This window comes from Azospirillum aestuarii, from assembly GCF_016632405.1.
Taxonomy (GTDB): domain Bacteria; phylum Pseudomonadota; class Alphaproteobacteria; order Azospirillales; family Azospirillaceae; genus Azospirillum; species Azospirillum aestuarii.
In genome coordinates this window covers 283,253-513,938 of the sequence record NZ_JAEPIV010000001.1, presented here as the reverse complement: position 1 = coordinate 513,938, position 230,686 = coordinate 283,253, and the positions used below count along the sequence as shown (strand labels likewise).

The following is a 230,686-nucleotide window of genomic DNA, read 5'->3' as shown; positions in this document are numbered from 1 at the left end:
TCTTCTTTTCATTTCCGAACGGTGCCTGCTTACCAAAATAAGCATCTAGCACCCTACCAACCGATCCCAGAACATCAATACTTTCTGCGGCGCATTCTCTAAAAAACTCATCGCGCCCTTCCAGTAATTTATGAACAGCAAGCTCATAATCTATATCAGAAAATATCTGCTCAACAGGATTATCCGGCCCTCTCCTGAGTATTGAAACCGTTTTTCGAGCTTTAGCTAGAGTCTCTACTGCGACAGATACTTTCTCTCGCAGATTCGATTCAATTTCTCTCATCAAGATATCTGTAGTCTTAATCCTGATGAATCCGATATCAACAAACTCCCTAATCTTCGACAAAACCTGCCCATTCCATAAAAAATTATGGTGCCATAATGCGGATGTATCAATGTAAACATACGGAGTTAACAAACGAACTTCATAACTTGAAATCTGCTTTGTTAACATTTTTTTCTCCAAAACCAGACGTAGACAACTGGGAAAAGCACACCGGAGCATTACAGGAAATTAAACCAACAACACCCACGTACGCTTATGTGTAGTCGAACCAAATGCAAGAGAATTCAGAGACTATCGGAGGCAGAACATTTGATCAATAAGCGACATTCAGCAAAAGCGCGTCGACAGGCAGCGCGCCCGTTGCCGCGCGCCAAAGGCAACGCCGCGCGACGTCAGGGAGCGTCTAAGCGCCATCTAGAAGCCGGTAGACACTGGCACGGCTCACGCCCAGGCGCTTGGCGATCTCCGTTCCGCCGACACCTTCGGCATGCAGCCGGCGGACCTCCTGAGAGTCGATTGAGGGCTTGCGGCCTTTGTAGACGCCTTCCGCCTTCGCCTTAGCGATTCCCTCAAGCTGGCGTTCGCGCCGAAGGTTCGTCTCGAACTCCGCGAACACGCCCAGCATATCGAGAAAGGCTTTACCCGCTGCGGTGCTGGTGTCGATTGGCTGTTCGGTGGCACGCAGCGCCGCGCCCTTCTCCTTCAGCGCCCGTACGATGTCCTGGAGGTCTCCAATGGACCGCGCGAGACGGTCAACGCGGGTGACGCACAGAACGTCACCGGGGCGGATGAACTGTAGCAGGGTCTCCAGTTCGTCCCGACCGTTGCGCGACGTACCAGAGACCTTCTCAGCGCGGATAACGTCGCACCCAGCGGCCTTCAGGGCGTTGACCTGCACCGTCAAATCTTGATCGGTGGTGGACACCCGCGCATACCCGTAAACGGCCATCGTCTCGCTCCGTCTGTCTCGTTTGGCTCCAGACCTCGCAACCATGCTGTCTTTTTTTGGTCTGAGTCAACCCAAATGAGACACGGAAACCTTGGGCTTGGCTGTCTTATTGATCCGCCTTGGTTGGGTATACCCAAATAAGACGGATCAGTGGTTCGACCAACGGGATGAAACGCCGTTTCGGGGCTTTGAATATTAACTTAGGCTAATGTATACGCCGTGTCCGAGGCCCTTCATGCCGTTTTAGACATAACGCTTTGCGCTGTCGAAGCGCCGGTTTCAGGGCAAAAGGTAGAGCCCGTCGCAACGCTTCAGCGTGACGGTTCAACGCCTGTCCCAAGCCCTCCCCTGAGCGCCGGGAGGGACCCAGGCTCCAGGGTAGGCCAGCGCCACGCCGCCCCTACAGGTGGCGTACCAGATATCGGGTAATGGTGGAGCCTTATACCGGCTTGCGGGGCTTGCGCGGACGGGACTGGGGCCTGTCTTTGAAGACGTCCGGTTGGTATCTCCGTTGCAAAACAGCGATGCGGGCCGACATGCGAAGGAAGATTGCCAATCCGTCACTAACGCGGCGGGAACCGGTCACTTGAGCGCTAATATCCTGTGGGCGCATCTTTGCCCCCGTCGTCTTATTATATAGCTCGGCTGCGAGAGTAGGTCCCCAATTCAGGAGGCGCATGATACGCCGCGCCCTAGCCTGCTCCATAACGAGTCCGCCCTAATCTTAAGATTACGCTTAAGTGGTAGATTATGGACGAACCATGCATGAGGCAAGCGCCTACACACGCGAAATACCGTTCGCATGCAAATCTTGACAATCTTTTTGATTTCAGAATTGAAAAGCCCGTTGACACCTTGTAGGCAAGCGCCTTATCAAACGGATTAGGCACACGCCTACAAAAACGGAAGGCAGGAGGCTGCAACCTCCCGCCTACCATAGATACTCAACATTACCTAACCGGAGTCTCTACAGATGCACATGCATACTGTCAACCCCCCTTCGCGCCTGGAATCCGTCCCCGTCGCGGAAATTATCCCGCCGCATATCGCCCTGGCCGATGAATTGGGCCTGACCGGCTTTGCCGCCGTCCTTCGCGCCGAAGACGCCTTCCCCGAAGACGCCGACGCGGCTTACATGGCCCATATCCGCGGAATCGCGGACGCCACGACCGCGCCGAACGGTACCTTCACGGCGCTGGATCGCCTGCTGACTATGTGCATCGCCTACCCCGCGACGTTCGGCGCGGACAGCGAACACGGCCCCGTGCTGGTCAATACCATCAATGACATCATCCCGCCGCTTCTGGCCGCAGCGGGCAAGCTCAACCCCGGTGACGTGGTTCCGGTCTTCACCGGCTATCGTCTCCAGCGCGGGTAACAACCCCTCCTATCTCGTCTCGACCCTCGAACTTGGGCGCCCATGTCTGGGCGCCCCTTTTTTGGCTCCCCCGATCCCGTTAGGGACTTGTCGGTAACTGTCTCCCTCAAGACGGAGAGGATAGTTACCAATAAAGTACTTTATCGCCGAACGCCTAAGCGTATGCGGTGTGTACTTTCATAAAAATTAACTTGGAGATATTGTAAATCTTGGAGAAATTGTGTAATATAGTGTCTCGATCATCAAGAAAAGGAGATAGACCAGTGATCGATATGAATGAATGGCTAACACTGAAGCAGGTAGCCGCACAGTTTAACCCGCCTATCACGGTTGAAGCCCTGAGATTGCGTCTCTTCAAACCCGGCGCACCGGAGCACAGGTTTTGGCGGAATAGATGGCTCGTTAAGGCGGAGTCCTTGGCAAAGTCTGATTGGCTGGATCGATAAGGCCAGCATAGCGCACCACAGACGAAACGAAACAGTCTCATATGACCACGAACAATTACATCCCTGATACCCATTGGGTGACGAGGATTACCGATCTCCCGGCTGTTGAGGGAGATGTTGAAGAGAAAAAAGACCTTCTAACGAGGATGGATAAAATCAATGAGCGGTACGCCGTTGTGACGGTAGGCGGAAGCGTAGGAATCGCGGACCTGTCAAACACGCCACTCAACATCCTGTGCGAGTCCGGTTTCAACACGTTGTTCAAGAACAAGAAGATCACAGTCGATACGAAGCAAGGCCCCCGTGAACGGTCATTGGCATCTATATGGATGGAGTGGCCGCACCGCAGAGAATACGACGGCGGTATCGTCTTCGCGCCCGGTAGGACGGTCCCTCGCAACCAACTGAATCTGTTCACCGGCTTCAGCATGGAACCGTGTGACGGGTGTTGGGACAAGATGGAATACCATCTTCGCGAAGTGGTGTGTCAGGGTGACGAGCGCGCCTATGAATGGCTGTTCTCATGGTTGGCGGACATCGTCCAGAACCCAGGGCGTAAGCTGGGCACTGCGGTATGCCTTCGGGGACGGAAGGGGTGCGGAAAGTCCATCGTATTCGACATGTTCCGCAAGCTCATAGGGCACCAGTACAGCGCCGTAATCAGCGATAAGAAGCACCTTGTCGGATCGTTCAATAAGCACCTCATGACCGCGCTGTTTGCTCAATGCGAAGAGGCCGTTTGGGCTGGCTCAAAGGAGCAAGAGGGGGCGTTGAAACACCTCATCACGGGCGAGCGGCTGGCGATTGAGCCGAAGGGCCTGGACCGGTTCGAGGTGGACAACTTCACCCGGTTCGCCTTCACCACCAATGAGGATTGGGCATTGCCAGCGAGCGCGGACGAACGCCGGTATCTGATTCTCGACGTCTCGGACGATCACATGCAGGACACCCGCTACTTCCAAGCGCTCACGATCCAGATGGAGAATGCTTGCGGCCTCGAAGCGTGGATGAAGGCCCTCATGGAGTGGCAGAAGCCGGATTGGGTGGACCTTCGCAATCCGCCGAAAACCGACGCGCTGGGTGAACAGGTGATGGAATCGCTCCCAGCGGAACAGCGCTTCTTTGTTGATGCTGTGCAAACAGGCCGGTACTTCGCGGAAGATCGAGCGTTGGAAATCTTCAAGTCTGATATCTACCCAGACTATGAAGAATATGTGATGAAGCACGGCAGCAAGCACGCAGCGACGGATTTGCGCTTCGGCACAGCGCTACGGAAGATGTGGGGCTTTGAACACGACCGAAAGCGTAAGAATGGGAGCCTAGAGCGGTTCTATTACGCTCCCAAACTAAGCGAGGTGAGAGAGATTGTCGCGGAGAACCTACAGGTTCCAATGTCCTTTCTCGAATAAGTGTTCCGACTGTTCCGACTTATTTCGCTATTTGTATATAGAAGTGTAGAGAGATACCTAAGCGCTGAGAGTGCATCCTTTACTACTACTCTTCTTTATAAATAAGATAAAAGTCAGAACAGTCGGAACGACCCAGAAAATCATTAGTATTTTCAACGGTTTGCGGTGTTCCGACTTTCATTTTAAGGTCGGAACAAGGTCGGAACAGTCGGAACACCTCACCGCACTCACGCTAAGATGTACCCCGGATATCCAATGACAATACACCCGATCCGGCGCAAGCCGCACCACACGCCAGCGATCCGGCGAAAGCCGAATCCGCCGCAGCGGCCTAAAGCAACGCCGTCACACCGCATCACCCGATAAAGTACTTTATCGAATCGACAAAGGGCGCCCCAACCCGGAGGCGCCCTTTTCTATCGTCAGTGCGGTTTAGCGTTCACATCCCCGCCCCGCTTCTGGCCCTTGCTCTGTGAAGCCCTGGCAGGCGTATATCCGCCGCCCTTCTTACGCGGACGTCTGGTGAACGTCGCTTCCATTTCCGCAAGGGTAAGCCGCGGAGGATCTTCCTTCCGCACATATGCCGGCCCCCGCGCCTGAATACACCTCTCCATCCACTCCTCCAACTCCTTTCGGACCCACCGCGGACTCCCCTCTTCCGGATAGATCGGACGGGGGAACTTCTCATCGTTCATCCACCGACGCAGGGTCTCACGGCTCTTGACGTAGCCCGCACGCTTTAGGTCTTCGAAGCGCCACAGGTGCCTTTCGCCCAAAGGAACCATTTCCTCGGCTTCATCTCCGTTGTGCATCGCTCAATCTCCGTTCAAATCCATGAACGCCATTAACAACAGATGAACAGGTATGAGCACACATTACCAAGATGATATAACCCAATGTCGCTCGCAACATAAGATAATCTGTCAAGTTAGCATGCACTTATACTGTCAATCTGACTTGACATCATGCGCCGATGCCCGTCCATTTTTATACATCTCCACCACTACGCTTTGTTTTTAGGATCGTGTCAAAAAGAAAAGCGCCAACCGTTCTAGCGGAATTGAACCGCGAACGATTGGCGCCTTTTTTCCCCATGCTTCAAGGAGTCTGCAAACCCGAAACAACATCGAAACGAAAGAAGATTATGACCACATAACAATCATTATTTTACTCTCCACCACACGCTAAGTCAATCAACCGGCAAGCAAATCTCACATTTATGACCCGCATACCTTGTAATTATAGCCAGAAGCGGCTATAATTATGGAAGTAAATCGAATCCATATCCCCTTCAAAACAAGAACCTTTCGAGCGAGGTGGCTAGTCTGCCTCGCTGCTTTACCGTGAGAATTACATGAACCCTCTGGACAACATCCCCACGACACCCGATGGACTTATCACAGTCACCGCTATTTCGCGTGTTTTCGGCGTATCTCTTCGCGCGTTGTCGCGCGCAATCGCTAGCGGCGTATTCCCCAACGGCGTTGTGAAGCGCGGCCCCGGCAACCTCCGTCACCTTCACCGGGCGGACGTTGAAGCGGCGCTTCTGAACAACCGCTTCCCGCACCCTCTCAAGCGCTGAGACCGGCCCCCCCCATGCCTCGCCGTAGGAAGCGCACCCGAAAACCCCGTCACCGCGCCAACAAGGCCGCCGTGGCTAACCTGGAAACGATCATCTTGACCACTCTTACCGAGATTGCCGCGAAGGCCCCCACGCCTCCACAAATCGACCCCGCCGACACATTCGCCGTTCAGGGCTATCTGGACGAATACCGCGACATCTCCGTGAAGGTCGATACCGCGCTGGACGAACTGGCCGAAGCGTTGAACAAGGCTACCTGCCTCGAATCCCTGATTCTCGACAACGCTCGTCACCGGCTGCACATGCACCGCCTTCCCGATCCGGCCTTCACCGGCAACGCTGTTGCCGCCCTGGCCGACCTCGCTCGCGCCATCGCAGCGGGCGGGATGCCTCTCCCCTTTGCTCGGATGGAAGGCGCTGCGGATAAGCTCCGTCTCCAGATTGACGGCACCTTTTAATCAAACCCCATATCTCAAGGAATTTTAGACAAATGACTACCAACATTGATTTCGTAGCGACCGCCGAAGCCGCCCGCGTTGCCGCTGTTACCACGCTGAATGAAGTAACCGCCGAACACGCCGCCGCTTCTGAAGCCTTCGAGGCCGCTAAGGCGTCTCTGCGCTCCGCTATCGGCGCAAGCCTAATTCAGCGCAACGATCCCACCGTCGCCGCGAATCTCGTCGCCGCACAGGACGCTGAAACCAAGGCCCGTCTTGCTATTGACCGCGCGACCCTGACGCTTGAAGCCGCCCGCGAAAACCTCGCCAACGCAGAAGCCGAACTTCAGCGCGCGAAGGAACGCCGCGCCTCTGACCGCATCCAAGCCGACGCGAACGAACTCATGAGCCTGTCCGCTGAAATTGACGAACTGGTGTACAAGGTCACCCAGCTAATCGAGCGCGGCACCCGACTTGAACTGTCCATCGCCAGCACCGCGCAGCACGGGTTGCCCGGTACCAGCGTCAATAAGAAGTGGCGTGAGCTAACCATCAACTCGGTTGTTCCCTTTATTAACCGCGCAGGTTCCGACAACCCGAGTCAGTACGGCCCGCAAGCCGCTTCCGCCGCTGAACAGTTTCTTTCGTGGCGCGACCGCTGCAACATGTACGCCCCGACCGTTCCGGACGAGGCTCTAGCCTAATGTCCGCACTGACGCAGGAAGACTTGATCGCGGTCCAATTGCTAGGCGGCAACATCCTCAACAGGACGTTCCCCGACAACGCGCCGCCGCACCTCTACACCACGCTTCGGAACGCCGGCTGGAACCCCGTCACAGTCCCCCCGACCGACGCACAGCCCGACGCTAAGGCCCTTGCGAACGCTGCACAGGCCGCTGAAATGCCCACAGAGGCATTCATCGCTGCGCGCAACGCCGGATGGACACCGGGGGAACCTCTCTCAAGCGTCTAAACCCCAATCACAGGGCCAGCACCCGACGCGCTGGCCCTTGATACCCTCCTTCATGGTCGGGATGGTTCAATGAACCGAAGGAGGTGGGCAAGGCCTGCCGCGCCGTTTTGGGAGGCACCCGGCACGCTGCGCCCATGAAAAACCCCTACATGCGACGAATCCGGCATGTGGGGGTTTTCTTATTAGCACAAAGCTAAATATAGCCTAAATCTCGCTGTGGTTTATAGAAATTACTACGTCGCATTCCGAGCAAGAGTATACTGTCGTTTCTCCTGAATTCTGCCAACGGATGCTGCCCATTAAAGTCTTGCATGACCTACACTTAACAGGTCGCTTCAGGATTATTATACCAGTGTTTTCAACCATGCTGGTGTTGTTTTCTTGCTTCGACATTCTCACGATTCCTTTGCAATAGGACGCAACTAAAGTACGAATATTGCGCGAACCCAGCGACCTCCATGGTGTCACACCGCGCTTCCAATCGCAAATTTAGACTCAGATAAAGTACTTTATCGCCGCGCCACCCAACGCCAGACGCACGGCACACCCTCCCCACACCCAGAACCCCTATTCCCGCCCCACCGTAGCACCCAGGAACCGTCTCTCCGCCTTTCCCCTTGTCCGGACACCCCGGAACGCTGAAGCCCTTCCTTGGGATAATGGCGCCTATTGATAGCACAGGTTCCCTACAGACAGTGGCACACTGCTTTCGCTCTGAAGTTCCATCAGACGTACGTTGCTTATTTCCTGGCGCTCCCACTCAACGGCGACAATGAAATCATGCCACCCAACGTAGCCCCCGAACCCATTCTTTGCGTTGACGCGACCGCAATACCAGGAACTAAACGGCTCCGGTCTCTTCTTCCATTCATATTGCGCTGAGAATGGGTCCCGAAGGCGCTTCCCTACTTCGACTGAGATAAGTGTGCGTTCCTTTTCCGACAGAGTATCAGACGGGCCGCATGACCCTAGCACGATTGATATAGCCAGAACAAATAATCGCTTCATTGTATGCACCCGAATGACCAACCCCCATGGGATGATGAATTTAAAAGTCTTTCAACGCAAGGACGACTCGCTCTTGTTCACGACCTAAACAGCGCTGGAAATTGTTAGCTATTTCGCCCTCCACCTGTGCCACATCCTTAAAATATGGTATAATAATACTCACAGCGAAAACGTATCGCTCTAGCCAGCGCACAGCCGCGGCAATAATTCATCAAATCGATTTGTGAGTACTACAGTGCCAACACCCACGTATAATTTGCGGGTGCGCAAAGAAGTGCGCCCAGCGCTCAAAGCCATTTGCGACGTTCTGAACGCAATGCCTGAAAGCGCCGCTTTCATCATGGCTCTTGCTAAGTCCATCCCGCATGAGGCGCGCCACCGCTCCGAAGGTAGCGCCGCATAATGTCAGATATCCAGCTAACAGCCGGTATCGACTTTACCGGTGCAGAGAAGCAAGTTGACAACTTCGTCAACCGCTTGGAGCAACGCTTAACCGGTATAAAAGCCGATACAAAAGGCGCCACGAAGGCCGGTGAAGCCGCCGGCAAGGCTTACGGCGAAGCGCTTGTCAAAGCCGCTGAACCCCAGGTGCGGCGCCTCTCCGACATTATGGCGAAAGCCACCGCGCGGGGCGGATCGAACTTCCGCCCCGGCGGTTCCGGAGGTGCCAGCGCACCGGGCGGACGTTCCGCCGTCGAGATCGCGAATTCCGCCCTTGCCGCTGAACGCGCCTACCAGTCCGCACTGACGAGAACCGAGTCGATGCTCGGACGGATCGGGCGGCAGGGGAACAACAACCCCGAAATGATCGACCGCGCCAACCGCGCGCTTGCCTCCTACAACGCGACCCTTCGCGAGTTCGGCACTCGGTCTATGCAGGGGGTGAAGGCCAAGGGCGAGTTCGCTCGCGCCATGGGTGGCCTAAACCATGAACTGGCCGCAACCAATGGCCTGTTGCCCACGCTGAATCGCGGGTTCGGCTCCCTGGCAACACAACTTGGCGCCCTTGCCTCTGGTGCATCTGCCGTAGGCGGCAACTTCGGCGCAATGACTGGAACGTTCGCCACCATGACCAGCGGTGCCGTGCGCGCCTCTGGGGCGCTTGCTGGATTGGCCGCAGGCGCTACCGCGCTAGGTCCTCTGGTGCCTGTCGCCTTCGCGGCTATCAGCGTCGGGATTTTGGCCGCTGGCGCAGCCATGGCGGACGCTACCGACCGCTTCAACGGCATGATCGCACAGCTAAAGGCGTCTACAGGGTCCATGACCAGCGCAAACGCGCTGTTCGCTGAGACATACACCCTCGCTCAAAAGCTAGGCGTGGCAATGGCGGACGTGGGCGGAACCATGAACCGTTTCGCCGCAATCGGCCAAGAGGTAGGACTCAGTAACGCCGAAGTCAGTCGCCTAGTCGAGACGTTCATGAAATTGGGGCAGGTATCAGGACGTACCGCCGCTGAAACATCGTCCGCACTGACTCAGCTAACACAGGCGCTAGGAAGTGGGCGCGGCCTAGGTGGCGACGAACTCAAGAGCTTGCAAGAGAACTTCCAACCTCTTGTGCGCGCAATCGCTAAAGAAATGGGCGTTGCTACAGGGCAGCTAAAAGACCTAGGCGCGCAAGGCGTAATCAGTGCTGATATCGTCCTTCGCGCTATGAGCAAAATGGCGACACAGGTTGACGCCGATTTCAACGGTATGGGCGAAACGGTCAGTCAGATCAACGCACGTATCGGCAATGAGTGGGACATGATGCTTGTTAATCTTGATAAGCGTCTGCACTTGTCCGATCTATACAAGTTCATGCTAAAACTCCCGCTGCTGGCTCTTGAAGGCGCCAACAAACTCCTGTCTAGCCCCTCGAATGAGGACCGCGCCAAAGGAATCCAGAGTCAGATTACCGACCTTGACGGACAGCTAAGCGGTAACTTGCGCCCATGGGTCCGCAAGACCATTGAAGCCCGCCGCGCCGAACTCTCGAAGGAACTGGACGGCATTCAAACGGACATGCTCCGCACCGCCGTTGACGGTGGACAAGCGGCCATCGACGCCGATAACCGGGCATGGGAACAGCGCGTTGGAGCCGCCAAACGCGGCGCCAAGGAGATTCTAGAGGCTAACAACCCCATCGCGAAAGCCAACGCCGAGTATCAGAAGGGCCTTGAACAGCTAAACAAGTTCAAGACGGATATCAGTCCGGAAGAATACCAGAACGCCCTAGACGCGATTACCAAGACCCGTGACGACGCTATCAAGCGCGCTGAGAAGTCCGCAAACACTCTGACTATCGAAGGCAAGGCCGCTTTCGCAGCGTCGGAAGGCTTCTACGCCCTGGCGCTGGAACTCAACAACGCCAAGATCGCGACCGAATCCCTTCGTCTTGGCGAAGGAACGCTTATTGACGTTAAGGCGAACGAGCAAGTCACTCAATTCCTTGTGGACTACAGCAAGCGCGCCAACATCCTAGGCAAGTCGCTTGATGACCTCGCACAGTCCGCAGGGTTTAGCCTCCAACAGCTATTCGAATCCTTCCGGACTATCGAGGTAGAGCGCGCCAAGTTGAACGCCTTGAAACGGTCTAAAGACCTCGAAACCGAAACCGCCGAAACCACCCGCCTAGCGGAAGCTACCCTCCAGGGAGCCGAAGCATACGCACAGGTATCCCGCGAAATCGCCGTGGAAAAGCAACTTCGCGAACTCGGATTGGACAGCAAGGCCAAGGAACTTGACACTCTTCGCGAAGAAATCCGCCTACGCCTTGAAGCCGGTGAAGCCGCTCGCGCCTACGCCGATTCCGCCGCTTACGCCCGCAATCTTGTGGACGAGACCGCCACGCCGCAAGAAAAGGCCATTTCGCGGCTAAAGGAAATCGAGCGGCATTACGCCGAACTGAAAAAGTCCGGCAAGGCCCTTACCCCTGAAATCGAAACGGCATTTGAACGCGCACGCAAAGACGCGACCGATACGGCCAGCGGCCTAAAAGCCGTCTTCGAAGAAATGTCCACTAGCGCTGAAGAATTTCCAGATACGCCAGAGGCGCGAAAGAAATTCAGGGCGAAACTTGAGAAGGCTCTAGCATAACATGAGCGTTGTAAACCTATTCTTCTACCCCAATCGCATTCTATGCACCTCCGATACTTTGCAGTATCGGAGGAACGCGCCAGTGAGTTTGACCGACCGAAAGACTCACATCATCGGCGCTATGGCCGTTGCGCAGCGCGGTCAATGTCTGGTCAATGCCGCCATCCTGAATGACCTGTACGAGTTCTGGGACATTGATAGCGCCGCGCCGCTGCTGAACCGTTGGTATGACTACCTCCCACGCCGCAAGGCGTCCGAAGACCCCGACCTAACGTCCGAGACGGTCATTATGGGTTGGTCCACCCGGCAAGGGAGGATCGCGGCCTACCGCTGGGAGATCACGGACGACTCATCAACCTTCACCGACCTACCGCACGGGATGCACCTACATCCCCACCTCAACGGTGAAAACCGCCCGCTCCCTCCAGAGATGCCAGACGAGCGTTTGGTCAAGGTCGCGATGGTCCAACATGAAATGGTTACCGAGAATCGGTATCGTATGTGCATCGGTGGCGTAATCCACTGTACCACCATCACGCCAGACGCGATTGAACAGCGGATCATTGGCCTATACCCAGGCTATGACAAGCACGCTGCGGAGTTCGGTTGCCCCAACGCCGACGAAGTAGCGGAGTTCCGGAGGGTATCCCATGCTTAAGGGCCTTCCGGATTGGCAAATCTTGAAGATCGTGAAGAACGACGGATTGCGCGGACAGAACATTAGGCTCCGCGCATACCTACACGAATTAAACATTCTCATGGAACAGTGCACTAGCAACCTCGAAGACCATGCGGAAGATATGTTGTGGGAACTAAAGTACGACCCAACACCCGAGCGCTTCGAAGAACTCAAAGAAGAACTAGCGCATATCCTCATCGAAACCACCCCTGACTTTAACGACCAAATCGAGGATTTAGCTGATTATTGGCTCAAGGGTACGCCATTCAGGCGGAAATTCACCGCGGATGGTGACATAATTCACAACGTTCTTGCCACTCTGTTGGGCAATCGCCTCATAGAATACATGAAGAAAAGAACGGATGAACTTGATGACGCCGCGGATAAATGTGGCGAAGTCTTTACTTCGAAGCTAGACGACGCTCTTTTCGGCTAAATATTTGTTCCTGGTACTTCATTCATCCTGCCAATTTTGGTATAATATAGCCTCTAGCGGCAAGAAATGCCCTACCCAGTCCCGTCGTTTAGGCGGGACTATTTCCCATCTATTAAACGAAACGAAACGAAAGCACATCAAATGACCTCACAATTTATTCAAACCGCATTCACGGACTATACGGCCTTTGTCAACGCCCTGTCCGCGCACGCGGCCAACGCCGTCAAGACCAAGGGGCGCCATCTGGAGCGCAACAACGCCGCCCGGTTCCCCGTCTTCGCCAAGGCGTACGCCCGCAAGATCATCACCCCCGACCTATGGGAAGGGCTGAACGGCAACGCCAAAGCGCAAGAGTTCGCCGCGTCGGCGTACTTCCTAGATCACCAAGTGTTGATTGGTGAAATCCCCGCCCACCTACACGACGTAAAATTCGAATCACTTCTACAGCGTGCATGGTCGGAAATCTACATGGCGGAACACGGAATCGACAGCGAAGGCTATGACGAATTCCTAGGGCTAGCCGTGGAGTACGCCGAAAAGCGGCTTAACGATTTCATCCCACGCTTTGACGACGCAACGAAGGCCCTGGTAGAACAAGGGACCGCTGTAAAAGACTTCCTCGACAAGATCGCGGACCATGCCGCATGGTTCCTCCCTGTCGAGGCTTGGGAGGCTTGCAAAGACGACGCGGAGACGCTGGCAGAGTTCCACGAGATGCTATTTCTCCACGTCTATGCAGACATGTTTGAGGCTGTTGAGGACACTCCAGCCGAACCAACGCCCGCCCGCACAAAGGGCAAGAAATCGACTTCGCGGCGGTAATATCGGAGACGCCGCGCAACTCAAGGGGTATACCGGAGACGGTATACCCTCTTTTTTTGTGCCCATGTTCAGCGCTAGAGGCACTCATTAAAGTACTTTATTGCACCTCAACTCACATATTCGGCGTATCTGTGACACGATTGCACTCCAATGCCTCGATAGCTGCATCAAAAGCGTCTGGCGCAAGGTGCGCATATCGCATTGTCATTTGAATTGTGGCATGACCAAGTAATTTTGAAACAGTCAGCAACGGCACTCCCCGCATGACCAATCGAGACGCAAAGATATGTCTTAGATCATGCAGGTTCAGGTCATCCAACCTTGCATCTGTTGTAGCCTTGTACCATGCACCATGCGGATTACGGAACGGTGTGACCTTCGTCCCGTTCTTCACCTCCCGTAGCCGATCATTCCCAAGGGGGCGGTATAAAAACACCCGCTCCACTCCGCTCGGCTTGTTGGCGCGAAGGCGCCGGAACATGTCATCAACGCGCTTGGTCAGAGGCACGGATCGGGGCTTTCCCGACTTGGTATCCATGAACTTGACCAACGGGCGGGGGTGACGCTCCATATCGACGTTTGCCCAGGTAAGCGTCGTAGCCTCCGACAACCGTGCACCGGTATCGATGAGAAAGGTGCACAGGTCGCGCAGATGGACCGGGGAATGGATAAGGAGTCGATCCTCCTCCTCGTCGGTCAACCAGCGATACCGCTCATTGCTGAGCTTCAGGAGCTTGAAAGAGGGTAGAACCGCTAGAGCACCCCATTCCGTATGCGCTTTGCGCAGAATCGCTTTGATAGTCGCAAGGTACCGATTCGCCGTGGCTGGCGCTTTGCCAACGCCTAGGAGTCGGTCCCGGTACTCCACGATGGCAGGTGCGGTAAGAGTGCTGATAAGGGTAGCCGCGCCAAGTTCCGCCTTGAGGACGCTCAGAACGTACAAGTCACGCTTTGCCGCTCCTTCGTTCCTACGCGGCTCAATCACCGTCTTGAAGTAGCGGTCTATGGCGTCTCCCCACGCCAATTCGGGGATCTTACCCAAGAGGGCGTTGGCGCGAAGTTCCTCACGCCACTTGCGCTCCAATTCCTCGGCCTTGCGTTTCGAGGCGGACTCGCTGGAACGCCGGTAGCGCTCCCCCTTGTATTGGAACTCGATCCACCAGAACTCGGAACCATCCCGCTTGAAGACAGTCATACAGGCGCCTCCGCTGTGAGAGAGTCCCCACAGAACTCCCCACAGCGGGTTTGCCCTAGCCCAATCTAAGCAGCAACAGTACTGAGTTACCGTAGACTTAAGTCCTTGATATCATTCCCACTCGATGGTGCCGGGCGGCTTCGACGTGATGTCGTAGACCACGCGGTTGACGCCGCGCACCTCGTTGACGATGCGGTTCGACACGCGGGCCAGGAAGTCGTGCGGGAACGGGTACCAGTCGGCGGTCATGCCGTCGGTGGAGGTCACCGCGCGCAGGGCCAGCACATGATCGTAGGTCCGCCCGTCGCCCATCACGCCCACGGTGCGCACCGGCAGCAGCACCGCGAAGGCCTGCCAGATCGCGTCATAGAGGCCGGCGTTGCGGATCTCCTCCAGATAGACCGTGTCGGCCTTGCGCAGGATGTCCAGCTTCTCCGGGGTGATCTCACCGGGAACGCGGATGGCGAGGCCGGGGCCGGGGAAGGGGTGGCGCCCGATGAAGGCGGCCGGCAGTCCCAGTTCGCGGCCGAGCGCGCGGACCTCGTCCTTGAACAGCTCGCGCAACGGCTCGACCAGCTTCAGCTTCATGCGCTCCGGCAGGCCGCCGACGTTGTGGTGCGACTTGATGGTGACCGAGGGACCGCCGGTGAAGGACACGCTCTCGATCACGTCGGGATACAGCGTGCCCTGGGCCAGGAACTGCGCCCCGCCGACCTTGGCGCTCTCCTCGTCGAACACCTCGATGAACAGGCCGCCGATGATCTTGCGCTTCTGCTCCGGGTCGGTGACGCCGGCCAGCTTGCCCAGGAACAGATCGGACGCGCTCCGGTGAACCAGCGGGATGTTGTAGTGGTCGCGGAACAGCGTCACCACCTCCTCCGCCTCGCCGGCGCGCATCAGGCCGGTGTCGACGAAGATGCAGGTGAGCTGGTCGCCGATGGCCTCGTGGATCAGCACGGCGGCCACCGAGGAATCGACGCCGCCCGACAGGCCGCAGATCACCTTGCCGCTGCCGACCTGGGCGCGGATCTTCTCGATGGCCTGCTGCTTGAAGGCGGCCATGGTCCAGTCGCCCTTCAGCCCGGCGACGCGGTGCACGAAATTCGCCAGGAGCTGCGCGCCATGCGGGGTGTGCACGACCTCCGGGTGGAACTGCACGCCGTAGAACTGGCGGGCGTCGTCGGCGATGGCGGCGAAAGGCGCACCGTCGCTGACCGCCACGGCCTGGAAGCCGTCCGGCAGGGCGGTGACGCGGTCGCCGTGGCTCATCCACACCTGCTCGCGCGACCCGACCGCCCACAGCCCGTCGAACAGGGCGCAGGTCTGCTTCACCTCGATGAAGGCGCGGCCGAACTCGCGGTGGTCGGAGCCCGACACGGCGCCGCCGAGCTGGTGGCACATCGTCTGCTGGCCGTAGCAGATGCCCAGGACCGGAACGCCCAGCGTGAAGACCACCTCCGGCGCGCGCGGGCCGTTCTCTTCGGTGACGGAGGCCGGGCTGCCCGACAGGATGATCGCCTTCGGCGCGTAGTCGCGAATCCGCTCCTCGCTCATGCTGAACGGATGGATTTCGCAATAGACGCCGGCTTCACGGACGCGGCGGGCGATGAGCTGGGTCACCTGCGACCCGAAATCGAGGATGAGAACGCGCTCGGCGGACATGGACGACAACCTGATGCGGGGGGACAAGCCCCTGACTACCGCATTTCAGGCCCCGCGGACAAGCGTGCAAGCGGGGCGAGGTCGCGCCAGCCATAGGCGATCTCCACCAGCTCCGCCCCGGCGAAGCGGATGGGCCGTTCCGCCACCCGCACACCGCCCAGCCGCTCGTAGAACCAGCGGGCCGGATTCTCGCGCAGGCACCAGACCACGGCGGTGCGCTTGCCGCCCTCCTGGAGACGCTCCGCCATGGTCGCCATCAGGCGACGGCCCAGCCCCTGCCCCTGCGCCTCGTCCAGCAGGTAGAGGGCGTAGAACTCCCCCTCGTACCCCTCCACGGGAATGCGGCGCCCGCCGTAGGTGGCGAATCCCACCACCGAGTCCGCGCCGTCCACGACGACGAGGGCGCCCTGCCCCGGCCCGTGCGCCTGGACGGCGTTGTGCCAGCGCATCGCCGCGGCGGCTTCCGACAGATTGGCGAGATAAGCGTCGGGAACGAGGCCCGGATAGGTGGATTGCCATGTGGCGACGTGGACCTTGGCAATGCCCACCGCGTCCGACGGGCGCGCGTCGCGAATCACCAGCGCTTCATCCATGGGACACCTCCGGACCCGTTGCCCACCCCAATGGAAACTGGGAGCCGGGCCGGAGGATGTCCAGTCAGCCAAAAGGGCCGGGATGGTGCGACGGTGGATGGCCGCCGCACCGCCGGCCTTCGGGTTACTGGGCCGGAAGGGCCGGAACGCCCGCCTGCCACTGGTCCCAGTGGGAAACGATGTGGTCGGTCATGCGCGCGCCGACCAGCGCCACATTCTCCACCGTCTCGGCGAAGCCGCCGGCGGTCTCGCCCGGCTTCGGGTCGAGATGCTCCAGCGTGGTTTCCTTGGGGTTGCCCTGGTCGAAGTTGACGGCGCCGCGCAGGCTCATCACCCGGTCGGAGCCCAGCGTGCGCTTGATGACCAGCGTGATCGCCGCGGCCTCCATCTCGGTGATGACGTAATCGTCGGCGCCGTAGAGCTTGGCGATGTACTGCGCCTGCTCGGACATGCCGGGGCCGTGGAAGAAGGTGTCGCCGGTCATGTGCGTGCCGGTGCCGACGAAGGGCGCGCGCCGGGCGGCGTCCTGCGGGTAGCGTTGGCGGTAGGCGCGGGCGCTGTCGGAGTCCTTCAGCGGCGTGTCGCCGGTCAGCTTCATCGCCCAGGACACCAGCGCCGGGTTCAGCTGGAACAGGCGGACGGATTCGTAGCCCTTGCGCGGCATGAAGGTCGGCTCGCCCGGCTTGCCCTCCTCCGGCGCCCAGCGGTGGCCCAGATCGTAATCGACCAGCCAGGTCGCCCAGTTGACCTCGGCGATGGTGCCGCGCGACGGCGGCGTGCCGGCCACGCCGGAAATAATGAAATAGGCCTGCGACAGGTCGAGCTGCGGGTTCAGCAGGATGGCCTGCATGGACGCGGAGGAGCTGACCTTGCCCATGCCGAGAACCGCCCCGCAAACGCCGTCGGCGTTGCAGTGGACAGGGTTCAGCGCGCCCTTCACGGTGATCGGCGCGCTGGACTGCCAGTAGCGCTCGTACCAGTTCTGGAACTCGCCGGCCCGGTCGCCGGTGTTCTTGCCGATCTCGAACATGGCGCCGACGAACACCTTGACCTTGACCGGCTCAGCCGCTTCGGCGGAGGTGCCCAGCCCCAACAGGAAAAGGGCGGACAGGGCGGCGCTCCGCCAGCGGGACGTGTTCCACATCATTGCGCTCCAACATGCGGGGAAAGGTCGCACCCTAACCGCAAACCTCGCGCTCTGACCCGCACCGAATCAGCAGGCCCGTCCGTGTGTCCCCGCATGAGTGGCGGCGCTCGTCCTTTCTTGGGCTGGCGCGCATTCGCCGCTTTTTCGGCCCGCCGCCAATCTCCCTTACCATGTTGGTTTCGCCAAATCCTTAGCGGGGCGCCAGCTGTCACCTTCCGACGTGAGTCTGGCCGCCAACCAGTCACCCCATACCCCAGTATTCGTATATTTCATTAGCGCACAAATACTTAGATTTCTAACTTTAATATTTCATTATCAATCTTCGATTAAATTTCTAAATCAACAGATCAATAATAGATATTTCCTTTTCACTAGGGCCTCGGCCATCGATCAATGGAGTTTTCCAATGGCCCCCACAAGCGTCACATCGCCCGCCGATGTTCCCGTATATTTCCGAACTGGATCGGCATCGCGCTCAACGAACACATCCACACCTTCCGTCGCCACGACGACCGTCCGAAATGGCGGAGCCAGCGACAGCGTGGATCTCAGCGCTCTGGCAGCGGCCCTGAAAGGCAATGCTCTTACGATGTTCAACGAGGCACTGGGCGACGAGGATCGTCGGAAACTGGACGACGCCGTGCGCGCCGGCACTCTGACCGGCGATGAGGTGACGAAGGGTTTGACGACACGTCTGAAACGCATCGGTTTCGCGCAGTCCGGTGTCGATGTCGCCACCGTCGATCTCGATTCGGAGGCCGCCAACCGCTCTCTCGGCGGAGCGGTGCTCCTTCAGCGCGGCCAGCGCCGGTCCGACACGCCGACGCAGCCGGACAATTCCCCGATCCGCGTCGACAAACCTTCGGCATCGCCCTCCCCGGCGACTAGCAGGGATGCTCAGGCCAACGCCTACTTCCTCGCCATTGAGGATGGTGGCGACGATGCGTCAAAGAAGATCGCCGATCTCGGCATCAACCTAAGTCCGTTTGCCGCCTTCGGCGACGCGGTCCGTCGTCTGATTGGCAAGGGGGCCTTCGATTACCGGTAGGCTCACCTCTTCCGCTGCCAATCTCCTCACAAATCCATCGCGCAAAAATTAAATAACATCCTTCATTAATTTGCATCACAGAACAGTCCACAATCATATTGTCAATAATTGCATAGCATAAAGGAGATACAATGATCATTAATTTGAAATTATATTTTCCGTTATTCCATGTGGACGCCCGAGAATGATGGGTAATGACGATCAGGAGGCGGATCAATGACCAGCAGCTCAATCAGTTCCTCTCTTCACTTGTCCGCCACCGGATACTGGAAGCCTGTACAGTCCGGAACCGGTTCCTCCGGGCATCAATCTTCAAGCGTCGGGAGCGGCGAAAAGACGGATGCCGTGTCCCTGAGCAAGCTTGGGCAGGCCTTGAAGGGCGCCGCCGCCGATGTGTTCAAGCAACTCGACTCGAAGGCGCGCGGCATGTTGGAAGGACTCGTCAACTCGGGCGAGATCAGCGCCGAAGACGTTGTGACCGGGCTGAAATCGATGGCGACCAAGGCGACCTTCAACCGCTACGTCTCCGAACGCCCCCGTGACGAGGAGGACAAGCAGCGGCTCGCCGACTCAGAGGCCGCTTGGCAGAAACTGCAGGCCTATGGCAGTCGGATGTCCGGCGCGCTGTCCGAGGTCGGGCGCAAGACTCAGGAGATTCAGGAAGCCCAGCAGCGCGGCGAAATCTCGATGGACGAGATGAACGAACGCCTGAAGCCGGTCCAGGACGCGTTCAAGGGCGAGATCGCGGCGACCCGTGGCGCCTATGGAAAGCCGACCGATCAGACGGCCATTCTCAGCGATGCCAGCGGATTCACGAAAAACATGCAGGGCTTCAAATCCGCGCTGGCCTCCATGGGGAAGGACGCTGGCTTCGCGGATCTGTACGCGCCGGACGGCGAGGCCGCCGAACAGAAGCTTCAGGAACTCGGCTTCGACCGGACCGTCTTCGGCAACGCGTTCCAGAAATTTGCGGAAACCGTGGACATTCCTGGCATTGGGTCCAAATCCGCTGCCCCGGAGGCCGACGGCGCCGCTCCGACACCGGCGCCCGCCGCGGAAAGCAAGATTGCCACGGAGATGCCAGCCATCACGAACAAGCCGACCGCCGAAACCCCATCGCCGCCGGATACCGTCAGCAAGCCGGCTTCGAGCGACCCTGGCAACGCGCAGGCGGCGCTGTCCATGCTCCAATCGGCGCTTGCGTCGGGCGCGTCGAAAGGCGGAACCGGTGTCCTGGGCGCGGTTGCCGGAAACGCCAACGAAGGCCAGAACACGGTTGCCAGCGGCCTGCTGGAAGCCCTGAAGGCCGGAGCGGGAAAGCCGGAAACCGGAAACGCGCAGTCCGGCGACACACCGCCGGCCTGACGCATCCCACCGGGGAAGGCTCCCCCGCCGATGTTACCCCTCCGAAGGCGCCGGATCAGCCTCGGCCATCTGGTCCACCTCCACCGCGGTTTCCTCGTCCGCCTTGCGCACCATCACGGCGGCGAAGAAGCCGTCGGTGTCGTGGCGGGCCGGGGTCAGGCGCAGGTACGGCCCTTCGGCCGGCGGGGTGCCCGCACCCTCCTCCGCCCAGACCTCGGCGACCGGCAGCACAGTGAAGTCTGGGTGGGTCTCCAGGAAGGAGGCCACCTGCTTCTCGTTCTCCTCCGGCAGCAGCGAGCAAGTGGCGTAGATCAGCCGCCCGCCGGGCTTCACCAGCCGGGCCGCGCTGTCCAGGATGTTCGCCTGGAGCGGCACCAGTTCCGCCAGACCAGGGCCGAGCTGGCGCCAGCGGCTGTCGGGGTTGCGGCGCCAGGTGCCGGTGCCGCTGCACGGCGCGTCGACCAGCACGCGGTCGAACTTGCGCTTGTGGCGCTTCACCCAGGGGTCGCGCTCGCTGGACAGCGGGTGCGCCTCGATGTTGTGCAGACCGGCGCGGCGGAACCGCTCGGCGGCGCGCTTCAGGCGCCCGGCCAGCACATCGCAGGCAACGACGCGGCCCTTGTTCTTCATCAGCGCGGCGATGGCCAGCGTCTTGCCGCCGGCCCCCGCGCAGAAATCCACCACCTGCTGCCCCGGCTTCGGCGCCACCGCGATCGCGACGAGCTGCGAGCCCTCGTCCTGGATCTCGACCAGACCGTCCTTGAAAGCGTCCACGGTGCCCAGCGGCGGGCGGCCCTGGACGCGCAGGCCCAGCGGCGACCACTGCGTCGGCTCCGCGGTGATGTGGGCGCGGGCCAGCGCCTTGATCGCGCTCTCGCGGTTGGCCTTCACCGGGTTGATGCGCAGGTCGAGCGGCGCGGAGTCCAGCAGCGTCCGCATCTCCACCGCGAAGCGGTCGCCCATGGCGGCGCGCATCGCCTCCTCGGCCCAGGGGGGGCACTCCACGGCCACGCTTTCCGGCATCTGCGGATGCTCCAGCGTATGGGTGTCCAGCTCGTTGGCGAGCTTCGCCTCCTCCGGGGCCAGCGGGGCCGGGGCGAATTTGGTGGAGCCGAACAGAGCCTTCACCGTCGCGGCGGACTTGCCGTCGGCCAGGATCTCATTGGCGAGCGCGCGGGCGCGCGGGGTCGGCGGATGGCCCTGACGCTCCAGCCACCAGCACAGGCGGGCGTGCCGCCGCAGGATCGCGTACGCCGTCTGCGCCACCGCGGTGCGGTCTTTCGACCCGATGTAGCGGCGGGCGCGGAAATAGGCGCTCATCACCGCGTCGGCGGGGCGCGGGGTTTCGTCGATCTCGGTCAGCAGGTCGATGACCGCCTGAAGGCGGGCGGCGGGGGTCATGGGATGGTCCTCGGATAAATTCCCTGCTCGATAACCCGAGCGGGGGTCGGTTGTCATCCCCCGCGCACGCGCGGCTGCCTTTCGAGTCGCCTCAAGGGCCAGCACCCTGTGACAAGACGCCCGCCTTGAAACCGTCCGTGCGAAGAGCGGTTGACCGCAATCCCATGAATGAGGCAAAAAAGGGGTAGTTGTTCTTGTTTCAGCCGTCTTGGCCGCGGCAAGTCCAGCCATCCCTCGTCTTTGTCGTCTTCATTGAATCTTGTTGCGGGGTCCGCGATGGCGGCTGCGGTCGGCAGTGTCATGGCGCGTGCGGTGGCGCGCGTCTCCACCCTTCTTGCGTTCGGCCTGCTGGCGGGCTGTGCCGGCGACGCGGCGACCGGTTCGGGACCGGACGGTGGCGTCACCGCGGCGTCCTGGCGGCCGGGGATGGAAAAGGTTTCCGCGGACTTCCACGGCTTGGCGGGCTGGATCGACGACGACCACGCGCAGGCCCTGCCCGCCCTTCAGCGCACCTGCCGCTGGGTGGCGGCGCAGCCCGCCGGCAAGCCGCTTGGCTCCAACCCCGCCGCCGGCACCACCTCGGACTGGCGCCCGATCTGCGAGGCGCTGCGCGGGCTGCCCAACGCCGAGCCCGAAACGGCCCGCCGCTTCTTCGAGGATCACTTCACGCCCGTCGCCCTGTCCGAGGGGCAGGAAGGGCTGTTCACCGGCTATTACGAAGTCGAGCTGCGCGGAAGCTGGACCCGGACCGAGCGCTACAACGTCCCCCTCTACAAGGCGCCGAAGCGGACCAAGCGCGGCCTGCCCAGCCGCGCCCGCATCACCGACGGTGCGCTGAAGGGCAAGGGGCTGGAGATTCTGTGGGTGGACGACCCCATCGACGCCTTCTTCCTGGAAATCCAGGGGTCGGGCCGGGTGCGGATGAGCGACGGGTCGGTGGTGGCTCTCGGCTATGGCGGGCAGAACGGCCACCGCTACGTCCCCATCGGCCGGCATCTGATTGACATCGGCTACGCCACGCCGGAGCAGGTGACCATGCCGCTGATCCGCCGCTGGCTGACCGAGCATCCCGGCGAGGCCCGGCGGGTGATGAACATGAACCCGTCCTACGTCTTCTTCCAGCTCCGTCCCGACGTCGGCGCGCGCGGGGCGCGCAACATGGAGCTGACGGCGGGCCGCAGCCTCGCCGTGGACCCCGGCCATGTCCCGCTGGGCGTGCCGCTGTGGCTGGACGTCCGGGAGGCCCCCGTACCGCAGGGCGAGATCAAGCGCCTCGTCGTCGCCCAGGACACCGGCGGCGCCATCAAGGGGGCGGTGCGCGGCGACCTGTTCTGGGGCCATGGGGCGGAGGCCGCGGAAGGCGCCGGCGTGATGAAGGCGAAGGGCCGCTACACGATGCTGGCGCCGCGCACCACCTCCTTCACGCTGGCGCAACGCCGCTGAGGTCTGGTCATCGATGCTGGTTCGTTTGTCCGCCCTGCCCGACCGCGAGGCCGCCCTCGCCGCGTTGGAGGACATCTTCTTCCTGTCCACGCTGCGCAAGGACTTCGCCTCGGCGGCGGAGCGCGCGGACTTCTTTCGCACCTGGACGGGCTGGTATGTGGAGCGGGCGCCGGACGACGTGTGGTTCGCCTTGGACGGGGACGGCGCCATCCTCGGCTATCTGACCGGCTGCAAGGACAGCGCCGGAGCGGTGGACCTCGCCCGCATCATCCCAAAATACGAGGTCTTCGCCGACCGCTTCGCCGCATTCCCGGCGCACCTGCACGTCAACGTCCGGCCAAGCTATCGGGACCGCGGAATCGGACGGGCTCTCGTCGACGCCTACGCCGAGGATTGCCGGGCGGATGGCCTCCCCGGCGTCCACCTCGTCACCGCGGTCTTCGCCCGCAACGTCGACTTCTACCAGCGCGCCGGATTCATCGACGCAACCCAACGCGGCCCCCTGCTGTTCCTAGGCAGACATCTACGCTGAGCACTTTGCTAGGCGGGGTTGCCGCTGCGCAATATCGTGAGCAAAGGATCGCAAATCCATGACCTGCCAATCGATACATGCGGAAAGTCTCTGACAAAGAATCGGCCGCCGCCTCCGTTTCATCCACCTCTGTTTGTTGCTTTTAAGGCGACCGCGACCATGTCGATGCTCGCGCTTCTTGCGCGGATAAAATGAGCGTGTGACAATTCTTCAAGAATTCGAGGCACCTCAACCGAAAGCATTATCGGTGCACATGGGCCAAAATCTTTCGAATGTCATAGAACGGGCAAGGGTCGTCCCCGCAGGCATCGTTCGTCGGGAAACCGCTGTCTCCAGGAACCGGATCGGGTGCCCGGATGACTAAGGCTTGCAGCGGCATTTCCTGCGCTTCCGGCGCATCGTCCGCCAATTCGCCGGCCAATCCTGCGGGAACCGAAGCGGGCAGCCTGAGGTTCCCGCTGTTCGTGGCCCTGTGTTATGCAATCGTGTCGTCTGCATGGATCGCGGCCTCGGACCGGGCGGTCGACCTGCTGTTCGCCACGAACGTCACGACCATCCAGACCTACAAGGGCTGGGCGTTCATCGCCCTCACCGCGGGGCTTCTGTTCATCGTCCTGTGGCGCGAATGTCGTCGCCGGCATTCAGTGGAAACCGCACTGCGCGACCGCGAGGCCATCCTTCAGCGCGAGCGCAGCCTGTTCGAGGCGGTGCTCCGGCAAGCCCCCATCGGCATTTCCATCTCCAATGCTCCGGGTGGCGAGGGAATCATCCTCAACGACCGGGCCATCGCGATCACACAGGCGCCACCCACGACGGGCGAGGATGCGGCCCGCTACCAAGGCTATGGTGCCAGGCACGCTGACGGGTCTCCCTACGCCATGGAGGAATACCCGACCGTCCGCGCCCTGCGCGAAGGCGCGGCGATCGACTGGGAGCCGATGATCTACCATCGCCCGGACGGCCGCACGCTGGAACTGGACGTCAGCAGCGCCCCCGTGCGGGATGGCGACGGCCGCATCGTGGCGTCAGTGACCATTTTCGTGGACAACACGGACGCCAACGCCGCCAAGCGCGCGCTGGCCGAACGCGACGACATGCTGCGCACGACGACGGAGGCTCTGCCCGGCGCGTTGTTCGTGGCCGACCCAAAGGGCCGGAACATCTACTCCAACCAGAGCTTCCAGACCTACACGGGCCTGTCGGCCGACCAGCTTTCGGGCGAAGGCTGGATGCAGGCGGTGCATCCGGACGACCTTCCCGGCGCGCTGGCGGGTTGGGAGTCCGCCGTCGGACGCGACGCCCGCTTCGAGTCCGAACACCGCCTGCGCCGTTCTGACGGATCCTACCGCTGGCACCTCATCCTGGCCGTGCGGGAGACGCGGACCGGTCGCTGGATCGGCACCGGCACGGACATCCACGCCATCAAGAAAGCGGAACTGGCGCTGGCGCAAAGCGAGGAGCGGCTGCGCCGGGCCATTGAGGATGCCCCCTTCCCGGTCATGGTCCATGCCGAGGATGGCGAGGTGGTGCTGATCAGTCAGGCTTGGCTGGACACCACGGGCTACACCGCCGCCGAACTGTCCACCATCGGCGGCTGGCTGGAACGCGCCTATGGCGAGCGCTGCGGAACCATGCGCATGGACATCCAGCGTCTCCATCAGTTCGACCGCCCCATAGACGAAGGCGATTACGACATCCGGACCGCCGACGGACGCCGGCTCACCTGGGCGTTCCGATCCTCGCCCATCGGGCGCGACTCCAAGGGGCGGCATCTGGTCGTCAGCATGGCCGCTGACATGACCGGCCGCAAAGAGGCCGAAAGCCGCCTGCGTCTGCTGATGCGCGAGGTGGATCACCGGGCCAAGAATACGCTGGCGGTCGTGCAGTCCATCGTCCTGCTCAGCCGGACGGAGGACCCGAAGGAATTCGCGAGCGCGGTGGAGGGGCGGGTCACCGCCATGGCTCGTGCCCATTCCCTGCTGGCGGCCAGCCGTTGGTCGGGGGCCGACCTCGCCACCTTGGCACAGGAGGAGTTGTCCGCCTTCACGCAGGACATAATGTTCACCGTCTCCGGCCCGCCCGTGGCCATCGCGGCGGAAGCCGTCCAGTCCTTCTCGATGGTCTTGCACGAGTTGGTAACGAACGCCGTCAAATACGGAGCACTGTCGGTGACCGCCGGGCGTGTCGCCGTATCCTGGCGGGTGGACAAGGCGGCCGGCCTGCTGCGCGTGGAATGGACGGAGAGCGGCGGCCCGACGGTGGCTCCGCCGACCCGCCATGGCTTCGGCTCGATCCTGCTGGAACAGACCATCCTCAGCCAGATGCACGGCGAACTGGTCCTGGAATGGCCGCCCGAGGGTCTCAACTGCCGCATCGCGCTGCCCGGCGACTGCTTCGTGGTGAGCGGTGTCCATCCCGCGCGGAAACCGCCCCCCAAGGCGGTCAAAGACCAGAAGGCGGCGGACCCCGGCGCCCGCATCCTGGTGGTGGAGGACGAAGCCCTGACGGCCATGGGCCTGCAACAGGTGTTGGAGGACGCCGGATACCGGGTCGTCGGTCCAGTTGCGCGCGTCCAGGACGCCATCGATCTGGCCCGCACGTCGCCGCCGGACCTGGCGGTGCTGGACGTCAATCTGTTCGGCCAGCCGTCCTTTCCCGTGGCTGAACTGCTGGACGACATGGGAGTGCCATTCCTGTTCTGCACGGGCTACGGCAGCTTGAACACCACGAACGAACGACTGCGGCAGGCCCCCATACTCGCCAAGCCGGTGCCGCCGGACCGCCTGCTCCGCACGATCGGCGCCCTGCTCGTGTCCCGCATCCGGCCGGCCACCGGCGTGGTGCCGTCGTGACACCGGGGGCCGCTGCTGTCCCGGGTCGGCGCCCGACCCGACCGCGCGTCAAAAGGCCGGTGGGCAGCCTCCGGCCTTGAGCACCCGTTCCGTGGAGGCCGGGTTGTTGATGAGCTTCCCCGCCGGGCGGACGGGCCGTCGCACCAACTCGCCCCCACAATTCGGACAGAAGCCCTTCAGCAGGCGATCCCGGCAGTCGCCGCAGAAGGTGCATTCGAAGGAGCAGATGTAGGCGTCGCCGGACTCCGGAGGCAGATCCCGGTCGCAGCATTCGCAGTTCGGGCGCAGAGCAAGCATGATGGAACACCGCCTTTCCGTGGTTTCAGGATGATAGCAGCGCAGCGACGGCGGGAGAACCGGGCCGGCACCGGATCGGCCTTCCCAAGCCGGCGGCCGGCGCCTTAAGGTCCGCAGCGGCAACGACAACCGTCCGCCCTGGAAAGCCTGCCCTGGAAAGCCCGCTTCGCATGACCCGCCCGCCGCGCCTGATCGAAAGCCCGCAGAATCCGCAGTTCAAGCTGTGGGAGTCGCTGCTGGAAAGCCGTGGCCTGAAGAAGCAGGGCAAGTTCCTGCTGGCTGGGCTGAAGACGGTTCCCGAGGCGCTGGCCCGTTGGCCGGAGCGCTTTTCCACCCTGCTCGTCACCGACCCGGTGCAGGCCGAGGGCTGGCGCCTGCCCGCGGGGCTGGAAATCGTCCAACTGGCCCCCGCCCTGTTCCGCACCCTGGACGCCTCGGGCACCGGCTTTCCCCTGCTGGTCGGCACCGTGCCCGACGCACCGCCCATCGACCTCTCGCAACCGCCGCAGGGGCTCGAACTCGTCTGCGCGCTGGGCGACCCCAACAACCTCGGCGCCCTACTGCGCAGCGCCGCCGCCTTCGGCGCCCGGCGGGTGATCCTGCTCGACGGGGCGGCGCACCCCTACCACCCCAAATGCCTGCGCGCCGCGTCGAACGCCCAGTTCGAGCTGACCCTGCTGCGCGGCGGCCGGTGGGAGGACGTGAACCGGGCCGCCGGGCCGCTGGTCGCCCTGGACGCCGGGGGCGCCGACCTGGCGGCCTACCGCTGGCCGCGCGACGTCCGTCTGGTTCTGGGCGAGGAGGGCCAGGGCGTGCCCGCCACCCTGCCCGTTCAGCGCCTGTCCATTCCAACCACCGGGGCCGTGGAATCGTTGAACGCCACCGTCGCGGCGAGCGTGGCGCTGTTCAGCCACTTCACCGCCAACCGCTGACCTGAAGGCCTGGATCGCCGGCATGAAAAAGGCGAGGGGAACGCCCCCTCGCCTCTTCGAACCTCCGCCCGACGGACGCCCGATCAGCCCTGACGGTAGTTCGGGGACTCGTTGGTGATGGTGATGTCGTGGACGTGGCTTTCGCGCAGGCCGGCGTTGGTGATGCGGACGAATTCGCACTTCGTCTGCATCTCGGCGATTGACTGGCTGCCGGTGTAGCCCATGGCCGCGCGCAGGCCGCCGACGAGTTGGTGGATGACCGCCGACATCGGCCCCTTGTAGGGCACGCGGCCTTCGACGCCTTCCGGCACCAGCTTCATGGTGGACACTTCCTGCTGGAAGTAGCGGTCGGCCGAGCCGCGGGCCATGGCGCCCACCGAGCCCATGCCGCGGTAGCTCTTGTAGGAGCGGCCCTGGTAGAGGATGACCTCGCCGGGGCTCTCGTCGGTGCCGGCGAACAGGCTGCCCAGCATCGCCACGCTGGCGCCCGCCGCGATGGCCTTGGCGAGATCGCCCGAGAACTTGATGCCGCCGTCGGCGATCACCGGGATGCCCATCGTCTCGCAAGCCTCCACCACGTCCATGATCGCGGTGAGCTGCGGCACACCGACGCCCGCGACAATGCGGGTGGTGCAGATGGAACCGGGGCCGATGCCGACCTTCACCGCGTCCGCGCCGGCATCGACCAGCGCCTTGGCGGCCTCGGCGGTCGCCACGTTGCCGGCGATCACCTGGGTGTAGTTGGACATGTTGCGCGCCGCACGCACCTGATCCAGCACCTTCAGCGAGTGGCCGTGCGCGGTGTCGACCACCAGCACGTCCACGCCGGCGTCGAACAGCGCCTCGGCGCGGCGCAGCCCGTCCGGGCCGGTGCCGGTGGCGGCGGCGACGCGCAGGCGGCCCTGCGCGTCCTTGCAGGCGTTGGGATAGGCCTGGGCCTTCTCCATGTCCTTCACGGTGACAAGGCCGATGCAGCGATGGGCCTCGTCCACCACCAGCAGCTTCTCGATGCGGTGCTGGTGGAGCAGGCGCTTGGCCTCGTCCTGGCTGACGCCCTCGCGCACCGACACCACGTCCTTGGTCATCAATTCGCTGACCGGCTGGTTCGGGTTGGTGGCGAAGCGCACGTCGCGGTTGGTCAGGATGCCGACCAGCTTGCCGCTGCCGCGGGAGTCACGGCTCTCCACCACCGGAATGCCGGAGATGCGGTAGTCGGCCATGAGCTGGAGCGCGTCGGCGAGCGTCTGGCCCGGGGTGATGGTGATCGGGTTGACCACCATGCCGGACTCGTACCGCTTGACCTTGCGGACCTCTTCGGCCTGCTGCTCGATGGTCAGGTTGCGGTGGACCACGCCGATGCCGCCGGCCTGGGCCATGGCGATGGCGAGGCTGCTTTCGGTCACCGTGTCCATCGCGGAGGACATCAGCGGGATGCCCAGTTCGATGGTCTTGGTCAGGCGCGTCCGGGTGTCCACCTCGTTCGGCAGGACCGAACTTTCGGCCGGAACCAAGAGGACGTCGTCGAAGGTCAGAGCTTCGCGGATCGTGGACGAGCGGGCCATCGGCGGTCTCCCGGGAGATAAAAAGGGGCCGGAAAAAAATTTGGCGCACTATACACAAGACCGTGGGCTTGTGAAGGCGCCTGAACCACAAACTGTCGTGTGCCGGGCCTCATCCGCGCAAGCCAGCCATGACCTGCGCGAACGGGCCGCAGCCTGAGGTATACCTAGTCGTTCGCGTTGGCCCCACGGAAACCGGTGGCGACCACATAGGTTTCGGAGGATTCGGCACGGCTGGCCGGCGGCTTGGCGTGGCGCACCGTGGCGAAATCGCGCTTCAGCCGCTCCAGCAGGGACTTCTCCGCCCCGCCCTGGAACAGCTTGGCCACGAACGCCCCGCCGGGGGCCAGCACATCCTCCGCGAAGTCGTAGGCGGCCTCGGCCAGCGCCATGATGCGCAGATGGTCGGTGGCCTGGTGCCCGATGGTCGGGGCCGCCATGTCGCTGAGCACCACGTCGGCGGGGCCGCCCAAGGCTTCCTTCAGCCGTTCCGCCGCGCCCTCCTCCAGGAAGTCGGCCTCCATGGTGGTGGCGCCGGGCACCGGGTCCATCGGCAGGATGTCCAGCCCGACGACCTTCCAGCCCTCGCGCGCGGTCTGCACCTTGTCCACCGCCACCTGGGTCCAGCCGCCGGGGGCGGCGCCGAGGTCCACCACGCGCTTGCCCGGTCCCAGCAGATGGAACTTCTCGTCCAACTGGAGCAGCTTGAACGCGGCGCGGGATCGGAAGCCGCGCTTCGTCGCCTCATGCACGTAGGGGTCGTTCAGGTGCCGCTCCAGCCAGCGGACCGAGGAGGTGGAGCGCTTCGCCGAGGTCTTCACGCGGACGGTGGCGCGACGCCCACCCGGCTTCGAGGAGGATGGAGGCTTTCCAACCATGGTCTCACATTTCCTTAATAGATTTGCCGCGCCGACCCGATCAGCTCCACGAGGATGCCCTCGCGCAGGCCGCGATCGGCGATGCGCAGGCGCTCCACCGGCCAACAGTCGCACAGCGCGTCCAGCACCGCGCATCCGGCGATCACCAGATCCGCGCGGTCCTGTCCGATGCAGGGATGCCGTGCCCGCCCGTCGAAGTCCAGCGCGACGAGACGTTCGATGACCGCGCGGGCGTGATCAATGCGCAGAAAGCTGCCGTCCACCGCCCGCCGGTCGTAGCGGCAGAGGCCGAGATGCACCCCGGCCAGCGTCGTCACCGTTCCGGAGGTGCCGAGCATCTGCACCTGCCCGGCCAGCGTCCGCTCCCGGATGCCGTTGCGCGCTTCGAAGGAGGCGATGGCCGACGCGACCTCCTCCACCATGCGCCGGTACATGCCGCGGTCGGCGTCCGCGCCGCCGAACTGCTCCGTAAGGCCGATGACGCCGCACTGGATGGACGTCTGGTCGAGGATGCGCGGGGGCCGCCCGCGCTCCACCGCCAGCCACATCAGCTCGGTCGAGCCGCCGCCGATGTCGAACACCACGGCATAGGGCACGTTCGGGTCGAGCAGCGAGGCGCAGCCGGCGAGCGCGAGGCGCCCTTCCTCCTGGCTGGAGATGATCTCGATGGCGATGCCGGTTTCCCGCTCCACCGCGTCGATGAACTCGTTGCAGTTCCGGGCGCGGCGGCAGGCTTCGGTCGCCACGGCGCGCACCGCGGTGACGCCGCGCCGCTCGATCTTGGACCCGCAGATCTTCAGCGCGGCGAGGGTGCGCTCCATCGCCGAGACGGACAGCCGGTCGTTGCGGGTCAACCCCTCGCCAAGCCGGACGATTCGCGAGAAGGCATCGATGACGCGGAAGCCGCCGGGAATTGGACGCGCGATCAGCAGGCGACAATTGTTGGTGCCGAGGTCGAGGGCCGCAAAGACCGGGCGCGCAGGTGCCGACGAACGCAACCGTCCGGTGTCGTTCTGCCGTTCACTGTGCACCTGAAGGTCCACGTCTCCTCCCCGCCATGCTTAAGGGAGTCATCTTAACCCGGTTTCACGTCCCAGCGAAAGCCCACGAATGGCATTGATTTGTGTCCGCGCGTCCACACCAAGGTGCCAGCGGCGAAAAAAGGGCTATACAAGCCCTGCCCGCTTTGCTAAAAGGGCGGCCCACGACGGGACGCGGCGCAGCGCCACTCCCGGTGACGGTCTGGGGGATCGTCTAGCGGTAGGACAGCGGACTCTGACTCCGCCAGCCTAGGTTCGAATCCTAGTCCCCCAACCAACCTATTGAAATCGCTATCATTTTGCTGGTGACCCGGGTGGTGTGGTGCAATCGCACTACAGGCCGCCCCACACTCATTGGAGTGCGTGGTCATGCAGCATGTGTGTCGGCGGGCAGGCACATTTCACTTCCGGCGCCGCATCCCTGGGCGCCTGCAACATCGGCTCGGCGGCTTGGCCGAGGTCTACCGGTCGCTCGAGACCTCCAGCCCGCGAGTCGCGGCCTTTCGGTCCCGTCTCCTCTATCTCGAAAGCGAACGCCTCTTCGCTGCCCTGGATGGGGATCCGGCGCTCTCGGTTGAGGATGCGCGCCACCTGATGCGGGACATCATCGGCCCCGCAGCCTGGGTGCAGGCCGACCTGATCATTCGCCGCCCGGTCAGCGCGGGCGTCTCTCCACTGCTGTCGGTGACACCGGCACCCTGCCCTCCTGCCCTCTGCCAAGCACAGGCGACAGCAGCGTCAGCGGTTCCCGCCATCACGTCACCGACCGTGGCTGCGCCAGTTCCGGCACCGGTGTCAGGTGCCCCTTTGTTCAGCACGCTCACAGAGGCGCACATCTCGAACATGCTCGAGACGGGCGCCTGGGGCTCGCAGCAGACCGCACTCCAGGCCCGAGGCACCTTCCGCCTCTGGATCGAGTACCACGGGGACCAGCAGGCCGACCGCTACACACGCCGCCATGCCTCGGAATTCATGAAGGCGCTGGGCAAGCTCCCTCAGTTGCACGGACGCTCGCCGCACCTGAAGGGGACGATGCGCGAGAACATCGAAGTCGCTGCCCAGCTATCCCCCCGCAGCATCAAGCGGCCGAAGCTGCTGTCGATGAAAACGATCAAGCGCCACATGAGCGCTCTGCACGGCTACTGGGACTGGCTGCGTCAGCACGGGCACTACGAGTTCGACACCAACCCCTTTTCCGGCTTCGATTACCCGATTGCGAACGGCAAGCCCGCGTCCGAGCAGCGCGCGATGTGGACCGACCGCGACTTGAACCGCCTGTTCACCTCCCGGCTCTGGGTTGGCCCCGACGCCGATCGGCGTAGTGCCAACTTCTGGCTGCCGATCATCGGCCTGCTGACCGGGATGCGGCTCGAGGAGATCGCCCAGCTTCACACCTCCGACATCAAGAAGCGGGATGGCATCGACTTCTTCCTGGTCCACGCCGACGGTGATCTGCGTGTCAAGAACGCCAACTCTGTACGGGAGGTGCCAGCCTCTGGGATGCTGGTGGCGCTCGGCTTCCTGGACCTTGTCGAGGAACGCCGTCGGGCGCGCTGCAAGAGGCTGTGGCCTGATCTGCGGCCGAAGGGCCAGGACAGGCGCTTGGGGGCATACTACTCGGAGCGCTTCACCGTGTACCGGCGGGAGATCGGCGTCTACCGGCCCGGCGTCGATTTCCACAGTTTCCGCGGGACCTTCGAGACGCTGATCCTGAACGCCGGTGCGAACCCGGTGTTCGTCAAGGCGATCATGGGACACAGCACCTCCGACCTGATCGGGGAAGGCAGCCGCTATCTGAAGCACATCACGCTGAAGAACAAGCTGGAGGCGATGAACATGCTGAAGCTCGGCGTCGACTTGGGGCATCTGCTACCAAGCGCCTGAAAGACCGAGATCTTTCGGGTCACTGATGGACGCAATCGTACCGGAAATTGATGCACCGGACTTGAGTGGAGCAAGGATTTAGTTCCGGTTCGACACTGTAGCCACCTTGATCCAATCTGCGCTCAAGGAATCGTTAAGAGTGCTTTGCGGAGGCTCGACCCCGTGTGAGGCAACACGATGAGCCAAAGCGATGGCGGATCACGACCACGTTAAGGGGTTTGCGGAGACCCAAACAGGTGCACTGGCAACGGCGATCATCGACGAGTTCACGATGTGTTGCCGTGGTCCTGACGTGACCCCGGCGGAATACGCGCAGCGCCTGCGGCAGATCCTCGAGGCCCGCTTCACGGAGGAGGTGGGGGAATGACCAGACTTCTCGACCTGACCGCCTCCAACTTCCGCGGCTATGGCGCCACGCCGACGACGGTCAACCTCGACTCGGACATCATCCTGTTCTACGGGCCGAACGGCTTTGGCAAGACCAGCTTCGCCGAAGCCCTAGAGTGGCTGTTCTACGGCTCGACCCGGCGGCGCAAGCGCGGTGAGGTGCTCAGCGCCACCGAGTACGGCGGCACCTACGCCAACGCCCACGGCGGGCAGCCGGTCGAGGTCTCCGCGCGCGTCCGATTGGCCGACGGCCGCGAGGTCACGCTCACCCGGCGGATGACGGACCCGGCGGCGTCCGAGAACTCCGTCACCCTAATCGACGGCGCCCTGGGCGACTTCACCACGTTTGGCCTGCTGGTGCCCGACGCCGTCTACCCGGTGATCGTCCAGCACGGCCTCCAAACCTTCATCCATGCCCGCCCCAAGGAGCGCCGGGACGCCATCAGCGCGGCGCTGGGGCTCGACGAGATGGCGGCGTTCAAGACGGCCATCGACGGCGCCCGGCGTTCGTTCCAGGGAACCCCGCCACGTCCTGTGGTCGAAGCCAGGAACCGCTTGCGCCTGCTCGCGCCCTTGCTGGCCGACGTGCCAGAGACGGCGAAGATGGCGGCGCGCTGGGCGAAGCCGACGGCGGACATCGATCCGGCCAAAGACATTCCGGCTCTCGTCAAGGCGGCGAGGCGCCTGGGTGGCGCCAAGTCGGACGATCCGGCCACCCTGATCGCGGCGCTGACGGCGGCCCGTAGGGAGGCCGAGCGCGCGGTTTTCGACCTGACGAAGCTGACGCCAACCTCGGATATGGCCGCCTGCATCCAGCGTCTGCTGCGCGAACGGGGCAGCGCCGCCGAGGCTCTGGCAGCGCTGGGCAAGGCGGTGGGCGCCCGAGTCGCCGTGGGTGGCCGCGGCCCACGCGCAGGAGCGCCTAGCCTTCTGGCAGGCCGGACTGGCCCAGGCACCGGAGGGCGACGAGTGCCCCATGTGCGAGGCGGCCACGCTGACGGCGGAGCGGCGCTTGGCTCTCAGGATGCGGTTGGAGGCCGCCGCCCATCTGCTGGCCCGCACCCAGGAACTCCAGGTGAGCGTCGGGGTGGCCAAACGGCACCTCCAGCAGGTCGCGCAGGTCACCCGGATGTTGCCGCGCCCAGAGCTGAGCTTGGAGGACCTTGGATTCCTGAAGGCCCTGCTCACGGACGAGTCGGACGTGCTGAACGGGTTCATGGGCCGCTTCGACGCGGTGGAAACGGCATGGCGCCAGTACGATGCGGCATACGACGCCATGGCGACGCACGTCCATTCGTTGGTGACGCGGCTCGCCAACGGCCTGCAAGCTCCTGAAGTCGTCGCGGAGCAGGGTGCTCTGACCACCGCGGTCGAGGCTGCGGTCGTCGCACTCGCCGAGGCCCTGACCGGTTACCAGACAGGGTGGGACGGCTTCACCAAGGCCGTTGGTGCCCGTGTCTCCTCGAACACCGAGGTGAAGCGGCTGGATGCCCTGATTTCAGCGCTGTCGGCCGATCGGGAAATGCGGGCAATCACCGCCTATGACGCGGTCCTCGACCAGTCCAAGGCGCTGATGCAGGAGGCCGAGGCCTACCTTCAGAAGAAGCAGGTCGAGTTGCTTGGCGCCCGTGGCGACGAGGTGCGGGGCTGGTACGACCTGATGAATCCCGGCGCCGATGTCGGCTACGACGGCATGGAGCCCGGAACCGACCACGTGAAGCTGCACGCCCGAAGCTTCGGAGTCCGGATGGGGGCGGCCGCCAACCTGAGCGAGTGCCAGCTGAACTGCCTGGGGCTGGCTGTGTGGATGATGCGCGCCACCACGCCGGGCTCGCCGTTCGGCTTCGTGGTGTTCGACGACCCGATCCAGAGCATGGACGACGACCACACCGAGGCCTTCATCGGTTCGGTCGTCCCGCAGCTGCTCGACGGCCATGGCAAACAGGTGATCGTGCTGTCCCACGTCGAGCGCGTCGTCACCCGTCTGCGCGAACTCAACAAGGCGCGTTCGCTGCGGGTCTATAACTTCGACGCCTACAGTGCCGCTGGACCGGTCATCACGACCGAGGTGAAGCTCAAGAAGCTCATCTCGGAGATCAAGACGTTTGCCGATGGCAACGAGGCGCACCGCACCATGGCCGTTGACCGGCTGCGCGTGCTGGCCGAACAGTTCATCCGGGAACTCCACGCCAAGGTTCAGGGCGTTCCAGCTCCGGCCGAGTACGATAATGCGAAGCCGAGCGAGCTGTTGAAGCTGTTCCGTACGATCCCGGGCACGTTGCCTGCGGAGCATGACGGGCTCAAGGACACGGTCGGCTTCGCGGACCCGGCACACCACACCGAGGTCGGGTACGCCGCGCCGACGAAGGCCAACATCCTGACGCACCTGAACCGCATCGAGTGCCTGATGAGGAAGCACGGCATGTAGAAAAAAGAACGGCGTGTCGCTTGTCTCACCGGGATGCGCAATGTTTCCACCGGCACCTTAATGGCGCCCTCCCAACGGAACCTGTCGGCCTGGATCGCCCGCATGCTTCGAGCGTGTGGGTGGTGCTTGCAAGGAGGAAGCTGTAGCGCGCCCCTTGACCGGCTATGGACGACCGGGCTTGCGGCATGCTCACCTATGGGTCGGCAATGGCGATGTGGACGGCGGGATGCGCGACCTGATGATGAGCGAGGTCATCGGCGTACTCCAAGGCGACAGCCACGAAGAGCGGTCACGCCGACTCGTTGACCGAGCACTCCATCGAGCGCTGCATCCGACTGCGGGTTGACCTCCCTATTTCGCAGCGGCGCGGGACTGTGTGCTCGTCCTGATCATCGAAGTGTTGCGTTAAGTGGTGATAACTCTCTAGCCCCCGTCTGATGCCAGCTTGCCCTACAGGGCGTTCTTCTCGCGGTTGGCCTTGGCCTTGTCGTAGCCCTTGGCCAGCTCGGTGTTGTTGTAGATCAGCACCCAATACCCGGTGTCGCTGTCCTTCGCGCGCACGCTGAGTTCGATGCTCAGGCCGGGCGCGCTGTAGGTCGTGAAGTGCCAGCTCTTGCCGCCGTTGAGGCCCGCCAGAAAGTAGCGCGCCTCGTCGTAGATGCTGCCACCGGTACGGTGGGTCGCCTTCCCCTTGCCGTACTTCTCCGTCAGGATGTCGTTCAATTCCCCGTAGCGCGCCTTGACCTTGAAGCCGTACGGGTCGTTCGGGAAGTCCTCGCTGGCCGCGATCACCTTCCACAGCCGGTTGTCGAAGCCGAAGTCGACGACGACCGTCTCCACACCGGCGACCAGCTTCGACAGGCCGCTCGCGGAGAACCGCTGGCTGCCCTCGTTGGTCGGCACCTCGGCCAGCTTGATGCCCTTGGCTTCCAGCTCCTCCTTGGACAGCCCCCACTCCAGCCCGAACGGGGCGGCCGCTACGGCCGGAGCCGCGGGGGACGAGGGAGCCGCCTTGGGCAGGTCGGCGGCCAGAGCGGGTGAAACGGCGCCGAGCGCCAAGCCCATCACGACAGCGGCAAAACGGTTCATGCTTCCCTCCACGCTTACAGGGCTTCTTTGTCGGTCACGACGGCGCCGGGCGGCCCCTTGGGCTTGGGCGCGGCGTCGCCCGCCAAGCTCGGCGGTGCCGCCGTCAGCCCGTGTTTGATCGACAGCCGCCGCTGCTCGAGCATGGCCAGCGTCATCCGCTCCGTGGCGACGCGGCTGAGAATGGTCACGTAGATCAGCCCGCCGGTGTAGCGCGACGCCTCGCGCTCGCCCGCTGCGATCGAGGCGCGGGTCGCGGCGATGTCGGCGTCAAGGGGCGCGAGGACTTCCGCCGCCACGGCGACGGCCGCGACGGGGGGCAGGCCTGGAGCCGGGGGCAAGCCATGCTTGAGCGATAGGAGGCGCTGCTCCAGCGCGGCCAGCGTCGCCTGCTCGGTGGCCAAGCGCTGGAGCAGAGTGACCTTGATGAGGCCGCCACTGTATTGGTCGGCGTCCTTCCGGGTGTCGGCGATGACGCGACGGCGCTCGGCAATGTCCGCCTCGAGCGCGGCGATCGCGTCCTTGTCGGCGGCTGGAACGGCCGCTGAGGGAGTTGGCGCCGTCGGCAGGGCGACGCCGTACTTGAGTGCAAGGTGGCGTCGTTCCAGCAGCGCCAGGGTGGTCTCCACCAGGCTCAGGCTGGCCAGCTGCTGCGTGTGGATAGTCCCAGCGCGCACTTCGTCCACCGCCGCCTTTCGCTCGGCCAGGGTGGCCCGCTGCTGGGTGATGTCGGCTTCGAGCGCCGCCAGCTGGTCGGCGTTCGCGGTAGGGGCAGCCGCGCCGGTCACCGTATAGCGCAGGTCGACGAAGCGCAGCGCGGCGGCCCGACGCTGCTCGAGCATGTCGCGGGTCTGGGCGCGGATGGCGGCGCTCAGCGCCTGCTCCGCCTTGACCTGCGGGTCCTCCGAGTTCTGGACGGGTGCCGTCTCGGCCAAGGCGGCCAAGTCGCGGTCGAGCTCGGCCGTTGATGGCGGCAGGCGGCTGTGAAGCTCCCAGGCCAGATAGGCGTTGGCGGCAACGCCACATGCCAGGAGAATGCTCAGCGTTTTGGTGGCCACGGTCACGACATCCTCCAACCATGAGCGGGACCGTGACATCGTGAGCGATACAACCACAGAACGTCAACGATGAAGCGGAATGCACATTTAATACCCAGCAGGGTAAAGTCAATGAAGATAATATTAAGCCCTTTCAACGACTTAGCCGCCGGGTTCCGGGAAAATCGTTGGCTCTATAGGGGACGTCCGCGGACACCGCCAGCATCAACCGCGCCGACCACGAGTTCCCCGCAGCGTCAGGGACCCTCGTAGTAGCCGATCAACGGGGGGTTCTTCGGGTCACCTCGGCACATCATCCTGTCCAGCGATGGCGCGACATCGGCTGGCGGTGGCGCGAAGGTCTGGTCCACGATGATGACCTGCCACTCGGCCAGCACGCTGCCGAGCAGGGCATACAGGTGCGCGTAAAAATTCCTGAAGATGTCCGGATTCACGTCCGGAGTGATGTTTTTCATCGGAGAGTCGATGATGAGCACCCGTGGAACCGGCAGGCGCTGCTCGGCAGCCGTCTTGTGGAGCGCCAGCACGAAGGCGATCTTCATAAGGATCTTCTTGCCGCCGCTGCCGACAGTGAAGAACGAGAAGGCCCGCCTCTCGTCGCCTCTGGGCCACACCGCAGGGATCAAGTTGCTGCGCCCCAGCACGACTTGGTCGTCGGCCGAAAACGCCGGGAACTTGATCGCGCCGAGCACGGCTGCGTAGTTCTCCTCCAGCTTCGTCAGGTTCTGTTCGGCGCCAACGAGCCTGGCTTCCTCCTCCTCGAGCTTGCGCTGCACCGCCTCAATATCGGCCGACAGAAGGTCGGCCTGGACAAAGAGCCGGGAGATCTCGGCGGGCAGCGCCCGAATGCGCTCTAGGAACGAGGAGCGCTCCCGGATGACGGCAAGTCGCTGCTCGCCAACACGGCTTCGTGCCAGGAAGTCCGATTCATACCCTTGAAGCGACTCCGCCACGCGACCGTCCACCTCGCGCCGAGCTTGCCGTGCCTCCGTCAACTTCGCTTGGAGCGGTCCGAGTGACTTGCGGTGTCGTGACGACGAGTCTTTGAGGTCGGCAATGCGCGCATCCAGGTCCTGGCGCACGACATCCGCGGTGAGCGCCTGCCCGCGCGGCTGCTGGCCGGACGGTGTGTGGCACAGGTAGCAGGCGTCGTCCGTATGTTCGGCTTTGGCCGGGAGCCCGGACCCGCAGCGCGGGCAGCACTCGAACTCCACGCCGTCGAGTACGCGGTGGGAAATGTCCACCCGCGCGGCTTTCATCTTGAGCTGCATGAGCTCGGCCGCCAACGCCTCCTGTTCGCCGATGCGGGCGTTGACTTCGTCGATCGCGTCTTCAAGGGTCGCCACCTGGGCGGCCAGCTCCTTCAGCCTCCTGCGGTTCTCATCGGAGATCCGCGTGTCCGGCCGATACCCCGCGCGCAGCGCGGCAAGCTCCTCTTCGATCCGCCTTGCTTCGGCGTTCAGCTCCTCCAGTTCCGCGGCAATGCGCTCCTCAGAGTCGAACCCGAAGGGGGCCAGGAACGCACGAACCTTCGTGATGGAGTCGCGTTGGGCGCGCTGCTCCTGCTTCAGGCGCTGAAGCTCGATCTGGAGTTCGTTCAGCCGCTCGCTCAGGTGGCCGACGAAGAACCGCAAGGTGTCCTGGCTCTTCTCCTTCCGGATCGGTACGTCGAGCAGGAAGAAGTCCGAGTCGAGGTTGTCCTGGTCGAGATAGACAAACTTGAAGATGTCACGGATGCTGAGGCGCACCAGCGGCGAATCGCTGTCGTAGGTGCGCCGCCGGACTTTCACGACCGGGATCCCCAGGAGCCGGAGGATCAGGTCGCTGAAACTGAAGACGTCCTCACCGAAGATCGGCTCCGCCCGCGGTCTCATGGGCGCCGACACCATGTAGGTCTCGCCCGCGGCGGTCTGCCAGGTGACCTGCGCCGAACCGGCGTCCTGGGCGACCCGCTCGATGACCACGGTGTTCGTGCCCATCCGCGTCTGCAACGCGACGGAGACGAGCTCCTGCTTAAGCGCCGGGGTGCCCGGGAACCGGCCGCCGAGGCAGAAGTCGATGAGGGCCGGGATGCTGGACTTACCGGCCGACATTTCGCCATGGAAGAACGAGACCCGTTCGGCAAAGCGCACCGTCTCGACGCTCGCACGGCAACGCAGCTGGAGGTACTCGAAGCGCAGATTCATGGCGTGATGGCCTCGTCGTAGGCGAGCGTCGCGATCTCGGGGAAGGTGGCGTAGATGAACTTCATGATGTCCGTCGCCCCGATGTCGATCCTCTGGCGGAGCATGCGGGCACGGGCCGCCAACGGCTTGGTGGCGTCTTCTTTCGCCAACGCGGCCGCAACCTCCATCCCGCGCGCCGTCAAGGACAGACGGATGGCGCGGCCGTCGGTGTCGACCCGAGCCAAGCCCTTGGCGGACAGAATGTTGATGAAGCGCCGGTAGCGATGGTCCCACGGCCCGAAGCGGTACCGCACCATCGTCGCTTCGACGCTGCGGCGTTCGTAAGGCTCCACCGGCACGCGCTCGGGCGCCACCCCGCGGGCGACCATCGCGCGCTCGAAGTACGACGGGTACCTGAGCAGGAAATCCAGCTTGGCGAGTTTGGTGATGCCGTGGATCGCCGCGTCATCCGGCCTGCTGAACGCCAGCAGGAGGACGAGCATGCGGGCCAGGTGAACCGGCTCGTCGCGGTCGAGGCTGGTCACGATGTCGGCGAGCGTGAGCCTCATCGGACAGCCTTCAGATCGAACCGGTCACTCCACCAGACCGTACACTCCTCGGTCAGAATCCCGGCCGTACCAAGCAGGTGCTCCCGTGCGCAATCGAACATCGGCAAGGTACTCGTACGCAGCCGATCTTCCAGCATCTGCCGAAGGGCTGTGTACATCGCGCTCGCATACTTCTGGCCCGGCTGCTCAACGGACAGCTGAGCCTCGACGCAATCGTCCCTGACCAAGGTTTTCAGATGCTGCAAACGCCGGTTGGCCTCGCCGAGGCCGTAGCGGTAAACCCATTTGACATACAGTGTCTCCATGGACTTCTTGAAGTCCTTCAACGAGTCGACACGCGCCATCTGGAGGCCACCGTGCTCGAGCTTCTCGACCATGACGTCGAACCCTGGCGGAAGTGCGTTTGCCGAGGCGCCTCCTGACGAGACTAGAAGGTTGTCCGCCCCTTCGACCAGGGACTGCCGGATGACCTCTTCCACCCGGTCCGCGGTGATCGTCTTGCCCGCCAGCAGCAGGGCGTCCCGCTGAGCATCGAAATCCATCACCAAACTGTACAGGTCCGCGACGCTGCCGCCGAGAACGCAGCTGGAGGCCTGTTGGCAAAGGTAGATGAGGTTGTCGGCAATCCTGGTGAGGGTGTGGAAAGTCTGCGTTCGCCGGTAGTCCCGAACATCGCCGACGTTTTCGCGCAGATCCTTGTACGGCCGCTCCAGGTCCGTTTGCTGACCGAGAAGAAACAGCCTGAGCATGGCCGCAACGACGTGCGCCTCCTGGCAATTGTGTTTGCCGCACACGTCAGAAACAAATTTTCTGAGTAGATGCGCCTTTGCCAAGCCATCGAGGTTGCCACGTTCGCAGATTTGGGCGCGAATGTAGCCAAGGTTGTTTCCGTTCTCCTTCTCACCCCAAAATCCGTGGTTGGTGATGAAGTGAAAATTGTCAAACCGCGCTGGATAGGCGCTCTCAAGTCTGGCAAACCGGCCGATGCTGTTCTTGACCGCATCGTCGGTGGCCTTAAACGGCTCCAGGTCGAAGCGGCGCGTCTTGACCTGGAGAGCATCATAGGTCCCTCCCGGCTTCCGGAGCAGGATGTCTTCGTGGTTCTCGCAGTAGACGGCTTCCAACTGGCCGGACAGCAGCCGAAGACACTGAATGGCAGCGAAACAATGCTGATACGAGAACCGCGCCTGAGTGTCAGCACCAGGGTCTGTCTTGTCGAGCACTGCGCCTGGATCCGGCGACGCCGTTGTCACGCACCACTCCTTGCCGTTGTACCCTATGGCTTATTCGGCCTTTTAGGCTCATCCTCGACCATGGGGTATGCAGCAGGAAATCTGAGTTCACAAGAATTTCTTTTTCAGGTGGTGGGCCATCATGCTTTTGGAGGGGCCCCGGAGGCAGCCAAGTGCCTTCGAAACACATGCGATGTGGTCTACCCTCACCAAAGAAGAGGGGCGCCGAAGCGCCCCTGCCCGAGTGTGGGAGGAACCAGTCTCAGAGGTCCTTCGGGTACTCGATGCTCTTGAAGCTCATCGCGTCCGCGCTCGGCACGTGGCCGATCCGCCGGATGTTGGCCCAGACGTTCTTGTAGTTGGGAATCATGAACTCGTTGGTGCCCTTGCTGATCACGTTGCCGACCTGGCCTGTGGGCGCGATGAACAGCATGAAGGCCTGGCCGGGCTTCGCCGTCGGCGTCGGGTAGACCATCGCCTGGGTAGAGCCGACGTCGTTGTAGACCTCGACGAGGTCACCGGCCTTCAGCCCCAGCTTCTCCATGTCGCCCGGGTTCATCTCGATCGGCGCCACCGGGTTGCGCTCGCGGACGAACGGCGTGTGGACGTCATAGAAGGCGTTCTGCCAGATCAGGTTGTTGCGCCCGTTGTTGATCAGGAACGCATACTTCTCCTTCTGCTGATCGCGACCGGCGACCTGGAGCCCGCGCCACTCGGTCTTCATGAACTTGGCCCGGCCGTCGTCGGTCTTGAACTTGCCGTCGGCGTAGAGGCGCTTGGTGCCGATCAGCTTGCCGTTCTCGAAGCCGACCACCGGCTCCTGAACGCCGTTCGCGCCCATGGCGCGCAGGCGCTCGTAGGTCACGAACGTCCCACCCTCGGCATGCTGGTTGTAGCCGTCCATGAAGGCATCTTCCTCGGTCTTCCAGTCGAACTTGCCTTTGAATTTGTTGGCGTAGGTCTCGTTGCCGACGCGGCGGAACGACGCCTCGAGGGCATTGGCCATGCGGGCGGCGATCAGCGCGTCGGGCAGCGCCGCGCCCGGCGGGTCCATGTAGCGCTCGGTCAACCGCAGACGCCGTTCGCCGTTCATCGAGGTCAGGTTCATCTCGCCCGCCGTGGCGGCCGGGAGCCAGACGTGCGCCGCCTCGCCCATCTGGGTCGGCAGGATGTCGACGTTGACGCTGAACAGGCCGCCCCGCTTGACGGCGGCGACGATCTGCTCCAGCTGCGCCTCGCGATCGCCGTACGGCACGCTGTCCATGGCCTCCTTCACCAGGTTGGTGCGGCGCCGGTAGACGCGGCGGAATTCCTCAGCGTTGAGCGTCGACTTGAAGTGGTCGGTCGCCCAGTTGTGATGGATGCCGCCCTGGCCGCTGATGAGCAGCTGGTCGACGTAGGCCGCCGGACGCCCAACGTGGGCGTCGGAGGGGCGCACGTAACCCTCCTGGTGGCCGCCGAGGCGCACACAGCCGGTGCCTTCGCGTCCGACGTTCTGAGTGGCCAAAGCCAAGTTCACCATGGCGGCGTTGGAGCGGTAGTTGTCGTTGCCCCAGATCAGGCCCTTCTCGTAGGCCAGCATGGTGCGGCGTGGCGTGCCGCCCGCCTTCGGCTCGGCGATCCACTGCGCCGCCTTGCGGATGTCCTCGGGCTTCAGCTCGGTGACGGCCGCCGCGTCCTCGACCGAGATTCGGTTCGCCTTCACCGCGTCGTCAAAGCCGCTGGTGTGCTGGGCGATGAAGTCCTTGGCCTGCCAGCCCTTGTTCACCACCTCGGTCAGCAGCGCGTTCAGCAGCACCAGGTCGGTGCCCGGATTGATGGCAAGGTGCAGGACGTTGTCCTTGCCCACCACCGTCTCGCAGGCGTTCACTGAGACGGTCCGGCGCGGGTCGACGATGATGACCTTGGCCGCGGCGTGCGGCTCGCTGGCCAGCATCTGCTTCTTCTTGTCCAGCGTCTCGCCACGCAGGTTCGGCACCCAGTGCGCCAGGAAGTAGTTGGTCTGGTTCTCCAACGGGTTGGCGCCGACGACGAAGATGGTGTCGGCGAGCTCGGCGTCCTCGTAGCTGTTGTTGAGCTCGCCCACCCCCATGTCGCGGCTGGCGTGGACCTCGGAGTTGTAGGCGGGCCGGTTGTGGATGCGGATGTTCTTGATCTTCAGCGCGTCGAAGTAGAGCTTGCCGGTGCCCCAGGTGTTCTCGTAGCCCCCGGCAGCCCCGCCGTGGTCGAAGGCGGAAACGATGACGCCGTCCTCGCCCATCTCCTCGATGACGCGCCGCGTCACGTCGGCAACCAGCGACAGGGAATCGTCCCAGGAGGTCGGCATCATCTGCGAGTAGCGCCACACCATCGGTTGGCCGAGGCGGGCCGTCATGGTGCCGGTCTGGTCCGAGTAGCGGGTCTCCCCCATGCGGCCGCCGCGGACCGAGTTGAGACCCGCGTTGACTTCGCACTCCTTGTCGGGGCGGATGATGAGGTGGACGAGCTTCCCGTCCTGCCGGACGACGTTGTACATAGACGGGTTGTACCAGGCGGCGCTCTCGGCGCCTTGCTGCTGGGTCAGGTCCTCGCCGAAGGCGTTCTCATCGGGCTTGTGTCCACCCTGCCGGTCGAGTGGCCAGGAGATGGCCTTGTAGCCGCAACCGACGATGCAGAAGTCGCAGGTGACGTTCTGCACCTTTGCGTCCTTGGGCGGGATGGGAAGCTGGTCGGTACCGCTCTTGTAGGTCATGGCTTCCTCCCTCACCCGCGCCGCAGCGAGACGGCGTCCTCATTGAGGACGTTGCGCGTGCGCCCGTAGATCAACTCGTCTACTCCGACGGCATGGATGTCGCCCGCGCCGTCCACGGTCAGGCGAAACATCGGCAAGTTCTGGGTGGCGTGCCCCCAGATCTGCTGGCCTTCCTTCTCGCAGTCGAAGCGGGAGAAGTGGCCAGGGCAGTTCAGCGTCTTGTCGGCCGCGTTGTAGGAGAGCGGGTAGCCTTTGTGCGGGCACATGGTCGAGTACGCGACGATGTCGCGGTCCGGCCCGGCGCCGCCATCCACCGGCGCCCCGAGCTTGATCAACACGCCCGGAGAGTCGATGTCCGGGTAGTTGACCTGCATCGGCTCGTTGACCTTGAGGTCCTTGATGTTGGCGAGCCGGTTGGCTGGGTAGTCGACGCGGGCGGCGGGAACTGCGGCCCTCGCCGGTGTGGGCGCCACGACGGAGACGGCAGCGGCCCCCGCGGCAGCGGCCGCGCCGCCGCGCAAGAATTGGCGGCGGCCAAGTTCCACGAGCTTCGGGCACTCCTTCATGGGGTATCCTCCCTTGGCGTTTTCGTTGTCCGGTGCGCGTAGCATCGGACGTGCCAAGGGGTGATTAGCCGCGGATCTCCTAGAAACCGGTTGCGAAAGGGCAATGGGATGTTCGGATTTCCGAATGGTGCCTCGGTCAGGTGCACCGTTGTTTGGGAGCCTGGCGTTCGGGTTCCCGAACGGCCTTGCCCAAGCCCCTGCGGAACGGCCAGGGATTACTCCATCTGATCCATCGCGATGCCGAGCCGCCGCATCTTCTCCCACAACGTAGTGCGGCCAACGCCAAGGAGATCGGCCGCCTTGCCCAGCTGACCGTCGGCCCGGCGCAGCGTGGCCAGGATGTACGACCGTTCGCTCTCGTCCCGAACCGCGGTCAGCTGCGGCCAGTCGGTGTCGGTGCCGAACTGATCGTCGGCCACGGACTCGGGGAACAGGTCGTTGGCGCCGATCCAAGGGCCCGTCGCCAGGGCAACGGCGCGCTCGATTCGGTTCCGGAGTTCGCGGACGTTGCCGGGCCAGTCATGGGTCAAGGCCACCGCCTCGGCCTGCGGGGTCAGGCGCTGAGCCGGGCGCCCGAAGGCGTCTGCGTATTGGCGCAGGTAGGCTTGGAGGAGCGGCAGGACGTCGTCAAGCCGGTCTCGAAGGGATGGGATGGTCACCGGGATGACGTTGAGCCGGTAGAACAGGTCGCGCCGAAACGCCCCTTCCCGAACCCGCTGCTCCAGGTCGGCGTTGGTCGCACAGACCAGCCGGGCCGCGAACGGCAGCGGCTTTTCCCCGCCGACCCGGAAGAACAACCGCTCCTGGATCAGGCGGAGGAGTTTGACCTGCACTGGCAATGGCAGCTCCCCGACCTCGTCGAGGAGGAGCACACCGTTGCCCGCACGCTCGGCGTAACCGCGGTGCAGCGCGTGAGCGCCCGTGAATGCGCCCTTTTCGTGCCCGAACACCTCGCTGTCGATCAGCTCTTGTGGAATGGCCGCGCAGTTCACCGCCATGAACGGCGCCTCGGCGCGCTGCGAGATCCGGTGGACGAAGTTGGCCGCCACCTCCTTGCCGACGCCGCTCTCGCCGGTGATGAGCAGCGTGCTGTCCACGTCGGCCACACGCCGGAGCAGCTGCTCGACCTGTCGGATGGCCGGAGACGTTCCGAGCACCGCCTCCGCCGCTCCGGTGCCGATGCCGCGCGAGCGCAAGAGGTCGCCGATGCGCGTCAGGAACTCGTCGACGGCGAACGGCTTGGTCAGGTAGTCGTCGGCCCCGGCACGGACTAGCCGGACCGCCTGGCTGACGTCGCCGAAGCCGGTCATGAACACCACCGGCGTCCCGCCCAGCTGCGGGAGCAGGCTGTGGTAGAGCTCCTCACCGGTCATGTCCGGCAGCCGGATGTCGCACACCAGAAGGTCCGGCCGCTGGCCCTGGAGCGCTCCCAGCGCCTCGCCGCCGGTGGTCAGCCACACCGGCCGGTAGCCCTCAAGGGACAGCCGCTCGACCAGGGACTCACCCATGATCGGATCGTCCTCGACGATGAGGATGGTCGGGGCCTCATGCCGCTGCATAGGTCCGTCTCCCTTCGAGGAATGGAATGGACAGTGTCACCGTCGTGCCGCCTTCGGCACCAACACCAACCTCGACCTCGCCACCGACCCGGTCGAGCAGACGGGCGACGGTCCAGAGGCCGAGCCCCCGGCCGCCCTGCGGCAGCGGCGCGGTCGCCTTGCTGCGCAGGAGCCCGGCCATCTCCGCAGGGATGCCGGGCCCCTGGTCCTGGATGGTGACGCGCAAGCCATCGTCCGAAGCGTCCGCGGCCATGGCCACGGTCGTGCCGGGTGGTGATGCCCGGCAGGCGTTCAAGAGGAGGTTCAGCGCCATCTGGCGCACGGCGGCGCCGTCGACCGCCATGGGGCCGTTCAGCTGGTTCTCCCAGGCAAGCGTGATGCGGCGCCGTTGCGCTTCGTGCGCGATGAGGTAGCGGAGGTCGTCCAGATCCTCCGGGGACATTTCGGCCGCACCGACCGGCTCCTTGTAGGCGACCAGCGCGGCGCGGACCACGTTGCCGATCCCCCGCAGTCCGCGCTCCAGCAGCGCGGCCGAACGCTGGCGCACGGCGTCGTCGCTCCCGTGGCGCTTCAGGGTGTCCACAGCCGTCAGCATGCCGCCAAGTGGGTTGTTCACCTCGTGCGCCATACCGGACGCAAGCCGCCCCAGCAGCGCCAGCTTCTCCTCGTCGGCCAACCGGGTGGCCAACGCCTCCCGCTCGGCGACGGCGCGGGCCATGGCGTTGAAGCGGTGGAACAGGCGGCCGAACTCGTTCCGTTCCTCGGCAATGAAGCGGCGCGGGATCGGCTCGACCGCCCCGGCCCGGACGCGCTCGACGTACTCGTCGAGGATGCCGAGGGGGCGCAGCAGACGACCGACCACCGCGTAGCCCACCGCCGCGAACAGCACGATGAGGCCGCCGTTGACGGCCAGCAAGGTGCCGAGCACGTCCCGCCGCACGGCGATCAGTGGTGCGATGTCGATCTCGCTCAGAACGTGACCGATCACCGTGGCGCCGCTGCCGATGGGCCGGTGGAACCACGCCAAGCGGCGTTCGTCGTCGATGACGAGATCGGCGGAGGGCTCGAGGCGCGAACGCAGCTCGGGCGGCAGCGTGGTCCCGACCGGGAAGTCTTTCGGGTCGGTGGCGGCGAGCACCGAAGCGTCGGGAAGCGTCACGACAAGAAGGCGGGTCGTTTCACCACCGTCGCGGCGCCGCACGCGGTCGAGGACGTCGAACGTCTCCCACACGTCCTGGCGCGTAACATGCGGCTGGAGCGCCACGGCCAGCGCGTCGAGATGGGCGGCGGACAGCTGGCGAAGGTGCGCCTCCTGGTCTGCCGTCAGGCGCGTCAGCACGGAGTAGGAGGCGGCAGTGCCCACCATGGCCATGAGGGCGGCTACGAGAAGCGGCACCTTCACGGTCAGCGGCCAAGCGCGAAGAGGCGGAAGGCGGTTCATGCGTGCGCCTTCACGAAGTCGCTCATGGCGGCGATCGCGTCGAAAAGGGACGGCGCAGCCGTGTCGAAGCCGTCCAGCCGCAACGTCCTCAGAACCTCCCGTCCGACCGGATCCTCCGGCATGGCCAACAGTGCTTTCCGAAGCTCTTGGATCTCCGGGCTGTCCCGGCGCCCGGCCAAGCAGGCGATCGGCGGGAAGCCCAGCCATTCCGAGCGGTGCAGCACGCGGGTTCCGGCAACCAGAGTTGGTTCGGTTTCCGCCATGACATCCCAGACGTAACCGTCCACGCTGCCGCTCTGGGCCAAACCGCTGGCGACGGCGCGCACGACGTTCCGGTGGCCGTAGGTGAAGAAGCTGCGCCGGAAGAAGCTGGCCGGGGTTTCCTTCCTGGTCGCCAGCAGGTACCGGGTGACCAGGAAACCCGAGTTGCTGTCCGGGTCGGAAAAGGCATGCACGTGCCCACGTGCACCGTCGAGGTCCGCGGCCGCGTCCCCCGCCTGCACGATGACGTAGGACTGATACAAGGGACGGCTGCGGTAAACCGGGATGGCGACCAGGGAGAGCTGGTCGCGGAACTGCACGAAGGGGAAACCGCAGATCCAGGCCGCGTCGACCTGACCGGTCAGCAGCAACGTGGTGATCTCTTGGTAGGTTCGCCGCTTCACCAGCGCCACGGGGCGCGCAAGACGGCCCGTGAGGTAGCGCTCGAGCGCGCCGAGCAGTTCGGTGTCGGAGTCCAGGAAGACCGGGGTCAAGCCGAAACGAAGTGGCGGTAGTCCGGGTGATGCGGCCATCACCGTTGCCGGGATCGCCAGCAACCCGAGCGCGCTGAACGCGCGCAGGACCGACCGTCGGGTCCAGTCCACACGGCGGGCCTCATGCCTTGGCTTCTGCCAGTCCGGCATGTCTTCCTCCCAGCCGGTCCGGCTGGGGACACCGTGCAGCGTCGCGCGCCGGTATCCCGCCCGGGCCGTCATGTTTGGAGACCACGCTATCAGTGGCATGACCATATCCGCAAGGACGCGGATGATCCGTCGCCAAGCACCCTCAGCCAAACATACTTCAATGATTTTGGTAACACCGTTGGATTGCCCGCAACACTGTGCTATATCAGGCCAATGACACTGGAACGCACCGCAGAACGCCTCGAAGCGCTTGGGCACGTCACCCGGCTGGAGATCTACCGCCTGCTCGTCCGGGCGGGCGAAGACGGCTTGGCCGTTGGCGACCTTCAGAAGCGTGTCGGCATCCCGCTCACGACCTTGTCCCACCATCTGCGTAAGCTCGTGCTGGTCGACCTGGTTACCCAGGAGCGGCGCGGGACCACGCTGATCTGCCGCGCCAACTACGACACCATGCGCGCGGTGCTCGGCTTCATGACCGAGGAATGCTGCGCCGACGCCAAAGGTTGCAAGGCAGCATGAGCGGCACGCCCTCTCGCTCATCACCGTCTTCTCCGTAAGGCGGTCGCCGGGCTTTTTCGCCCCGCTCGACCATGCCAACCTGGGCACCAGCGCCTCGGGCCCGCTCGGCGGCTTGCCCGCATGAGTGTGCCAGCCCTGGTCTGCTTCCTGCCTGCCCCCAAGAAGCTCCATCATTTCAACAGCCATTGAAACGTTGTTGACGGTTCAACGGCTCACTGATATTTTGACCATATTGGAAATATTAAATTGATGCACCGCGAACGTGGCATCCGTTCGACGTCCTCATCCGCACACCAAGGGCTCTGACATGGAGAAGAAGGCCGTCCTGTCGGCGCTGTCCGCGCTCTCGCAGGAGACCCGCCTGGACATCTTCCGCCTGCTCGTCCAGACCGGTCCTGAGGGACGCGCGGCGGGCGCCATCGCCGAGGCCCTGGACGTCAGTCCGGCCACGCTCTCCTTCCATCTGACGCAGCTCACGCACGCCGGGCTGATCATTCAGCGGCGCGAAGGTCGTTCGCTGATCTACTCGGCCGACTTCGATCGGATGAACGGCCTTGTCGGCTTCCTGGCCGAAAACTGCTGCGGCCGTCCGGCCAACCCTGCCGCCTGCGTCCCCGTCTGCGCTCCATCGTCAGAAGCGGCTAACGGGCTTGAAGAGGCGGGCTTTAAGACCACACCGATTCCGCACCGCAGTTGCTGACGCACCTTCCCTTGGAAAAGTCGGAGCCGCTCAAGCACATGGGCAGCCCAAGCACATGGAGAGAAGAATGGCCGAGGACCGGGTCTACAACGTCCTGTTCCTGTGCACGCACAACAGCGCGCGTAGCGTGATGGCGGAGTGCCTGCTGAACCGCGAGGGCGCGGGCCACTTCCGTGGCTTCAGCGCGGGCAGCCAGCCGTCCGGGCGCATCAACCCGTACGTCCGCGACTTGCTCGAGCGGCTCGGCTTCGCGACTGCCGACCTGCGCTCCAAGACGTGGGACGAGTTCGCCACGCCGAACGCGCCCCACATGGACTTCGTCTTCACCGTCTGCGACAACGCCGCGGGCGAGGTCTGTCCGGTGTGGCCCGGCCATCCGGTCACGGCGCACTGGGGCTTCCCCGACCCGTCGAGCGCCCAGGGCACGGACGCGGAGAAGGCGGCCTTCACCGCTGACGTGTTCCGGCAGATCAAGCAGCGGCTGCGGGCGTTCACCAGCCTGCCCATCGCCTCGCTCGACCGGCTCGCCATCAAACAGAAGCTGGACGACATGGCCCGAGACACCAAGGGCGGGGCATGACAGCGACCGTCACCGCGCTGACCGACGGAGATCGGCCGTCCCTGGCCGGGCTGCTGACCGCGGACGGCCTTCCGAGCGACGACCTGACGGCCCCGGGGCTGCGCTTCTGGCGCGTGGCGGACGACCACGGACTGCTCGGCTACGGCGGGCTGGAGGCCCACGGACTGGATGGCTTGCTGCGCTCCGTTGTCGTTCCGCCGGACCGGCGTGGCCACGGAGCCGGTCAGGCCGTCGTCGCGGCGGTGAGCGAGGAGGCCCGCGGCCTGGGGGTGGAACGGCTCTGGCTGCTGACCACGACCGCCGCCGATTTCTTCGAGCGCCTGGGTTTCCGGCGGACGGATCGGGGCTCCGCGCCGCCTGACATCGCCTCCAGCGCGCAGTTCGCGGGCCTTTGCCCGAGCAGCGCCATCTGCATGCGCCGCGACCTTGCCCTGCCTGTCAAACCCACCGATTCCAAGACGGAAGCGACCACGCCGTGACCGAGATCACCATCTACCACAACCCCGCCTGCGGAACGTCGCGCAACACGCTGGCGCTCATCCGCAATTCCGGCGTCGAGCCGACGGTCGTCGAGTACCTGAAGACACCGCCGAGCCGCGAGCTACTGGCCGACCTGATCCGGCGCATGGGCGTGCCGGTGCGCGCCGTGCTGCGCGAGAAGGGCACGCCCTATGCGGAGCTCGGCCTGGACGACCCGTCGCTGACCGACGACCAGCTGCTCGACGCCATGATGGCGCACCCCATCCTCATCAACCGGCCGATCGTCGTGACGCCGCTTGGCGTCCGCCTGTGCCGCCCGTCCGAGGTGGTGCTCGACATCCTCCCGGACCCGCAGCGCGGCGGCTTCACCAAGGAAGACGGCGAGCGGGTCGTCGACGAGGCCGGAAACCGCATCGGCAAAGCCTCCTGAGGGACTGAACGACATGACGGCTGACGTCCACGCCGCCCCAGCGGCCCGCCCGGCCATGGGCACCTTCGAGCGCTACCTGAGCGTCTGGGTGGCGCTGTGCATCGTCGCGGGCATCGCCCTCGGCCATCTGATTCCCGGCTTCTTCCACGTGATCGCCGCGGCCGAGGTGGCCAAGGTCAACCTGCCGGTCGCGGTGCTGATCTGGCTGATGATCGTGCCGATGCTGCTGAAGATCGACCTCGGCGCTCTTGGGCAGGTCAAGGAGCACTGGCGCGGCGTCGGCGTGACGCTGTTCATCAACTGGGCGGTCAAGCCCTTCTCGATGGCGCTGCTCGGCACTCTGTTCATCGGTCACCTGTTCGCGCCGCTGCTTCCCCAGGACCAAATCCCGTCCTACATCGCAGGGCTCATCCTCCTGGCCGCCGCTCCCTGTACCGCGATGGTCTTCGTGTGGTCGAACCTGTGCGAGGGCGAGCCTCACTACACGCTGAGCCAGGTGGCGCTGAACGACATCATCATGGTCTTCGCCTTCGCGCCGCTCGTCGGCCTGCTGCTGGGCGTGGCCTCGATCACCGTGCCCTGGGACACCCTGCTGCTGTCGGTGGTGCTCTACATCGTCATCCCGGTGGTCGCCGCCCAGCTCTGGCGCCGCAGCCTGCTGGCCTCGGGTGGCGACGCCGCGCTGAAGCGGACCTTGGGCATCATCCAGCCGGTCTCATTGATCGCTCTGCTGACCACGCTGGTGCTGCTGTTCGGATTCCAGGGCGAGCAGATCCTGGCGCAGCCGCTGGTCATCGTGTTGCTGGCCGTGCCGATCCTGATCCAGGTGTATTTCAACGCCGGGCTGGCCTACTGGTTGTCGCGCCGTTTCGGCGTGGCTTGGTGCGTGGCCGCCCCGGCGGCCCTCATCGGGGCCTCCAACTTCTTCGAGCTCGCCGTCGCCGCGGCCATCAGCCTGTTCGGCCTGGGCTCCGGCGCCGCGCTGGCCACCGTAGTCGGCGTGCTGGTCGAAGTGCCCGTCATGTTGTCGGTGGTGCGCATCGTGAAGGCGACCAAACCCTGGTACGAGCGGCAGTAGTTCCCGCCCACGCAGCACGCCCGGAACCCTTAGGAGCGACGACATGCCGGACCATGACATCCCCGGGATTGAGGTCTTTCCCAACTTGGACGAGCGCTTCCTCGACGTCCCGGACCAGGGGAAGCTCACTCCGGAGCGAGTGTCGACGCACCCACCGCGCATCTTGCTGCTGTACGGTTCCTTGCGTGAACGCTCCTACAGTCGGTTCCTCGCCGAGGAGGCAGCCCGCCTCCTGCGGCGTATGGGCGCCGAGACGCGGATCTTCGATCCGCGTGACCTGCCCCTGCCGGACAGCGTGCCCGCCGACCATCCCAAGGTGGCGGAATTGCGGGCCCTGTCGCAGTGGTCGGAGGGACAGGTCTGGGTCAGCCCGGAGCGGCACGGCACCATCACCGGCATTCTGAAATGCCAGATCGACTGGCTGCCCTTGGAAAGCGGCGGCGTCCGGCCGACGCAGGGGCGCACTCTGGCCGTCATGCAGGTGTCCGGCGGCTCGCAGTCCTTCAACGCAGTCAACGCGATGCGCGTGCTCGGGCGCTGGATGCGCATGGTGACGATCCCCAACCAGAGCAGCGTGCCCAAGGCGTTCCAGGAGTTCGACGAGGCCGAGCGCATGAAGCGGTCGCCTTACTACGACCGCGTCGTAGACGTCATGGAGGAGCTCTACAAGTTTACGCTGCTCGTGCGCGACCGCAGCGACTATCTGACCGACCGCTACAGCGAGCGTCGCGAGGCCGCCCTGAAAGCCGAAACCGAGGCGCAGGCCCTCGCGGCCGCTGCGATGAGCGGCGAGAAGAAGGCCTAGGGCTTCATGGCGGACCATGTGGACGTTGTCGTCATCGGCGGCGGGCAGGCGGGGCTCGCCATCGGCTATCATCTCCGGCGGACCGGGCTGTCCTTCGTCATCCTGGACGCTGAGAGCGAGCCGGGCGGCGCTTGGCGGCACGCTTGGCGTTCGCTGCGGCTGTTCTCGCCCGCCGCGTGGTCGTCGCTGCCGGGCTGGCTGCTGGGCGGTGGCGAGACCGCCTATCCGGGCCGCGACGACATCCTTGAGTACCTCACCCGCTACGAGGCCCGCTACGACCTGCCGATTCACCGGCCGGTCATGGTGCGGTCGGTCGAGCACGCAGACGGCGATCTCTTGCGGGTCATCACGGACCAAGGTGACTGGACTGCCCGCATGGGCGTCAGTGCCACCGGGACGTGGCGGCATCCCTACATCCCGACTTATCCAGGCCGGGAGGCGTTCCGTGGCGTTCAGATCCATTCCGGCGTCTACGCGACGCCGGAGCCCTTCGTGGGCCAGCGGGTCCTGATCGTGGGCGGCGGAAACTCCGGTGCGCAGATCCTGGCCGAGGTGTCCAAGGTCGCGGAGACCACCTGGGTAACCGAGCGGCCGCCGGTGTTCCTGCCGGACGACGTCGATGGCCGTGTGCTGTTCCACCGGGCCACCGCGCGCATCAAGGCGCTCCAGGAAGGCCGAGAACCGGAGATGCCGACCGGCGGTCTCGGCGACATCATCATGGTGCCGTCTGTAAAGGACGCCCGGTCCCGCGGCGTGTTGCACGCCATCCAGCCCTTCATCCGCTTCACGGAAACCGGCGTCGTCTGGCCCGACGGAACCGAATCCGCGGTCGACGCCGTCATCTGGTGCACCGGCTTCCGCCCGGCACTCGACCACGTCGCCGCCCTCGGCATCATCTGCCCTAATGGCACGGTCGAGCTCGACGGCACCCGCTCAATCCGCGGACCACGGCTCTGGTTCGTCGGCTATGGCGGCTGGACCGGACCGGCGTCGGCGACGTTGATTGGGGTGGGCCGCAGCGCCCGCGAGACGGCGCGACACATCGCCGACGAACTCAGCGCGGCCAGCGAGGGAGCGGGCTGAGATCCGGACCGTCGCAGGGCTGACAGGCCCACCCTATTCCGTATTTCTAGGAATATAAAAATAACAGTTGACGGGTGAACCGCCCCTCGTTATTCCAATAGTCATCGAAATAAGGATGGCGACCGCGCCGGACGGCGTCGACGGTGCAGCCAGCACCGCAGGCTCGCGTTCGGAACCCTCTGCGCCCTGCAATTACGGTATTTGCCGGAATACGGTATCAGAAGAGCGCCTCGCCTCGGCAACCTCATGGGAGAAACCTGATGACGAGCACCACGCTTCCAGTCGTCGTAATCGGAGCCGGGCCGGTTGGCTTGGCCGCCGCCGCTCATCTCCTGGCCCGTGGCCTGACGCCGCTGGTGCTGGAAGCGGCACCTGCGGTGGCCGCCAACGTGCGGGATTGGGGGCACGTCCGGGTCTTCTCGCCGTGGCGCTACAACATCGACAAGGAGGCCCGCGCCCTGCTCGAGCGGTCGGGTTGGGTCGCGCCGGACCTCGACGACATTCCGACCGGCGGGGAGATCGTTGACCGCTATCTCCAGCCTCTGGCGGCCCTGCCTGAGGTGGCCTCCCATCTCCGGTTCAACCACCGTGTCATGGCGATCAGCCGCCAGCACATGGACAAGGTGAAGACCGGCGGCCGCGAGGCCTCGCCCTTCGTGATCCGCGTTGAGACACCCGCAGGCGAGGGCGAGATCCTGGCCAGCGCAGTCCTGGACGCCTCCGGCACCTGGTCCACGCCCAACCCCATGGGCGCCAACGGCCTTCCAGCCATCGGCGAGAAGGACCACGCCGACCGCATCCACTACGGCATTCCCGATGTCCTCGGGGGCCTGCGCGGCCGCTACGCGGGGCGTCGGACGGTGGTGGTCGGGTCCGGGCACTCGGCGGCGAACGCCCTGCTGGACCTCGCCCGCCTGGCCGGGCAGGAGCCCGGCACCGAGGTGGTCTGGGCCGTCCGCGGCACCGACCTGCGGCGGGTGTACGGGGGCGGCGACGCCGACGCGCTGGCGGCGCGCGGCGCCTTGGGCACGGCCCTCAAGAACCTTCAGGCCAGCGGCGCCGTGGAGCTGGTGACCGGCTTCCGGGTGGCGAAGGTCGCCACGGTGAACGGCAAGCTGGCTCTTGAGAGCAGCGATGGTCAGCGCATCAAGGGAGTCGACGAGGTCGTCGCCGCGACCGGCCTGAGGCCGGACCTGACGCCGCTTCGCGAGCTGCGCCTGAAGCTGGACCCGTGGCTGGAGTGCACCGAAGCCCTCGGGCCGCTCATCGACCCGAACCTGCACAGCTGCGGCACGGTGCGGCCGCACGGCGTGCGCGAACTCTCCCACCCGGAACCGGGCTTCTACGTGGTCGGCATGAAAAGCTACGGCCGCGCCCCGACGTTCCTGATGGCGACCGGCTACGAACAGGTGCGCTCGATCGCCGCCTTCCTGGCGGGCGACGTCGAGGCGGCCCATGACGTGCAACTGGATCTCCCCGAGACCGGCGTGTGCAGCACTGACCTCAGTGCAGGGCCCTCGAAGGAAGCGGCTGGTGGCTGCTGCGGGGGCTCAGCTCCGGCCGAGGTGGACGCCTGCTGCGTGACGGACGCGCGGGTGAAGGCGACGGACGGCGTGGGCTGTGGCTGCGCGGAGACGCCCGCCGCCGCGGCCAAGGAGCCCGCCATGGAGGGTTGCTGCGGCCCGAGGGGCGCATGACAGCGACGGTATCGGCCGGGACGGTTGCCGTCCCGGCCCCTGGCCCGCTGCGCCACAGCCTCATCGCGGGGCTTGGTGTTGCGCAGATCGTCTCCTGGGGGACGCTGGTCTACAGCTTCCCTCTGCTGGCGGAGCCGACCATGCAGGCGTTCGGCTTGGTCAAGACCGATGTCTACCTGCTGGCCTCGATGGCCCTGGTCGTCGCCGCGCTCTCCGCGTACCCAGTCGGCGTGCTGATCGACCGCGGCCGTGGTCGTCGGGTGATGGGACTGGGGTCGCTTCTGGCGGGCCTCGGCTTCCTGGCGTGGTCGCAGGTACAGGCTGCCTGGCAGCTCTACCCGGTGTTCCTGCTGCTCGGCTTGGTCCAAGCCATGACACTCTACGACGCGGCGTTTGCGGTGGTCGCTCGCCTGTCCGGCGCCGACGCGCGCCGGGCGATGACCGCGCTGACGCTCTGGGGCGGCTTCGCCAGCACGGTGCTGGTGCCCGTGGCCCAGCTGCTGCTCGACGCCGTCGGCTGGCGGGGGACACTGGTCGCGCTGGGGATAGGCAATTTCGCGATCGCGGTGTTGGTGACGGTCATCCTGGCGGAACGGCTGCTCGACCCACCGAGGGGCAAAGCCGTCCCGACGGCCCATTCACCGGCGGGGAACCCCGTCCGCTGGGTGGCGGCCAAGCCCGCGTTCTGGCTGCTGTTGGTGTCCTTCGCTGTCCACACCGGCGTCTTCTCGGCGCTCAGCTACCACCTATACCCGCTGCTCATGGAGCGGGGGTTCGAGGCGGCCGCGGTTGTCGGCGCCATCGCCGTCATTGGACCGGCGCAGGTGGCCGGGCGCATCGCGGTGTCGGCCTTGGCCGGGCGCCTGCCCATCCGCCGTCTTGGCTCCGTAATCGTCGCCGGGCTTCCGCTGGCCGCGGTGCTGCTGTTCATTTCCGGCTCCAACCTGCTGATGGTCTACCTGTTCGCAGCTCTGTACGGGGCGGCGAACGGGATCATGACCATCGTCCGCGGGATGGCCGTGCCGGAGATGCCTTCGACCGGTTGGCGAGCAAAAAGCCGAATCGGGTCGACGTCGAGGTCGTGCGCCTGCGCAACAACATCTGCCACGGCGACATCCTTGAGTTCGTCCAGGTCGTCGACGGCGGCAAGGACGCCTTCTTCACCCCCGAGTGCCTGCGGGAGACCGCCTTGGTCCTGCTCGGGGTTTCGTTCGAATGGGCCAAGGCCCTGGGCGACTTCCGCCGGGCCCGCGGGTTGCTGCACTACGGGCCGACGCCACCGATCCCGTCAAGCCCGCTCATCCGAAGCACGTAGCCGGGCGAGGGCCAACCCACGGTTCACACCGCCACAAAGCCGTCACAGCCAAACCCGTCATCGTCTGCAACGTCCTGCGGGCTCAACCTTGCCCGAACATGCTCCACCACCCGATCGGCCTCGAGTTGATACCGACCTTGTGACGCTGATATCGGCGCACGATGAGAAGGGACCGAAGCTCGTCGGGACGCAGCAGGTGAACGTCCACATCGGCCTCCCTGGCGAGGCCGATGTGGACGTCCCTACAGTCCATGCAGACGGGAATCTGTTCGGTAATCTTGCCTCGGTTTGGTGGAATCTCTGCCCAATGCATTATGGATGGCCCGCGGAAATCCTATCGCAAGGCCCTACCCTCCTCATAACGCCGAAAGTCCGTAGACACCCGGTGCGCGCCTCTGACCTGGTCACGGAGGCTTGTTAGGTCGCGTTCGGACAAAGACGGGTAGCCGACGTCGAACCGCAGCTTGTCAGTACCGGTCGCATGAAGACCGCGGGCATGACTGGCGATGTCTGCAAGCAACGCCGCGCACCGCCGGGCCGGTGCAGCATTCGGCCCGGAGACCCGGCCGAGCGACATCGCCAGCTGAGCGGACTCCCAGGCCACCGTGTCGATGTTCACCTCCCGCTGCTCTGTGGTCAGCGGGAAGTCTGGACCGCGGCGGCTCGATGTCTCGGCGATCCGGGCGGCCAGAACATCGGGATTGAACCCAACCCGCAGCTCCCCGGACAGCCCGACCGAGCGGCGAGGCCGCCCATTATCAAACCAGACCGCCCCAACCAGTTCGTTTTGCTCGTTGAACCTCATCACCGCGGGCGCGATGCTACGCGACGTCAGCACGCCACCGGCGTAGTGAAGGACGGTAGCGCCGTGCCGACCGACCGAGACCTGGCTAAAGTCCTGGCCCTCTTCCCGCATCTTTGTGGCGTACTCGGAAGACACCGGCCGGACGCCGTCCGGATCGACCTCATAAGCGACCGTCATCGCCTTCGAGCCCCAGGCCCCAGCGTCCAGATCCGCCCTGGCACGCCCGGCGATGGTCCGGCCGACTTTACCGAGCAGGCCGCTCAGCTGCTCCTTCAGCGTCGGGGGCGACGAAAGGCCGTGCTGGCCCTGGAGTTCGCGGCGCAGCTTCCGTTCGCGGCAACCGGCCAGCGCGCCATGGACCTCTTCAGCGACCAGCGCCGCCGGAAGCAGGACGAGGGTGGCTGTGGCGGGTCCGGCTGCCAGCGCGACGGCGCCTACCGCGGTCAGCAGGAGCCCGGCATCGCGGACCAGATACTTCCAGCTGCGGGCGCGGCGGACGGCGTCCTGGTCGACGTGCGCCTGCTGGTGCTGATCATTGCCCTGCGTCATCGTCCAAGCTCCCGTGCGACCGGCCTGCCTTCAATGTCAGTGCAGGCCATGCAAGGGACGTGATCGGAACGGGCGGCGTTCGGGGATTGCGTCAGCCTTGACGCACCCAGGGATCTCGCGTGTACAATGAAAAACGCCGCGGTCATCGCCCTGGCAGGGGCTCGCGCGGCGTCTTTCACTCGTAGGTAGACCCAGCATGACGCGCTTTTCGCGTATGATCAAGGGCTACCGCCGCACTTGGCGGTAGCGTAGTTGGCCCGGCGGCTTGAAACCCCAATCAAGCACCGCCGGATACCTTCCACACCCAGTGTTGACATTGTTGAAACGGTCGCCGCCGAAGCGGTCAAGCACCCCCGCCGCGCCGTCGAGCGCATCGCGATCTGTGATCCCGCCGAATGGACCAATGACGTGCTGGTCCTGCGGCCGACCGCTGAGCGCTACTTCCCCGGCAAGACGATCACGCTGAACGAACGCGGCGCCGTCGCCGTGCAGCCCTATGGCAGCGCGGTGTTTTTCCGCCCCCTGCTGCTGGCCGTGGGCAATCTCGACAGCCTGCACGCGGCCTTCGTGCGGGTCGCCGAGGCGCTGGATGGCCCGGGCTTCGTCGTCGCGGGCGATGTGTTCGAGAAGGCCGATCCCCGCTCGATCACCCGCCGCAAGACCGGGCGGAAGGCCGTCAAACGGGGCAGCAACGTCATCGAGCGCGGCAGGCCTCGGGGCCTCCAGGATGCCGGGCGCCGTTGGCTGGTCCTCGACCTGGACAAGGTTGCCAACCTGTCCGGCGTCGATCCCCGTCGCAACCCGGCCGACGCCCTCGCCTACCTGCGCGGCCTGCTGCCGCCGGAGCTTCGGAAGGCACGGTGCTCCTGGCAGTGGTCGTCCACTCTGGCGCTGCGTGACGATCAGGACCGCCCGCTTCCCGCCGATCAGGTGCCCCCGACGCTGTCGGCTCACCTGCGCTTCTGGCTCGACCGTCCCTTGACGGAGTCCGAGCGGGCCGCGCTGCTGAAGCGGATCAACGCCCATGTCGTCGCCGAGCTTGCCCAGCGCGGTGCGCCGGTGGCCGCCGGTGCGAAGCCGGTCGATCCGAGGACGGCGATCTACAACCAGCCGATCTACACGGTTCGCCCCCGCTTCGACGACCACCGCCTCGCCGACCCTTTCCCGAACGCGGCGCGCTTCGGCCTGACAGCCGAGGGCAACGACCAAGTGGATGTCGGCGCTCTGCTCGATGAGCTGCCGATGCCGCTTTCCGCGGCTGCCCGTGCGCTGACCGAGGAAGAGAAACAGGCTCGCCGGGAAGCCCGGCGGACCGCGCGGGCGGCGAAGCAGGCCACGACGCAGCCTGCGGCGATTCCCTTCCCGGCTTCCCTCCGGTCGGGTCGGCTGGCAGGCAGTACGCCGCCCAGCGCACCAAGCAGCGCGCCGACCGCGGTCGTGGTGTCGCTGGGAGATGAGCGCCGGAGCCGTCGCGAGCGCGAGCTTCAGCAGGCCTATGGTGACGGCACACAGCGCAGTGTAGCCCGCAACCGCGAACTCTTCCGGTTCCGTGCTCTGCGCGACATCGAACGGATCGTCAGCCACCGTAGGGCGACAATCCCTGAGTGGGGCGACGGCGTTCCCGAAGGACTGCGCGATCCCGTGCTGACTGTCGTCGCCTCGCTGCTGTCCTACACCGAGACGCCGGGAGGTCTGCGCGCGGCCATCGCCGAATTCGCCCAGCGCCTTATGGCGCCGGACTGGTTTGCGGCCGAGTGGGTCACCGCGGGTGCCGACCGTGCGATCATCGAGCGTGCGCTGATGGCAGCCGAAGGGCTGGCGACCACCTACAGGGGGCGGGGACAGGACCCCCGGTACGACTTCGGGAAATCCACAATCATCGACCTCCTGGACGTCACCGAGGAGGAGATGATCGTTCTCGAGCTTGAGGCTCTGACCACCGAAGCCGTACGTAGCGACCGGCGCCGCCGGGCAGCGGGACGGCCAACGGCCGAAGAGCGTCATGCCCAGACCGCCGAGGCAATCAAGCCATGGCTGGCGGCGGGTGTCAGCAGGGCGACGTGGTTTCGCCAGCGCGCGGCAGAACGTGCCATGGAGGTGGCGGCAGATCCCGTGAGACTGCTCGCGACCGTGGATTCTAAAGAGGGACAGCGGGAGGGCTGCGGGAAGCCGGGAGGAGACGCTTTCTGCCCGCCGACGGACGAGATCACGGTCGCCGAACGCGAGTTCGCCGCTGAGAAGAGGGCGGCCGAGGAGGCGGGGCTCGTTTGGGACGCAGAGAACGCCATCCCATGGGACTCTTCGACGTGGTGGGTCCCGGCAGAACGGCTTTCGGCATCTCGCGTTGCCCTGAAATCCGGCCGGAGGTCGTCCGTGCATCATGGGTATGATGTACCCGAGGATAGGCCTCATGCGCCCAGTTGGCCAGATAGGGTGAGTGCGGCCGACAGTGACCGATGGCGGCTGCACGGACCACCCGCTGCGGCGTAGTGCCCTTTGGCAGCCGGGTTGCCCCGAACCAACCGCAAGCGTTGCCCCAGCGAAAGCGCCGACAAAGGGAATCAGAGAGTGAGCGTTGCACGGAACGTAGAGCGGATCGGGCGCGGTGAACGGGTATCCGAGGAGAACCTGGATCGCCGCTAAAATGGTCGAGGGTATGATGATGGTGCCGAGCAGACCATTGCCGACCCAGCTTGATGTCGCGGCCCAAGTGGGACGAGCCAAACACGCCAGTAGGAGTGTAATTGGTCAGGAATGGCCTCAGCCGCACATTTGCTCATCCACGGACGACACCATCCGTTCAGTCCGATCCATCGTTTGTGATGCTGCCATCACTCGTCTCCGTCTGAGAGCGCCCAAGATGCTTTGCGCGCAGGGCCTCGTAAAAGCCTTCGGCATGAGCATAATAGAACCCTTCCACGCTCATTGGTCTCGAGCCAAAGAATGCCTCATGACACGAAGCAACCACTCCTTGCAAAACACGGACAATTGCGACGGCATCTTGGTTGGTGAATGGATATTCATCTTCTATTTTATCCGGTTCATAGAAAAATTCCTTGTCGTAGTGCCCGAAGAATTTGTTTCTCCTCTTAATTAGACAATTTACTTCCGGTGATACGGATAACATACTGTCTCTAAGCCTTTTTATCTCACCAGCCGGAAGCGGCTTTTTCCACGCGATCTTCTTCACGTTCTGTTCTGTATAGTTAAGGAAATGGTAAACATTCCTATCGCTATTATTTTGGTCGACCAGACGAAATAGAGAAAAGGTGACATCGTAGTAAAGACCGGACTGAAAGAACCATATCAGAGGCTCAACGTCGCTTGGTTCATCACCGTATCCATAGGCATGCTTCGTGAAATAGTCGAACACAGCAACCTTAGCCACAAGCTCTTGGTAAACAAGTTGCGTCAGACGTTCCAGATATTGGCGATAGAATTCGCTTTCCAAAGGCATGCCTCACCCTTTCTCTCCAAGAAATCACCCATAAACTTGGGGGAATTATCCCGTCAGAAGCAGCAACACAACATTTTGCACAGCCCGGTTTACAGAAAATCCCGCCTGACCCATCTTACTAGAAATGCACCTTCATGCTGATCCCCGATGCCCTGTTCGACCAAGCGATCGGCGAATGTAGCTCCGAACTACATGAGCGGCTGGGGCTTCGGTCTTTCTTGCTCAACCGCGGCCCGGCATCGGTCAACATGACCGCCTTCTTCGCCAAACTGACCGCCTAAGCCGCCCACCAAGCGCCCCTTCCTGTCTGTACCCACCGAGTTCTAGGTGCCATTCAACGTGACCGCTTGATGCCGTTGGCGCGTAGAGGCAGCGACTCTAGGGAGCCCTGCTATCGTACATAAACACGAAGGCATCGAGCAGCGCCACCTGCATCGGTCATATGATCCGTTCCTCGGCATCGCCCGGTTGCGCTTCGAGCGCTCCGCATACTCCAGAACGGCCTTCAAGGCCAGTGACAGTGTCGTCCAGGCGACGGTGATCTCCAGGTGATCGGCCGCATGAAGGAGCGCATGGAGCCTCGCGAGAAGCGTGTCCTTGCCGAGCATCATCGCCCACTGTCAAGCCATTCAGGTTTCACGCGGCTGATGGGATCGATGCATTCTGCCTTTCGCCTCCGCCCCTCAACTTGCTCATGCAGTCGGAGCCGATCCGCCGACGGCCGACAACACCAGCCTGCGGAATGCCGACAGAACCTCGGCCGCCGCCGCCTCGGCCCTGATGCCCCAGCACGCCCCCAGTGCCTCGCAGGCAGGCCCGACCTCACCGGGGCCGAGCGGCTTGCCGCCGACCGTGGCGAACGGGCCGTCCGTTTCGGTCAGCACGCGGTCCCGCGGCATGGCCGCAAGCAGGTCGCGCCCGCACTTGCCCGTCACCATTGCCGGGCCGACCGAGAACCAGCAGCCCATGGCGATGGCGCGCTGGAGTTCAGACTTGCTGCCGGAGAACCAGTGCAGCACGGGAACACCGGCGTCCGGGTGGCGGTCCAGCACGTTCAGGACCTCAGTGGCGGCGCGGCGGCTGTGGATGGAAAGGATGCGCCCGCCTGCTCGGGCCGAGGCGGCCAGGACGTGGTCGAGGACGCTGATCTGCTCCCGCCAGTGCGGCTTGCACTCTGGACTGCCGTCCAAACCAATCTCGCCCACATACCGAGTTTCAGGCAGCAGGGCCTCGAACAGAGGCAACTCCCCAATGCGTTCGTGGGCGAGCTGCGGATGCAGGCCGAGCGCCGTGCGGATGCGATCATGGCCCTTGGCAAGCGCGACCGTTCCACGCCACGCCTTGGGCGTCGTCGTCACCGACAGGATGTAGGCCCCGGACTCCGCGCAGCGGCGGGCAGCGCCCGCGGGGTCTGGGTAAAGGTCGAGGTGGCAGTGTAGGTCGACGGTGGGCGTGCTCACGTGATCAGGCCGATGCTGCTCAGGTAGGCTCTCACCTCTGCCATGCCGCGGTGGGCGACGTCCAGCAGCAGCCCCCGCTTGTCCAAGTCCGTCGGCAATGGGCCGGTGCGGCCCACCCAACGACCAATGTCGGTCGTGGGAAGCCGCTTGGCGGCCAGTACCAGCGCCATCAAGTCGTCAGCCGCCTCTTCACGGGGCAACACGGCCGCGAGATCCTGATTGTACGGTTCATAGGGCGTCGGGTCCTGCATTCCGGCCGCATGGAAGGAAGCGCGTCGAATAAGACAGGGGACGCACTTGCCGCACTGCTTGCCCGTCCGCTTCCACTTGCCGCAGGAGACCGTCTCGTGAGCGATCGCCGCCAACGTCGCCTGGTTGGCGCAGCACCGGAGCATCTCGCCCTTTGTGCTCAAAGCGTAGGGGTTGGAGATTCGCACCGGCAGACCGAGCTCATCAAGGAGACGCTGTACCAAGTCAAGAAAGTGGGGGTGCGTGGTACGGGTGCTCAGCGCACCGATGCGCCGGGCTGTTAGCGGCGGGTTCAGCGCAATGAAGCCATTCTCCGGCACGATGAGGCCAATAGGCTCCTGCACCAAGCCCTGCTGGGCAAGCGTGGCGGCGACCAACGCTCCATAGGCAAGGAAATTAAAGCTGCGCGTCCGCATCTGGACATCGTTCAGGTGGCCGAGGTCGGACACCGGATGCGCGTTCGCGGCGAAGCGGGAGACCTTGGTGGGCAGGCGGCCCCAGATCCACTCCTGCTTCTCAGCGTCCCCTCGGTAGGAGTGGCTGACCAGGATCGGCCTGCGCCCGGCGGCGAGTAGGTCGAGGGCGCCGACGGCGCTGTCGAGGCCGCCGGAGAACAGGCAGACGCTGTCGTGGCCATGGAGTTTGGTGCGGGCGCCGCGGCGTAGCGGGACCGGGCGCAGCGGACCGTCGGGTAGGAATTCCAGCGTCCAGAGGTCGCCACTCAGGAAATGGAGCGCTTCCTCAAGAAGCGGCCGCAGCGGTTGCCAGGGAGCTGGGTTCTCGAGCGGGATCCGAAGGCGGAGGTCGCGGGTCCAGCCGTCGGCGGCCTCTCTCTGGCCCTCGACCGTTTCGCGGTTGGCGAAGGTATCGGCGGCGGTCACCGCCATGGCAACCGTCAGCAGGTCATGAGCGCGTTCCGGGACGCGGACGCCGAGGCGACGCACGGCCGAACGAACTGCGCCTCCGATGGAGCCGGTCCGGCGGCGTGGCGGCCCGGCCCCGTACATAAGGACCGGGATGACGCCAGGGGTAACCAGCGGAAGGCGCGGGGCGTCGTGGTGGAAGATGAGGTTGGTCACTTCTCGTACGCCTCCCATTCGGCCCAGATGTCCTTGATGGCGCGCAACTGGGCGTCCCGCACCATTCGGCCGTTCAGTGTGCGGACATTACCGGTGAGCAGTGGCGCCATGTGCTTGTCGGCGGCAGCACGGATGAGGCCCCGCATCGCCTTCTCGGCCCTATCGTACTGCGCGGGATCCGTCGCCTTCGCGAAGGCATCGTTGGAGTCCAGGACAACCTGCTCGTAGATGCACTCAGCCAGGTAGGCGATCATCATGTCCGCGATGATGTCGTCGGTAATGTTGTTGAAGTCGAAATCTGCCTGTCCTTCCAGGGCTTCGGACAGGGCGTCGTTTAACGCCACCCTGATGCGATCGCCATCGCCGTTGGGCGGAACCAGCGCATTCACCAGCAAATCGATGGCAACCTGGGTTGGGCGCCCTTCCAGCGTACCGAGGTCGACGCCAGGAATGCCCGGATCCTGGCCGTCCCGGAGCGCGGCCATCGCATCGAACAGGGCGCCACCGGCGCTGGCCATCGCACCAAACCGCCGGGAGCCGACGGTCCCGCCGCCGGTGGCCTTCCCGGCGTAGCTGCCCAACGCCGTCCGAAGGCGCTCGCCGTCGGTGCCGCCGCCAGAAACGAACTTGCCCAGGTGGGTTCGGAACTCCCGGAATCGCTGCCCTTCCGACTCGGGAAGCGGCGTATTCGGCTCGCTGTCGGCCCAGGGTGGCACTAGGGGCGACTTGCTCCCCGGCCCGCTGCTCGATGACGACGTTCCCATCACTTCGCCTCCCCGGCCTTGAACCACGACTTCTCGCGAACGTATTGGCCGAGCCAGGGCGGCGGTCCCTGCGGGTTGGTGAGGTTGATGAATGCGGCAAGGTCCACGGCAGCCTCGGCCGACCGATCTGCCAAGATGAGAGCCCCATGGAACCCTGTGGGAGAGTTGAGCCAGTCTCCGTGAGGGCGGAAAGTCTCGATCATTGCCTTCATCACGGCGGCGCGCTCGGACTCGGGGATGGCGTTGGCGGCGGTGACCGCCGACTTTGAGGCCATCTTGTTGGTGCGGAGCAGCACCCTCATTCCCTCCGCGGCGGCTTCCGAGAGGCCGCCCTTCAGGCTGCGCAGCGGGATGGTCTCGCGGCTCAGGTAGACGAGCGGCCGCAGGTTAACGCCCGCCAGGGGCGGGTCGAGCGCCAGCCACTCGCGGACGAAGCTCAGGATTTTCGCGTTCGGTTTCCACTCCTTCGGGCAGGCGTCGTCGAACGCCCGTTCGTCGTCGAGGTGCTGCGCCAGCTTCGCCAGCACCTCGGGCTTGCCGTCGGGGGCGGCGTTGATCTCCCTGTACAGGTATGTCGCGGCGGTGGAGTCGGTGCAGCGCTCGAACAGTGCCAGCTTGGCGACGAGCGCCTCGTCGACCGGCATCTTGCGGCGCTCAGCAACCTTCGCGCGCATCCGCACCACGTTCAGCATACGCTTGACGATGCGTGGATTGCCGCGGACTTCGTCAGAGTTAACCAGCATAGGGGCCATACGGTCAGCGATGCCGAAGCCGCGCGCGAGGTCAGTCGAGGTTATCCCGAGCACGGCGAGCGCGTCCTCGGTGCTGATCGGCTCCTGCTCCCACGCCCGCCGTAGGTTCTCCTCGAGCCGTGCGCGCAGGGCCTCCATCTGCTTGGCAGGCACGCTGGGGTCGGCCGACGCGAATAGCATGAACAAATATGCGCGGATCTCCTGCACGCCGACGGCCGGGACGCGCACCGGCACCTGGATGAGCTTATCGAGGTAGTCGGTGACGTGCCGGTCACCGGGATCGTTGAAGAACTTGGAGACTGAGTGCCGGACCATGTCCTCGTCGGCCGCGACGACGAAGGCCGTGTGGTCCATGAACAGGAACAGGCGCAGCGCCTCCAATGTGTGGATGGTCTGCGGCGGCAGGCAGCGGTCCAAGTTGTCGACGAAGACCACCAGGGTCCTCCCAAGGCCGCGGAGCACCTCCTCGAACTCGTTGCGGAAGGCGGCGATCTCCTTGGGTGGTGTTCTCTGCTTCTCGGGATCCAGCAGCCCCTTGCCGCGCTCCTTGGCCGTCTTTCCGGCCTCCCGCACTGCATCGAGGTCCTCCGCATCGCCGTCACCGGAGATGACGTCGCCGACTGCCCCGAATGCCTTGTTCAGCCAGCCCATCGTCGGAACGCCCATGGCGAGGGCGCCGACCTCCGCGGCCAGACCGAGGGCTCGCATCTTGTTCACGCGGCCGAGCAGGCTCTTGGCCTTCTTGAGGAGACCCTCATTGTCGTTGGCCGCCTCAAGGAGCATCGTTGCGATGACCTCCATCAACGCCGCGCGGGAGTCGTCGAACCCTTGGTAGAGCCAAGCGTCGAAGCGGACGACGATGAACTTGCCCTTCCTCTCCTCGGTGGACAGGCCGCCCTCAATCAGGTTCAGCAGCGTGGACTTGCCGGTGCCCCAGGTGCCGAACACGCCGACCGACACCGGCCGCATGGCCGGGGAGCCGACTACGTCCACCACCAAGTCTGCGACCTCGGAGAAGTTCAGGAAGTCCTGTTTCGTGTCGACGTCAGCCCACATCGCCCCCTCGCTGGCCTTTCCGCCCAAGCGGGCGGCCGGGACGCGAAAGATAGGCGAAAGCTAACCTAAAGTCGATTTAAAGTGACAACTACCACACGGTGAGGACAACTGATCTTACAAGATCGCCCTTACCGTTACCATGATGCATGAAAAACAATCTTAACAGGCGGCGGCTACGTGCTTGCGCCCCAGGGCTTGCGAAGAGGACTCGAGAGACACCAATGACTGAAACCACTTTTCCTGAAACACAGGACGCGGAAATGAAGCCGGACCAGAAACGCGGTTTGGCTGAGGAGTTGCTGCGGAATGCCATCGGCCATTTCGAGACCAACAAGGCAGAGTTGGAGCGCCGTGTGGCCCTTGGAGCATCCTTTGAGGACTGGCTGAACGCACGATTTATGCGGGCTTGCAACCGCCTGGGAGAGATGGTGGCGGTTACCGAGGCAGCCTACGCCGGTCTGACCGACGACGACTGGGAGGGGCCGATCAGCAGGGAGCGCCTTGACCTCTTTGCCGTCCGGCTGTTGGACGGCGTGCCCGCCTTTGTCGAGTGTGCCATCGTTCACAGGAACACCCAGGACAAGTGGCGCGCCAAAATCGCCTGGGACGCCGAGAAGCTGCGTCGCATTGCCCGCGACGACGTCCTGAAGATGGTAGTGGTATACTGCTGCTCCGTGGCCCAGGACGTCCTGACGGACCCGACTTGGACGGAATGGATCGACGGGATCGAGTTCGGCGCGGTCGAGAAGCTCCCTCCGTTGTCCTTCCCCATCGGGAATGGGGGCCAGTTCGCGCTGATGGCGTGGATTGTTCCCTAGAGAGCATACGGTCACGATGTGACCGGCAGTTGCTCGATGACCCTCGGTTCGGGAACACGCAGGGATTGCGCCAAATGTCTCGCTTGGCTAGAGGTGGAGACTTCTGCAATTCCTGCGTGAGCACCCACTCTTGACCAATACCCAAAATACCGTATCGGCCCAGGCCGTCCTGAACTACTGGATGGATGTCGAGGCGCTCACGCCGTCCGTGCTCGAGAAGGACGACGGCCAGGATCGAAACGTCCGAACCCAATTGGTCACCGCCCGGTCGCATGCCATCGACTGGACCATGGGCAAGCAGGAGCGCCGCGAACTTGAGCGCGTCATCAACGTGGTCCGGGTCGGCCTGTTTAAGACAGGTGAGGCAGCCGCCGCGATCGCATCGGCCTTAGGCGTTTCCCCGGATGAGATCTTCGACGGCAAGGGCGATGGTCGCGACGGTTTCCTGGCCGCCTTTGCCGTCGGTGCTGACGGCAGGCCGGTACGCGGCAGCCTGAAGGTTACCTTGTTTGCCATGCGGTTCGAGGCGCTGGGAAGGGGAACGTTGCCGAGGACCCATTACGACCGGCGGCAGGACGAGATTGGAGAGGCGTTCGACACCGCATGGGCGGCTGAATCCTCTTCGCCGCTTGACGTTGGTTCGCTGCGCTCGGTTTCTGAGTGGGTCGCTGCGGAGTTCGGGCGGACGCCGCCGCTCTCCCTGGCCAAATCGTCGGCAGCCTTTGCGTCGGTGACGCAGCGCCTTCGGTACAGCGAGGACGACGACCCTGTCGGCATCGTCGACAGTTTTTTGTACGCGGACCTCAATCGGGTCGTGGATGCCGTCCGCGGGGGCCACTGGGGCGCCGCGCTCGCCGAATACCTGGAGCCGCACGATCTCGACGAGTCCATGAAACGGGACGCAGACCGCCTGGACACCATGGCGGCCACCCTTGCCATCGACGAGATCCCCGTCGGCAAGTGGCCATCGCGCGGCCTGGGCGGACACCCGCTGGTGCTCCGCCAGCAGATGGCGGTCAACGCAGCCCTGGCGATGAAGGACGGCGGCCTGTTCAGCGTGAACGGCCCGCCGGGGACCGGTAAGAGCACCCTGCTGCGCGACGTCATCGCCGCCGTGTTCGTGAACCGGGCGGCCATCATGTGTGGTTTCCGCAGGCCCGCGGACGCCTTCAAGAAGATGGATCCCGTCGTCGTCGGACGCCGGGCGGCGCCGGTCTGGGAACTGGACTCGCGTCTGTCCGACCACGGCATCCTGGTCTGCTCGAGCAACAACACGGCGGTAGAGAACATCACAAAGGAGCTGCCGGATCTGAAATCCATCGCCGATTCCTACCGGGCCGCCCCGGCGGAGCTCGACCGCATCACGTTCTTCCAGGACGTCGCCCGGGCCATCGCGCCCAAGGGGCAGGAGGTCTGGGGTCTTGCCTCGGCAGCGCTGGGGAACGGGGCGAACCGCTCGTTCTTCGTGAACCGCTACTGGCCCGCGGACGACACGTCGCGCAGCGAGATCCTGAAAGACGCCCGGATCACCTGGATGGCCGATCCGAAGCCAGCGAAGGGTGGGCGGTACGTGTTCGCCTACGTCATGGCCGAGGGCACGAAGCACTCGATCAAGGCGTTCGGCCAGCCCGCGGAAGCCCTTGCCGCCCTGCTGCCCGACGTCAAGGGGCGCCGCGGCGTCACTGTGACGCTGGTCGGAACGCGCGAGGAGGACGAGTTCATTCGCAAGGGCAAGGATGGTGTGGAGCGGGTCGAGACGGAAAGCTACCTGCGGGTGAGCAAGGTCAACCCGCCCACGGAGGCAGCCACCGGCGTGCGCGACGTTATCCTGGGGCCGTGCTCGCGGATGGACTGGGAGCGCACCGTCGCCGCCTTCAGGAAGGCCGAGGAGCGGGTGGCGTTCTTGGTAAAGGCGACCCGCGTCATCGCCGAGACGCCCGCCGAGATCGAGCGGACCCGGTGGGCGAGCGAGGCGGCCGAAGCCGACCTGCGCTGCGCAGAAGAGACGTTCGTAACGGCCATGGGAGCCTTGGGCGACATCGCATCCGAATGGGAGCAAGCGGAAAAGGAGCGCCACTCGGCCTTTCAGCGGTCCTCGCTGGCCCTGGCGGACAGGCCCGGCTTCTTCGGACGGCTGTTCCGGACGGCTTCGGCGAAGAAATGGCAGGCGCGGATCGCCGCTCTTCACATCGAGGTCGAGGCGGCCGAGCAGACCTACCGCGAAGCCGAGGCCGATTACCGACAGTTCGCCGCGGCAGGGAAGGCGGCCGAGGACGCGCGCGACCGGGCGGCGAGGGCATTGGACGACGCGGTCGCCGCGGTAGAGGCCGCGCGCGAGCGGCTGCGTAAGGCCCGGTCGAACTTCGTGCAGGAGCCACTGTCGCTGGCTGCCAAGTTCAGCATGGAGCGCGAGGAGCGCGAGCAGGCGGTCGTGTGGGTGAGCGAGGAGCTCGACCTTGCCCGCGAGGAGCTCTTCGCCGCGGCGGTCCAGGTCCACTTGGCCTTCCTCGGGGGAGCCAGCGGCCAGGTGGTGGACAACCTGAGGCTCTTCGTCGATGCGCTGCGGGGCGACAGGGATGTGGCGGAAGCGCGCGCGCGGGTCGGCCGCCATCTCTGGAACACCTTCTTCATGACGGTCCCGGTTATCTCCAGCACCTTCGCCTCGGTCGGCCGCATGTTCAGCGACGACTTCGGTCCTGGCGGGCTCGGCTGGCTGCTGATCGATGAGGCGGGCCAAGCCCCGCCCCAGGCTGCCGTCGGCGCGATCTGGCGTGCGAAACGGGCCATCGTCGTGGGCGACCCCAAGCAGGTAGAGCCGGTCGTAACGATCCCGGGCAAGGTATCGGCCCTGCTGTACCGCCAGCACAAGGTTCCCAACGTCGGCTTCGACGTGCGCGTCGGGTCCGTGCAGACGGTCTCGGACCGCCGAAATTCGCTTGGAGCCTACATCGGCGGCCCGGACGGCACCTGGGTCGGCTGCCCGCTGCGGGTCCATCGGCGCTGCCACGACCCGATGTTCTCGATCAGCAACACCATCTCTTACGCGGGCAGCATGGTCCTCGGCAAGCCGCACCTGGACACCGGAGCCTGGCGCGGCGACATCCCAGACCTTGGCCCCGGTGGCCACCCGAGCGCCTGGTTCGACCTCCGGGTCCCCAGCGAGCCGGAGGGCAACTGGGTGCCCGGCCAGGGGGCGTACGCGATGCGCCTGCTGGAGCGCATGGTCGAGCAGCGTGAGGCTGCCGGGCGTCTTGTCGACGGCAAAGGCAAGAGCCTGCGCGGGCGGTACCTGCGAGACGACGGCATGCCCGAGGCATTCGTCATCACGCCGTTCAGCACGGTCGCGCAGTCCATGCGCAGGCTTTTGATCTCACGGGCCGACGTGTTCAGGATGCTGGATCCCGCCCTCGACAAGGTAACGGTGGAGGCGTGGGCGAAGACTCACATTGGCACCGTGCACACCTTCCAGGACAAGGAGGCTGAGACGGTCCTGCTGGTTCTCGGCGGAAGCACCGAGCGCCCAGGCGCGGTGGCGTGGGCGGGCAAGACCCCGAACATCCTGAACGTCGCGGCCACGCGAGCGAAGTCGTCCTTCTACGTCGTCGGCGACCTTAGCCTCTGGTCCGGGACCGCCGTGTTCTGAGAGGCGGCATCGCGATTGGAGACCATCACGGTGCCGGATTTCGTGGCTCTGGCGCCGGTTCCCAATCGCGTCGAGCGCATCGACACCTTGGACGGCCACCTGCGCGTACTGGCCGATGCATTCGGCCGGGCGCAGCGCCGGATGGCGATCCCGTCGCCGTACCTGACGAACCGAGCCATCCAGGACGATCCGTGCGACGTGCTGGCCATGGTCCGGCAAGCGAGCGCCCGCGGCGTCCAGGTCACGGTCTACGTGGACCCCGCGCTGAACGGCAGAGACATGCCGAAGTTCGGTTTCCTGCGCGCCGTCGACCTGCTCGGCGCAACCGGGGCTGAGGTGGCCTTCGTGAACCGGGTGCACGCAAAAACGCTGTGCGTGAACGACCCGGAGATCGCCAAGGGGGCCTTCAACTGGCTGAGCGCCGTCCGCGACGAGGGCAGCGCCTACCAGCGTCTCGAGGCGTCGTTCCGCTACACAGGACGCGATGCTGCCCGCTTTGTGACGAAGGCGCTATCGTGCCTGGACGGAGCGCGGATCGACAAGCAGCCGGTACTCGCCGACGACCACCAGGACAGGTTCGGGACGGCGCTGCATTCTTTGCAATCTCCGCCCGCGCAATAGCGGCCGGTGCGCTGGGACCGACGCTGCCTCCTGCACCGGTTCCGGCGCTTCGGCGGATCTTCTGACCGTTTCCTGGGGAGACGACGATGTGGTGACTTCAACATGCCGTCGGCCCAGCGCTCGGTGATGTCGGCGACCGGTGAGGTGACGACCTCACCATGTCGTCGTGTCGGCGCACCGGCTGATGGCGTTGGATGCGACCAAAGCGTTGTTTTCTCTGGTTTGGGGATAGTGCCGACCGCGGCATCCGACGACGTGGTAACCTCACCATGTCGTCGCAACGGCACCTGGGAATGCGATGATGTCGGCGCCCAGGCAGGCGCCGACATTACCATATGGTCGGGACGGCAGCCGGTGCCTGGCGATACCTGACCGGCGTTGGTCCAGTCCGGCCCGACGGTCAGCAGTGGCTTCAACGGCTCGAACGGGTCCCAAAGTTGAGCGAGCGCGCACCATCCTCGTTCGGCCGCCCCGCTCGGTCATTGCGGCGCTCGGCCCAGTTCGGAGCCCAGGGCATCGGAGACGGCTGTCAACGCATCCATGTACGCTTCGGATCCGACCTCGACGGCAAGGACCATCGAGCTCAGTGGCTCGAGTTCCGTATCCTCTGGGGCGGCCTCCAGCAGCGACCGCAGGCGCATCATCTCCTGCCGGTACGCCTGGTCACTCGGACGCGGCCAAGCGTGGTCCGGCAGGCTGTCGGTCCAGATCATCGTCCTCAGAATTTCCCTGATCTCGCTCACCGCCGCCTCCTTCCGATCAACCCGGGCACCCTGACCGCATTATGGTCGCTTCGCGGGGCGGATCGTCGACGATCGAGGATTGGAGTGGTCGTTGGACCGTGTCGCGGCGAGGGCGACCCGCAAGGTGATGCACCGAGACGCAAAGGGCGGCAAATGTGACACCGCAGTCCAGGTTGCGTGCCCGCGCGGCCGACGCCGACACGTTGCCTGGGCAGTGCGATCGCCTGGCCGCCTCGCCCCAGACTTACGGGTTGGACAAGCGCTCCAGACGATGCTTCCGAGGTCCGTCATCCGGACCGCGTTCGTAGGCGTCCACGAAGATTAGCTTCCGGAGCGAGCGGCCAGGGCCATGCGGCTGCATCTTGAAGTGTCCAGCCACAGACGACCGCCAGCCGAGTTGCCATCCGCCTTTTCCAAGGGACTGGCGACGGCCGAAGCGATCCGGGGGCGGTGCCAGGGTCTGGACAGCGAACAGGCTGGCCTTCTTATGGTGCTGACGGGCCTTGCGGGACGTCGCCATCTCTCGGGTCATGCGGGGAAGCTGCCCACGCTGCGCGGTATCGGCATGCCGCCGGTAAAGCACCAGCAGGCTCAAGAAATCCTCAACTTGCTCCGCCACCAGCCTTTTGTCGATCTCGGCCGAGACGAGCCCGTTGGCCTCGCCATCTCCGGCAACCCACATCAAGCGACCCAAAATCTGGTCGGCGGTGGAAATACAGAGGACAGCACATATCGCTACGGCGCCATGTTCCTGAGATGGTTGGGTGAAGATCGCGCGTACTCCCAAATCTCCGACCAACAACGAACCATGAGGGAGGTCGACGTACCACGATGCGGTCATCAGATCGCCGTCGACCATGGCGTTTTGACCAAGCGGAGCCTTTGCCTGTGACAGCAGGGCAACGAGCTCTCGAGAGGGCTGAATGGCAACAGTATTAAATCTGAAATCACTCTTTTCATATTCTAGTGGGTCACTCAACGATAAAGCGAAAGGCAGCAAAAACCGCGAAAGGGCTTTTGAGTTTCCAAGCAAGCTATCCGGCTCAATAGAGCTTGGGCTATCGACAATCGCGCTAAAGCTCGCTTTCAGGGGCTCTATCAGCCGGAAAGCGTCTACGTCACTCAGCTTATCAAACCGGACGCCATAAATTTCAGAAATCCGCGCAACGAATTGGTCGCTGGAATTCACTTTATTCGTGGTGCGACTACTTACGGCATAGCCAGAGATATACCAATCAAGCCAAGTCTTCATGTTCTATCTCCTGCGCAAGGGCGCAGTTATCCCTTGACAGAGGAGCCCGTCAAAATTGAATTGCCGGGATCGCACTATCAAAATCTGTTACGGATTAGCTTGGTCGGCCGTTCGCCAGTGCCGACTTGACGGCGCAGATGTGGAGCTCAGAGGAGTGAGCGCCAGTCTTCTTCATCACTTAGATCGAAAGCATACAGGCGCACTGTGTCGCCGATGATTTCCACATCGTCACAGCAGTAGGGATGGGACATGCAGGCAAAATGAGCGATTAGATCCTGCTCGATCTCGTCATCACTCAGTCCAAAACCCTCCCGAGCCGACTTGATGTACTCAAGAACCTCGCCCTCCAACTCATGGGTAACATCCACCTCGACGCCATCCGGGCTGATCTCAATTACCCGCGTCACCCTCACAATCGTTTCGCTCATTCGAGTTACCTACATTGAGTGGATTGCCTCAATATCGGTAGATCGCGTTCAACCTGATGTCAATAAAAATCTACGTCATTCATAATATTTCATCGCAGATATCATGCCTATCGCCCTCCAATACTGTTGACAAAGATTTGTCATTGCTACTTTTCTCGAGAAATCCTTGCGCAAGGATTTCTAGAATGCGAGATCAGTTACTTCGTTACGAGTACGAATGAACTTGAGGATCGCCATAAATACGCATTCGGCCATCCGAGAGTCGGGAATCTTGATTTCCGAGATGCTCGTTGCCCGCTGACAGGCTCACTTGGCTGCATGACGCGAGAAGTTGTCTGCCGATAGGAGGCAGTCAGCTTGGCGGCGTGACCATCACCGCCGCCACAGGACGTACCGGCATGCCCCCTCCCCTCGGAGAAGACCTGCTTGCCGAGAGGGGCAACGCCATTTCCTAATGCGGGATTTACCGTGGGACCATTGCCGCAATCCGATGCCGCAGATTTCCGGGGCGGCCCGGACCGACGACTGATTTCACCCAGCTACCCGCGCAAGGATCGCTTCGCAATCGGTCAAGCGCTTCCGGAACACCCCATTCTGCAAGCTGGGATCGGCATCATGGGAACCACGGGCGAACCGACACGCCCATTCCAGGCAGCGCGCAATCTCCGCCAGATCCTCGACCGAGACGCCCGCGGTCTCGGTCCGCGCAACCGGAGGCCGGGCGGGCGGTTCCACGATAAAGCCATCATCGTCCTCGTGATCCTCGGCGTAGCGCGTCCCGCCCGCCTCGGCAAAGCGCAGAAGCTGGCGCAGGAAGTCGGGCTCGTCGATCACCCAAGCCGGAATGTCGCCGGGGGTCGTCCCGTCCGCGCGGCGAACCTCCAGCCGCCCGAACGCCGTGTTCGCTCTGATCTTCATCATCACTGCCCTCCGCTCCGTTCTGGGGGCCTTGCTGAAACCGGCTGCATGAGCGCCTCAGTCGAAAGGTCGGCAGAAGCCGCCCCGGCCGACCCAGCAGGCTGTCAGGCGTCCTCGACCTCGTCGCCGAACAGTTCGGTCAGCGCCTCGTGGCGCCCGCGGAACTCCAGCCAGGCCATGGCCTGGGAGCGATCGAGCGGAGCGTAGGCATGTCCGTACGTCGTGCCGTCACCCGTGCTGTGCAGCCAGCCCTCGACCACCAGCAGAAACGCCCCCTTGGCGGACCGGTAGAGGGCCTCCTCGGTGTAATGGAAGTCGTCCCGGGAGCGGCCGAACTCGTAGCCAGCCACCCGCTCCATCGCTTCGGAACGATAGCGACGACCACCCAACACCACGTCGAACATCGCGCGAGCCTTGCCGGGGCGCGTCGCCAAGCCCTCGATCAGCCCATCAATGAAGTCGTCGACAAACATACATCCTCCATTAAAGTATAAATAGGCAGCACCTCGCGTGCATAATTAATATATTCACACAAAAATGGAGGTTCAACTAAAATCTGTCGGGACTAATCGCCTCATAAAATCGATCATTTATCCTTCAATGGAAGGAATTGTAAGTTATTTTTCTTTATTTCTGCCACCATCAAGAAGGATTTCATCATCATTCACGCCCGTTTTCTTCGAATTTGCATAGCTGCCATGTAGCGATGCCTTCAGGTACCGGCAGCAGGAGCAACGCCGCACAGCCACTCAAAGCCGCAGGTGGCCAAAACCGAGCAGCAGACATTCGATGCTCAGCGACCGCGGTCTGCGCGTTTCCCGTCAATCAGGCGGTGATTTCCGCACCCTGCCTTGCTCGCCGTCGCCCTCGGACGTCGCTCGGCCGCGGACGGCGCCCCGGCCTGACGGCGGGAAACCGGCGCAGGAGTTCGAGGCAGCGCTCTACCTCGAGAGCCGCCGCATCCCCTTCGGCCCGACCGCCCACCTCCAGGGCGACCTCCAGCGCTTCGGTGGCAGCCGCCAGCTGGCGCAGAGCCCCGTGCCGAATCGCGCTACGCCACGCCACCGCAGCTGCGCGGCTGGGAGCGGTCTCCGGCGACAACGCCCCACGAACAAAGGCGTTGTAAACATTTTTGTAATGACGCTCGGTTCTGTGATGAAGTGGAACAGGCATGAAAATGTTTACATAAGCACGTGCCTCACCAAGCAGAGTAAACAAATTTGTCATAGCGCCACCTTTTCACTAAGATTCTTGCAGAATGTTTATGGGCGATCATAGCATTAAATTATGAGGTCAATCCATATGCGGGAAATTCTCCATGGGCGTCAGTTTTTCGTCATTCAGATGGCGGTGCGCGAGTAGGATCGTGGCGACGTCCACGATCGCCTGCATGCTGTGGCTCACCGCCGGGATGCTGATGGCCGATCATCCGCAGATCATCCCGCACATGCTGATGAACTCCTGGCTGGTCGATGCTGCCCCGCCCATTGTCCAGGCAGCCCTCAGCGTCGAGCTGAGCATCGGACTGGCCCTGGTGCTGGCATCCGGCTTCCTGCCGATCCTCGTGGTGCACCAATCCGCGTGCATGGTGGTGAAAGCCATCTGGCAGGAGTCCCTTTCCATCGGAGACATCGTCACGGTCACCCTTATGGCCACCGGGATGCTGGCCTTCCTGGTCGCCGCCTACGGCTTCGAAGCCCCCCTGCTGATCGCCGCGGATGCAGTCCTTGCACTCGGTGTGCTCGCGGGCATCAGCCGGTTCATTGCTCGCTTGATCGAGGATCTCCGTCGCCCCCGTGGCTTCGGCATCTTTGCGGTTCATCCAAACCACACGGCCAAGGATGCTTCCGATGAGTAAGCTCCAGGCCCTCCTTGAACACAGCCAACGACGGCTCCAGACATTCCTCGATCGCGGCCAACGGGAAGCACACGCTTTCGTTCGTGACGACGTTCTTGGCGTCGACGAGTGGCGATCCGACTGGAAAGGGGCGCTGCGAGGCAAGGGACGGGTCCTTGGAACCGGATGGCGCAGCATCAACGGGCTCTGGGCTGGAGCTGTCTCCAACATCGGGATGCTGGCCCGTGGTGCATTCGGCCTCCAGACGGTCCAACCCTTGCCGTCGCAGGCGACGGATCCGGCCGAGCGTTTCCGCGTCGCCCAGCGTTACTATGACCGTTCCGACGACTTCCTGACCACCGCCCAGGCTTGCACGCACCGGTATTTCCTGCTCCACCTCGCCGCTCTCATCGCTCTGCTCGCTATTGCGATCGGATCCGTGGGCGGAGGCCACGTCACCGGCTTGCTGGAATGGATCAGCTTTCTCGCTTGCTTTGCGGCGATCCCGGCGTTCGGTGCCCTGGCGATCAGAGCAGCGTTTTACAATTTTCAGCTGCGCAAGCGTCGGCTCGACGGCTTCGCATCCTGGCTGCGACAGCCTGGTGAATGGTGGACAGACGCCCCGGAGGGTGCTTCTCCGCTGTCCGGCGCTGGCCCGGCCACACTGGTGCTGATGATCAGCGGCGCCACAGCCGCGATGATGCTGGGCAATCCCGCTGCCGCCGTGGCTGCTGCTACTCCGAACGCCGAACCGGTGGTCAGCGGGAACATCATCATGGCGCTGTTCCGCACGCTCAACACCGACGACCTCTGGTATCAACTCCTCACGTTCGTGTTCCCGGGTGTTGGTCCGGTCGGCGGCACAGTCACGCCGCTGGCAAACGGGATCGCCAGCGGTTTCTCGGTTTTCATCGCCGTGCTGATGGCCTGCTCCGCGGCGATGATGTCCTACCACACCATCATTGGAATCGTTGCCACGGCGCACGAAGGAAAGGTTCTTGGACAGCGATGGCACCAAGTATGGGCACCGATGCGCGTCATGTATGGCGTGGGCGCGCTTGCCCCGGTCGCCAAGGGGTATTGCCTCCTTCAGGTACTCGTCGTCTGGATTGCGCTGGTCGGCGGCCAATTCGGCAACATGGTCTGGTCCGGGTTTCTAGAAGGGTTGTCCGGCGCCAAGATCAGCAATCCGGCCCTGCAAGAGACCGTCCCGCTGGTCCGTGATACCATGTTCCTTGAAGTTTGCTTCGAGGCTGTCAGGCGCGATGCGATCAACAGCAAATCCATCAACTCGGATGTCCAGGTGCCGGAATGGCCTCGGGAGCCGACACCGGGTCCGATGACGCTCACGAACAACGCCATCTACCGCGGCATCAAACAGGTATGGCATTTTGTTGTGAGCCTCTGGGATTCGTCGAAAACCGCAGGGACGCAGCAGCCTATCGCTGTCCAAGACATGATCCTGGACTACGGCGTCTGCGGTTCGATCCGTGTAGCCTCCGGCAAGGAGTCCGCGGCAGCCGACAAAAACGTTCTCCGGCTGGACCAAGCGCGGAATGCCGCTCTCGACTCTCTGCGCGCCAAACTGCGGTCCATCGCGCAACGGATGATAACCTCGGATGGTCCTGTCAGTATCAACCTTTCTGACAAGGACAAGGATAGGGCAAACGAAATCTTCCAGCAGGTGCTGCTGGCGAAGGCGGATTACGACAACGCTCTGACGACAGCAGTCCAGACCTATGTGGACAGTGTCAACAAGGTCAGCCTGACCGAATTCAAGGCAGTCGCGGGAACGGCAGGCTGGGCGTCGGCTGGCTCCTACTACATGACCCTCAGCCGAGTTTCTGCGCAGGTGATGTCCCTGGTCGGCGTGATACCAGAGGTGACTTTCGGGAGCACTGGTTCACAGTACAAGGACGGCATTGGGATCGACCGTCTTCTTGGCCACGAACTCTTGGGTGTGCTTCCGAACCTGCGCAGCTGGTGGGACAAGCAGCTGTTGACCACGACCTCTCTGTCTACCGCGGCCGCCCGCGCTGGTCAGTTCGACAACAGTGGCAGCATTGCCGGTGTTTTGGAATGGTTCGGCAGCTCGGACAGCGCGCTCCAGAAGTGGCTGATCGGCTTGGCGGTCCTGAAGCCGGGCACCGGCCAGGCGCTTCAGCACATGGTCGACTTCGGCCATCTCATCCTCAACGCCGCCTTCATGATTCTCGCGGCGTTGGGCGTGGGTGGAGCGCTGATCTCGAAGGTTCCGGTCGCGGGTGCAGCTGCCGAAGCAGCGTCCAACTTCGTCGGCAAGCTGATGCCGAGCGGGGCCGAAAAACTGACGGGCTTTGCCGCGACGTTTTTCGGTCTGATCGCAGTCGCTCTTCTGCTCGCGGCCGTCTTTCACGCCTACGTTCTGCCGATGATGCCCTTCATCCACTTCCTGTATGCCGTGATGGGCATGCTGATCCTGGTGATCGAGGGAGTTATCGCGGCACCCCTCTGGGCCTTCATGCACATCCGAATGGACGGCGCGGAGTTCCTGGACGGCCCGCAGAAGGCTGGCTACGGCATTGTCTTCAACCTGCTCTTCCGAATCCCGCTGACCCTGTTCGGACTGTTCTTCTCCATCCTCGTCTTTGAGGCGATGGTCTGGTTCTTGTCCAAAACAGTGTACGCGGCGATGGCGTCGGCGACGACAGGGAACACGGTTGGGCTCGTCGGCGTGATCACCTACGTGATCCTAATCTCGGTGCTGAACTATCAGTTGGCGATCCGCAGCTTCAACCTGATCACTCAGGTGCCCGATCGGGTCGCACGCTGGTTCGGAGCGCAGCCCGACGGGGATGGCGAGCATCATCAAGCCGCCAGCGCGGTGGGCTTTGTCGGGACGCACACGGAAAACACCATGAAATCGGGCGTCGACGCTGGCAAAGCCGCATTCTTTGCTTCGCCAAGCGACATGAACCGGCTGGTGAGCGCGCTCGAGAAGGCAAACGGCGACGGGAGTTTGGCTTCCGCCGCTGGCAGGGTGTCTGGCGCGAGTAAGATCACCGGCGCGGCGGCCGGACGTGCGGCCGATACTCCACAGGTGGGCGACATGGCAAAAGGTGGGGCTGGTGACGGCCACCAAACCGGCCACGGTAGTTCGGCAACGAAAGCACCCAAGCCAGAAGGCGGCAGCAAACCGGAGGGAGGCGGTTAAGAGTTAGCGGCACCTTCCGGTGCCGCTTTAACTTTGGGCCGAGCGCGCGCTCCTACCCCACCCGATAGACTTCGGGATTGCTCACATTCCGCTTCCTGGCAGCCTCATCGAAGGCTTCGATCCAGATGCCGGTCGACCTCCTCAGCGGCGAACCGTTCTTCAGAGTACCGACCTGTACCAGAAGAGGGCTGTCGGGATGGTACTCCTTGAAGGCATCGACGACCGCCTGGGAAGCAACGGCGGTGGATTCCTTCAGCGCCAGCTTGAGTTCGAGATCCGCTACCCGGGCACGCAGGACTTCGTTCTCCTCCTCGAGGGCGGTGATGGCCTGCGCGTCGGCCTGACGCTGCTGGTTGGCCTGCCCGAGGCGCTCCGCGAGCGCGACACCGACAGCCTCGACCGTGTCGGCGCGACGCTTCTGTCCGATCAGAATTCCGAAGCTCACATTGTCCATGGCCCGGATCTCCAACAAGTGACCACATCGGCGTCGAACGTGCCGTCAACCATTGATCGCCCAGAATTCCTTGTCAACACATATTACGCGCAAAAGTGGTTCCACTCAAGAATGCGATCTAAAATGTTGTGTCAACCTCTCGTGCCGCCGCGCGGGTGATCTATGAACGGCAGGCGTTCTATTCAACGGCTGTGGACTCCCTGGTCTCATCGCTGCCCGCTTCTGCTCCATCGCGCCCACCGCGCCCACGGCCCCGGACGCCATGCCCTGCTGCGCGCTTGGATGCACAGCCGCCGCGACGGCGCCCCGTTCATTGCGCGGGTCTCGGCACCCTGATCCCGAAGTCGCCACAGTCGATCATTGCCAAGATGGCCCGGAAGGCATCGCGGCGGCGTGGACGCCGCGCCGTGAGCACGAGCTGCGGGTGGCGACCGCGGGCTGTTTCGGCGTGCCAATTGCCGCCGTTGCGGCAGAGGACGATCCGCCAGCCGCGATGCTGGCACGTCCGTTGCGCCGTCGACTGCCTAGCGGTCTTCGGCGATTGGGACAGCAGCGGCGTCGTATCCCCACGGTCAAGGCGATGAACCTCGAGGCGCCGAGCCGCTCGCCAAGCCCGGCGCCGGAATTCCGGATCCGAGACGTCCGGCCGCGGTTCTCGCCGGGACAGGTGCCGGAGAATGTACCGGAGCAGGATGATCTTCATCCTCACTGTCACGTCATGCGCATTTGGCGTCACCATCTCCGGAATTCCCTGGTTCCCGTCGGGGAACCATGGTGGCACCACCGCAAGCCGCGAGCAATCGCACACCCCTATGACGATCGGATCGCGTCACGATCCGATCGTCATGGTTGTGCCTCCAGAGAGCTGATTGTAGGTTCTCCACCGCATTCTGGAGCCGACACCCTGCTCGGCTCCCCCACTCGGGACTGAAACGATGACACGGAGCGACCTTCAGATACCACGGCGCTGACGGCCTGCTGGCCAGCGGCCAGCGCAATGTCCTTCCCGCGTGTACGAGGATCTCCTGATGTCAGCCCGCAAAGCGGTGATGCAGTCAGCCGACGATTGCGACGAATTTCCCTTCACCAGCGCCCCTCAAACCGAGCAGGCTCGCGATCCCGCCGAGGTGGCCGCGCACAACATTCAGGTGGTCAACGCGCTGCTCGAGGAACTCGATGGCATCGGCGACCGTGAAGGTGTCGTCGTGGTCGGCGCATGCAACCATTCTGATCGCCTCAACCCCGCGCTCATGTGATCCGGCCGCCTCGACCGCACCATCCGTCTCCAGCTGCCGGATCAAAACGCCCTCACGGCCATCCTGCGGGCTCACCTCGGCATGGGGCAGCCAGCCCGATGGTCAGCGCCACTGCCGAGAATGAACGCTCGAAAACACCAAGCTCCGCAGCCTGGACGCCCACAACGCACGCAGGACACTGACCATGACCATTATCTTCTACGGTGATCCTCATGGCGAGTGGCGACCGCTCCTTGAAGCCTGCACCCGGCACCAGCCCCAGGCTGTTGTCATCGTTGGCGACTGCGAACTCGAGGAGTCGCTTCGCCGGGTGCTGGCGCCCCTGTTCGACGCCGGTGTGAGGGTGTTCTACATTGCGGGCAACCATGATACGGACCACCCAGAGCGGTATCCGTTGCTGTTTGACAATCACCCTGAAGGAAACCTGCACGGCCGCGTCATCGACCTGGACGGCGTGTGCATCGCCGGTCTCGGCGGCGTCTTCCGTGGAAAAGTATGGCACCCGCGTCAAGGCGACGAAGCGCCCGTTTGGAAAACCCGTGCCGCCCTGTTGGAGCACACGCCGAAGCAGGCGCGTTGGCGAACCGGGCTGCCGCTGCGCCACCGGTCGACGATCTTCCCCGAGGACCTTGAGGCACTGCGGGGCGTCGGGCCGGTCGACGTGCTGGTGACTCACGAAGCGCCGACCGCTCACCGGTCCGGCTTTGCTGGAATCGATCAGGCCGCCGCGGTGTGCGGTGCCCGCCTCGTCGTCCATGGGCACCATCACTACGCCTACGAAGCGGAACTGTCGGGCGGCTGTCGGGTGCGGGGCTTGGCCATGGCCGAGCCTTGGGTCCTGGAGCTTTGATCCGCTGTGTGTCCGCCTGGATCGTCGTCCGGGCACCCCCGCTTTTACGCCAACGGTCGCCAGTGTTACGGTCGTCCTGAGCGCCACTGACGGGCGCAGGTCAGCACGCGGAAGCCATTGCTGAATCCTGTTGCCGGTGCTTGCCGCGTTGCGGTGAGATGGCGGCCGAAGGGTGTCAGGAACGACAGATGGGACGGCATGGCTGGCGGACAGAAGTGGGCGTTCAAGACGAAGCTCCGAGCACGCGCTTTCGGATGGCGTGGGTCGCAGGCCGCGATCGCGCGACTGAAGGAGGCCGTGTCCGAAATCCGGACCGTCAGCAAGATCGATCCGTTGACGGCCGGGGAAGGCGCCCTCGCGCTCATGGAACGGCTGTGGCCCGCTTTCGAACAGATCGACACCTCGACGGGGGCGCTGGGCAGCGCCGTCCACAAGGCGCTCGATGAGGTGATCCCGATCCTGATTGCCGCACCGGCCGATCCGAAAACGCGCGCCAAATGGCTGGAGCGCCTGTACCAAGCCGTGCTCGACGACGGTGTCCAATACCTGTTTGGCCGGGCGCTGAGCCGCGGGCAGCGGCAGGGGATGAGGGAATGGTCGAGAACGAGGAACTCGATATCACCGTCGAGGCTGTCGAGGCTCTCGGTGCTCGGCGGCTGGCGGAGATCTTGATCGAGCACGCCGATCGGGACACTGGCCTGCATCAGGCTCTCCGTCTCGCCTTAGCGTCACGGGGCAGCGGCGACCGACTGCCGCAGACCTTGTCCGAGGAAATCCAGCGGATCAAATCTGATCGCCGGTTCTACGGCTACCGCGAGAGCTCATCGCTGGCTGCCGACCTTGACCGGGTCCGCGAAGCCACTGTCCGGGACCTTCTCCCACAGCGTCCCTTGGCGGCTGCCGAGCTGCTCGGTCGCTTCATCCAGCTCGACGCCACGGTGTTCGACCGCTCCGACGACTCCGACGGCCTGATCGGTGACGTGCTCAAGCAAGCCGTCGGCGACCTCGGTACAGCATGGGCGGCGGTGCCAGACCGCGACCGGGTGCAGCTGGCCCGCGATGTCTTCGGCATCCTCACCAAGGACAGCTACGGCGTTCACGGTGATATCGTCATCGCCTTCAAGGAGGCATTGGGGCCGGAAGGATTGGACGAACTGGAGCGTCTGATCCGCGATGACCTGGAGCGTTGTCGGACCCAGAGCGAAGAGGCGCGGACGTGGCCTTTGACACGAGGGCTTCAGCAGATCGCCGATGCCCGCGGGGATGTCGACGGCTTCATCGCCGTGCACCGTCTCGCCGGGACCGAGCGCCACGCCCTCAAGGACATCTGCGAGCGCCTCATCGAAGCGGGACGCGCGGCCGAAGCCCTGGCGCGGGTTGAGCAGGCGGACGTCCCGGCGCACCGGCGTTGGGAGATCGATGATCTCCGTGTTCGTCTCCTGGAACTGCTGGGCCGTCACGACGACGCCCAGGCTGTCCGCTGGAGGATGTTCACCGGTAGCCTGTCCGAGCACACCCTCCGCGCATTCCTCGCTCATCTGCCTGAAGGAGAGCACGACCGGGTGCGGGCAACGGCCGTGACGCTGGCCCGCCAGCATCGCGAACCGCATGCCGCGCTCAACCTGCTGATCGGCCTGGATCTGGATGCCGCGGCGGACCTCGTGTTGACCCGGATCGGCGAGTTGAACGGCGACCTGTACAGCAGACTGCGTACCGCCGCCCAGGCGCTGGAGGCCGACCATCCCCTTGCCGCCGTCCTGCTCTACCGCAGCATGGCGGACGCTGTCCTGGCACGGGCACAGTCCACGCAATACGAGCATGCCGTCCGCGACCTGGCCGCGGCGGAACGGTTGGTCTCCGCCGTCGGCGACTGGCTCGGACATCAACCCCAGGATGCCTACCGCGAACAGGTTGTGGCGAGCCACCGGCAGAAGCGGACGTTCTGGGACAGGATGAAGACCGCGGGACTGAACTGGAAGGATCGCTGAGAGGACATCCCCCAACACCTGCATGCGATGACATCAGTGCCGTCGAGCTGCTCGGCCGAGATCCTCCAGCGGCTGCCCAGAGGGCATCTGACTACCGTACCGTTTCGTACCGGCAAAATACCGTACGGTACCGGTATCTTAACGCCCTGCCAGACGGTGATCCGCCGCTCGGCGCAGGCCTCGAAGAGGTGATACACCGGCCGCAGAAGCTGTTACATGGCTTCGAAAAAGTGTTACACGACACCAAGATCTGTGTTGCACTGCCTTGTTAAGTCATTGCCCCAACAGCAGAAGCAGCGGCTTGATCCCCAGCGGTCCTGGAGGCTGCCGATGAGGGGACGTTTAGCAGGACGTCGGCCACTGGGTTCTATTGGCCGACTGCATCAGGCGCGATTCCGTCAACATATCTGTCCACCTTTTGTACCGAAATCCGTTGACGCCGATGTCCGTATGGCTGTGAACCTGCCGGATCGGCACCCATGATGCCGCCCTCCCCTCCTCGCCGGGCAAGGAGTTGAGCCGCCCCCGGTTGGCGTCAGCTTCTGAAGCGGTGGCACCCCCTTCCGCTTCATGGAAGCGGTGACCGGACATCCCCTTCCCTGGGCGAATTCAACCTTTTCCGGAGTGCCGGAGCGGGCCTGGGAAACTCGGAAAAAGTGTTACACGACCCCGGATAATGTGATCCTGATTCCGGGAGTAACGGGGGGACGACCATTAAACCGCCCGTCGGCCAACACCGGGTGCTGGCTGCACAAGGCCGTCAACGCGCGTGTGAACGGCTCCACCGACGAGCCGCCGGTCTAGCGGTTTCGCCGCATCGCCCTCACCCCCTGCGTCCATCGGACGGGCGGCTGCCCTTCCGGAAATTCCGTGAGCTGACGGGCCAAGCGCATGCCGAGCGGCGCGGTTGGCAGCAGCTAGACACAAGCAATTGCCATGCCAATGATAGGATGGTGGAATTTCTCCCACAAGGATTTCTCAAGGAAATGTTCGTAGAAATCCTTTGATGAAAGGAATACTCATCGATATTCAGCATGCATAACTGCCCTGTATTATTTTAGGTTCCAGGAATTGAAATCCCGACTTACTCATAATTGGCAGCATAAAGGTGGAGAATTTGCAATGGGAAGACCTAAAGCTTTGGAGGCGGCGGAAGCGATCGCCTCGTTGACGGGCTTGCGCGTCAAGCTCGGCGCCTTTGAAGATAAGCCGGTGGTGTGGCTGTGCACCGACCGCGGGACCATGTACATGATGGTCGAAGAGGAAGACCCTTCCTCGGGTCTGTTCCATGCGATCGATGGGGACGATTGCGTCGTGGCCGCCGCCCGCCGTCGTGACGACGGTGCCTATGACGTGTTCCACCAGCTTTTTGACGACGCGCTTGACGAGATGGAAAGCTAACCCCGCGGCCTTGGGCAGACTGAGCATGACGGCGCTACCGGGGTGGTCCGCCTCGGTGAGGCCGCCCACCAAACCGCCGAGCTCGCGGCAAGCCACGTGGTGAATGATGGAAACGGATTTCTTCCCGGTCAAATATCAGATTGAGGAATTCGGCCTCACGCCTCGTGAGTGTGAATTGCTCATTGTCTTTAGAAATGGGCTTCTTCGCAGTTCGCGCGCACTGCCGAGTGGCGCCTATCTTGCTGCTGAGATGTCTGCTGAAGCCGACAACGTTGTCGAAGACCATAAGCAGTTCGGGCGCTCCCGTGCGTATATCTTGGACGATACGGCCGAATTGCCCTATGAAGTGCACGATTTGGCTGAGAAACTTGGTCGGCTCGAGCCGTGGCAGGCCGCAGCCATCGAGTTCTTCATCTACGGGTTCTGGGCTGGAGTTCAGCAAGGGCGCGGCGAAGAGTAATCGCTTCGCCGCCCTCAGGCCGGGGTCAAAAGCCGCGGCTTGAGGGGGCGGCACGATCACCCGCCTCCCCAGCGTTCACCATCCCGGTCTCCAATAGACTCCTTCGGCAGACTTTACGCGAAGCCCGAATTCGGGCTTCGCGTCCACACCACATCACCTGACGTGGGGAGGCCGCGTTGCGCAACAGCACTTACAATAGCCTGATCGAGGGTCTCATCGACAACGGCCCCGATCCCATGGCGCCCGAGCGTTTCAACGCCAGCCTGATGGTACTGCTCAGCACTCTCAATGCGGGCCCGGTTCAGGCCTTGCGTGCCGCGCAGAACGTCATGAACGCGGCCAGCAAAATTGCCCGCCTGGGCGATGAGCCTCGACAGATCATCTTCGATGCGATCGAACTTGATCGCCTTGTGAACTGCCCGCTCTGGCTCGAGTACGACATTGTCATCAACGGTAATGAAGCGGTCCCAAAGGACGCGCACGACAGCAGTGGGCGACTGCTGAGGGAAGGCCTGCTCATCATTCGCAAGGGCGGGGACGGCATCGGCTCGACTATTGTAATCCGCCGCTTCGGAGAGCGCGTTCGCACCTTCGAAGCGGACCCAGCGGAATGGCGGCTCACGCGCTGTCTGGGTGGCGGCTATGAGATGACCGTCGAGAACGAGGAATACGCACCCGGCCTGGTCGATCAAGGTAAGGCTTCGGCCCGCTGGCTGGGAGGTCAGATGCAGTCTCTCCTTGCCATTTTGGGTGCTCCGAAGCTGACTGAACTGGCCGATGAGAAGCCGTCGAGGCGCCGTGGCGTCCCGCCTCTCAAGAGGGTCCGCATGGCTCCGCCTTGGAACAACGTGGACCAGGATGGCATCCCGGTTCTGCCTCGTGATGCTCGCCCGGCTTACGTCTACGATGAGCTTATGGACCGCTTCGACATGTTCGAAGGCCTGATCTGGTCCGGGCGCTGTTACCATGACACCGCCGAAAACCGGCGTCGATCGCTTGAAAACTGTGCGAAGCGCCGAGAGATGCTCAAGGTGGCCGAGCCGTTTGTCTTGGCCCCCATAATGGCCGAAAGCGCCGCCATCGTTGCGGCCGAAGAGAGGACGGGCATGGTCGAAGCGCGCCGCTTGCTTGCCCTCCCTTTTCCTATCGCTTGGCTCGAGTGGCGCGATGTCGACTGCGGTCTCCCCGGCCAGCGCTGGGGCATGGTGATCGAAGCGGTTGATGACGATGTCCAGGGTGATGCCCATGGCTTGATCTATCCGCTGATGGCGGGGAGCTACCTGACCTATGATGGAATCATCCGGCTGCGGGGATTGTATTTCCGCATGCACATCTCGGACATCAGCAAACCGTTGATCGAGTTTTCGTCTGAACACATCCCGGCCGACTTCGACGGCACCGCAATCGATCAGGAGCACTTTGGGCGGTTCATGCTGGCGGTCCTGACCTTCCTGAACCAACCACGGATGGTCGAGATGAAGAACCAGGATAAACGACAGCGCGCAGTGTCAAACCGGGTCCGTGCCGATCGTCGCCTGTCCCCGCTGGGGGCCATCCGAGAGGTCCGGTTGATCGTCGATCAGCCTGTTGCAGCCAGCGAAGGAAGCACCCGTAACGGAACTGGCGACAGAATCGGAGCCATGCCTCGCCATCAGGTCCGGGCGTTCTGGCGCTACCGTCTGGGCAAGCTGGAGTTCGTCCGTCCGCATTGGCGGGGTTCCGAAGTCAACGGTGTTTCCCGACGCCGTTACATCGTGATGCGCGAGGAGGACCGAGTTCAATGCTGAAGCAGTCGATGGCGAACGACCCCGGCAGCGTATTCGAGCGCATAGTCGGCTTCGCCCAGGATCCCCGCGCCGACCACATGATGGCCATCGGTTTTGCCATGGCCGTCATGGAGGAACTTGGCCCGCATGGGTGGAAGCTTATCGACCGGGAGCGGTTCCTGCGGGCTGACCCAGGGCATAACGAGGAGTCGCACTGGCGGACGATTGAGCGCTCGATGGCGGGTAAGAACTTCATCTGCGATCACTTCTTCGCAGTTGTGCAGCGACTTCAGTCTCCCGTTGCCGCAGCGGTGACCATTACGGTGCTCTATCGGGACCTGCTTGCCGACGGGATGGAACAGGAAGCCTATGGGATAGCCGAGCGGGTACACCTTCGGCTGCGCCAGCATATGCGTGAAATGTAACGTCTTCGCTTGGGGCGCCTTAATACCCGCCCCGTTAAGGCGAAGCCGGGCAACTCCGCTTAGCGTGCAGTTGAGTGTGCGAATGCTCGGGGGTATTCTCACGGGAAAATAGTTGAGGGAGTTGGGCATGCGGCGAGGTCCCGTTGCGCAGGCGGCGCTGCTGGTGGGAGTGGCGCTCTGCGCAAGCTGGCAGGCTGCCACGAAAGAGGTCCATACCAAGCAGCTCGGACCCGTCGAGATCCGGGGCGATAGCCTCGACTTCGAGATCCGGATCGACGGCAAGGTGGTCGCCCGCGACACCATGTCGACGTTTGTGAGCATCGTCCGAGCTTATCCTGATGAGATCAATCCGCGCTGGCTCGTGATCTCGCACAATCCCGGCGCCATGATCTGCGAGCCCAGTCACAGTGTCATCGATCTGACCAGGACGCCGCCGACCATATCGGAGGAGTTCGCGAAGTGCACCGGCGCGGCGGCTCTCGAAGCCGCGGACCAGATCGTCTTCGCGAACCGTGCAGGCGACATCTGGGCGTATGACGCCAATGGGCTCGTTGCGGTGCCGAGGCTACCGCCGGATGAGCATATCCGCCGGGGCGTCGACGCCTACAAGGCGGGGAGCTACTCCGTGGCAATGCGCCACCTCTGGTCCTTCACGAACGGGACGAACCCGGAGGCGGCCCACTACATGGGCCTAATGCGGCACCTCGGGAAAGGCGTTCCCCAGGACTACAAGGAGGCTATGTCCTACTACAGGCAGGCCGCCGAGCTCGAGTACCCGCAGGCGTACTTCCGAATCGGCGTGCTGCACGCCAACGGTCGCGGCGTTCCCAAGGATATGGCCGAAGCCAACCGCTGGTACCGCAAGGCGGCCGATCGGGGCGATGGCCTGGGGATGTTTAACCTCGGCCTCAACCTCATGACCGGAAGCGGCGCGGCCAAGGACCTTAAGGCGGCGCTGACCTGGTTCGTGCTCGCCGAACCGCGCATGGTCGATGCGAAGGATCGTGAGGGCGCAAGGAAAAACATCGCCTTCCTGGAGGGCAAGCTGACCGCCGAGGACGTCGCGGAGGCGCGTTCGAAAACGCTCGCGTGGACGCCCGCCGAGACGAAGGGGTTCGACACCGCCGCCGATCTGCGCGCATGGGTCGGCAAGCATCCCTTTGACCGCGTGAAGGGGCTCCCCATGCTCAAGGTGCCAGCCCTTGACGTGCGGCTACGCACGCTGCTCGGCGACGAAGCGGTCGATGAGATCGGCAGGATGGGGATTTCTGGCAAGGTCTCAGAGTCCAAGGATTGGCTGCTGGTTGACGGCTGCATGCCGCACTCCTGCGACACCGACCGCTTCGCCCTCGCAATCAACACGCACAGCTACGACGTCCTCGTTTGCAGAGTGCAGTGGGATTCGGAACGGAAGGGACAGGCGGCCGTATGGGCGGGGACGAACCGCCCGAAGTACGAGCGGGCGCTGACGCGCGATACGGACGACTGCACGGTGAATCGCGGCCCGTACACGATCATGGCCGTCCTCGACGCGGCGAAGCCGCGCCCCACTCCCTCGGACACCCCGCGTCCGCAGGTCGCGGCGGTTACACCGCCAAGCCCGCCAAGACCGACCGAACGCTCATCGTCCGGCAGCGGCTTCCCGGTAAACGGCAAGGGTGAGATCCTGACGAACCATCACGTCATCGAGGGATGCCGGACGCTCAAGGCGCGCCGAGGCGAGCGCATCGTTGACGCCGAACTGGTCGCGACGGACGAGAAGAACGATCTGGCGGTGGTGCGCGCCGCCGTGCCCAGTGCCCAGTCCCTTAAATTTCGAGACGGCAAGGGTATCCGCCCGGCCGACGGTGTCGTCGCGGTGGGCTACCCGTACGCAGGACTGCTGGCTACTACGCCGCAGGTGACGACTGGCAGCGTCACGTCGCTGGCGGGGATCGCCGACGACACCAGGTTCCTGCAAATCACCGCGCCTATCCAGCCCGGCAACAGCGGCGGTCCGCTGCTTGACCTGTCTGGAAACACGGTCGGCGTCGTGGTCTCCACGCTCAGCGCGCTGGCCGTGGTGAAGGCGACCGGCAGCATCCCGCAGAACGTCAACTTCGCCATCAAGTCCTCGGTTGCCCGGGAGTTTCTCGACAGCAAGGGAATCGAGTACGAGGCAGCGGGTTCCATGGCGAAGCTCGATCCTGCCGATGTCGGCGAGACCGGCTCCAAGGCGGCCGTTATGGTCGAATGCTATAAGTGAAGATTTAGTATCTTCTCCTGATTGCCCATCTCAAGGAGAATTGAACGGGGCTTTATTGCCCTTCAATATGGCGGGTAAGTGACGCAGGTTGAAAGGTCCCAGCTGATCCGCACGGATCCTACACAGGCATCGGGTTGAGCCGGGCGAAGCCCTCCTGCGTGCGGTACGGGTAGTAGGGATAGGCGGGCATCACGTCGCTGGCCGCATCGAGGCGGGCGATCTGCTCGGGCTCAAGCGCCCAGCCGACCGCACCCAGGTTGTCCCGCAGTTGCGCTTCATTGCGTGCGCCGATGATCACCGAGGACACGGTCGGCCGCTTGAGCAGCCAGGCGATCGCCACCTGGGGAACGCTGTGCCCGGTCTCGGCCGCCACGACGTCCAGCGCGTCGACGATCCGGTAGAGGCGCTCCTCATCGACGGGCGGCCCCCACTGCGCGGTGTCGTGGAGGCGGCTGCCCTGGGGGAGCGGCTGGCCGCGCCGGATCTTGCCCGTCAGCCGCCCCCAGCCAAGCGGACTCCAGACGAGCGCACCGACCTTCTGGTCGAGCCCGAGCGGCATCAACTCCCATTCGTAGTCACGCCCGGTCAGCGAGTAGTAAACCTGGTGCGCGACATAGCGCGGCCAGCCCTGGTGGTCAGCGACGGCGAGCGACTTCATCAGCTGCCACCCCGCGAAGTTCGAGGCACCGACATGGCGGACCTTCCCGGCGCGGACCAAGGTGTCCAGCGTGTGCAGCACCTCCTCCACCGGCGTGAAGGCGTCGAAGGCGTGCAGTTGGAGCAGGTCGATGTAGTCCGTCCCGAGCCGCCGCAAGGACGCATCCACGGCGCCAATCAGCCGGTGGCGGGAGACGCCCGCGTCATTCGGCCCATCGCCCATCGGCAGGCCTGTCTTGGTCGAGATCAGGACCCGGTCGCGCCGTCCGCGGATGGCGGCGCCCAGCACCTCCTCCGAGGCGCCGTCCGAATAGACATCAGCGGTGTCGAAGAGTGTGACGCCCGCGTCGAGGCAGATGTCGATCAGCCGCCGGGCATCATCGACGTCGCTGTTGCCCCACGCGGAGAACAGCGCTCCCTTGCCGCCGAAGGTGCCGGTTCCAAAGCTGAGGGCGGGCACCTTGAGGCCCGAGGCGCCGAGTGTACGATATTCCATGTCCACGTCTCCCATTCTCAAGCGATTGCGGTTTGCCTGTGGGCACCGTCGAGCCACAGGCTCCAGAGCGCGACGGCTAGCCCCATAGCCGTGACGGCGGCGGCCACCAGGGGAAGCGCAGCCAACCCGGGGCCGTGCTCGATCGTCACTCCGCCGAGCCACGCGCCCAGTGCGTTGCCGAGGTTGAAGGCAGCGATGTTCAGGCTTGAGGCGAGCGTCTGCCCCTCCGCCTCGGCTTCCTGAAGGACGCGCAGCTGGAGCGGTGCCACGGTGGCGAAGGGGGCCACGCCAAGCAGGCCGACCACGATTACGGCGCCCGGCTTCGTCCAGACCGCAGGCACCAGCAGGACCAGCACCAGGATCAGCACGGCCAACGTGCCGACAAGGGCGCGCCGGAGATTGCGGTCGGCCAGCCGCCCGCCGAGCAGGTTGCCGATGGAGAGCCCGGCGCCGAAGACCAGCAGGATCGGGGACACGGCGCTCTCCGGGAAGCCTGTGAGCCGCGTCAGCAGCGGCTGCACGTAGGTGAAGACCGTGAAGAGACCGGCGAAGCCCAGCACGGTCATGGCCAGCCCGAGCAGCACCTGAGGCCTGCCGAGCACGGCGAGTTCGGTGCGCAACGGTGCCGGTTTCTGGCCTTGCCCAACGCCCGCGGGCACGAACAGCGCAAGCACTGCGAAGGCCACCATGCCGATCCCGGCGACCGCCCAGAAGGCCGCGCGCCAGCCGAGCAGCAGGCCGATCCAGGCACCGAACGGCACGCCCAGCAGCGTGGCGATGGTGAGCCCGGTGAACATAGTCGCGATGGCCGACGCCCGCTTCTCCTCGGCGACCAAGCCCGTGGCGACGACGGAGCCCACGCCGAAGAAGGTGCCGTGCGCCAGCGAGGTGAGGACTCGAGCCGCCATCAACAGGTCGTAGGTCGGCGCCAGCGCGCAGGCGGCGTTGCCCAGGGTGAAGATCGCCATCAGTCCGAGAAGCACCGCCTTCCGCGGCATGCGGCGCGTGACGAGGGTCAGGACCGGTGCTCCGACGAAGACGCCGAGCGCATAGCCGGAGATCAGCTGGCCTGCTGCCGCAACCGAAACCTGCATGGTGTCGGCGATCTGGAGCAGCAGGCCCATGATGATGAATTCGGTGGTGCCGATGCCGAAGGCACCGGAGGACAGCGCGAGAACAGCAACGGGCATCGAGCGCCTCCAATCGGTTCGGACGCGATATAGCCGATCGCCCTGATGTGAATTAGAGTGCTGCTGCTCTCAGCTTCTGTGACTTAAGGTCAACAATATGACGCGCCTAGAGGTGAACCGGGCGGCCGAGATGGAGGTCTTCGCGCGGGTCGTCGATCTCGGTGGCTTCACGGCGGCGGCTCGCGCCTGCGGCCTCACGCCGTCGGGCGTCAGCAAGCTCATCACGCGGTTGGAGGCGCGGCTCGGTATGCGGCTGATCCACCGGTCGACGCGCCGCCTCAGCCTGACGCCGGAGGGCCAGGCGTTCTACGCCCGCGCGGTGCGCATTCTTGGCGAGATGGAGGAGGCGGAGCGGGAAGCGTCGGCCGGAGCGGCGCCGCGAGGGAACCTGCGCGTCAACAGCAACGTCCCGTTCGGCATGCGCTACCTGATGCCGATCGTGCCTGAGTTCCTGGCCGCCCATCCCGGCGTCACCATCGACTTGGTGCTCTCGGACACCGTCATCGACCTGATGGAGGAGCGGGCCGATGTGGCGATCCGGGTTGGCCCGCTGCGGGACTCCAGCCTGATGCTCCGCAAGCTGGGGAGCAGCCGCATGGTCGTGGTCGCTTCTCCCGCCTACCTGCGGGAGCACGGGACGCCCACGCATCCCGGCGAACTCGCCCACCATAAGGGGATCGGCTGGACCTTCCCACGGATCATCGGCGGCTGGCCCTTTCAACTCGAGGACGGGATCGAGCACCACGTGGCGCCGGTTGTCGCCCGAGCGAGCGATGGGGACGTGGCGCGACTGCTCGCGTTGGGCGGTGTGGGAATGGCGCGGCTGGCGCGATTCCATGTTGGCTCCGACATCGCCACCGGAGCACTCGTGCCGGTGCTTGAGGAGCTGAATCCCGGCGACTGCGAGGACATCCACGCCGTCTATCTCGGCGGCGCCAGTCCGCTACCCGCCCGCGTCCGTGCGTTCGTGGACTTCCTGGCAAGCCGATGCCGCCTTTCCGATCACGAAGACGTATCGTCAGAAGGGCAAATGTGGACCTGAACGGTTCGTGGCCGGATCAGAGGCAACCCGACGATACTGGGGTCGTACCGGTCAACCAGCCCCTGCTCGCTTGACCCTATGCCACACCATCGTTCCATCACGCAGCCTTCTACGTCTGCACGGCGTGAATTGAGGTACGATCCCGCGTAATGGCGAGTAGGCTAAACTCGACACTCAAGCACTATAAATGCTATATGAGTCGGGCTTTCCATCGCCTATTCTGGGACTCCCTTAACACCCACCACAACCTAGCGCTTCAATGCCCCTTTCCACGTTTCTACGGCAGAAAATCCTCGCGGCGGCTGCGTTGGGTGTGTCTCTCGTCAACGCCACTCCGGCTTCCGCTGGGTTGATCGATGCGAAGGAAGCACACGAGCGCGGCGACTTCACCACAGCCGCTCAGGAACTCCAACCCCTTGCGGCCACTGGAAACGCAGCTGCCCAAGCGCACCTCGGCTCCCTCTACCTTTCAGGTCGAGGCGTGCAACGGGACCTGGAGCAGGCTCGGATCTGGATGGAGAAGGCTGCCCGACAGGGCAATGTCGGCGCGAAGCTCGGCCTCGGGATCCTGCTCTCACGCCACCCGAGCCAGGACACCGATCAGAGCGATGCCCGGCGGTGGCTGAAGGCTGCCGGTGATGACGGTGTCGTCGAAGCGCAGTACCAAGCTGCCCTCCTGCTCGACGCTGGAATCGGCGGTCCACCGGATCCCGCTACGGCCGCCGAGTGGCTGCGTCTGGCAGCCAGTGCGAAGCACATGGACGCCACGACCCTGCTAGCCATGCTGCACCTGGAAGGGCGAGGCGTGCCTGAGGATTCCGAACAGGCGTCCCGCCTTATCGAGACCGCCGCTTCGGCCGGAGATGAGCGCGCCATTCAACTGCGCCATCTGCTCGAGACACTGTCCGGTGGGAAGCAGCCGGTGCCCCTTTCCGCATTGGCCGGTTGGGACAGGTGGAGGCGAGCCGGAGAGATCGACCTCGGGTCCAAGACCGATAAGGTCATGGCGGTGAAGTCGCCCAAAGCAAACTTGAGGATCAAACCCGCGCCGAAGGCTCAGGTGGTCGCGCAGATGGAACAGGATCGACCGGTCTATGTCCTGGTGCGCCGGGGCGAGTGGTCGATGGTTGCAACCCCGGACGCAGTGATCGGGTGGATGAATCAGTCCACCCTGGCAGCCTCTACGCCAGGGGACGTCCAGCGACCCGCAACGGCAAGCGTGCGATCTGCCGGTAGCCAGCAACTCGAACTTTTCGGTGTCTCCCTTACGACAGCTGACCGGCCGACCATGCAACAGGCCCTTTCAGCGCTTGGCGCGCGCGATGTCGGCAACGGCAGCAATCAATGGCCTGGACGCTACAACATGCAGGGCTTGGCGAACTATCGGACCTGGTTCGACCTGTACGACGGAAAGGGCCTGCTCGACGGGGCGATCAAGCTTGAAGTCGGGTATGCTAAAGGAGCCCGGTTCGCAGTCGCCCGGTACATCTTCAGCAACTTCGATGTCCTCAACGGTCAGCGTCTCGTTGAGATGCTGAAGCAGAAGTACGGCCCGAGTTCCGTTCGTCACTCAGGCTTCGACGAAGAACACGTCTGGCGGCGCGGTGATGTCGTCATTCGAGCAGGCAGCAAGCACATGACCGGTCCATTCCTGGTTTATGAGGTTCCCGAGGTCTTCCGCCAGCTGGAGCAGGAGATCGAGGACGCCCGCCAGAACGCTGTCCGCCGCAAGGCTGTCCAGCAGTCCGGCCGCTTCTGAGGGGGAAACCATGGAACGGTATCGTCCGCTTGCCCTTGCCGTCCTGATGCTGCCCGGCCTGGTGACGACCGCAGAGGCCGTCGCGGCGCCGCGCGACCTGAGCAACATCATCGTCGAGGAAGCGTATCGCAGCCCGCCACCCAGCCCCCCACCCGTCGCGGCCGCCCCTCCACCGCTCCAGACTCCTGCTGCCGCTCAGCGCCATGAACCACCCCGGGTGACCAGCGGCTCCGGTACTTACTGGGGCTGGGGGCTCGCCGCTCTCGTGGCCGTCTTGCTCTGGCGTAAGTTCGGCACTGGAAGCGCCAGGACCACCCGCAGGACCTCAGCTGACCGTTCAAGGCCGCACTGGCGCGAGCGATCGAGCGCAGCCACACCGAGGATCTCAACCGAAGACGCGGAAGCTGCACGTAGGGAGAGCGGGCACCAAGCTGAACTTGAGGTCGATGAGGTCCTCAGAGGGCTTGGCATTCCTGTTCTGCACGAGATCTACGTGCCCCATCGCGGCCACCACACCGAGGTCGATCACCTCGCTCTGGTGGGCAGCCACATCTGGGTCATCGAGACAAAGGGCTGGACCGGGGACGTCTATGGCCAAGCCACCGATACCGAGTGGCAACAGGTGAAACGACATGAAACAAAGACGTTGAGCAATCCATTGCATCAGAACGAACACCACCTCAGTGTTCTTCGCGGCACCTACAGCTGCGCTTCGTTCCGTTCAGTCATCGTTTTTACTCGCGCCCGTTTCCCGGAGGGAAAACCCGAAGGGGTCTTTACCCTCGACGAACTCCCTGGCTTGGTCGCGCGTGATCGGGACTCCACTCCGGACGAGGAAACCAAACGAGCATGGGGGGATCTGTCTTCGCAATCTGGCCGTCAAGCTAAGCAAGCGCTCCGCGCGCAGCACAGCCAGCGGCTTGAAGGGAAAAGAACAAGGCCAGCCCAGAACGACGAACCGGACGAGGATTCAGTAACTCTGGCACCATTGCGGGCGGTCCGCCTTAGTCGCACCACGTCGATGTTCAGTGACATGAACGATCCAATGAATCCGACCGGGTTCATGAACCCCGCCAGCCCGAACTACGTTGGCAGAGATATGTTCAGCAAAGGCACCCTCGATTCCTAATAGGATTATTGAGATTATCCAAAACAAGTAACAGTACAAGAAAATTCACCACCCCAAAAAGCCCAGGCGCTGACTGAAATACTCACTCAGTATTTAGCAGTATGTCGCAAACATTAGACTTGTCGGCTCCTGCCAATTGTCACGATCGCGATCTGATACTGATATTCACACGCAGTATGCGGATTACTCGACGGAACACTGTCCGCTTGGTGCTGGGCGCTCCCCGACATAGCGACCGTGTTGTGATTGAGGAGCGGCCAGCAGTGCCCAGTTCGAGGAGGTTTCATGGCGTGACGCCCTGCCGACAGGGCCGAGAGCCTCCTGTGTTCGAAGTAACTCTTCTTCATTGAAAGTTGACGGGCAATCGCGCGAGGGTGGTATCCTGTGAGCGAGCATAACCGTCACCAGCAAACGCAGCACAACCCGGAGAGCGTGATGTCCTACGGCGCAGATATCAGCCGAGCAAACCCAACCTGCTTCTTGTTCGTCATTGATCAGTCCGGTTCCATGGACGAGCGGATGGAGACAGGACGCTCGAAAGCGGAATTCGTGGCTGACGTGCTGAACAAAACGCTGGTCCAGGTCATTACCCGTTGCACGCGCTCTGAGGGCGTACGCAATTACTTCGACATGGGGGTCATTGCCTATGGCGGAAGTGGCGTGTTGCCTGGATTTAAGGGCCAGCTGTCATCCGGCTTTCTCCATCCTCTCGCAGCCATTGAAGCGGCCCCGCTCAGGGTCGAAGAGCGACGCAAAAAAGTCGATGACGGAGCCGGTGGGCTGGTTGAACAGAGTGTGAAGTTCCCGGTGTGGTTCGAGCCGGTGAATTCCGGCGGCACACCGATGTGCGATGCGCTGCGGAAGGCGGCCGAAGTTCTTGTGGCATGGTGCGACTCCCATCCAGACTCATATCCGCCTACAGTCATCCATGTCACCGATGGACAATCCACGGACGGCGACCCGTCCCAGATCGCAGAAGCCCTCAAGCAAATCTCGACCAACGATGGAGCCTGCCTCCTCTTCAATCTGCACATCGACACGGCGGAAGGCGGGGCAATCATCTTCCCGTCTTCGGAGACGGCTCTTCCCGACGCGCACTCCCGGATGCTCTTCCGCATGTCCAGCAACTTCCCGCCTCACTTGATCGATGCCGCGCGGAGCAAGGGCTACGATGTGAACTCGGAGTCTCGTTTCTTCGGCTATAAAGCGGGAATCGAGGGAATCGCCGACTTCTTCAACATCGGCACTCAAGCTAGCAACCTGCGCTAGACGTCATCATGGATGAGGAGCCGCCAATGTTCTTGCGGTTCGTTGATTCCGTGCCGAAGCGCCGCGGTCCGGATCGCAACGAGGATGCCACGGATGGGCATGCCTACCGAGGCCTCTACGCGGTGAGCGATGGCGCCTCCGAATCTTACGCACCAGCACTCTGGGCACGCCTCGTGACCCAGCGATTCTTAGCGAACCAACGTATTGACGCGGTTTGGCTGCGGGCCGCCTGCGGCCTGTTTGCCTCACACTTCGACCGCGAGTCGATGTCATGGAGCGCGCAGGCCGCCTATGATCGAGGCAGCTTCGCCACATTGCTCGGCCTCCGGTTCACAGGCGCGGGCAGGCGAGCCGAGGTGCTGGCCATCGGAGACAGCCTCGCCGTTCTGGCGGACGGCGAGGCTGTCATCGATTCCTTCCCTTATGCAGAGGCGGACGAGTTCAGACAGAACCCGCTTCTGATCTCGACACTGATGGAGCGGAACGCCGACGTCCAAAATCAACTGTTGAGCGGATCTGCCCACAGATGCTGGGACCTGTCCAGCCTTCCAAAGCCGCGAATCCTCTGCATGACGGACGCGCTCGGGGCTTGGCTCCTAGAAGACAGAAGGGAGCGTCTGCCAATTCTGCTTTCGTTGCGCACGAAACTCCAATTCCGCTCGCTTGTCGATGCCGAGCGCGCGGCTGGGCGCCTGCGGCGCGACGACACCACCCTGCTCGTGTTTCAGTGAACCGCCGCCATGAGCGCCTACCCCACCATCGACCAGTTCAACGAGGCGGTACAGAACCCCTCGACGGCCTTCACCGATACCATCCTCAGATCGGGCAAAGTCCGGACCAACGGCTTTGGCTACCCAATCGCCCTCGGGGGCGGCTTTGCGCTGACCTACACCGTCGAGGCAGGCAGTCATCGCTACGCAGTCCGCTGCTTTCACAAGTCCACCAACGGCCTCGAGGGACGGTACGCCCGCATCAGCCAATCACTGGGGTCTATTGGGAAGCCCTACTTCGTTGGCTTCGAATACCAGCCCGAAGGAGTCCGTGTTAACGGTCGCGGCCTCCCGATCGTCAAGATGGATTGGGCCAGTGGCGAGACTCTGGGAGCCTACATTGAAGCCCGTTACCGGGACGCGGCGGCGATCGGAAAGCTAATCACCGAGTTCCGCGATCTCGAGGCCTTCCTCCGCTCCAAAGGGGTGGCGCATGGCGACCTCCAGAACGGCAACGTGCTGGTCAATGGGTCCCTGAAGCTCATCGACTACGACGGCATGTACGTCCCAGGCCTGCCCGTCGGACAAGGAACCGAGATCGGACAGAAGCACTTTCAGCACCCCAGGCGCTCAGCGGCCGATTTCGGGCCGACGATGGATCGCTTCTCCTTCATCGCCATCGATCTCAGTCTCAGGGCGTTGAAGGAACGGCCGGACCTTTTCCAGAGGTTTTCCAACGGCGAGAACATCATCCTGACGGCTTCGGACTACGCCGACCCAGCATCGTCGGAAGCGTTTGCCCAGCTGAGAGGAATCTCGACGCTCGCCCGCGATACAGACAACCTCGCGCAGATCTGCGCAGCGGCTCCTTCCGCTGTCCCGACGCTTGAAGACTTCCTTGCTGGACGGAGCATACCGGCGAAGATCATTTCGCTGACGCGCCCCGCAGGGGGCGCAGCCCCTGTAGCAGCGGTCTACATTGGTGCTTACCCGGTCGTGGACGCCACGGACTTCGGCGGGGTACTTAGGGCCGTCGGTGATCGAGTCGAGATGATCGGGCGCATCGTAGAAGTGAAGGTGGACCGGACGAAATACGGCCGCCCATACGTGTTCCTGAACTTCGGCCACTGGAAAGGCCGCGTCGCGAAAGTGAACATCTGGTCCGATGGCCTGAAGAAGCTGGCGCAGGCGCCAGACGCCTCATGGGTTGGGAAATGGATCAGCGTCACGGGCCTGGTGGACCCGCCCTTCGAGAACAAAAAGCACGGTTACACGCATCTCAGCGTCACGCTGACCGAGGCTAACCAGCTGCGCGTCATCGACGAGGGTGAGGCCAAGCGCCGCCTTGCAAGCCGAGCCAAAGCCGTCAACCCAGGCGTCGGCACAGGATCGGCAAACCAGGATGTCCTATCCAGACTTGGTGTCCAGCCAACCGGAGCCTCCAGGCATTCCAGCACAAAGCCGCCCCCCGCTGGCAGCCCCGTAGCCGTCGCTTCGGCTCAGCAGAAGCTGTCAAGCGGGCGCGGTAGCACCCCGCAGATGACGCCGAATGAGGCTATTCTCGCAGGCCTCTCCGGAAGTGCCAGGAGAGCCTCCAGTAGTCCAGGTACCCGCCCCCATCCCTCTAGTCCCAAGGTGACGTTTCCTCCGCCCACGTACCAGCGCCCGCCGCCTCCTAAGGGTTCTGGAATCCCAAGCTGGGTTTGGTGGATCGGAATTGGGATCCTTGTTCTGCTGATGGGTGCGAGGTGATTCGCCTGGGCCGGTTGACTGATAGATGCCTGCTCCCCACTGCGACCTGAGCAGCTCGACCAGACTAACTGCCCCGGTCCCTCTTTCCGACTTGATCTGGGCATTGGGAACGGGACGGTTGCATGACCAGGTCCGGACTCATAACCAGTTGGCCACGGTTGCCACGATGTGGATCGCTGCCATGAAGTTGATGGCGGAACCGTCGGAGCGTGAGGCAATGCGCCGAAAGTCTTTGTGACATTCGAAGATGCGCTCGATGACGTTACTGCTCCAGTAGAGGTAGGGTGAGAAGCAGTTTTTCCAGCGCTTGTTGGCGCGTGACGGAATGTTGGACGCGACCCCGGCCTCTTCGATCTTCCGGCGTACAGCGGCACTGTCGTAGCCCTTGTCGCCATGCAGGAGGTCGGTGGCGGGCATCCGGTCGAGGAGACGGTCGGCGGCGATGCAGTCGGCCATCTGACCGCCGGTCAGCAGGAAGGCGAGCGGCCGACCGCGCGAATCGCTCAGGGCGTGGATTATGGTGGTTTTCCCACCTCGGGACCGTCCGATGGCCTGGGCGCGTTCCCCCCTTTCCCGCCGCTCGCCGAACGATGGGCGCGGACCGCCGTGGAGTCGATCATCACCTGGGCCGGTGGGCCACCCACTGCCGCCAAGGCATGGATGATGTCATCCCACACGCCCTTGGACGCCCAGCGGACGAAGCGGTTGTAGAGCGTCTTGCAGGGGCCGTAGACCGCTGGAGCATCCGCTCAGCGCCCGCCCGACTTCAGAACATGGACGAGCCCGCTGATCACACGCCGATCGTCCAAGCGCGGCTTGCCTCGGGAGGCGCGCGGAAAGTGCGGCTCAAGCCGCCCAAATTGCTCCACCGTCAACCAAAACTCATCGTCGCTCATCACGAAGCCCCTTTCCAGGGCGTTGAATCGCAACGACTCCTTGCGGGAATGGCACTTTATGGATCCGGCCGCCAGGACCTTAAACGGGCATCGGGTTGAGCCGCGCGAACCCCTCCTGCGTGCGGTACGGGTAATAGGGATAGGCAGGCATCACGTCGCTGGCCGCGTCGAGACGCGCGATCTGACCGGGTTCGAGCTTCCAACCAACGGCACCCAGGTTGTCCCGCAGCTGCGCCTCATTGCGGGCGCCGATGATCACCGAGGAGACGGTCGGCCGCGTGAGCAGCCAAGCGATGGCCACCTGGGGAACGCTGCGCCCGGTCTCGGCCGCCACGGCGTCCAGCGTGTCATCAAATATCAATTGGGCCAAATCCAGCCGGATCGTAATCTTCGTCATCATCTTCGTCCTCATCATCCGAATCATATCCATAGCGAGAGCTACTTATAGCTCTCACTTTCTCTTTCTTTATTTCCTCAAGATGAGATTCAAAGTCGATTAATTTTACATTCCTACTTGCAAGATGCTCAAATTCCTCCTTCAATACACCATGAAACGGCGACTTAGTGAAGCCATTTGCTCGCGCCACCAAGTTATGGAGCCAGAATTCGTCACTTGTTTCCAATCGACTCATACTTATTGGCGGCCTAATGCTAATTTTCCCCACCACGAACGCTTCTACAAGTATCGCGCGGACGTGCGAATTATCCATCTTGCTACAACGCTCCACCACATCTTTTTCTATGTCGATAGAGCATGTAATTAATAGCCAAAGCAGCCATAAAACTTCGTGATGATGATTAAGAGAAACAGCCCTTCCGAGTACATTATAAATTGCCTCTTTCCATCCCACTCTATCAATCTCTTCACCAATGGCAAACCTCTTTGCAACAACGAGGCAAACATAGTCAATAGCATGAGGGAAATGGTAAATTATACGTTGCAGTCTCTTCTCTATTCCTGCCCAATTTGCGGACTTGTAGAAGCCCTCCTTATCAATCCTCCTAATTGCAATCTTAATTGGGCTTTCTGTTTTAAGAGATTTTGCTAATTCGTATGCCTTATCTATCATGTAAAATACGTCGTTATTGGATGCTGCAAAAAGGCCCTTGATTGATATGGATCTAAGATGCTGCGCCCAGACATCATCGACGGGCTCGAGTCCATTCAATACACGAGTTTTCGAGTCATTTATCTGAAGCTCGTAAGATTGAAGAACATCTCTGAGATGGGATAGAACAGAAAGCGCATCGATCTCAGATCGGACGCCAATATAGAAGTCATCGACATGCCGAACAGCCCCGACAATTAGGCCATCAGCACGGTCTCTTAACTTAATGTCGATGTCACAAGATATAAATTCTGCAATCAATCGAAAGGCATCAGGGCCAATCAGAACACCACGAGTTTGCGCCCGCTGCGTGTTCTGCACATAATAATCAAGTTCATTGAACTTAATCTTCTTAGATTTTTTATTCTGGTCAGCCTTAGCTTTTTCAATACCATGAGCAGACCAAGGAATAGAATGCGTGTAAATGCTGTGAAAAAATTGCGATATATCTGTTTTCAAGATAAATGGCGAGTATTTTATATTATCATCCACCTTTCCAGATAGCTCCGAGAGAGATGGAACGATAATCGCTCGATCATCTTTGGCACTACCAATACGAGGGGCGCTAACCGAAAACGGAGATGTGGAAAAACGATTTTGAAAAGTTATCCAATACCTCTCAATGAAATTACAAACATAAAAGTAAGAAATAGGGTTAGGCGTGCTATAGGATCTTCTGTTTCCGTCATGTTTCGTTCCAGAGAGTCGGCTATAATTTGTCGACCTCTTTGCATGGAACTTTCTTGAATTTAGATCAGTAGTAATGCCACGCATGGCGCGCTTTATGTCGAGCGATACAAAACATGGCGGAAGAGTCTCTGGGAAAAAGCCTTTCCCAAGCAGATCATATTGCTTAACCATCGCCATTACCCTATTCAGTTTACGATTCCTAACTTCGCCAACGTCACGTTATCCATCACCCCCGTGACCGCCAGCCCCTCAGCCCGCTGAAATGCCCGCAACGCCTCCTTGGTCCCTGGCCCCATCTTCCCGTCAATCTTGCCCTTGTAGTAGCCGAGCCTCATGAGCTCGACCTGCACCCGCATCGTCATCGCGATCGCGTCCTGCTGGCTTGCTCGAGGCGCTGTCGTGGTTCCTGAAGAAGCCGAACCGGACGCCGGTGCAGACGGCTGGTAAGGGGCGGTCGTCGTCTTCGACGGGCTAGACCAGGACGGTGTCGTTGACGTCGAGGGCGCTCTGTAGACCGGCGCCGGGGGCGGAGGTGAGTAGACCGGAGGCGAGTAGGTCGGTGCGCTGTACCCGCCCGAGCTCGAGTAATGGGAGCTATGGCTCCGATGACTGCTGTGGCTGCGGTGGCTGGAATGGCTGCGATGACCGATGTAGATCTCCGGGCCTTCCATCCGATTGGGCATCACGAAGGTCAGCGGCTGAAGCCGGGTGTTCGACGGGTGCACCTCGGGCAACAGGACCGGCAGCGGCCCCGCCTGCGCAGGCGACCAGATGCTCGACAGGGTGGCCGCTGTCGGGGCCGTCCAGCCCAGCACCTTCTTCAGGTAGTCAGTCCAGCTCTTCTTCATTCCGCTGCCTCATCGAACCCGAATGCCTTGATGCCCCTGCTCCGCCATGCCGGGCCGTGAGACGCGAAGAACCCGCAGCAGCGCGGCCGCATCGAACAGCCGTCGCAGGCGGGGTCGTAGACGTTTTTCCAATCGGAAATGCTCTGGCGGGCCAGAGGCCAAGCGACCTCGGGCAGGACGCAGAGCGGGACGTTGTAGATCGACGTCGTGATGCCTCGGTCTTGGAGATGCCAAGCCGAATCGGCCAGCGCCGGGCCATAGTCCACCGGGTCAACCCAGAGCAGGTCCCGGTTCACCTTGGCGAAGCCCATCGGCTCCAGCCCCATGAAGGCGACGTGGCCGACGAAGGGCATGTTGCGCCAGATGAACTCGGCGAACCGTTGCATGCGCGGCAGGGTCTGCGCGTGCACGACGAAGCGGATCTCGATCGCGTGTCCGCGTTCAGCCAGATTGTAGATGCCGTTGACCGTCGCGTCGAAGGCGCCCGCCGCCTGGACGACATGGTCATGGCGGGACGGCACATCGGCGTAAAGCGGAATGGCCCAGGTCGCGTGCCCGGTCGCCTCACGGACGCCATCGGCCACCGTCGGGTCAGCAAAGTTGCGACCGTTCGTCAGGATGTGCAGGCCGGTCTGCGGCAGCGCCGCCTTACAGGCGCGGATGAGCTCCGGCAGCCGTGGGCCGAGCAACGTCGGCTCGCCGCCGGTGAAGCCCAGCTGCGGCAAATTCCGATCGATGAGCGGGATAAGCTCCAGGACTTCTCCGACGCGCCAGAGGTCGTCGTCGTCGCGCGGGGGTTGGCTGCACATCAGGCAGCGGCTGTTGCACTGCTCGGTCAGGAACAGGGAATTCGCGTTCGCCCCGCGCCGGTAGAGCACGCTCAGCTGTCCGCTGTCCGGCCGCACCCGGACCACGTCGCCGGGCTTCACGACCTCGGTATTGCTCAGCCCGCAGATAACCGGCAGGACATCGTCTGGCAGCCTGTCGGTGGCATCCGGCCGCATTACGGCAGCGAAGCCCAGGTCGCGCAGCACGCCGGTATCGACGTCGACGCCGTCATCCAGGTGAACGGCAACCTGCTCATGACGCACGTCGCCCCGCAGCGCTTCGCCAAGGTCGAGGACCTTCAGCAGCTGCCGGGATAGGTCGCCCGAGATCACCGCCCTGGTGTGCAGCGGAAGCATCAGGCGGCCTCCGCGCCGGGCAGGCACTGGACAGGCCTCTGGGTCACCCAGGATGTGAAGGTACTCATGACGTGTGGGTCGGCTTCGGCGAGGTAGCGAAACAGGATACTGAAGAGGCCGGTGTGCTTGGCGCAGTGCTCGTTCGTCGGCCGGTGTCCGACGGGATCGCCCTCGCGTGTCAGGTTGAACACCGGATCGGCGCCGCAGTACGGCAGAAAGGCGCAGTCCGAACAGCCGGGCAGCGCTTCAGCGACGCCGGTGGCGAGGAGCACCTGCATCGCTTCGGATGCCATCAGGTCGGCGTACCGGTCGTGGACGCTGCCGAGCCGGAACGTCTGGTCGCCCATCTCGGCGAGCATGCGGCTCTCGTCCGAGGCGTAGACTTGGCCATCGTAATTGTAGACTAGGGCACCCAGCCCGGAGCCGGTCGGCGATCGCAGGTCCGCGTAGCCCGTCGGGAACGGCGTCAGGATGTGCGTGAGGAGGATCACGGTGTAGGCCTCCTGAAGGCGGATCCCCTCGCGGTTGAGCTTCAAGATGTACGCGAGCGCGCGCTCATAGAAGCGCAGGAACTCCTCGGTCGTGTAGCCGATGCGCTGCGCCGAGCGGGCAGCGAAGCCGAAGGGGCTGAGCGGCCGCAGGAAAATGGACGGGAAGCCAAGTCGGACGTATTCGTCGATGATCGCTTCCGGGTGTCCCAAGCTGGCCCGCGAGAGCGTCGTCAGGGCGGACACGGCATGCGGTCCCAGGGCCGCCCGCGTCCGATCGATTGCCTCGACCGTCCGCCGGTGGGAGTCCCGCCCAGGCATCGGCCGGTTGGCGTCATGCAGTCCTGCCGGTCCATCCAGTGACGTCGACAGCTGGAAGCCGTGCTTACGGAAAAACGCCAGCATCTCGTCGTCCACGAGGTGCAGCGTCGATGTCATCGTGTAGGTGAAGCAGCGGCGCTCGGACAGGTTCCGCTCCTCGATGGCTTCGACAATCTGCCGGATCCTGGGGAACGCGAGCAGTGGCTCGCCCCCCTGGAACTCGACGGTTATGGTCCGGGACGGCGCCTCGAAAATGCGGTCAATGGCCGCCAGAGCCGTTTCCTCGGACATGTCGAAACACGACTCGTCGGGTGCCCGCCGCGACACCTGACAGTATCGGCACGAGTGATCACAACGCAGCGTCACGACGAACACGTGGAGCGCCGGGCCGGATCGCAGGAAGGACTTGCGCGTGCGGTACTTCGCGGCGACGAGCCGGATGGCGGTCGAGGCATCCCCCTCCACCAGGAAGTGCTTGGCCTGCAAGTTCGCGTAGGTGTCGGATGCCTGATCCATTACGCCCGCGGCAAAGGCACGGAACTCCGTCTCGGTCAGAAACTCGAACTCTCCGACCTCCGACGTCACCAGCACCTTGCCAGCAACACCGGGGACGCGCGCAAACCGGAACGGCAAGTGCCGATACCCCTGCCCCACCGGTCGGAATTCATTCAGGGGGGAGAACGGTGCACGTCCAGCCACAGGCAGCCCCTTACCGCCGAGTCGCCGAAGGGCCGCCCGCTTCCACGAGCGCGGCTGTGACGATGGCATCCCTGACGGTACGGGTGTTCGCCTCGATGCTGGCCCGCAGACCGAAATCGATCAGGGCGTTCCCGAACTCACCCTTGAGGTGATCGAGATCCGCCGCCGCTTCCTTACGGCGAAAGCCGATCAGAATTGAAGATTCACCCTCGCTCTGAAGCCAGAATTGGCAGCGGTCGGTGAAGGCGTAGCAAGTGCGGAGCACCACCTCCCGCGGGAAGACGGCCGTGTCGACGCACAGCGAAAACTCGATGCCTAAGGGAGGCGCCGGGTTGCTTCGATCGAATACAACGGCAACGTCAGGCATGGCTCTCGATCAATGGCTCGGGCGTTTGGCATCAGGCCAAGCCGCCTATTCGGACGGCAAACGGTCGCAAAGTTTAAGGCGTCTTTCAACCAATTTTGAGGCGTGTGACAGATCTTGCTCGCGCTGGGTGGCGGCTGCATACGGGAGTATTCCTCCGCTACAAGAATTTACCGAGACACGCCTTATTCAATGGTGTTTTCCGCGGCATCGACGTTGCTTGGCGATACCATGAAGACTGATCGGTTACGAGCCGGTGCCACATGTGCTGAGAGCGCAGCTTTAGCACCCGCCACCCTTCGCCGAACGCACCTGTTGCCGATGCTGGCCCCTGGCCCATTTTGCTGAGCAATCAGCAGTTCATTGGGGCGTTCCATGGCGCGACGGCGGACCGTCCGAGGCGATGAGGCAGCCGAGGTCATCCAAGAGGCCCGGCGTATTCTGAAGGACAAGGACACGGCGGCGCTCGCCGATAGCGCGACACTTGGCGCTCTCGAGGAGGCTGCGTCGGACGATTTCGATGAGACGTTCTCTGCGGAGAAGGTCGCCGCCTTGCTTGCGGCCGATGTTTGGCGGACACTCAAGAACCGCTTGGCACAGCGCCGCTCCCAAGAACGTGCCGTCGAGGACGGGACGGCATCGGTCCATGTGAGGCTGCCACCCGACATCGTGCAGGCCTTGTCCGGGATCGCTCCATCCCCTGTGGAAGCCATCCGCCAGCTTCTGGCAGGCTCCGGCACCGCGGTGCCGGAGCCGGGGTCGGAGGAGTTCTGCCGCAGCCGCCTCTGTATGCCGGAGGTGCCGTTGGCGGATCCCGGGCGCTGGGAGTGCAGGACCTGCGGCTTGGTCGGCCGGGCGGACTGGCCGTTCAACAGGCACATGATGTTGCTGTTGGCGGCGTCCGCCGATCGGACGGCATCGCTGCGCGACGTGGCAGCCGACATCTATGAGCGGTTCCCCGGAGGCTTGCGGTTCACCACAGTGGCCTGGGCTGCCGACCAGAGCGACCTGCCGCGCCGCGAGCGACGCCAAGCCAAGGCCGAACGGTCAGCAACGCTGAGCCGCCTTGCCGATCATGGCTTGCTGGAGGAGGCGCCCGGCCCGCGTGGAGGCGCGGGCTACCGAACGCTCGAGGAACCACCGGAGTGGTTGGCCGACCTGCTGGTCGAACGGCGCGCCGAGCACGAAGCCGAGGAGACCGCGCGGCAAGCCCGCGCCGTAGCCGTCCAACGGGCCATCGCCGAAGGACTGAGCTACACCACGGAAGCCGGAACCGTCACCCACATCGAGCAAACCGAATATGGCCTGGAACTCGTCTTCCCGGCGGCACCCGCCGTCGAGGTCCGGGAGACCATGAAGCTCGATGGCGACTGCAAGTGGGACCCCGACCGGCGGCGCTGGCTCCGCATGCGGCCGGTCGCATCCGTTGAGCCGTGGTTGGCGGAGGCGATCGAAGCCGGTGCGACTGTGCTGCCGCGCCTGCCCTAAGACAACGCCGACCAAGCAGGACAACATCCACCGCCCGCGCGGTCCCATCCACACTGGCGCTGTTCGCACTGGCGTCTTTCGGTCTTACTCCCACACCTGCGGCACGCCATAGCGCTCGCCCAAGCCGCGGCGGTGGAACTCCGCGCAAATGTCGAAGATCATCTCGAACGGCGGGTTACCGTTGGCAGGCTTGCCAAGGGCATAGACGGCGTCCTGAGTTCGCACCAGCATCCGATCCAAGTCGAGGATCCGAACGCCGGATGTCCGCCGCAGCTTCCCCGTCTCGGAGTTCTCTCCATACACGAGCAACAGGTACCGATCCTCGGTGAGGTCGCGCAGTACGACAGCCCGCCAGTCGTCGAGCGTCGCCGCCACCGCCGCATCTGCATCGATCAAGCCGTCAACGGCGGCAAGCTCCTCGGCGCTCGCCAAGCCGACCTCGAACTCGTCACGGCGCCGTCGGATGATGTCGCTGAGCGACGAGGGGATCTGTTGCCGCAGGTCCTCCGTCATGTCGGCACCCATGCTTTCCTGATTTCTATGTCAAACAGGCGCAGCCACCGTTCGTCCAGCGACGCCTTGTCGTCTTTCACCAACATCAACGCCTACCTCAGCAGCTGCCCGCGGGAACCATCTCTGCCAAGTCGTCGTGGTGTGGGTCCCTGCTCTTCAGAGGAACCCCGCGCCTCACGAGTTCGGCGGCGGCGCCCACGCAGACCCCGGCGATCTCCGCCCTCGCCTCCTCCTCATCGGCCGGATAGGTGCGCTTCTCCGGCGCCGTCACCATGGTCCACTCCGCGTCGCCGACCATGCGCATCCAGGTGCCGCGCCCGTCCTCGCCGGAACGGAATTCAGCGGCCGCCGCCACGGCATCGTCGTCCGAGGTCAGCAGCATCGTCCATCGCCAGCCGGACACCCCATGCCGGGTGATGGACAGGCGGATGCTGATGTGTTGGTTCTCCTCGATGCTCACTGGACTCTCCTGGCCTGCTCGGACCGGAAAGTCGGTGATCAGGCGTTAACAACCTCCTATTGGGTGGTGCCGCAGTTCGTCGGCGCCGACCTTCTGGCTCAGGTGAACGGCGACACTGCTTCCACTGGTCGGCCTGTCACGCCGAAAGCAGAAGGCTGTCGTCAGCGCTGGAGGGCGCAGGCGTCCCCTCGAATTTCGACAAGGGCGCGGTGCGCTTCAACATGGAGCGGGGTGCGACGGCTGAGGGGATCGACGAGGCGGTCCGACGGCTTGCACGGCTTGACTGTCTGTGAGCGGGACAGTCTTCTTCCCCACACCGGACCGTCGAACATCAACCTGGCCAGCCACGGGTTCATGGCTGGCCACCCTGCCCACCTCAGGCCGCCTTCTTGCGACCAAGACCGATGTGCTTGGCAAACTCGCTGCGTCGCGTGGCATAGTTTGGAGCGACCATCGGGTACTCAGCGGGAAGTCCCCACTTGGCCCGGTACTCGTCCGGCGACATGCCGTAGGTGGTCCGAAGGTGGCGCTTAAGCATCTTCAGCTTCTTGCCGTCTTCCAAGCAGACGATGTAGTCCGGCGTGACCGACCTGCGGATCGCAACCGCAGGCTCCTGTTTCTGCTTCTGCTGAACGGGAGCCGTCGGCTGCCCAAGCTGAGAGAGAGCCGCATGAACAACGCGGATCATCTCCGGAAGTTCGTTCGTCTGGACACGGTTCGCACTCACGTACGCAGAAACGATCGCTGCGGTCATCGAGGTAACGTCAGCAGCTTGCCCAGGAATACTGATATTCTGATCCATAACAGGCCTCTCTTTCACGAAACATATTCACAACGGCATCTACAGATCGCAAAGCACCAGGATGGCCAGTGCTATAGCTCACGAGTTCCATCTAACCTTTATTCTGATTCATGATCGGATTCAGGCGCAAGGGGATCTTGCGAAAAAAATCACGCACCCAATCAGAACCTCCGCCTCAAGGTTCAGGTCAGCGCGACTGAAAGAAGCTGTTGTAATGATCGCCACCAGCGCCTGAGCAGACGATGATTAGCCGACCTCTACATCAGGGATGAGATGACCAAGGCCGAGTTGCTCGGCAAGAGCTTCAACGGTCGTTCGCAAACGGTCACCAACCGCGTAGACCAAGCTCTCGCGATCGTCGCGGTAGTTGCTGGCACGCATCGCTTCAGCCACCGTCATGACAGCTTGTTCGAACGCCGTGCGCTCGGCTCCTTCCGGACAGCGCAGGCCATCCGGGATCCCCTCAGCGCGGACCAGGATACAGATGCGCAGCTTGGAGCGGACCTCGTCGCCCTCCCCCAACTGCTTAGCCAGCGCGGGCAGATAGAACTTGGTCAAGGCATTCAGTGGCCCGCTATATGATTCCCTGGCGGGCAGCAAGGCCATTGCCCGCTCCAGCTGCCCCAGCGTACCGCTGGCGACCGGCACGACTGGCGACTTCATCGCCGGGGACGCGGCTGTTGTCGACGCTACGTCAGGCTGCGGGGCTACCGGAACCGGAACAGTGGTCATGGGGGTGGCCGCCCCGGCACCGAAGCCCCTGAACGGCCTGGTAATGACCGCATGCGGCCGGAACGGCTCCGCTGCGGTCGGGACTGAAACCAAGGTGGCGTCCACGTCTGGCTGAATGCCCGGTGCAGGGAACGACGCTTCGGTCTCCTCGCCCTTCTCTCGTGCAAGCAGATCCGCCCGGAGCATAGCTCGCGACTGCGTCTCTTCGACCACGGCGTCCTGAGCGTCGCGCAGCGCATCTGCAAGCAGGCGCGCAGCGCGACGCTGCGCTTCTTCCAGATCGTCGCCATCCCCTTCACAGGCCATCGCGTCCAATGCCCCCCGCCAGAGAGCACTGGTATCTCCGGCGTGCGGGTGTTCACGGGTAAGGACCGCTTGGGCAAGGCCAAGGTGCGGCAGGCCATCTCGTCGAAGAACTTCCTTCATCAAGCGACGAGGAGCGTCAGCGAGATCGCGGGCATAGGCCATGGCGACACGGCCCAGGGTCCGCTCGGCGTCGCTGGTGGATTCGCTGATCAGCTTTGCCAGTGAGCGCCGGATATCCTTGGCGTCGACGCGGGGGAACGAGGGGATGCCCTGCTCGGTCACGACATCGGCATTGGCGACCGTGATCGGAGCGGCCACCGCAGCCAAGGTGCCGGTGCTGACGGGAAGCGAAGGAAGGTCGACGGGAACCGGCTGACCGACATGCCACAGTTCGGCTTCGGCTGCCTTCATGACCCTGATCTCCGACTCCTTCCTGAAGTCCTCGCGAGCGGCCCGGTCCAGCTCAGCCTCGTGCTGCCTCCACATGGGTTCGGTCATCACGCGGCCGTCGTCAGTCCAAGCGTGAATGTTGGCACCGGCATAGCCCTTACGAAACAGCCAGCGGCGCACGCGAGCGGCCTTGGCCACGTCCACTTCGGTTCCGCTCAGCAGCCACGTATGGCCGCCGACCGCGAGGCGGGCCAAGGAGTCCACGAAGGCTGAAAAAGCGAGCCGGACGCCACCGGAGAGGTCCGCACGCACAGCCAGCGGCGGCTTCACACCCTGATCAAGGGCGTGCACATAGACCAGCCACTGGCCGATGAGCTGCTCTCCGGTGGTTGCAGCGCCCACAGCGCACAGGTAGTGGACGGCGCGGTGGGCCCAGAGTCCCGGCAAGACCATCCGTTGACCCTGCATCGGGCCGTCAAACACCCTCACGGCGCGGAGTGCAGCCCTGCTGGCGTACGGGACCGAGTAGCTGGTGAGAGGGTTGAAACCGTCGGCGATCAGCTTTGCCACCGGCTGCTTCGCTGGTTCGGCCGCCACGGCCAGCACACCGTCGTGATCGACTACGACACGTCGATCGGCACGAACCCTCGGGTGTGCCCACAGCAAAGCGTCGGCGACTTCAGCGTCGACGTCGGCCGCGGGCGGCAAGCCGAGGAGGCTGCGCAGACGCTCGCGTGACCAGGAACGCCAAGCGTTCTCGTCGCGCCGCACGGCAACACCTTCGAGTGCGATGAACAGACGCAACGCCGCAGCCGACGGTGCCGCACGGACGACATCGACCGGCAGCCGGATGTAAACACCCTGGTTCCGCCAAGCGTCAAGGGCGCGGTCGACACGGATGACTCCGTCGGCGAGCTCGTAGACAAACGCTGCGCCTTTCGGCAGACGCTTGTGGCTGTCAGCCCATTGAGCGGAGGACAAGCCACCGGCGCGGCACAGGGCAGCCTCGGCGGACTTCTTGGTGATCCCCGCTGACCGCGCCAGAGCCGACAGACGGATTGTCGTGCGCCCGGCTGACCAGTAGGCCGCCAAGGTCAAGTAGACCGCCCAGGCTTCGAGGTCCATGCTTGGCCGGGCAAGGGAGGTCTCCATGTCGAGGGCGGCAACGACACCAAGGCCCTTCTCCCAATCCTCGGCTCGCCCTCGCGCGGTCGCGACGACACCCTTGTGGTCCGTGTTCGGCCGGGGATGAGTGATGTTGCGCGTACGTGCCATGGTGGTGGACTCAAGGGAACCTTGTATCAGTGTTCGGCATGCGACCTCTGATCGCAAGGACCTCGTGATCGGCCTCCTAAGCCCATGCAACCTTCAGGTCGGCATGTCGGCTGGCCCAAGCCCCGTACATTCGCTGAAGCAGACTGCAAGGCAGGCGATTTTTCCGTATGAAAATGTGTAATTTCAGTCCCTTACAAGAAACTCAAGCCCCAGAATAAAAGAGAATTTAGTCGGCAGACCCTGCCTCCGGCGCGGACCGTCCGTGGATAGGTCAGGCTGATCCCCAACTCGGCCTACCAAAGCACCAACCCACTGGTCACTCCCCCGGCAGAGAAGCAGCACCTAAGAGATGTCCCAGTCCTCGCTCCACCGGGTCGCCACACCAGGCGAACTCCGTCCGCAGCGATGGGCAAGGACACCCTCGGCGGGGGCTGGCGCGGCCCAAATGGGGCCTGCCAGTCCGAGGGACATACAGGACACCTTAGCAGGCTACCTAATTCTCTTTTATTCTGGGGCTGAACCGGCTCATAAACCATTGTTTTACAAAGATAGTCTACGGAAATTCGTTGCTGACGCGACCAGCGGCGGTTCCTCTCACCGGAGAGTGCCGCGCGTCGCCCAACGACCGGCTGGAACGGAGCCGGAGACGCGCCATGTGCCATGACTGTCGGCAGTCCCTCGGAGTTCTGCTAATGCGGTCCGAATCTACGTCCGCGCACCCCAGGCTAACGGCGCCCTCACAACCAGTTTCTAGTTCTCTTTTATTCTGGCCCTTATTTTTCGTATAAGCCCATGAAATATAAGAAAACAGTATGAAAAAATTCCTCTCAAGCTCCAATGCCATTCCCGGAGCATGGTGCGCGCCGCTGTCCAGCGGCAGCCCGACACAGATGCACGCTGCTGGTCAGCTGTTTTTCCCGATGAGCCCCCCTTAGCCACGCCCCCTTAGCCACGGTGTCGACCGAGCTGCTTCCACATGCCCACGACGTCACCGCGCCCCGGCCACCCCCGTGCGCTGAACATCCACAAACACACTGCACTGGCCGGGTTCGGCAGCCGAAGGTGCCGTCACTCTTCGACTGCGATCTCCACACCGTCACTTTGATCGCAAGGATTGTGGCTCATCAACAATTTTCCATGGCACAGAGAACCGAACCGGGGCACGATGCTAGAGGCACCGGCGCTCGGTGCCTTGCGTTTCAGGGAGCGGCGATGGGAGAGGTAATCCAGCTTGCAAGCAGGCGCAGGCAGAAGGCACCGACGGCGCCTTCAAGGTCAGCAGCACCACTCGCCGCTGATCTGTTGGGGCGCTTGGCCAACGGCGAACTCCGCTGCATCGGGATGCACGCGCTTCCGGGCAGAGGGCACAAGGTCGATCTGGACCTGTGGAACGGGGTGCACCTGACCTTCACCTCTGAAGCAGTCAAGCTGCCGCCGGAGCGGATCGAGCTGGCTCTGCGCGCCACAGCAGCTCAGCTGCGCCAGCAGGCCGCTGAGGGCGGCATCTTCAATGAGGGGCCGTTCCGCGGTCGGTGGCTCGAGGCGGCCCACGGCCTGACGGCGTCCATACAGTTGTCGAACGGCACGGCGGCGTGCACAAACGCGGTAGAGGACGCGGCCGAGGCCTTGCTCGCCTTCCAGGCTGCGATGAAGCTGTGGGCGGCCGCTTGGGACACCGCTGAGGGCCGTCAGCGTGTTGGCTGGTAGTCCCAGGACATCATAGCCAGACCAATCACTCTCAGGCTCTGCGTGGATCGAGTCCACATGTCCTGGACAGGCGTGTCGCCGCCCAGGCCCTGTTTCCAGAAGCCGCCAGCGCTGATACCTTCACGAGCAGAACGCCCCGACCCAAACCCCGAACATGCCGCTGCTGTACTACTGGCGTGGCGACAACTACGCCCGCGACCTGGACTTCGGGGTCGCGTACCACCTGAACCAGGCGAATCCGCTGCTCCATGAGGTCGAGCTCGGGGACAGCCTGTGGGCGTTCACACGGCGGCGGGACGGCGTCTACGTGCTGGCGGCCGAACTCGTCGCCTCCGCCAAGACCCTGAACCCCAAAGGCTACCGATACGGCCCTTACCGGCTCTGGGGCGACCTTCTGGGGCGACCTGCGGCGCTCACGGTATTTCAAGGCCGACGGTCAGCCCGACATCACGATGTTGATCCGCAGGCTGTCGGTGCGCGCAGGCGGCGCCGTACTCGGCCGAGCGTTCCAGGGGCATGCGGCCGTCCGCCGTCTCACCGAGGCCGACCATCAGCTGCTGGCCGCCTACGCCGCAGAGATGCCGCTCGAGCCGCGCGCCCGCCTGGTTCCCGAAGAGCGCTTTGAAGCCCTGCTGCTGGCCGGGGATGAGGCCGCAGTCGCGGCCTTGATGCGGGACGAGGAGCCCGGCTTGGCGGAAGAGCGACGCCGGTACCTGATGACCGAGGCGGTCCGGCGTGACCGGCAGCATGTTGAAGCCCTGCGCGCCTTGTACGACGGCCGCTGCCAGATCTGCGAATGGGCTCCCCGCGCCCGCTACGGAGCCGACATCTGCGAAGGGCATCACGTCCGGTGGCTCAGCCGCGGCGGCCAGGACGACCTCTCGAACATGGTCCTGATCTGCCCAAACCACCACCGAGTCCTGCACCGTGTCGACGCCCCCTTCGACTTTGCGGCCGGTGGTTTCCAAATAGGACAAGCCATCGAACTGTTGGCGCTGGTTCATCACGACATCGCCGCCTGAATAACCACACATCTTCCAGCTATCAATCTCGCTCGACTGGGATGCGCAACAGCTGACGTACTGCCATGCCGTCTCGGCCAAGAGCGTGGTGCGTATCCGCCTGGGCAGCCGGTCTGGGAGCGCCTCGACCAAGCGCGCAAGGCGGGCCGCCGCATCCTGTTCGAGGGCGCGCAGGGTGCCGTGCTCGATATCGACCACGGCACCTGTCCCTACGTGACCTCGTCCAACACGGTGGCCGCCCAGGCCGCCGCGGGCTCCGGCGTGGGCCCCAAGCAGATCGGCTTCGTGCTCGGCATCGCCAAGGCCTACATGACGCGCGTCGGCTCGGGCCCGTTCCGGGGTAGCAGAACAGCACATACGGGGCGCGCAGCTGGGCGCAGCTCCCGGCCACCGCGGTCAAGTTCACCCGTTGCCTGGAGGAGCTGATTGAGGCCCCGATCACGCTGCTGTCCACCAGCCCGGAGCGTGAGGACGCCATCCTGATGCGCGACCCGTTCGCGGATTGACGAGTCTCCGCACGCACCGGGTCAATGCAGCCTGCACCCGTACATGCGGAACCTCTCGGTATCCGACGCTCAGCGTCACGTGAGGCTGAGCTGAGAACACCACGGAGTGTAGCTGACGCCAAAAGCGGCGTGATCAGCCTTCCTTCTCGGCGGGGCGTCCGCGGCTTCGGCGGTCCTCGACCAGTACCTCGAGCATCCGGACCACAGGACGCAGGTCGTCGACCTCCATCGCCTCGGCCGCCGCGGTCAACCGCGCCATCAGGGCTTGGCGTTCGCTTGAGGCCTCGCCCTGCTCCGGCAGCAGCAAACTGTCGGTGGTTGCGCCAAGGACGGAGGCGATCTTCACCAGAGTTCCAAGGTCGGGTTCATGCCGATTCTGGATATAATGCCCGTACCGCCGTTCGCCCAGCCCGGCTCGCCGGGCCACCTCGGTGTCCGTCAGCCCCAAGGCTTGCGCCCGCTCGCGCAGTCGTTTTCCGAGCCCTTCCATGCATCCGGTGTGCCCGCGACACCGCGCCCTGGTCTACGTAGACTTCCTACTTTCAACCGTAGAAATGCTGGGGTATATGATGTAACCCGCTACGCAGTCAGGGTGGTGCGGCGCATTCCACACGGTCGAACGAGTTTCTGGAAACCGAGGACAAGTTCATGCTCAAGACGATAAAGGGAAAAATTGAATCGGTCGGCCCCAGCCGCGGCACAAAAGACGAGACTGTTTATGATTATATTAGATTTCTGAATAATAATGGCGAGGTGGTGCTTGTTAAGTCCGTAAAGACAAGAAGCACTGTGGATTCGTACATTCAGCCGGGTGAAAATGGGGTGTTCTTCTTGTACGGCAATGGCCCCCACCTCCTTCTGGCGGCTCAGCTGGGGGATCGCTTCGCAAGCGATTTTGAAGGCTTCGTGGAAGACCGAAGGATTGGAAAGATTGTCACCACGTTGGCGTTTTTTGGACCCGTCGCCCTCATCGCATTGGGGGCTCTCGTCGAGGGGGACAAAAGCGGCCTCGCTACCGTTGGCGTGTTCGCCATTCTTCCGTGTTGGGGATTCGGACTCTTTGCTTTTCTCCCGGCGTTCTTGTCATCAAAAGTACCGTCTGCCGAACAATTCGAAGCCGCCCGTGCTGCCGCTTTGGGAGGCCATGCTCCGAGTCCCTCCGAAAAGTCACCCCGGCCCAAGCGTCCTGACTGGTTCGCCGGGCTGGAGCGAAATTTTGATAAAGGTTCCAAGTAGTAGCAGCGTGCGTACAAGGTTCGTATTGGTGGCATTCTTTGGCTTGGCGGCCTTGACCATGATTGTGGTCGGTCCCGTCTCGCCCGCGCTGGCCGCCGACCATGCCGAGCGCGCCAAGGGCAAGGAAGTTTATGAGGTCGTGAAGGATCAGGCGGTGCTGGACGCGGTGCGCAGGATCATGCCCGCCCCGAATTTCAAGGTGTGGTCAACCTGGGCCAAGCACGGCGTCAGCGCCCCCATGGAGGAGCGCGACGGCATCGTGTTCGGTTTCGGCTGCCAGCCGCATAACTGCTCGACTGTCCACGCCCGCCTTGCGCTCGACCATAATGGCAACGTCTGGGCGTCACTCACCGAGAACGGCCGGAACACGGCCTACTACGGCAACCCACCCGACAGCGTGAAGTCGGTGCTGACCATAGGGGACTGATCATCAGGGGACTGTTCATCGGGCCACACTCTTGTGTCAGCGGACAGTCACGCTAAACCCGCAGACATCAATGCTCAACAGACGCCGGTCCGGTGACCTCAACATGTCGGCGCCTCACCGACCGCTGGGACCGGCGGACGACCAGGAGACGGCACGCCGACATAGTGACGCCACGACGCCAGAGCGAGCTGGAATGCCCCTGAGCGCTGTCCCTGTTGCCGCCACTCTTCCCGATGCCAGCACGGTCGCCAGCCAACCGCGCTTCTGGAGGCTCTGTTCATGACCGCCATCTATCTCAGCTACATCGTCGGCATCCCGGTACTGACGGCCATCTTCTGCGTCGTCGTGCCCCCGTGGGGTTTTCGCGACGGGGACATGGTGACCGGAATCCTCGCCATTTTCCTGTTCTTCTGCTGGCTCATGGGCGGAGCCATCGGATTCTTCATCCCACAGTGGCTCGCCATCCAGTACGGCGATGGCACCTTGGGAGCCCTCGGCCGCACCGCCCAGATCGTCGGCGCCCCGTGCGGCTTTATCATCGCGCTCCGGGGGTCCTTCCTGTTTGCAACCCTTGGACTGCTGGCCGCTGGGGTGGGTGGCATCATCAGTCTCGGCATTTGGGTCATCAACGGCTGACGTCCCTACCCTGGCACGTCCGCGCCGAGCCCTTCAGGCGGCGTACGTCTGTGACCGCCTTGACCACCGCCGCATTGGAGAAGTTCCGGGCAGTTCACTGGTGCCGCTGGAGTGCGGCTGCTGAGTCCTCCCCCGGTCCTACTCGGACAGCACGTGCTCGCTCTCCAGATGCCGATCAGCGCCGTCGGCCAGCCTAATGACTGGGGGCTCAGGGACCAGCAGGGGCATCCCGCGCCGCGCGGCGCTCTCGGCCCACATGTCCAGGAACACGCCCAGGTGAGCGCGGTCTCCGCGCTCACGGGAGAGGAGTTCGAGCAAGCTCTCCAGGCTTCTGTTGTGTCCGGCGGGCGTCGTCCGGCCGGAGAGCAAAGCGTAGCGGACGTAGAGGGCAAACGTGTTCAGCACGTCACCTTCGCAGTACGCACGCACGTCCGCGATGCGCCCTTGAGCGACCATGTCAGCGACCTCGGAGCCATGCCCGCCGATCTTGCCCGGCAGCCCCATCGACCGGCACACGTCGTCGAGACCACCGAGGTTTCGCGTGGCACCGAAATCGCTGAGCACGTCGTACAGGTCACAATGCCAGTCCGCGCTGTAGCGCTGGCCATACGTCGACCATTTGTCTCCCGCCTTGTACCAAGACTCGGCCGCGACGCCGTGGAACAAGGCGCGGAGCTTGAGCAGCGGCAGGTCGAAGCCCCGTCCGTTGTACGTGGCCACCCGCGGCTTTCGGTCGGCGAACCACCTCCAGAACGCCTTGAGGATCTGAGCTTCGCTGTAGTCTTCGCGCCCACCGGAGCGCACGCCGGTAACCCGATACCATTCGTATCCGGCGTCCTCACGGACGATCTCCGCCTCGACAAAGGAGACGGCGACGACGCGGTGATACGGCAGCTTGGGGAACGCCGCCGGATCGGCGTCAGAAGGAAGGAGATCGGTTTCCGGGACCGTCTCGACGTCCAGGCAGGCCAGCACCGAGTGAAATTGCTGAACCATGCCATCTCCCGTCCGGGTTGATTCCACTGCGGAAGCTACATGACAACTTCCGGAACCAGCAATCGGACTGTCGTCCTAGAGTGCCAACGCGGATGCACTCAACCTGATCATCGGGGCCCGAGCCACAACACCTGCGTACCCTTCCTGGAGAGCATCCGTTGAGAAGTCCCAGGGTACCCGTTTCCATGCCTGGGAGGCTCCTCGATCACCACCCCAACCCTTCAATCGCCGTGTCATCTGGAACGGAACCTGATAAGCTGAATGCCCTGACTTCAATGCAACCACGCAATGCACGATCCCGACGCCTCTTTCCGGCTTGCCGCCTTCGAACGCCTTCGGATGCTGAAGACCATCCATGGAAGTGCGTTGCCGTGGAGCGCCATCGCCGAGGGGTTCGTCTGCGGCACCGAACAGGTGCGGTTTGCCAGCGCGGCTCAGGGCATCTTCAAACCGGCCCAGATGAGGGGCGTGCTGAGCGTCAAGACGGTCGTCCCCAAGCCGGGCGGCCGCGTCTGGTACCATGACCAACTGGAGTCGGACGCCAAGCTCGCCACCGCCACAGACACCCTCGCCTACGCCTTCAAGGGAACGAATCCCGACGATCCGCAGAACCGGCTGCTGCGTGGCGCAATGGATGGACGGCTTCCGATCATTTACTTCTACGGCGTGGCACCCGGTGCGTATGAGCCGATCTTCCCCACCTACGTGGTCGACTGGAACCCGAGCGACCTCTCCGTGAAGCTCGCCCCGAAGCCGGTGGCCGACCAAGCCACCCTGTGGATGCCGCCCGGCGCCGAGGAACGGCGCTACGCCCTGCGGCAGGTCAAGCAAAGGCTGCACCAGTCCTCCTTCCGCGAGCGGGTGGTCGCCGCTTACGAAGGACGGTGCGCGCTGTCCGGCCTGCCCGAGCTCCGGCTGGTGGATGCGGCGCACATCATCCCCGACAGCGACGAGGAGCTGGGGCAACCAGACATCCGCAACGGCATTTGTATGTCAAAGCTGCACCACGCTGCGTACGACGCGGACTTGATCGGCATCGATCCCGACCACCACATCCACATCTCCGAGCGGCTCCTGGAACTGCACGATGGCCCGATGCTCGAGCTCGGCATCAAGGGGCTGAAGGGGCAGGTGATTCGCTTGCCCCGCGAGGATCAGCTGAAGCCGGATCCCGAGCGGCTGGCACTTCGGTTCGAGCGGTTCAAGAAGGCCGCCTGAGCACCCGCCCCCTTTCTTCTCCGTGCCCCTTTCCGTGACTGGCCCGATGCCGACCTCCACAACTCCAGAAACCTCCAACACCGGCACGGCGCCCATGGGGAATCCGGTGGCCGCGTACGACCGTCGTGCTTCGGAACTCGCCAGCCAGTACGAGACGGTCGGCTTCGACGAGGTCCACGCCGACATCCTGGATCTGTTGCCGCCACCAGGAGCGACCGTTCTCGATGTCGGCGCTGGATCCGGTCGCGACGCGGCCTGGCTCGCGGCCAAGGGACACGACGTTGTCGCGGTGGAGCCATCCGCGGGCATGCGTGCAGAGGCAGTACGGCGGCACGAAAGCGGGCGCATCCGCTGGGTCGATGACCGCCTGCCTGGGCTCGAGTTCGTCCACCGCCTCGGTGTGACTTTCGATTTCATCCTGCTCAGCGCCGTGTGGATGCACGTGGCACCGGCGGACCGGCCGCGGGCGTTCCGCAAGCTCGTGACCCTGTTGAAGCCCGGCGGCCGGATGGTCATGAGCCTGCGGCACGGCACCGCCGACCCGGAGCGGGCCATGCATCCCGTCAGCCGGGCTGAGATCGAACGCTTGGCTGCCGAACATGGTGCCATGGTGACGCAGGCCAGCCGGGCGCCGGATAGCCTCGGACGCGCGGATGTCAGCTGGGAGACCCTTGTCGTCCAGCTCGCGGACGACGGCACGGGCGCCCTGCCCTTGATCCGGCACATCGTGCTGAACGACGCCAAGTCCAGCAGCTACAAGCTGGCGCTGTTGCGCGTGGTCGCGCGGGCTGCCGACGCCTCGCCCGGGTTGGCCATGCTGGACGGCGACGAGGCGGTGGTCCTCCCCCTTGGCCTTGTTGCGCTGTACTGGGTGCGCACGTTCCTGCCCTTGGTCGGCGCCGACCTGCCGCAGACCCCGACCAGCCGGAACGGTGACGGTCTCGGATTCGTCAAGGAACCATTCCGGCGCCTGGGCGGCACGGCCCCTCCGGAACTGCGTGTCGGTGCGCATTTCCAGGGGGATACGGCCACCGCTCTCGCCGCGGCCATCCGTGATGCGGCGAACACCATCACCAGGATGCCCGCCACCTACATCACCTACCCGGGAAGCGACCGGCAGGTTTTCGGGGTGACGCAGAGGCGCTCGCCCCGGATCGCCGGGTCCCAGGTGCTGGACGCACCGTACCTCTGGTCGCTCGGGGACTTCCGCATCCCGTTGAACGTCTGGCACGCGCTCACCCGGCTGAACACCTGGATCGAGCCTGCCCTGACGGCGGAGTGGACGCGGCTGATGCAGCGCTATCTGGCCAGTCAGGGCCGGTCGGTCCCTGAAGGCCGTATCGCGGAGGCCATGGCTTGGCTCGATCCGGAGCGCGGGACCGCCGAGGTTCGGCGCCTGACCGCGGCCATGCTGGATGCCGGGGAGCCCGTGTATTGCGTCTGGAGCGGACGCAGGCTCAAACGGGACGGGCTCGATATCGACCACTGCCTTCCGTTCGCGGCATGGCCGAACGCGGACCTGTGGAACTTGATGCCCGCTGATCCGCGGGTGAACCGGCACGGCAAGGCTGACCGCTTGGTCTCCGCCGAACTCCTGGACCGCGCTGGAGAGCTGATCGTCAGCTGGTGGGAGCGCGCCTACCTCCGGCACGGAGATGTTCTGGCCAGCCGCTTTGGGCGCGAGGCTTCGGCGTCGCTCCCGGTGGGCGTGGCGCCGGGCGGGCCCGTCGGCGCCGGAGAGGTTCTCGAAGCGCTGGCCGCCAAGAGGCTGATGCTCAAGGTCACCCAGCAGCTTCCGGAGTGGCACGGTCCTGCGGGCGCATGGAAGTGAGGTGAGCCGGATTTGCGGTGAGTGCCAGCTGCCGAACGAGCGGTATTGGGCCATGCCGCTTCGCATCGAATGCAATGATACTGAAACGGAAGGATGTACGATGTCGGATGCAGATGAGGCGGAGTGGGAAACGATCGGCATTCTTTGGGCTGCCGCAGGGATGAAGAAGCAGTACGAAGCTGAGCTCGCAGACTCGCAGAAGCGTGCTGCCCGGCTTGAGCAACAGCTACGGGACACCCGCGCCCAGTTGGCTGCGGCCGAGCAGCGGGCCGCTTCGGCAACCCGACGGGCTGACAACGAGGAAGCCCGAGCAGACCGGGAAAGTAGCTACTACGAGGATTTGAGCCTTGAGCTCACGGCGGTCCGGGAAGAACGGGACCGGCTCGCCGCAGAGCTGAAGACAGAGCGGACTAAGGCCAGCGTGGCGGCCGCTCTGCACACGGTTACGGAAGGCACCTGCGCAGGCTATTACGCGGTGCTGGGAGCATTCGAGGCGGCGCACCCTGGCAGCCCGGTTCTCGCCGAACGCGATGCCCTGTTCTGGCAGGGATATGAGAAGAGGGACCCTGGACGACGCATGTCCCAGGTCTTGTACGGCGACGGGAAGAAGGGGAAAGCAACGGCCACGTCGTAGCCGTTGCGCCGATCAGCGCCCCACCTGAGAGCTTGCGCTCGGTGGTTCTACGTGGCGTTGCAGCGGGTCTCCTCTTCTGCGTGGTGGCGCTCGTTCCGGCGCGGGCGTCCAAACAGCACTTCCTCGACAGGACCCGCTCGAAGGCGTTCCGGGCGGCCCACCATGGGGCTGGCGACCGCAAGCCACTCTGTGTCGGACCGCCCGAACTCGAGGGCTTCGAGGTGATCCAGACGGTGAGTAGACAGCGCTGACGGAACCACCGATAGCAACCTGGGCTTGAACTCCTTATTCTGAGTGCATGCCGTGCACGCGCGACCAAACTCCAGGACCTCATGCAGAGGATCGCGAACCACTGTCCGGGCTCGTCGAGCAGGTCACGTACTACAACGCTGAGAAGGGCTACTGCGTCCTGCGCATCAAGGCCCGCAGCCACAAGTATCTGGTCACCCTAGTCGGACACGCGGCCTCCGTCACGCCCGACGAGTATGTGCAGGCGTCCGGCCGCTGGGAGCAGCACCGAGAGTACGGCCCTCAGTTTCGTGCAGCCTTCCTGTGCGCCACGACGCCCACGACGCTGGAAGGCATCGAGAAGTACCTGGCCAGCAGCCAGATCAAGGGCATCGGTCCGGTCTACGGCCGCAAGTTGGCTCGGGCATTCGGCGAGGAGGTGTCCAACGTCATCGAGCAGCACTCCCAGCGCCTGATCGAAGTCCCGGGCATTGGTCCCAAGCGCGTGGCCAAGAACACGCAGGCCTGAGCGAAGCAGAGGGTAGTCCGTGAGATCACGGTCTTCCTTCAGAGCCACGAAGTCGGCACATCCCGCGCCGTGCGGATCTTCAAAACCTACGGGCCGGACGCCATCCCTCTGGTGACGGAGAACCCCTATCGGCTCGCCCGCGACATCCGCGGCATTGGCTTCAAGAGGTGGATTCTCCAATGGTTGTCTTGTTGCCTGTAAGGTAGCATACGTTTGGATGAACTCTCCTGAGGGTAAGCCAGTGGTGTTGCGGCCCATCACGTTGATCAGCAGAAACCCAGCGCTGCTCATGGCTTTCCTGGCGGCGCTCATGGTGCTTTATCGGCCCACCGCGGTGCAGGCCAGGGATCTCTCCATCGTCTCCGGCAACATGATCGACGTGGACGGAATGCGGATTCGGCTGTGGGGCATCCGAGTTCCGGAAGCCGATGTGACATGTCACCGCGGAAACGTAAACGAATCCTGCGCGGCCTTCTCCCGCCGGGTTCTCGAGCGGCTCATCGGAAGCGAGGAATTGCGATGCTTGGTGAAGGTCAGCCATCCCAGCCAGCCCGTCGGCGCCCAATGCTCGGTGCAAGGGGCTGACCTCGGGCACCTCATGGTTTTGGGCGGCTGGGCAACGGATGACGGCGCCGAGAGCGGCGGCTTCTATGCGGTGCAGGAGGAGGTCGCGCGAGAACAGCGGGTTGGCATGTGGAAGGACCAGTGACCGCATGACCACTGACCGTATTGGCGTCCCGGAGCTTCAGATCTCGATCGGGACCCTGGTTTCGTATTTGACGCGATTGATGACGGTCAGCGTAATAAAGCGCTTCACCAGTGGGCTGGCGTAGAGAGTGGCCCGGGAGAACCGTTCGAACTCGGCCATGTTCTTCACGCAGACGACCAACACGTAATCGGTGATGCCGGTCACCAGATAACACTGCATCACGCAGTCATGGGCGTGCATGGTTTTCTCGAAGGCGTCCATCAGCACTCGGTCGTCGCCTTTGAGCTCGACGCTCACGATCAACTCGATGTGGGTGCCGAGCTTGCCAGGATCGACGATCGAAACATCCTTGGCGATGATCCCGGCTTCGCGCAGCCGTCGAACCCGGCGCAGGCAGGTTGGCGGCGACACGGCGACCGCGTCCGCCAACTCCAGATTGGTGATCTGGCTGTTCTGCTGGAGCAGGTTGATGATCTTCCGATCAATTTTGTCGATTTCGACGTCCGACATGGGATTCTTGCTCGCGGTACGGGATTTCATACTTATGAATGCATCGCAACGTGACGTCAATTTTTCCATCATGATAAATCAGACGGCAAACTTAGAAATTTCATACCACCTAAATGGCGCTACAGTTTGCCCATGAGCACGAAGCAAACCATCGGCGGAAACAAAAGCAACTGAGTGATTTTGCAGGATGTCGGGTTCAACCCGCACGCATTCCCTGAGAGACGTCTAACAAAAACAGACACATTCAGTGAAGAGGTATAGGATGCCCGGAGACGTAATCTCTCGGCTTGCCCCCGTTCGCCTTGGCGTTGGGGGTCGGCAACGGAAAGAACAGGGTTTCGGCTGCGTCAACGGCCATCACGGCGAGATCCTCCAAGGGATCTTTCCCGACGAGACGGGGCGCCTGCACCGCGGCCTGGTCACCCTCCCGTGCAACATCGTTTCATCGGCCGCCGTCTTCCGACCGGCCGCTGGCCCGCTGGTCACCGTTCCCGACAACAAGCGCAAGGCGGCCGACGCCGCGCGCCTAGCGCTGGATACCCTGGGCCTGCATGACCAGGGCGGCCACTTGATGGTCGAAAGCGACATCCCGGTCGGTCTGGGAATGGGCTCCTCGACCGCGGATGTGGTGGCCGCGATCCGCGCCGTCGCCGACGCCCACGGCGCCGCCCTCGGCGCCGACGAGATCGCGCGGTTGGCGGTGCGGGCGGAGACGGCCAGCGACAGCATCATGCATGGCGATCTCGTCGTTCTGTTCGCCCAACGCGAGGGCGTCGTCCTGGAGCACCTCGGCCCCGCGCTGCCAACGCTGGAGGTCCTCAGCGTCGACACCTCCCCCGGTTCACCGGTGGACACTCTGAAGCAGCCCGCCGCCGTCTACGACGAGTGGGAGATCCAGGCGTTCCGGCCGCTGCGCGGCATGCTGCGCCGGGCGATCCGCACCGGCGATGCGACTCTGCTCGGCCGGGTCGCCACGGCCAGCGCCCGCATCTCCCAGCGCCACCTGCCCAAGCCCGCCTTCGAGGAGATCAACGCCATTGCGGCCTCCATCGGGGCGCTCGGCATCCAGGTCGCCCACAGCGGCACGGTCATCGGCCTGCTCTTCGACCCCCGCAACCCGGCCACGGCCCGCCGGATCGCCGAAGCGGCCGCCCGCCTCCAGGCCCTCGGTCTGCCCCCTGCTTTCCATTTCCGCACCGATGCCGCCGAGGTCCGCCATGTCGCTTGAGATGACGATGTCCCAGATGATGCCGAACACTCTGTCCCGCGAATCCCGCAGCTTTCCCGATTACGAACTCCCGCGTCTGGTGCGGCTGGCGGACAACCTGCATGGCGCCGCCTTCTTCCTGATGAAGCTGCTTCCGGCCCGGCACATGCTGGACCGCGCGGCGGCCGATGGGCGCCTGAAGCCCGGCGGCATCATCTGCGAGACGACGTCGGGAACCTTCGGCCTCGCGCTCGCCATGCTGGCAGCGGTGCGCGGCTACAAACTCATCCTGGTCAGCGACCCGGCCATCGACGAGCACCTGCACAAGCGCCTGCTGGAACTGGGCGTCACACTGGAGATCGTCGAGAAGCCCTATGAGGTCGGCGGCTTCCAGACTGCCCGCCTCGACCGGCTGCGCGCTGCGCTGGAGGCCAACCCAGGCAGCTTCTGCCCCTCGCAGTACGGCAACGCCGACAACCCTCGCGCCTACGCCGAGGTGGCCGAGCAGATCGCCGAGCGCCTCGGTCATGTCGACTGCCTCGTCGGCACCGTCGGGTCCGGCGGCTCGATGTCGGGCATCGCCCGCTTCCTGCGCCACCTCAACCCCGATCTCCACGTCATCGGCGTCGACACCCCCAACAGCGTCGTCTTCGGCCAGCCCGACGGCAAGCGGCTGCTGCGCGGCCTCGGCAACAGTCTGGTGCCGCCCAACGTCGACCACCGCCAGTTCGACGAGATCCATTGGGTCGGGGCCGCCGAGGCGTTCCTGGCGACCCGCCTCCTGCACCAGCGCCATGCCCTCTACCAGGGCGGCACCAGCGGGGCAGCGTACCTGGTGGCTGACTGGTGGGCGCGCACCAATCCCGACCGGAAGGTGGTGACGCTGTTCCCCGACGAGGGTCACCGGTACGTCGCCACCATCTACAACGACGACTGGCTCGCCACGCTGCCGGGCTGGACCGGCGTGCTGCCCGAAGCCCCGCAGCCAGTGGCGCATCCCAGCGACGTCCGGCCTAGCTGGAGCAGCTACCACTGGGACCGCCGGACGCTGGACGAGGTGCTGGCGGCGGCCAACCCGGCGGCGCGTGACCTCGCGGAGGCCGCGTGATGCCGCGCCTCCTGCTGTTCATCGAGAGCAACACGTCCGGCACCGGCCGCATGTTCGCCCAAACTGCCCGTGCCCTCGGCTTCGAGCCGGTGCTGATCAGCCGCCAGCCCAGCCGCTATCCCTATGTCGCCGAAGACAGTGTCCGCAGCATCGAGGCCGATACCGCCGACCTGACCGTCCTGCGCTCGCTTGTGCGGCAGCTGGCGCTCAGCGAGGGGGTGGCCGGGATCACCTCCAGTTCGGAATACTACATCGCCACCGCCGCCCGCTTGGCCGCCGAACTCGGCCTGCCGGGACCGGATGCCGACGCAGTGGCCGCCTGCCGCAACAAGGCGACCCAGCGCCGCCACCTGGACGAAGCCGGTATCGACCGCGTGCGCCATGCCGAAGTCACCGGCACCGCCGATGCCGTCAAGGCTGCCATCGGCATCGGATTGCCCGTCGTCCTGAAGCCGGTGGCCGGATCGGGTAGTGTCGGCGTCCGGCTCTGCGCCACGATGGCCGAGGTGGCGGCCCACGCCAGATCGCTGCTCGCCGACCCGACCTGTGGCGCGCTGCTGGTCGAGGAGGTCGTCCGGGGCGACGAGTATTCGGTGGAAATCTTCCACGACCTAGTCATCGGCGTTACCCGCAAACACCTGGGCGCCCTGCCGCACTTCGTTGAGATGGGCCACGATTTTCCGGCCCCTCTCGCCTCGACAGTGGCAGATCGGATCGCGGGCTTCGCGCTGGCCGCGACGCGGGCACTCGGCCTCACCTGGGGGCCGCTGCATGTCGAGCTTCGCCTCGGCGAGGACGGGCCACACCTGATGGAGGTCAACCCGCGGCTGGCCGGGGGATTCATCCCCGAGCTCGTCCGCCAGGCCACCGGCATCGACCTCATCCGGGCGACCGTCGAACTGGCCGTCGGCCGGACGCCGGAGGTGACGCCAACCCGGCAGGAGCACGCGGCGATCCGCTTCCTCACGCCACCCGACAACGGACTGTGGTTCGCCACCGAGGGTCTGGAGGCGGCACGGGGTGCGCCCTTCCTGCGCGATCTGCGGCTCTACCGTGCATACCCGCTGCTGATAGCCCGCCGCGGCGATTTCCAGGACCGCCTCGGCCACGCCCTCACCAGCGCCCCCACCCTGGAGGGTGCTGTGGCCGCCGCCGAACTGGCGCGCAGCGCCATTCGCTTCCGTGTCGCGGCCGACGGCATAAGAAACCTGGCCACCGTCGCCTGACCGGAACAGCCGCAGGAGTTCCTCCCATGACATCCACCTCCATCGCGGCCGCCGGACCGTCGCGCACCGGGGCGAACCCGGCGCTGCTCTCCCTGCTGGCGGGCGCGCTCGCCATCGCGCTTGCCCCCATCCTGGTGCGGGTCAGCGAGTTGGAACCGATCGCCACCGCCTTCTACCGGCTGGTCATCGCGCTGCCCTTCTTCTGGCTCGGCATGCTCGCCGAGCGCAAGGCGCCCCGGACGACCGCCCGCACGCCTGTCACCGCCGCCGATATGGCGCTGATGGGGGTGGCCGGGCTGATGCTGGCGGGCGACTTGGCACTCTGGCATCTCAGCATCACTATGACCTCGGTTGCCAAGGCGACGCTGTTCAACAACTGCGCCCCGATCTTCGTCGCCCTGATCGGCTGGCTGCTGTTCGGCGAGCGGATCGGCCTCGGCCTGATCGTCGCCCTGGCGGTTTCGCTGTCCGGCATGGCACTGCTGATCGGCGACGGACTGTTCGTGTCGGTGGGAAGCGCGGCGGAGGGGCAATGGCAGGGTGACGCCGTCGCAGTCAGCACAGCCGCATTCTACGCCATCTACCTGATGGTGGTGAAGCGCCTGCGGGCCAGCCACTCGACCAGCGTCATCATGGCAGGATCGAGCGCCGCCGCCGCCCTGGTATTAGCGGTCGCCGCCTGGCTCGAAGGCGGCCCGCTGCTGCCCGCGACCGCCTGGGGCTGGGTCGTGGTGCTGGCGCTGGGCATCGTCTGCCATGTCATCGGCCAGGGACTCATCACCCACGCGCTGGCCCACCTCCCCGTCACCTTCTCGTCCATTGGCCTGCTCATCCAGCCGGTCGCGGCGGCGGCGTTGGCCTGGATGCTGTTCGGCGAGGCCCTCGGCCCCCTCCAGTGGCTCGGCGGCGCGCTGGCGCTGGTCGGCATCACGCTGGCTCGCCGAACCTCCGGCCGCTGACTCGGCGACTAGCCACGCTTTGACCAACCACGCACCCGAAGCCCCTTCTCACCGGGAGTCACCCTCATGGTGATCAGCAACGCCCAGATCCTGGCCCACCTCGGCGACACCGGCCGGGTCGCCGGGACCCTCCATCCGAAGGCTCAGGCCATCCTGTTCGGCGACGTCGCGGACGACGCCATAGACCGAGACCTGCCCTGGATCACCCAGGTCGACCGCGCACACCTTGTGATGATGGCGGAGACCGGTCTCTTGCCGATTGCGCACGTCTCCCCGCTGCTCCGGCGCATCGATGAAATGGAGTGCTCGGGCTTCGCCTCCCTGCGTGGTCGGTCGGCGCCGCGCGGTGTCTACCTGCTCTATGAGACCTACCTCATCGCTGACCTCGGCGAAGAGATCGGTGGCGTCCTCCAGACCGCGCGCTCGCGCAATGATCTTGGGGCCACCGTCTTGCGGATGCGGCTGCGCCAAGTGGTCGCCGACCTGCTGACCGGCCTGTCCAGACTCCAGACAACCCTGCTGCGCCGGGCCGAGGACTGCGCCGACGCGGTCTTCCCGATATACACCCACTACCAGCCTGCTCAGCCGGTGACGCTCGCCCACTACTACGCCGGGGTGGCTGCGGCGCTCGACCGTGACGCCGAGGCCTTGCACGCCGTGCTGAGCGACCTGGACCGTTGCCCGCTCGGCGCCGGGGCAGTGGGCGGCACCGGCTTGCCCATCGACACCCGGCGTACGGCGGCGCTGCTCGGTTTCTCGACGCCCTGGGCGCATTCCATCGACGCCGTCGCCTCACGCGATGCTGTCCTCCGTCTGCTGGCGGCGCTGGGTATCCTCGGCGTGACGGTCAGCCGTCTCGCCCATGACCTCCAACTGTGGACCACGGGCGAGTTCGGCTTCCTGACGGTGGCCGACGATCTGGTCGGCACCAGCTCGATGATGCCGCAGAAGCGCAACGTCTACATGCTGGAGCACATCAAAGGCATGGCGGCCGCGCCGATGGGCGCGCTGACGGCGGCAGCGATGGCAATGCACGCCACACCGTTCTCGAACTCCATCGCGGTGGGTACCGAGGGCGTCAAACCGGTGTGGGCGGCGGCTTCCGGAATGGCCGACGCGCTGACCCTGGTCCGGCTGATCGTGGCCGGAGCCGAACCGAACCAGGGGGCGATGCGCCTGCGAGCCATCTCCGGACAGACCAATGCCACCGCGCTGGCCGACTGGCTGGTGCGCGAGCGCGGGATGCCGTTCCGTCGCGCCCATCACGAGGTCGGCGGCGTCATCCGCGGCATGATGGTCCAGGGTGTCGTGGACCTTGCGACGGCCGCGCGCGACGCCCATCCCGAATGGTTCCACGGGGAGCGCTCGCCGCACCTGAAGCCAATAGATGTTGTCGCCGCCCAGGAGCATGGCGGTGGTCCAGGTCCAGATTCCACGATTCGGGAGATCGAGCGGGTGCGGGCGTCGCTGCGCACCCGCCGCGCGGCTCTGGTCGCACAGCACCGCCGGTGGCGTGCGGCACGGCAGACCCTGCGATCGGCGGTGGAGAGGGTGCTCGACATCGCGGTCATCGACCGGCCTGGCCAGGGCCATCCGGCCGGGGCGTGACCCAAGCAGCGGGAACATCGACATGCGCAGCGCAGCCAAACCCAGCCCAAGAGCGAGAAACGGGAAACGAACGGTTCCCGGCTTGCGTCCCTATCCGGCCACGATCGGCTTGACGGTGGACCGTAGCTTGGAGGTCATTCCGGACGAGGCGTTGCTGGGCTGCCTGCTCACACTGGCAGACCCAGAAGTTGATGGCGATGTGTTGGCGCTACGCCTACTGGCTGCGCACGGTTCCTTGGGGGAGGCGGTCGCGGCGGCTTCAGTGGGGAACCTACCCGGCGGTGTGGCTTCAGACGGCCACGCCGTCGTCCGGTTCCAGGCCGTTGTCGAACTCGCAGCCCGCTTGGTCCGGCCCTCACTGGAGCGCCACCCGGTGTTCGTCGCCCATGACAGCTTGGTGGCTTACAGCCGTCTTCGGGCCGCCTGCTCCACGGTGCAGGCGTTGCGGCTCCTGTTCCTCGACGACCGCCGCCACCTGATTGCCGACGAAATCCATCAAACGGGGACGTTCGGTGACGTCGCGATCTACGTTCGGGAGATCATGGTCCGCGCGTTGCAGATGGAGGCCCGCGGGCTGGTCATCGTCCACAGCGGTCCAGATGACGACCCGCCGAACCCGGCGGGGGCCCGGACATCCTGTGCGGACATCCAGCAGGCGGGAAAGTTCCTCGGGGTGGAACTCGTTGAATACCTTTTGGTCGGCAGACGCTCGTATTGCACTATCATCCAGGAACCAGCCGATGCCCGTGTTGGCCGCCGCCCTTCTCCGGTGGCAAGTGATTCCGGGCCGTCGCCGGACCGTAAACGTTAGTCGGCTGATTCGGAAAAGGCCGACGCGGGTGACCTCACGTTCCACCCCTTGGTCGGTGTCGCCATCACTTGAAAGGGTTGTCCACCGTGTCCGTCGGCTTCGGCGGCGGGACATGGTCCGGCAGGTCTTTCTCGGCCTCTAGGAACTGTACAACGGCATCGAGCAGGGACTTGAGCTTTCGGGCATGTTCCAGCCCTTGCTTGTCGCGGGTGAGGTCGATTGATCCGTAGACAGCCACACAGTCGGAGCCATTCTCGACCTGGAGGTCTCCGATCTGCGTGGCCCCGGTATCATCGGTGTACGGCTTGATCATCGCATCAACTCCTTCAGAAACTTCAGGACGTTGCTCTCAGAGAAGCCCGGCTCGTCTTTTTTCCGTCCTCGCCCCGGCGCGCGGGGCTCAGGCAGCGACATCGGCGATGCCTTGGCCTCGGCGGAGATACTGGGGAAGACCGCAATGCCGGTGACATCCTCCAACTCAGCAATGGAGATCCGCTGGTACTCGTTCCCCGGCGCGTTGGGCACGAGATAGGCGGCAGCCTCACGGCGGCGTGGGTCGTAGATGGCTTTGAAGACGTGCGTGGGCACCAGGACCCGGCCGCCGATGCGCTGGAGGTTGGAGCCTTGGAAGACGGGACCGGTCACGACATAGACCTCGCCGCGGGTGTTCCCAAGATGCCGCGTCGCACCTTCGATGGCACTCCAGATCCCGCGGTTGCTCTCTCCAACCTGGGGGATCATGTTCGCCAGGGAGAAGCTCTCATGCTGGGCTTTCGCCATCGGCATGTCGCCATTGGGCGCCATGTGCCCGCGGTCGAATCCGGAGCGCTTGTAGTCGGCCAGTTCCGCCCGCTCGTCCCGCGGCAGGGCTGTCTCAGCGTGGAAGGCGCTCGCCTCAGGACGCTCAAGACCTTTGGCGGCCGCGACGCTGTCCCGAGTCAGGTGCTCGACTGCATAAAGCGGGGTGCGCGTCACGCCGGAATGAAGAACGGCGAACGCTGAGTAGCAGAGCTCCCGCGTCTTGGCTGCCAGCTTCGGATTGATCAGGTCCGGCGCCACGGCCCCGGCATAGTGGGCCGGGCATGCCGTTGCCGCGGCATCGGCCGTAGCCGGAAGGGTGAACAGAACGAGCGCCGGAAGCGCGCAGGCAACCGTCCATCGGGCAATGGCATGTGGTCCGCGAGGCATATCTTCTCCATTTCCCGAACAGGCTGAAGCTACGACAGCTTGCGGACGGATGTCACGTGAGCCGAAGATCGAGAGCTACCAGAGGATTCGTCGGCTCTAAACAGCTGCTCACTCACCTGGAAGAACTGAGAAATCCATGGGCGCCGCGAGCGTCCAGGTTCGGCCGCGGTGCTCCAGGATACCCCGGACGCTGATGAACCTCCCGGCCTTGTGAGCCTCGACGGCGCTCAGGTAGTCCTCTGGAGCCAGGTAGATGCGGACCCTGATTAGGCCGTGGTCCTGGCTGTCCCAGTTGACGATGATCTCACGGTCCGAGTTGTCCTGAAGGAGGTCCGCGGGATTCCCTTCGGTCTCCAGAGTCCTGATCCGACCCACGACATGGGCGGGGCGCTTAACCTCGTCGGCGCGCAGGGTCCTGGCTGCGGCTCGAAGTAGGTCCACGTGACGGATTTCAATGGAGAACTCCGACCGGTCCTGTAGTCCGTCAGGGGCCTGCCATTCCGGGGAGAGATCGATCCCGATCCTGAGCTTAGCGAGCCCGGTCCGCTCCACCAAGTCAACCAAGTCATCACACATGTTCGCGCTGAGACCTGCCTGATACTCCTGGGTGATGGGTGACGGATCATCCTGCTTTGCAGCCCGTTGCACTGCGCCAAGGCCGCGCGCGAGCCTCTGCACGACCCGCCTGGCAAAAGGAACCTCCTGCGGGACACCCGCCATCGTCGGTTCGTCGTTCAGGCCTACGGGGGATTCGACGACGAAGCCGAAGCTGCCTCGGAAGGTGTGCCCGAAGCGGCATCGGCTCGCGTAATCGGATGCTTCTTTCCGGGTCCGGCCGAAATACTTGCCGGGAGCTAGCTCCGTGGTGGCGGTGCTGCCGAGGAGCGCCCTCATGCTCTCGATGAACTCCGCGGCGAGCTTGAGCTCGATCGTGTCCTGGCGGACATATTCGTCGGGTACTCTGCTCCTGATGATGTCGAACGCGATGGAGCGGATGTCCATCGCAAGGTCGACGAGCGGGCGCTCCTCAAGCTGAGACAGTGTCTCTAGCGCTGCTCTGATGCTCGGTAACGCACGTTCCCGGTCCATCGCCGTGGGCACGACGATCTCGATCTCGTCGTCCCCGCCCTCCGCCGGGAGCGTGAAGAGGACAAGTTTGCGTTCAGTGAAGCTCCGCGCAGTCCAGCCGTGCATGGCCAAGTACCGTCTCAAGACGTCTGCGGATATGTCCCGGATGGCTTCGGTGTCCTGGCTCATCGTCACAACCCCAAGCGCCTGAACCGCTCATGGTCCAGTATGGCGTTCAGACTCTCCACGGTCAGCAGGTTCGTTCGCGGGATCCGAATGCGCTTCGTTTCCACGTTATCCGTAGGCGCTCCCACCAGTCGCTCCCAGTAGCAGCAGCGCCGAAGCTCCAGCCGATCCTCCTGGAATACAAGCCATTCAGCCTCGTCCTTGGGCAGGCAGAGGAGGATGAGAACGGCGCCTATCTCTGCCGGTTCACGCCCGACCAAGTCGTTGTAGGTCTTTGCCTCAAGATCGTAGACGACGAACTCGCCGTCATGTTCCCAGTCGGTCGTTGCCTTCAGCTGGAAATCGAGAGGGAATCCGGAATCGTTCCGGCGCCCGTTGCGGATCTTCACCGGCCGGAACTGCCCGTCGAAGCCGTAGTCGAACGCGCTGCCCAGGTTGAAGTTCACGCCCGCGCGCCCTGCGACGGCGTGGATGAAGGCCCGGCTAAGGCACTCCTGCGTATGCTGCTTCGTGATCACGGGAAATCGTCGAGCAAGGTGACCGTAGGCTTGTCATAACCCACCATGGGTCGCTCGACAAATGGAGAGTTCGCGTCATAGCTGTCCGCGCGTCGGGCCATCGGGATCCACGTCTCCATCACCCCCCGACCCGCCTCACGAGGCCACCGACTGTTTCACCGATCCGGCATCCTCCCCCAAGGCAGCCCAGCCGATCCATGATGGAGGAGTTACCCTATGCGGGGACCGGCCGCCGGGCCAGCCTCAGGGCGTCGTAGAGAAGCTCGAAGATCGCGTCGGCCTGTGGGCGTGCGCGTTCTCGAGCAGAAGCCTCTCCACGTGCCCGGAGAAGGCGGTGACGTCGAATTTCGCCTTCGGCGACGAGGCCGCGTTCGCCCGGATGGCCCCGACGAGCCTGTCTACGAGCTTGCTTTCGTCATCGTCGCAAGCAACCCCGTCGAAGGCGGGGTTCACGGTGATCCAGTCCCAGTCCACGCGGGCATGCTGGCGGCCGGTCCTCACGTAGACGTAGGGAATGCCTCGCCGTTGGCACTCCCCGTGCCAAGCGTCGAGGGCCGGGCGGTCGCCGTCCTTGAACACCGCCCAGATCCGGTCCGGGAGATTGGGCGAGCGGGCGAGAGCATCAAGCGCCGGGAGCGTCGCGACCCGATGGCCGAGGTCGGCCAACCGCGCGGCGAAGGCGGCCTGATCGACGGTGGCGAGGGGTGGCATCTCAGCGCCGTTCTCCCGCGTGCGGGTGGCAAGCGTGATGCCCGTGCGGCTGCCAAGGGCAGCGGCCAGGGCCTCGGAGAGGTGCGAGGAGCCCACAGCGGGAAGGTCCGCCCGCAGGGAGCGCTTGAAAAAGGCGAGGTTGTCGTTCGTGAGGGCAAGCAGGGCCATCTCGGATCCTAACGCTCGGTCGATGTCCGCCGATTACGCATCGACCGCGTGGGGATCGCGGCGGCTCACGAACCGTCCTCTTTAACCCGGCGGCAGGTCTGGTGGGACAACCGTACGCACGGTAGCAAACAGCTCCGGCCCATGCAATCGCAATGGCTGATCGCCAACAACCGTTGCATGAATTCAATGGGCCGCATCATCCGGCGGAGCGCCGTGGACAGCAGGCTTTCACGAAGGCGCCCATAGGGAAGCCACAGACGATAACGCGGTGTCCCCAAAACCCAGGGCTTGTGTAGGACACCGTTCGACCGGGCCAGTTCAGGCGCTTAGAAGCTCCCGCTCTCGGATGTATGCGATGACGGGCAGGAGGCTCTTGGCCTGGGGATTGCCGTGGGGGCCGAGATGGTTGATCGAGAAAATCTCATCAGCCCGCAACCCGCGCCTCCCCACCTGCATCTGATGCTTCGACGGCGGGTGGGCACCGGCGCAGAGCCGGAAGCTCGTTCACCGGGGCGAGAGACGACCGCGCTCGGAAGCATTTTTCAACAGCTTTTCATTCAAAACAATGGCTTAACGGACTTTCAAGCGCCAGAATAAAAGAGAGATAACGGAACCCCGGGGCGCCGCACGGGCAGGCTTCGCCTACGCCCATCCCGGTCTGCGATGTTCCCTGCCAAGCCGAGCCAGTGGCTCACTCCCGTTCCCGGCTGATCGCCCTCCGGATTGGCGGAAGCTGGAGCCCCACGTCGGCGCGGGAGGCAGGCACTGCCGAATAGTCTTTTATTCCGGCGCTCATTTTCCCGACAATCCATTGATAAATATGGCTTCATCCGAAAATCTACTCCTCCGGCCCAGCCTGAGTGCGGCGGCCCACCGACCTGCACCAGCAGGCTGCCGGACGCCTCCGGGCGGCCGACCGTCTCGTACGCGGCTTGGCTTCGCGCCTGCCACGGCGGAGACACCGAGCCACCGGCCGAGCCGCAGCCCAGCCTGCGGGGGCGCCGACGCGCGAGCATTTCCCTGGCCGAACCGGTTGCGCTTCATGCCCCCGTTCACACCCACCGCTCGCCTGGCAACCGCGTAGCCGCCGGTTACCGTTCCCTCCCGCCCCTCCCCTGGCGCAGGTGGGCGTCCTTCTCGACGACGCGCAGCTTCGCCCTGGCGCGGTGGTACGCCTGCCAATCCGCTGCCAGTGCGGCGTCCACCAGCCTCGGCACGAACTGGTTGTCCGCCGGTGCCGTCACGTGGCTGCCGTCCGGGGAGATCCTGCGCTCGGCCAGGAAGGCCGTCGCCAGCGCCACGAAGGTGTGCGGCGGCGCATGGTCGACATGGCATTCGGAAGGCGACACTGGCACGCCGGTGAGCGCGCACGGCACCCGGCCATCGGTGTCGGCGTGCTCCTCGAAGAAGCGCCTCCTGAACGCCATGGCGTCCCCGTTGATCGCCTCCCTCATCGCCTGACGCATCTCCGTAAGCCTGCTCGGCCCCTTGCCGTCGATGGCCCACCCGAACGAGAAGTCGGTGGCCGACCCGTCCGCGCGATCAATCCAGAAGCAGGGGTGCTTCCCCTTAGTTGGCTTGTCGACACGGAACCGGGCAACGCCAGCCCCGCGCTTATCCGCGGCTTCGGGATGACGGTCGAGCAGCCAGAGCAGATGGCTGGCGTGCGGTTCCGGGATAACGGCGCCCACCGGGTACGCATGCAGGATGGCGCGGTAGTAAGCCTTCGCGGCCGCATTCGAGCGGAATGCGAGCGGGCCGATGTCGATGGCGGGCATATTCGTTACTCCTCCACGGTTTCGGTTTGCAGGGGAATGTCGACGTCGTCGAAGCAGCCGGTCCTCATCCGATCCGGCCCATCGCGGAAATCCTGGATTGCCTGCTGAGCGCGGTCGTCGGCCATCTCCATCTGGCGCGCCATGAACGCCTTGAAGGTGGCGAGGTGGTGGACGGCGCTGTCCTCGAGCGCACCTCGGACTGTGAACGCCTTTTCCGGTGGATGCGCGTACCCGAATACCAGGCCCGCCTCGACATGCGCGGCGGCCATGCCCGGCGGGGCTTCGGTGAAGCCCGGCTCCGGGCGGTCGGCCCGATCGCCCCATGCCCCCATGACATGGAAGACCGAGCCGCCCAACGCGCGCTCGATGCCGCTCAGGGACAGCCTCTCGACGAACCTGGCATCCTCGAACCGGCTCAGCCGCTTCTCATCCCCGTCCGCGCTCACCCCGGCCCTTCTGGTGAGGTCCTGGAGCGGCTTAAGATGGCGCGGCCGCGCTTTCTTCAACGCCTCAATCAACGGCTCCAGGTTTCTGGCCAGTTGCATCGCGGCCTTCGGCCCAATCGGTGTCGGCGCGCTCCTCAGCGCAGCCCTCGCCCTTCCCGCCTTCGAAGCCAGCTTTCTTGCCATGCGCTCCGGATCGGACCGGTCGCTTCGCGCTTTCCCGGCTGCATCATGGTCGGGAGCGGGCCGCCCGGTCCTCAAGGCGTCTTCTTCGTCGATGCCTTCCGCCATCTCATCCTCCGTCATGCCGCCACCGTCGGCGACATCGGAAATGCTGCCCAAACATGGACGAGCATACCTGTTGGATGGACAGATTATCGGTAAAAATTGAACAGGTTACTTGGCTATAGTTGAACAGGTTCAAGGGGCAGGTTCCTTGCTGGCCGCCGCCAGGCAGTGGAAGGGCGGTACCGCAAGGCCAAGCGGCCATCCTGGCCGGGAAGGTCAGGGTCTCAGCCGGGCCGCTCGCTGGGTTCCGTCACCAACGGATGAGCGCCGGGTACCCGTAGACCTCGAACGCCCCTGCGACGCGCTCCGCCGCCGCAGTCATGTCCGAGAACGGGTCGTCGCGTATCGCCCGCAGCAGTCTTGCGAATCGCAGGTGGTCAATCCGAGGGAAGTCTGGAACGCGCCGGTCGTTTCCCGGCGCTCCCTTCGACGTCGGGACGGGCATGCGTGCTGGAGGCCGCAAGACCCTTAGTTTCATGGTCGACGAGCGGTGCCATCCAGGCGCGAGGATCGCTTAGCTCGGGACGAACCGGACCCAGTGGAACGCATGACGCGCTTGGCCGCGGATGCCCTGGAAGGCACGTACCAGGACGAGGTCGAGCGCGAAGCCTCTGTGTTAATGCGGGCCTTGGGTCGATGCACTCGATGGCCCTGAAGCCAATTCTCCTAATCCCGGACAATGGGCCCCTGGGCGCGCTCGCCACCGTCGACAAGCTCGACTGCCTGTTGCGATTCGGCATTCCCTGAAACCTGCTCGGTCCGCTCACCCCACTCCTTGCCAACGAAGATGTCAGTCCAGGTCCGCTCGAGTTCCCCGAAGGTCACCGCAACGACTTCGCGATCGCCGGGAACCAGGCGATCGCGTAGGCGCCGCAGCACCAGCTGTTCGAAGCGGTAGGCGAACGTCTCAGAGGGGAAAATCTGCTGGAACATCGGTTCCCACGCGCAGCCGGTGAGGTGCGGGCGGAGTTCCCTGTTCAGGGCGGCAAGCCGGTCCGCCGGGTTGGAGGTGCTGCCGATCTTGTAGGCCGCGATCCTCCCGCCCGTGAGCACAAAGGCGTAGGCGTAACCCAGCCCGAGCTGCCGCTCGCTGCCGCTCCTGGTACCAGTCGGCGGGGGGCCGCTAGCGCCGTACGTGCGTTTCAGCTCCATCGCCTGAGCATAAGCGGCTTCCCTGTCCAGTTGCGGTGTGCTTGCGATGACGCAGGGCGTGCTCGGGAGAGCCCAGATCCGGTTCGCAACCTCGTCTCCGAGTTCGACCTCGACGTCGCGGGCGAAGGCGGCCCAGACTTGGCCTGGCAGGTAGGACCCTACGATCGACTGGAGATCAGGCTTCCCGACGAACGCCACCGCCCTGGTCATCGGCAGCGCCCACCGCCACCGATATTGGCCGCCCGCATCCAGCTCCTTGGCCGTCATCGGGACGCCCAGGTCGCGCATCACACGATCAGCGTCCACCTTCTCATGGCCGAGCTGGCACATGCCGAGCAACCGCCCCTGGTCAGCCGTGGCGGTCGGCTCCCCCTTGGTGCCCGCGATGGCGATCCAGTCGCCGTGCCTCGCCTGTCGCAGCAGGTTCTCGCGCCCTCCCTCCTCCTTAAAGCCCAGGGTCGGGTAGCGGGCCGGGTCGAAGCCCCAGGTCTTCGTGAGAAAGAGACGCGCTCGGATTCCAGCGTTAGGAGCCGCAGGCTGTTCAATCACTGGGGGGTCCTACGTTCGATGAGCCAGGAGAGCGCCGAAGCGAGGCGGATGGAGGTCGCCAGCGGGTGCCAGATTGCTCCATCTCGAGCGAACCAGCAACGCATGATTGATCCCAGGCGTGCGGCCTCATTCGGAGAGGTCGGGGTGGACGGATTGCGCTTCGGTCGCCGAGGCGGGGGTCACCGCGCTCATGGAGTCCCTGCGAGAAATCAAGGAGGTGAGCCCCATGCTCGAACTTGAACTGCGAGCTGCACGACGGGAACTCGCATCCCGCGGAATAGAGCGGCTAGCATGAATCATGTTTCGACACACTGCTTGCCCCTTCGCCCTTCTGCTGCTGCTCGACGGGGGCGAGGAGGTCGATCGGGATGGCCATGACAGGACGGGTCCGAGGGCGGCGGCCTGCTACGTGGCGGAGGCCCGGCACGCCTGGCTTGTGACCCCGGGCGCGCTCACCGCGCTGGAGCCGTTTCGCGCGGTCGCCATCAGCGCGACCATCGAAGCCAAACGCCAGTTCGCCGCGAACTGGGGAGCCGCCCGCCTGCCGGACCAACGGCGGCCAATTCCCCCGGAGTGGCGGATGTAGCCCGAGGCCCCTTGGAAACGGCGACGCCTGACATGATGACGGGCTGGCCGTTGACAGCATGGATGGGGTGCCGGGTGGCGAACTCCTCGCCCTACCTGACGGAACGCGCGATCCAGGACGGCCGATGCGACGTCCTGGCCCTCATCCGGCAGGCGATGGCGCGCAGGGTTGAAGTCGTCATCTACGTGTACGTGGCCCCGGAACAGAACATAGAGGACGGCCAGGGTAGGAACCGCCGCCTGAAGGCGACCTGTCTGCGCGCGGCCGACCTGCTGGCCGCCGCCGGGGCCGAGGTGGTCCCCGTGATGTGGGTGCACGCCGAGACGCTGTGCGTGGATGACGCGGAGATCGTCGAAGGGTCGTTCAACTGGCTGAGCGCCGCCCGTGACGAGGCCAGCGCCTACCAGCGCTTCGAGGCGTCCTTCCGCTACCCTGGGCAATACGTCGTTAAGGTTTGGAACGAATGGAGGCCCGGCGGAAGCCGAGAGCGGCTTTGGGGAAACTGGCGGCTTGTGCTTCTTGTGGCAACAGTGTGTCTGATCATCGGGTAGAATTAATGGTCATCGGTTCCGAACGCATGTCTTGCTGAGAGCGCTGGCAGGTAAAATGAAAATTCGTGTGCTGTCATGGGCGGCCGTCGAGCGCGGGGAGGCTGAAGGCACCGACGGCATCATCTCGATCAGGCCGTCGGCCGAGCATGATGCCGAGAACCTGGATCTTGCCTTGGCGCAGGCCACCGGCGGCGAGGTGGGTGCCGTGCTGGTGCAGCGGTTCGACGACATTGCCATCCCGGCCTTTGGCCCTTACTGCGGCCCTGTCATCGAGCATGTCGCCGAAGCGCTAGAGTTCGGGCGCAGGATCGCTGAGCAGACTCCGGAAGGTTCGCTCGTGGTCCATTGCCAGATGGGCGTCAGCCGCTCCGCCGCCATGGCGCTCGCCCTGCTGACCCAGGAACTCGGACCAGGCGCCGAGGAGGAGGCTGTGGCTGCCCTGCTGAGGGGAGATCCAGAAGGACGCATGCATCCAAATCCGCTGCTCGTCAGCATGGCCGACAGCTGCCTGTTCCGGTATGGGCAACTGGAGGCCGCGCTTGCGTATGCCTGCCCCAGGTACGTCAAATGGCGTGACCATTGGCGGGAGGCGGCATTAGACCCGGAGCGCCATTGGGAGCAGGCAAAGCGGATACGGACGAGGCGCCGGACGGAGTGAGAGCCCGCTCAATGCTCATCCCCTCATTCTACATGAATGCAGAAGTTAGCGGCTGGACGCAGAATTACCGTCTTCCTGGTCCGCAGGAAAAACGGCAAGCGGGCGCTGAAATAGGCTCGGGCTCAACACTGACATGATTTGGCTGCGGCAGTTCATCTGCGTTGAACGTCATATAGGCCAAGGCCAAACGGCGACAGTTCCCTCCAGCATTTCACCAAGATTGACTTGCCTGAAGGCGTCGAGCCGGAGTAGCGACACAGGCGGCTAAGACATTAACTGGTCTGGGCGGCACGGACATCAGCGACCATCTGCTTCAGCAACCGCACGCCACGTCGGATGGCTTCCTCGTCAAGGCTCGCGTAACCCATGACCAGCCCGGCGACCGCAGGCTTCGGCGCGGTCGCGGCCAGATCGAAGAGGGGGCCGATGGGATAGATGCCGAGACCGGCTGAACGGGCCTCGACGATCAGCATCTCCTCCAATGTCCGCGGCACCATGTTCAGCCAGACCACGACGTGAAGTCCGGCAGCAGCGCCGACGATCGTAACATCGTTGCCGAAGGTATCAGTCAAGGCTGCGAGAAGCACCGCGCGGCGTTCCCCGTTCCTGCGACGGATGCGCCGCACATGCCTCTCGTAGGCCCCGTTCTCAATCAGGTCGGCCAGCGCCTCCTGTTCCGGCCCGGGCGTGTGCCGGTCCATCAGTCTCTTCGCCCGCGCAAAGACGGGAGCCATGGCCTCAGGGACGACGAGGTAGCCAAGGCGCAGGTCAGGCGAGAGAATCTTCGACACCGTGCCGAGGTAGATGACCCGGCGGGCATCGTCCAGCACCTGCAAGGCTGGAATCGGTGAGACGTCGAAGCGGTACTCGCCGTCGTAGTCGTCCTCGATGACATACCCGCCGCTCCGCTCGGCCCAAGCCAACAGGTCACGGCGACGCGCCGCCGACATGACAGCCCCGAGCGGGAACTGGTGAGAAGGCGTGGTGTAGGCAAGGCGCACTGGGGGCAGCCCATCGGTCTTCATGCCTTCCTCGTCGACCGGGATCGGGATGACGTCGGACCCCACCGCCTGGAATACCTGCCGGGCGAGGCCATAGCCGGGATCCTCCATCAGGACCCCGTCAGCCGGGTCCAGCAGCAGCCGCGCACAAAGGTCGATGCCCTGCTGCGAGCCGTTCACGATGACGATCTGGTCCGGTTCGCACCGTATGGCCCTCGCCCGCCAGAGATAGCCTTGCAGGGCGACCCTGAGGCGCGGGGAACCGCACGGCTCACCATACCGCAGGCTCGGCCGCTTACGGAGCAGCGCGGCCGTGATCGCCCGCTTCCACATCAAGCGCGGGAAGTCGGCGCCCGCGATGTCGCCGTAGCGGAAGTCGACGGCCAGCGCCTTTCGATCGACATCGGCCGGGATAGCGAAAGCCGCCACCCGCTGTCCATATGCGGACAGGCCACCAACATGCTCAGCGCGCGACGGATGCTTCGGCCGAGGTGACGATGGGGAAAGCAATGGAGCGACCCTGGTAGCGGCTCCCTGGCGCGCTTCCAGGTAACCTTCGGCGATCAACTGATCGTAGGCTGCGGTCACCGTCGTCCGTGACGCGCCCCATTCGGCCGCCAAGGCACGGGTCGACGGCACCCGCGCGCCGGGAGCCAAGTCGCCGGAACCGATCCGGTCCCGGATCGACTGGCAAATCCTGCTGGCGAGGCGGACCGGTAATGGGTGCTCCGACATATCGCTAAACTGGCCCAGCCAAAATGTGAAAAACTGGATGTTTATCGTGAACCAGTTCCGGCTCATGGTCCAGCCCACGCCCTGACGTGGAGACACCCCGATGTATGTCCCGCCCGCATTTCGCGAGGATGATCTGCCGACCCTGCATGCGCTGATGCGGGAGACGCGCCTCGCCAACCTTGTGACCGCCACCGACGAGGGACTGATGGCGACGCCATTGCCGCTGTTCCTTGCGCCTGATGAGGGTCCTTGCGGCACCCTCTACGGTCATCTGGCCCGCGCCAACCCGCAATGGAAGCAGCAATCCCTGGGCGAGGCCATGGTCCTGTTCACCGGGCCGGAGGCATACGTCTCGCCATCCTGGTACGCATCGAAGGAAGAGCATGGGAAGGTGGTGCCGACCTGGAACTACATTGCGGTGCATGCCTACGGCCCGGCCGAGTTCTTCGACGACGCGGATCGCCTGCTGGAGGTGGTCACGCGACTAACGGACCTGCACGAGGGTCGCCGCGCCGCACCATGGGCCGTCGCGGACGCACCGGTCGACTTCATCCGCGCGCAGCTGCGGGGCATCGTCGGGCTTCGGCTCCCGATCACGCGCATTCAGGGCAAGCGCAAAATGAGCCAGAACCGATCCGCCGAAGACCGGGCCGGGGTGGCTGCGGGACTCACCGCCAGCGACCGGAACACCGACCGGGAGGTTGCTGCCCTGATCCCAACCTGATCCAGCCTTCCCGACGCTTGTCGGCGCGCATGTGGAACTCATCGCCTCCGATCTTGAAGCGGCGAGTTCCACCTTCAATCGGGCAGCTTGGGAATCTGCGCCAACGTGCTCACCAGTACGAAGCCGGTTGCAGCGTTACTTGGCGCCCAACCCCATCGGTTCCCGGGCAAGGCCGAGGGCGATTCGGGCCATCGCCAGCGCGCCCTCGCGCGAGCGGGCAGCAGCGATGAAGCAGTTCAGGTGGCAGAACACAGCATCCGACACCCCGGACACGCGGGCAAGTTCGGCGTCGCGCAGGCCTGCCCAGGCCGCGGGCAGCGGCAGCTTCTGGGCGAAGCTGCCCGGCTCGGGCGGCATGCAGCCGACCATCCAGGCGTTGCCGCCCTTGTCGGGGTAGACGGCGAACAGCACCGGCAGGTCGGCGTCGTGCGCCGGTCCCTGCCACGGCATGCCACGGTCGAGTTCCAGAACGCGCGGGTCGGTCGAGCGGCCGTGCGCCTCCAGGACGGCATCGTAGGCGGCAATGCGAGCTCGTATTTGCTCGATTCGGCCGTCGAGGAAGGTGCCCGCGATCTCGGCTGCGCGGAGGAAGCGCTCGTCCTCGGCCCGTGCTCGGTCCGCGGGGTCGGCGTCCCACGGCAGGTTCAGGGCGTCGACGAGGTACGGCAGGGCCATCCCGTCCGCGATCCGGGCCGCCCGGTCGAGGCCCTCGTCGCCGAAGTCGGGGACCGGGCGCTGGCCGTTGTCGGCGAGATCAACGAGGCGGACGACCTGCTCGTCCATCTCCGCCCAGACCCGCTCGACCATATCCTCGCCGCCGCGCCCGGCCAGGACGGCGCGCACCGCGTCCCGGCCGTAGGCGGCCCAGAGCAAACCCGCCGATGAGTAGGGCGTCCCGTCGGGACGCACCGGGGCACCGCGCTGGTGGTGGTCGAAGCGTCCCAGCGCCGGGTCGAAGACACCGCCAACGTCCCAAACGATGTCGGCGGCCTCCATCGCACTCGGGTCGCGGGTGCGCGCTAGCGTGGAGGCAGCAAGCACACCGGGCGGCAGGGCGCGGCGCAGAATAGCGTAGGCGAACGCCTCATCGCAGTGGAATGAGCCACCGTGGGTGACAAGAAGAAGGCTCTTCGCCATGGTCTTTCCTCGCCACTATATTCCGGGACAGCCATCGGGAATCCGCGTCTTACAGCGCTCTTTTAGGAGATGAACCGTGGCTCGCACCATCGTATAAAAGCGCGACGCTTTCCGTGCGCTTCATCGGGAGGAATGCTTCATCCTGCCGAACCCTCTGGGTGTCGGCAGTGCCCGGATGATGGAGCATATGGGCTTCAGCGCCTTGGCCTCGACGAGTCCAAGCTATTCCTGGTCGCGGGGCCGCCCAGAAAATGGTGTCGGACGCGACGATGTCCTGGCGCATCTCGAGAGCCTCGTCCTCGCCACGGACCTCCCGGTGAACGCCGATTCCGAGTCCGGCTTCGCCCATGATCTCGAGGAGGTGGCTGCAAACGTTCGGCGCGCAGTCGATGTCAGCCTCTCAGGCCTGTCGAGCGAGGACGTCCGGGCCGATAGGGGGTCCGGCTTCTACGATACCGCCACCTCCGTCGAACGCATCCGGACCGCACCGTGCTGCCCACCAACAACGCCTCCAAGCAGGTGCTACGCCCGAGCGTCACCTTCCCCAAGGTGGCGAACGGTTTCCGGTCGCTTTAAGGTGTCGATGTCCGTGCCCTGACCCGCTCCTCCATCGACGCGGGGCACCTCAACGGCCTGTCCGGCCATCAGGCCATCCTACGCGCCCTGGCCGGTCAGCCGATCTGCGCCGTCTGACCAGCCCCCTGAGCAATTACCCTCCCACGAACCGACCTTCCGGAACATGACGCGACGATTCATACGTCAGGAACTCTACAACTTGGTCTGGGACCAGCCCATGAGGGCGCTCGCGGCTGAGGTCGGCGTATCCGACGTAGCCTTGGCAAAGGCTTGCCGGAAGGCCGACATCCCTGTTCCCGAGCGCGGCTATTGGGCCAGGAAGCAGGCGGGCAAGCCGACCAGCAAGCGCCCGCTCCCACCACGGTTCCCAGGAGCCTCCGACACGATCGAGATCGGCGGCGGCTCATACCGCGGCTACTACCGGTCGGAGATCGGCCTCGATACGCCGCTGCCTCCGCCGCCGACCTTCGAAGAGGACATGGCTGCGCTGACCGAGCGCGTCTGGAGGATGGTGGGCAAGGTGACCTGCCCAAAGCTCACGACCAGTCCACATCGGCTGATCGCCACGCTACTGGAGAAGGACGAGGTGCGCCGCCAGGAGTATGCCAGAACCCGCTTCAGCATGTATGCCCCACGCTATGACACGCCTAACGCAAAGCGGCGGCTCCGCATCCTGAACGGCATCTTCCTGGCTGCCGCGCGGGCGGGCTGCAACGCCTCGATCGACACCACAAAGTGGCCGCGGAACCCGAATGACGCAGGCATCCACGTCGGTGATCAGCACATCACCTTCACCCTTGAGCCGGTCCCGACAAAGGGAAAACCCGCGTCAGCGGTCAGCCAGCAGGAAAATCTACGGCTGTCGATTCACTCCCGATCCCATAATGGCACAGCCCATAAGTCCTGGCAGGACAGCGATGAGGCATCGCTTGAGGATCTCGTCTGCACCATCGTTGCCGAGATAATCGTCGCGGCCGAGACCTTCCACCGCCAGAATGCCGTCTGCCATCATGAGTGGCTAGTGAAACGAAAAGCCGAACTGGTGGAAGCGGAGCACCAACGGAAAATCGAGCAAATAAGGAAGGAACGCGAACAACAGGAGAAGGAGGAGAGGGAACGGATCGAACGTCTCGTTGGGCAGGCAATGTCTCTTCACCAAGCAGAGACGATCCGCACCTATGTTCAGGCCATCCTGACCCGCGCAGCTGAAATGCCCGTGACGCCTGAGAACCTCGACCGCTGGGCGACATGGGCTATGATGGAGGCTGACCGAATTGATCCGGTGAAGAACGGGAGCGCGGTTGGCGGCATCTTGTCAGTGATCGGTGCCCCGCCCCTGGTCCCCAAATGACATCAACACAACGAAGGGAAGCACGGTCTTCTCAAGGGGGGAGTGGCCCGGGTCCGCACACCTAAAGCACAATCGGGTCCTCGTTTCCGGAGCTCCGGCAGCCGCCGAGGCGACGGCGCGCCGACATGTTGAGGTCACCAGATCGGCGCCTCACCATGCGTTATTCCCGGCAGGTCAGCAGACGGTGACCAGCCGGACTGATGACCTCAACATGATTTGCCGACAAGCTCGAGGTTCATCGGCATCCGCCGCGGTCAGGAAAGCCGTTCAGAGTACGGCGGCGCGGTACGTCTCGCGCAGCAGGTCGGACGGCCGCAGCCCTCGCTTACGCGCCTCGTTGAGCCACAGGTCACGGGCCAGCACCGGCGTCTACAGCGTCCACGCCTCGGCGCGGTCGAGTTCGCCAACAGCCGGATCACGCGCAACCCAGGCGTCCGGCGCCGCCGAAGCGTTCGCGTCGTCGCTAGTGTCCGCATCCACCAGCCGATGGATGAGCTCTTCGACAAGCAGCAGCAAGGCCCTGCGGTGCCCAAGCGACGCGGCGCACCACAGCCAGCCCAGCGCCAACTCGCGGTCACCGCCTTCCTCTTCGGCGTGGGCCAGCTGCACGTCGCCGACCTCGAAGGCGGCGAAGCGTTTTCCCGTCGCCGCCTCGGCCAAGTCCTCTGAAGGGGAACCTGGCGCATCCAGGTCATGCAGCGCCCGCAGCGCGGCCAGGACCTCGCCCCGCTCGCCAGGAAGACACTTTCATAGAGCTCGGACGTTGGACATCGTCGTTCCCCTCCCCTGTATTCCCTACTTGCGACCAAGACCCGGCGCGACGACACGCACGTCCGAAATCCCACAGCGCTGACCGCCATTGCCTGAGCTGATCGCCATTGCCTGAGCTGATCGCCATTGCCTGAAAGGATGCTGGGTCACGGCGGTCAGGATAGTAGGCGGTCAAGCCTCTGCTGCAACCGCTTGCGATCAGCTCTGAAGGCGCGCAGCATTGTGAGGACCCGTAGCGCGTGCCGCGCATAGATGGCGAAGGCCGCGCCCGCGACGATGAGCACCACTCCCGCGACCAATCGAACAGCATCCGGGGAAAACTCCATCGCACCCTCCGCTCGTGCCCCTGTGGGTTAGGAACAGTCCAATCGGTTGATCGGAACCAGGAGCAGGAGGACCTGACAGCCATCGCTGGAGCGCACTCCAGCCGTGACGACGTTGTCAGCGTCCTCGAAACGCCCGACCTCGATGGCGTCCACGTCCATGCTGTTCTCCCGCTTGGTACCCGGCCCCCGGCTCCGAACTTCCGCCCTGTCAGACCTCACGCCTCCTTGGCCGCAAACGTACCCGACGCGCTTGCTCCCAATACGCGCCGGGGTCGAGGGCGATATCTCGCCAATGGTCTCGCCACGCCACGTACCGTGGGCACACGGCAGCGAGGGCGGCGCCCAGGTGGCCATAGCGGAACAGAGCAGCGTCGGCCAACGAGACGATAAGCGGATTCGGCTGCATCCGGGCATCATCGTCCTGACGAAGGAGTGCGGCGACGGCATTCGCTTCGGCACCTGGCCCAGCCTCGTCGGCGATGATGGCCAACGCGACCGCGGCTAACCGGGAGACGCCGTGCTGGCAGTGCACGGCAAGCACGCCCTCAGGAATCCGATCCCGAACAGCCCGCGCAAAGTCCAGCGCGATCGCCAAATCCTCCATGGTTGGACGTCGGTAGGGTCCGTAGGCCGGGATGCCGATGTCGTCGAAGCGCTGCACCAGCGCAGCCTGCATGTCGCCCAGAACTGCCTGCTAGACGGCCAGTTCGAGATCCTCGCACCGCTCCAGCGCCGTCGACCGGATCGAGATGATCGCATCGACACCTTCCGCAGCCCCAGCTTCGACCGCCGCCCGCGACAGCACTCGAACTCTCATCGGCTCATCTCCCTGAGCGCCATCTCACCGCGTCCTCCGTGAGGTATCCCCGGCCCAATGAAGCCACCCCAGTTATCCCGGCGCACGCCGAGGCGACGGCACGCCGACATGTTGAGGCCACCATGTGAGTACGTCACTATGCGCCGCCCCGGGCGGGTCAACAGGTTATGATCCGCCGTCTCGGTGACCTCAACAACTCTGCTCCCGCCGAGGTGATGACCTCGACGACAGCTATCTCAGACCCAAGGGTAGCCTGACTTTCAGGGCTTCCCAACAAGCTCATGGGTCTCCGTCACCCGCCGGGAACGACATCCAATGACCCGACGACCTCAACATGTCGGCGCCTCCACACGCGCCGACACCGGCGGGCCAACGGGCGACGGTGCGCCGACATGATGAGGTCACCATGTCGGCGGTTCATCGAAGAAACGTCCATTGATTCGCACCCTACCCTTTCTCGGCTGGTGGCTGATCATCTGGTCGTGCGGCTCCGCCACCCCAAGATCTTGAGTAGCGGCGCCAGCCTTGGGACAGCGATCAGTCCATTCTAAGCAGCCGCTGGACCTGGATGACGCGGTTGGCATCGCCGTAGGCGTAGCGGTCCATGATAACCTCGATCGCGGCATAGGTGTCGTCACCGATGCTGACGACCCTTTCGGTGCGCCCGCCATTGACCGGCAGAGTGGTAAAGCGCACCGCGTTCGGCCACACCTCGACGCCGGTGCTGTTGTAGTAGCAGCCAGAGTCATAGTCCGGCTTACCCTTGGTCAGCCCTTCGATCTCATCTTCCCATTCGGCGGCCTCGATCGCCTCCTCGATCGCTTGGTCGACCAATTCGCGCAAATCGCTGAGCAGGCTTGCGGCTTCATCCTCTTCGTTCGGATCATGGTCGATGCTGATAAAGTGTTCGGAAGCGTCTGCATCTGCCATCTCACAGTAGCAATCGACGATAGCGTCCTCATTGGAGGACCAAACGTGAACCACATCGAAGACGGCGCTCAGCACCGCATCTTGGGCCTCCTCACAGAAGGCCCCAGCGTTCTTCAGCGCTTTGCCGCTCAGGTACACACGAGCTACCAGATTGAGATCACACATTTCGGTTTCCTATGCATGTTGAGGCGGGCCAGCGCGTTCGGATCCAGAGGCTGGGCTGTAGTGTGGAGCGTGCCAAGCACGCAGGCGAAGTCACGAACCCAATATCGCTGGATGCGACAGGGGCGATCGGCCGAAAGCCTCTGGACATGGTGAAGTCACCATCTCCACGGGCGCCGGGATGCTTCAGAACCGAGCGCCCTCGGCCGGGGTGACAACACCGCTCTCCACCTGCGCCTTCTCCCAGGCAGCTCGGTAGTGCGCCACCAGCGCCTCGGTTTCCTCGGTCTGGCTGCGCAGCTCGTCACCTACAGACTCGAAGCTGGACGTCATGATTTCGAGTTCTTCCACGAACAAGCGCCAGCATTCATCGACATCAGAGGGATCGGCGTGATCCGGATCGCGTCCGAACTGCCGCTTGAACTCGCTTTCCGATCGAAAATGGGCAATGTCGATCGACTCCCATCGAGACTTCGAAAAACCACCGATGGGTTCCGCGACCTGAGTGAAGTGACGCATCTTCGACTCCTTTTACGTGGTTGCGAAAAATTGATTAGGACTTCGCAGCCGCAACCAGCAGCAATCTTCACGAAGTTCTTCGGCAGGCCATTCAGAAGGGCTGAGGATGGCCTGGGCTGATCTACCGAAGGGGTACGCGCTACATCGCAATCGACGGGCACAACCGGTCCGGATCGGCATCCATGCCTTCCGCAAGGGAAGGGTCGTCCGCGTCATCGGTGACCTCGTCCAGTGCGGCGTCGATGACATCGCCCTTCATCGCGACCTTCTTCGTCATCGTGGCGTCGAAGCTGCCGTCCAGGACGAGGTGCTGGACGAGCACGGCATTGCGCTGCCCGATGCGGTGTGCGCGGTCCTCCGCCTGCTTCATGATGCCGGGAGTCCAGTCCTGCTCGGCGAAGATGACCGTCGACGCCGCCGTCAGCGTGATCGCCACGCCGCAGGCCCGCATGCTGCCAACGAAGACCCGCCTCTGGCCGCCCTGAATGTCATCTTGGGCGCGCTGCCGTTCGGCGTCCGATGTTGCGCCGGTGATCACCGCGGGCTCGTATCCCGCCTCGCGCAGACCGGCCACTATGCCCTCGATCACGTCGGTGTGGTGGGCGAAGACCAGCACCGCGTCCGGCACCGAGCCGAGGACGTCCGCGACATGCTCGACGACCTGCGGCACCTTCGCCAGGGCGGTGTCGTGCCGCAGACGTGACATCTCGTTGAACGCTGCGCTGCGACCGGCTTTCAGGTTGGCCACAGCCGCCCGGTACGCGGCCTCGCTGCCACCCGCCTTGGCCGAGGCGACCGCGGCACGCAGACGCTTCTCCTCCTGCTCAGCACGCTCGAGCGCTTCGCGTTCCGCGGCGACGACGTTGCCGAGAGCCGGGCTGTCGCAGGGGAGCTCGACGACAGAGAACCGCTTCTCCGGCAGATCGGTCAGCACGTCGGCCTTGAGACGGCGAACCATCACCGACTGGCGCAGGACGTCCTGCAATTCACCCAGATTGCTGGCGCCGCTGGCGTCGAACCCGAACCTGGTGTGGCGCCCATTGCAGTACCGGGTGGCGAAGTGGAAATAGTTGCTCGCCTCCGGCAACCCCATCGCGTGCAGCATTGGGTAAAGCTCGATGGGCCGGTTCAGAATAGGCGTGCCGGTCAGGAACAGCCGCCGCTTGGCCGGGATCGGCGACTGCCCCTTGCCGCCCAGGGCGGCTTTGGTTCGAGCTGTCTTCTCGTCCTTGAGCGCATGCGCCTCATCGTAGACAACGACATCCCACTCCACGGCACGCAACCGGTCAGCGAGCTTGGACAGGATCTCGTAGTTCACGACAACGACATCCGTATTCGGCCACACCTTCGTCGTCGCGATGCCGACGGTGAGTGGCTTGATCAGCCACTTGGTGAGTTCTCCGCGCCAGTTGATCAGCGCGATCTTCGGACCAACGACGAGCGCACGCACCCGGTCACGAGCGGCAAGCTCCGTGTTGATGGTGCCGATGGCCTGGATCGTCTTTCCCAGGCCCATCTCGTCCGCAATCAGGACGTCGTTGCGCGCCATCGCATAGGCGATGCCCGCCTTCTGGTACGGCAGATAGGACAGCCCGCCCGGAACGGGGATCTCGACTTTGGCATCCGTCGCTCGCGACGCGGCCGCCGAAGCCTGATGAAGAGCCGTTGCAGCGGCCGCCGCCGCCCGCAGGCCGGTGGCCGTCCTCGGGTCAGCATGGTCCGCGAGCTTGACCGCGATCAGCGGGTCCGTCGTCCACCAGTGCTTCAGCGGCGCGGGCGCCCAGCTGAAGCCTGCATTCTTCGGCAGGTGGCGCTCGGAAAACTTGGTTTGGCACTCCCAACGGCCCGTGCCCGCGTTGTAGTTCAGGTTCATGATGTCACCGTGCGATGCAGGGAGTTGAGGGGAAGCGGCTGACCTGTAGTCGGACGGTCGCGATGATCCAGAGAGGTCATTGCATGCCTCCAGTTGCAGCCATCCGAGCGGCGCTCTCTGTCGTCGCACTGCCGATGCGCAGGACGCCGACGTCGGGGAGCGAGCGCACAGCCCAGTGCCAGTGATCAGGGTGTTGGCAGAGTTCGACGGCCACCAGCTGCGCCCCCGCGTTACCGACCACCACGCCGACTTCGATGACGACGCGGAGGCCAGTCGTCGCCTTCCGGAATTCGCGGCGGCTCATACGCTGCCTCCCTCGGACTGGACGGCAGCACGGCCCTTGTCGGTCAGGCTCCATTCGTACATGCGGCTGTTCGCCCCGCTCGGCTTGCCCGTGACCATGCCGATCCGCGACAGCTGATTGAGGCAGTTCCCGATACGGTCCTTGTTCGCCACGGTCGGCGGGATGTGTTCGTGCACCGCCTCCACGACATCGGCCGTCGTGAGCGGGCCGAGGGAGGCGTACTCAGCGAGCACACGGCGAATGGCGGCAGGCAGGTCGCCACGGCGACTGCCAAGAGCACCGACACGAGCCGGTGGCGAAGAAGGCGGAAGCGCCTGGGACGCCACGGCAGGCGCCGCTGCGCGACTACGCTGCCCACCGATCACCTGCATTGCCTGTTCCAGCGCATCCAGATCGTTGGCGACCGATTGCTGCGTCCGTTCCAACCGGGCCAACTGCTCGGCCAATTCATCGCGGCGCTGGCGCAGCCCCGCGATGAGGGTGTCGGCCGGGACGTTGATGATGTGGCTCATCGGCCATCCCTCGTTCCAGTTGGCAGCATCACGCTGGTTACCAGGCGTGTAGGAGCGCGCATCACCGACGCGGCAGCAATCTCGGCTGCCCGCATTACGACCGCCAGCGGCCAGTACCAGCGGTAAGCGTGCTCGCCGCGCGCATCCGTGCACACCCGACGGGCCGTGACCGAGACGTCGCGGAGGGCTTTGACGCGACCGGCGCCAACGCCATGCTGCCCCAGGCACGCACGGCGACGGCGGAAGCGAAGCACCGTCAGGTCGGCTCCGCCGGTGGTGAGCTCGTGCTCGGCGCGGCGAACGGCGTCGACCGCAACCGGCAGCGGAGCCGTGCGGAGCGCCTTCGTAGCAGCGGCGAGGCGAAACTCCAGATCGCGGATCGGAGAGAGAATGTCAGAATCTGTAGACCAGCCACAGCCGCCGCGCTTAACCGGGCAATCCGTGACCATTCCGGCGAATCTGGGGCCGTATACCCGGCTGGCGTGGCGCGTACGCAGGCGGTTCAGCCCACATGCCGGGCAATGAGACTCTTGGCGGCTCATGGTACACCCTCGGCGTGCAGGTCCATGATTTTTCTCGCCTGGGCCCACAGAAGGACAACCGCAAGGCGGCGGTCCTCAACCGGGATGTTCATGGGCGGCTCATTCACTTCGAGAGCGCGAGCCGCTTGGAGGATGATGTGGGCGACCAGAGGCAACGTGCCTTCGGTTGCGTTCCCCTCATCAAGCACACGGATCGCCGAACAGAGGATATTGCAGGCTTCCATCAGGATCGGGATCGATCTCGGCGTCTCCATTCGAGAGGGAAGCGTCTCCAGGATCACGAGGGCCGCGCGGGCGGCCACACTCGCGCTTTCGAGCGGGGTCTCCATCACAGGCCCTCTCCGTCCCAAAACTCGATATGAGAAGGTAGAGGCGGAGCGATGTTCCCGAGCTGAGCAGCGATGCTGATGCGCTCATGCTCCGGAATCCACTCGACATCCTCGGCCAAGCAGTAAATCTCACCGTCATCGTGTTCGTAGGGGAAATTGCATTCCATGAGAATCTCGCCTTCAGGCGTGATAACGAACCAATCCTCCTCATCGAACTTTTCGATGGTCCAAAGCACGACGTAAAGCGCCGTGCAGGCTTCCAAGGTCGGAAGCCCGTCAGCTCGGAATAGGTCGCGCCATGTGCGCAATGAGTATCCGGTTCTCATTGTTTTGGTTCTCACCTGCCTGACGAAGGACCCGAGCCCGCATTACAAGTCCTCAGCGAGTGCGGCGATGCCCACCCTCAGCTGGCGGCGACCGGAACACGAGCGGCTTTCCCGCCCAGTCCAGCACCTCCACTGCGGGCTCGCCCGCCCCATCCCTGAGCCCCCGGAACAGCGACAATTCAGAATATATGCTTCCAAAAAACCCCAACGCAACATAAATCAAAATGTAACGTTACTATAGAATTGACAAATAACACGCATTTATCTGCTATGCCGCTGTAACGGCGAGAGTTTTTAGATTAGAAAAATGTTTTCTTGGTGGCAGAGACTGCCACGCTGGTTGCCATTATTTATAATCGTCTTCTGCATTAGGGTTGGCGCCGCAAGGGCTCAATGCGGCGGCCCTCCATCCGACGCAAGCCCGCCGCTCGTGGCCCACGGTCCCAGGAGTGGATATGCGAAAGCGAAGGCTTGACGCTGCTGCCGGATCTGCTCCACAACGTGCCCCGCACCAGCGATGGCAGCGGCGTCATGAGGAATGTGATCCTGGACCAGATTGGCGTTAGCTCGTTGATTTGGCGGGGACACCTCTGGGGGATCGTCTAGCGGTAGGACAGCGGACTCTGACTCCGCCAGCCTAGGTTCGAATCCTAGTCCCCCAACCACCCTCTCCAAACGGCCAGCACTTTCAAGAGCTTACGGGCGGCGCGCACCCCGCAACGCTGTCGCTGTGTCGCACTGCTACACCAAGCTGTGACACCGCGATGGCCGACGAGGAGTCCGCACCGTGGCCCGTCATTCGCACTTGCACCTACGCAATGGGGCTTGGTACTGGCGCCGCCGTCTGCCGCGCGATCTTTCTTCTTCCGGACAGAAGGCCATATTCGGGCTGTCGCTGGGTACCAGTGATCGGCGCCTCGCGGTCTACCGTGGGATCGCGCTGGACTTTGCACTGGAAGAGATTCGCGCGATGACCAACCCTCCTGGCGATCAGACAATCCGCGGGCTTTTGGCCAGGCTTCGTAATGACATGCTCCTTCAGGCTGAAACCGAACGGGCGCACCGCGCTCCGCCCCAGAGGTCTGGGCTGCCACCGCTGCGTTCCGGTACCAACCATTCCGTTCTGGTACAGAGTTCCCTCGAGGAGATCCTGCGTGAACCGATCTCCGCGATGCCGACCATTGATGACGTTGATCTTGTCGAAGAGCAACCGCTTGGGCGCATGCCAAAAGGCCCCCGTAGAGTGACTGATGGAAATTCATCTGGGGATTGTGGCGGCGACGACGGCGTCGAGCGCTTGAGTCATGGCGGGCTACCAGACGACTTGGCCAAACCGAAGGACCGAGCAGCGTTCTACCAAGGACTGTCTCGCTTCTTGGAGCGCGCTGCACGAGACAACGATCTCGAACTGGCGCAGGACATGGCGAAGAGCCTGCTCAATCGTTGGGCGCCTACACTGGCACCGTCGGACGCAGACTTTCGGCTACTTCAACGAGGCTGCCTCCGGACGGCCGCCGAAGCTCACCGGATCAATGCACAGCGAGAGCTTGGGAATTATGAGTCCGTCCTAGATGATGCATCACTGGACATACTGATGAATGCTGGGGCTGTCCGACCAGATGCACCCCCTCTGCCCGTCGAAACGACCGTACCCGCAAATGCCGCGCCCAGCCAGCCCAGCATTGCCTTGTCGGAAGCACTTAAATACTGCGTCAAAGAGAAGAAGGATGCGTCGTGGGATGACAAGTCGATACGGGATGCCGGCACTGCGGTAAGATTGTTTGTAAGCTTTTTGGGCCGCGATCCTCTGCTGCATGAAATCAGTGAACATGACGCAATGCAGTTCAAACTGGCTCTTCGCGATGTTCCTCGTTTGCATGGCAAGGGACGGTTCGCGGGGAAGTCGTTGCAAGAGTCCATTGCTCTGGCCGATGAACTGGAAACAGCCATCAACAATGGCGTCGTGTGTCCCGACAACATTCATGGTCTTGGGCGAGCCGGAGATTCCGATGATGAGGATGCGGCGTATCGAGTAGAGCGCCTAGCGCTCAAGAGCGTCAATAAGCATCTCACATTTCTGCGCGTCATCCTCGACAAATGCCGTGCATATCGGGGTGGTAACAAAGTAACACCTTTCGACGATCTTTTGTATTCGAAAGCTGATGTCGAGCGGAACCGGCGAATTGTTCGCGTCGCCTTCACAGAGGAGGAACTGCACAGCCTATTCGCCACCCCCGTTTGGACTGGCTGTGAATCGGCAGCGGCACGCCATCGACCGGGCTCGTTGATCCTGAAAGACAGCCTCTATTGGGTGCCGTTGATTGGCACCTACAGCGGCGCCCGCATGGAGGAGATCCTGCAGCTTTGGGTCGAAGACGTGAAAGAGATCGAAGGAGTTCCGTTCCTCGACATCCGTTCCGGCACGGGCCGGCGGCTCAAGCGTCCATGGTGCGCACGTCCCGTGCCGGTGCACTCTCGGCTTCAGAAGCTGGGCTTCCTGGAGTACGTTGAAGAGCAACGCCAGCGTGGCGTCCAGCGTTTGTTCCCGGATGTAAAGCGTGGCGGTTCGTTCGACACGCTCTCCCACCATTTTACCATGGATTGGACAAGATACAGACGGGACGTCGGTGTGTACGACAAGGGAAAAGATTTTCATTGTTTCCGGACGACTATGAACACGAACCTGTTGAACAAACGGATCAACGACGGGCTCATTAAAGCATTGCTTGGTCATAAACCTGAGGGAATGACTGACAAGGTTTATATGTCCGGATATTGGCTGAACACTCTTCAATCCGCTCTGGAGGAGTTCGATGTCGAAATCGGGCTGAACCGCGCTGGGCTCGCCCAAGGGCGGTGAGTTCTGAGCGATGACGCCGCGGCTATGCCCTGGATTCGGGCAGGCGCATCGACTTGCGCATGGCATCCATGAAGGCACAGCTGGCGTTCCCGTGAGATGTCGGCGACTGATGGCCGAGGGCGGCAGGAATGCGAGAAGGCCGTGCCGCCGCATGGTGCGCAGAGGCATGTCCTTGATGATCGGCATCATCAGGCGCCTTCCCAGCCATGCCGCGAGGCGTCCACCGAAGGCGAGATCGAGATGATAGAAGACATTGTCGCGCCGTGCCGTTCGCCGGGCTCATGGGTTCAGAGCATCCGGGTCAAAATTCGGGTGGCAGACGGCGGTCCAGTACGGCCGCCGCTCCCTGGCCGAGGTGGCAATGCTTAGGTACAAGGTTCTTATCGGACGCAGTCTGCGCGCTTGGACTCTGCCCACGCAGAAGGTTGAAGCGGTCGTCGGCTGCAAGGTTCATGAACGTCATGACCAGCTTGGGCGTGCCGGTCACCCGCAAGGTCGCGTGATCACCGCGCCTTCCCGGTGGAATCCGCCGTCACGCCCCGCCTCGGCCAGCGACAACCCCAACGTTTCCAGGACAAGGTCGCCGCGGTCGAGCCGGGCCACCCCGTGAACGTCCCGCTCTCCATTCTCCGCAATGAACAATACCTGCACCGCCATCCGGATCATTCCGGGCCCTGCTCCACGGTAACGCTTGCCGCAGAGCGGCGTTGACCGCGGCACGCTTGAAGGCGCCGGGTGGAAAGGGCCGACGCACCTCCAGCCGGGTCACCGCCCATTCGAAGGCGTGACACGCGTCGGGATCGTCGAGAGCGGATCGGTCTCCCTCCGCCAAACGGCGGCGACGGTGTCCAGATCCTCGGCTATGTCCAGCCGGTCGCCGTCCGCCGCCGGTCGGCGAAGTCCTGAGGGCCGCCGCCGCATGCGTCCGGCGGGCTGGTCTCCCGGCCGGCCAAGCAGACCGGATGTGGCGGCCGGGGCACAGCTGCCATAACCTTTTCAACGCGGATGTCGATCCGCCAGTCGGCGCGGAAATCGTACCCGTAGAGGAAGCTCTCGGTGGGCCGGAACCGGAAGCGCGCCAGCCGCACCGCCTTGGCGTCCTCACCAAGGTGCAGCGCGCCGATGACCGAAATTCCATTGCACCGTCCATCGATACGGAAGCGGTGCAGGTGTTCATCGTTCCAACCCCTCAGCACCTGGATGACCCAGTGCAAATCGGCGATCGACAGGCGGTCCACCACCCGCTCCTGGCGCCACACCGCCGAACGGGCGTCGCGCAGCTACACCTTCTGGTGCAACGTCTCGGGCGGAGGCGAATCGGACATCAAACCAGCTATACCTCAGCCGAGACCCGGTTGCCCCCGTTTTATGATGGGCTCAGAACTGATGGGCGCCTCGGTTCCTACACCACGGGCAGGTACAGGATCCCCGGACCCTAATCGCACGTTCATCGATTAGGCCGGCGCGCTGGTGCGTGTCGGTGGGCACAACATGGCGCTCGCCGAGGATCTGCCGGATTTCTCGCTGGACGGACGGCCGTGAGGCGCGGATCCGCCCCGTCCGGGGCGCCGGAGTGTCACGCAGACCCGTGACAAACCAGCCTTAGACCCGTGACACTCCGCAGATTTCTAACACCTTAAATCCCTGATAATGCTCGATTTTTATATATCTGTCACGGGTGTCACAGGTGTTTCCATGATATATGGGACAGGAAAGTTATATATTTTGGGGTGAGATTGGGGTGGTGGAAAAGAAAATGTTCTTTGTCGCAAGGTAGCTTTGAAAGTCGCTGAGACGCCCGTGACAGATGACCGAGGACAGGGAGCAAGCCATTGATTGTTCTGTGTATTTTGATGTCACGGGTTTGCGCGGTGTCACACGGATTGGCTCCAAAACAGCCCCAGTGTCACGGGTCTGCATGTCAACACCCGTGCAGCACCACCGGCCGGCGCGGTGCCAGGTGCCAACACGCCTCCACCTCTGAGCGGATCTGCGACCGCTTCCGAGAGTGCTAACGTCGGAATCCGCGCCGGTCATATCCGTCTCTGATGCCGCCTGAGACGGATATGACCGATGAGCGGCAAGCCTGAGCCTATCGGCGCCACAGCGGAACAGATCGCAACGGTGCTGACGCAGGATTTGTACGCGGGCAAGGCGTCAGAAGTTGTGGGCACATCGGCCGTCATCGTTCATCTGGCAGCCCGATTTTCTGGAGCTGGGCGCGCCGACGATGAATGTGATCTGACGGTATGGGCTGAATTCGTGCCGGGCACCCACACGTGCCGTTCGGTCGGGCATGGGAACAGCAGTCAACGACCGCGGCGCTCCTGCCTGGCCTCGTGCCGTTGATTGATGAGCGTCCGGTCCTGCAGCTGCCAGTGCGGCGTTCCAAGGCTGGTGATTTCGCCCGTTGCGGCGCCGCAGGGGCATCCGCGCCAGCCGGCCCATCCGGTCGATGTTGCCTGAAATTCGCCGCACGGACACATGGGCCATGGGCTCCCGTCCGGCCCGAGGCGCACTGGGTGAGGGGTGGGTTCAAACAGGGCTTTCGGGTCCATGTGTGATCCTCCTGAAGGTATGATCGGTGATCAAGCGGGCGTTGTCACGCTGAGCATGTGATGACTGGGGCTTCTACCTCGGCCACTAGAGAAATACAGACATACGGATATCCAAGTTCACCGTTCGCCGTGGTCTGAGTGCAGGCGAGTGAGTGATGCCGATGGCATCGGTATCCGCACCATCTCCGGAAGATCAACAGGTTCCGGGTCAGGTCGGATCGCGTCCATGATCGCGCGGCCCGCCGTATGGATCAACCGGGTCTTCCCGCTCACCGGCACGGACCTGCGGACGCGTTCGGCAACCGGCTGCATCGACTCTGCATGCACTGGTTTCGCCTTGCCTGTGCCGCCGTCGCTGATCGTTTTGAACACGTTGGCAAGCGCTTCAAGCTTGTCGTCGAGATCGGCTGGCATCTTGCTCTGGTCGTCCGGCAGAATGGCGCGGATGGCCCGGGCGATGGGCTTAGCCCACTCCCACCGGTCCAAACCATTGGCGATGATGGCGAGGCCGGACGACAGGGCGGAGCGCTCGCCGAGCAGCCGCTGTAGGGTGCGCTGCAGCTTCTCGACCGCGCCCTCGGCCTCCTCGCGCTTGACCGTCTCGACCTTGAGCGCCCTTCTGGCGGCGGCCTGCTCGGTGCTGGCATGCTGCCATTTCAGGTACATCTCGTTATAGCGACGGTCGGCCTCCTTGACCTGCCGCTCCATCTCGGCACGATGCTCGGTTTGGATTCGGTCGTGCATGGCCTTCGCCCATTGCGCCGGCGTGTAGTCCATCCGCTCCCACAGATCGTCGACTTCGCAGTTGACGTGCTCGCACAGGATCCGAACCGTCTGCTGAAGTGCGTCGAGGTGGGTCTCACGATCATGCACCGACTGCTCGTCCTCACCAGCCTTGCGGCGCAGCTCGATCCGTTCGCGCACCAAGGCGCCGGCGTCGTCGGCGGCCTGACGGCGCACGCGCTCCAGTTCGGCCACGGCGGCGTTGGCAATGCGCGCCTGCTCGGCGGCGCGCTCGCGGGCATCTTTGGCGGCGGTGTGAGCCTCTTCGGCATCCTTCTCCGCGATGGCGCGGGCGCGGTCGGCGGTGAGGCGCGCCAGACGGTCCTCCTGCGCTTGTCCACGGATCACCGCCGCCTCGGTCAGCGCCGCCTCAGCTTCGCGCTTGCGCTCGTTCGCTCGCTTGATCACGGGGTTCGCCACGAGCGGATCGTCGTCGGAGTACTGCCGGCGATACTGGGCCTTGAGCCTGCGGTAGGTATCCTGGCCAGGGTGCGCAAACTCGCCGCGGTCGATTGCCGCTGCCGTCTCCTGCTTTCCTACGACGGCCTTGCGGCGGCTGCCGATATGCTTCGTAGCCTCCTGGTCAATCCCGATATCCTCGTACCGGCGGACCTCGATGCGGTGGCCGCTGTCGAAGGATTCCAAGAACGCGTTGCCGACCTCCATGTAGCGCTGACGCAGCCGCATGTGAGCGTCGGTATCGCTCAACGACAGCACGAACTCGCGGCGGGCCCGCTTGCCGCCACGCTCCGCCTTGCGGCGCTCTGCCGACGCCCTGGTCTCCATCCGGTCGTAGAAGACGATGTGTGAATGCGGGTTTCCGGGCTTGTCTCTGTGTATACAGGCATATGCAATTGCGCGACCACCGGCGGTGATCTCATGCAGCACGGTCGCCAGGAGTTCGCGCTGCTGCTCCTCGCTGATCCACGCGGGGAGGGGGAGCATCCACTTGTCGATGCGGGCTTTGCGGGGGTCATCCTTGGTGCGCTTCTTGGCGGCTTGCCAGGCGGACAGGTCCTCCTCATCGTCCGGCGCCTCATCGTCCGGATCGGCGAACTCCTCGCGCACCAGCCTCTGCGCGGTGTCGATCATGGCGAGGCGATGGGCGTAGAGCTGCGCATCGACGGCGCCGGCGATGCCCGTGTCGGTGTCCGGATCTGGTCCCAGGTAGCGGTAGACGCCGGACCGGTTCACGCCGTCCACGGTCACGTCGCCAACGAAGATCATATCCTCGGCGTGGCGCACGGCGTTCGGGCGCGAAACGTATTTAATATGAGCGAGCGCCTTGTCCTTCTCGCGGACGAAGCGATGAACAGGCGAAAGGTGCGTGAAGTCGCGTTCTGCGCCGAAAGCGTTGCTCATGTCCCAATACCTCCGAAGGACGAAGCACTGAGGGTGATAAGCAATAAGGGCCGCAGGTACGTTTGCTTATCGTCTTCCAGTGCGCCTTCCCTTTTTGTGGCTGCCGATAAAAAGCACTGGGCGGACGTATTGGGAAATGTCGGAATCCACCATAGTGGAAGGATTTATTTTGCAACAACTTCCATTTTGGTGGAGGCTGACTACACAGGTCTGCTGCCGAGGCGCCGCTCCGAGGTCAAAGTCGCAAGATGGCCGCCCCTTGGTCGGCGAGCAACGTCTGTGGGCTGGCTCAGGGGTGGTTAGGTCGGCCTGCGCAGGGATTATGCGGCGCCGCAGTCGAGGTCGTCGAGCAGGTCCGGTCGAGCCCCAAGGCCGGCGAGGGTGCGGGCCAACTTGGGGCTGGAAAGATCTTCGCTAAGCTTTGGAGGCGGTGTTGATGTGGCGTACCCCAGACCTCACCATGGGTAAATGTTGCCTCCGCTACAGCATCGGCGGCCTTCCCCAGCGGGGCACGTTGCGGTCACACGGGGGGAAGCCGCTCAAGGAAGCTGCGTGATCGACTTCCCCTGGGATAAGAATGACCTGGGCTCAAGAAAGCCGAATAAGGCCATGGCGACCGGCGGACTCCCCCGACGAGGTGTCGGGCGTGCTTCCGTGGGCTTAATCCGTGCCGTCACATCGGCAGCGGTATATTCATATATCCGTTCTCATCACGCCCGTCGGCCTGGACCAGAGCGGAGGTCTTTGCCTTCGCCTTGGGCTTGGGGTCTACTTTGGCTGGTTGCGCCGAACTCGGCGACTTGAGTGCCAGCAGGTTCCACCTGGCGAAGGCGATGACGGCCCTCGCCTGCTCTTGGCACAATTTACTCAGGCGGTAGTCGATCGGCACGGCCTCGCGGTCCAAGCGCCGCGCTGCCGAGCGGAAAGGGATGGGCGGCAGCAGGGCGCCGTGCAGGTCGGCTGGGATGTAGGCCTGCAGCTCGGCGGTCGCCGCATCCTCGCTGACGCCCGAGGGCCAAGCGGAGCGCTGGATGGCCAAGTCGCCGACGCGCTCTATCTTCGCCGGGTTGGTCAGATAGGAGAGGTCGGCCTTGAGCTGGCGGAAGTCGCCTTCCGAGTGCATCGTCGGCACGATCACCAGGTCGGCACGCGGCACGATGAGGCTGTCGATGTCCGCGCGGTTGGCCGCGCCGTCAACGATCACCACGCCCGGTCGGCTGGCGAGCCTGCGGATTGCCGGGCCCAGGACCTTCGGATCCCGCCCGTCCAGCCACGCGTACGGTCGGCCCTCGCTTGCATTCGGCGGCACCAGGCTCTCGCCCTCGCGAGTTTGGTCGGTGGAGAAAAGCCAGCAGTCCACGTCCAGCAGACCGAAGCCATTGGCCAGCAGGTGGGCGGAGGTCGAAGCGCCGGCGCCGCCCTTGGTCTTGTTGAATGAGATGACTTTAAGCACTGTGCTTCCTCCCCTTCAGCGCGAGCTTGACGAAGAGCTCCGGATCCTCGCACGCGGCCGAGACGATCCAGCGCGCGACATCCTGAATCGTGGGCGTTACCTCGAACTCCTCGAACGCGCCGCCATCCAGGGATTCCTTCTTGATGCGTTCGCGGATGCGGTTGCGAAACGTCACCGGCATCCGCCAACTCAGAGTCACGCCGTGTTCACCGGCCATCAGCGGCTTGCCGACGCGCGGCTTGCGATGTGTCGTCGTATCGGTTTCGACGGCTGGCGCGGCGTTCGGGGTGAATGTCTTGGCAGCCGCGGCGTCGAAGTCAGCGCCGAATCGCTCATCGACCGGCGGAGTGATCTCTTCCGCAAGATGGGCGGCGCTGCGACGAACGGTGCGGGCCATGTTGCGTCCTCCTGTCGTTTGGGTAGCTGGTCAGGCATCTGTATTTCTGTATGCACGTAACTGTAGACGCCGACCATCGTTGCGGCAAGCGGCGGCCCAAAATTTTGTGCTGACACGCCGATTTTGTGGGGAGCGGGTTATGGCGCTAAAAAAATATTGTCAGCATCCACCGATGCACAACGGCACTATGAGACTCACCCGTTCCCTAAATATATACTCGCAATTGCCACGGCGCTGAATGCGCTGTCTCCGATGCCCACGGGAATGGAAGAAGCGACCCCGGCGGGTAAGGATCGACAATATGGACTCGCTGCACGCGACCGTCGAAAGCGACGGTGACGATACCCTTCCGTCTGCGATCGAAGCCGGCTCCGCCGCTTGGTTTGTCAAATTTGCTCAGGGCACCCCCGAGCGCCTGGCTTCCGGCATGGCGTTGGATTCGCTGGTTTCGATCTTCCGCAGCAACCGGATCAAATACGATACGCTCGTCGAAGAAATCGCTCGAACCCTCAAGATCCGAGCTGCGTCGATCAATCGCTCCGTGCGTGACAAGATGCGGGCTGACGAGGCCGATCAAGCCGAGATTGAGGCGAATGCCGCCGTGCGCAGGCGCAATCTGGCCGAGGCCAACAAGAAGGACTGGCAGAAGGCGTTGGTCGTCTCCGAGCGCGGCGCCCCGGTCGGCAACGTGCACAACGCGCTGCAGATCCTGCGAGGGCACGAATTGATGAGGGGCGTGCTGCAGTACGATGCAATCGCCCGCAAGACAATGATGGCAAAGCGCGCACCCTGGATTGCTTCCGAGGCGGACGAAGACGGCAAGGAACACCCGTTCCAGCGCCGCCACTGGAACGACCGCGACGACACGCTGTGCACCGCTTGGATGCAGAAGCAAGGCATCCCTGTCAACCGCGAGACCGTCGGCTCGGCGGTCGAGGTGATCGCGCATGAGCACCGCGTCAACCCGGTCCAGGAATACCTTGAGGCGTGCCACGCCAAGTGGATCGCCGATGGCCGTAAGGCGCGTTTGGACAAGTGGCTGAGCATCATCTACGGGACGCCGTGCGATCACTACCACGCCGAGGTCGGCAAGCGGTGGCTGACGGCGGCTGCGGCGCGTGCGCTGCGTCCCGGCTGCAAGGCCGACAACATGCTGGTCATCCAGGGCGCGCAGGGGCTCCTCAAGTCCACATCGATCCGCGATCTCATGCCGATCGAAGATTGGTTCACCGACCATTTGGGTGACTTGGGCTCCAAGGACGCGGCGATGCAACTGGAGGGCAGGTGGATCATCGAGATCGCCGAACTCGACGCGCTCGGCAAGAAGGAGGTCAGCACCGTCAAAGCGTTCGTTACCACACGCATTGACAAGATCCGGCGCCCCTATAACCAGCGTGTCGAGGATCTGCCGCGCACCTGCCTGTTCGCTGGCACCGTCAACAACGCTCAGTATCTGCGCGATGAGACTGGGAACCGCCGATTTTGGCCGATCACTGCCAAGAAGGTCGAGATCGGCCTCCTACAGCGTGACCGTGATCTGCTGTGGGGCGAGGCGGTCGAAGTGTTCCTGACTGAGAAGCGTTGGTGGCTGGACAAGAAGACCGAGGCGATGGCCGGTGAGGCGCAGCGCGAGCGCCACATCGGCGATGTATGGGATGAGCAGTTGGACAGCTACATTGAAGACAAGGAGCGCGAAGCCGCGACGGCTGCCACAACGATTGAATGGCAGGAAAAGCTGATCGCCCAGAAGAAGGCAGAGCGCGCCGCGGACAAGAAGCTCAACTCGGTCCTCGACCTGGAGATCACCAATCTTGAGACGGCGCTCAAGGCGAAGCTCGCCGCTCTCGAGGTTCGCATCTCGGTCTCCGCATTCCTGGCGCACATTGGCATCGAGACGAAGGAGCAGACGCAGCGTGACGCCAACCGGGTTGCGGGGATGCTGACCCACCGCGGGTTCACGGTCAGGCAGATCCGCGAAAGCGGTAATCGGGTAAGGCGCTATGTCCGTGTCTGATCTGTCAGCAACAAATAAGAAATGGCCGGGGGCTTGTCGCCCCCGGTTATCCGTGCATATGGACATAGGGAAGTATGGATAGACAGATATCCGAACATTCGAACAGAGGCACAGAACATGGCCAACCAGATCATCATCGCGCCGCCGCGCGGCGCCCTGGCATCGGGCAAGCCGAACCGCAAGATCATCCGCCGCGAGATGGAGGTCCGCCCCATTCCGTTCGATGATTTCCAGTTTGAGCCATACCCCGTCAACGCCCAGATCTTCGTAGGCGTGCAGCGTAAGGATCTCGCGGTCGAAGAGCGTTGGGCGGCAATGCACGCAGCCTGGGGCGATCGCCGGTTTTTCAAAACCGACAACCGCGCCCGCGATCTCATCCGCAACGCACTCTTCGTCTACGGGCTCAGCATCCTGTCCGGCGAGATGGTACATGAGTGGGTCACCGACGACGAGGGTGACTACACCGCTGACGGCTGGCAGGATGCGGCTGTCGATCTTCTGACGCGCTGGTACGAGCGCAGCGTCTGCCTGCCGCAGTCGGCGATCCGCGCGATGGCAATGAGGATGCCGCTGATCGCCATGGCGTATGAGCGGCTCGGCGTTCGCCTGTTCGACGATCCCAACTGCGACGCCGCGGCGGTGCGTGTGGCTGACCGGGACGTGCCGACCCGCATCCGCGCTCGTGCAAACGAGATCCTGGCCCTGTTCCCGCGCGATGACGAAGAGGCCGCCCTCGAAATGCGTCTGCTCTTCATAGCATCTGCGGCCGAAGGTTGGTTCGTCGATCTTATTGGTACGCCGACGGGCGCCGCTTCGCGTGTACACCGGGCGATCGGTGAGACCGACATGTACCGCGAGCGCTTCCAGGAATGGTTCGATGCGGCGACAGGGCATGAGCGGGCACGGCTGACGACCCGGTTTCCAGCGGCTGTCCAGGTGCTACGCGATCACGAGTTCCTGCGCCAGCCGCCAGATGTGCGCTTCATCACGCAGCAGTTGGTTTGAAGGGGCAAGGCATGAGCTGGCACAGCAGGGATTTCATCACCACGGCGCTGTACGATGGAATGTGCGATCTGGCTGCGGCTGTCGATCGCATTCTCGCCGCCAGCGACGGCGCCTCCGGCGATGTTGATCCGGCGCTCGTCCGGCTGTACCGGACGGTCCGGGCAGCCCGCGAGGATGCGGTGGCGATGTGTCAGGAGATTGAGCAGCCCGAAGAATAGCTCACTTGCGGCGCTGCAAGTCCCTGGCGCGAAGGATTATACCAATGACTTGATCAACGTGACGCCGTAGCACCATCTGTAGGCATCCAACGGCGAACTTTCCAGCGGAACCAGCCGTTCCAACAACTGGGCGCATTTGAAAGCCCGCACGCTGCGAGACGACAAGCTCCAGGAGGAGCGCGTGGCCGCTGAGCGCGCCGCCGAAGCGCGGTCTGAAGCCAAGATTGCTGCTGCTGACGTGGCGCGGCTGCGACAGGCCTACGATGATGAGCAGGGCAAGCGCATCGAGGCTGACCGGACGGTCGTCCGTCTCACCGCGGAACGCGATGCCGCCGTGCGCGAGGGGCCGAACGGCGGCGAAACGGCCGTGCCGTCACCCTCCCTCGCATCGGCATCGGCTGCGGGTATCGGACGCCGGAAGTCGACGAGGCCGCGAGGTGACGCGGCTACCGTTCCGGCGTAGGACACCGACACCGCATTCCATAGAGGCGCCGGTAAAACGGTGGCAGCAACGTCGCCCTGAGGGCCGCGCATCGGTCATCAGGGCGGGCCTCCCGTCGTCCCGGCAAGTCGTGGGACCGAGCCCAGCAGATGGCATACCAGCTCAGTGCGGCTCCGCACCTTTGTGCCACGGAAGATTGCGGTGATGTGCACTTTTACCGTCCCTTCGCTGATGTGGAGCCGTCTAGCGATCGCCGCGTTCGGCAGTCCCTGGGCGATCAGCGCGGCAATGGTCCGCTGCTGTGGGGTGAGGCTCCCGAGAGGGCCGGACGCCGGGTAGATCGTCGCCTGCTCGTCGCCGCCCACAATCGGCGCCAGCGCAAGTGCCCGCGTGAAGCCTTTCGATACTGCCCCGAAGCCGGCGCCTACGCTCGCCACGGCGTCGCGTAGCGCCTCCGGTGTCTCGGTGCCGGCGAGAAGGATATCAGCGCCGGCGGCGAGCACCGCGGCAAGGCTCCCACCCTGCGCCGGCGGCATCACGACCGCGACCACCTGAGTGCTGTGGAGGGACCGCGCCTGCGCGACATCGACCAGAGTGCCGGTGTCGACGCTTGGCGCATGCAGCACCACGATGCCGTGCCCGACCACGGGGTCGAGCCCCCGCAGAGACTCACAGACGTCGACAGCGCTGGCCACTGCGGCGCGCTCGACGAGCCGGGCAATCCCTTGCCCGATCAGAGTATTGGCACTCACCACCGCTGCCGGGGGCAGTGGCGCGGCCGCATCGGCCGCTACCCTGCGGACGGATGCGGTGTTCGGCATGATCCTGTCCTTCTGATAATGCGGGAACCCGGCGTGGAGCTGCCTCGCCGGGCTCATCTCCGCGGTTCGGAGAGCGCCGACGCTCGACTGGAGCCGACGCGCTTCGGGCTGAAGTGGAGGACCGGGCGCGTCAGGGTCGGATGGACATGAAGGGCACCTCGAGCTACCAGCTCGTCGATGTCGCGCTCAAATGCATCCCGGAGCTCGATTTGCAGGGTGTACGCGTGCCGGCGCAACGCCTCGAGCAGGGTCTGAATGTGTTCAAGGTGGCGCGCGGAATGGCCGCAGCGTGCCCAGCGGTGGCAATGTAACACAATGGCATCGAGCGTGTTGTTGACCGCAGCGTCGGTAGGCGTGGCGACGGGCAGCGGCGAAGCCTGCAGCACGGCGTCCTCATCAAGGTAGTCGGTGAGTTGGTTGGCGCGGGCGATGGTAAAACAAACCGACATGACGGCTGCTCCTGGCGAATGGGCGCGCCGCCGATCCCGTCCTTGGGACCGGCGGTCCGCAGGCCGCCGCCGGTCCCAAGGACGGAAAGGCAGTCGTGACACTGCGCGATGCAGACCTGAGGCTGTGATCAGGGCGATCCTCGCTCTGCTGTACGGCATGGTTGCTGGCAACGATCCAATGTTTCCTGCGATGGTGGAGGTAACCAGCACCGTGACGGGCGTGCCGACTCGGCCGCGCCGGCACGCACATGATGCATCAGCGTCGTGCGGCTGATCGGCACGCCAATGGTGGTGGCATGGCGGGAGTCGGGATTGTTGCCGAGCAACAAGCCGATGTCTAATCCTAGCACTCCAAACCGCACGACATCGCCGAAGGCGTGATGCTCCGCCCTGCGACGGCGGAGCATCACGCCGGCAATCCCGACCAAGAGCAACTGAACGGCCCGACCCGGCTTTCGTTCGCAACCCCTATCGGGAACACAATCGCGTCGAACGCCTGATCAATCGGTTGAAACAATTCCGCCGGATCGCCATCCGGTACGAGAAGCGCGCCGCCAACTATCTCGCCATGATCACGATCGCGGCGATCCTTCTATGGCTCTGAACTTCGCCAATACGGCCTAGCACTCGACCGTGCGCGCCACCGTTTCTGTTAACCGGCTCGGAAGCGAAAACCTCTTTCTAAGCCAATGTAACTCTCTGCAGATGCATGAATTTTTTTCCCATTAGGCGAGGTCCCGATTTGCATGTCACCTGAACAGATCTTTCCCAAGTCTTTTCAACGCGCTGGAGCGGGTTAGCTAGGAGGCTAATTGGGTGCTGATTCACAGTCGGGGCGTCAGGAAGTCCGTTTTCCAGAAGCTCCAACCCTACACCTCCGTCGGTTCCACCGATCTACCCGACCGACCCACACATCTGCATGCTCTCATTAGCCTGGCCTTCTTGCACCAATGTCCGAAGGCTTGCCTTTGGACATGGACTTATATCCATGATTGCATGTACGACCGGATGTGGTACCCAGGCAGGCGAGTATCGCCTTGCGCTGCGACGCGATCGGAGAGTGGGGAACGGCACATGGCAGTAGGCGAAGAGGATCTCAAGGCTTTCCTATCGAAGGTAATGGAGGTGGAGCGGCGCTACGCGACCGATCAGAAGAACGCGACCTCAAAACGCAGGGGCGAGGTGCGGGAGCTGGTCGAGAATTGGGCCGAAAGGTTCGCGGCCGTCGAAGCCAAGGAGGCCGAAGGTGCTGCTTAACCAGATAGAACTCAAGAACTTCCGCCAGTTCTACGGCGACCAGACGCTGGAGTGCTCGACAGACAGGGAGCGAAACGTGACCCTGATCCACGCTGAGAACGGCGTGGGAAAAACCACCCTGCTCAACTCGATCATGTGGGTGTTCTACGGGGCGACAACGGCCAGGTTCGAGCGCAAGCACGAGATCCTCAACCACGAGGCCGCGGCCGAGGGCAAGAACGTCGCCGGGGTGAATGTCCGCTTCTCGCAGGACGGCTCGGACTATCTGGTCCAGCGTACCCTGGTGAGTGCGGGTAAGGGCACGGAGATCAAGCTCCATGCGTCTAAGGTGGAAGGCGGCGTCCAGCGGATGCACCCCGCGCCGGAGACGTTCATCGGCAGCGTGCTGCCGAAGGACATGGCTCCTTACTTTTTCTTCGACGGCGAGCATGCAGAGGCCTTCGCGGCCGCCGACAACCAGGACGCCGTGGCCACCGCGATCCGCAGCATGCTCGGCTGCGAGGTCGCCGACGTGGCGATCGAGGACCTCCGGCTGATCGCGCGCGACTTCGGCAAGGATCTCGGCAGCATCCCCGGCGAGGCGGAGATGCGCCGCATTGAGACCGAGATTGAGGAGCTCCAGCGCAGGGACGACCAAGACGCTGAGCGCATGAAAGAGATCATCCGGCAGATCGACATTCTCACCGCCCAACGCGACAAGATCATCGAGCAGCTGCGGCAGACGGAGGCTGCCCGCGAGATCCAGAAGAGGCGCGACGAGAAGGAGGCGCAGCTCAAGGATGCGAAGAGGTCGTTGGCCGTCGCCGAGAAGGAGGTCATCGACTGGGTCGGGGCCAAGGCGATCTTCGTGGTGGCCCGCAAGCTCGCCCGAGAGACCTTGGACTACATCGACGACGAGAGCCTAAAGGGCAAGATACCAAGCCCGTACAACGAGGACTTTGTCAGGAGCCTCCTTGATGCGAAGAGCTGCTGCTGCGGCCGTCCTCTGACACCCGGGACCCCGGAGTACGGGACGGTCATGGCCATGGTGCGATCCGCGGCGAACGTTGAGATCGTGGACAGAGTGGTGAGGGCCAGGGCGCGCGTGCAGCAGCTGCGCGAGACGGCTGCGGATGCGCCGCGGCTGTTTGAGGCCGCGCAGGCCAAGGTTGCCAAGCACACTCAGCGGATCATGGTCCTGGAGCAGGAGATCGGCGAACTCGGCAAGAGGCTCGAAGGGTCAAAGGTGGAGGAGATCGCGGAACGCGAACGCGCCCGGGCCGAGAAGGACCGCCAGATCTCGTACCTCAACCAGGAGCGTGGCGCCGTCCGATCGCGGCAGGACCAGATCGCTAGGCAGATTGAAGAGAAGAGGCGGGACCTCGACAAGCTAGCGAGCAAGAACGTCCGAGCCCGTCGTATCGTCATCAGGCGCGATCTTGCCGCGCTGGCTGCCCAGCGCCTGTCCGACGTGCTGTCGGAATACGAGGGCGACGCCAGGAAGGTGATCCAGAAGCAGATCAACGGCATCCTCGAAGAGGCTGCGCGGAGGGACTACAAGTTCAGGTTTGGCGAGCGGTATTCGATGGAACTGACCAACGACCGCGGGCTTCCCGTCGCCCGGAGCGGCGGCGAGAACCAGCTCATGAGTCTGGCGTTCACGTCGGCTCTCGTCTGGTTCGCACAGCTCCGGTCGAAGGCGAAGGGGGACATCCTCATGCCGGGGACGATCGCGCCGCTCATTCTGGACTCCCCCTTCGGCCAGCTCGACACGAAGTACCGCGAATCAACCGCCAAGTTCGTGCCGAAGATGGCTTCGCAGGTCATCCTGCTGGTGTCCAGCTCGCAGGGCGACGACACTGTCCTGAAGGCGCTGGAGCCATATGTGGGCGCCGAATACCTCCTCGTCTCGGAGAACCGCTCTGCCCGTGGCGAGAAGCCCGAGGACCGGATCGTGCTGCGGAACCGGGAGTACCACGCGTCGCTTTATTCCCAGCCGCGGAACATGACCCGCATCGAAAGGGTGGCATGACATGAGGGGAGTGAAGAGGAGCGCGGCCCACGAGGAGATGGTCCGCCGCTTGGCTGAGGCCCAGCACCCGTCCACCGGCAAGTCTGTGTTCCCGACAATGCGCGAGCTGATGGTCTTCGCGGCGGCGCTCGGGTTCGAGAACGGCCTGCGGCGTCCCCTGCAGGGAGCGACCCACGAGATCGACGCGCGCCAGTTCGAGGGGGCCACCGACAGCGCACGGAGGGCGATGGATATTATCTACCTCATCGCACTTGCTGGCGAAAAGGATGTCGAGGTGCTCCGCGAGACCGCCGAGGACAGGATGCTGGCCGTGTTCGAGGAGTTCGCTAACGGAGGCTTCGAGGTGCTGGCCGGATGGCTGAGCGAGAAGCCGGACGACCTCGACGGTGACGAGGCAATCCTTGTGGCGCTCAGCCGCCATGGCTTCCTGGAGTCCGAGGCCAGCGTGGACGGGCTTGCCAGGGAGGTCGAGTTTTGACCCTGCTCCGAGACCTCCCGCTCAAGGCCGTCTACCGGAGCGAGGACGACAACATCCTTACCGACCTCTACCTGCCGGCCCTCGGCTGTGCGGTCTCCTACGACCGCGCGGTCGGGTACTTCTCGGCGAGCATGCTGTCGTTCGCCGCCGAGGGCGTAACGGCGCTTGTCCGCAACGGCGGGCGCATGCGTCTCATAGTCGGCGGAGAGCTGGACGAGGCTGACGCCGACGCCATCAGCAAGGGCTACGGGCTGAGGGAGGCCTCGGCAAAGCTGGGTGAAAGGTTTTTGGAGACGATCGACGGCATTTCCGAGGCGCTCTGTTACCGGAGGCTGGAGGCCCTGTCCTGGCTGGTCGCGAGCGGCCGCCTGGACATCAAGGTCGCGCTCAAGAAAAAGGGAATGTACCACGAGAAGATTGGGATAATCACCGACGCGGCAGGGGACAGCGTCATATTCCAGGGTTCAGCGAACGAGACGACGGCGGCCCTGCTCCCCGACTTCAACTTCGAATCTATCAACGTCTTCCCCTCATGGCGGACCGAGTTTTTCGAACACTTCACTCCTTATGTCGAGGGCTTTGCGCGGCTTTGGGAGGGGAGGTCCAAGAACGTAGTCGTCATCGACTTCCCAGAGGCAGCCAAGGAGAGGCTGATCAGGATCGCAGCCGGTGTACGTCCTCCCAGCCCTGAAGTGGAGCAGGGCCTTTGGGAACGGCTCAAGAGGCGTGGGGAGGCCGAGGCGCCGGAGGAAGGGATTTCTGAGCCCCGAGTCCCGACCGTGTTCAACGGACGCGAGTTTACACTGATGGATCATCAGCGCGCGGCCCTGTCGGCGTGGCGGGCGAACGAGTTCTCCGGCATTCTCGCCCTGGCCACCGGCGCGGGCAAGACGGTCACGTCCATCTACGGGGCAATGAAGGTGTACGAGAAGATGAAGAGGATGTTCCTCCTCATCGCCGTCCCCTACCAGAACCTCGCGGACCAATGGGTGGCGACGCTCCGGGAATTCAATATCCACGCCATCCGTTGCTACGGGGGAGCCGCCGAATGGCGTGACGCCCTGTTGAGCTGCGTCACCCTTTTCCAGACCAAGGCCTTGCCGTTCGTGTGCGCGGTAGTTGTCAACCGCACGCTACAGAGCGAGGGGTTTCGCCAGATCGTCTCGCAGGTCCCGGGCGAACGGATGATGTTCATCGGGGATGAGTGCCATCACCACGGTTCCGAGGGGCTGGCCGTGTGCCTGCCCAGGCAGGCTGCGCTGCGTCTCGGCCTATCCGCAACGCCCGAGCACTATGCCGACACCGCCGCGACGGAGAGGCTGAAGCGCTACTATGGCGATATTGTTTTCGAGTACGGGCTGGAGCAGGCTCTGCGGGACGGCGTCCTGACCCCGTACGAGTATCATGTCATCCCCGTTGAGCTGACCGACGCCGAGGCCGAGGAATATGCTAGGATCAGCGAGCAGATCTCGCGAATCGCGGCCCGTGGCGGCGGGGACCTGGAGCGGTCGTCCGATCCGCAGCTCGATATCCTGCTCTTCAAGCGGGCCAGGCTCCTTGGCGCGGCCTCGAATAAGCTCCCCGCCCTGCGCCGCCTACTGGAGGGGCGAAAGCCGGAGCCGCTCACGCTCTTCTATTGTGGGGACGGCTCCGTCGAGGACGAGGACACGGGGGAGCAGGTGCGCCAGATCGCAGCCGTTTCGGCGGCGATCCATGAGTTGGGGTGGAAGAACTCCCACTTCACCTCCCGTGAGGGGAGGGCGGAGCGCCAAGGCGTCCTAGATGGCTTCAAGGTAGGGTTCATCGACACGATGGTTGCCATCCGATGTCTTGACGAGGGCATCGACGTTCCCGACTGCCGCACAGCCTACATCCTGGCGAGCAGCCGCAACCCGAAGCAGTTCATTCAACGCCGCGGCCGCATCCTGCGACGGGCGCCGGGTAAGGAGCGGGCCCGCATCTTCGACTTCGTGGTGACAGTCCCTGAATCGGTGGCCGAGGGCTCGCCGCATGAGAGGCAGCTCCTGGCCGGGGAACTCAAGCGGGTCGCGGAGTTCGCGAGGCTGGCCTTGAACGCCGGGGACGCCTACCTCGCATTGGAGCCAATCCTGGAGCGGTATGACCTCGTCCACCACCTCGCCTGACAGGTCCTCAGGCGGACGCCTTGGCAGTGAAGTCGGCGATACTTCGGATCCCGCGATCGGTTGCGAGATAACCGATCCCCCGGTGCAGGTGCAATCGGAACTGTTGAGCGATGGTCTCGTCGTCGTGGCCCAGCCCGTCCCGGATGCAACGCGCACGCACGAGTGCGGTGTAGAGTTCGGCATAACGGCCACCGAAGACCTTCCAGGACATCTCGACGTTGCTGTCGGCCACGATCTTCACAGGCGGGGGGACCGTCGGTTCGGCGAGAGAGACGCAGAGGGCCCAACGGCACAGGACGTTCCAGTGCTCCATCCCTGTGTGCCGCTTGAGCCGGATCAGCTGCTCGCGGGCATGCTGGCTCAATTTGACGTGCTCGACGGCCATCACCTTGCTCCCCCGAAATAGCCAGGACGGACAGTGGTTGCAGCCCGCGCGTCGTCGTACTCCAGGGCGTACGAGCGCCCGACCCACGGCTCCAGCGTCTCGTAATACTTGCCGAAGATCTCCTCGTCTGTGGAGAGGAGAATTACCTGATGGCTCGCCCTGGGGAAATAGCGATTGAGTAGCAGCTTCCTGTGAGTCGAATCCAGACGTCCGAGCGGTGTGTCGATGACCGTAGGCAGCGGCCGTGACGACGCACGGGCAAGCCCCCAGAGGACTGCGACGGAAAGCAGCTGGCGTTCGCCGGCCGAAAGCCGCTCCGGGGTGAGAGATTTCCCGTCCTTGCCCTTCAACGCGAGCGCGAACGTTTCGGGGTCGATTGAGATGTCCGTGACGAGCGTCCCCTTGCGCAGGAGTTGGTGGAGGCTGTCGAGGACCAGCCCCCCGATCCTTTCGGCGTGGCGGCGAACGGTCTCCTTGCCGAAGCCCTCCAAGGTTTCGCGGACGCGCACGCAAGCCGCGACCACGCGTGAGTTCTCCCTCACCGCGACCAAGTCCTCGGCGAGGTCTCGGCGTTGCCGCTCCAATTCCTTTTCCTTCCTTTCGACCTCGCGCGCGATCGCCTCTCGCTCGGCGGCCTTCCGCCTCAGTGCGGTCTCGACTTCGGCGGCTTCCGCCAACAGCCGGTCGCGGTCGGCCACCAAGGAGGCAAGCGCGTCGGCTGACGGCACGGCTTCGACAGCGGCTCGGCATTCCTCAAGCCTGGCTGCCGCTTCAGCTGTGGCCGATAGGTTGGCGGCAAGCTGGACCGAGGCTGCGGGCAGATCTCTGGAAAGGAGTTCCGTGAGGATGCCCCTGGCTTCGCCCCCCAGGCGGAACATGGGTTCGCCGGCCGCGGACGCCCGCCTTTCCCTGTCGGCCTTCAGGAAGGATTCAAGCCTCGCCGAGACGTCCCCCAGAACGCCCCAGGACGCCAGGGCTTCGAGGACCCCGGCGTCCCGTTCTCCCAAGGCTGCGGCCATTTCTCGGTCGAGCGCGGCGCGGGCCTCGGCGCCGTCCCGTTCGGCCACCTCCTCCAGGAGGTCCCGGACGAGGAGGAGCGGGGCGGGACCGGTGGCGAGGTCGCGCAGCGCCCTCTCCGCGACCGAGTGGCGTTCGCGGGCGGCGGACAGTTCTGCTTCGATCTCGGCTCGGCGGTCGTACAGCGCTCCGCCTTCTTGGCGGTAACGCTTCTCGGCCCTGCCGATCAGGTCGCGGACACGGGCGAGCCGCGAGTTGAGGACTGCCTCCTCAGTGTAGGCGGCCTGGCGGCGCGCGACGGCCTCCTCCACCTCCGTCTCAAGGGCGGCAAGGGCTTCACGGCCGCCTGCATCCTTGGATTCTGCCCTCTTCCTCCGTTCCAGCAGGGTGAGGTCCGAGGCCAGGCGCTCAACGAGGTCGAGGCCTAGGAGGCTGTTCACCGCGGTGGCAATCATCCGCGCCGATTGCTTTGGGTCGGCGTACCCTTCGATCTTCTCGCCGTCGTAGAGGAAAAGGGGCGCCAGTCTGGACGGCATGTACTCCTCGACCTGCTCAGCCCAGTGGTCGGTCAGCAGCGGGTCCATCCGGTCGTCGACGATCACCTCAAGGCGCTCGCTGCATCCCTTACCGGTCCTCGACCATGATCGGCGGACATGGAACCGGTGCTCCCGGCCTTCGCGCATGTGCCGGAAGCCGAGTTCGACCGCCGCCTCGGGGACGTCAGCGCCCCGGCTGATGCAGGACGAGAGGTAGTCGGCGTACGACGTCTCGCCACGGCCGGAGCAGCGCGCGTGCGGGCCGAACAGGGTAAGCTGGAGTGCGTCGAGCAGGGTGGTCTTGCCTGCTCCGTTCAGACCGCCAAAGAGCACGATGGGGCGCTCGGCGGACGCGGGCGTCAGCGGAATTGTCTGGCGGCCGAGGTAGGTGCCAAAATTGTGGAGGGTGATCTCGTCGAACAGCATCGGTCAGTATTCCAAAAGCGCGTCGATGGCAGCCGGCGTCTCGCCGTTCAGCGCGTCGCGGCGGGCCACCGCGAACGCCAAAGCGTCCTCCTCGCCGTCGAAGGCGCCCCGCCGGATAGCCTCCTCCAGCTCCCTATAAATCCCGGGGCGCTTCACCATGGTGCGGTGCTTGCGTTCGATGGACAGGAGCTCGCGGACGAGCTGGAAGTGCATCCGGTCGCCGCAGACCCTCTCCAGCACGGCGACGTCGGCGGCGTTCAACGCCATCGCGTCGTCGATCCGTCCCCCAGGGTAGGGCTCGCCGCATTCCTCCGCGTAGATCCGCGGCAGGCTGTCCTCAATCTCGTGCTTCTCCGTAACCCAGATTCGGCGGATCTCCTCCAGCTCCTCAAGCGAGACGAGGGTCACGTCCTTCATATCCTCGGGCGCCGCCTCGCGGGCTTTCCTCTGGGCGCAGAGAAGCTTGCGGAGCCACATTTCGCGCGCCTGCTGGGTGTACGGCCCATGGATGAGGGCGTCCTGGCCGGCGCGCCGGTAGAGGGTGAGCTGGCCGTTCATCCGCCGGAAGTCGCGCAGCTCCCGGTCGTCTTCGTCGAGCTCGTTCCGGAGTTCCAGCAGCGGGCGCATCCACTCCTTCTGGGAGTCGTTCACGATCATGGCCTGCATCGACTTATCCTGCTCGACCATCGTGCAGACCCAACAACCGAAACGGCTGTCGCCGCAGCTCGGAGTAGAGGAGTCGATCACCAGGGGGCATTCGCCGTCGGGGGAGGCACCCTGGTAGAGGTTCATGAGCTCATCATTGCTCACATCCCAAGGGTTCACGGTTTGGGTGAGGAACATCCAGATGTCGTCATTGGTCCACTCCTCCACCGGGCTGTAGATGTAGGCGCTCGGGAGCGATTCGTTGGGGCTGAGCCGTCCCCTTACGCGGCGGGCCTCGGCCCTGGCCATCACCTTGGCGCGTGCCTGGCTCTCCGCCTTGCGGGTCCCCAGCACTACGATGGCTTCGCCGTTCTCTCGGACCATCTCGCTGATGAAGCGATTGGACGGATAGATCTTCAGGCGCTCGGTGCACCACCTAAACTTCGGTCGCGGCGCGGGGTATCCGCGTCCGATGAGGTTGACCCAGAACGAGTTCGTGAGGTCGGGGGTAAGCCTGTGGACCGAGATCGGCAGGCCGGAGCGCTCCGCGGCGGCGGCCATGAGCCCCAGCGAGGCGTTCACCCAACCGGCGACTACCGGGTTCTCGACCAGAGTGTCCGTGCTGATGACATGGACCTGCTTGGTCCGCCTGTCCTCCGGCATGGCCGCCAACGCCATCCACACCAGCTGGAGCGTGGCCGTGGAATCCTTGCCCCCGCTGTAGCCCACCACCCAAGGGATCCCGTCGCTCCAGTAGAGCTCGGAGATCTCCTCCAGCAGCAGAGCCACGGTCTTCCTGAAGCCAAGCTCCGAAAATGCCGAACGGCGACCTTCACCCGACATGTTCGCTCCTCCTGAAAGCGTCCTCAAGCCTCTGCTCCTCGGGGGAGAGGGACAGAGACAGGCTTTGCTTGATCGCCGCCGTCGTCAGCAGCACATTTGCAAGGGACTTCGAGACCTTGCCGCCGATCAGCGCGCGACCTTCCCAACAGGCGGCGTTCGACCTGCGCCAGTCGATCGAGCCGAGGCCGCTCAGCTTGCCCTTCCAGTCCCGCGCATGGTGGTGCAGGAGGCTGTTGCCGACGCGGCCCAGGGCCTGGAGGACTACGCCATGGGAATGGATGTAGTCCTCACGGACCTCGCCGGCAGTGATCCTGCCCTTCCTGACGAGCTCCCATTCCCTCATGTGCCTGGCCACCTCCTCCCAGTACGCCGCGGCAACCTCGGCCCGCTTCTCCGCGCCCTCGACGTCCACGTTGGACAGAAGGGCGGCGGTCGCGGTGTAGATCGCCGATAGGGTGAAGAGGCGTCGCGAACGCGCGGACAAAGTCGAACGTTCCATCTCGACCACGTCGCGGAATACGGGCGAGCGTGCCACGACCAGCTTGGCCAGCTTGGCCTTGTCGTCCCTGTGGTCATAGAGGACGCCCAGCGACTTGGACGGGCGGAGCGCGTGCCTGTTTAGGTCGGCAAACATCTGCTGGCAGCGTTCCAGACCGACGTCCAGGAAGAACACGACAGCGATGCTCTCGTCCCCAAGGGCGGGGTTCTCGCGCAACGCCATGTCGATGGCTGCCCGGCGGTGCTGGCCGTCGTTGATGACGAAGCGGGCGCTCATGGGGATGCGCAGGACACCCACCCTGCTTTCCGGGCCTTCGGAGCTAATCGGCTCGAACGACACGTCGGCGTCTACGGACGCGGTTATCGCCGAGAACACGTAATCATCGGGATTCGTCAGGATGTAGCGGGCGATCTCCGGGAGCCGGGCCTTGTTGAGCTGGCGCTGCGCGCGGAGCTCCGGCACCATCTCGTCCTCGTTGAAGAGGAACACCTTGGGCAGAAGCCTGAGCGGGCACATTGAGACGTAGAACTCCCGGTGTGCTTGGACTCCGCGTATCGCTGGGAAGGCGTACTCGAACCCGCCGGTCATGATGTGCCGTTCGTCCTGTCAGGAGGTGATTGGGTACGTCGAGTGTGCTATAGAGGTCCCTCCTGTTTGTCAATTCCGAAACAAACTTTGCCTTGGACGCCATGCACGGACCCACGTATCTCGACTGCAATGCCACCACCCCCCTGGACCCCGAAGTCCGCGATGAGATGCTCAGAATGTTCGACATCGAATACGGCAATCCCGGCAGCCGCACGCATGCGTTCGGCGCAAAGGCCAAGGTGGAGGTGAACGACGCGAGGCAGAAGGTGGCCGCCGTCGTCGGCGCCAACCCGGAGGACGTCGTCTTTACCTCAGGCGCGACCGAAAGCAACAATATAGCCATCTTTGGGCTCGCCAAGCATGGCAGGGCGAAGGGGCTCAGGCGCATCGTCACGACCGCAATCGAGCATAAGAGCGTGCTGGAGCCGTGCGCCGCGCTCGCGGCCGAGGGCTTCGAGGTAGTCACTGTAGCGCCCCGGGGGGGCGGCAGGGTACAGGTGGAGGACGTGCTTGCCGCCGCGAGCCCGGACACGCTGCTGGTGTCCGTCATGCACGTGAACAACGAGACAGGCGTTGTTCAATCGGTCGCCGAGATCGCTGAGGGGCTAGCGGGAAGGGACTGCTTCCTGCATTGCGATGCCGCCCAAGGATTCGGCAAGGAATTCGAGCAGCTCCGCCACCCAGGGATCGATCTAGTCTCCGTCAGCGGGCACAAGATGTACGCCCCGAAGGGCGTTGGCGCCTTGGTGATGAAACGGCGGAAGGGGCGCCGTCCGCCTATGGCCCCGGTCCTGGTCGGCGGCGGGCAGGAGCTGGGGCTTCGCCCTGGCACACTCGCCGCGCCACTCATCGTCGCCTTGGGCAAGGCTGCGGAGATCGCCGTCCGCGATCGTGACAGGCGGCGGAAGGCATGCGAGCGGCTGCGTGTCGAAGCGCTTGAGGCTCTTTCCCCCTTTGCGCCGGAGGTCAACGGCGATCCTGAACACACCCTGCCCCACACGCTCAACGTCTCGCTGCCTGGGTTGCGGTCGGAGGCGCTCATGCTTGCCCTAAAGGACGTCATCGCGGTGTCCAACGGTTCCGCATGCACCTCGAACAGCTACGAGTCCAGCCATGTCCTGAAGGCGATGGGGCTTTCCCCCGAGCGCGTGGCCGGCGCCCTGAGGCTGTCCTGGTGCCATATGACCCTGTCTCCGGACTGGAAGGCAGTCGCGGAAGGTATCAGGCTGATGCTCTGACAGGGACGGGAGGAAGGGCGTTGGGCGGCAAGGTGGTCGGCAAGGCGGTCGGCGCGAGGCTCTACCTCCACGTTTCGGCGCTCAGAGACGCCATGCCGGAGGACGCCGCGAGGGTGCGGGCAGCCGCGGCGCTGTCCGGCGCGACGGACTTCAATGTCGTGCGTATCGAGCGTCTCGGGGACGGGGTCGCCCTGCTGGAGTACCCAGGCTTCTTCGAGGAGGCGTGTCCGAGCCTCCGACGGAGTTGGAGGGTGGAACCGTCCACCAACCGGGTCTCGTTCCGGGACTATTCAGACTCCCTCAATCCACCAGTCCTCCACCGCAAGGAACTCCTCCTGCCGGACGGGCATCCCGAGGCCGGTCGGTACGCCGCGCTGACAGCCGCCCTTGAGTCTCTGGGCCTCTTCGATGACCCCGTAAGGATCGGCTTCCGGTCGCAGTGGTCGAGGCTGCTGAGGGAGGCGGGGTACAGGATCGTTGGCCACGATCTGGTCCCCATTGGCAACGACGAGGAGGGGGACGGGGACTGGGGGCCGGATGGGGCGCAGGTTCGGAGGCACTTGACCGCCCTTTCTCGCCACGGTCTTTCGGCCCCAATGTCCGCGATGCTCCGCACGGGGCTGCTCGACGGCGGAGCGACGCTGTTCGACTATGGCTGCGGCAAGGGCGACGACGTGGCGTCGCTCAGGGCCATGGGGGTCGCCGCCTCCGGATGGGACCCGCACTACGCCCCAGACAATCTGGTGGCCAGGGCCGACATCGTCAACATCGGTTTCGTCATCAACGTAATCGAGGACCCCGCAGAGCGGCGGGAAGTCCTCATTAGGGCTTTTGGACTCGCCGACGTCGCCGTCTGCGTATCCGCGATGCTGACCCACGGTGATGCGATCCAAGGCAAGCCGTACGCCGATGGGATACTGACCCGCTGGGGGACGTTCCAGAAATACTATTCCCAGGCGGAACTCCGGGCTTATGTGGAGAGGACGCTCGGCGTCCCCTCAGTCGCTCTTGCCCCGGGAGTGTTCTTGGCCTTCAGCGACACGGGGGCCGAGCAAAGGTTCCACCTAGGGCGCTCCCGCAGCAGGCTACGACTGAGGCCTCCGGCAGAACCAAGACCGCTGCGGGTCCGTTCGGTCAGGGAGCCGAAGCCGCCGAAGGAGCCGAAAGCCCCCAGAGAACCGAAGCTGCCGAAACCGCCGCCCCCCCAGCCTTGGGAGCTTTGCCCTGACGGCTTCGCCACCCTGAAGGCCGTTTGGGAGGAGCATGGAAGGGAACCCGGCCTTGAGGAACTTGGCCCGCTGCCCGACGTTGAGGCCGCGTTCAGGTCGATGGCCCGGGCCTTCAGGGCCGCATGGGACCGGTTGGACCGCGCGCGTCTGGAGGCCGCGCGCGCCCAACGTGCGGAGGACACGCTTGTGTACCTGGCCCTTCAAAGGTTCAGGCGTAGGAAGCAGTACAAAGAGCTCGACCTTTCCCTGCGGCGGGACGTAAGGGCCTTCTTCGGCGACTATGTATCCGCCCTTTCGGAGGCCGAAAGGCTTTTGGCCTCAGCGGCCGCTCCGGAGGCTCTCGCCGAGGCGGCCGCCAGGGCGGCCGAGCAAGGCCTGGGATGGCTGGCCGAGGGAAGGTCGCTGCAGGTCGACGCATCGCTGATCGAGCGCCTACCTGCGGTCCTGCGTGTCTACGTAGGCTGCGCCGCGGTGCTGTATGGGGACGTGGAGATGGCAGATCTGGTCAAGATTCATCTCGGCTCAGGCAAGGTCACAATGATCCGATGTGACGATTTCTCGCTGCCGCTGCCGGAGGTCGTTGAGCGGGTGAAGGTCAACCTGCGCACACAGGACGTCCGCGTTTTCTCTTACGGACCCGAGACCAGTTTCGAGCCTCCCATCCTCTACCTCAAGTCCCGCTTCATGAACGAGGAGACGTCGGGGTACGCGGAGCAGGCCGCTTTCGACGCTAAGGTAGGGACTCTGGTCAAGGTCGACGAGGCGTCCCGCGGGCCTAGCGGGGAGGAGTGGGCTGCGCTCCTCGCCAAGGCGGGGCTTGTCGTGGTCGGGCACGATCTGGTGGAGGACGACCGTCCGCCGTCCCTCGACGACCCGTGCGGGGCGAACCTAACCTACAGGGATTTGATCGCCTGCGGCGAGACGGCCCTTACTACAGGTCTCCCGAACCTGCCCAAGAATCCCGAAAGCTGGAAGGCCCTGCGGGCGCTGACCGAGAACGTACTCGACCCAGTCATCGACTGGTTCGGCGCCATCGAGCTCACCTATGGCTTCTGCTCCCCTGAGCTGGCAAAACTCATTCCGGGCCGGATCGCGCCCGAGCTAGACCAGCACGCCGCCCATGAGACGAAGCCGAACGGCTGTCCGGTCTGCCCTCGGCTGGGCGCGGCCGTCGACTTCCTCGTTCGGGACGAGGACATGCTGGAGGTCGCCCGGTGGGTTGCCGCGAACATCCCGTTCGACCGTCTATATTTCTACGGCCGCAATAGGCCCATCCACATCTCTTACGGTCCCGAGGCGAAACGAGAGGCGTACGAGATGGTTCAAGTGCCCGTGGGAAGGCGGATGATGCCGAAAAAGCTCCGTCTCTTATGATCCCATGTCCAAGGGGTGAAACAGCGCAGTCCCGTATCCTCCTTATCAGCAAGGGGGGCACTGGACCAATTTCTCTGTCCACGTCCACTCCACCGCCTGACAGGGTAGCGGTCCCGCATCCGCCCGCCAGAACCGACCAGCCCGCCGTCGGGAGGAGTCCGGGGAGATTCCCGGCGCGCGGCGGTCTGGCCGTCCCGGCGTACGCGGCGCGCACGCGGGGCTTCCGGCGGTGTCGCGGCGGGGCGGCCCGACCGACCTGGATCAGGGAGCCGCTGGACAGCCCCTTCTGCACCGAGGTGACGAGATCCTGTTGATATGCGGGGCTGCCGCTCCGCGGCAGGTGGCCGAGAACACGGTTGAGCGTGTCGCGCTTCCACACCCGGAGGGCCTTGTGGTGTGCGTTTAGTTATGCGGCCAGCATCCTTGATGCCGCCGTACGCGGCGAGGGCGGCCTGGAAGCGGCTGGCGAAGGTGGGCTTGTCGAGGGTCGCGATCTCCTCCGGCGCGATCGCCAGCGTCACGACCACCGGCGCCGCGCGTAAAGCCGGGGATGCGATCGGGCCGGTAGCCGACTCGGGAACCGGCGGTCCGGGGTCCCGGCTCGGCGGGCGGCGGGTTGTCGTTGCCGACCGCGCCCCGCACGACCGTCTTGGGGGCGCCCCCTGCCGGTTCCGCCGACCTGACCAGCGGCCGCATCAGCTCCGCCCTGCGACGGCGAAGCATCATGCCGGTGATTCGGACCAAGAGCAATGAACGGTCCGACCCGGCTTTCGACCGCGACGCCTATCGGGAACGCAATCGCGTCGAACGTTTGATCAATCGGTTCAAACAGTTCCGCCGGATCGCCACCCGGTATGAGAAGCGCGCCGCCCACTATCTCGCCATGATCATGATCGCGGAGATTCTTCTATAGCTCTGAACTTTCCCAATACGGCCTAGCCACCCGCGCAGCGGTGGTTCAACGCTCTGAAAGATCGAGTGAACAGGCTTCCCTGACGGCCGGTTTCGAGCCACGTGAAAGGATACTGCTGTAGCACTTGCCTGCCGCACAAGACCATGCGATATGTAAAGACGAAACGCGCAACCTGTTGATTCTTCATCGTGCGGCACCGCGCCGGTGACGGTAGTTGGGAGTCCTAGTCCCCCAACCACTTTTCCTCTTCGCCATTGCACCGAGCCTGAAACAGGCGGGCGTTGTTCTCAGCGGCGCATTCCCACTTTTAAAAGGTGTCGACGAACGGCTTTGAAGCTTTCGCGCGGTGGCACCATGGCGTCACGGTTGGATTCGCCGCCTCCAGGGCTTACTTAAGCGGTCCCCCCTCCACGGCACGAACTCCCTTGACCGACACGCCCCGCCGCTCCGGCAGCTTTCCCGACAAGGACACGATCCTCTCCTTCATCCGCTCCAGCACGACGCCGGTGGGCAAACGCGAGATCGCGCGCGCCTTCAAGCTGTCGGGCAGCGACGACCGCGAAAGACTGAAGGAGCTTCTCAAGGACCTGGAAGCCGACGGCGCCGTGGAACGTGGGCGCAACAAGCGCGTTGCTCCGCCGCGGTCCCTGCCGGAGGTCGCGGTTCTGGACGTGATCGGCGTCGATGCGGACGGCGAGGTCACCGCCCGCCCGATCACCTGGACGGGTGAGGGCACCCCCCCACGCATCTTCATGATGCCGGATAAGAAGGGACACCCCACGCTGGGGGCGGGCGACCGTGTGTTGGCGAAGCTGAGCCGCATCAACGACCGGCTGTACGAGGCGCGCACCATCCGGCGGCTGGACGGTACGGTGGGGCGCGTTCTCGGCGTCTATTACCCCGCGGCGGACGGCGGACGCATCGTCCCGACGGACAAGCGCAACAAGACCGAACTGCTGGTCCTGCCGGCCAACCGCAACGACGCCGAGTCCGGTGAGCTGGTGCTGGCCGACCTGCTGCCGGCATCGCGGATGGGGCTGCCGCAGGCCCGCGTCGCGGAGCGGCTGGGCCACACGGCCGAGCCGCGCGCCGTCAGCCTGATCGCCATCCACACCCACGGGCTGCCCACCGAGTTCCCGCCCGCCGCCCAGCGCGAGGCATCGCACGCCGCCGTTCCCTCCCTGACCGGACGGACGGACCTGCGCGACCTCCCGCTGGTGACCATCGACGGCGCCGACGCCCGCGATTTCGACGACGCGGTGTGGGCGGAGCCGGACTCCGATCCGGCGAACCAGGGCGGCTGGCACCTGCTGGTCGCCATCGCCGACGTGGCCTTTTACGTGCGCCCCAATTCGGCGTTGGACCGGGCGGCCTACGAGCGCGGCAATTCCGTCTATTTCCCCGACCGCGTCGTGCCGATGCTGCCGGAGGCGCTGTCGAACGACCTCTGCTCGCTGCGCCCCCACGAGGACCGCGCCTGCGTCGCGGCGCATCTGTGGATCGACCGTCATGGCGCGCTCCTGCGGCACCGTTTCGTGCGCGGCCTGATGCGCTCCGCCGCGCGGCTGACCTACGAGCAGGTGCAGGCGGCCCGCGACGGCGCCCCGGACGAGGCCACGGCGCCGCTTTTGGAGACGGTCATCGCCCCGCTCTACGGCGCCTACGCTTGCCTGTGGTCTGCCCGGTTGCGCCGCGGCACGCTGGAGTTGGATCTGCCGGAACGGCGGGTGCGGCTGGACGAGCGAGGACGGGTGGCGGAGATCGCGGTGCGCGAGCGCCTCGACAGCCATCGGCTGATCGAGGAGTTCATGATCTGCGCCAACGTCGCGGCGGCGGACAGCCTGGAACGGGCGGGCATGGCCGGTCTGTTCCGCGTCCACGACCAGCCGTCGCTCGACAAGCAGGAGACGCTGCGGGAGTTCCTGACCGGCATCGGCTACACGCTGCCGCGCGCGCCGCGGCTGACCCCGGCCCATTTCACCGCGATCCTCGACCGCGCCGCCGGGACGGCGGACTCGCAGCTGGTCAGCGAAGTGATCCTGCGCAGCCAATCGCAGGCGGAGTACAGCCCGGAGAACATCGGCCATTTCGGCCTGTCGCTCGACCGCTACGCCCATTTCACCTCGCCGATCCGCCGCTACGCCGACCTGATCGTCCATCGGGCGCTGATCCGCGCGCACGGGCTGGGACCGGGCGGGCTGGACGACGCGGCCATGGCCGGTCTGGCCGACATCGGCGAGCACATCTCGATGACCGAACGCCGCGCCGCCACGGCCGAGCGCGACGCCATCGACCGCTTCACCGCCGCCTTCCTGGCCGACCGCGTGGGCGCCCTGTTCACCGGCCGGATCTCCGGGGTCACCCGCTTCGGCCTGTTCATCCGGCTCGACGAGAACGGGGCCGACGGGCTGATCCCCGCCAGCACCCTGCCCGACGACCAGTACGAGCATGACGAGCGTGCCCACGCCCTGGTCGGCCAGCGCACCGGCCGCCGCTATCGGCTGGGCGCCGCGGTGAATGTGGTGCTGATGGAGGCCGATCCGCTGACCGGCAGCACCCTGTTCGTCCTGCCCCGCGCCGAAGGAGATGTCGGCGGGGATTCGGCTGGTGGCACCGATCATCCGTTGCAATCCGGCCACCCGGACCGCCCCCCGCGGAGCGCCCGTTTCGCAGGCCGCGCAACCCAGAAGCAACGGAAGCGTGGCCGCTGAGTCACAGTGGTGGACATTCCGCAACAAAGAGTCTTGCCCCCGACTTTTGTCCCGCCAGCCCTCATTTCTGAAGTGCTATTCCTTATCCGTTCGAATCCGGCGGGCGACCGTCCGGGTCCGCCTGTGGGAAAGGAGGCCGCGTACGGCGCGCCATGGGCATACGGAAACGAGGTTTTTCACCGCGCGGGCGTCTGTCGATCCCGCTCGCGGCTGCCATGTTCGCCGTTGGCCTCGGAAGCCTCGGCGGAACGCTTCCCCGTCCGGCCGCCGCCGCGGCCGAACCCGCCTTCATCAGCGAGCAGGTGTTCGCCGTCGCCTACGGCAAGATCGCTGAAGTCTATCTTCAACAGGTCGATTTCGGTCGGCTTGGCCTGGACGGGCTGAAGGGACTCGCGACCATCGATCCCACCGCCCGCGCCGAGCGCCAGGGCAACACCGTACGCCTGTACGTCTCCGGGAGCCTGATCGCGGAGTACGCCGCCCCGTCGCTATCCGACGCCGCCGGTTGGGCCGCCCTGACCACCAAGGCGGTGGAGCGCGCCCGCCTCTATTCCCCCACCCTCTATCAGGCGGTGCCGGAGCGCGTTTATCAGGTGGTGCTCGATTCCGTGATGACGGATCTCGACGGCTACTCCCGCTACACCGGCACCCAGCGCGCCACCAGCGAACGCGCCCAGCGCGAGGGTTATGGCGGGATCGGGCTGTCGCTGGAAACGGCGAACGGGCGCACCCTGATCCGCAACGTGCTGCCGCGCAGCCCGGCGGACCGCGCCGGCTTCCGCAGCGGCGACCAGCTTCTGGCGATCGACGGCGACCTGACCGCGCGTCTGAGCGAGGCGGACATGCGCGACCGTTTGCGCGGGCCGACCGGAACGATGGTTCTGCTGACCGTGGCGCGCGACAACACACCGCCCCGCCGCGCCCCCATCCGGCGGGAGCGCGTGGTTCCCAACACCGTGAACGCCAGCGTGTCCGAGCAGGTCGGCGTGCTGAAGGTGGACCGCTTCAACGCCGCCACCGCCTCCAACCTGCGCGACGCCGTTCTCTCCACGCGGCAGAGCATGGGCAAGGGCCTGCGCGGTTTCGTGCTCGACCTGCGCGGCAACCCCGGCGGCCTGCTCGACCAGGCGGTCGCCGTGGCGGACCTGTTCATCGCCCAGGGAAAGATCATCACCACCGAAGGCCGCCACCCCGACAGCCGCCAGCGCTTCGAGGCCAGTCCCGACGACATCGCCGAAGGGATGCCGCTGGTCGTTCTGGTGGACGGGCGCTCCGCCTCCTCCGCCGAGGTGGTGGCGGCGGCGCTCCAGGACTCGGGCCGCGCGGTGGTGGTGGGCGCCTCCTCCTACGGCAAGGGCAGCGTCCAGACGGTCACCCGCCTGCCCAACGACGGCGAGCTGTTCCTGACCTGGAGCCGCATCTACACACCCGCCGGCTACACCCTGCACCGCCAGGGCGTGCAGCCGACGGTCTGCACCAGCCGCAACGGGCAGGACGACCCCGTCACCCTGCTGTCCGACCTGCGCGACGGCCGGGCGCGCCCGATGACCCAGTTCGCCGGCTGGCGCGCCCGCGCCGCCGACGACGAGGAGGCGTTGGCCCGCCTGCGCGAAGCCTGCCCGTGGAAGGAGCACGAACCGGAACTGGACCTGAAGGTGGCGCTGCGCCTTCTCGCCGAACCGGCGCTCTACCAGCGCGCGGTCGCCCTGTCCTCCACCAACACGGTGGCGGAGCGCTGAGTCGTTTTCCGCCCCGGATTGCGGGAAAAAAAGGACTCCGATCGGCCCTTCCGGCCACTTTACAAAGGCTTGACATCGCGGCTGTAGCGGGTATCTTCCCCCGCTACGACGCCGCCCCGCCGGGCTGGCGGGTCACGGATTTTTAGTCGGGATTGAGATCATGGCGAAGCAGAACACCGTCCTCATCAAGCTGGTGAGCACGGCTGATACCGGGTTCTTCTACGTGAAGAAGAAGAACCCGAAGAAGACCACCGAGAAGCTGTCGTTCCGCAAGTACGACCCGGTGGCGCGCAAGCACGTCGAGTTCAAGGAAGCCAAGATCAAGTAAGGTTTCCCGGACTGCCGGAATCAGAAAGGCCGCCTTCTGGCGGCCTTTTGCTTGTCTGGACACTGCCTCGCCTCGTCAGCTGCCTCGGTTTCGTCAGGGGGACAGCAGCGCTTTGGCGGGAGGGTCGGCGATGGTGCGGTTGCGCCCGGCGCGCTTGGCCTCGTACAGCGCCTCGTCGGCACGACGGATCAACCCCTCGGCGGTATCGCCCAGCCGGCCGCCCACCGTCACGCCAATGGACACCGTAACCGGGATCTCGCCCACATCGGCGGACACCTTGAACAGCGTGTCGGCAATGAGGCCGCGCAGCCGCTCCGCCACCGTCAGCGCCGCTTCGGCATCGGTGTCGGGCAGGATGACCACGAACTCCTCGCCGCCCAGCCGCGCCACCAGATCGAAGGTGCGCAGGTTGCGGCTGGCGCGGCTGGACACCTCCTTCAGTACCTCGTCGCCCACGGTGTGGCCATAGCTGTCGTTGACGACCTTGAAATGGTCGATGTCGAACAGCAGGATCGCCACCGGCTTGTGGTTGTCGATCGCCCGCTCCAGCAGCCGCGGCAAATGAGCGTTGATGTAACGGCGGTTGAAGACGCCCGTCAGGCTGTCGGTCAGCGCCATGGACAGGCTCTGCTCGTAGTTCGCGCGCAGACGTTCCTGATAGCGCTTGCGCCGGATCTGGATGCGGGCGCGGGCCAGCAACTCGTTCCGGTCGATGGGCTTGCTGATGTAGTCGTTCGCGCCGAGTTCCAGCCCCTTGGCAACGCGGTTCAGGTCGCCCTCCTCCACCATCAGCAGGATCGGCACCTGCCGGGTCCGCTCGTGCGAGCGGAGCTGGGAGCACAGGCGCAGGCCATCCTCGTTCATCAGGGTCAGGCTGATGACCACAAGATCCAGATCGTCGGCCAGCGCGCGCTCCAGCGCCACGGCGCAGGCGTCGGCGGCCATGACATGGGCGTGGTCGCGCTTCAGCGTCTCGGTGACCCTGTCCAGATCGAGACGCGAGTCCTCCAGCACCAGGACTCGGGCGCCCTCGAAGGACTCGCTGTTCAACGTGCCCGTCGGCTCGAGAACCCCCAGCTGGCCGGAGGTCGTCTCGCGCAGCCTCCATTCGTCCATCATCATCTTCAGGCGGACGAGCGACCGCACCCGCGCGAACAGCGCGACGTCGTTGACCGGCTTGGTCAGGAAATCGTCGGCTCCCGCCTCCAGCCCGCGCACGCGGTCGGCGCCATCGGACAGGGCGGTGACCATCACCACCGGGATGTGCATGGTCGCAGGATCGGAGCGGATCTTTTCGCACACCTCGAACCCGTCCATGCCGGGCATCATGACGTCGAGCAGAACGATGTCCGGCGACTCCCGACGGACCATCTCCAGCGCCTCGGGGCCATTGCTGGCGGTGATGACGTTGAAATACTCGCGCGTCAGCTTCGCCGCGAGCAGCTTCACGTTCGGAAGGACATCGTCGACGACGAGGACGCGAGCGGACATGGAACGTGCGACCGATCCCGTAACAGGTTAGCGGAGGAACTTCTGAACGGCTTCCAGGAACCTGGTGACCGAGATCGGCTTGGCGATGTAGTCCTCGCAGCCGCCTTCCCGGATCTTCTCCTCGTCCCCCTTCATCGCGAAGGCTGTCACCGCGATGATCGGAATGGACTTGAGTGCCGGATCGTCCTTGATCCAGCGCGTGACCTCCAACCCTGACACCTCCGGCAACTGGATGTCCATGAGGATCAGATCCGGACGGTGCTCCCGCGCCATGGCCAGGGCATCCATCCCGCTGCGGGTCTGAAGCGTCGCGTAGCCGTGCGCTTCCAGCAGATCGTGGAAGAGCTTCATGTTCAGCTCGTTGTCCTCGACGATCAGGACACGCTTCACGGTTCGGTCGTCCATCGGCGCCTTCTTGGGGCTGTTCGGTTCCGCGAGCATCGTGCCACCCGCGCTCCTGCTTGCAGCGACCACACCCGGAGAGATCGGTATAGCCCGTTCACTGTCCCGCCGCGACGGTTAAATTGTCGTTAGCGATGCCGCTCGCGGCCGGCCGCTTCCCGCGAAGTCCCGAGGATTCCACGGGTTCCGTCATGCGATCACCCGCTCCGGCGGGAAGTGCAGGTCGATGCGCGTGCCCTGCCCCGGCGCGCTGGACAGGGCCAGCCGCCCGCCATGGGCCTCCACCAGGGAGCGCACGATGGACAGGCCCAAACCGGTTCCGGCGCCGTTGCGGATGCGTTCGCCCGGCACCTGACGGAAGGGTTCCAGCACGGTGTGGCGGTGCTCCTCCGGGATGCCGATTCCGGTGTCGATCACGGCGATGCGCAGTCCGGTTCCGGTCAGATCCTCCGCGCGCGTCACGTCGATAGCGACGCGACCGCCCGCCGGGGTGAACTTGACGGCGTTGGACAGCAGGTTCAGCAGGATCTGCCGCAGCGACCGCCGGTCCGCACGCAGGCGCGGCAGCGGCCGAGGAAACGAGGCGTCGAAGGCCAGCCCCGCCGACGTCAAAGACAGCTCCTGAAGGGCGTAGACCTCGCCCACCACGACCGCGACATCCACATCGTCCTCGTGCAACGCGACGTGCCCCGCCTCGATCTTAGACAGGTCCAGGACGTCGTTGATGAGTTCCAGGAGGTGCGCGCCGGAGGCGCGGATGTTGCCGATGCAATCGCGCTGGCGGTCGGTCAGCGGGCCGGTTCCCGGATGCAGCAGGAAGTCGGCGTAGCCGATGACGGCGTTCAGCGGGGTGCGAAGCTCATGGCTCATCCCGGTCAGGAAGTCCGACTTGGCCCGGTTCACCTCGGCCTGCCTCGCGGCCTGCGCGACGCGGCGCTCGCGTTCCACGGCGCGTTCGGCGGTGTCCAACATCAGGCTGAGCGCGTCGGCGGCCATGGCGGCCAGCATCCGGGTGGCCAGAGGCACCCCCTGAGGACGCCGGTGATGGCCGGAGATCACCCCCCACGGCTTGCCGGCATGGGCGACCGGCACGGTCAGGGCCGCCCCCGCCCCCATCCGCCGCAGAAAATCAAGCCAGGCCGGCGCCGGGCTGCGCAACTGCGCGTGGGCCAGATCGGGCGGCGGCACCGTGGTGTCGGCGTGCAGCAGGGGAACCGGCTCCGCCGCATGGTCGGGCATCACACGCACCCGTGGACTCCCGTCCGGGGCGCCGTCGAAGGCGGCCGCCGGCAGGGCGGAGCCGGGATGGAGGTCCGGGGCGGCGTGGTTCCAATCCGGCGCCTGGTCCTTCGCCACCACCTCTCCATTGCCGAAGGCGTCGAAGCGGCACACGATCACCCGGTCCAGGCCGGTGAGACGGCGAATGGTGTGGGCGGTATGTGCCGCGATGGCTTCCAACCCCGCGGCGTCGCGGAGGGCGGCGATCCCCGGCATCGGACCGGACGGCGGCGCCGTGGCGGCGCGGCTCTCCGGCCCGGCGGGTGGGCGCTCCACCTCCAGGATCACCCGTCCGCCATGCTCGTGAAGGAACGCCGGAAGCGGTTCCTCCCCCGGCGGCGTCACGGCCGCATGCAACCCCAGCGCCCGCAGGTCCGGCGGCAAGGCGCGCAACTCCGCCAGCAACGCCGCAAGCTCGGGCAGTTCCAGCACGTCGACGCTGCGGCCCAACAACCGTTCCGGAGCAAGGCCGAGGAAATCCGCCGTGTTGGCGCTGCAGGCCAGGATCGTCGCGCCATCGCCGCGCAGCGCCACCAAGGCGCCGTGCGGCTGTATCGCGGCGGCGGTGGATGACTGCTCAGCCGGGGATGGGGGCGACGGGGGACTCGGGCGATCCGAAGACGTGTTCAGAGCAGCCACCTTTGCGACGGAAAGGTGCAGATGCTGCGGCGGGATCAGCGTCCGGTCAAGCGCGGCTTGGGGGGTGCGACAGGCTGACCGATCCGGGTTCCGCGCGGCCCGGCCCGGCTCAGGCGGTGGCCCGGCGGTTCGTCGCGGAACGTGCGCCGGGCTGTCCGGCCTTGCGTCCCGGCGAGCGCGAGCGGCGCCCGGCCTTGTTGCTGTACATGTGGGAGTCGGCGAGCCGGATCACCTCCTCCTCCCGATCGTCGGCACCATAGGACTGCACCCCGAAGGAAAAGCGGATCGGCAGGTCGGCGTTGTTCCACTGGACGCCGCGCCGACAGGCCGCCGTGGCGATCTGCCGGGCGCGGGCGGAGCCGCAGGCTGCGTCGGTGTTCGTCAGCAGCAGAGCGAACTCGTCCCCGCCCAGGCGGGCCACCACGTCCTCCTCACGAACCGCACCGACGAGCAGCCGGGCGACCTGCCGCAAATAGGCGTCGCCGGCCATGTGGCCGTGGGTGTCGTTGATCCGCTTGAAGCCGTCCAGATCGATGATGACCAGCACCCCACCGCCCTTGCCGTTTCCTTTGGCCCTCTGCCGCCGCGCGGCGGCGATCTCGCGCCGGAAATGGCTGAAGAAGCCGCGGCGGTTCAGCAGACCGGTCAGTTCGTCCGTCATGGACAGGCTTTCCAGGTAGGCGATCCGTTCGCGCTGTTCGGCGATGGTGGCACGGGCCTCGGCAAGTTGGTTTTCCAGAACCGAAGCCTCCACGGTCACGGACACCGCCGGATGGGCGAGGCGGGAGCCGCGCAAAGGGGGCATCCGCAGCAGGCGGTCGTGGGTCCCGCGATCGAAAGGCCGTCCGTCGTGAAGCTCGGCGGCAATGGCTTCCGGGTCCTGGGTGGTCACGACGGCGCTCATGGGCTTTCTCCGCATGATCGGCACTGGCTGCGCCGAATTCACAGCAATCGCCGTGCCACATGAGGATTTCCAGAAGCCTAGGCCTTTCGTCCCGGCAACTTCTGCCGGGCGAGGCCGCCCCCAGGCAGGATTTGCCGAGGGAACGGCCGATTACGGAAAATTTTATCTACTTTTGATTTATTTTCTATTTCGAACGGCTTTCGAACAAACGGCCTGTCCGGGATCGGACAGCCCCGCTCGCGCTACCATCACGCCACGCGGTCCGGCGGCGCCGCCCCGGCGAAGAAGGCGTCCAGATTGTCCAGCGCCTTGAAGCCCATGGCGTTGCGGGTTTCCACCGTGGCGCTGCCCAGATGCGGCAACAGGAAGGCGTTCTCCAGCGCGCGGTAGCCGGCGTGCAGGTTCGGCTCGTTCTCGAACACGTCCAGCCCCGCGGCGGCCAACCGTCCGGAGGCCAGCGCGGCGATCAGCGCCTCGTCGTCGACGACCGAGCCGCGGGCGGTGTTGACCACGATGGCCCCCGGCGGCAAGCGCCCGATCCGCTCCGCGTTCAGCCAATGGGTGGTTTCCGGAGTCGCCGGGAAATGCAGAGACAGCACGTCGCAGATCGCCAGCATCGCTTCGGGATCGGCGTGGTGGACGGCGCCGGCCTCCTGCTCCGCGGGCAGGCGGCGCCGGTTGGAGTAGTGGATGGTCATGCCGAAGGCGCGCGCCCGCTGCGCCACCGCCTGCCCGATTCGGCCCATGCCGATGATGCCCAGCCGCTTCCCGCCCAGGTGGGTGCCGAGAAGCTGGGTCGGCGTCCAGCCGGTCCAGGCGCCGGCGCGGATCATCCGCTCCCCTTCCGACGCGCGCCGCGCCGCGCCGAGCATCAGCAGCAGCGCGATGTCGGCGGTCGCGTCGGTCAGCACGTCCGGGGTGTTGGTGACGATCAGGCCGCGGGCCTTTGCCGCGTTCAGGTCGATGTGATCGGTGCCGACCGAGAAGGTGGCGACGATCCGCACAGCCTCTGGCAGGGCCGCGATGGCCGCGGCGTCCAGCCGGTCCCCGGCGGTGCACAGGATGCCCTGGGCGCCGGCTTCCCCCGCCAGGGCCGCGATGTCCGCGCCGGACAGCGCGCGGTCCTGCGGGTTCAGCCGGGCGTCGAAATCGCGCGCGGCGCGGGTCTCCACCGCGTCGGGCAGGCGCCGGGTCACCAGGAGTACGGGCCGTGATGCGGGAGAGTCGCTGCGCATGAATCCGTCCTCAGCCTTCCGTTTATTCGGGGGGTCGGGCCTTCCGCTCCGACACCGAAACACCCATAATCCATCCGACGCTGCCAATCACCTGTGGATGTCGCTTTGCAGAACCGCCGCTCCGCCGCCCGCCTCGCCCTTTGCGCGACCATCGGCGCGTTCCTGGTGTCCCTGACCGCCCTTCCCGCCGCCGGCCCGGCCCAGGCGGCTCCCGCCAACGCGGCGGGCGCGGCGGTGGGAGCGGCGGCCGGTGCCGCGGCGAACATCCTGCCGCACCGCGCCGTCTACAAGATGTCGCTGCTGTCCGCCCGCAACAGTTCCAAGGTCAGCGACGTGCGGGGCCGCATGCTGTTCGAATGGGCCGACGCCTGCGACGGCTGGACGACGGAGCAGCGCTTCCAGCTCCGCTTCGTCTACGCCGAGGGCGACGAGATGGCGATGACCACCAATTACACGACGTGGGAGGCCAAGGACGGCCAGCGCTACCGCTTCAACGTCCGCAAGCTGATCAACGGGGAGGAGGACGAGGAGGTGCGCGGCGACGCCCGGCTGGCCAAGGACGGCACCGGCACCGCCGTCTTCTCCAAGCCGGAGCCCCAGGACATGGAACTGCCCCCCGACACCATGTTCCCGACGGCCCACACCCTTGCGGTGCTCGACCACGCCGGCGCCGGCGACACCTTCTTCAACCGGGTCGTCTTCGACGGCGCCGATTCGGAAGGGGCGACCGAGGTGTCCACGGTCATCGGCGCGGCGGTCCAGACCAAGGAGGACGGCGCCGACCCGCTGCTGAAGGGCAAGACGGCGTGGCCGGTGCGCATGGCCTTCTTCCCGTTGAAGAGCGATTCGGCCCAGCCGGAATATGAGATGAGCCTGCGCCTGCTGCAGAACGGCGTCGCCGAATCCATGCAGATCGACTACGGCGATTTCACCGTGAACGCCATCCTGGAAAAGGTGGAGGCGCTGCCGAGGTCGGGCTGCTGACCGCCGAACGCAAAGGCACGATCGCAAAGGTCACAACCCATGGCGCATTTCGTTACAATTCATTTTGCCATCTTTTGGGGAAACTGGCCTAAACTGTGCATGGTGCGCTCACGCCTTCGCGGATTTGTGGCGCGCACCGACAGCAGGATGAGGGTTTCCGTATGGCCAAGAAGCAGGTTTTGGTGGGACAGGTGTTCCAAACCGTTGGCGCGACCAACGGGCGGTCCTGGCGTGTGCGGGAGACCGTGACCCTGTTCGGCATCCCGCATGCCCGCGTGGTCAGCACGGAGGACGAAGGCGACGCCAAGACGCTGAGCTGCTTCGTTCTGGTCGACTCCAACTATTACCGCATGATCGGATCGGCTCCCGCCGGCAACGTCGCGGCCTGACGCCTTTCCGTTCCCAATAAGAAAGCCCCCCGGCCTCGCGGACGGGGGGCTTTCTTATTGGCCGCCCTTCCCTCCCCGCCGAAGCGGGAAGGGAGGGAAGAGCCCGGATGGTCAGGTGGCGGCCTTCGGCGTCTCGGCGGCGACCTTCGGCTTCGGCAGGTCCAGCTTCAGGTGCAGTTCGCGCAGGCGCGCCTGATCCACCGGGGCGGGAGCCTGCATCAGCAGATCCTCCGCGCGCTGGTTCAGCGGGAAGGCGATGACCTCGCGGATGTTCGGCTCGTCGGCCAGCAGCATCACGATGCGGTCGATGCCCGGGGCCGAGCCGCCGTGCGGAGGGGCGCCCAGCTTGAAGGCGCTCAGCATGCCGCCGAAGCGGGCTTCCAGCTCCTCCGGCGGGTAGCCGGCGATCTCGAACGCCCTGTACATCAGCTCCGGCAGATGGTTCCGGATGGCGCCCGACGACAGCTCCACGCCGTTGCAGACGATGTCGTACTGGTACGCCTTGATGTCCAGCGGGTTCATCGTGTTCAGCGCCTCCAGGCCGCCCTGCGGCATGGAGAAGGGGTTGTGGCTGAAGATGACCGTGTTGGTCTCCTCGTCCAGCTCGTACATCGGGAAGTCGACGATCCAGCAGAAGCGGAAGGCGTTCTTCTCGATCAGGTCCAGCTCCTCGCCGATCTTCGTGCGGGCGAAGCCGGCCAGCTTGGCCGCCGGGCCGGGCTGGTCGCACACGAAGAAGACCGCGTCGCCGTCCTCCACGCCCGCCGCCGCCCGCAGCTCCGCCTGGGCGGCCTCCGGCACGAACTTGGCGATCGGGCCCTTGCCGCCGGCCGCCTCGAAGATGATGTAGCCGAGGCCCGGCGCGCCGAGACCGCGCGCCCAGTCGTTCAGCTTGTCGAAGAAGCTGCGCGGCTTGTCGGACACCTTCGGGGCGCGGATGGCGCGGACCACGCCGCCCTTCTCCAGCGTCTGCTTGAAGGCGCGGAATTCCACGTCGTCGCGCTTGAAGACGGCGGTGACGTCGGTGATCTCCAGCGGGTTGCGCAGGTCCGGCTTGTCGTTGCCGTACTTCAGCATCGATTCCGCGAAGGAGATGCGGCGGAAGGGCGGCTTGTCGATGGCCGGCGGCGTCTCGCGGCGGAAGCCGCCGAACTCGTCGAAGATGCCGTGCAGCACCGGCTCGATGGCCTCGAAGACGTCGTCTTGGGTGACGAAGGACATCTCGAAGTCGAGCTGGTAGAACTCGCCGGGCGAACGGTCGGCGCGGGCGTCCTCGTCGCGGAAGCAGGGAGCGATCTGGAAGTAGCGGTCGAAGCCGGCGACCATCAGCAGCTGCTTGAACTGCTGCGGCGCCTGGGGCAGCGCATAGAACTTGCCCGGATGGTTGCGGCTCGGCACCAGATAGTCGCGGGCACCCTCCGGCGAGGAGGCCGTCAGGATCGGCGTCTGGAACTCGGTGAAGCCCTGGTCGATCATGCGGCGGCGCGCCGACGCGATGACGCGCGAGCGCAGCAGGATGTTCTCGTGGATGCGCTCGCGGCGCAGGTCCAGGAAGCGGTAGCGCAGGCGCACGTCCTCGCCGGCGTCGGTGTCCTGGTTGACCTGCAGCGGGATCTGCTCCGCCTCGCCCTGCACCGTCAGCTCGGCGATCTGCACCTCGATGCGGCCGGTCGGCAGACGGTCGTTGATGGTCTCCGCCGTGCGCTTGACGACCTTGCCGGTCACGGTGATGACCGATTCCAGCTTCAGCCGCTCCGCCGCCTGGAAGGCCGGGTTGGAGGTGTCGACCACGCACTGCGTCAGGCCGTAATGGTCGCGCAGATCGATGAACAGGAGCTGTCCATGGTCGCGCTTGCGGTTGATCCAGCCCGACAGGCGGACAATCTGACCGGCGTTCTCTTCGCGAAGCTGGCCGCAGGTGTGCGTGCGGTAGGGGTGCATGGGTCGAAACACCTTGGAAAAGGTCGGAATCCTGCGCGGAAAGGCGGCCCGACACACCACACCGACAGCGCGGGAATGTCAAGCCGCCATCCGCGTTCGCTGCACGCTGGGAGAGTTGCCGAAGGGCGAGCTTTCGCGCGGACGCGCGCTCGTGTATGAAGCGGCCATGACACTCATCACGACCACCGAAGACCTTGACGCCTTCTGCCGCTCGCTGGCCGGGGTGGACTACATCACCGTCGACACCGAATTCCTGCGCGAGAAGACCTATTGGCCGCAGCTCTGCCTCGTGCAGGTCGGCGGGCCGAACGGCGCGGTCGCCATCGATCCGCTGGCCGAGGGCATCGATCTGGCGCCGCTGTTCCGCGTGATGGTGGACCCGGCGACCCTCAAGGTGTTCCACGCCGCCCGGCAGGACGTGGAAATCTTCTGGCACCTGTCCGGCCAGATTCCCCACCCGCTGTTCGACACCCAGGTTGCGGCCATGGTCTGCGGCTTTGGCGAGAGCGTGGGGTACGAGACGCTGGTCACCAAGCTGGCCGGGGCGCGCATCGACAAGTCCAGCCGCTTCACCGACTGGTCGCACCGCCCGCTGACCGAGCGGCAGCTGACCTACGCCCTGTCCGACGTGATCCACCTGCGCCCGGCCTACGAGAAGCTGAAGCGCCGCCTCGTCCGCTCCGGCCGCGCCCACTGGCTGGAAGAGGAGATGGCCGTCCTGACCGATCCGGCCACCTATCAGGTGGACCCGGACAGCTCATGGCTGCGGCTGAAGGTGCGGACCAACAAGCCGCGCTTCATGGCCGTCCTCAAGGAACTGGCGGCGTGGCGGGAGCGCGAGGCGCAGCGGCGCGACCTGCCCCGCTCGCGCGTGCTGCGGGACGAGGCGCTGCTGGAGATCGCCGCCCACGCCCCGACCAGCGTGGACGACCTCGCCCGCACCCGCGGCATGGGCCGCGGCTTCGCCGAGGGGCGGCAGGGCGCCGACGTGCTGGCCTGCGTCCAGAAGGGTCTGGACCTGCCGGAGTCCGAGCTGCCGCGCGTCGAGCCGCGCGAGGAGCCGCCGCCCGGCCTGCAACCGATCGTTGAATTGCTGCGCGTGCTTCTGAAGATGAAGTGCGAAGAGAACAATGTGGCGTCCAAGCTGATCGCCTCCGCCGCCGATCTGGAGGTCATTGCCGCCGACGACGAGGCCCAGGTGCCCGCAATGCAGGGCTGGCGCCGGGAGTTGTTCGGCGAGGACGCGCTGTCGTTGAAGCGTGGGCGCATCGGATTGGCGGTGCTCGACCGCCGTGTCCGCGTCGTTCCGACCGGCAATGGGGAGGGGTCGTAAACGGCCCCTTCCAGAATCGTTCCAGAATGGCGCAAGAGTCGGCTTGGGCCGTTACAGGTCCGGTCAGCTTCGCGACCTTTAGCCAAAATTATGAAACAATTCATCGCAATTAACAGCGCTTTAAGGCATTGTTAAAAAAGGTCAGGGTTAATAAGTCACGGGCTCCGTATCCATGCCGTGTATCGGCGCGACATGGTTCGCGGATGGAATTCTCGCCTATAAGGTGCGCACACGCCCTATGCGCACACCCGGGGGATTTCGCGTATGAGCAGGTTCGGCGGCAAACCACCCATGGGACGCGACCGCGTCCGCCTCTCCACGACGGAGAAGCAGGCTGCCGTCGCCGCTGCGAAGGATCAGAAGCCAGAATTTGACAACGACAAGCTGCTGAATCTCCTCCGCTCCGCGAAATCTGAATTGCAGGGCATGCGCCTGATCCACATGCACCTGTCGCTGCTGCGGGACAAGGACCCGTCCAGCCAGATGATCGTGCGCACGATCATCCAGGAACTGGCGAGCAAGGCCTCCTATCTCCAGTCATTCAACATTTCCAACGGCGACGTCATCATCCTCTACAAGGGGCTGAAGCTGACCGGCGTCACCGACGTCTGCCAGAAGGTGGAACAGATCTTCCTGGCGAAGACGACGCTGATCGGGGCGAATCCGTACAAGGAATTCTCGCTCTACTCGATCATGGAACTGGCGTTGAACTTCATCAACGTCATCCGGTTCATCGAGGAATTGCAGGCCAACGAAACCGGCGACCACTCCAACGAGACGAAGCCGCCGATCACGCTGGAGGAAATGGCCAAGCTCGAACGCTCCATGCAGATGTTCGACCTGTCGCCGTTCCTGTTCAACCAGGCCATCGCCAACATCGGCCGCAACGCCGAAGAGGACATGGCCTATTTCGAACTCTACATCTCCATCAAGCTGCTTCAGGAACGGCTCTGCCCGGACTACGACATCACGGCCAACAAGTGGCTGTTCAACTATTTCACGGCCAACCTCGACCAGTCGGTGCTGCGCGCGCTGAACCACGGGCTCAGCTTCATGCGAGGCCGGCGCATCGGCATCAACATCAACCTGTCCACAGTCATCTCCACCGGCTTCGTGAAGTTCGACGAGCGTCTTCCCCTCGATTTCCGCGGGCAGGTGGTGCTTGAAATCTCCAAGGGCGACCTGATCGAGAATCTGTCGCTGTTCAACGAGGTCGTGGAGTTCGCCCAGGACCGCCGCTACCAGATCGCGGTGGACGGGCTGAACCCCTTCTGGGTGACCAACTTCGATCTGGAATATCTGAACGCCGACTACGCGAAGATCTTCTGGTCCAACGACATGCTGGAGATGGACCCGACTTTCGAGAAGTACTTCATGGAGCGCATCCAGGAGCAGGACCGCTGCAAGTTCATCCTGGCGCGCTGCGACAGCGTGTCGAGCCTCGTCTACGCGAACAAGGTCGGCATCACGATGGTGCAGGGCCGCGCGGTGGACAACATCCTGCGCAAGGGCGTGAGCGTCCGCGAAGCCATCGCCCACGCCAAGGTGGCGTGAGGGCGACGTTGCCGCCGCCCTCCTCCGCTACTCCGCCGCTTGCGGCCTAGCCGGCGGCACGATTTCGCCCTTGCGGTTCAGCGCCTTCGCCAGCGCGTCCAGGCGACGCTGCACCGTCTCGCCGGCCGGCACGCTGAAATCATCCGGCAGGGACAGCACCAGCCGCTCCCCCGACACTTTCAGGGACGTGCGCTGCAACAGCGCGGTGGCGCCGCCGGTCAGCGTGTGGGCCAGCCGCAGCGCCAGCCCCAGAACCAGCGCCTTGCGCGCCTGGGCGTCGCTCAGCAGCGCCCTGGGGCCTTGGGTGGCCGCGTTGGGGGTGGCCGGCCCGTCGATGGACCCGGCGTAGCGGGCGTAGACGGCCAGCGCCAGGAAAGCCCGCTCGTCGTGGTCGATGCCGGGGAAGGGATAGCGCAGGATGCGCAGGCAGGCGTGCTCCGCCCGGTAATCGGGATGCTCGGCCCAGCCGACATCGCTCAGCAGGCAGGAGGCCTGCCGCAGCCTCAGGGCCGCGTCGTCCTCCCCGGCGAAGAGGTTGCCGGTCCAGGACACCAGCAGGGCCGGGTCGCCGATGCGGACGAAGCGCTGCGCCCAATCCTCCACCGCGGCGATCAGCGGGTCCTGCCGCTGCCCCTGCGGATCGAGCAGCGCGTACAGATGCCCTTCCCGCAACCCGTACGCCGAAAACACCACGCTGGATGGCTGAACCATCCGCAGCAGCCGCTCGAACACCAGCGCCGCGTAGGGCAGCGTGTCGATCCGGCGGCGGGAGCCGGACATCTTCTCCAGCGAGGACCGGCTCTGCTTGGCGATCAGCCCGGCGAAGTCCCGCGCCTCGGCGAAGGGCACCGTGTAGTGGTGGATGATGTGCAGCGGGTGCTTCACATGCTCCATGTGCAGCTTGGCCAGGGCCCGCCAGCCGCCGCCCACCGGGAAGAAGGGCTTGCCACGCATCTGGGCCAGCCAGTCCAGCTTCTCCAGATGCTGGTCGATGGCACGCACCAGACCGTTCGGCTTGGCGGGGTTCAACTCCATCAGGCGCAGCGGCCCCAGCGGCATCGTCAGATGCTCGCCGATCACGCCGCGCTCCAGCCGCACCAGCTCCAGGCTGCCGCCGCCGAGGTCGCCGACCAGCCCGTCCGCGGCGGGGGTGCCGGACAGCACGCCCATGGCGGACAGCCGCGCCTCCTCCTCGCCGCTGATGACGCTGACGTCGAGGCCGGTGCGGTCCTTCACCCGCTGGATGAAGGCCGGCCCGTCCGTGGCATCGCGCACCGCCGCCGTGGCGATGACGTCCAGCCGCCCGACGCGCATGCCTGCGACCAGCAGGGCGAAGCGTTCCAGGGCTTCCAAGCCCTGCGTCACGCCGTCCGGGTTCAGGCAGCCGGTCTTCTCGACCCCGCGGCCGAGCCCGCAGAGGACCTTTTCGTTGAAGACCGGCAGGGGCGACCGCTTCAGAGCGTCATAGACGACGAGCCGGATCGAGTTGGACCCGATGTCGATGACGGCGATCCGCTCGCCCTTGTCGACGACCTTGGTGGCGACCGAGTGTTCCTGCGCCGGCGTCATTAGCAACCGATATCCTCAATCAAATGACCGTACGGAGCTTCAACCGCGGCGGCGTCTTTTTGCTGCTGAGCGCACTGCCGCGGCCCGACAGGCTGGGGTTCGTCATGAAGTAGTTATGGGCGCTGAACGCGTCCGGACCAGCCTCCACCCGATGATAAACGCCATCGGGGCCGAGTTTCCAGGTGTTCGCCTCGTCCTTCAGGTTGGCGACCATGATCTGGTCCAGCACCTGCTCGTGCACCGTCGGGTTCTCGATGGGCACCAGCGTCTCGATGCGGCGGTCCAGGTTGCGCGTCATCCAGTCGGCGGAAGAGATGAAGAGCTTGGCCTGCGGGCTGGGCAGCGCGTGGCCGTTGGCGAAGCAGATGACGCGCCCATGCTCCAGAAAGCGCCCGACGATGCTGCGCACCCGGATGTTTTCCGACAGGCCCTTGACGCCGGGACGCAGGCAGCAGATGCCGCGGATCACCATGTCGATCTGCACGCCCTTCTGCGACGCCTTGTAGAGCTGGTCGATGATCTCCGAATCGACCAGCGAGTTCAGCTTCACCCAGATGTGGGCGGGCTTGCCGGCGGCGGCGTTGGCGACCTCGGCGTCGATCAGCTGGCCCAGCTTCTGGCGCAGCGTGATCGGGGCGATGGCGATCTTCTCCAGCAGCTTCGGCGTGGCGTAGCCGGTCATGTAGTTGAACATCACCGCCGCGTCGTGGCAGAGCGCCGGGTCGCAGGTGAAGAAGGACAGGTCGGTGTAGACCTTCGCCGTGATCGGGTGGTAGTTGCCCGTCCCGAAATGGACGTAGCTGCGCAGCGCCTTGTTCTCGCGCCGCACCACCAGCGACACCTTGGCGTGCGTCTTCAGATCGACGAAGCCGTAGACCACCTGGGCGCCCGCGCGCTCCAGATCGCGCGCCCAGCGGATGTTGGCCTCCTCGTCGAAGCGGGCCTTCAGCTCGACCAGCGCGGTCACCGACTTGCCGGCCTCCGCCGCCTCGATCAGCGCGGCGACGATCGGGCTGTCCTTGCTGGTGCGGTAGAGCGTCTGCTTGATGGCGACCACCTGCGGGTCGCGCGCCGCCTGCCGGATGAACTGCACCACCACGTCGAAACTCTCGTACGGATGGTGGACGACGATGTCCTTGTCGCGGATGGCCGCGAAGCAGTCGCCGCCGAAGTCGCGGATGCGCTCCGGGAAGCGGGCGTTGAACGGGCGGAAGACCAGATCCGGCCGCTCGTCGACGATGAGCTGGCGGGTGTCCGACAGGCCGATCAGCCCATCGAGCACGAACACGTCGTCGTTCGACACGCGCAGCTCATGGCGCAGGAACTCGCGCAGGTCGGCGGCCATGCCGGCGTCGGTCGCCAGCCGGATGACGCTGCCGCGGCGGCGGCGCTTCAGCGCGCTCTCGAAGGTGCGGACCAGATCCTCCGCCTCCTCCTCGATCTCCATCTCGCTGTCGCGCAGGACGCGGAAGACGCCGTGGGCCTTCACCTGGAACGGCGGGAACAGCCGGTCGATGAACAGCATCACCAGCTTTTCCAGCTGGATGAAGCGGATCTCCGAACCCGGCAGACGGATGAAGCGGTCGAGCTGCGCCGGCAGAGGGACCAGCGCGTCGAGGTGCCGCCCCTTCACCGGCTCGTGCAGTTGCAGCGCCAGCGAGAAGCCCAGGTTGGGCAGGAAGGGGAACGGGTGCGCCGGGTCCACGGCGATGGGCGTCAGGATGGGGAAGATGTCGTCGAGGAACTTGGCCTCCAGCCAGTCCTTCTCGCCCTCGGTCAGGTCTTCGGCGCCGACCACCATGATGCCGGCCTCGCGCAGGTCCTGCTTCAGGCTGCGCCACATGGTCTGCTGCGCGTTCATCAGCTCGACGATGCGCTGATTCACCGCGGTGAGCTGTTGGGCCGGGGTCAGGTTCTCGGCGCTGGGGGTTTTCACCCCCGCGGCCACCTGTCCCTTCAGGCCGGCGACGCGGACCATGTAGAATTCGTCGAGGTTGCTGGACGAGATCGACAGGAACCTCAGCCGCTCCAGCAGCGGGTGATTCGGGTTGGACGCCTCATCCAGGACGCGCTGGTTGAAGGCCAGCCACGAGAGTTCGCGGTTGATGAAGCGCTCCGGTGCGTCCGCTTCGATGCAGGTCGCTTCCAGGTCCTGAAGTTCGGTCACAGCAGCCTCGGGCTTTTGCGTGATGGGTGGTGCCGCTACAGTCCGGTTTGGCCGAACCGTCCCGCCGCGGTCGGCGGGCCAGGCAACCTACCCCAACTACGTTACGGTTTTGGGTCAGACAGCATAATACTGCCGTCACGATAATACCGCTGCGAAAACAGTCGCACCCCCCGCGCATCCGCCGGGCCGCGATCCGGACAGGAAGGGACAGCCTCCATGAAGACCCTGTATCTCATGCGCCACGGCAAGTCCGCGTGGGACGATCCTTCCCTGGACGACCACGACCGCCCGCTGGCGCCGCGGGGCAGGAAAGCGGCCCGGCTGGTCGGCCACGAGTTGAAGGACCGCGGCGCGCGCATCGGGCTGGTGCTGTGCTCCACCGCCCGGCGCGCGGCGGACACCGCCGACCGCCTGCTGGAGGTGATGGACGCGCCGGACATCCCCGTGGAGCGCGAGCGCGGCCTCTACCTGTGCGGCGCCGGGGTCCTTCTGGAGCGGCTGCGCGACGCGCCCGATTCCGTGTCGTCGCTGATGCTGGTCGCCCACAACCCGGACCTTCACGACCTCGCCCGCGACCTGACCGGCAGCGGCGAGGAACGGCACCGCGCGGCGTTGGCGGAGAAGTTTCCGACCGGCGCCTGCGCCGTACTCCTGTTCGAAGCAGCCCGCTGGGCCGACCTGGACAGCGGGGCGGGACGGCTGGCCGATTTCATTCTGCCGCGGAAACTCTCCTAACGCCCTTTTGCCAAATGGGGTATTTCAACCCGGAACAGAGCAGGCCCGGAACCGAGCAGGAGTCGCCCCCCGTGTCCTCCGCGCCCCAGAACAACGCGCCCCAGAACGCCACGCCCTCCGGTGCCCCCGCCGCGGTGTCCGCCGTGCGCGAGGTCGAGATGAAGCTCCACCTCGACCCGCGCGATCTTTTCCGCGTTGCGGGCCTGCCCGTCCTGAAGGACGCGGCGGAGGGCGACCCGATCGTCCGCGACCTGCGCACCGTCTACTACGACACGCCGGACCGGCGCCTGTTCACCGGGGGCGTCGCCCTGCGGGTGCGGCAGGACGGCGACCGCTTCGTGCAGACGCTGAAGACCATCAACGCCGCCACTCCCGGCGATTCGGCCGCCGTGGCCATCCGCAAGAAATGGGACTGGGCGATTCCCACGGCCGCCCCCGAAATGAGTCCCTTCGTTGCCGAAGGCGTGGCCGCCCTGGTGCCGGAGGACGCGCGCGCGGCGCTGGTTCCGCAGTTCACGACGGAGTTCCGGCGCACCACCCTGCTCGTCCGCCCGGACGCCCTGACCTCCATCGAGGTGGCGGTGGACGAGGGCCAGATCACCGCCGGCAACGCCTGCGCCCGAATCAGCGAGGTCGAGCTTGAGCTGAAGTCGGGCCGCATCGGGCGCCTGTTCGATCTCGCGCTGGCGCTCCAGCGCCGCGTGCCGGTCCGCATCGGAACGGAAAGCAAGGCGGAGATCGGCGACCGCCTCGTCACCGGGCGCCTGCCCGCCCCTGTCCTGCCGGAACCGCTGGGCCTGACCCCGGTCACCACGGTGGCCGAGGCCTACCGCCACATCGTCCGCCACGGGCTGCGCCTGCTGCTCGCCAACGAAGCCTGCGCGCTGGCCGGCGGCGACGTGGAGGGGCTGCACCAGATGCGCGTCGCGCTGCGCCGCCTGCGCACCGCCATCCGCCTGTTCCGTCCCCTCGCCGGGGTGCCGGACGCCTGCCGCGCCGGGAACGACATCCGCTGGTTCTCCCGCCGGCTCGGCCCGGCGCGCGATTGGGACGTGCTGCTGTCCCACGGGATCGCGCCCTTCGCGGCGACGGAGAAGGCCCCGGCCGACGGGATCGCCGCGCTGACCGCCGCGGTCCGGGAAGCCCGTCGGGCGCCCGCGCTGGCGGCGGTGGAGGCGATCCAGTCGCCGCGCTGCACCGGGCTGATCCTGGCGCTCGGCGCCTGGCTGGAGGACGGGGCGTGGCAGTCCGGCGCCGTGCCGGAGGTCCGCGCCCAACTCGACCGCCCGATGGCCGAGTTGTCCGGCCCCTGGCTGGCCGCCCAGCACGCCAAGGCACTGAAGGCGGGGGCATCGAAGGCGGGGCGCGACCTGGACGCCGCCGATGCCGCGTCGCGCGACCGGCTGCGCCGCCGCCTGCGCAAGCTGCGCCACACGGCGGAGTTCTTTCGCGGCCTCTACGCCGAAACCGCAACGGTGCCCTTCGTCACCACGCTGGACGCCCTGCTGGGCGCGCTGGATGCCGAGCACGACGCCGCGGTGGCCGGCGGTCTTCTGCGCAGCCTGTCGGCGGACCGGCCGGAGCATCGATCCGCCGCCGACTCGACCGCCCGCTGGCTCGCCAAGCAGGCCGACAAGCGCCGCAAGGCGTTGCCGGGGCTGTGGAAAGGGTATCGCGATGGGGCGGTGTTCTGGTGAGGGCGTGACATTCCCCCCACCCCAACCCTCCCCCGCTCTCGGCGGACCGAAGGTCCGCCTGCCGCGTCAGCTCTCGCGCAAACCGTTGGTTTGCGCGAGAGCTGACGCAGGGGGAGGAGAAAAGCCCTCCCCGGCAAAGCGGGGGAGGGCTGGGGTGGGGGCCAGTGTCCAGACACCGGCGCTACAACAAGCCGCCTACAGCGTCCCCGCATAGGCGCCGCCGTCCAGCAGGACGTTCTGCCCGGTCATGAAGCCGGCGTGGGCGGAGCAGAGAAAGGCGCAGGCCGCACCGAACTCCGCCGGATCGCCGAAGCGGCCGGACGGGTTGCCGGCGCGGCGGACGGCCATCTCCTCGTCCAGGCTGCGGTTGTTGGCCTTGGCCCCGCCTTCCATGGTGGCGCGCAGGCGGTCGGTCTCGAAGGGGCCGGGCAGCAGGTTGTTGATCGTCACGTTGTGCCGCACGGTCTGGCGCGACAGACCGGCGACGAAGCCAGTCAGCCCGGCCCGCGCCCCGTTGGACAGGCCGAGGATCGGGATCGGCGCCTTGACCGCCGCCGAGGTGACGTTGACGATCCGCCCGAAGCGGCGGCCGATCATGCCGTCCACCGTCGCCTTGATGAGGAAGATCGGGGCCAGCATGTTGGCCTCGACGGCGCGGACCCAGTCGTCGCGCTCCCAGTCGCGAAAGTCGCCCGGCGGCGGGCCGCCCGCATTGTTGACCAGGATGTCCGGCTCCGGACAGGCGGCAAGCGCGGCGGCGCGCCCCTCCTCCGTCGCGATGTCGCCGACGGCGGTGGTCACGGTGGCTCCGGTCTCCTTGCGGATCTCCTCCGCGGCGGCTTCCAGCAGGTCGCGGCCACGCGCGGTGATGGTGACCTGCACCCCCTCGCGCGCCAGCGCCACGGCGCAGGCCTTACCCAGTCCCTTGCTGGCTGCGCACACGATGGCGCGGCGTCCGGCGATTCCCAGATCCATCCTCGTCTCCTCCCTTCCCGGCCTCCAGACCGGCCAGCACCTCGCGGGCCAGCGGCACGGTCAGGGGACGGTGCGCGGCCAGCGATGCGCGGTCAAGCGCCGCGACCACCCGCCCCGCCGCCTCCAGCGACCGCTCCATCCGGGTCAGCAGGTAGGTGATGAGATCCATGCCCGGCCGCAGTTGCCGGTCGGCGAACAGCTTGACCAGAACGGCGGCGAGCAGCGCGTCGTCCGGTGCCTCCACCCCCACCGCGGGGGCCGCCTTGATGCGGGAGCGCAGGTCGGCCAGCTTCATCCGCCAGCGCGACGGCGGGCGGCGCGACAGCAGGAGCAGATGCCCGCCCGAGTCGCGGGCGAGGTTGTAGAGGTGGAACAGCGCTTCCTCCCGCGCCGGCGCGCCGGACACCCGGTCTGCGTCCTCCACCACGACGGCATTGGCGCCGGCCAGCAGGGCGTGCGGGTCGATCCGGTCCAGAGCGTCGCCCATGGCGATGGGAGCGTGGCTGCGCGCCCGCCAGACATGGCCCAGATGGGTCTTGCCGCAACCGTCCGGCCCGTACAGCGCCAGGGCCGGCGCCGGCCAGGACGGCCAGCGGTCGAGCCACGCCACCGCCTCGGCGTTGCTGGGCGCCACGAGGAAATCCTCGCACCCCATGGCGGCGCGGTGTCCAAGGTCGAGCGGTATCTGAGCCGCAAGGGTCATAAGGCGGGAGCCATCAGGAAGGGGTACCGCGGTAGTAGGGGCTCTCAAGATAGCGCCCCAACGCGAAGCGTGTCAGCACCCCGATCACCGCCGCCACCGGAACCGCCAGCAGGACGCCGACGAAGCCGAACAGCGACCCGCCGGCCAGCAGGGCGAAAATCACCCAGACCGCGTGCAGCCCGACCTTGTCACCCACCAGCTTCGGCGTCAGGACGTTGCCCTCCACCGCCTGCCCGAACAGGAAGATCGCAATGACGATGGCGACCCGCCACGGATCGTCGAACTGGAGCAGGGCCAGCCCCGTGCTCGACACGAATCCGAACAGCGAGCCGACATAGGGGATGAAGGACAGCAGCCCCGCCATAAGCCCGATCACCAGCCCGAAATCCAGCCCCGCCAGCGACAGCGCCACCGCGTAGAAGACCCCCAGGACGAGGCAGACCAGCGCCTGGCCGCGGACGAATCCGGCCAGCGTCTCGTCCACCTCCCGCGCCTGCTCCCGGATGGTCGCGGCGTGGTGCAGGGGCAGCCAGCCGTTCACCTTGTTGACCAGGATGTCCCAGTCGCGCATCAGGTAGAAGGCGACGATGGGCGTGATGAACATCACCGACAGAACGTCGAACAGCGCCAGCCCGCCGGACAGGATGTGCCTCAGCACCCGCCCGACCCAGCCGACCACGTCCCCGGCATAGTTGCCCGCGGCCCCGCGCAGCCGCTCCACGTCCTCCGGCGACAGGCGGTGGATCAGCCGGTCCAGCATCGGCAGCAGCCGATCCCGCGCGGCGTTGGCGTAGTTGGGAAGCACCTCGATCAGGTGCGTCACCTGCGCCTGCACCAGCGGCAGCAGCAGAAGCCCCATCACCACCAGCACCAGGACGAAGGACAGCAGCACCAGCGTCGTCGCCAGCCAGCGCGGCAGGCGCCAGCGCTCGACCCGGTCGACCACCGGGTCCAGCAGATAGGCGATCGCCAGCCCCACCACGAAGGGCAGCAGCATGCTGGACAGCAGCCACAGGGCCAGAACGAACAGGCCCAAACCGATCAGCCAGAAACGGATCTGCTTGGCCGCCGTCACGGCACCCCTCCATGCCGGCTGAACAGAAGCCCGCCACGGTAGACATAGGCCAGTCCCGACAGCACCGTGGTCGCGGCGCAGACCCAGATGAGCAGGGGCACCAGCTCCTGCCCGAACAGGTGGAAGTCCGGCAGCCCCAGCCCCGCCGGGGCCAGCACCGCCGCCGCCAGGGCGAGCTGCACCGCCGTATTGATCTTGCTGACGTAAAGCGGCTGCATCGCCAGCGACTCCTTCAGCGTGTAGAGCAGCATCACCCCGCCGACAATCATCAGGTCGCGGAACACCACCAGGATGACCAGCCACAGCGGCAGCACGCCGATGTGGCCCAGCGAGACGTAGACACTGACCAGCAGCGCCTTGTCGGCGATCGGGTCCAGATAGGCGCCCAGCACGGTGCGGGCACGGAACATGCGGGCCACGGCGCCATCGACGGCGTCGGACACTCCCGCCCCGACGAACAGCCAGAAGGCGACCCCCAGCTCCCCGGCCAGGATGAAATAGACGGCGACCGGCACCACCAGGATGCGGCCGAAGGTGATGATGTTCGGAATGCTCACCGCGATGCCTTCTGCCGTTGTCCCTTACGCCGCCGTCCACGCCGCCGCCCTTTCGGGGGCCGGTCCCGGCCCGTCTGTAACGCCGGGAAGCCGTCCGCCGTCACGGACGGGCCGTGCCGGTGGCCGGCAGCGTGCCCAGAATGCGCGGCGGAGCCCCCGGCGCGGCCTGCGGCGCGCCGATCGGGGCGGGCATCGCCGCGGGATAGCCGGTGGCCGCCGGAGGCACCGCAGCGGGGGCGCTGGCCGGCGAAACGGTGGCGGGCTGCGCCAGGGACGACGCCCCGGCGCCCTTCGCCAGCACCTGGAGCTGCCATTCCGGCGTGGGCGCGACCGGCGGAAGCGGCTGGCCCGGAACGGGCACCGGGACCGGCGCGGCGACCGCCCCGGTGCGGGCGAGGCCTAGGTCGCGGCGGGCCAGCGCCTGGCGCAGCCGCTCCACGTCGCCGCGGTGGGTCAGCGCGACCAGCGCCTCGTAGCGGCTGATCGACAGCACGTCGGTGCGGGTGACGGCGTTGACCATGCCCAGCCGCTTGCGCGTCTCCACCCAGTCGTTGAGGCTGGCCAACGGCACGCGCACCAGCGTCGCCTGCTCCGGCCCGCTCGCCACGGTGTTGTCGCGGCGGTAGGACTCGTCGATGGCGGCGGACACGAAGGTGGTGGCGCGGGTCAGGAAGTCGCCGGCCCGGTCGGCCATGTCGGCCTTCACGTTGACCGTCTGCTGATCCCGCGCGCCGTCCGGGGTGTAGTGGGTCACCTCGACCGCCAGCGGGCGGCCGAGATCCAGCCCGCCCGCCGGCAGGTCCGTCTTGGCGACGATCACGCCCCCGGCGTTGTAGCGCTGGGCGATGCGGGCCAGAGCTTCCGCATCGCCGGACAGCGCCTCGTTCACGCCGATGGCCGAGATGTCGGCCAACTCGCCGTCTGGCACGACCAGCGGCACCAGCGAGGCGCCGGCCGGACGGCCCTCCCAGGCCTCGCGCCAGTCGGTGCGGTCCTCCCACAACACGGGGCGTCCGTCCACGACGGTGACCGGCAGGATCACGTAGGGCCGGGCGGGCGGTTCGACATACTGCTGGCCGCCGCCGGCCAGCGTCTCGCGCACCGAAGTGGGGCGGAAGCGCACGGTGATGCTGCCGACATAGCGGGTGGCCGACACCTTCTCGTCGTCGATCTCGAAGCCCTGGACCAACCGGGCGAGCTCGATCTCCGACACCCGCGGCACGCTGGTGGCGGTGGGGACGAGGCGCTTGTACAGCTCCGCCCACGCCTTCACCTGCGCGTCGCGGATCGCCTGATCGCGGGCGGCGTTGGCGTTGGCCGCGCTGACGTCCACCTTCACGCCCGACACGGTGAAGGGGTCCGCCGCCGGAACCGCCGCGGGCGCCGCCCCCGGAGCAGCCCCCGGAATGGTCGCGGGAGCCGCCACCGCGGGTGGAGCGGCGCCGGGCACCTGCGCTTTCACGGGGCCGGCCTGGAGGGCCAGGGCCACGGTGACGGCGGCGAAGCCCGCAAACAGCGGCGCATGGCGGCGGTGGAGCATTGCAAAGCCTTCCGATTCGAGTATGTTCGGCCCGTTCCCTTATGACCCGGCCCAAAATGACCCGGTTCAGGTGGCCCAGGTATATAGCTCAGCCCAAGCGAGGATACCATCAGCACCCAGTCTAATAACACGTCCGACGCCTACAAGCAGGCCGGCGTGGACATTGATGCGGGCAACGCGCTCGTTGACGCGATCAAGCCGCTCGCCCGTTCCACCGCGCGCCCGGGCTCCGACGCCGGGCTGGGCGGGTTCGGCGCCCTGTTCGACCTGCGCGCGGCCGGGTATCACGACCCGCTGCTGGTCGCCACCACGGACGGCGTCGGCACCAAGCTGAAGGTCGCCATCCTGGCGAACCGGCACGACACGGTGGGCATCGACCTCGTGGCGATGTGCGTGAACGACCTCGTCGTCCAGGGCGCGGAGCCGCTGCTGTTCCTCGACTATTACGCCACGGGCAAGCTGGACGTCGCCGCGGGCCGCGCCATCGTCGCCGGCATCGCGGAAGGCTGCCGTCAGGCCGGCTGCGCGCTGGTCGGCGGCGAGACGGCGGAGATGCCGGGCATGTATGCCGAGGGCGACTACGACCTCGCCGGCTTCTCGGTCGGCGCCGTCGAGCGCAAGGACGCGCTGACCGGCGCCACCGTGCGGGACGGCGACGTGGTGCTCGGCCTCGCCTCCTCCGGCGTGCACTCCAACGGCTATTCGCTGGTCCGCAAGCTGGTGGAGACGTCCGGCCTCGGCTACGACTCGCCCTGCCCCTGGGATGCCTCGAAGACGCTGGGCGAGGCCCTGCTGACCCCGACCCGCATCTATGTGAAGAGCACGCTGGCCGCGGTGCGCGCCGGCACGGTGCGGGCGATGGCCCACATCACCGGCGGCGGCCTGATCGAGAACATCCCGCGCGTCCTGCCGGACGGGCTGGGCGTCACCCTCGACGCGTCCAAGTGGCCGCTGCCGCCGGTCTTCAACTGGCTGATGAAGACGGGCGGGCTGACCCCGCTGGACATGGCGCGCACCTTCAACACCGGCCTCGGCATGGTCGTCGTGGTCCCGGCGGACAAGGCGCAGCAGGCGGCCGAGATCCTGGCCCAGGGCGGCGAGACGGTCTTCACCGTCGGCACCGTCTACGCGGTCAAGGACGGCGACGCCCGCGTCACCGTCACCGGCATGGACACGGCATGGTCGGCCTGACGCCCACCGCTCTGAAGGTTGGCGTCCTGATCTCCGGGCGCGGCAGCAATCTGCAGGCGTTGATCGACGCCTGCGCCGCCCCGGACTTTCCGGCGGACATCGCGCTGGTGCTCTCCAACAAGGCCGACGCCTACGGGTTGGAGCGCGCAGCATCCGCCGGGGTCCCGGTCGCCGTGGTCAGCCACCGCGACTTCCCCGGCGACAAGCGCGCCTTCGAAGAGGCCATGGACGCGCGCCTGCGCGACGCGGGCGTCGAACTGGTCTGTCTGGCCGGCTTCATGCGGCTGCTGTCACCCTGGTTCGTCGAGCGCTGGCACGACCGGATGATCAACATCCACCCGTCGCTCCTGCCCTCCTTCAAGGGGCTGGACACGCACCAGCGGGCGCTGGACGCCGGGGTGCGCTTCCACGGCTGCACCGTCCATTACGTGCGCACCGAGATGGACGAGGGGCCGATCATCGCCCAGGCCGCGGTCCCGGTCCTGCCCGGCGACGACGCCGACCGGCTGTCCGCCCGCGTGCTGGAGGCCGAACACCGGCTCTACCCCCAGGCGCTGCGCCTGATCGCCGAGGGCCGCGCCCGCGTCGAGGATGACCGGGTGACCCTGTCAGGCCCGGCGGCGGAGCTGCCGACACTCATCAACCCGCCGGCCTGAAGCGTCCCGAGCGGGGCCTTCGGCCAAGCGGGACCCTTGCCGCAACCATCCGCACTCCCCACATTCTCCGCCGGAACCATAAAAGGGGAGGCAAAGCGCGATGGCGGTTACCGATCACGGCCATAATCCGGTCAGCGAGGATGTCGTCCGCCGTCACGAGGCGGGCTGGCACGCCTTCACCCGCTTCATGACGCTGGCGACCGCAGGGGTGATCGCCGTGCTGGTCTTCATGGCGATTTTCCTGGTCTAGCGGCTCTATCCGGCCGCTGACCGATCGGCCGCGGCGGGGCGCTTACGCCCCGTCCGGCAGACGGCCCAGCAGCAGGTCGCGCATTTCGCCGACCAGGGCGTCCACCTGCTCCTCCCACGTCTCGGTGCCGCCCTGGATGGCGTGCATGACGTGGGTCGCGAGGTGGATCAGCGCGGCGCGCACGCAATCCTCCGCCGGGAAATCCAGCCCCACCGTGTCCTGAAGGAACTGGCCGAGCTGGTCGGCGGCGTTCCAGGGGTGCACGACCACCGTGTCGAAGCCGCTGGTCCCCAGGAACACCGCGTTCAGCGCCGTCGCCTGCGCGTTGATCGCGTCGATGGCCGCATCCTGCTCGATGTTGCCGCGCAGCACCTCCTGGAAGGCCGCCAGGCACTGGTCGACGTAGCCGCGCACCAGCAGTTCCACCACGCCCGGATCGCTCAGGTCGTTCCTGCCCTTCACGAGGGGCGGCAGCGGTTCCAGCAGGGCCGCGACGATCGGCTTGACGTGCGGATTTTCCATGGCGGGGGTACTCCTAGCGGTAGAATCCCCGAATACTCGACTTCGCCACGCCTGTCCACGACGCCGTGACGCCGTCCAGGCGACAAGTTGCGGGCGGAGGCGCCTGAAACGAAAAGGGCCGCCCCGGTCGGGACGGCCCTTCGCGCAAGGCTGCGAAGCGGAAGACCCGCGATCAGCCAACCAGCTCGATGCCGGCGAAGAAGAAGGCGATCTCCTGGGCGGCGGTCTCCGGAGCGTCGGAGCCGTGCACCGAGTTGGCTTCGATCGACTCGGCGAACTCCTTGCGGATGGTGCCCTCGGCGGCGTTGGCCGGGTTGGTGGCGCCCATGATCTCGCGGTTGCGGGCAATGGCGTTCTCGCCTTCCAGAACCTGGAGCACGACCGGGCCGGAAATCATGAAGGAGACGAGGTCGTTGAAGAACGGACGCTCACGATGCACGCCGTAGAACTGCTCGGCCTGGGCCTGGGACAGCTGGACGCGCTTCTGCGCGACGATGCGCAGGCCGCCGTCCTCGAACTTGGCGTTGATCTTGCCGGTCAGGTTGCGGCGGGTGGCATCGGGCTTGATGATCGAGAGGGTGCGTTCGACGGCCATGGCGGTGGGCTCCTGCTGGAAATGCGTTATGGGCGCCGCTGGTTTGGCCGGGGCGCCGGTTGCGCGGGGTTATATAGGCGCTTTTCGGCCACGGCAACCGGTTCGTGAGGCCGCTTCGCGAGGCTGCGCCGCGCGCCGCTGCGCGGCTGCCATGAAGGGTTGCCCCGCGGGTCGCGCTTCAAATCGCGGTTTCCCCGTGGTAAACCGGCGCCGATATGCTGCACATCAACGACCTGACGTTCCGCTACGGCGGACGTGTGCTGTTCGACCGCGCCACCGCGGTCGTGTCGAAGGGCCACCGCGTGGCGCTGGTCGGCCGCAACGGCACCGGAAAATCCACCCTCCTGAAACTCATCGCCGGCCAGCTCCAGACGGACGCCGGGGCGATCGGCGTGCCCACCGGCACCAAGATCGGCATGGTGGCGCAGGAGGCTCCCAGCGGCGCCACCACCCTGATCGACGCCGTCCTGGCCGCCGACACGGAGCGCACCGCCCTGCTGGCCGAGGCCGAGACGGCCACCGACCCGATGCGCATCGGCGAGATCCACGCCCGGCTGGCCGACATCGAGGCCCATTCGGCGCCGTCGCGCGCCGCGCAGGTGCTCTCCGGCCTGGGGTTCGACGCCGACGCGCAGGCCCGCCCCTGCTCCGACTTCTCGGGCGGCTGGCGGATGCGCGTGGCGCTGGCCGGCGTGCTGTTCGCCCGGCCCGACCTGCTGCTGCTCGACGAGCCGACGAACCACCTCGACCTGGAGGCGACCATCTGGCTTGAGGGGTACCTCAAGAACTACCCCCACACGATCCTGCTGGTCAGCCACGACCGCGACCTCTTGAACTCGGTCCCCACGACGACCATCCATGTGGACCAGGGCCGGCTGGTGACCTACGCCGGCAACTACGACCAGTTCCTCAAGCAACGCCGCGCCAACATGGAGCGGCTGCAGGCCATGGCGACCAAGCAGGAGGCCAAGCGCAAGCACATGATGGCCTTCGTCGAACGCTTCCGCTACAAGGCGACCAAGGCCCGGCAGGCGCAGAGCCGCCTGAAGGCGCTGGAGAAGCTGGAGACCATCACGCTGATGGAGGACGACGCCGAGGTCGTCTTCAACTTCCCGCAGCCGGACGAGATGCCCCCGCCGCTGATTTCGCTGGACGGGGTGACCATCGGCTACGGCGACCGCGCCATCCTGCGCCGCGTCAACCTGCGCATCGACATGGACGACCGCATCGCCCTGCTGGGCGCCAACGGCAACGGCAAGTCGACGCTGGTGAAGCTGCTGGCCGGGCGGCTGGAGGCCATGGCCGGCGAGGTGAAGCGCCCGACCAAGCTGCGCGTCGGCTATTTCGCCCAGCACCAGCAGGACGAGCTGGACCTGTCACTGACCCCCATCCAGCAGACCCAGCGCATCATGCCGCTGGCGCCGGAGGAGAAGGTGCGTGCCCATCTGGGCCGCTTCGGCTTCCAGCAGAGCAAGGCGGAAACCCGCATCTCCGACCTGTCCGGCGGCGAGAAGGCTCGGCTGCTGCTGGCGCTGATGAGCCGCGAGACGCCGCACATCCTGATGCTGGACGAGCCGACCAACCATCTCGACGTGGACAGCCGCGAGGCGCTGATCGAGGCGATCAACGGGTTCGAGGGCGCCGTCATCCTCATCAGCCACGACCCGCACCTGATCGAGCTGACCGCCGACCGGCTGCTGCTGGTGGCCGACGGCACGGTGCAGCCCTACGACGGCGACCTCGACGACTACCGCCGCTTCCTCCTGGACCGCGCGCGGGCCGAGCGCGCCGCCGCCAAGGGCGGCGAGGCGACGGACGCCGGGGCGAGCCGCAAGGACCAGCGCCGCGCCGCGGCGGAGGCCCGCGCCACCCTGGCCCCGCTGAAGAAGAAGGCCACCGACGCGGAATCGCAGGTCAACAAGCTGACCGAGGAGAAGCGCAAGATCGAAGCGAAGCTGGCCGATCCCGCCCTCTACAGCGGCCCCAGCGACAAGCTGCGGAAGCTCCAGATCGACCTGGGCGTGGTGGACAAGAAGCTGTCCGCCGCCGAGGAGGCGTGGCTGGAGCATCTCGAAGCCTATGAGTCGGCGGCGGCGGAGGCCGGCGTATGAGCGTGCCGCACAACGTGGCCTTCAGCGAAGCGGCCTCGCTTCCCGCGACCGTCGCCCGTCGTGGGCGGCAGGACCATGGGGAGGAACGGACCTCCGACGTCCTGGCGACCTTCCGCGCCAACCTGCCGGACGGGCGGGTGTCGCTGGGCGACCTGATCCAGGCGCTGGGCGACCGCTCTCTGGGCACCATCCTGCTGGCCCTGTCGCTTCCCACCATCGCGCCGGTGCCGCTGGGCGTGTCCTGCCTGTTCGACCTGCCGATCCTGCTGTTCTCCGCCCAGATGGCCTTCGGCAGGCGCGGCGCCGCCCTGCCCGGCTGGATTCTGCGCCGCTCGGTCAGCCGGTCGCTCGCCGCGCGGATGATCGACAAGGCGATGCCGCGGCTGACCGCCATCGAACGGATGCTGAAACCGCGCCACAGCCGCTTCGCCAGCATCGATGGGGAACGCTGGTTCGGCGTGCTGGTGCTGCTCCTGTCCCTGACCTGCGTTGTGCCGCTGCCGCTGACCGGCTGGCTGCCCGGATTCGCCCTCGTCCTGTTGTCGCTGGGGCTGATCGAGCGTGATGGGGCCGCGGTCGCGGTCAGCCTCGCCCTCACCGTGGCTGCCCTGGTCTTCTTCGCGCTGGTCGCCAGCAGCCTGTCCTACGCCGGCCAGACCCTGCTGGCCGCCACGTCATATCCCGCGTTTATGGCATAGCTCCCGCCGCTTCGGCCGGTTGCGGGGGAACCCGGGATGCGACATAAGTGCGCTCTGGGATTGTTAGGTTCGGGACCCCCCGAGGCTCCAGCTTGTTTAGCCCCGGGGTAAAACGCTCAACAGCCAACGGCGAAAGGCCGATCATGACACCAACGGAAATCACCGTCGCGGAGAAGCAGAAAAGCGGCAAGACGCCGCCGGCCGCGTGGCTTTTCTTCCAGCGTTGGTTGGCAAATCCCCTTTCCATGGGTTCCGTTACACCGTCCTCGGGCGCGCTCTGCCGGCTGATCGGCGAACAGGTCCTGTGCGGGCCGGATCAGGTCGTCGTCGAGTTCGGCGGCGGCACCGGCGCGATCACCAAGGCCCTGCTTCAGCGCGGCATTCCGGGCAACCGCATCTTCACCTTCGAGATCGACGACCACCTGTCGCGCTTCCTGCGCGGCCATTACCCGGACGTCAACGTCGTCCATGACGACTGCCGCAAGGCCGCCGACATCCTCGGCCCGGCGCTGGTCGGCAAGGTCGGCACGGTGGTGATCGGCATCCCCATGCTGAACCTGCCGATGCGCGCCCAGAAGGAGGTCGTCGAGGCCTGCTTCCGCATCCTTCCCGAAGGCGGGCGCTTCGTTCTCTACACCTACGGCCTCGTGTCGCCGCTGAACCAGCGCGCGCTGGGCGTCAAGGGCAAGCGGCTGGGCTTCACCCCGCTGAACGTCCCGCCGGCCTCCGTCTGGGGCTATTGGAAGGCGAAGCCCTAAAATCCCTCCAAAATCCCCTCACGTCACTCCTTGCGCGGCGCCTGCCGCAGCAGGATATCCGTCACGCCCACCGGCAAGGCCGCCAACAGCCACGTGGCGGCGGCCATCGGCCAGGGGAAGGCGATGCGCGCCCTGTTGCGGGCCAGCCCGCTCCTGATGACCTGGGCGGCGCGGTCCGCCTCCATCAGGAAGGGCATGGGGAAGCGGTTCACCGCGGTCATCCGGCTTTTCACGAAGCCTGGGCAGATCACCGTTACGCCGATCCCCTGCCCCGCCAGATCGCCGCGCAGCGACTCGCCATAGACCCGCACCGCCGCCTTGCTGGCGCAATAGGCGGGCGCGCCGGGCATGCCGCGGAAGCCGGCCAGCGAAGCCATCAGGGCGATCTGTCCGCGCCGCCGCGCCTGCATGCCGGGCAGCAGCGGGTGGACGCTGTTCAGCACGCCATCCACATTCACCTGGAAGATGCGCCGCGCCTGCTCGGCGCTTTCCACGCCGCCCCCGGTGCCCGCGGAGATTCCGGCGTTGGCGATGACCAGATCGACCGGCGCGCGGGCGTCCAGCGTGGTCAGCCACGCCGTCATGGCCTCGCGGTCCGCCGCGTCGACGAGCGCCGTTTCCACCTCCGCCCCGGCGGCACGGCAGCGCTCCGCCACCGCCTCCAGCCGCGCGGAGTCGCGCCCGCTCAGGGCAAGCATGACTCCGGGGGCCGCGTAGGCGCGGGCCAACTCCTCCCCGATGCCGCTGGACGCCCCGGTGATGACGATCGAGCGCGGATCGCGCATGCCCTTTTCCCCCTGTCCCTGACGCTTGTTGCCGTCGCTGCCCGACGCTATAACTTGAGCCTCGCGATCCCACAAATAGTAGTCGAGGCCGCTTTGCCCGCCCAACGCTCCGCTGTTTCCAGCATGACCGGTTTCGCACGCGTGGATGGGCACGCCGACGGCTACAGCTGGACGTTCGAGGTGAAGAGCGTCAACGGGCGCAACCTCGACATCCGTTGCCGCCAGCCCGCCGGCTTCGACACGCTGGAGGCCGCCGCCCGCGCCGAGATCCCCAAGCGGCTGGCCCGCGGCAGCGTCAACCTGAACCTGACCGTCACCCGCAGCCAGTCGGTGTCGCAACTCCGCATCAACCGCGAGCTTCTCGCCCAGGTGCTGGAACTGGCGCGCGAGATCGAGGGCGCCGGGGCCGCCGCGCCGCGGCTCGATTCGCTGCTCGCCGTCCGCGGCATCATCGAGCCGGTGGAGGAGGACGAGGGCGAGGCGCGGGAACGGATGGAGGCCGCGCTGAAGGCCGACCTCGGCCGGTTGATCGGCGAACTGGTGACCGCCCGCCTGTCGGAGGGGGCGCGTCTGGTCACCGTGCTGAACGGCCATCTCGACGAGATCGAGCGGCTGATCACCGCCGCCTCGGCCTGCGCCAGCACCCAGCCGGAAGCGCTGCGCGAGCGGCTGCGCAATCAGGTCGCCGCCCTGCTCGACGCCGCCCCGGCCCTTCCGGAGGAGCGTCTCGCCCAGGAGGCCGCCATCCTGATCGCCAAGGCCGACGTGCGCGAGGAGATGGACCGCCTGCGCGCCCACATCCAGGCCGCCCGCGACATGCTGGCGGAGGGGGGCGCCATCGGCCGCCGCTTCGACTTCCTGTGCCAGGAATTCAACCGCGAAGCCAACACCCTGTGCTCCAAGTCCGCCGACGTGGAGTTGACCCGCATCGGCCTGTCGCTGAAAGCCTCCATCGAGCAGCTTCGCGAGCAGGTCCAGAACATCGAGTGATGCTGAAGACCATGAACGCGAAAATCTCCCGGCGCGGCCTGATGCTCGTGCTGTCCTCCCCCTCCGGGGCGGGCAAGACCACCATTTCGCGGCGCCTGCTGGACCGCGACCCCGGCATCACCCTGTCGGTGTCCGTCACCACCCGCCCGATGCGCCCCGGCGAGCAGCCGGGCGTCCATTACTACTTCATTGACATGCCGGAATTCGACCGCATGGCCGGTCAGGGCGAATTGCTGGAGCACGCGCGCGTGTTCGGCAACTGCTACGGCACGCCGCGCAGCACGGTGGAACAGGCCCTCGGCGCCGGGCGCGACGTGCTGTTCGACATCGACTGGCAGGGCACGCAGCAGTTGGCGGCGAACGCGCGCAACGATCTGGTCAGTGTGTTCGTCCTGCCGCCCTCGGGGACCGAGCTCGAACGCCGCCTGCACACCCGCGCCCAGGATTCGACGGAGGTGATCGCCCAGCGCATGGCCAAGGCATCCGACGAGATCAGCCACTGGGCCGAGTATGACTATGTGATCGTGAACAACGACGTGGACGAGAGCGTGCAGGCGGTCCAGGCCATCCTGCGCGCCGAGCGGCTGCGCCGGACGCGGCAGGTCGGGCTGCCGGCCTTCGTGCAGAGCGTGCAGGCGGCGCTGTAGGGGGCGTACTGCCCCCACCCTTCCCACGCCCCGCGTGGGCCCCTTCCCTCCCCCGCTTCGCAGGAGAGGGAAATTTGTCCCCTCCCCTGCGAAGCGGGGGAGGGTTAGGGAGGGGGCAAGACCTCACCCCTTGCGAAACGCCCGCGCCAGCGCCGCGAACCCCGCCACATCCACCTCCTCCGCCCTTGCGGTCGGCTCGATCCCGGCGGCGGCCAACAGCGCCTCGGCGTTCCCCAAACTCTTCAAACTCTGGCGCAGCATCTTGCGGCGCTGGCCGAAGGCGGCGGCGGTCACCTGCTCCAGCGCCTTCCATTCCGCCGGCTCCGGGTTGGCGCGCGGGGTCAGGTGGACGATGGTGGACTCCACCTTGGGCGGCGGGGTGAAGGCCTTGGCCGGCAGGTTGAACAGCACCCGCGCGTCCGACCGCCACTGCGTGATCACCGACAGGCGGCCATAGGCCTTGCTGCCCGGCTTGGCGACCAGACGGTCCGCGACCTCCTTCTGGAACATCAGCGTCAGGCTGACGAACTCCTCGATCCGCCCCAGCCAGCCGATCAGCAGCGGCGTCGCCACGTTGTAGGGCAGGTTCGCCACGATGGCCCGCGGGGCCGGCGCGATCGCGATGGGATCGACGTCCAGCGCGTCGGCCTCGACGATGGACAGCCGCCCGTCCGCCGCCTGGATCACGTCCTGCAGCGCCTCGATGAAGCGGTGGTCGCGCTCGATGGCGATGACGTGCTTCGCCTTGGTCGCCAGAAGGGCGCGGGTCAGCCCACCCGGACCGGGACCGATCTCGACGACCGTCACGCCGGTCATGTCGCCCGCCGAGCGCGCGATGCGGCCCGTCAGGTTGAGGTCGAGCAGGAAGTTCTGCCCCAGCGCCTTGCGGGCATCCAGCCCGAAACGGGCGATCACCTCGCGCAGCGGCGGCAGGGCCTGCGGGTCGAATGCAGCGGACATGGGGACGGAGTCGGGCGTGGCTTCGGTCATGGCCGCACTTATAGGACGGCGCGGGCCCGCCGTCATCTGCCGCGCGTCATCGTCACCCTTCGCTTTTGAGCGCGATGTTCTCCGGCGTGGCGTCGAGACGGCCGGTGCAGGTGATGCGCCGCCCGTCGTCGAAGGCCTGGGACGGCTTCGGCCCGACGGTCACTTGCAGGACCACGCGGTCAGCCATCTGGTCGCCCAGATCCTGGGGCCGGTCGCCGCCCTGGGAATCGTGGCTGAAAACGCTCTCCAGGTACCAGGCCGCACCGCCCGCCCCCTGCGGCCCGCCGCGCACCAGCGCGCCGGCCAAGCGGGTGTAAAGATCCTTGCACACCTCCTCGGTCCGGTTGCGCGGCAGATCGACGAAGTTGGCGTAGGCGACGATCCGCCGGTCCTGGAAGCGGTAGAAGACGCCGCTGCGCGACACCTCCGTCCGCAGATCGCGGGACAGCCCGTCCACCGTGTCGTGCAGATCGCCGCGCAGCCGGGTCATGCCCCAGTCGAGCAAGGTCACCGGCTCCCGCGACAGCCAATCCAGCGCATCGCGGGCTTGAACCGGTGCGGAGACGAAGGGCAGAAACATGAAGGGCAGCAAGAGGACGAGCGCGGCGAAACCCCTCATGCGTCGGGCCTCCGGACCATCGTTACGGTGCGACCGTACCAGCGATGCTAAGCCAGGAGCGCGGCCATATCCAGCCGGATTCCGGGCCGCATGCCACGCCCAAGCCGGGGTACCTCCGTCAGTCCTCCAGCAGGAAGTCGCGCACCGCGGCGATCTGGTCCCCGGTCATCAGCGCCGGGGCGTGGCCGGTGTGGGCGAACTCCATCAACCGGGCCTTCGGGCCGCGGCGGGTCATCTCCTCCGCAGTCTCCGCTGGAAGGATGTCCGAGGTGGCGCCGCGCAGCACCAGAACCGGGCAGCGGACGCGGTCCCAGACGGCCCACAGGTCCACGTCCTCCATCGGCTGCGCCTTGAACGCCTCGGCGATGGCCGGATCATAGGCGAGGCCGTAGCAGCCGTCCGGACGCAGGCGGGCGCTGTGCTCCGCCATGTGGCGCCACGCCTCGTCGGACAGCCGCCCGAAGCCCATCAGAACGAAGCGCAGGTAGGATTCGACCGCCGCCAGATCCTCGAACACCGGGTCCTTGCCGACGTAATCGGCGATGCGCTGCAAGCCCGCCTTCGGGATGAAGGGGCCGATGTCGTTGACGACCAGACGGCGGATCGGGCTGTCCGGCTGGGCGGCCAGCAGCATGCCGATCAGCCCGCCCATGGAGGTGCCGACCCAATCCACCGTCTCCACCCCCAGCCGGGCGATCAGCGCCGCCATGTCGGCGCAATATTGCGGGTAGCCGTAGAGCGTCGGGTTGCCCAGCCGGCCGCTCTTGCCGCGCCCCACCACATCCGGGCAGGCGACGCGGTAGCGGTCGGCCAGATCGAGCGCCAGCGCGTCGAAATCGCGGCCGTTGCGGGTCAGGCCATGCACGCAGACGGCGGTGCGGGCCGCGTCCTCGCGCCCCCACTGGGTGTAGGCGACGCGGTGGAACCCCGCCGCGCTGAGGCCGAGAAAGCTGCGTTCGGACATCGGCACGGGTGGCCCCTCCCCTGTTGGTTCGTCCTCAGCCCTTGCCGGGCTTCGCCAGTTCCGCCGCCTGCCGGACGACCATGGGCGACGGCTCCGCCACCGCGGCGTCGAAGGGATGGCGCGTCGCGTCGTACAGGCGGCGGATGGCGCGCACGTAGTTCCGCGTCTCCTCGTAGGGCGGAACGCCCCGGTAGCGGTCCACGGCCCGCTCCCCCGCGTTGTAGCCGGCAAGTGCCAGCGTAACGTCCCCCTGGAAATAGGCCAAGAGCCAGCGCAGGTAACGCACGCCGCCGCGGATGTTCTGGGCGGGGTCGAAGACGTCGGACACGCCGAACCGCTCCGCCGTGTCGGGGATGAGCTGCATCAGCCCCGCCGCCTCCTTCGGCGACACCGCGTCGGAACGGAAGGCGCTCTCCACCCGGATCACCGCCATGACCAGCGCCGGGTCCAACCCGTACTGGGGCGCGGTCTTGTGGACCAGCGCGACGATCTCCGGCGGCGGGGGCGACGCCTCGCGCAGCGGGGCCGCGCCGGGGCGGCACCAGGGGCGGACATGGCCCATCCGGCCCGGCACATAGGCGACCAGCCGCCGCGCCTCCTTGTGGCCGCGCGACGCCGCGGCGCGCAGCCACGCCGTGCCGACCCGCTGGTCGCGCTTCACCCCGACGCCGAACAGGAAGCGCCTCGCCATGCGGTAGGACGCTTCCGGATCGCCCTTCTCCGCCGCCTCGCAGTCGGCCATGCGCGCCTCACGCGAGGAGACGGCGCCGGACTTACCCGCGGCAAGGGCGGCGGGGGCCGCCAACGCGACGAAAACGGCAAACATCAGCGGGAGGAAACGCACGGGCGGGCCTTGGGACGGTCTGCAAAACCGCATTGATATGTGGCTGCCCGTAAGATGCGGCAAGCGCAGGACAGGGTTACCCCTTTTTCAACACGGCGCGCAGGTGGCTTCGCAAGGACCGCGCCCAGCCGCGAATCACCGCCAGAGCCGGGCGAATCGCCGCGCGCACCCGCCCCACCACCCGCCCCACCACCCGCTTGGCGGCCTGCCAGGGCGGCAGGGCGGTCAGCCAGGCCAGCCAGCGCACCACCCGGACGTAGCACCAGGCGAAGGCCGGAATGGTCAACAGCTTGTCCTTGCCGATGTGGAACAGCCACTCCACCAGCGTGACCTTGACCAGTTCCACGCCACCGAGCAGCAGCGCACCCTGGAGCGCATGCCCGGTCCCCATCAGGTACAGGCCAACCGGCTTCAGCGGCTCCAGAATCACCAGCGGGATCACGAACAGCGCCAGCGTCGGATAGGGGCCGAGCCGGCGGATGCGCGCGGCCAGCCGTTCGGCGAAGCGTTGCCGCCCGATCCAGGCGGCCAACGGGCGGACCGCCTCCAGCGCCACCGCATCGATCAGGAAATAGACCAGCGCCGCAACGGTCAACAAGGGGCGCAGCACGAAGCGGCGCAGTGGCGCGCCCAGCCTCCGACCCAAGCTCCGATCCAAAGTTCGAGAGGAGGAACTTCCGTTCGAGGTAGCCATTAGGTCTTTCGTCAGGCGTACAGGGGCGTTTCGCCGGCTTGGGTTCGCTGCGGCTTTCCACTATCTAACGTTTCTGCCATTGCGCGTCCGTCCTCTCGTCCACTCTCGGTGCGCCCCATCGTGCTCGGCCATTACGATCCTTACCTCGTTGCGCTGTCCGTTGTCGTCGCCTCTTTCGGCGGCTATGTGGCTCTGGACCTCGCCTCCCACGCGCGGGAGGCCGGGCGGGGGCGGAACGGCTGGCTGGGCGCCGCGGCGCTCGCCCTGGGGGCGGGAATCTGGTCGATGCACTTCATCGGCATGATGGCGATGCGCATGCCCGTGCCGGTGTCCTACGACATCCTGCTGACCGCATTGTCCTTTCTCCTGGCGGTCGGGGTGTCCGGGACCGGACTGTTCGCCGTCGCGCATGGCGGGGGCGGACGGGCGACCCTGGCGGCCGCGGGTCTGCTGACCGGCTTCGGGATCGTCGCCATGCATTACGTCGGCATGGCCGGCATGCGGCTGCCGGTGCCGCTGATCTACGACACGCTTCTGGTCGCCGCGTCGGTGCTCATCGCCGTCGCCGCCTCCACCGCCGCGCTCTGGCTCGCTTTCCGCACGGCCAGCCCGATGCAACGCCTGTCCGGCGCGCTTGTGCTCGGCGCCGCGGTGGTCAGCATGCATTACGTCGGCATGGCCGCCGCCAGCGCTGTCGAGAACGCCGCTGGGAACGCCATTGGGCACGCCGCCCATCTGGACGCCGTCCCGACCGGGGATGACCTCGGCCTCGTGCTGTCCACGCCGTCTCTCGCCGTGGGAACCGGGATCGGGACGCTGCTGATCCTCTCGCTGGGGCTGCTCTCCGTCCTGATCGACCGCCGCCGTTCGGCGGAGCGCGCGGCGGGGCAGGAGGCGCGTTACCGCTCCGTCGTCGACACCGCCGTGGACCCCATCGTGGTGATCGACGAGACGGGCACCATCCAGTCCTTCAACCGGGCGGCCGAGACGACCTTCGGCTACGGCGCGGCGGAGGCCATCGGCGCGAACGTCCGCATCCTGATGGCCGAGCCGCACCGCTCCGCCCACGATGGCTACATGGCCCATTTCCGCGAGACCGGCGAGCGGCGGATCATCGGCATCGGGCGCGAGGTGGAGGGCCGGCGCAAGGATGGCTCCCTCTTCCCGCTGGAGTTGTCGGTGGCCGAATGGCACGACGGGCGGCAGCGCCTGTTCACCGGCATCATGCGCGACATCACCGCCCGCAAGGCGGCGGAGGACGCGCTGCACCGCGCCAAGGCGGAGGCGGAACGCGCCCGCGAGGAGGCTCTCGCCGCCCGCGACAAGGCCGAGCGCGCGGACATGGCGAAGACCAAGTTCCTCGCCGCGGCCAGCCACGACCTGCGCCAGCCCGTGCAGTCGCTGTTCTTCTTCGCCCACGCCCTGTCCGACCGGCTCGACGGCCATCCCGCCTCCCCCCTTCTGGCCAGCATGAGCGAGTCGCTGAACGGCCTGCGCACGCTGCTGGACAGCCTGCTGGACGTGTCGCGGCTCGACGCCGGCGTGGTCACCCCCGCGGTGACGGAGTTCGCGCTGGGGCCCCTGTTGCAGCGTTTGGCCGAGGAATACCGGGGCCGCGCGGAGGAGGTGGGAATCGCGTTGCGCCACGTCCCCACCGACGCCTGGACGCGCAGCGACCCGGCGCTGGTCGAGCGCATCCTGCGCAATCTCGTCGAGAACGCCATCCGCTACACGGAGAGCGGGCGGATTCTGATCGGCTGCCGCCGCACCGGCAACGGCCTGCGGGTGGAGGTTCTCGACACCGGCATCGGCATCCCCGAGAGCAAGCGCGACGAGGTGTTCGTGGAATTCACCCAGCTCGCCAACCCCGAGCGCGACCGTCGCAAGGGGCTGGGGCTGGGGCTCGCCATCGTGAGGCGGCTGGCCGGTCTGCTCGGCCACGAGGTGACCCTGCGCTCCCGTCCGGGACGGGGCAGTGCCTTCGGCCTGACCGTACCGTCGGTCGCGCCACGCCAAGTGATGAAGACCTGCCGCCCGGCCGCCCAGTCCGGCGCCCAGCCCGCCGCCAACGGCAGCAAGGGGCTGGTCGTGGTGGTGGAGGACGACGCCATCATCCTGCTCTCCATGCGGACCATGCTGGAGGAGTGGGGGTACGAGGTGGTGGCCGCCGTCTCAGCCGACGAGGCGGTGGGCACCCTGACCAGCCTCGGCCAGCGCCCCGACATGATCGTCGCCGACTACCGCCTGCGCGAGGGGCGAACGGGGCTTCAGGCCATCCGCGACATTTATGGGGTGTGCGGGGTGCGGGTACCCGCGCTGGTGCTGACCGGCGACACCGACCCCGCCCGCATCGCCGAGGTCCAGCAGAGCGGCCACCGCCTCCTGCACAAGCCGGTGGCGCCGGAGGTGCTGCGCAACGCGCTGACCTCCG

General features: G+C 64.9%; 204 protein-coding genes, 2 tRNA genes and 6 pseudogenes (2 of these 212 cut by a window edge). 110 read left to right on the top strand and 102 right to left on the bottom strand.

Annotated elements, in window-relative coordinates; translation table 11 throughout:
* Both JJL56_RS02330 and JJL56_RS02325 read right to left on the bottom strand, forming a co-directional pair.
* Positions 1–454, bottom strand: partial view of a PIN domain-containing protein gene (locus tag JJL56_RS02330; protein ID WP_200484052.1) — the 5' end (the start) only. 626 nt of this gene lie to the left of the window's left edge; the window shows 454 of its 1,080 coding nt (coding positions 1–454); its start codon is at positions 452–454; its stop codon lies beyond the left edge, outside the window.
* A 235-nt stretch (positions 455–689) separates the two neighbouring features.
* Positions 690–1,235: a recombinase family protein gene (locus tag JJL56_RS02325; protein WP_200484051.1), complete on the bottom strand. Its 546-nt coding sequence runs from the start codon at positions 1,233–1,235 to the stop codon at positions 690–692.
* Between the two features lie 973 nt (positions 1,236–2,208).
* Between JJL56_RS02325 and JJL56_RS02320 the strand changes: the two genes are divergently transcribed.
* From JJL56_RS02320 to JJL56_RS02280, 9 genes are all read left to right on the top strand, one after another.
* Entirely contained in the window at positions 2,209–2,613 is a 405-nt protein-coding gene (locus JJL56_RS02320; RefSeq protein ID WP_200484050.1) for a hypothetical protein, read from the top strand.
* Positions 2,614–3,100: 487 nt separating this feature from the next.
* Positions 3,101–4,468: a DUF5906 domain-containing protein gene (locus JJL56_RS02315; RefSeq protein WP_200484049.1), complete on the top strand. Its 1,368-nt coding sequence runs from the start codon at positions 3,101–3,103 to the stop codon at positions 4,466–4,468.
* 1,653 nt (positions 4,469–6,121) lie between these two features.
* A complete protein-coding gene (locus JJL56_RS02310; protein ID WP_200484048.1) occupies positions 6,122–6,508 on the top strand; it encodes a hypothetical protein in 387 nt (128 codons plus the stop codon).
* Positions 6,509–6,540: 32 nt separating this feature from the next.
* The gene (locus JJL56_RS02305) at positions 6,541–7,191 is read left to right on the top strand and encodes a hypothetical protein (protein ID WP_200484047.1); all 651 of its coding nucleotides are present in this window, start codon (positions 6,541–6,543) and stop codon (positions 7,189–7,191) included.
* Positions 7,191–7,460, top strand: coding sequence for a hypothetical protein (locus tag JJL56_RS02300; protein ID WP_200484046.1), 270 nt, complete (start codon positions 7,191–7,193; stop codon positions 7,458–7,460). The genes JJL56_RS02305 and JJL56_RS02300 overlap by 1 nt, the downstream gene beginning before the upstream one ends.
* A 1,410-nt stretch (positions 7,461–8,870) precedes the next feature.
* Positions 8,871–11,546, top strand: coding sequence for a tape measure protein (locus tag JJL56_RS02295; protein ID WP_200484045.1), 2,676 nt, complete (start codon positions 8,871–8,873; stop codon positions 11,544–11,546).
* 82 nt (positions 11,547–11,628) lie between these two features.
* Positions 11,629–12,204 carry a hypothetical protein gene (locus tag JJL56_RS02290; RefSeq protein ID WP_200484044.1) on the top strand — a complete coding sequence of 192 codons (576 nt, stop codon included), beginning with the start codon at positions 11,629–11,631 and terminating at the stop codon, positions 12,202–12,204.
* Positions 12,197–12,661 (top strand): hypothetical protein, encoded by a 465-nt coding sequence (locus JJL56_RS02285; RefSeq protein ID WP_200484043.1) that lies wholly within the window; start codon positions 12,197–12,199, stop codon positions 12,659–12,661. The genes JJL56_RS02290 and JJL56_RS02285 overlap by 8 nt, the downstream gene beginning before the upstream one ends.
* Positions 12,662–12,802: 141 nt before the next feature.
* Entirely contained in the window at positions 12,803–13,483 is a 681-nt protein-coding gene (locus tag JJL56_RS02280) for a hypothetical protein (protein ID WP_200484042.1), read from the top strand.
* Positions 13,484–13,595: 112 nt separating this feature from the next.
* On the opposite strand, the gene JJL56_RS02275 is transcribed toward JJL56_RS02280, so the two are convergent.
* The 4 genes from JJL56_RS02275 to JJL56_RS02260 form a co-directional block, all read right to left on the bottom strand.
* Positions 13,596–14,678 (bottom strand): tyrosine-type recombinase/integrase, encoded by a 1,083-nt coding sequence (locus JJL56_RS02275; protein ID WP_200484041.1) that lies wholly within the window; start codon positions 14,676–14,678, stop codon positions 13,596–13,598.
* A 111-nt stretch (positions 14,679–14,789) separates the two neighbouring features.
* Positions 14,790–16,340, bottom strand: coding sequence for a glutamine-hydrolyzing GMP synthase (gene guaA / locus JJL56_RS02270; RefSeq protein WP_145623801.1), 1,551 nt, complete (start codon positions 16,338–16,340; stop codon positions 14,790–14,792).
* Positions 16,341–16,375: 35 nt separating this feature from the next.
* A complete protein-coding gene (locus tag JJL56_RS02265; RefSeq protein WP_200484040.1) occupies positions 16,376–16,933 on the bottom strand; it encodes a GNAT family N-acetyltransferase in 558 nt (185 codons plus the stop codon).
* A gap of 124 nt (positions 16,934–17,057) precedes the next feature.
* On the bottom strand, positions 17,058–18,080 hold the full coding sequence (locus JJL56_RS02260; RefSeq protein WP_247890904.1) for a purine-nucleoside phosphorylase: 1,023 nt from the start codon (positions 18,078–18,080) through the stop codon (positions 17,058–17,060).
* A gap of 541 nt (positions 18,081–18,621) precedes the next feature.
* On the opposite strand from JJL56_RS02260, the gene JJL56_RS02255 reads away from it, so the two are divergent.
* Entirely contained in the window at positions 18,622–19,128 is a 507-nt protein-coding gene (locus JJL56_RS02255; protein ID WP_345772531.1) for a hypothetical protein, read from the top strand.
* 216 nt (positions 19,129–19,344) lie between these two features.
* Entirely contained in the window at positions 19,345–20,493 is a 1,149-nt protein-coding gene (locus JJL56_RS02250) for a hypothetical protein (protein WP_247890903.1), read from the top strand.
* Positions 20,494–20,526: 33 nt separating this feature from the next.
* On the opposite strand, the gene JJL56_RS02245 is transcribed toward JJL56_RS02250, so the two are convergent.
* Positions 20,527–21,894, bottom strand: coding sequence for an RsmB/NOP family class I SAM-dependent RNA methyltransferase (locus tag JJL56_RS02245; RefSeq protein WP_200484039.1), 1,368 nt, complete (start codon positions 21,892–21,894; stop codon positions 20,527–20,529).
* 276 nt (positions 21,895–22,170) lie between these two features.
* On the opposite strand from JJL56_RS02245, the gene mltA reads away from it, so the two are divergent.
* The 3 genes from mltA to JJL56_RS02230 all read left to right on the top strand — a co-directional run bounded on the left by mltA (position 22,171) and on the right by JJL56_RS02230 (position 26,721).
* Positions 22,171–23,337 carry a murein transglycosylase A gene (gene mltA / locus JJL56_RS02240; RefSeq protein ID WP_200484038.1) on the top strand — a complete coding sequence of 389 codons (1,167 nt, stop codon included), beginning with the start codon at positions 22,171–22,173 and terminating at the stop codon, positions 23,335–23,337.
* Positions 23,338–23,350: 13 nt separating this feature from the next.
* Positions 23,351–23,869: a GNAT family N-acetyltransferase gene (locus JJL56_RS02235; protein WP_145623805.1), complete on the top strand. Its 519-nt coding sequence runs from the start codon at positions 23,351–23,353 to the stop codon at positions 23,867–23,869.
* 485 nt (positions 23,870–24,354) lie between these two features.
* Positions 24,355–26,721 (top strand): PAS domain S-box protein, encoded by a 2,367-nt coding sequence (locus JJL56_RS02230; protein ID WP_200484037.1) that lies wholly within the window; start codon positions 24,355–24,357, stop codon positions 26,719–26,721.
* A 48-nt stretch (positions 26,722–26,769) separates the two neighbouring features.
* On the opposite strand, the gene JJL56_RS02225 is transcribed toward JJL56_RS02230, so the two are convergent.
* Positions 26,770–27,018, bottom strand: a complete 249-nt coding sequence (locus JJL56_RS02225; RefSeq protein ID WP_200484036.1) for a DUF1272 domain-containing protein — start codon at positions 27,016–27,018, stop codon at positions 26,770–26,772.
* A 170-nt stretch (positions 27,019–27,188) separates the two neighbouring features.
* Here JJL56_RS02225 and JJL56_RS02220 point away from each other — a divergent pair, with 170 nt between their 5' ends.
* Complete coding sequence (locus JJL56_RS02220) at positions 27,189–27,950, top strand: TrmH family RNA methyltransferase (protein WP_200484035.1); 762 nt, start codon at positions 27,189–27,191, stop codon at positions 27,948–27,950.
* An 83-nt stretch (positions 27,951–28,033) separates the two neighbouring features.
* Here JJL56_RS02220 and guaB read toward each other — a convergent pair whose 3' ends face one another.
* From guaB to JJL56_RS02205, 3 genes are all read right to left on the bottom strand, one after another.
* A complete protein-coding gene (gene guaB, locus JJL56_RS02215) occupies positions 28,034–29,512 on the bottom strand; it encodes an IMP dehydrogenase (RefSeq protein WP_145623808.1) in 1,479 nt (492 codons plus the stop codon).
* A gap of 164 nt (positions 29,513–29,676) precedes the next feature.
* On the bottom strand, positions 29,677–30,387 hold the full coding sequence (locus tag JJL56_RS02210) for an RlmE family RNA methyltransferase (RefSeq protein ID WP_200484034.1): 711 nt from the start codon (positions 30,385–30,387) through the stop codon (positions 29,677–29,679).
* Between the two features lie 14 nt (positions 30,388–30,401).
* Positions 30,402–31,430, bottom strand: coding sequence for a Ppx/GppA phosphatase family protein (locus JJL56_RS02205; protein WP_200484033.1), 1,029 nt, complete (start codon positions 31,428–31,430; stop codon positions 30,402–30,404).
* A gap of 200 nt (positions 31,431–31,630) precedes the next feature.
* On the opposite strand from JJL56_RS02205, the gene JJL56_RS02200 reads away from it, so the two are divergent.
* The 5 genes from JJL56_RS02200 (at position 31,631) to JJL56_RS02180 (ending at position 36,126) form a co-directional block, all read left to right on the top strand.
* Positions 31,631–31,704 (top strand) — tRNA-Gln (locus JJL56_RS02200).
* Between the two features lie 92 nt (positions 31,705–31,796).
* Positions 31,797–33,311, top strand: a complete 1,515-nt coding sequence (locus JJL56_RS02195; RefSeq protein ID WP_345772530.1) for a DUF6538 domain-containing protein — start codon at positions 31,797–31,799, stop codon at positions 33,309–33,311.
* 190 nt (positions 33,312–33,501) lie between these two features.
* A complete protein-coding gene (locus JJL56_RS02190) occupies positions 33,502–33,678 on the top strand; it encodes a hypothetical protein (protein WP_200484031.1) in 177 nt (58 codons plus the stop codon).
* Entirely contained in the window at positions 33,675–35,033 is a 1,359-nt protein-coding gene (locus JJL56_RS02185) for an AAA family ATPase (protein ID WP_200484030.1), read from the top strand. The genes JJL56_RS02190 and JJL56_RS02185 overlap by 4 nt, the downstream gene beginning before the upstream one ends.
* The gene (locus JJL56_RS02180; protein ID WP_200484029.1) at positions 34,915–36,126 is read left to right on the top strand and encodes a hypothetical protein; all 1,212 of its coding nucleotides are present in this window, start codon (positions 34,915–34,917) and stop codon (positions 36,124–36,126) included. Before JJL56_RS02185 ends, JJL56_RS02180 begins: the two co-directional genes overlap by 119 nt.
* Positions 36,127–36,576: 450 nt before the next feature.
* On the opposite strand, the gene JJL56_RS02175 is transcribed toward JJL56_RS02180, so the two are convergent.
* The 10 genes from JJL56_RS02175 to JJL56_RS02130 all read right to left on the bottom strand — a co-directional run bounded on the left by JJL56_RS02175 (position 36,577) and on the right by JJL56_RS02130 (position 49,438).
* The gene (locus JJL56_RS02175; RefSeq protein WP_200484028.1) at positions 36,577–37,215 is read right to left on the bottom strand and encodes a hypothetical protein; all 639 of its coding nucleotides are present in this window, start codon (positions 37,213–37,215) and stop codon (positions 36,577–36,579) included.
* 14 nt (positions 37,216–37,229) lie between these two features.
* Positions 37,230–38,276 (bottom strand): hypothetical protein, encoded by a 1,047-nt coding sequence (locus JJL56_RS02170; protein WP_200484027.1) that lies wholly within the window; start codon positions 38,274–38,276, stop codon positions 37,230–37,232.
* A 230-nt stretch (positions 38,277–38,506) separates the two neighbouring features.
* Positions 38,507–40,456, bottom strand: coding sequence for an AAA family ATPase (locus tag JJL56_RS02165; protein WP_200484026.1), 1,950 nt, complete (start codon positions 40,454–40,456; stop codon positions 38,507–38,509).
* On the bottom strand, positions 40,453–41,004 hold the full coding sequence (locus JJL56_RS02160) for a hypothetical protein (RefSeq protein ID WP_200484025.1): 552 nt from the start codon (positions 41,002–41,004) through the stop codon (positions 40,453–40,455). Before JJL56_RS02160 ends, JJL56_RS02165 begins: the two co-directional genes overlap by 4 nt.
* Positions 41,001–42,227, bottom strand: a complete 1,227-nt coding sequence (locus JJL56_RS02155) for a dsDNA nuclease domain-containing protein (protein ID WP_200484024.1) — start codon at positions 42,225–42,227, stop codon at positions 41,001–41,003. The genes JJL56_RS02160 and JJL56_RS02155 overlap by 4 nt, the downstream gene beginning before the upstream one ends.
* Positions 42,228–42,498: 271 nt before the next feature.
* Positions 42,499–44,967 (bottom strand): arsenate reductase (azurin) large subunit, encoded by a 2,469-nt coding sequence (locus JJL56_RS02150; RefSeq protein ID WP_200484023.1) that lies wholly within the window; start codon positions 44,965–44,967, stop codon positions 42,499–42,501.
* A gap of 11 nt (positions 44,968–44,978) precedes the next feature.
* Positions 44,979–45,533, bottom strand: a complete 555-nt coding sequence (locus tag JJL56_RS02145) for an arsenate reductase (azurin) small subunit (protein ID WP_200484022.1) — start codon at positions 45,531–45,533, stop codon at positions 44,979–44,981.
* A gap of 215 nt (positions 45,534–45,748) precedes the next feature.
* Positions 45,749–47,092: a sigma-54-dependent transcriptional regulator gene (locus JJL56_RS02140; protein ID WP_200484021.1), complete on the bottom strand. Its 1,344-nt coding sequence runs from the start codon at positions 47,090–47,092 to the stop codon at positions 45,749–45,751.
* Entirely contained in the window at positions 47,079–48,533 is a 1,455-nt protein-coding gene (locus JJL56_RS02135) for a sensor histidine kinase (RefSeq protein ID WP_200484020.1), read from the bottom strand. Before JJL56_RS02135 ends, JJL56_RS02140 begins: the two co-directional genes overlap by 14 nt.
* A complete protein-coding gene (locus tag JJL56_RS02130) occupies positions 48,530–49,438 on the bottom strand; it encodes a substrate-binding domain-containing protein (protein ID WP_247890902.1) in 909 nt (302 codons plus the stop codon). Before JJL56_RS02130 ends, JJL56_RS02135 begins: the two co-directional genes overlap by 4 nt.
* Positions 49,439–49,651: 213 nt before the next feature.
* Between JJL56_RS02130 and JJL56_RS02125 the strand changes: the two genes are divergently transcribed.
* The 10 genes from JJL56_RS02125 to JJL56_RS02080 all read left to right on the top strand — a co-directional run bounded on the left by JJL56_RS02125 (position 49,652) and on the right by JJL56_RS02080 (position 58,546).
* Positions 49,652–49,957: an ArsR/SmtB family transcription factor gene (locus tag JJL56_RS02125; RefSeq protein WP_200484019.1), complete on the top strand. Its 306-nt coding sequence runs from the start codon at positions 49,652–49,654 to the stop codon at positions 49,955–49,957.
* A gap of 307 nt (positions 49,958–50,264) precedes the next feature.
* On the top strand, positions 50,265–50,657 hold the full coding sequence (locus tag JJL56_RS02120; RefSeq protein WP_200484018.1) for an ArsR/SmtB family transcription factor: 393 nt from the start codon (positions 50,265–50,267) through the stop codon (positions 50,655–50,657).
* 67 nt (positions 50,658–50,724) lie between these two features.
* Positions 50,725–51,237: an arsenate reductase ArsC gene (locus JJL56_RS02115; RefSeq protein ID WP_200484017.1), complete on the top strand. Its 513-nt coding sequence runs from the start codon at positions 50,725–50,727 to the stop codon at positions 51,235–51,237.
* Positions 51,234–51,716, top strand: a complete 483-nt coding sequence (arsN2, locus tag JJL56_RS02110; RefSeq protein WP_200484016.1) for an arsenic resistance N-acetyltransferase ArsN2 — start codon at positions 51,234–51,236, stop codon at positions 51,714–51,716. Before JJL56_RS02115 ends, arsN2 begins: the two co-directional genes overlap by 4 nt.
* Positions 51,713–52,147 carry an arsenate reductase (glutaredoxin) gene (arsC, locus tag JJL56_RS02105; protein ID WP_200484015.1) on the top strand — a complete coding sequence of 145 codons (435 nt, stop codon included), beginning with the start codon at positions 51,713–51,715 and terminating at the stop codon, positions 52,145–52,147. The genes arsN2 and arsC overlap by 4 nt, the downstream gene beginning before the upstream one ends.
* 13 nt (positions 52,148–52,160) lie before the next feature.
* Positions 52,161–53,225, top strand: a complete 1,065-nt coding sequence (arsB, locus tag JJL56_RS02100) for an ACR3 family arsenite efflux transporter (protein WP_425599113.1) — start codon at positions 52,161–52,163, stop codon at positions 53,223–53,225.
* Positions 53,226–53,268: 43 nt separating this feature from the next.
* Positions 53,269–54,030 carry an arsenical resistance protein ArsH gene (gene arsH / locus JJL56_RS02095; protein ID WP_200484014.1) on the top strand — a complete coding sequence of 254 codons (762 nt, stop codon included), beginning with the start codon at positions 53,269–53,271 and terminating at the stop codon, positions 54,028–54,030.
* 6 nt (positions 54,031–54,036) lie between these two features.
* Positions 54,037–55,113, top strand: coding sequence for an ArsO family NAD(P)H-dependent flavin-containing monooxygenase (locus tag JJL56_RS02090; protein WP_200484013.1), 1,077 nt, complete (start codon positions 54,037–54,039; stop codon positions 55,111–55,113).
* Between the two features lie 260 nt (positions 55,114–55,373).
* Entirely contained in the window at positions 55,374–56,810 is a 1,437-nt protein-coding gene (locus JJL56_RS02085) for an FAD-dependent oxidoreductase (RefSeq protein WP_200484012.1), read from the top strand.
* Positions 56,807–58,546 carry an MFS transporter gene (locus JJL56_RS02080; protein WP_200484011.1) on the top strand — a complete coding sequence of 580 codons (1,740 nt, stop codon included), beginning with the start codon at positions 56,807–56,809 and terminating at the stop codon, positions 58,544–58,546. Before JJL56_RS02085 ends, JJL56_RS02080 begins: the two co-directional genes overlap by 4 nt.
* Here JJL56_RS02080 and JJL56_RS02075 read toward each other — a convergent pair.
* Positions 58,460–59,479: a hypothetical protein gene (locus tag JJL56_RS02075; RefSeq protein ID WP_200484010.1), complete on the bottom strand. Its 1,020-nt coding sequence runs from the start codon at positions 59,477–59,479 to the stop codon at positions 58,460–58,462. The two genes, JJL56_RS02080 and JJL56_RS02075, sit on opposite strands and share 87 nt — an antisense overlap.
* Positions 59,480–59,731: 252 nt before the next feature.
* Between JJL56_RS02075 and JJL56_RS02070 the strand changes: the two genes are divergently transcribed.
* A complete protein-coding gene (locus JJL56_RS02070) occupies positions 59,732–61,969 on the top strand; it encodes a hypothetical protein (protein WP_200484009.1) in 2,238 nt (745 codons plus the stop codon).
* A 310-nt stretch (positions 61,970–62,279) separates the two neighbouring features.
* Here JJL56_RS02070 and JJL56_RS02065 read toward each other — a convergent pair whose 3' ends face one another.
* Positions 62,280–62,936, bottom strand: a complete 657-nt coding sequence (locus tag JJL56_RS02065; RefSeq protein ID WP_200484008.1) for a hypothetical protein — start codon at positions 62,934–62,936, stop codon at positions 62,280–62,282.
* 134 nt (positions 62,937–63,070) lie between these two features.
* On the opposite strand from JJL56_RS02065, the gene JJL56_RS02060 reads away from it, so the two are divergent.
* The gene (locus tag JJL56_RS02060) at positions 63,071–63,217 is read left to right on the top strand and encodes a hypothetical protein (protein ID WP_200484007.1); all 147 of its coding nucleotides are present in this window, start codon (positions 63,071–63,073) and stop codon (positions 63,215–63,217) included.
* Between the two features lie 411 nt (positions 63,218–63,628).
* On the opposite strand, the gene qatD is transcribed toward JJL56_RS02060, so the two are convergent.
* Genes qatD through JJL56_RS02040 form a run of 4 tightly spaced genes read right to left on the bottom strand, consistent with a single transcriptional unit; the run spans position 63,629 to position 68,296 of the window.
* Entirely contained in the window at positions 63,629–64,396 is a 768-nt protein-coding gene (gene qatD, locus JJL56_RS02055) for a Qat anti-phage system TatD family nuclease QatD (protein ID WP_200484006.1), read from the bottom strand.
* Complete coding sequence (gene qatC / locus JJL56_RS33880) at positions 64,393–65,724, bottom strand: Qat anti-phage system QueC-like protein QatC (protein ID WP_200484005.1); 1,332 nt, start codon at positions 65,722–65,724, stop codon at positions 64,393–64,395. The genes qatD and qatC overlap by 4 nt, the downstream gene beginning before the upstream one ends.
* Complete coding sequence (locus tag JJL56_RS02045) at positions 65,721–66,488, bottom strand: hypothetical protein (RefSeq protein ID WP_200484004.1); 768 nt, start codon at positions 66,486–66,488, stop codon at positions 65,721–65,723. The genes qatC and JJL56_RS02045 overlap by 4 nt, the downstream gene beginning before the upstream one ends.
* Positions 66,488–68,296: a KAP family P-loop NTPase fold protein gene (locus JJL56_RS02040; protein WP_200484003.1), complete on the bottom strand. Its 1,809-nt coding sequence runs from the start codon at positions 68,294–68,296 to the stop codon at positions 66,488–66,490. Before JJL56_RS02040 ends, JJL56_RS02045 begins: the two co-directional genes overlap by 1 nt.
* Before the next feature lie 221 nt (positions 68,297–68,517).
* On the opposite strand from JJL56_RS02040, the gene JJL56_RS02035 reads away from it, so the two are divergent.
* The 3 genes from JJL56_RS02035 (at position 68,518) to JJL56_RS02025 (ending at position 73,378) form a co-directional block, all read left to right on the top strand.
* Entirely contained in the window at positions 68,518–69,114 is a 597-nt protein-coding gene (locus JJL56_RS02035) for a hypothetical protein (RefSeq protein WP_200484002.1), read from the top strand.
* Positions 69,115–69,244: 130 nt separating this feature from the next.
* Positions 69,245–72,757 (top strand): DEAD/DEAH box helicase, encoded by a 3,513-nt coding sequence (locus tag JJL56_RS02030; protein WP_200484001.1) that lies wholly within the window; start codon positions 69,245–69,247, stop codon positions 72,755–72,757.
* Between the two features lie 15 nt (positions 72,758–72,772).
* Positions 72,773–73,378 (top strand): phospholipase D-like domain-containing protein, encoded by a 606-nt coding sequence (locus JJL56_RS02025; RefSeq protein WP_200484000.1) that lies wholly within the window; start codon positions 72,773–72,775, stop codon positions 73,376–73,378.
* A 479-nt stretch (positions 73,379–73,857) separates the two neighbouring features.
* On the opposite strand, the gene JJL56_RS02020 is transcribed toward JJL56_RS02025, so the two are convergent.
* The 5 genes from JJL56_RS02020 to JJL56_RS02000 all read right to left on the bottom strand — a co-directional run bounded on the left by JJL56_RS02020 (position 73,858) and on the right by JJL56_RS02000 (position 77,192).
* Positions 73,858–74,121 carry a hypothetical protein gene (locus tag JJL56_RS02020; protein ID WP_200483999.1) on the bottom strand — a complete coding sequence of 88 codons (264 nt, stop codon included), beginning with the start codon at positions 74,119–74,121 and terminating at the stop codon, positions 73,858–73,860.
* 244 nt (positions 74,122–74,365) lie between these two features.
* A complete protein-coding gene (locus JJL56_RS02015) occupies positions 74,366–75,373 on the bottom strand; it encodes a hypothetical protein (protein ID WP_200483998.1) in 1,008 nt (335 codons plus the stop codon).
* A 146-nt stretch (positions 75,374–75,519) separates the two neighbouring features.
* On the bottom strand, positions 75,520–75,801 hold the full coding sequence (locus JJL56_RS02010) for a hypothetical protein (protein WP_200483997.1): 282 nt from the start codon (positions 75,799–75,801) through the stop codon (positions 75,520–75,522).
* Between the two features lie 531 nt (positions 75,802–76,332).
* Positions 76,333–76,725, bottom strand: coding sequence for a hypothetical protein (locus JJL56_RS02005; RefSeq protein ID WP_211111739.1), 393 nt, complete (start codon positions 76,723–76,725; stop codon positions 76,333–76,335).
* A 98-nt stretch (positions 76,726–76,823) separates the two neighbouring features.
* Entirely contained in the window at positions 76,824–77,192 is a 369-nt protein-coding gene (locus JJL56_RS02000) for a ParB N-terminal domain-containing protein (protein WP_200483995.1), read from the bottom strand.
* Positions 77,193–78,109: 917 nt separating this feature from the next.
* Between JJL56_RS02000 and JJL56_RS01995 the strand changes: the two genes are divergently transcribed.
* Both JJL56_RS01995 and JJL56_RS01990 read left to right on the top strand, forming a co-directional pair.
* Positions 78,110–78,577 carry a hypothetical protein gene (locus tag JJL56_RS01995; protein ID WP_200483994.1) on the top strand — a complete coding sequence of 156 codons (468 nt, stop codon included), beginning with the start codon at positions 78,110–78,112 and terminating at the stop codon, positions 78,575–78,577.
* Positions 78,570–81,749 (top strand): DotA/TraY family protein, encoded by a 3,180-nt coding sequence (locus JJL56_RS01990; RefSeq protein ID WP_200483993.1) that lies wholly within the window; start codon positions 78,570–78,572, stop codon positions 81,747–81,749. The genes JJL56_RS01995 and JJL56_RS01990 overlap by 8 nt, the downstream gene beginning before the upstream one ends.
* 52 nt (positions 81,750–81,801) lie before the next feature.
* Here the strand turns inward: JJL56_RS01990 and JJL56_RS01985 are convergent, their stop codons facing one another.
* Positions 81,802–82,203, bottom strand: coding sequence for a hypothetical protein (locus JJL56_RS01985; protein WP_200483992.1), 402 nt, complete (start codon positions 82,201–82,203; stop codon positions 81,802–81,804).
* Between the two features lie 1,028 nt (positions 82,204–83,231).
* Between JJL56_RS01985 and JJL56_RS01980 the strand changes: the two genes are divergently transcribed.
* The 9 genes from JJL56_RS01980 (at position 83,232) to JJL56_RS01940 (ending at position 92,594) form a co-directional block, all read left to right on the top strand.
* Entirely contained in the window at positions 83,232–83,459 is a 228-nt protein-coding gene (locus tag JJL56_RS01980; protein ID WP_200483991.1) for an AAA family ATPase, read from the top strand.
* A 184-nt stretch (positions 83,460–83,643) separates the two neighbouring features.
* A complete protein-coding gene (locus JJL56_RS01975; RefSeq protein ID WP_200483990.1) occupies positions 83,644–84,309 on the top strand; it encodes a metallophosphoesterase family protein in 666 nt (221 codons plus the stop codon).
* Positions 84,310–84,507: 198 nt separating this feature from the next.
* On the top strand, positions 84,508–84,981 hold the full coding sequence (locus tag JJL56_RS01970; protein WP_200483989.1) for a hypothetical protein: 474 nt from the start codon (positions 84,508–84,510) through the stop codon (positions 84,979–84,981).
* The gene (locus JJL56_RS01965) at positions 84,903–86,297 is read left to right on the top strand and encodes a DUF6880 family protein (protein WP_200483988.1); all 1,395 of its coding nucleotides are present in this window, start codon (positions 84,903–84,905) and stop codon (positions 86,295–86,297) included. Before JJL56_RS01970 ends, JJL56_RS01965 begins: the two co-directional genes overlap by 79 nt.
* Before the next feature lie 1,122 nt (positions 86,298–87,419).
* On the top strand, positions 87,420–87,698 hold the full coding sequence (locus JJL56_RS01960) for a hypothetical protein (RefSeq protein WP_200483987.1): 279 nt from the start codon (positions 87,420–87,422) through the stop codon (positions 87,696–87,698).
* 103 nt (positions 87,699–87,801) lie between these two features.
* Complete coding sequence (locus JJL56_RS01955) at positions 87,802–88,158, top strand: hypothetical protein (RefSeq protein ID WP_200483986.1); 357 nt, start codon at positions 87,802–87,804, stop codon at positions 88,156–88,158.
* A 176-nt stretch (positions 88,159–88,334) separates the two neighbouring features.
* Entirely contained in the window at positions 88,335–89,945 is a 1,611-nt protein-coding gene (locus JJL56_RS01950) for a hypothetical protein (protein WP_200483985.1), read from the top strand.
* The gene (locus JJL56_RS01945) at positions 89,939–90,349 is read left to right on the top strand and encodes a hypothetical protein (protein WP_200483984.1); all 411 of its coding nucleotides are present in this window, start codon (positions 89,939–89,941) and stop codon (positions 90,347–90,349) included. Before JJL56_RS01950 ends, JJL56_RS01945 begins: the two co-directional genes overlap by 7 nt.
* Positions 90,350–90,476: 127 nt before the next feature.
* Positions 90,477–92,594 (top strand): trypsin-like peptidase domain-containing protein, encoded by a 2,118-nt coding sequence (locus JJL56_RS01940; protein ID WP_200483983.1) that lies wholly within the window; start codon positions 90,477–90,479, stop codon positions 92,592–92,594.
* A 118-nt stretch (positions 92,595–92,712) separates the two neighbouring features.
* On the opposite strand, the gene JJL56_RS01935 is transcribed toward JJL56_RS01940, so the two are convergent.
* Both JJL56_RS01935 and JJL56_RS01930 read right to left on the bottom strand, forming a co-directional pair.
* Positions 92,713–93,747, bottom strand: coding sequence for an aldo/keto reductase (locus tag JJL56_RS01935; protein WP_200483982.1), 1,035 nt, complete (start codon positions 93,745–93,747; stop codon positions 92,713–92,715).
* A gap of 17 nt (positions 93,748–93,764) precedes the next feature.
* Positions 93,765–94,937, bottom strand: a complete 1,173-nt coding sequence (locus JJL56_RS01930; protein ID WP_200483981.1) for an MFS transporter — start codon at positions 94,935–94,937, stop codon at positions 93,765–93,767.
* Positions 94,938–95,034: 97 nt separating this feature from the next.
* Here JJL56_RS01930 and JJL56_RS01925 point away from each other — a divergent pair, with 97 nt between their 5' ends.
* The 6 genes from JJL56_RS01925 to JJL56_RS01900 all read left to right on the top strand — a co-directional run bounded on the left by JJL56_RS01925 (position 95,035) and on the right by JJL56_RS01900 (position 102,598).
* Entirely contained in the window at positions 95,035–95,979 is a 945-nt protein-coding gene (locus JJL56_RS01925; RefSeq protein ID WP_200483980.1) for a LysR family transcriptional regulator, read from the top strand.
* Positions 95,980–96,238: 259 nt separating this feature from the next.
* Entirely contained in the window at positions 96,239–97,738 is a 1,500-nt protein-coding gene (locus tag JJL56_RS01920; RefSeq protein ID WP_200483979.1) for an SH3 domain-containing protein, read from the top strand.
* Positions 97,739–97,748: 10 nt separating this feature from the next.
* Entirely contained in the window at positions 97,749–98,867 is a 1,119-nt protein-coding gene (locus JJL56_RS01915; RefSeq protein WP_200483978.1) for a nuclease-related domain-containing protein, read from the top strand.
* A gap of 384 nt (positions 98,868–99,251) precedes the next feature.
* Complete coding sequence (locus JJL56_RS01910) at positions 99,252–100,136, top strand: vWA domain-containing protein (protein WP_345772529.1); 885 nt, start codon at positions 99,252–99,254, stop codon at positions 100,134–100,136.
* Positions 100,137–100,162: 26 nt separating this feature from the next.
* A complete protein-coding gene (locus JJL56_RS01905; protein WP_200483977.1) occupies positions 100,163–100,867 on the top strand; it encodes a hypothetical protein in 705 nt (234 codons plus the stop codon).
* Positions 100,868–100,876: 9 nt separating this feature from the next.
* Positions 100,877–102,598, top strand: a complete 1,722-nt coding sequence (locus JJL56_RS01900; protein WP_200483976.1) for a protein kinase family protein — start codon at positions 100,877–100,879, stop codon at positions 102,596–102,598.
* Between the two features lie 138 nt (positions 102,599–102,736).
* On the opposite strand, the pseudogene JJL56_RS01895 reads toward JJL56_RS01900, so the two are convergent.
* From JJL56_RS01895 to hxsD, 7 genes and pseudogenes are all read right to left on the bottom strand, one after another.
* A pseudogene (locus JJL56_RS01895) lies at positions 102,737–103,494 on the bottom strand (IS5 family transposase).
* 79 nt (positions 103,495–103,573) lie between these two features.
* Positions 103,574–103,894, bottom strand: coding sequence for an aldo/keto reductase (locus tag JJL56_RS01890; protein ID WP_247890900.1), 321 nt, complete (start codon positions 103,892–103,894; stop codon positions 103,574–103,576).
* Positions 103,845–105,470, bottom strand: a complete 1,626-nt coding sequence (locus JJL56_RS01885; protein WP_200483974.1) for an RNA-directed DNA polymerase — start codon at positions 105,468–105,470, stop codon at positions 103,845–103,847. Before JJL56_RS01885 ends, JJL56_RS01890 begins: the two co-directional genes overlap by 50 nt.
* Positions 105,471–105,478: 8 nt before the next feature.
* Positions 105,479–106,141 (bottom strand): His-Xaa-Ser repeat protein HxsA, encoded by a 663-nt coding sequence (gene hxsA / locus JJL56_RS01880; protein ID WP_200483973.1) that lies wholly within the window; start codon positions 106,139–106,141, stop codon positions 105,479–105,481.
* Complete coding sequence (hxsC, locus tag JJL56_RS01875) at positions 106,138–107,325, bottom strand: His-Xaa-Ser system radical SAM maturase HxsC (RefSeq protein WP_200483972.1); 1,188 nt, start codon at positions 107,323–107,325, stop codon at positions 106,138–106,140. Before hxsC ends, hxsA begins: the two co-directional genes overlap by 4 nt.
* Entirely contained in the window at positions 107,325–108,767 is a 1,443-nt protein-coding gene (gene hxsB, locus JJL56_RS01870; protein ID WP_200483971.1) for a His-Xaa-Ser system radical SAM maturase HxsB, read from the bottom strand. The genes hxsC and hxsB overlap by 1 nt, the downstream gene beginning before the upstream one ends.
* Positions 108,768–108,843: 76 nt before the next feature.
* Positions 108,844–109,200 (bottom strand): His-Xaa-Ser system protein HxsD, encoded by a 357-nt coding sequence (gene hxsD, locus JJL56_RS01865; protein ID WP_200483970.1) that lies wholly within the window; start codon positions 109,198–109,200, stop codon positions 108,844–108,846.
* A gap of 372 nt (positions 109,201–109,572) precedes the next feature.
* Between hxsD and JJL56_RS01860 the strand changes: the two genes are divergently transcribed.
* Positions 109,573–110,685 carry a hypothetical protein gene (locus tag JJL56_RS01860; RefSeq protein ID WP_200483969.1) on the top strand — a complete coding sequence of 371 codons (1,113 nt, stop codon included), beginning with the start codon at positions 109,573–109,575 and terminating at the stop codon, positions 110,683–110,685.
* 84 nt (positions 110,686–110,769) lie between these two features.
* Here JJL56_RS01860 and JJL56_RS01855 read toward each other — a convergent pair whose 3' ends face one another.
* The 4 genes from JJL56_RS01855 to JJL56_RS01840 form a co-directional block, all read right to left on the bottom strand.
* Positions 110,770–111,210: a hypothetical protein gene (locus JJL56_RS01855; protein WP_200483968.1), complete on the bottom strand. Its 441-nt coding sequence runs from the start codon at positions 111,208–111,210 to the stop codon at positions 110,770–110,772.
* A gap of 85 nt (positions 111,211–111,295) precedes the next feature.
* Positions 111,296–111,658, bottom strand: a complete 363-nt coding sequence (locus JJL56_RS01850) for a hypothetical protein (RefSeq protein WP_200483967.1) — start codon at positions 111,656–111,658, stop codon at positions 111,296–111,298.
* A gap of 376 nt (positions 111,659–112,034) precedes the next feature.
* Positions 112,035–112,460, bottom strand: coding sequence for a Ros/MucR family transcriptional regulator (locus JJL56_RS01845; RefSeq protein ID WP_200483966.1), 426 nt, complete (start codon positions 112,458–112,460; stop codon positions 112,035–112,037).
* A gap of 246 nt (positions 112,461–112,706) precedes the next feature.
* A complete protein-coding gene (locus JJL56_RS01840) occupies positions 112,707–115,163 on the bottom strand; it encodes a hypothetical protein (protein ID WP_200483965.1) in 2,457 nt (818 codons plus the stop codon).
* A gap of 1,311 nt (positions 115,164–116,474) precedes the next feature.
* Between JJL56_RS01840 and JJL56_RS01835 the strand changes: the two genes are divergently transcribed.
* The 3 genes and pseudogenes from JJL56_RS01835 to JJL56_RS01825 form a co-directional block, all read left to right on the top strand.
* A complete protein-coding gene (locus JJL56_RS01835; RefSeq protein WP_200483964.1) occupies positions 116,475–116,870 on the top strand; it encodes a hypothetical protein in 396 nt (131 codons plus the stop codon).
* A 452-nt stretch (positions 116,871–117,322) separates the two neighbouring features.
* Entirely contained in the window at positions 117,323–117,892 is a 570-nt protein-coding gene (locus tag JJL56_RS34055; RefSeq protein ID WP_200483963.1) for an HNH endonuclease, read from the top strand.
* Positions 117,893–117,988: 96 nt separating this feature from the next.
* A pseudogene (locus tag JJL56_RS01825) lies at positions 117,989–118,398 on the top strand (adenylosuccinate synthetase); the annotation flags it as partial.
* A gap of 133 nt (positions 118,399–118,531) precedes the next feature.
* On the opposite strand, the gene JJL56_RS01820 reads toward JJL56_RS01825, so the two are convergent.
* A complete protein-coding gene (locus JJL56_RS01820; protein ID WP_200483962.1) occupies positions 118,532–118,888 on the bottom strand; it encodes a helix-turn-helix domain-containing protein in 357 nt (118 codons plus the stop codon).
* A gap of 158 nt (positions 118,889–119,046) precedes the next feature.
* Between JJL56_RS01820 and JJL56_RS01815 the strand changes: the two genes are divergently transcribed.
* From JJL56_RS01815 to JJL56_RS01805, 3 genes are all read left to right on the top strand, one after another.
* Positions 119,047–119,634: a hypothetical protein gene (locus JJL56_RS01815; RefSeq protein ID WP_174449389.1), complete on the top strand. Its 588-nt coding sequence runs from the start codon at positions 119,047–119,049 to the stop codon at positions 119,632–119,634.
* Positions 119,635–119,692: 58 nt separating this feature from the next.
* Positions 119,693–120,061, top strand: a complete 369-nt coding sequence (locus tag JJL56_RS01810) for a hypothetical protein (RefSeq protein ID WP_200483961.1) — start codon at positions 119,693–119,695, stop codon at positions 120,059–120,061.
* A 279-nt stretch (positions 120,062–120,340) separates the two neighbouring features.
* Positions 120,341–120,697, top strand: coding sequence for a hypothetical protein (locus JJL56_RS01805; RefSeq protein WP_200483960.1), 357 nt, complete (start codon positions 120,341–120,343; stop codon positions 120,695–120,697).
* Positions 120,698–120,835: 138 nt separating this feature from the next.
* Here JJL56_RS01805 and JJL56_RS01800 read toward each other — a convergent pair whose 3' ends face one another.
* Positions 120,836–121,693 carry a 3'-5' exonuclease gene (locus tag JJL56_RS01800; protein WP_200483959.1) on the bottom strand — a complete coding sequence of 286 codons (858 nt, stop codon included), beginning with the start codon at positions 121,691–121,693 and terminating at the stop codon, positions 120,836–120,838.
* Positions 121,694–122,032: 339 nt separating this feature from the next.
* On the opposite strand from JJL56_RS01800, the gene JJL56_RS01795 reads away from it, so the two are divergent.
* The 6 genes and pseudogenes from JJL56_RS01795 (at position 122,033) to JJL56_RS01775 (ending at position 126,842) form a co-directional block, all read left to right on the top strand.
* Positions 122,033–122,911: an HNH endonuclease gene (locus JJL56_RS01795; protein WP_200483958.1), complete on the top strand. Its 879-nt coding sequence runs from the start codon at positions 122,033–122,035 to the stop codon at positions 122,909–122,911.
* Positions 122,912–122,957: 46 nt separating this feature from the next.
* A complete protein-coding gene (locus JJL56_RS01790) occupies positions 122,958–124,742 on the top strand; it encodes a class I SAM-dependent methyltransferase (RefSeq protein ID WP_200483957.1) in 1,785 nt (594 codons plus the stop codon).
* 52 nt (positions 124,743–124,794) lie between these two features.
* Entirely contained in the window at positions 124,795–125,376 is a 582-nt protein-coding gene (locus tag JJL56_RS01785; RefSeq protein WP_200483956.1) for a hypothetical protein, read from the top strand.
* Positions 125,377–125,674: 298 nt separating this feature from the next.
* A complete protein-coding gene (locus JJL56_RS01780; RefSeq protein ID WP_425599112.1) occupies positions 125,675–126,133 on the top strand; it encodes a helix-hairpin-helix domain-containing protein in 459 nt (152 codons plus the stop codon).
* A gap of 18 nt (positions 126,134–126,151) precedes the next feature.
* Positions 126,152–126,334: pseudogene (locus JJL56_RS34050) on the top strand (helix-hairpin-helix domain-containing protein); the annotation flags it as partial.
* Positions 126,335–126,422: 88 nt separating this feature from the next.
* The gene (locus JJL56_RS01775) at positions 126,423–126,842 is read left to right on the top strand and encodes a thermonuclease family protein (RefSeq protein WP_211111738.1); all 420 of its coding nucleotides are present in this window, start codon (positions 126,423–126,425) and stop codon (positions 126,840–126,842) included.
* A gap of 36 nt (positions 126,843–126,878) precedes the next feature.
* Here the strand turns inward: JJL56_RS01775 and JJL56_RS01770 are convergent, their stop codons facing one another.
* Entirely contained in the window at positions 126,879–127,352 is a 474-nt protein-coding gene (locus JJL56_RS01770; RefSeq protein WP_247890898.1) for an Lrp/AsnC family transcriptional regulator, read from the bottom strand.
* A gap of 262 nt (positions 127,353–127,614) precedes the next feature.
* Between JJL56_RS01770 and JJL56_RS01765 the strand changes: the two genes are divergently transcribed.
* From JJL56_RS01765 to JJL56_RS01740, 6 genes are all read left to right on the top strand, one after another.
* Positions 127,615–128,580: a GHMP family kinase ATP-binding protein gene (locus JJL56_RS01765; protein WP_200483953.1), complete on the top strand. Its 966-nt coding sequence runs from the start codon at positions 127,615–127,617 to the stop codon at positions 128,578–128,580.
* A gap of 16 nt (positions 128,581–128,596) precedes the next feature.
* A complete protein-coding gene (locus tag JJL56_RS01760) occupies positions 128,597–129,667 on the top strand; it encodes a cysteine synthase family protein (protein ID WP_200483952.1) in 1,071 nt (356 codons plus the stop codon).
* Positions 129,667–130,893 carry an ATP-grasp domain-containing protein gene (locus JJL56_RS01755; RefSeq protein WP_200483951.1) on the top strand — a complete coding sequence of 409 codons (1,227 nt, stop codon included), beginning with the start codon at positions 129,667–129,669 and terminating at the stop codon, positions 130,891–130,893. Before JJL56_RS01760 ends, JJL56_RS01755 begins: the two co-directional genes overlap by 1 nt.
* Positions 130,894–130,919: 26 nt before the next feature.
* Positions 130,920–131,852 carry a DMT family transporter gene (locus JJL56_RS01750; RefSeq protein WP_200483950.1) on the top strand — a complete coding sequence of 311 codons (933 nt, stop codon included), beginning with the start codon at positions 130,920–130,922 and terminating at the stop codon, positions 131,850–131,852.
* A gap of 66 nt (positions 131,853–131,918) precedes the next feature.
* Positions 131,919–133,460, top strand: a complete 1,542-nt coding sequence (gene argH / locus JJL56_RS01745; protein WP_200483949.1) for an argininosuccinate lyase — start codon at positions 131,919–131,921, stop codon at positions 133,458–133,460.
* A 22-nt stretch (positions 133,461–133,482) separates the two neighbouring features.
* On the top strand, positions 133,483–134,271 hold the full coding sequence (locus JJL56_RS01740) for a JAB domain-containing protein (protein WP_200483948.1): 789 nt from the start codon (positions 133,483–133,485) through the stop codon (positions 134,269–134,271).
* Between the two features lie 64 nt (positions 134,272–134,335).
* Here JJL56_RS01740 and JJL56_RS01735 read toward each other — a convergent pair whose 3' ends face one another.
* From JJL56_RS01735 to JJL56_RS33875, 8 genes are all read right to left on the bottom strand, one after another.
* A complete protein-coding gene (locus tag JJL56_RS01735; RefSeq protein WP_200483947.1) occupies positions 134,336–134,584 on the bottom strand; it encodes a hypothetical protein in 249 nt (82 codons plus the stop codon).
* Entirely contained in the window at positions 134,581–135,459 is an 879-nt protein-coding gene (locus tag JJL56_RS01730; protein WP_200483946.1) for a DNA/RNA non-specific endonuclease, read from the bottom strand. The genes JJL56_RS01735 and JJL56_RS01730 overlap by 4 nt, the downstream gene beginning before the upstream one ends.
* Positions 135,460–135,567: 108 nt before the next feature.
* Entirely contained in the window at positions 135,568–136,716 is a 1,149-nt protein-coding gene (locus JJL56_RS01725) for a hypothetical protein (RefSeq protein WP_200483945.1), read from the bottom strand.
* Positions 136,717–136,718: 2 nt separating this feature from the next.
* Positions 136,719–137,231, bottom strand: coding sequence for a DUF4365 domain-containing protein (locus JJL56_RS01720; protein WP_200483944.1), 513 nt, complete (start codon positions 137,229–137,231; stop codon positions 136,719–136,721).
* A gap of 243 nt (positions 137,232–137,474) precedes the next feature.
* The gene (locus JJL56_RS01715; protein WP_200483943.1) at positions 137,475–138,110 is read right to left on the bottom strand and encodes a hypothetical protein; all 636 of its coding nucleotides are present in this window, start codon (positions 138,108–138,110) and stop codon (positions 137,475–137,477) included.
* Between the two features lie 1,091 nt (positions 138,111–139,201).
* Positions 139,202–139,888: a DCL family protein gene (locus JJL56_RS01710; protein ID WP_200483942.1), complete on the bottom strand. Its 687-nt coding sequence runs from the start codon at positions 139,886–139,888 to the stop codon at positions 139,202–139,204.
* A gap of 5 nt (positions 139,889–139,893) precedes the next feature.
* Positions 139,894–140,622: a hypothetical protein gene (locus JJL56_RS01705; RefSeq protein ID WP_200483941.1), complete on the bottom strand. Its 729-nt coding sequence runs from the start codon at positions 140,620–140,622 to the stop codon at positions 139,894–139,896.
* 663 nt (positions 140,623–141,285) lie between these two features.
* Positions 141,286–142,320: a GIY-YIG nuclease family protein gene (locus JJL56_RS33875; protein ID WP_200483940.1), complete on the bottom strand. Its 1,035-nt coding sequence runs from the start codon at positions 142,318–142,320 to the stop codon at positions 141,286–141,288.
* A gap of 298 nt (positions 142,321–142,618) precedes the next feature.
* On the opposite strand from JJL56_RS33875, the gene JJL56_RS01695 reads away from it, so the two are divergent.
* Genes JJL56_RS01695 through JJL56_RS01685 form a run of 3 tightly spaced genes read left to right on the top strand, consistent with a single transcriptional unit; the run spans position 142,619 to position 144,115 of the window.
* The gene (locus JJL56_RS01695) at positions 142,619–142,906 is read left to right on the top strand and encodes a hypothetical protein (RefSeq protein WP_200483939.1); all 288 of its coding nucleotides are present in this window, start codon (positions 142,619–142,621) and stop codon (positions 142,904–142,906) included.
* A 32-nt stretch (positions 142,907–142,938) separates the two neighbouring features.
* Positions 142,939–143,457, top strand: a complete 519-nt coding sequence (locus JJL56_RS01690) for a phospholipase D-like domain-containing protein (RefSeq protein WP_200483938.1) — start codon at positions 142,939–142,941, stop codon at positions 143,455–143,457.
* 31 nt (positions 143,458–143,488) lie between these two features.
* Positions 143,489–144,115, top strand: a complete 627-nt coding sequence (locus JJL56_RS01685; protein WP_200483937.1) for a dual specificity protein phosphatase family protein — start codon at positions 143,489–143,491, stop codon at positions 144,113–144,115.
* Between the two features lie 272 nt (positions 144,116–144,387).
* Here JJL56_RS01685 and pdxR read toward each other — a convergent pair whose 3' ends face one another.
* On the bottom strand, positions 144,388–145,917 hold the full coding sequence (pdxR, locus tag JJL56_RS01680) for a MocR-like pyridoxine biosynthesis transcription factor PdxR (protein WP_247890897.1): 1,530 nt from the start codon (positions 145,915–145,917) through the stop codon (positions 144,388–144,390).
* A gap of 34 nt (positions 145,918–145,951) precedes the next feature.
* On the opposite strand from pdxR, the gene JJL56_RS01675 reads away from it, so the two are divergent.
* Positions 145,952–146,575, top strand: a complete 624-nt coding sequence (locus JJL56_RS01675; protein ID WP_200483936.1) for an FMN-binding negative transcriptional regulator — start codon at positions 145,952–145,954, stop codon at positions 146,573–146,575.
* A gap of 135 nt (positions 146,576–146,710) precedes the next feature.
* On the opposite strand, the gene JJL56_RS01670 is transcribed toward JJL56_RS01675, so the two are convergent.
* A complete protein-coding gene (locus JJL56_RS01670) occupies positions 146,711–147,712 on the bottom strand; it encodes an MYG1 family protein (protein ID WP_200483935.1) in 1,002 nt (333 codons plus the stop codon).
* A gap of 121 nt (positions 147,713–147,833) precedes the next feature.
* On the opposite strand from JJL56_RS01670, the pseudogene JJL56_RS34045 reads away from it, so the two are divergent.
* A pseudogene (locus JJL56_RS34045) lies at positions 147,834–148,310 on the top strand (isocitrate lyase/phosphoenolpyruvate mutase family protein); the annotation flags it as partial.
* Between the two features lie 195 nt (positions 148,311–148,505).
* A complete protein-coding gene (locus JJL56_RS01660; RefSeq protein ID WP_200483934.1) occupies positions 148,506–149,639 on the top strand; it encodes a hypothetical protein in 1,134 nt (377 codons plus the stop codon).
* A 369-nt stretch (positions 149,640–150,008) separates the two neighbouring features.
* Here the strand turns inward: JJL56_RS01660 and JJL56_RS01655 are convergent, their stop codons facing one another.
* The 11 genes from JJL56_RS01655 to JJL56_RS01615 form a co-directional block, all read right to left on the bottom strand.
* Entirely contained in the window at positions 150,009–150,299 is a 291-nt protein-coding gene (locus JJL56_RS01655) for a hypothetical protein (protein WP_200483933.1), read from the bottom strand.
* Between the two features lie 645 nt (positions 150,300–150,944).
* Positions 150,945–151,412 (bottom strand): protein-tyrosine phosphatase family protein, encoded by a 468-nt coding sequence (locus JJL56_RS01650; RefSeq protein WP_200483932.1) that lies wholly within the window; start codon positions 151,410–151,412, stop codon positions 150,945–150,947.
* A gap of 18 nt (positions 151,413–151,430) precedes the next feature.
* On the bottom strand, positions 151,431–151,553 hold the full coding sequence (locus JJL56_RS33610; RefSeq protein ID WP_282184403.1) for a hypothetical protein: 123 nt from the start codon (positions 151,551–151,553) through the stop codon (positions 151,431–151,433).
* 537 nt (positions 151,554–152,090) lie between these two features.
* Positions 152,091–152,648, bottom strand: a complete 558-nt coding sequence (locus JJL56_RS01645) for a hypothetical protein (protein WP_200483931.1) — start codon at positions 152,646–152,648, stop codon at positions 152,091–152,093.
* A 183-nt stretch (positions 152,649–152,831) separates the two neighbouring features.
* Positions 152,832–153,164 carry a hypothetical protein gene (locus tag JJL56_RS01640; protein WP_200483930.1) on the bottom strand — a complete coding sequence of 111 codons (333 nt, stop codon included), beginning with the start codon at positions 153,162–153,164 and terminating at the stop codon, positions 152,832–152,834.
* Between the two features lie 139 nt (positions 153,165–153,303).
* Positions 153,304–155,037 (bottom strand): DEAD/DEAH box helicase, encoded by a 1,734-nt coding sequence (locus tag JJL56_RS01635; RefSeq protein ID WP_200483929.1) that lies wholly within the window; start codon positions 155,035–155,037, stop codon positions 153,304–153,306.
* 76 nt (positions 155,038–155,113) lie between these two features.
* Positions 155,114–155,341, bottom strand: a complete 228-nt coding sequence (locus JJL56_RS01630) for a hypothetical protein (RefSeq protein ID WP_200483928.1) — start codon at positions 155,339–155,341, stop codon at positions 155,114–155,116.
* Entirely contained in the window at positions 155,338–155,853 is a 516-nt protein-coding gene (locus JJL56_RS01625) for a hypothetical protein (RefSeq protein WP_200483927.1), read from the bottom strand. Before JJL56_RS01625 ends, JJL56_RS01630 begins: the two co-directional genes overlap by 4 nt.
* Positions 155,850–156,302, bottom strand: a complete 453-nt coding sequence (locus JJL56_RS32795; protein ID WP_211111737.1) for a hypothetical protein — start codon at positions 156,300–156,302, stop codon at positions 155,850–155,852. The genes JJL56_RS01625 and JJL56_RS32795 overlap by 4 nt, the downstream gene beginning before the upstream one ends.
* A gap of 89 nt (positions 156,303–156,391) precedes the next feature.
* Positions 156,392–156,724, bottom strand: coding sequence for a hypothetical protein (locus JJL56_RS01620; RefSeq protein ID WP_200483926.1), 333 nt, complete (start codon positions 156,722–156,724; stop codon positions 156,392–156,394).
* Positions 156,724–156,987, bottom strand: a complete 264-nt coding sequence (locus JJL56_RS01615) for a hypothetical protein (protein WP_200483925.1) — start codon at positions 156,985–156,987, stop codon at positions 156,724–156,726. The genes JJL56_RS01620 and JJL56_RS01615 overlap by 1 nt, the downstream gene beginning before the upstream one ends.
* Positions 156,988–157,641: 654 nt before the next feature.
* Here JJL56_RS01615 and JJL56_RS01610 point away from each other — a divergent pair.
* From JJL56_RS01610 to JJL56_RS01600, 3 genes and pseudogenes are all read left to right on the top strand, one after another.
* Positions 157,642–157,715, top strand: a tRNA-Gln gene (locus tag JJL56_RS01610).
* A 122-nt stretch (positions 157,716–157,837) separates the two neighbouring features.
* Positions 157,838–159,910 carry a DUF6538 domain-containing protein gene (locus JJL56_RS33870; RefSeq protein WP_200483924.1) on the top strand — a complete coding sequence of 691 codons (2,073 nt, stop codon included), beginning with the start codon at positions 157,838–157,840 and terminating at the stop codon, positions 159,908–159,910.
* Positions 159,911–160,214: 304 nt separating this feature from the next.
* Positions 160,215–160,413 (top strand): annotated as a pseudogene (locus tag JJL56_RS01600) (IS5/IS1182 family transposase); the annotation flags it as partial.
* On the opposite strand, the gene JJL56_RS01595 reads toward JJL56_RS01600, so the two are convergent.
* From JJL56_RS01595 to JJL56_RS01575, 5 genes are all read right to left on the bottom strand, one after another.
* Positions 160,394–160,576 carry a hypothetical protein gene (locus JJL56_RS01595; protein ID WP_200484345.1) on the bottom strand — a complete coding sequence of 61 codons (183 nt, stop codon included), beginning with the start codon at positions 160,574–160,576 and terminating at the stop codon, positions 160,394–160,396. The pseudogene JJL56_RS01600 and the gene JJL56_RS01595 sit on opposite strands and share 20 nt — an antisense overlap.
* 194 nt (positions 160,577–160,770) lie before the next feature.
* Positions 160,771–161,190, bottom strand: a complete 420-nt coding sequence (locus tag JJL56_RS01590; protein ID WP_282188914.1) for a plasmid pRiA4b ORF-3 family protein — start codon at positions 161,188–161,190, stop codon at positions 160,771–160,773.
* A 1,395-nt stretch (positions 161,191–162,585) separates the two neighbouring features.
* Positions 162,586–164,613 carry a MobA/MobL family protein gene (locus JJL56_RS01585; RefSeq protein WP_200483922.1) on the bottom strand — a complete coding sequence of 676 codons (2,028 nt, stop codon included), beginning with the start codon at positions 164,611–164,613 and terminating at the stop codon, positions 162,586–162,588.
* Positions 164,614–165,286: 673 nt separating this feature from the next.
* Entirely contained in the window at positions 165,287–166,066 is a 780-nt protein-coding gene (locus JJL56_RS01580; RefSeq protein WP_200483921.1) for a hypothetical protein, read from the bottom strand.
* Positions 166,059–166,463: a hypothetical protein gene (locus JJL56_RS01575; RefSeq protein WP_200483920.1), complete on the bottom strand. Its 405-nt coding sequence runs from the start codon at positions 166,461–166,463 to the stop codon at positions 166,059–166,061. The genes JJL56_RS01580 and JJL56_RS01575 overlap by 8 nt, the downstream gene beginning before the upstream one ends.
* Before the next feature lie 301 nt (positions 166,464–166,764).
* On the opposite strand from JJL56_RS01575, the gene JJL56_RS01570 reads away from it, so the two are divergent.
* The 4 genes from JJL56_RS01570 to JJL56_RS01555 all read left to right on the top strand — a co-directional run bounded on the left by JJL56_RS01570 (position 166,765) and on the right by JJL56_RS01555 (position 170,163).
* Positions 166,765–168,477 (top strand): virulence-associated E family protein, encoded by a 1,713-nt coding sequence (locus tag JJL56_RS01570; protein WP_200483919.1) that lies wholly within the window; start codon positions 166,765–166,767, stop codon positions 168,475–168,477.
* Positions 168,478–168,594: 117 nt separating this feature from the next.
* Entirely contained in the window at positions 168,595–169,482 is an 888-nt protein-coding gene (locus tag JJL56_RS01565) for a hypothetical protein (protein ID WP_200483918.1), read from the top strand.
* Positions 169,483–169,493: 11 nt separating this feature from the next.
* Positions 169,494–169,700: a hypothetical protein gene (locus JJL56_RS01560; protein WP_200483917.1), complete on the top strand. Its 207-nt coding sequence runs from the start codon at positions 169,494–169,496 to the stop codon at positions 169,698–169,700.
* A gap of 181 nt (positions 169,701–169,881) precedes the next feature.
* A complete protein-coding gene (locus JJL56_RS01555; protein ID WP_200483916.1) occupies positions 169,882–170,163 on the top strand; it encodes a hypothetical protein in 282 nt (93 codons plus the stop codon).
* A 77-nt stretch (positions 170,164–170,240) separates the two neighbouring features.
* On the opposite strand, the gene JJL56_RS01550 is transcribed toward JJL56_RS01555, so the two are convergent.
* Both JJL56_RS01550 and JJL56_RS01545 read right to left on the bottom strand, forming a co-directional pair.
* Positions 170,241–170,963 (bottom strand): LuxR C-terminal-related transcriptional regulator, encoded by a 723-nt coding sequence (locus JJL56_RS01550; RefSeq protein WP_200483915.1) that lies wholly within the window; start codon positions 170,961–170,963, stop codon positions 170,241–170,243.
* Between the two features lie 53 nt (positions 170,964–171,016).
* Entirely contained in the window at positions 171,017–171,412 is a 396-nt protein-coding gene (locus tag JJL56_RS01545) for a hypothetical protein (RefSeq protein WP_200483914.1), read from the bottom strand.
* A 390-nt stretch (positions 171,413–171,802) separates the two neighbouring features.
* On the opposite strand from JJL56_RS01545, the pseudogene JJL56_RS34040 reads away from it, so the two are divergent.
* From JJL56_RS34040 to JJL56_RS01520, 5 genes and pseudogenes are all read left to right on the top strand, one after another.
* Positions 171,803–172,016: pseudogene (locus JJL56_RS34040) on the top strand (transposase); the annotation flags it as partial.
* 470 nt (positions 172,017–172,486) lie between these two features.
* Positions 172,487–172,669, top strand: a complete 183-nt coding sequence (locus JJL56_RS01535; RefSeq protein ID WP_200483913.1) for a hypothetical protein — start codon at positions 172,487–172,489, stop codon at positions 172,667–172,669.
* Entirely contained in the window at positions 172,659–174,680 is a 2,022-nt protein-coding gene (locus JJL56_RS01530; protein WP_200483912.1) for an AAA family ATPase, read from the top strand. Before JJL56_RS01535 ends, JJL56_RS01530 begins: the two co-directional genes overlap by 11 nt.
* Position 174,681: 1 nt before the next feature.
* Positions 174,682–175,158, top strand: coding sequence for a hypothetical protein (locus JJL56_RS01525; RefSeq protein WP_200483911.1), 477 nt, complete (start codon positions 174,682–174,684; stop codon positions 175,156–175,158).
* Positions 175,155–177,302, top strand: coding sequence for a DEAD/DEAH box helicase family protein (locus JJL56_RS01520; protein WP_200483910.1), 2,148 nt, complete (start codon positions 175,155–175,157; stop codon positions 177,300–177,302). Before JJL56_RS01525 ends, JJL56_RS01520 begins: the two co-directional genes overlap by 4 nt.
* A gap of 7 nt (positions 177,303–177,309) precedes the next feature.
* Here JJL56_RS01520 and dndE read toward each other — a convergent pair whose 3' ends face one another.
* The 4 genes from dndE to dndB are packed head-to-tail and all read right to left on the bottom strand — an operon-like array spanning position 177,310 to position 182,241.
* Complete coding sequence (dndE, locus tag JJL56_RS01515; RefSeq protein WP_200483909.1) at positions 177,310–177,687, bottom strand: DNA sulfur modification protein DndE; 378 nt, start codon at positions 177,685–177,687, stop codon at positions 177,310–177,312.
* On the bottom strand, positions 177,687–179,666 hold the full coding sequence (dndD, locus tag JJL56_RS01510; RefSeq protein WP_200483908.1) for a DNA sulfur modification protein DndD: 1,980 nt from the start codon (positions 179,664–179,666) through the stop codon (positions 177,687–177,689). The genes dndE and dndD overlap by 1 nt, the downstream gene beginning before the upstream one ends.
* Positions 179,667–179,669: 3 nt before the next feature.
* Positions 179,670–181,154, bottom strand: coding sequence for a DNA phosphorothioation system sulfurtransferase DndC (gene dndC / locus JJL56_RS01505; RefSeq protein ID WP_200483907.1), 1,485 nt, complete (start codon positions 181,152–181,154; stop codon positions 179,670–179,672).
* Positions 181,144–182,241: a DNA sulfur modification protein DndB gene (gene dndB, locus JJL56_RS01500; protein ID WP_200483906.1), complete on the bottom strand. Its 1,098-nt coding sequence runs from the start codon at positions 182,239–182,241 to the stop codon at positions 181,144–181,146. Before dndB ends, dndC begins: the two co-directional genes overlap by 11 nt.
* Positions 182,242–182,342: 101 nt before the next feature.
* Here dndB and JJL56_RS01495 point away from each other — a divergent pair, with 101 nt between their 5' ends.
* The 6 genes from JJL56_RS01495 (at position 182,343) to rpmG (ending at position 191,773) form a co-directional block, all read left to right on the top strand.
* Complete coding sequence (locus JJL56_RS01495; RefSeq protein ID WP_200483905.1) at positions 182,343–183,479, top strand: aminotransferase class V-fold PLP-dependent enzyme; 1,137 nt, start codon at positions 182,343–182,345, stop codon at positions 183,477–183,479.
* 20 nt (positions 183,480–183,499) lie between these two features.
* On the top strand, positions 183,500–186,082 hold the full coding sequence (locus JJL56_RS01490) for a DNA phosphorothioation-associated putative methyltransferase (RefSeq protein WP_200483904.1): 2,583 nt from the start codon (positions 183,500–183,502) through the stop codon (positions 186,080–186,082).
* Positions 186,083–186,698: 616 nt separating this feature from the next.
* Complete coding sequence (locus tag JJL56_RS01485; protein WP_200483903.1) at positions 186,699–186,995, top strand: transposase; 297 nt, start codon at positions 186,699–186,701, stop codon at positions 186,993–186,995.
* Positions 186,996–187,420: 425 nt separating this feature from the next.
* Entirely contained in the window at positions 187,421–189,706 is a 2,286-nt protein-coding gene (gene rnr, locus JJL56_RS01480) for a ribonuclease R (RefSeq protein ID WP_200483902.1), read from the top strand.
* Positions 189,707–189,921: 215 nt separating this feature from the next.
* Complete coding sequence (locus tag JJL56_RS01475) at positions 189,922–191,445, top strand: S41 family peptidase (RefSeq protein ID WP_145623812.1); 1,524 nt, start codon at positions 189,922–189,924, stop codon at positions 191,443–191,445.
* 160 nt (positions 191,446–191,605) lie between these two features.
* Positions 191,606–191,773 carry a 50S ribosomal protein L33 gene (gene rpmG / locus JJL56_RS01470; protein WP_012974790.1) on the top strand — a complete coding sequence of 56 codons (168 nt, stop codon included), beginning with the start codon at positions 191,606–191,608 and terminating at the stop codon, positions 191,771–191,773.
* Between the two features lie 93 nt (positions 191,774–191,866).
* On the opposite strand, the gene JJL56_RS01465 is transcribed toward rpmG, so the two are convergent.
* The 5 genes from JJL56_RS01465 to JJL56_RS01445 all read right to left on the bottom strand — a co-directional run bounded on the left by JJL56_RS01465 (position 191,867) and on the right by JJL56_RS01445 (position 197,722).
* Positions 191,867–193,264: a PleD family two-component system response regulator gene (locus JJL56_RS01465; protein WP_145623813.1), complete on the bottom strand. Its 1,398-nt coding sequence runs from the start codon at positions 193,262–193,264 to the stop codon at positions 191,867–191,869.
* A 27-nt stretch (positions 193,265–193,291) separates the two neighbouring features.
* On the bottom strand, positions 193,292–193,669 hold the full coding sequence (locus JJL56_RS01460; protein ID WP_200483901.1) for a response regulator: 378 nt from the start codon (positions 193,667–193,669) through the stop codon (positions 193,292–193,294).
* A 186-nt stretch (positions 193,670–193,855) separates the two neighbouring features.
* Positions 193,856–195,583, bottom strand: a complete 1,728-nt coding sequence (locus tag JJL56_RS01455; RefSeq protein WP_345772528.1) for a sensor histidine kinase — start codon at positions 195,581–195,583, stop codon at positions 193,856–193,858.
* A 109-nt stretch (positions 195,584–195,692) separates the two neighbouring features.
* The gene (locus JJL56_RS01450) at positions 195,693–196,487 is read right to left on the bottom strand and encodes a GGDEF domain-containing protein (protein ID WP_200483900.1); all 795 of its coding nucleotides are present in this window, start codon (positions 196,485–196,487) and stop codon (positions 195,693–195,695) included.
* A gap of 248 nt (positions 196,488–196,735) precedes the next feature.
* On the bottom strand, positions 196,736–197,722 hold the full coding sequence (locus JJL56_RS01445; protein WP_200483899.1) for a 2-hydroxyacid dehydrogenase: 987 nt from the start codon (positions 197,720–197,722) through the stop codon (positions 196,736–196,738).
* A gap of 105 nt (positions 197,723–197,827) precedes the next feature.
* Between JJL56_RS01445 and JJL56_RS01440 the strand changes: the two genes are divergently transcribed.
* Together JJL56_RS01440 and JJL56_RS01435 are read left to right on the top strand one after the other, a co-directional pair.
* The gene (locus JJL56_RS01440) at positions 197,828–198,706 is read left to right on the top strand and encodes a cell envelope integrity EipB family protein (RefSeq protein WP_211110835.1); all 879 of its coding nucleotides are present in this window, start codon (positions 197,828–197,830) and stop codon (positions 198,704–198,706) included.
* Positions 198,707–198,897: 191 nt separating this feature from the next.
* Entirely contained in the window at positions 198,898–199,095 is a 198-nt protein-coding gene (locus tag JJL56_RS01435) for a hypothetical protein (protein WP_247877053.1), read from the top strand.
* Positions 199,096–199,206: 111 nt separating this feature from the next.
* Here the strand turns inward: JJL56_RS01435 and aspS are convergent, their stop codons facing one another.
* A complete protein-coding gene (gene aspS, locus JJL56_RS01430; RefSeq protein ID WP_145623819.1) occupies positions 199,207–201,036 on the bottom strand; it encodes an aspartate--tRNA ligase in 1,830 nt (609 codons plus the stop codon).
* A gap of 166 nt (positions 201,037–201,202) precedes the next feature.
* On the opposite strand from aspS, the gene rnd reads away from it, so the two are divergent.
* Entirely contained in the window at positions 201,203–202,369 is a 1,167-nt protein-coding gene (rnd, locus tag JJL56_RS01425) for a ribonuclease D (protein ID WP_200483898.1), read from the top strand.
* Positions 202,370–202,633: 264 nt separating this feature from the next.
* Positions 202,634–203,923, top strand: coding sequence for a hypothetical protein (locus JJL56_RS01420; RefSeq protein WP_186452829.1), 1,290 nt, complete (start codon positions 202,634–202,636; stop codon positions 203,921–203,923).
* A gap of 27 nt (positions 203,924–203,950) precedes the next feature.
* On the opposite strand, the gene JJL56_RS01415 is transcribed toward JJL56_RS01420, so the two are convergent.
* Positions 203,951–205,492, bottom strand: coding sequence for a Ppx/GppA family phosphatase (locus tag JJL56_RS01415; RefSeq protein ID WP_200483897.1), 1,542 nt, complete (start codon positions 205,490–205,492; stop codon positions 203,951–203,953).
* Between the two features lie 19 nt (positions 205,493–205,511).
* Positions 205,512–207,659 carry an RNA degradosome polyphosphate kinase gene (locus JJL56_RS01410; protein ID WP_145623822.1) on the bottom strand — a complete coding sequence of 716 codons (2,148 nt, stop codon included), beginning with the start codon at positions 207,657–207,659 and terminating at the stop codon, positions 205,512–205,514.
* A gap of 216 nt (positions 207,660–207,875) precedes the next feature.
* Here JJL56_RS01410 and JJL56_RS01405 point away from each other — a divergent pair, with 216 nt between their 5' ends.
* Positions 207,876–208,394, top strand: a complete 519-nt coding sequence (locus JJL56_RS01405; protein WP_200483896.1) for a SixA phosphatase family protein — start codon at positions 207,876–207,878, stop codon at positions 208,392–208,394.
* A gap of 71 nt (positions 208,395–208,465) precedes the next feature.
* Positions 208,466–210,091 carry a CHAD domain-containing protein gene (locus JJL56_RS01400; RefSeq protein WP_200483895.1) on the top strand — a complete coding sequence of 542 codons (1,626 nt, stop codon included), beginning with the start codon at positions 208,466–208,468 and terminating at the stop codon, positions 210,089–210,091.
* Positions 210,092–210,286: 195 nt separating this feature from the next.
* On the opposite strand, the gene JJL56_RS01395 is transcribed toward JJL56_RS01400, so the two are convergent.
* From JJL56_RS01395 to JJL56_RS01375, 5 genes are all read right to left on the bottom strand, one after another.
* Entirely contained in the window at positions 210,287–211,066 is a 780-nt protein-coding gene (locus JJL56_RS01395; RefSeq protein WP_145623825.1) for an SDR family oxidoreductase, read from the bottom strand.
* On the bottom strand, positions 211,005–211,769 hold the full coding sequence (locus tag JJL56_RS01390; RefSeq protein ID WP_247889326.1) for an HdaA/DnaA family protein: 765 nt from the start codon (positions 211,767–211,769) through the stop codon (positions 211,005–211,007). Before JJL56_RS01390 ends, JJL56_RS01395 begins: the two co-directional genes overlap by 62 nt.
* 13 nt (positions 211,770–211,782) lie before the next feature.
* Positions 211,783–212,844, bottom strand: coding sequence for an AI-2E family transporter (locus JJL56_RS01385; protein WP_145623826.1), 1,062 nt, complete (start codon positions 212,842–212,844; stop codon positions 211,783–211,785).
* Positions 212,841–213,401 (bottom strand): CDP-alcohol phosphatidyltransferase family protein, encoded by a 561-nt coding sequence (locus JJL56_RS01380; RefSeq protein WP_094303303.1) that lies wholly within the window; start codon positions 213,399–213,401, stop codon positions 212,841–212,843. Before JJL56_RS01380 ends, JJL56_RS01385 begins: the two co-directional genes overlap by 4 nt.
* Positions 213,402–213,501: 100 nt before the next feature.
* On the bottom strand, positions 213,502–214,941 hold the full coding sequence (locus JJL56_RS01375) for a DUF2066 domain-containing protein (protein WP_200483894.1): 1,440 nt from the start codon (positions 214,939–214,941) through the stop codon (positions 213,502–213,504).
* 156 nt (positions 214,942–215,097) lie between these two features.
* Between JJL56_RS01375 and purM the strand changes: the two genes are divergently transcribed.
* The 3 genes from purM to JJL56_RS01360 all read left to right on the top strand — a co-directional run bounded on the left by purM (position 215,098) and on the right by JJL56_RS01360 (position 217,038).
* Positions 215,098–216,132: a phosphoribosylformylglycinamidine cyclo-ligase gene (gene purM, locus JJL56_RS01370; RefSeq protein ID WP_425599111.1), complete on the top strand. Its 1,035-nt coding sequence runs from the start codon at positions 215,098–215,100 to the stop codon at positions 216,130–216,132.
* Entirely contained in the window at positions 216,120–216,788 is a 669-nt protein-coding gene (purN, locus tag JJL56_RS01365) for a phosphoribosylglycinamide formyltransferase (protein WP_200483893.1), read from the top strand. The genes purM and purN overlap by 13 nt, the downstream gene beginning before the upstream one ends.
* Before the next feature lie 100 nt (positions 216,789–216,888).
* Positions 216,889–217,038: an aa3-type cytochrome c oxidase subunit IV gene (locus JJL56_RS01360; protein ID WP_109072472.1), complete on the top strand. Its 150-nt coding sequence runs from the start codon at positions 216,889–216,891 to the stop codon at positions 217,036–217,038.
* Between the two features lie 42 nt (positions 217,039–217,080).
* Here JJL56_RS01360 and JJL56_RS01355 read toward each other — a convergent pair whose 3' ends face one another.
* Both JJL56_RS01355 and ndk read right to left on the bottom strand, forming a co-directional pair.
* Positions 217,081–217,560 (bottom strand): hypothetical protein, encoded by a 480-nt coding sequence (locus JJL56_RS01355; protein ID WP_145623831.1) that lies wholly within the window; start codon positions 217,558–217,560, stop codon positions 217,081–217,083.
* A gap of 172 nt (positions 217,561–217,732) precedes the next feature.
* A complete protein-coding gene (gene ndk / locus JJL56_RS01350) occupies positions 217,733–218,155 on the bottom strand; it encodes a nucleoside-diphosphate kinase (protein WP_145623832.1) in 423 nt (140 codons plus the stop codon).
* Positions 218,156–218,370: 215 nt separating this feature from the next.
* Between ndk and abc-f the strand changes: the two genes are divergently transcribed.
* From abc-f to JJL56_RS01335, 3 genes are all read left to right on the top strand, one after another.
* Complete coding sequence (gene abc-f / locus JJL56_RS01345) at positions 218,371–220,266, top strand: ribosomal protection-like ABC-F family protein (protein ID WP_145623833.1); 1,896 nt, start codon at positions 218,371–218,373, stop codon at positions 220,264–220,266.
* Positions 220,263–220,964 carry an exopolysaccharide biosynthesis protein gene (locus JJL56_RS01340; RefSeq protein ID WP_200483892.1) on the top strand — a complete coding sequence of 234 codons (702 nt, stop codon included), beginning with the start codon at positions 220,263–220,265 and terminating at the stop codon, positions 220,962–220,964. The genes abc-f and JJL56_RS01340 overlap by 4 nt, the downstream gene beginning before the upstream one ends.
* A gap of 143 nt (positions 220,965–221,107) precedes the next feature.
* Positions 221,108–221,722 (top strand): class I SAM-dependent methyltransferase, encoded by a 615-nt coding sequence (locus JJL56_RS01335; protein WP_145623835.1) that lies wholly within the window; start codon positions 221,108–221,110, stop codon positions 221,720–221,722.
* A gap of 23 nt (positions 221,723–221,745) precedes the next feature.
* Here JJL56_RS01335 and JJL56_RS01330 read toward each other — a convergent pair whose 3' ends face one another.
* On the bottom strand, positions 221,746–222,507 hold the full coding sequence (locus JJL56_RS01330; protein ID WP_200483891.1) for an SDR family NAD(P)-dependent oxidoreductase: 762 nt from the start codon (positions 222,505–222,507) through the stop codon (positions 221,746–221,748).
* 123 nt (positions 222,508–222,630) lie between these two features.
* On the opposite strand from JJL56_RS01330, the gene JJL56_RS01325 reads away from it, so the two are divergent.
* Complete coding sequence (locus JJL56_RS01325) at positions 222,631–223,497, top strand: YicC/YloC family endoribonuclease (protein ID WP_145623837.1); 867 nt, start codon at positions 222,631–222,633, stop codon at positions 223,495–223,497.
* Positions 223,497–224,144, top strand: coding sequence for a guanylate kinase (gene gmk, locus JJL56_RS01320; RefSeq protein WP_200483890.1), 648 nt, complete (start codon positions 223,497–223,499; stop codon positions 224,142–224,144). The genes JJL56_RS01325 and gmk overlap by 1 nt, the downstream gene beginning before the upstream one ends.
* Positions 224,145–224,267: 123 nt before the next feature.
* On the opposite strand, the gene rsmA is transcribed toward gmk, so the two are convergent.
* From rsmA to JJL56_RS01295, 5 genes are all read right to left on the bottom strand, one after another.
* Positions 224,268–225,134 carry a 16S rRNA (adenine(1518)-N(6)/adenine(1519)-N(6))-dimethyltransferase RsmA gene (rsmA, locus tag JJL56_RS01315; protein WP_247890894.1) on the bottom strand — a complete coding sequence of 289 codons (867 nt, stop codon included), beginning with the start codon at positions 225,132–225,134 and terminating at the stop codon, positions 224,268–224,270.
* A gap of 52 nt (positions 225,135–225,186) precedes the next feature.
* Complete coding sequence (locus JJL56_RS01310) at positions 225,187–225,753, bottom strand: hypothetical protein (protein WP_200483889.1); 567 nt, start codon at positions 225,751–225,753, stop codon at positions 225,187–225,189.
* Positions 225,754–225,871: 118 nt separating this feature from the next.
* On the bottom strand, positions 225,872–226,723 hold the full coding sequence (locus JJL56_RS01305) for an alpha/beta fold hydrolase (protein WP_200483888.1): 852 nt from the start codon (positions 226,721–226,723) through the stop codon (positions 225,872–225,874).
* A gap of 28 nt (positions 226,724–226,751) precedes the next feature.
* The gene (locus JJL56_RS01300; RefSeq protein WP_200483887.1) at positions 226,752–227,561 is read right to left on the bottom strand and encodes a transglycosylase SLT domain-containing protein; all 810 of its coding nucleotides are present in this window, start codon (positions 227,559–227,561) and stop codon (positions 226,752–226,754) included.
* Positions 227,562–227,637: 76 nt separating this feature from the next.
* Entirely contained in the window at positions 227,638–228,207 is a 570-nt protein-coding gene (locus JJL56_RS01295; protein WP_200483886.1) for a hypothetical protein, read from the bottom strand.
* Positions 228,208–228,375: 168 nt separating this feature from the next.
* On the opposite strand from JJL56_RS01295, the gene JJL56_RS01290 reads away from it, so the two are divergent.
* Positions 228,376–230,686, top strand: partial view of an MHYT domain-containing protein gene (locus tag JJL56_RS01290; protein WP_200483885.1) — the 5' portion only. The gene runs 8 nt beyond the window's last position; 2,311 of the gene's 2,319 nt are visible here — the first part of the coding sequence; it begins with the start codon at positions 228,376–228,378; its stop codon lies beyond the right edge, outside the window.

Coding starts and splice junctions, on each gene's coding strand:
- JJL56_RS01760 (WP_200483952.1), top strand. CDS start 128,597: ATGATGCCGAACACTCTGTCCCGCGAATCCCGCAGCTTTCCCGATTAC.
- JJL56_RS01695 (WP_200483939.1), top strand. CDS start 142,619: ATGTTTCGACACACTGCTTGCCCCTTCGCCCTTCTGCTGCTGCTCGAC.
- JJL56_RS01715 (WP_200483943.1), bottom strand. CDS start 138,110: ATGGCCCTGCTTGCCCTCACGAACGACAACCTCGCCTTTTTCAAGCGC.
- JJL56_RS01890 (WP_247890900.1), bottom strand. CDS start 103,894: ATGATGACGAAGATTACGATCCGGCTGGATTTGGCCCAATTGATATTT.
- JJL56_RS01545 (WP_200483914.1), bottom strand. CDS start 171,412: ATGTCGGTTTGTTTTACCATCGCCCGCGCCAACCAACTCACCGACTAC.
- JJL56_RS02235 (WP_145623805.1), top strand. CDS start 23,351: ATGCTGGTTCGTTTGTCCGCCCTGCCCGACCGCGAGGCCGCCCTCGCC.
- rsmA (WP_247890894.1), bottom strand. CDS start 225,134: ATGACCGAAGCCACGCCCGACTCCGTCCCCATGTCCGCTGCATTCGAC.
- JJL56_RS01675 (WP_200483936.1), top strand. CDS start 145,952: ATGTATGTCCCGCCCGCATTTCGCGAGGATGATCTGCCGACCCTGCAT.
- JJL56_RS01990 (WP_200483993.1), top strand. CDS start 78,570: ATGAGTAAGCTCCAGGCCCTCCTTGAACACAGCCAACGACGGCTCCAG.
- JJL56_RS02265 (WP_200484040.1), bottom strand. CDS start 16,933: ATGGATGAAGCGCTGGTGATTCGCGACGCGCGCCCGTCGGACGCGGTG.
- JJL56_RS02175 (WP_200484028.1), bottom strand. CDS start 37,215: ATGAACCGTTTTGCCGCTGTCGTGATGGGCTTGGCGCTCGGCGCCGTT.
- JJL56_RS02060 (WP_200484007.1), top strand. CDS start 63,071: ATGCTGATCCCCGATGCCCTGTTCGACCAAGCGATCGGCGAATGTAGC.
- hxsC (WP_200483972.1), bottom strand. CDS start 107,325: ATGCTTCCGCTGCACACCAGGGCGGTGATCTCGGGCGACCTATCCCGG.
- JJL56_RS02285 (WP_200484043.1), top strand. CDS start 12,197: ATGCTTAAGGGCCTTCCGGATTGGCAAATCTTGAAGATCGTGAAGAAC.
- JJL56_RS02210 (WP_200484034.1), bottom strand. CDS start 30,387: ATGGTTGGAAAGCCTCCATCCTCCTCGAAGCCGGGTGGGCGTCGCGCC.
- JJL56_RS32795 (WP_211111737.1), bottom strand. CDS start 156,302: ATGGTCACGGATTGCCCGGTTAAGCGCGGCGGCTGTGGCTGGTCTACA.
- JJL56_RS01915 (WP_200483978.1), top strand. CDS start 97,749: ATGGAACGGTATCGTCCGCTTGCCCTTGCCGTCCTGATGCTGCCCGGC.
- JJL56_RS02305 (WP_200484047.1), top strand. CDS start 6,541: ATGACTACCAACATTGATTTCGTAGCGACCGCCGAAGCCGCCCGCGTT.
- JJL56_RS01740 (WP_200483948.1), top strand. CDS start 133,483: ATGCGCAGCGCAGCCAAACCCAGCCCAAGAGCGAGAAACGGGAAACGA.
- JJL56_RS01585 (WP_200483922.1), bottom strand. CDS start 164,613: ATGAGCAACGCTTTCGGCGCAGAACGCGACTTCACGCACCTTTCGCCT.
- JJL56_RS02280 (WP_200484042.1), top strand. CDS start 12,803: ATGACCTCACAATTTATTCAAACCGCATTCACGGACTATACGGCCTTT.
- guaB (WP_145623808.1), bottom strand. CDS start 29,512: ATGGCCCGCTCGTCCACGATCCGCGAAGCTCTGACCTTCGACGACGTC.
- JJL56_RS01690 (WP_200483938.1), top strand. CDS start 142,939: ATGATGACGGGCTGGCCGTTGACAGCATGGATGGGGTGCCGGGTGGCG.
- JJL56_RS01800 (WP_200483959.1), bottom strand. CDS start 121,693: ATGGTTCAGCAATTTCACTCGGTGCTGGCCTGCCTGGACGTCGAGACG.
- JJL56_RS02135 (WP_200484020.1), bottom strand. CDS start 48,533: ATGAACCGCCTTCCGCCTCTTCGCGCTTGGCCGCTGACCGTGAAGGTG.
- JJL56_RS01395 (WP_145623825.1), bottom strand. CDS start 211,066: ATGGATCTGGGAATCGCCGGACGCCGCGCCATCGTGTGCGCAGCCAGC.
- JJL56_RS01340 (WP_200483892.1), top strand. CDS start 220,263: ATGAGCGTGCCGCACAACGTGGCCTTCAGCGAAGCGGCCTCGCTTCCC.
- arsN2 (WP_200484016.1), top strand. CDS start 51,234: ATGACAGCGACCGTCACCGCGCTGACCGACGGAGATCGGCCGTCCCTG.
- JJL56_RS01785 (WP_200483956.1), top strand. CDS start 124,795: ATGCCGCTTCGCATCGAATGCAATGATACTGAAACGGAAGGATGTACG.
- dndE (WP_200483909.1), bottom strand. CDS start 177,687: ATGGCCGTCGAGCACGTCAAATTGAGCCAGCATGCCCGCGAGCAGCTG.
- JJL56_RS01445 (WP_200483899.1), bottom strand. CDS start 197,722: ATGCGCAGCGACTCTCCCGCATCACGGCCCGTACTCCTGGTGACCCGG.
- JJL56_RS01415 (WP_200483897.1), bottom strand. CDS start 205,492: ATGACGCCGGCGCAGGAACACTCGGTCGCCACCAAGGTCGTCGACAAG.
- JJL56_RS02015 (WP_200483998.1), bottom strand. CDS start 75,373: ATGAAGACTTGGCTTGATTGGTATATCTCTGGCTATGCCGTAAGTAGT.
- JJL56_RS02220 (WP_200484035.1), top strand. CDS start 27,189: ATGACCCGCCCGCCGCGCCTGATCGAAAGCCCGCAGAATCCGCAGTTC.
- JJL56_RS02085 (WP_200484012.1), top strand. CDS start 55,374: ATGACGAGCACCACGCTTCCAGTCGTCGTAATCGGAGCCGGGCCGGTT.
- JJL56_RS01640 (WP_200483930.1), bottom strand. CDS start 153,164: ATGCGTCACTTCACTCAGGTCGCGGAACCCATCGGTGGTTTTTCGAAG.
- JJL56_RS01475 (WP_145623812.1), top strand. CDS start 189,922: ATGTTCGCCGTTGGCCTCGGAAGCCTCGGCGGAACGCTTCCCCGTCCG.
- JJL56_RS01765 (WP_200483953.1), top strand. CDS start 127,615: ATGCCCGGAGACGTAATCTCTCGGCTTGCCCCCGTTCGCCTTGGCGTT.
- JJL56_RS01335 (WP_145623835.1), top strand. CDS start 221,108: ATGACACCAACGGAAATCACCGTCGCGGAGAAGCAGAAAAGCGGCAAG.
- JJL56_RS01940 (WP_200483983.1), top strand. CDS start 90,477: ATGCGGCGAGGTCCCGTTGCGCAGGCGGCGCTGCTGGTGGGAGTGGCG.
- hxsD (WP_200483970.1), bottom strand. CDS start 109,200: ATGCCTGACGTTGCCGTTGTATTCGATCGAAGCAACCCGGCGCCTCCC.
- JJL56_RS34055 (WP_200483963.1), top strand. CDS start 117,323: ATGTTGATCCGCAGGCTGTCGGTGCGCGCAGGCGGCGCCGTACTCGGC.
- JJL56_RS01970 (WP_200483989.1), top strand. CDS start 84,508: ATGGCTGGCGGACAGAAGTGGGCGTTCAAGACGAAGCTCCGAGCACGC.
- JJL56_RS01705 (WP_200483941.1), bottom strand. CDS start 140,622: ATGGCGGAAGGCATCGACGAAGAAGACGCCTTGAGGACCGGGCGGCCC.
- hxsA (WP_200483973.1), bottom strand. CDS start 106,141: ATGAAGAAGAGCTGGACTGACTACCTGAAGAAGGTGCTGGGCTGGACG.
- JJL56_RS01710 (WP_200483942.1), bottom strand. CDS start 139,888: ATGCCCGCCATCGACATCGGCCCGCTCGCATTCCGCTCGAATGCGGCC.
- dndD (WP_200483908.1), bottom strand. CDS start 179,666: ATGCTGTTCGACGAGATCACCCTCCACAATTTTGGCACCTACCTCGGC.
- JJL56_RS01650 (WP_200483932.1), bottom strand. CDS start 151,412: ATGCAGGCTGCGCTGGTGCAGCGCTTCGACGACATCGGCATCCCGGCC.
- JJL56_RS01465 (WP_145623813.1), bottom strand. CDS start 193,264: ATGTCCGCTCGCGTCCTCGTCGTCGACGATGTCCTTCCGAACGTGAAG.
- JJL56_RS01780 (WP_425599112.1), top strand. CDS start 125,675: ATGCCGTGCACGCGCGACCAAACTCCAGGACCTCATGCAGAGGATCGC.
- JJL56_RS02065 (WP_200484008.1), bottom strand. CDS start 62,936: ATGCCTTTGGAAAGCGAATTCTATCGCCAATATCTGGAACGTCTGACG.
- pdxR (WP_247890897.1), bottom strand. CDS start 145,917: ATGAGCCGGAACTGGTTCACGATAAACATCCAGTTTTTCACATTTTGG.
- JJL56_RS02075 (WP_200484010.1), bottom strand. CDS start 59,479: ATGACGCAGGGCAATGATCAGCACCAGCAGGCGCACGTCGACCAGGAC.
- JJL56_RS01755 (WP_200483951.1), top strand. CDS start 129,667: ATGCCGCGCCTCCTGCTGTTCATCGAGAGCAACACGTCCGGCACCGGC.
- JJL56_RS01805 (WP_200483960.1), top strand. CDS start 120,341: ATGACCGCCATCTATCTCAGCTACATCGTCGGCATCCCGGTACTGACG.
- JJL56_RS01570 (WP_200483919.1), top strand. CDS start 166,765: ATGGACTCGCTGCACGCGACCGTCGAAAGCGACGGTGACGATACCCTT.
- JJL56_RS01885 (WP_200483974.1), bottom strand. CDS start 105,470: ATGGCGATGGTTAAGCAATATGATCTGCTTGGGAAAGGCTTTTTCCCA.
- arsB (WP_425599113.1), top strand. CDS start 52,161: ATGACGGCTGACGTCCACGCCGCCCCAGCGGCCCGCCCGGCCATGGGC.
- JJL56_RS01985 (WP_200483992.1), bottom strand. CDS start 82,203: ATGGACAATGTGAGCTTCGGAATTCTGATCGGACAGAAGCGTCGCGCC.
- JJL56_RS01645 (WP_200483931.1), bottom strand. CDS start 152,648: ATGTGTGATCTCAATCTGGTAGCTCGTGTGTACCTGAGCGGCAAAGCG.
- JJL56_RS01725 (WP_200483945.1), bottom strand. CDS start 136,716: ATGAGCCAGGACACCGAAGCCATCCGGGACATATCCGCAGACGTCTTG.
- JJL56_RS02130 (WP_247890902.1), bottom strand. CDS start 49,438: ATGCCGGACTGGCAGAAGCCAAGGCATGAGGCCCGCCGTGTGGACTGG.
- JJL56_RS01405 (WP_200483896.1), top strand. CDS start 207,876: ATGAAGACCCTGTATCTCATGCGCCACGGCAAGTCCGCGTGGGACGAT.
- JJL56_RS02245 (WP_200484039.1), bottom strand. CDS start 21,894: ATGACCCCCGCCGCCCGCCTTCAGGCGGTCATCGACCTGCTGACCGAG.
- JJL56_RS01775 (WP_211111738.1), top strand. CDS start 126,423: ATGGCTTTCCTGGCGGCGCTCATGGTGCTTTATCGGCCCACCGCGGTG.
- JJL56_RS01630 (WP_200483928.1), bottom strand. CDS start 155,341: ATGAGCCGCCGCGAATTCCGGAAGGCGACGACTGGCCTCCGCGTCGTC.
- JJL56_RS01550 (WP_200483915.1), bottom strand. CDS start 170,963: ATGCCGAACACCGCATCCGTCCGCAGGGTAGCGGCCGATGCGGCCGCG.
- JJL56_RS02165 (WP_200484026.1), bottom strand. CDS start 40,456: ATGAATCTGCGCTTCGAGTACCTCCAGCTGCGTTGCCGTGCGAGCGTC.
- JJL56_RS01980 (WP_200483991.1), top strand. CDS start 83,232: ATGTCAGCCCGCAAAGCGGTGATGCAGTCAGCCGACGATTGCGACGAA.
- JJL56_RS02190 (WP_200484031.1), top strand. CDS start 33,502: ATGGCGGATCACGACCACGTTAAGGGGTTTGCGGAGACCCAAACAGGT.
- JJL56_RS01845 (WP_200483966.1), bottom strand. CDS start 112,460: ATGGATCAGAATATCAGTATTCCTGGGCAAGCTGCTGACGTTACCTCG.
- JJL56_RS01390 (WP_247889326.1), bottom strand. CDS start 211,769: ATGACCCTTGCGGCTCAGATACCGCTCGACCTTGGACACCGCGCCGCC.
- dndC (WP_200483907.1), bottom strand. CDS start 181,154: ATGTCGGGTGAAGGTCGCCGTTCGGCATTTTCGGAGCTTGGCTTCAGG.
- JJL56_RS02080 (WP_200484011.1), top strand. CDS start 56,807: ATGACAGCGACGGTATCGGCCGGGACGGTTGCCGTCCCGGCCCCTGGC.
- JJL56_RS02260 (WP_247890904.1), bottom strand. CDS start 18,080: ATGATGTGGAACACGTCCCGCTGGCGGAGCGCCGCCCTGTCCGCCCTT.
- aspS (WP_145623819.1), bottom strand. CDS start 201,036: ATGCACCCCTACCGCACGCACACCTGCGGCCAGCTTCGCGAAGAGAAC.
- JJL56_RS01945 (WP_200483984.1), top strand. CDS start 89,939: ATGCTGAAGCAGTCGATGGCGAACGACCCCGGCAGCGTATTCGAGCGC.
- JJL56_RS02320 (WP_200484050.1), top strand. CDS start 2,209: ATGCACATGCATACTGTCAACCCCCCTTCGCGCCTGGAATCCGTCCCC.
- JJL56_RS01960 (WP_200483987.1), top strand. CDS start 87,420: ATGGGAAGACCTAAAGCTTTGGAGGCGGCGGAAGCGATCGCCTCGTTG.
- JJL56_RS01930 (WP_200483981.1), bottom strand. CDS start 94,937: ATGCCCGTTGCTGTTCTCGCGCTGTCCTCCGGTGCCTTCGGCATCGGC.
- JJL56_RS02090 (WP_200484013.1), top strand. CDS start 54,037: ATGGCGGACCATGTGGACGTTGTCGTCATCGGCGGCGGGCAGGCGGGG.
- purN (WP_200483893.1), top strand. CDS start 216,120: ATGGTCGGCCTGACGCCCACCGCTCTGAAGGTTGGCGTCCTGATCTCC.
- JJL56_RS01355 (WP_145623831.1), bottom strand. CDS start 217,560: ATGGAAAATCCGCACGTCAAGCCGATCGTCGCGGCCCTGCTGGAACCG.
- JJL56_RS02295 (WP_200484045.1), top strand. CDS start 8,871: ATGTCAGATATCCAGCTAACAGCCGGTATCGACTTTACCGGTGCAGAG.
- JJL56_RS01730 (WP_200483946.1), bottom strand. CDS start 135,459: ATGCCTCGCGGACCACATGCCATTGCCCGATGGACGGTTGCCTGCGCG.
- JJL56_RS02140 (WP_200484021.1), bottom strand. CDS start 47,092: ATGCAGCGGCATGAGGCCCCGACCATCCTCATCGTCGAGGACGATCCG.
- JJL56_RS02315 (WP_200484049.1), top strand. CDS start 3,101: ATGACCACGAACAATTACATCCCTGATACCCATTGGGTGACGAGGATT.
- JJL56_RS01670 (WP_200483935.1), bottom strand. CDS start 147,712: ATGGCGAAGAGCCTTCTTCTTGTCACCCACGGTGGCTCATTCCACTGC.
- JJL56_RS02185 (WP_200484030.1), top strand. CDS start 33,675: ATGACCAGACTTCTCGACCTGACCGCCTCCAACTTCCGCGGCTATGGC.
- JJL56_RS01375 (WP_200483894.1), bottom strand. CDS start 214,941: ATGCTCCACCGCCGCCATGCGCCGCTGTTTGCGGGCTTCGCCGCCGTC.
- JJL56_RS01750 (WP_200483950.1), top strand. CDS start 130,920: ATGACATCCACCTCCATCGCGGCCGCCGGACCGTCGCGCACCGGGGCG.
- JJL56_RS01860 (WP_200483969.1), top strand. CDS start 109,573: ATGGCGCGACGGCGGACCGTCCGAGGCGATGAGGCAGCCGAGGTCATC.
- JJL56_RS01360 (WP_109072472.1), top strand. CDS start 216,889: ATGGCGGTTACCGATCACGGCCATAATCCGGTCAGCGAGGATGTCGTC.
- JJL56_RS01855 (WP_200483968.1), bottom strand. CDS start 111,210: ATGGGTGCCGACATGACGGAGGACCTGCGGCAACAGATCCCCTCGTCG.
- dndB (WP_200483906.1), bottom strand. CDS start 182,241: ATGACCGGCGGGTTCGAGTACGCCTTCCCAGCGATACGCGGAGTCCAA.
- JJL56_RS01795 (WP_200483958.1), top strand. CDS start 122,033: ATGCTGAAGACCATCCATGGAAGTGCGTTGCCGTGGAGCGCCATCGCC.
- JJL56_RS01735 (WP_200483947.1), bottom strand. CDS start 134,584: ATGATCAAGCCGTACACCGATGATACCGGGGCCACGCAGATCGGAGAC.
- JJL56_RS01955 (WP_200483986.1), top strand. CDS start 87,802: ATGATGGAAACGGATTTCTTCCCGGTCAAATATCAGATTGAGGAATTC.
- JJL56_RS02250 (WP_247890903.1), top strand. CDS start 19,345: ATGACCAGCAGCTCAATCAGTTCCTCTCTTCACTTGTCCGCCACCGGA.
- JJL56_RS02010 (WP_200483997.1), bottom strand. CDS start 75,801: ATGAGCGAAACGATTGTGAGGGTGACGCGGGTAATTGAGATCAGCCCG.
- JJL56_RS01820 (WP_200483962.1), bottom strand. CDS start 118,888: ATGGAAGGGCTCGGAAAACGACTGCGCGAGCGGGCGCAAGCCTTGGGG.
- gmk (WP_200483890.1), top strand. CDS start 223,497: ATGCTGAAGACCATGAACGCGAAAATCTCCCGGCGCGGCCTGATGCTC.
- JJL56_RS01975 (WP_200483990.1), top strand. CDS start 83,644: ATGACCATTATCTTCTACGGTGATCCTCATGGCGAGTGGCGACCGCTC.
- mltA (WP_200484038.1), top strand. CDS start 22,171: ATGGCGGCTGCGGTCGGCAGTGTCATGGCGCGTGCGGTGGCGCGCGTC.
- JJL56_RS02225 (WP_200484036.1), bottom strand. CDS start 27,018: ATGCTTGCTCTGCGCCCGAACTGCGAATGCTGCGACCGGGATCTGCCT.
- JJL56_RS02195 (WP_345772530.1), top strand. CDS start 31,797: ATGCAGCATGTGTGTCGGCGGGCAGGCACATTTCACTTCCGGCGCCGC.
- JJL56_RS02115 (WP_200484017.1), top strand. CDS start 50,725: ATGGCCGAGGACCGGGTCTACAACGTCCTGTTCCTGTGCACGCACAAC.
- JJL56_RS01595 (WP_200484345.1), bottom strand. CDS start 160,576: ATGATCCGGATGGCGGTGCAGGTATTGTTCATTGCGGAGAATGGAGAG.
- rpmG (WP_012974790.1), top strand. CDS start 191,606: ATGGCGAAGCAGAACACCGTCCTCATCAAGCTGGTGAGCACGGCTGAT.
- argH (WP_200483949.1), top strand. CDS start 131,919: ATGGTGATCAGCAACGCCCAGATCCTGGCCCACCTCGGCGACACCGGC.
- JJL56_RS01450 (WP_200483900.1), bottom strand. CDS start 196,487: ATGAGCGCCGTCGTGACCACCCAGGACCCGGAAGCCATTGCCGCCGAG.
- JJL56_RS02160 (WP_200484025.1), bottom strand. CDS start 41,004: ATGAGGCTCACGCTCGCCGACATCGTGACCAGCCTCGACCGCGACGAG.
- JJL56_RS01810 (WP_200483961.1), top strand. CDS start 119,693: ATGATTGTGGTCGGTCCCGTCTCGCCCGCGCTGGCCGCCGACCATGCC.
- JJL56_RS01920 (WP_200483979.1), top strand. CDS start 96,239: ATGCCCCTTTCCACGTTTCTACGGCAGAAAATCCTCGCGGCGGCTGCG.
- rnd (WP_200483898.1), top strand. CDS start 201,203: ATGACACTCATCACGACCACCGAAGACCTTGACGCCTTCTGCCGCTCG.
- JJL56_RS02275 (WP_200484041.1), bottom strand. CDS start 14,678: ATGACTGTCTTCAAGCGGGATGGTTCCGAGTTCTGGTGGATCGAGTTC.
- JJL56_RS01565 (WP_200483918.1), top strand. CDS start 168,595: ATGGCCAACCAGATCATCATCGCGCCGCCGCGCGGCGCCCTGGCATCG.
- guaA (WP_145623801.1), bottom strand. CDS start 16,340: ATGTCCGCCGAGCGCGTTCTCATCCTCGATTTCGGGTCGCAGGTGACC.
- JJL56_RS01660 (WP_200483934.1), top strand. CDS start 148,506: ATGAGGGCGCTCGCGGCTGAGGTCGGCGTATCCGACGTAGCCTTGGCA.
- JJL56_RS01995 (WP_200483994.1), top strand. CDS start 78,110: ATGCTGTGGCTCACCGCCGGGATGCTGATGGCCGATCATCCGCAGATC.
- JJL56_RS01330 (WP_200483891.1), bottom strand. CDS start 222,507: ATGCGCGATCCGCGCTCGATCGTCATCACCGGGGCGTCCAGCGGCATC.
- JJL56_RS01535 (WP_200483913.1), top strand. CDS start 172,487: ATGGCAGTAGGCGAAGAGGATCTCAAGGCTTTCCTATCGAAGGTAATG.
- JJL56_RS01495 (WP_200483905.1), top strand. CDS start 182,343: ATGCACGGACCCACGTATCTCGACTGCAATGCCACCACCCCCCTGGAC.
- abc-f (WP_145623833.1), top strand. CDS start 218,371: ATGCTGCACATCAACGACCTGACGTTCCGCTACGGCGGACGTGTGCTG.
- JJL56_RS01560 (WP_200483917.1), top strand. CDS start 169,494: ATGAGCTGGCACAGCAGGGATTTCATCACCACGGCGCTGTACGATGGA.
- JJL56_RS01620 (WP_200483926.1), bottom strand. CDS start 156,724: ATGGAGACCCCGCTCGAAAGCGCGAGTGTGGCCGCCCGCGCGGCCCTC.
- JJL56_RS02035 (WP_200484002.1), top strand. CDS start 68,518: ATGACTGAAACCACTTTTCCTGAAACACAGGACGCGGAAATGAAGCCG.
- JJL56_RS01310 (WP_200483889.1), bottom strand. CDS start 225,753: ATGAGGGGTTTCGCCGCGCTCGTCCTCTTGCTGCCCTTCATGTTTCTG.
- JJL56_RS02325 (WP_200484051.1), bottom strand. CDS start 1,235: ATGGCCGTTTACGGGTATGCGCGGGTGTCCACCACCGATCAAGATTTG.
- JJL56_RS02040 (WP_200484003.1), bottom strand. CDS start 68,296: ATGTGGGCTGACGTCGACACGAAACAGGACTTCCTGAACTTCTCCGAG.
- JJL56_RS02150 (WP_200484023.1), bottom strand. CDS start 44,967: ATGACCTACAAGAGCGGTACCGACCAGCTTCCCATCCCGCCCAAGGAC.
- JJL56_RS01965 (WP_200483988.1), top strand. CDS start 84,903: ATGGTCGAGAACGAGGAACTCGATATCACCGTCGAGGCTGTCGAGGCT.
- JJL56_RS01770 (WP_247890898.1), bottom strand. CDS start 127,352: ATGTCGGACGTCGAAATCGACAAAATTGATCGGAAGATCATCAACCTG.
- arsH (WP_200484014.1), top strand. CDS start 53,269: ATGCCGGACCATGACATCCCCGGGATTGAGGTCTTTCCCAACTTGGAC.
- JJL56_RS01840 (WP_200483965.1), bottom strand. CDS start 115,163: ATGGCACGTACGCGCAACATCACTCATCCCCGGCCGAACACGGACCAC.
- JJL56_RS01525 (WP_200483911.1), top strand. CDS start 174,682: ATGAGGGGAGTGAAGAGGAGCGCGGCCCACGAGGAGATGGTCCGCCGC.
- JJL56_RS01815 (WP_174449389.1), top strand. CDS start 119,047: ATGCTCAAGACGATAAAGGGAAAAATTGAATCGGTCGGCCCCAGCCGC.
- JJL56_RS01905 (WP_200483977.1), top strand. CDS start 100,163: ATGTTCTTGCGGTTCGTTGATTCCGTGCCGAAGCGCCGCGGTCCGGAT.
- JJL56_RS02180 (WP_200484029.1), top strand. CDS start 34,915: ATGGGCCGCTTCGACGCGGTGGAAACGGCATGGCGCCAGTACGATGCG.
- JJL56_RS02125 (WP_200484019.1), top strand. CDS start 49,652: ATGACACTGGAACGCACCGCAGAACGCCTCGAAGCGCTTGGGCACGTC.
- JJL56_RS01325 (WP_145623837.1), top strand. CDS start 222,631: ATGACCGGTTTCGCACGCGTGGATGGGCACGCCGACGGCTACAGCTGG.
- JJL56_RS01925 (WP_200483980.1), top strand. CDS start 95,035: ATGACGCGCCTAGAGGTGAACCGGGCGGCCGAGATGGAGGTCTTCGCG.
- JJL56_RS01635 (WP_200483929.1), bottom strand. CDS start 155,037: ATGAACCTGAACTACAACGCGGGCACGGGCCGTTGGGAGTGCCAAACC.
- JJL56_RS02145 (WP_200484022.1), bottom strand. CDS start 45,533: ATGAAGGAGTGCCCGAAGCTCGTGGAACTTGGCCGCCGCCAATTCTTG.
- JJL56_RS33610 (WP_282184403.1), bottom strand. CDS start 151,553: ATGAGAGTTCGAGTGCTGTCGCGGGCGGCGGTCGAAGCTGGGGCTGCG.
- JJL56_RS01420 (WP_186452829.1), top strand. CDS start 202,634: ATGAGCAGGTTCGGCGGCAAACCACCCATGGGACGCGACCGCGTCCGC.
- JJL56_RS01935 (WP_200483982.1), bottom strand. CDS start 93,747: ATGGAATATCGTACACTCGGCGCCTCGGGCCTCAAGGTGCCCGCCCTC.
- JJL56_RS02045 (WP_200484004.1), bottom strand. CDS start 66,488: ATGGGAACGTCGTCATCGAGCAGCGGGCCGGGGAGCAAGTCGCCCCTA.
- ndk (WP_145623832.1), bottom strand. CDS start 218,155: ATGGCCGTCGAACGCACCCTCTCGATCATCAAGCCCGATGCCACCCGC.
- JJL56_RS01625 (WP_200483927.1), bottom strand. CDS start 155,853: ATGAGCCACATCATCAACGTCCCGGCCGACACCCTCATCGCGGGGCTG.
- JJL56_RS01790 (WP_200483957.1), top strand. CDS start 122,958: ATGCCGACCTCCACAACTCCAGAAACCTCCAACACCGGCACGGCGCCC.
- JJL56_RS02120 (WP_200484018.1), top strand. CDS start 50,265: ATGGAGAAGAAGGCCGTCCTGTCGGCGCTGTCCGCGCTCTCGCAGGAG.
- JJL56_RS01900 (WP_200483976.1), top strand. CDS start 100,877: ATGAGCGCCTACCCCACCATCGACCAGTTCAACGAGGCGGTACAGAAC.
- JJL56_RS01575 (WP_200483920.1), bottom strand. CDS start 166,463: ATGGCCCGCACCGTTCGTCGCAGCGCCGCCCATCTTGCGGAAGAGATC.
- JJL56_RS02000 (WP_200483995.1), bottom strand. CDS start 77,192: ATGTTTGTCGACGACTTCATTGATGGGCTGATCGAGGGCTTGGCGACG.
- JJL56_RS01460 (WP_200483901.1), bottom strand. CDS start 193,669: ATGGACGACCGAACCGTGAAGCGTGTCCTGATCGTCGAGGACAACGAG.
- JJL56_RS02300 (WP_200484046.1), top strand. CDS start 7,191: ATGTCCGCACTGACGCAGGAAGACTTGATCGCGGTCCAATTGCTAGGC.